The organism is Microbacterium wangchenii (assembly GCF_004564355.1).
Classification (GTDB): Bacteria; Actinomycetota; Actinomycetes; order Actinomycetales; family Microbacteriaceae; genus Microbacterium; species Microbacterium wangchenii.
In genome coordinates this window covers 281,704-505,971 of sequence record NZ_CP038266.1, presented here as the reverse complement: position 1 = coordinate 505,971, position 224,268 = coordinate 281,704, and the positions used below count along the sequence as shown (strand labels likewise).

The 224,268-nt window shown below is 69.9% G+C and carries 225 protein-coding genes, 1 tRNA gene and 4 pseudogenes (2 of these 230 cut by a window edge); 91 read left to right on the top strand and 139 right to left on the bottom strand.

The features are described 5' to 3' along the window. The 8 genes from E4K62_RS02450 to E4K62_RS02415 form a co-directional block, all read right to left on the bottom strand. On the bottom strand, nt 1-624 hold the 5' portion of the coding sequence (locus tag E4K62_RS02450) for an SDR family NAD(P)-dependent oxidoreductase (protein ID WP_135063235.1). The gene continues 147 nt to the left of window position 1, outside the view; the window shows 624 of its 771 coding nt (coding positions 1-624); it begins with the start codon at nt 622-624; the stop codon falls past the left edge of the window. Beyond that, complete coding sequence (locus tag E4K62_RS02445; RefSeq protein ID WP_135063233.1) at nt 621-1,607, bottom strand: 3-hydroxyacyl-CoA dehydrogenase family protein; 987 nt, start codon at nt 1,605-1,607, stop codon at nt 621-623. Before E4K62_RS02445 ends, E4K62_RS02450 begins: the two co-directional genes overlap by 4 nt. A 2-nt stretch (nt 1,608-1,609) precedes the next feature. Further along, nucleotides 1,610-2,572 (bottom strand): sugar phosphate isomerase/epimerase family protein, encoded by a 963-nt coding sequence (locus tag E4K62_RS02440; protein ID WP_135063231.1) that lies wholly within the window; start codon nt 2,570-2,572, stop codon nt 1,610-1,612. A 146-nt stretch (nt 2,573-2,718) separates the two neighbouring features. Further along, nucleotides 2,719-3,447 carry a GntR family transcriptional regulator gene (locus E4K62_RS02435; protein ID WP_135063229.1) on the bottom strand — a complete coding sequence of 243 codons (729 nt, stop codon included), beginning with the start codon at nt 3,445-3,447 and terminating at the stop codon, nt 2,719-2,721. Next, nucleotides 3,444-4,214 (bottom strand): triose-phosphate isomerase family protein, encoded by a 771-nt coding sequence (locus E4K62_RS02430; RefSeq protein WP_135063227.1) that lies wholly within the window; start codon nt 4,212-4,214, stop codon nt 3,444-3,446. The genes E4K62_RS02435 and E4K62_RS02430 overlap by 4 nt, the downstream gene beginning before the upstream one ends. A 19-nt stretch (nt 4,215-4,233) precedes the next feature. Next, nucleotides 4,234-4,689, bottom strand: a complete 456-nt coding sequence (locus tag E4K62_RS02425; protein WP_135063225.1) for a ribose-5-phosphate isomerase — start codon at nt 4,687-4,689, stop codon at nt 4,234-4,236. After that, on the bottom strand, nt 4,689-6,416 hold the full coding sequence (locus E4K62_RS02420; RefSeq protein ID WP_135063223.1) for a dihydroxyacetone kinase family protein: 1,728 nt from the start codon (nt 6,414-6,416) through the stop codon (nt 4,689-4,691). The genes E4K62_RS02425 and E4K62_RS02420 overlap by 1 nt, the downstream gene beginning before the upstream one ends. A 248-nt stretch (nt 6,417-6,664) precedes the next feature. Beyond that, on the bottom strand, nt 6,665-7,294 hold the full coding sequence (locus E4K62_RS02415) for an NUDIX hydrolase family protein (protein ID WP_135063221.1): 630 nt from the start codon (nt 7,292-7,294) through the stop codon (nt 6,665-6,667). 89 nt (nt 7,295-7,383) lie between these two features. Between E4K62_RS02415 and E4K62_RS02410 the strand changes: the two genes are divergently transcribed. Then, the gene (locus E4K62_RS02410; protein ID WP_135063219.1) at nt 7,384-8,043 is read left to right on the top strand and encodes an alpha/beta hydrolase; all 660 of its coding nucleotides are present in this window, start codon (nt 7,384-7,386) and stop codon (nt 8,041-8,043) included. A 203-nt stretch (nt 8,044-8,246) separates the two neighbouring features. Next, nucleotides 8,247-9,848, top strand: a complete 1,602-nt coding sequence (locus tag E4K62_RS02405) for an ABC-F family ATP-binding cassette domain-containing protein (RefSeq protein WP_135063217.1) — start codon at nt 8,247-8,249, stop codon at nt 9,846-9,848. 38 nt (nt 9,849-9,886) lie between these two features. Here the strand turns inward: E4K62_RS02405 and E4K62_RS02400 are convergent, their stop codons facing one another. Then, the gene (locus tag E4K62_RS02400; RefSeq protein ID WP_135063215.1) at nt 9,887-10,165 is read right to left on the bottom strand and encodes a hypothetical protein; all 279 of its coding nucleotides are present in this window, start codon (nt 10,163-10,165) and stop codon (nt 9,887-9,889) included. 120 nt (nt 10,166-10,285) lie between these two features. Between E4K62_RS02400 and E4K62_RS02395 the strand changes: the two genes are divergently transcribed. Together E4K62_RS02395 and E4K62_RS02390 are read left to right on the top strand one after the other, a co-directional pair. Then, the gene (locus E4K62_RS02395; RefSeq protein WP_135063213.1) at nt 10,286-14,971 is read left to right on the top strand and encodes an ATP-dependent helicase; all 4,686 of its coding nucleotides are present in this window, start codon (nt 10,286-10,288) and stop codon (nt 14,969-14,971) included. Next, the gene (locus E4K62_RS02390; RefSeq protein WP_135063211.1) at nt 14,964-15,740 is read left to right on the top strand and encodes a DNA-formamidopyrimidine glycosylase family protein; all 777 of its coding nucleotides are present in this window, start codon (nt 14,964-14,966) and stop codon (nt 15,738-15,740) included. Before E4K62_RS02395 ends, E4K62_RS02390 begins: the two co-directional genes overlap by 8 nt. Before the next feature lie 6 nt (nt 15,741-15,746). Here the strand turns inward: E4K62_RS02390 and E4K62_RS02385 are convergent, their stop codons facing one another. Beyond that, the gene (locus E4K62_RS02385; RefSeq protein WP_135063209.1) at nt 15,747-16,346 is read right to left on the bottom strand and encodes a carboxymuconolactone decarboxylase family protein; all 600 of its coding nucleotides are present in this window, start codon (nt 16,344-16,346) and stop codon (nt 15,747-15,749) included. 43 nt (nt 16,347-16,389) lie between these two features. Further along, entirely contained in the window at nt 16,390-17,352 is a 963-nt protein-coding gene (locus E4K62_RS02380) for a LysR substrate-binding domain-containing protein (protein WP_135063207.1), read from the bottom strand. A 109-nt stretch (nt 17,353-17,461) separates the two neighbouring features. Here E4K62_RS02380 and E4K62_RS02375 point away from each other — a divergent pair, with 109 nt between their 5' ends. Then, complete coding sequence (locus tag E4K62_RS02375) at nt 17,462-18,844, top strand: aminomethyl transferase family protein (protein WP_240742789.1); 1,383 nt, start codon at nt 17,462-17,464, stop codon at nt 18,842-18,844. Between the two features lie 217 nt (nt 18,845-19,061). Beyond that, nucleotides 19,062-19,469 carry an LbetaH domain-containing protein gene (locus E4K62_RS02370; RefSeq protein ID WP_135070741.1) on the top strand — a complete coding sequence of 136 codons (408 nt, stop codon included), beginning with the start codon at nt 19,062-19,064 and terminating at the stop codon, nt 19,467-19,469. Here the strand turns inward: E4K62_RS02370 and E4K62_RS02365 are convergent, their stop codons facing one another. Continuing rightward, nucleotides 19,470-19,868, bottom strand: coding sequence for a DUF1304 domain-containing protein (locus E4K62_RS02365; RefSeq protein ID WP_187270411.1), 399 nt, complete (start codon nt 19,866-19,868; stop codon nt 19,470-19,472). 35 nt (nt 19,869-19,903) lie between these two features. Between E4K62_RS02365 and E4K62_RS02360 the strand changes: the two genes are divergently transcribed. Then, on the top strand, nt 19,904-20,632 hold the full coding sequence (locus tag E4K62_RS02360; protein WP_135063203.1) for a LysR family substrate-binding domain-containing protein: 729 nt from the start codon (nt 19,904-19,906) through the stop codon (nt 20,630-20,632). Nucleotide 20,633: 1 nt separating this feature from the next. Here the strand turns inward: E4K62_RS02360 and E4K62_RS02355 are convergent, their stop codons facing one another. Then, on the bottom strand, nt 20,634-21,623 hold the full coding sequence (locus E4K62_RS02355) for an ECF transporter S component (protein WP_135063201.1): 990 nt from the start codon (nt 21,621-21,623) through the stop codon (nt 20,634-20,636). A 129-nt stretch (nt 21,624-21,752) separates the two neighbouring features. Next, nucleotides 21,753-23,480, bottom strand: a complete 1,728-nt coding sequence (locus E4K62_RS02350; protein ID WP_135063199.1) for a hypothetical protein — start codon at nt 23,478-23,480, stop codon at nt 21,753-21,755. A gap of 238 nt (nt 23,481-23,718) precedes the next feature. Between E4K62_RS02350 and E4K62_RS02345 the strand changes: the two genes are divergently transcribed. Then, nucleotides 23,719-24,792, top strand: coding sequence for a hypothetical protein (locus E4K62_RS02345; RefSeq protein WP_135063197.1), 1,074 nt, complete (start codon nt 23,719-23,721; stop codon nt 24,790-24,792). A 5-nt stretch (nt 24,793-24,797) separates the two neighbouring features. Here the strand turns inward: E4K62_RS02345 and E4K62_RS02340 are convergent, their stop codons facing one another. After that, nucleotides 24,798-25,061, bottom strand: a complete 264-nt coding sequence (locus tag E4K62_RS02340; RefSeq protein ID WP_135063195.1) for a hypothetical protein — start codon at nt 25,059-25,061, stop codon at nt 24,798-24,800. A 52-nt stretch (nt 25,062-25,113) separates the two neighbouring features. Here E4K62_RS02340 and E4K62_RS02335 point away from each other — a divergent pair, with 52 nt between their 5' ends. After that, nucleotides 25,114-25,848 carry a glutamine amidotransferase-related protein gene (locus E4K62_RS02335; RefSeq protein ID WP_240742786.1) on the top strand — a complete coding sequence of 245 codons (735 nt, stop codon included), beginning with the start codon at nt 25,114-25,116 and terminating at the stop codon, nt 25,846-25,848. Nucleotides 25,849-25,957: 109 nt separating this feature from the next. Here the strand turns inward: E4K62_RS02335 and E4K62_RS02330 are convergent, their stop codons facing one another. Continuing rightward, nucleotides 25,958-26,776, bottom strand: a complete 819-nt coding sequence (locus E4K62_RS02330) for a tryptophan-rich sensory protein (protein ID WP_135063193.1) — start codon at nt 26,774-26,776, stop codon at nt 25,958-25,960. Nucleotides 26,777-26,930: 154 nt separating this feature from the next. Between E4K62_RS02330 and E4K62_RS02325 the strand changes: the two genes are divergently transcribed. Beyond that, nucleotides 26,931-27,134, top strand: coding sequence for a hypothetical protein (locus E4K62_RS02325; RefSeq protein WP_135063192.1), 204 nt, complete (start codon nt 26,931-26,933; stop codon nt 27,132-27,134). On the opposite strand, the gene treZ is transcribed toward E4K62_RS02325, so the two are convergent. From treZ to E4K62_RS02280, 9 genes are all read right to left on the bottom strand, one after another. Beyond that, complete coding sequence (treZ, locus tag E4K62_RS02320; protein WP_135063190.1) at nt 27,131-28,906, bottom strand: malto-oligosyltrehalose trehalohydrolase; 1,776 nt, start codon at nt 28,904-28,906, stop codon at nt 27,131-27,133. The two genes, E4K62_RS02325 and treZ, sit on opposite strands and share 4 nt — an antisense overlap. Further along, nucleotides 28,903-31,383 (bottom strand): malto-oligosyltrehalose synthase, encoded by a 2,481-nt coding sequence (gene treY, locus E4K62_RS02315; protein WP_135063188.1) that lies wholly within the window; start codon nt 31,381-31,383, stop codon nt 28,903-28,905. The genes treZ and treY overlap by 4 nt, the downstream gene beginning before the upstream one ends. Further along, on the bottom strand, nt 31,380-33,587 hold the full coding sequence (gene glgX / locus E4K62_RS02310) for a glycogen debranching protein GlgX (RefSeq protein ID WP_135063186.1): 2,208 nt from the start codon (nt 33,585-33,587) through the stop codon (nt 31,380-31,382). The genes treY and glgX overlap by 4 nt, the downstream gene beginning before the upstream one ends. 61 nt (nt 33,588-33,648) lie before the next feature. Further along, nucleotides 33,649-34,152, bottom strand: coding sequence for a glutaminase (locus tag E4K62_RS02305; RefSeq protein ID WP_135063184.1), 504 nt, complete (start codon nt 34,150-34,152; stop codon nt 33,649-33,651). After that, the gene (locus E4K62_RS02300) at nt 34,149-34,691 is read right to left on the bottom strand and encodes a hypothetical protein (RefSeq protein ID WP_135063183.1); all 543 of its coding nucleotides are present in this window, start codon (nt 34,689-34,691) and stop codon (nt 34,149-34,151) included. The genes E4K62_RS02305 and E4K62_RS02300 overlap by 4 nt, the downstream gene beginning before the upstream one ends. Before the next feature lie 4 nt (nt 34,692-34,695). After that, the gene (locus E4K62_RS02295) at nt 34,696-35,580 is read right to left on the bottom strand and encodes a TerC family protein (RefSeq protein ID WP_135063181.1); all 885 of its coding nucleotides are present in this window, start codon (nt 35,578-35,580) and stop codon (nt 34,696-34,698) included. 53 nt (nt 35,581-35,633) lie between these two features. Continuing rightward, complete coding sequence (locus E4K62_RS02290) at nt 35,634-36,482, bottom strand: transposase (protein WP_135063179.1); 849 nt, start codon at nt 36,480-36,482, stop codon at nt 35,634-35,636. Nucleotides 36,483-36,501: 19 nt separating this feature from the next. Continuing rightward, nucleotides 36,502-37,173: a GTP pyrophosphokinase gene (locus E4K62_RS02285; protein WP_135063177.1), complete on the bottom strand. Its 672-nt coding sequence runs from the start codon at nt 37,171-37,173 to the stop codon at nt 36,502-36,504. Nucleotides 37,174-37,221: 48 nt separating this feature from the next. Beyond that, nucleotides 37,222-39,774 (bottom strand): MMPL family transporter, encoded by a 2,553-nt coding sequence (locus tag E4K62_RS02280; protein WP_135063175.1) that lies wholly within the window; start codon nt 39,772-39,774, stop codon nt 37,222-37,224. A gap of 106 nt (nt 39,775-39,880) precedes the next feature. Here E4K62_RS02280 and E4K62_RS02275 point away from each other — a divergent pair, with 106 nt between their 5' ends. Then, nucleotides 39,881-40,453 carry a TetR/AcrR family transcriptional regulator gene (locus E4K62_RS02275; protein ID WP_135063173.1) on the top strand — a complete coding sequence of 191 codons (573 nt, stop codon included), beginning with the start codon at nt 39,881-39,883 and terminating at the stop codon, nt 40,451-40,453. Nucleotides 40,454-40,456: 3 nt separating this feature from the next. On the opposite strand, the gene E4K62_RS02270 is transcribed toward E4K62_RS02275, so the two are convergent. Beyond that, nucleotides 40,457-41,455, bottom strand: a complete 999-nt coding sequence (locus E4K62_RS02270; RefSeq protein ID WP_135063171.1) for a LacI family DNA-binding transcriptional regulator — start codon at nt 41,453-41,455, stop codon at nt 40,457-40,459. Nucleotides 41,456-41,608: 153 nt separating this feature from the next. Between E4K62_RS02270 and E4K62_RS02265 the strand changes: the two genes are divergently transcribed. The 4 genes from E4K62_RS02265 to E4K62_RS02250 are packed head-to-tail and all read left to right on the top strand — an operon-like array spanning nt 41,609 to nt 47,133. Then, nucleotides 41,609-42,904: an ABC transporter substrate-binding protein gene (locus E4K62_RS02265; protein ID WP_135063169.1), complete on the top strand. Its 1,296-nt coding sequence runs from the start codon at nt 41,609-41,611 to the stop codon at nt 42,902-42,904. A 2-nt stretch (nt 42,905-42,906) separates the two neighbouring features. Next, a complete protein-coding gene (locus E4K62_RS02260; RefSeq protein WP_240742785.1) occupies nt 42,907-43,923 on the top strand; it encodes a carbohydrate ABC transporter permease in 1,017 nt (338 codons plus the stop codon). 5 nt (nt 43,924-43,928) lie between these two features. Then, nucleotides 43,929-44,795, top strand: a complete 867-nt coding sequence (locus E4K62_RS02255; protein ID WP_240742920.1) for a carbohydrate ABC transporter permease — start codon at nt 43,929-43,931, stop codon at nt 44,793-44,795. Nucleotide 44,796: 1 nt separating this feature from the next. Continuing rightward, nucleotides 44,797-47,133: a beta-xylosidase/alpha-l-arabinosidase gene (locus tag E4K62_RS02250; RefSeq protein ID WP_135063165.1), complete on the top strand. Its 2,337-nt coding sequence runs from the start codon at nt 44,797-44,799 to the stop codon at nt 47,131-47,133. 59 nt (nt 47,134-47,192) lie between these two features. Here the strand turns inward: E4K62_RS02250 and E4K62_RS02245 are convergent, their stop codons facing one another. The 6 genes from E4K62_RS02245 to E4K62_RS02220 all read right to left on the bottom strand — a co-directional run bounded on the left by E4K62_RS02245 (nt 47,193) and on the right by E4K62_RS02220 (nt 57,317). After that, on the bottom strand, nt 47,193-49,949 hold the full coding sequence (locus E4K62_RS02245) for an alpha/beta hydrolase-fold protein (protein ID WP_135063163.1): 2,757 nt from the start codon (nt 49,947-49,949) through the stop codon (nt 47,193-47,195). 167 nt (nt 49,950-50,116) lie between these two features. Then, complete coding sequence (locus E4K62_RS02240; protein ID WP_135063161.1) at nt 50,117-52,501, bottom strand: glycoside hydrolase family 3 N-terminal domain-containing protein; 2,385 nt, start codon at nt 52,499-52,501, stop codon at nt 50,117-50,119. A gap of 9 nt (nt 52,502-52,510) precedes the next feature. Beyond that, entirely contained in the window at nt 52,511-54,022 is a 1,512-nt protein-coding gene (arfA, locus tag E4K62_RS02235; RefSeq protein WP_135063160.1) for an arabinosylfuranosidase ArfA, read from the bottom strand. 43 nt (nt 54,023-54,065) lie between these two features. Next, complete coding sequence (locus E4K62_RS02230) at nt 54,066-54,950, bottom strand: carbohydrate ABC transporter permease (protein WP_135063159.1); 885 nt, start codon at nt 54,948-54,950, stop codon at nt 54,066-54,068. Then, entirely contained in the window at nt 54,947-55,888 is a 942-nt protein-coding gene (locus E4K62_RS02225) for a carbohydrate ABC transporter permease (RefSeq protein WP_135063157.1), read from the bottom strand. Before E4K62_RS02225 ends, E4K62_RS02230 begins: the two co-directional genes overlap by 4 nt. Before the next feature lie 76 nt (nt 55,889-55,964). Next, a complete protein-coding gene (locus E4K62_RS02220; protein WP_135063155.1) occupies nt 55,965-57,317 on the bottom strand; it encodes an ABC transporter substrate-binding protein in 1,353 nt (450 codons plus the stop codon). Between the two features lie 233 nt (nt 57,318-57,550). Between E4K62_RS02220 and E4K62_RS02215 the strand changes: the two genes are divergently transcribed. After that, entirely contained in the window at nt 57,551-58,582 is a 1,032-nt protein-coding gene (locus E4K62_RS02215; RefSeq protein WP_135063153.1) for a LacI family DNA-binding transcriptional regulator, read from the top strand. 18 nt (nt 58,583-58,600) lie between these two features. Here the strand turns inward: E4K62_RS02215 and xylB are convergent, their stop codons facing one another. Together xylB and xylA are read right to left on the bottom strand one after the other, a co-directional pair. Then, complete coding sequence (gene xylB, locus E4K62_RS02210) at nt 58,601-60,010, bottom strand: xylulokinase (protein ID WP_135063151.1); 1,410 nt, start codon at nt 60,008-60,010, stop codon at nt 58,601-58,603. Between the two features lie 89 nt (nt 60,011-60,099). Continuing rightward, the gene (xylA, locus tag E4K62_RS02205) at nt 60,100-61,290 is read right to left on the bottom strand and encodes a xylose isomerase (RefSeq protein ID WP_135063149.1); all 1,191 of its coding nucleotides are present in this window, start codon (nt 61,288-61,290) and stop codon (nt 60,100-60,102) included. Between the two features lie 163 nt (nt 61,291-61,453). Here xylA and E4K62_RS02200 point away from each other — a divergent pair, with 163 nt between their 5' ends. Continuing rightward, complete coding sequence (locus tag E4K62_RS02200; protein WP_135063147.1) at nt 61,454-62,650, top strand: ROK family transcriptional regulator; 1,197 nt, start codon at nt 61,454-61,456, stop codon at nt 62,648-62,650. A 48-nt stretch (nt 62,651-62,698) separates the two neighbouring features. Continuing rightward, nucleotides 62,699-62,887 (top strand): hypothetical protein, encoded by a 189-nt coding sequence (locus E4K62_RS02195; protein WP_187270410.1) that lies wholly within the window; start codon nt 62,699-62,701, stop codon nt 62,885-62,887. A gap of 64 nt (nt 62,888-62,951) precedes the next feature. On the opposite strand, the gene E4K62_RS18635 is transcribed toward E4K62_RS02195, so the two are convergent. Further along, nucleotides 62,952-63,092, bottom strand: coding sequence for a hypothetical protein (locus tag E4K62_RS18635; protein ID WP_167747709.1), 141 nt, complete (start codon nt 63,090-63,092; stop codon nt 62,952-62,954). A gap of 118 nt (nt 63,093-63,210) precedes the next feature. Here E4K62_RS18635 and E4K62_RS02190 point away from each other — a divergent pair, with 118 nt between their 5' ends. Beyond that, on the top strand, nt 63,211-63,540 hold the full coding sequence (locus E4K62_RS02190; RefSeq protein WP_135063145.1) for a DUF7882 family protein: 330 nt from the start codon (nt 63,211-63,213) through the stop codon (nt 63,538-63,540). Between the two features lie 24 nt (nt 63,541-63,564). Here E4K62_RS02190 and E4K62_RS02185 read toward each other — a convergent pair whose 3' ends face one another. Further along, on the bottom strand, nt 63,565-63,882 hold the full coding sequence (locus tag E4K62_RS02185; RefSeq protein WP_135063144.1) for a DUF7882 family protein: 318 nt from the start codon (nt 63,880-63,882) through the stop codon (nt 63,565-63,567). 117 nt (nt 63,883-63,999) lie between these two features. On the opposite strand from E4K62_RS02185, the gene E4K62_RS02180 reads away from it, so the two are divergent. Then, on the top strand, nt 64,000-64,314 hold the full coding sequence (locus E4K62_RS02180) for a DUF7882 family protein (protein ID WP_135063142.1): 315 nt from the start codon (nt 64,000-64,002) through the stop codon (nt 64,312-64,314). A gap of 3 nt (nt 64,315-64,317) precedes the next feature. Here E4K62_RS02180 and E4K62_RS02175 read toward each other — a convergent pair whose 3' ends face one another. Together E4K62_RS02175 and E4K62_RS02170 are read right to left on the bottom strand one after the other, a co-directional pair. Continuing rightward, the gene (locus E4K62_RS02175; protein WP_135063140.1) at nt 64,318-64,569 is read right to left on the bottom strand and encodes a hypothetical protein; all 252 of its coding nucleotides are present in this window, start codon (nt 64,567-64,569) and stop codon (nt 64,318-64,320) included. Between the two features lie 84 nt (nt 64,570-64,653). After that, nucleotides 64,654-65,202, bottom strand: coding sequence for a MarR family winged helix-turn-helix transcriptional regulator (locus tag E4K62_RS02170; protein WP_240742784.1), 549 nt, complete (start codon nt 65,200-65,202; stop codon nt 64,654-64,656). A gap of 160 nt (nt 65,203-65,362) precedes the next feature. On the opposite strand from E4K62_RS02170, the gene E4K62_RS02165 reads away from it, so the two are divergent. Continuing rightward, entirely contained in the window at nt 65,363-65,863 is a 501-nt protein-coding gene (locus E4K62_RS02165) for a MarR family winged helix-turn-helix transcriptional regulator (RefSeq protein WP_167747708.1), read from the top strand. A gap of 75 nt (nt 65,864-65,938) precedes the next feature. Then, nucleotides 65,939-66,664 carry a DUF72 domain-containing protein gene (locus E4K62_RS02160; protein ID WP_135063134.1) on the top strand — a complete coding sequence of 242 codons (726 nt, stop codon included), beginning with the start codon at nt 65,939-65,941 and terminating at the stop codon, nt 66,662-66,664. Here E4K62_RS02160 and E4K62_RS02155 read toward each other — a convergent pair. From E4K62_RS02155 to E4K62_RS02090, 14 genes are all read right to left on the bottom strand, one after another. Further along, nucleotides 66,644-67,822: an aminotransferase class I/II-fold pyridoxal phosphate-dependent enzyme gene (locus tag E4K62_RS02155; RefSeq protein WP_135063132.1), complete on the bottom strand. Its 1,179-nt coding sequence runs from the start codon at nt 67,820-67,822 to the stop codon at nt 66,644-66,646. The two genes, E4K62_RS02160 and E4K62_RS02155, sit on opposite strands and share 21 nt — an antisense overlap. A 2-nt stretch (nt 67,823-67,824) precedes the next feature. Further along, the gene (locus E4K62_RS02150; protein WP_240742783.1) at nt 67,825-68,493 is read right to left on the bottom strand and encodes a methionine ABC transporter permease; all 669 of its coding nucleotides are present in this window, start codon (nt 68,491-68,493) and stop codon (nt 67,825-67,827) included. After that, a complete protein-coding gene (locus E4K62_RS02145; RefSeq protein WP_135063130.1) occupies nt 68,490-69,521 on the bottom strand; it encodes a methionine ABC transporter ATP-binding protein in 1,032 nt (343 codons plus the stop codon). The genes E4K62_RS02150 and E4K62_RS02145 overlap by 4 nt, the downstream gene beginning before the upstream one ends. Beyond that, nucleotides 69,518-70,354 carry a MetQ/NlpA family ABC transporter substrate-binding protein gene (locus E4K62_RS02140; protein ID WP_167747707.1) on the bottom strand — a complete coding sequence of 279 codons (837 nt, stop codon included), beginning with the start codon at nt 70,352-70,354 and terminating at the stop codon, nt 69,518-69,520. The genes E4K62_RS02145 and E4K62_RS02140 overlap by 4 nt, the downstream gene beginning before the upstream one ends. Nucleotides 70,355-70,499: 145 nt before the next feature. After that, nucleotides 70,500-71,387 (bottom strand): aminoglycoside phosphotransferase family protein, encoded by an 888-nt coding sequence (locus E4K62_RS02135; RefSeq protein WP_135063126.1) that lies wholly within the window; start codon nt 71,385-71,387, stop codon nt 70,500-70,502. After that, entirely contained in the window at nt 71,384-71,638 is a 255-nt protein-coding gene (locus E4K62_RS02130; protein ID WP_135063124.1) for a DUF3072 domain-containing protein, read from the bottom strand. The genes E4K62_RS02135 and E4K62_RS02130 overlap by 4 nt, the downstream gene beginning before the upstream one ends. Before the next feature lie 86 nt (nt 71,639-71,724). Continuing rightward, complete coding sequence (locus E4K62_RS02125) at nt 71,725-72,363, bottom strand: signal peptidase I (protein WP_135063122.1); 639 nt, start codon at nt 72,361-72,363, stop codon at nt 71,725-71,727. Then, nucleotides 72,360-73,289: a hypothetical protein gene (locus E4K62_RS02120; RefSeq protein WP_135063120.1), complete on the bottom strand. Its 930-nt coding sequence runs from the start codon at nt 73,287-73,289 to the stop codon at nt 72,360-72,362. The genes E4K62_RS02125 and E4K62_RS02120 overlap by 4 nt, the downstream gene beginning before the upstream one ends. Continuing rightward, nucleotides 73,286-73,870: a hypothetical protein gene (locus tag E4K62_RS02115; RefSeq protein ID WP_135063118.1), complete on the bottom strand. Its 585-nt coding sequence runs from the start codon at nt 73,868-73,870 to the stop codon at nt 73,286-73,288. Before E4K62_RS02115 ends, E4K62_RS02120 begins: the two co-directional genes overlap by 4 nt. A gap of 54 nt (nt 73,871-73,924) precedes the next feature. Then, nucleotides 73,925-74,497: an alternate-type signal peptide domain-containing protein gene (locus E4K62_RS02110; RefSeq protein ID WP_167747706.1), complete on the bottom strand. Its 573-nt coding sequence runs from the start codon at nt 74,495-74,497 to the stop codon at nt 73,925-73,927. Between the two features lie 263 nt (nt 74,498-74,760). Beyond that, nucleotides 74,761-76,020, bottom strand: a complete 1,260-nt coding sequence (locus tag E4K62_RS02105) for a D-arabinono-1,4-lactone oxidase (RefSeq protein WP_135063114.1) — start codon at nt 76,018-76,020, stop codon at nt 74,761-74,763. Then, complete coding sequence (locus E4K62_RS02100; RefSeq protein WP_135063112.1) at nt 76,017-77,333, bottom strand: endo-1,4-beta-xylanase; 1,317 nt, start codon at nt 77,331-77,333, stop codon at nt 76,017-76,019. Before E4K62_RS02100 ends, E4K62_RS02105 begins: the two co-directional genes overlap by 4 nt. Nucleotides 77,334-77,511: 178 nt before the next feature. Beyond that, entirely contained in the window at nt 77,512-78,522 is a 1,011-nt protein-coding gene (locus tag E4K62_RS02095; RefSeq protein WP_240742782.1) for a Gfo/Idh/MocA family protein, read from the bottom strand. A gap of 31 nt (nt 78,523-78,553) precedes the next feature. Beyond that, nucleotides 78,554-79,135: a flavin reductase family protein gene (locus tag E4K62_RS02090; protein WP_135063108.1), complete on the bottom strand. Its 582-nt coding sequence runs from the start codon at nt 79,133-79,135 to the stop codon at nt 78,554-78,556. A 112-nt stretch (nt 79,136-79,247) separates the two neighbouring features. On the opposite strand from E4K62_RS02090, the gene E4K62_RS02085 reads away from it, so the two are divergent. Then, a complete protein-coding gene (locus E4K62_RS02085) occupies nt 79,248-80,051 on the top strand; it encodes a tyrosine-protein phosphatase (RefSeq protein WP_135063106.1) in 804 nt (267 codons plus the stop codon). 33 nt (nt 80,052-80,084) lie between these two features. Here E4K62_RS02085 and E4K62_RS02080 read toward each other — a convergent pair whose 3' ends face one another. Together E4K62_RS02080 and E4K62_RS02075 are read right to left on the bottom strand one after the other, a co-directional pair. Then, nucleotides 80,085-80,543, bottom strand: coding sequence for a hypothetical protein (locus E4K62_RS02080; protein WP_135063104.1), 459 nt, complete (start codon nt 80,541-80,543; stop codon nt 80,085-80,087). A gap of 81 nt (nt 80,544-80,624) precedes the next feature. Then, complete coding sequence (locus E4K62_RS02075; protein ID WP_135063102.1) at nt 80,625-81,080, bottom strand: hypothetical protein; 456 nt, start codon at nt 81,078-81,080, stop codon at nt 80,625-80,627. A 248-nt stretch (nt 81,081-81,328) separates the two neighbouring features. Between E4K62_RS02075 and E4K62_RS02070 the strand changes: the two genes are divergently transcribed. Next, complete coding sequence (locus tag E4K62_RS02070; RefSeq protein ID WP_167747705.1) at nt 81,329-81,940, top strand: GNAT family N-acetyltransferase; 612 nt, start codon at nt 81,329-81,331, stop codon at nt 81,938-81,940. Between the two features lie 24 nt (nt 81,941-81,964). Here E4K62_RS02070 and E4K62_RS02065 read toward each other — a convergent pair whose 3' ends face one another. The 3 genes from E4K62_RS02065 to E4K62_RS02055 form a co-directional block, all read right to left on the bottom strand. Further along, a complete protein-coding gene (locus tag E4K62_RS02065; RefSeq protein ID WP_135063098.1) occupies nt 81,965-82,618 on the bottom strand; it encodes a response regulator in 654 nt (217 codons plus the stop codon). Further along, entirely contained in the window at nt 82,615-83,787 is a 1,173-nt protein-coding gene (locus tag E4K62_RS02060; RefSeq protein WP_135116533.1) for a sensor histidine kinase, read from the bottom strand. Before E4K62_RS02060 ends, E4K62_RS02065 begins: the two co-directional genes overlap by 4 nt. A 92-nt stretch (nt 83,788-83,879) precedes the next feature. Then, a complete protein-coding gene (locus E4K62_RS02055) occupies nt 83,880-84,911 on the bottom strand; it encodes an FAD-dependent monooxygenase (protein WP_167747704.1) in 1,032 nt (343 codons plus the stop codon). Between the two features lie 196 nt (nt 84,912-85,107). Here E4K62_RS02055 and merB point away from each other — a divergent pair, with 196 nt between their 5' ends. The 3 genes from merB to E4K62_RS02040 all read left to right on the top strand — a co-directional run bounded on the left by merB (nt 85,108) and on the right by E4K62_RS02040 (nt 88,101). Beyond that, nucleotides 85,108-85,791: an organomercurial lyase gene (gene merB / locus E4K62_RS02050; RefSeq protein ID WP_135063092.1), complete on the top strand. Its 684-nt coding sequence runs from the start codon at nt 85,108-85,110 to the stop codon at nt 85,789-85,791. A 69-nt stretch (nt 85,792-85,860) separates the two neighbouring features. Continuing rightward, nucleotides 85,861-87,420 (top strand): multicopper oxidase family protein, encoded by a 1,560-nt coding sequence (locus E4K62_RS02045; protein WP_135063090.1) that lies wholly within the window; start codon nt 85,861-85,863, stop codon nt 87,418-87,420. A 51-nt stretch (nt 87,421-87,471) separates the two neighbouring features. Then, nucleotides 87,472-88,101, top strand: a complete 630-nt coding sequence (locus tag E4K62_RS02040; protein ID WP_135063088.1) for a LysE family translocator — start codon at nt 87,472-87,474, stop codon at nt 88,099-88,101. 33 nt (nt 88,102-88,134) lie between these two features. On the opposite strand, the gene E4K62_RS02035 is transcribed toward E4K62_RS02040, so the two are convergent. Beyond that, nucleotides 88,135-88,887, bottom strand: a complete 753-nt coding sequence (locus tag E4K62_RS02035; RefSeq protein WP_135063086.1) for a sulfite exporter TauE/SafE family protein — start codon at nt 88,885-88,887, stop codon at nt 88,135-88,137. 13 nt (nt 88,888-88,900) lie between these two features. Beyond that, nucleotides 88,901-89,551 carry an HD domain-containing protein gene (locus E4K62_RS02030; RefSeq protein WP_167747703.1) on the bottom strand — a complete coding sequence of 217 codons (651 nt, stop codon included), beginning with the start codon at nt 89,549-89,551 and terminating at the stop codon, nt 88,901-88,903. A 130-nt stretch (nt 89,552-89,681) separates the two neighbouring features. Between E4K62_RS02030 and E4K62_RS02025 the strand changes: the two genes are divergently transcribed. Together E4K62_RS02025 and E4K62_RS02020 are read left to right on the top strand one after the other, a co-directional pair. Next, the gene (locus E4K62_RS02025; RefSeq protein ID WP_135063082.1) at nt 89,682-90,269 is read left to right on the top strand and encodes a TetR family transcriptional regulator; all 588 of its coding nucleotides are present in this window, start codon (nt 89,682-89,684) and stop codon (nt 90,267-90,269) included. 101 nt (nt 90,270-90,370) lie between these two features. After that, a complete protein-coding gene (locus tag E4K62_RS02020) occupies nt 90,371-90,730 on the top strand; it encodes a DoxX family protein (RefSeq protein ID WP_135063080.1) in 360 nt (119 codons plus the stop codon). A 29-nt stretch (nt 90,731-90,759) separates the two neighbouring features. Here the strand turns inward: E4K62_RS02020 and E4K62_RS02015 are convergent, their stop codons facing one another. Beyond that, nucleotides 90,760-91,224 (bottom strand): hypothetical protein, encoded by a 465-nt coding sequence (locus E4K62_RS02015; RefSeq protein WP_135063078.1) that lies wholly within the window; start codon nt 91,222-91,224, stop codon nt 90,760-90,762. Beyond that, nucleotides 91,221-91,568 (bottom strand): winged helix-turn-helix transcriptional regulator, encoded by a 348-nt coding sequence (locus E4K62_RS02010; protein ID WP_187270409.1) that lies wholly within the window; start codon nt 91,566-91,568, stop codon nt 91,221-91,223. Before E4K62_RS02010 ends, E4K62_RS02015 begins: the two co-directional genes overlap by 4 nt. A gap of 79 nt (nt 91,569-91,647) precedes the next feature. On the opposite strand from E4K62_RS02010, the gene E4K62_RS02005 reads away from it, so the two are divergent. After that, on the top strand, nt 91,648-92,541 hold the full coding sequence (locus tag E4K62_RS02005; RefSeq protein WP_135063076.1) for an NAD(P)-dependent oxidoreductase: 894 nt from the start codon (nt 91,648-91,650) through the stop codon (nt 92,539-92,541). A 21-nt stretch (nt 92,542-92,562) separates the two neighbouring features. On the opposite strand, the gene E4K62_RS02000 is transcribed toward E4K62_RS02005, so the two are convergent. From E4K62_RS02000 to E4K62_RS01990, 3 genes are all read right to left on the bottom strand, one after another. Next, entirely contained in the window at nt 92,563-94,068 is a 1,506-nt protein-coding gene (locus tag E4K62_RS02000) for an MFS transporter (RefSeq protein WP_135063074.1), read from the bottom strand. 82 nt (nt 94,069-94,150) lie between these two features. After that, entirely contained in the window at nt 94,151-94,597 is a 447-nt protein-coding gene (locus E4K62_RS01995; RefSeq protein ID WP_135063072.1) for an SRPBCC family protein, read from the bottom strand. After that, a complete protein-coding gene (locus tag E4K62_RS01990; protein WP_240742781.1) occupies nt 94,594-94,962 on the bottom strand; it encodes an ArsR/SmtB family transcription factor in 369 nt (122 codons plus the stop codon). The genes E4K62_RS01995 and E4K62_RS01990 overlap by 4 nt, the downstream gene beginning before the upstream one ends. A gap of 205 nt (nt 94,963-95,167) precedes the next feature. Here E4K62_RS01990 and E4K62_RS01985 point away from each other — a divergent pair, with 205 nt between their 5' ends. Continuing rightward, nucleotides 95,168-95,809, top strand: coding sequence for a dihydrofolate reductase family protein (locus tag E4K62_RS01985; protein ID WP_135063068.1), 642 nt, complete (start codon nt 95,168-95,170; stop codon nt 95,807-95,809). Nucleotides 95,810-95,819: 10 nt separating this feature from the next. On the opposite strand, the gene E4K62_RS01980 is transcribed toward E4K62_RS01985, so the two are convergent. The 6 genes from E4K62_RS01980 to E4K62_RS01955 are packed head-to-tail and all read right to left on the bottom strand — an operon-like array spanning nt 95,820 to nt 102,012. After that, the gene (locus E4K62_RS01980; RefSeq protein WP_135063066.1) at nt 95,820-96,800 is read right to left on the bottom strand and encodes a fumarylacetoacetate hydrolase family protein; all 981 of its coding nucleotides are present in this window, start codon (nt 96,798-96,800) and stop codon (nt 95,820-95,822) included. Continuing rightward, on the bottom strand, nt 96,797-97,834 hold the full coding sequence (locus E4K62_RS01975; RefSeq protein WP_135063064.1) for an amidohydrolase family protein: 1,038 nt from the start codon (nt 97,832-97,834) through the stop codon (nt 96,797-96,799). The genes E4K62_RS01980 and E4K62_RS01975 overlap by 4 nt, the downstream gene beginning before the upstream one ends. Further along, nucleotides 97,831-98,964, bottom strand: a complete 1,134-nt coding sequence (locus E4K62_RS01970; RefSeq protein ID WP_135063062.1) for an FAD-dependent monooxygenase — start codon at nt 98,962-98,964, stop codon at nt 97,831-97,833. The genes E4K62_RS01975 and E4K62_RS01970 overlap by 4 nt, the downstream gene beginning before the upstream one ends. 33 nt (nt 98,965-98,997) lie before the next feature. Continuing rightward, nucleotides 98,998-100,014 carry a cyclase family protein gene (locus tag E4K62_RS01965; RefSeq protein WP_135063060.1) on the bottom strand — a complete coding sequence of 339 codons (1,017 nt, stop codon included), beginning with the start codon at nt 100,012-100,014 and terminating at the stop codon, nt 98,998-99,000. Next, a complete protein-coding gene (locus E4K62_RS01960) occupies nt 100,011-100,982 on the bottom strand; it encodes a fumarylacetoacetate hydrolase family protein (protein ID WP_135063058.1) in 972 nt (323 codons plus the stop codon). The genes E4K62_RS01965 and E4K62_RS01960 overlap by 4 nt, the downstream gene beginning before the upstream one ends. Nucleotides 100,983-101,001: 19 nt before the next feature. Continuing rightward, nucleotides 101,002-102,012: a VOC family protein gene (locus tag E4K62_RS01955; protein ID WP_135063056.1), complete on the bottom strand. Its 1,011-nt coding sequence runs from the start codon at nt 102,010-102,012 to the stop codon at nt 101,002-101,004. Nucleotides 102,013-102,123: 111 nt separating this feature from the next. Between E4K62_RS01955 and E4K62_RS01950 the strand changes: the two genes are divergently transcribed. After that, on the top strand, nt 102,124-103,068 hold the full coding sequence (locus tag E4K62_RS01950; protein ID WP_135063053.1) for a LysR family transcriptional regulator: 945 nt from the start codon (nt 102,124-102,126) through the stop codon (nt 103,066-103,068). Between the two features lie 22 nt (nt 103,069-103,090). Here E4K62_RS01950 and E4K62_RS01945 read toward each other — a convergent pair whose 3' ends face one another. Genes E4K62_RS01945 through E4K62_RS01935 form a run of 3 tightly spaced genes read right to left on the bottom strand, consistent with a single transcriptional unit; the run spans nt 103,091 to nt 104,555 of the window. Then, on the bottom strand, nt 103,091-103,567 hold the full coding sequence (locus E4K62_RS01945) for an SRPBCC domain-containing protein (protein WP_135063051.1): 477 nt from the start codon (nt 103,565-103,567) through the stop codon (nt 103,091-103,093). Next, a complete protein-coding gene (locus E4K62_RS01940) occupies nt 103,564-104,217 on the bottom strand; it encodes a dihydrofolate reductase family protein (protein ID WP_135063049.1) in 654 nt (217 codons plus the stop codon). The genes E4K62_RS01945 and E4K62_RS01940 overlap by 4 nt, the downstream gene beginning before the upstream one ends. Further along, nucleotides 104,214-104,555: an ArsR/SmtB family transcription factor gene (locus E4K62_RS01935; RefSeq protein ID WP_135063047.1), complete on the bottom strand. Its 342-nt coding sequence runs from the start codon at nt 104,553-104,555 to the stop codon at nt 104,214-104,216. The genes E4K62_RS01940 and E4K62_RS01935 overlap by 4 nt, the downstream gene beginning before the upstream one ends. Nucleotides 104,556-104,625: 70 nt before the next feature. Here E4K62_RS01935 and E4K62_RS01930 point away from each other — a divergent pair, with 70 nt between their 5' ends. Further along, complete coding sequence (locus tag E4K62_RS01930; RefSeq protein WP_135063045.1) at nt 104,626-105,102, top strand: acyl-CoA thioesterase; 477 nt, start codon at nt 104,626-104,628, stop codon at nt 105,100-105,102. A gap of 31 nt (nt 105,103-105,133) precedes the next feature. On the opposite strand, the gene E4K62_RS01925 is transcribed toward E4K62_RS01930, so the two are convergent. From E4K62_RS01925 to E4K62_RS01890, 8 genes are read right to left on the bottom strand one after another with little or no spacing between them, the layout of a single operon-like run. Then, nucleotides 105,134-106,738, bottom strand: a complete 1,605-nt coding sequence (locus E4K62_RS01925; protein ID WP_135063043.1) for an ABC transporter ATP-binding protein — start codon at nt 106,736-106,738, stop codon at nt 105,134-105,136. Further along, nucleotides 106,735-107,877 carry a serine hydrolase gene (locus tag E4K62_RS01920; RefSeq protein ID WP_167747702.1) on the bottom strand — a complete coding sequence of 381 codons (1,143 nt, stop codon included), beginning with the start codon at nt 107,875-107,877 and terminating at the stop codon, nt 106,735-106,737. The genes E4K62_RS01925 and E4K62_RS01920 overlap by 4 nt, the downstream gene beginning before the upstream one ends. Then, nucleotides 107,874-108,962 (bottom strand): dipeptide epimerase, encoded by a 1,089-nt coding sequence (locus E4K62_RS01915; protein WP_135063039.1) that lies wholly within the window; start codon nt 108,960-108,962, stop codon nt 107,874-107,876. The genes E4K62_RS01920 and E4K62_RS01915 overlap by 4 nt, the downstream gene beginning before the upstream one ends. Next, nucleotides 108,955-110,151: an anhydro-N-acetylmuramic acid kinase gene (locus tag E4K62_RS01910; protein WP_135063037.1), complete on the bottom strand. Its 1,197-nt coding sequence runs from the start codon at nt 110,149-110,151 to the stop codon at nt 108,955-108,957. Before E4K62_RS01910 ends, E4K62_RS01915 begins: the two co-directional genes overlap by 8 nt. Beyond that, a complete protein-coding gene (gene murQ / locus E4K62_RS01905) occupies nt 110,148-111,056 on the bottom strand; it encodes an N-acetylmuramic acid 6-phosphate etherase (RefSeq protein WP_135063035.1) in 909 nt (302 codons plus the stop codon). The genes E4K62_RS01910 and murQ overlap by 4 nt, the downstream gene beginning before the upstream one ends. 3 nt (nt 111,057-111,059) lie before the next feature. Beyond that, nucleotides 111,060-111,941 (bottom strand): ABC transporter permease, encoded by an 882-nt coding sequence (locus E4K62_RS01900; protein WP_135063033.1) that lies wholly within the window; start codon nt 111,939-111,941, stop codon nt 111,060-111,062. Then, nucleotides 111,938-112,909: an ABC transporter permease gene (locus E4K62_RS01895; protein WP_135063031.1), complete on the bottom strand. Its 972-nt coding sequence runs from the start codon at nt 112,907-112,909 to the stop codon at nt 111,938-111,940. The genes E4K62_RS01900 and E4K62_RS01895 overlap by 4 nt, the downstream gene beginning before the upstream one ends. Before the next feature lie 54 nt (nt 112,910-112,963). Continuing rightward, complete coding sequence (locus tag E4K62_RS01890; RefSeq protein ID WP_135063029.1) at nt 112,964-114,505, bottom strand: ABC transporter substrate-binding protein; 1,542 nt, start codon at nt 114,503-114,505, stop codon at nt 112,964-112,966. Nucleotides 114,506-114,629: 124 nt separating this feature from the next. Here E4K62_RS01890 and E4K62_RS01885 point away from each other — a divergent pair, with 124 nt between their 5' ends. Next, entirely contained in the window at nt 114,630-115,538 is a 909-nt protein-coding gene (locus tag E4K62_RS01885) for a MurR/RpiR family transcriptional regulator (RefSeq protein ID WP_135063027.1), read from the top strand. A gap of 67 nt (nt 115,539-115,605) precedes the next feature. On the opposite strand, the gene E4K62_RS01880 is transcribed toward E4K62_RS01885, so the two are convergent. Further along, nucleotides 115,606-116,556 carry a manganese catalase family protein gene (locus E4K62_RS01880; protein ID WP_135063024.1) on the bottom strand — a complete coding sequence of 317 codons (951 nt, stop codon included), beginning with the start codon at nt 116,554-116,556 and terminating at the stop codon, nt 115,606-115,608. Between the two features lie 313 nt (nt 116,557-116,869). Here E4K62_RS01880 and E4K62_RS01875 point away from each other — a divergent pair, with 313 nt between their 5' ends. Further along, nucleotides 116,870-117,397, top strand: coding sequence for a PadR family transcriptional regulator (locus E4K62_RS01875; RefSeq protein ID WP_135063022.1), 528 nt, complete (start codon nt 116,870-116,872; stop codon nt 117,395-117,397). Here the strand turns inward: E4K62_RS01875 and E4K62_RS01870 are convergent. Beyond that, nucleotides 117,372-118,019, bottom strand: coding sequence for a DedA family protein (locus E4K62_RS01870; RefSeq protein WP_135063020.1), 648 nt, complete (start codon nt 118,017-118,019; stop codon nt 117,372-117,374). The two genes, E4K62_RS01875 and E4K62_RS01870, sit on opposite strands and share 26 nt — an antisense overlap. 133 nt (nt 118,020-118,152) lie before the next feature. On the opposite strand from E4K62_RS01870, the gene E4K62_RS01865 reads away from it, so the two are divergent. Continuing rightward, the gene (locus tag E4K62_RS01865; protein ID WP_135063018.1) at nt 118,153-119,226 is read left to right on the top strand and encodes a serine hydrolase domain-containing protein; all 1,074 of its coding nucleotides are present in this window, start codon (nt 118,153-118,155) and stop codon (nt 119,224-119,226) included. On the opposite strand, the gene E4K62_RS01860 is transcribed toward E4K62_RS01865, so the two are convergent. From E4K62_RS01860 to E4K62_RS01845, 4 genes are all read right to left on the bottom strand, one after another. Further along, entirely contained in the window at nt 119,213-119,953 is a 741-nt protein-coding gene (locus E4K62_RS01860; RefSeq protein ID WP_167747701.1) for an ABC transporter permease, read from the bottom strand. The two genes, E4K62_RS01865 and E4K62_RS01860, sit on opposite strands and share 14 nt — an antisense overlap. Nucleotide 119,954: 1 nt before the next feature. Continuing rightward, nucleotides 119,955-120,704, bottom strand: a complete 750-nt coding sequence (locus E4K62_RS01855; protein ID WP_135063014.1) for an ABC transporter ATP-binding protein — start codon at nt 120,702-120,704, stop codon at nt 119,955-119,957. Nucleotides 120,705-120,797: 93 nt separating this feature from the next. Continuing rightward, nucleotides 120,798-121,505 carry a hypothetical protein gene (locus E4K62_RS01850; RefSeq protein ID WP_135063012.1) on the bottom strand — a complete coding sequence of 236 codons (708 nt, stop codon included), beginning with the start codon at nt 121,503-121,505 and terminating at the stop codon, nt 120,798-120,800. Then, nucleotides 121,489-121,935 carry a hypothetical protein gene (locus E4K62_RS01845; RefSeq protein ID WP_135063010.1) on the bottom strand — a complete coding sequence of 149 codons (447 nt, stop codon included), beginning with the start codon at nt 121,933-121,935 and terminating at the stop codon, nt 121,489-121,491. Before E4K62_RS01845 ends, E4K62_RS01850 begins: the two co-directional genes overlap by 17 nt. A 180-nt stretch (nt 121,936-122,115) precedes the next feature. On the opposite strand from E4K62_RS01845, the gene E4K62_RS01840 reads away from it, so the two are divergent. Beyond that, nucleotides 122,116-123,078, top strand: coding sequence for an aldo/keto reductase (locus tag E4K62_RS01840; RefSeq protein WP_205805872.1), 963 nt, complete (start codon nt 122,116-122,118; stop codon nt 123,076-123,078). Here E4K62_RS01840 and E4K62_RS01835 read toward each other — a convergent pair. Continuing rightward, on the bottom strand, nt 123,067-123,849 hold the full coding sequence (locus tag E4K62_RS01835) for a nucleotidyltransferase domain-containing protein (RefSeq protein ID WP_135063008.1): 783 nt from the start codon (nt 123,847-123,849) through the stop codon (nt 123,067-123,069). The two genes, E4K62_RS01840 and E4K62_RS01835, sit on opposite strands and share 12 nt — an antisense overlap. A 124-nt stretch (nt 123,850-123,973) precedes the next feature. After that, nucleotides 123,974-124,411 carry a DUF6069 family protein gene (locus tag E4K62_RS01830; protein WP_135063006.1) on the bottom strand — a complete coding sequence of 146 codons (438 nt, stop codon included), beginning with the start codon at nt 124,409-124,411 and terminating at the stop codon, nt 123,974-123,976. 105 nt (nt 124,412-124,516) lie between these two features. On the opposite strand from E4K62_RS01830, the gene E4K62_RS01825 reads away from it, so the two are divergent. Next, entirely contained in the window at nt 124,517-125,125 is a 609-nt protein-coding gene (locus E4K62_RS01825; RefSeq protein ID WP_240742780.1) for a TetR/AcrR family transcriptional regulator, read from the top strand. A gap of 13 nt (nt 125,126-125,138) precedes the next feature. Here E4K62_RS01825 and E4K62_RS01820 read toward each other — a convergent pair whose 3' ends face one another. The 5 genes from E4K62_RS01820 to E4K62_RS01800 all read right to left on the bottom strand — a co-directional run bounded on the left by E4K62_RS01820 (nt 125,139) and on the right by E4K62_RS01800 (nt 128,961). Then, on the bottom strand, nt 125,139-126,593 hold the full coding sequence (locus E4K62_RS01820) for a glyceraldehyde-3-phosphate dehydrogenase (RefSeq protein WP_135070717.1): 1,455 nt from the start codon (nt 126,591-126,593) through the stop codon (nt 125,139-125,141). 168 nt (nt 126,594-126,761) lie between these two features. After that, nucleotides 126,762-127,445, bottom strand: coding sequence for an ArsR/SmtB family transcription factor (locus E4K62_RS01815; protein WP_135063004.1), 684 nt, complete (start codon nt 127,443-127,445; stop codon nt 126,762-126,764). After that, entirely contained in the window at nt 127,442-127,801 is a 360-nt protein-coding gene (locus E4K62_RS01810) for an amino acid-binding ACT domain-containing protein (protein WP_135063002.1), read from the bottom strand. The genes E4K62_RS01815 and E4K62_RS01810 overlap by 4 nt, the downstream gene beginning before the upstream one ends. Then, on the bottom strand, nt 127,798-128,250 hold the full coding sequence (locus E4K62_RS01805; RefSeq protein WP_135063000.1) for an OsmC family protein: 453 nt from the start codon (nt 128,248-128,250) through the stop codon (nt 127,798-127,800). Before E4K62_RS01805 ends, E4K62_RS01810 begins: the two co-directional genes overlap by 4 nt. A gap of 63 nt (nt 128,251-128,313) precedes the next feature. Then, nucleotides 128,314-128,961 carry a CGNR zinc finger domain-containing protein gene (locus E4K62_RS01800; protein ID WP_167747700.1) on the bottom strand — a complete coding sequence of 216 codons (648 nt, stop codon included), beginning with the start codon at nt 128,959-128,961 and terminating at the stop codon, nt 128,314-128,316. A 77-nt stretch (nt 128,962-129,038) separates the two neighbouring features. Here E4K62_RS01800 and E4K62_RS18630 point away from each other — a divergent pair, with 77 nt between their 5' ends. The 4 genes from E4K62_RS18630 to E4K62_RS01785 all read left to right on the top strand — a co-directional run bounded on the left by E4K62_RS18630 (nt 129,039) and on the right by E4K62_RS01785 (nt 131,953). Continuing rightward, nucleotides 129,039-129,212, top strand: coding sequence for a hypothetical protein (locus tag E4K62_RS18630; protein WP_167747699.1), 174 nt, complete (start codon nt 129,039-129,041; stop codon nt 129,210-129,212). A gap of 132 nt (nt 129,213-129,344) precedes the next feature. Continuing rightward, nucleotides 129,345-129,797, top strand: a complete 453-nt coding sequence (locus E4K62_RS01795) for a hypothetical protein (RefSeq protein WP_135062996.1) — start codon at nt 129,345-129,347, stop codon at nt 129,795-129,797. 116 nt (nt 129,798-129,913) lie between these two features. Next, the gene (locus E4K62_RS01790; RefSeq protein WP_135062994.1) at nt 129,914-130,618 is read left to right on the top strand and encodes a spermidine synthase; all 705 of its coding nucleotides are present in this window, start codon (nt 129,914-129,916) and stop codon (nt 130,616-130,618) included. 72 nt (nt 130,619-130,690) lie between these two features. Further along, on the top strand, nt 130,691-131,953 hold the full coding sequence (locus tag E4K62_RS01785; protein ID WP_135062992.1) for a phosphotransferase: 1,263 nt from the start codon (nt 130,691-130,693) through the stop codon (nt 131,951-131,953). Nucleotide 131,954: 1 nt separating this feature from the next. Here E4K62_RS01785 and treS read toward each other — a convergent pair whose 3' ends face one another. From treS to E4K62_RS01755, 6 genes are all read right to left on the bottom strand, one after another. Next, entirely contained in the window at nt 131,955-134,252 is a 2,298-nt protein-coding gene (treS, locus tag E4K62_RS01780; protein ID WP_135062990.1) for a maltose alpha-D-glucosyltransferase, read from the bottom strand. A gap of 90 nt (nt 134,253-134,342) precedes the next feature. After that, on the bottom strand, nt 134,343-135,767 hold the full coding sequence (locus tag E4K62_RS01775) for an HNH endonuclease signature motif containing protein (protein ID WP_167747698.1): 1,425 nt from the start codon (nt 135,765-135,767) through the stop codon (nt 134,343-134,345). A gap of 112 nt (nt 135,768-135,879) precedes the next feature. Then, nucleotides 135,880-136,251 (bottom strand): VOC family protein, encoded by a 372-nt coding sequence (locus E4K62_RS01770; protein ID WP_135062986.1) that lies wholly within the window; start codon nt 136,249-136,251, stop codon nt 135,880-135,882. Between the two features lie 77 nt (nt 136,252-136,328). Next, nucleotides 136,329-137,003, bottom strand: coding sequence for a VOC family protein (locus E4K62_RS01765; RefSeq protein WP_135062984.1), 675 nt, complete (start codon nt 137,001-137,003; stop codon nt 136,329-136,331). 95 nt (nt 137,004-137,098) lie between these two features. Beyond that, entirely contained in the window at nt 137,099-138,652 is a 1,554-nt protein-coding gene (locus tag E4K62_RS01760; RefSeq protein WP_135062982.1) for a multicopper oxidase family protein, read from the bottom strand. A gap of 51 nt (nt 138,653-138,703) precedes the next feature. Next, nucleotides 138,704-139,162 (bottom strand): hypothetical protein, encoded by a 459-nt coding sequence (locus E4K62_RS01755; protein WP_135062980.1) that lies wholly within the window; start codon nt 139,160-139,162, stop codon nt 138,704-138,706. Nucleotides 139,163-139,311: 149 nt separating this feature from the next. Between E4K62_RS01755 and E4K62_RS01750 the strand changes: the two genes are divergently transcribed. From E4K62_RS01750 to E4K62_RS01730, 5 genes are all read left to right on the top strand, one after another. After that, nucleotides 139,312-139,776, top strand: coding sequence for a hypothetical protein (locus tag E4K62_RS01750; protein ID WP_135062978.1), 465 nt, complete (start codon nt 139,312-139,314; stop codon nt 139,774-139,776). A gap of 81 nt (nt 139,777-139,857) precedes the next feature. Further along, nucleotides 139,858-140,802 carry a hypothetical protein gene (locus E4K62_RS01745; RefSeq protein ID WP_135062976.1) on the top strand — a complete coding sequence of 315 codons (945 nt, stop codon included), beginning with the start codon at nt 139,858-139,860 and terminating at the stop codon, nt 140,800-140,802. Between the two features lie 36 nt (nt 140,803-140,838). Further along, nucleotides 140,839-141,048, top strand: a complete 210-nt coding sequence (locus E4K62_RS01740; RefSeq protein ID WP_135062974.1) for a hypothetical protein — start codon at nt 140,839-140,841, stop codon at nt 141,046-141,048. Between the two features lie 64 nt (nt 141,049-141,112). After that, the gene (locus tag E4K62_RS01735; RefSeq protein WP_135062972.1) at nt 141,113-141,403 is read left to right on the top strand and encodes a DivIVA domain-containing protein; all 291 of its coding nucleotides are present in this window, start codon (nt 141,113-141,115) and stop codon (nt 141,401-141,403) included. Nucleotides 141,404-141,486: 83 nt separating this feature from the next. Beyond that, entirely contained in the window at nt 141,487-141,942 is a 456-nt protein-coding gene (locus E4K62_RS01730) for a VOC family protein (RefSeq protein ID WP_135062970.1), read from the top strand. A gap of 266 nt (nt 141,943-142,208) precedes the next feature. Here E4K62_RS01730 and E4K62_RS01725 read toward each other — a convergent pair whose 3' ends face one another. From E4K62_RS01725 to E4K62_RS01715, 4 genes are read right to left on the bottom strand one after another with little or no spacing between them, the layout of a single operon-like run. Further along, nucleotides 142,209-142,952, bottom strand: coding sequence for an alpha/beta hydrolase (locus tag E4K62_RS01725; protein WP_205805868.1), 744 nt, complete (start codon nt 142,950-142,952; stop codon nt 142,209-142,211). A gap of 59 nt (nt 142,953-143,011) precedes the next feature. After that, a complete protein-coding gene (locus tag E4K62_RS18765) occupies nt 143,012-143,320 on the bottom strand; it encodes an EthD domain-containing protein (RefSeq protein ID WP_205805866.1) in 309 nt (102 codons plus the stop codon). 39 nt (nt 143,321-143,359) lie between these two features. Continuing rightward, the gene (locus E4K62_RS01720; protein WP_135062966.1) at nt 143,360-144,931 is read right to left on the bottom strand and encodes a dihydrolipoyl dehydrogenase family protein; all 1,572 of its coding nucleotides are present in this window, start codon (nt 144,929-144,931) and stop codon (nt 143,360-143,362) included. A gap of 2 nt (nt 144,932-144,933) precedes the next feature. Beyond that, a complete protein-coding gene (locus tag E4K62_RS01715; RefSeq protein ID WP_135062964.1) occupies nt 144,934-145,518 on the bottom strand; it encodes a hypothetical protein in 585 nt (194 codons plus the stop codon). Between the two features lie 131 nt (nt 145,519-145,649). Between E4K62_RS01715 and E4K62_RS01710 the strand changes: the two genes are divergently transcribed. Next, a complete protein-coding gene (locus E4K62_RS01710) occupies nt 145,650-146,246 on the top strand; it encodes a TetR/AcrR family transcriptional regulator (RefSeq protein ID WP_135062962.1) in 597 nt (198 codons plus the stop codon). A gap of 73 nt (nt 146,247-146,319) precedes the next feature. Here E4K62_RS01710 and E4K62_RS01705 read toward each other — a convergent pair whose 3' ends face one another. Beyond that, entirely contained in the window at nt 146,320-147,801 is a 1,482-nt protein-coding gene (locus E4K62_RS01705) for an MDR family MFS transporter (RefSeq protein ID WP_135062960.1), read from the bottom strand. A 126-nt stretch (nt 147,802-147,927) separates the two neighbouring features. Here E4K62_RS01705 and E4K62_RS01700 point away from each other — a divergent pair, with 126 nt between their 5' ends. After that, nucleotides 147,928-148,608: a TetR/AcrR family transcriptional regulator gene (locus E4K62_RS01700; RefSeq protein ID WP_135062958.1), complete on the top strand. Its 681-nt coding sequence runs from the start codon at nt 147,928-147,930 to the stop codon at nt 148,606-148,608. A gap of 64 nt (nt 148,609-148,672) precedes the next feature. On the opposite strand, the gene E4K62_RS01695 is transcribed toward E4K62_RS01700, so the two are convergent. Continuing rightward, nucleotides 148,673-149,041 (bottom strand): winged helix-turn-helix transcriptional regulator, encoded by a 369-nt coding sequence (locus tag E4K62_RS01695; RefSeq protein ID WP_240742779.1) that lies wholly within the window; start codon nt 149,039-149,041, stop codon nt 148,673-148,675. A 65-nt stretch (nt 149,042-149,106) separates the two neighbouring features. Here E4K62_RS01695 and E4K62_RS01690 point away from each other — a divergent pair, with 65 nt between their 5' ends. After that, the gene (locus tag E4K62_RS01690; protein ID WP_135062956.1) at nt 149,107-151,311 is read left to right on the top strand and encodes an LLM class flavin-dependent oxidoreductase; all 2,205 of its coding nucleotides are present in this window, start codon (nt 149,107-149,109) and stop codon (nt 151,309-151,311) included. Nucleotides 151,312-151,371: 60 nt separating this feature from the next. Here the strand turns inward: E4K62_RS01690 and E4K62_RS01685 are convergent, their stop codons facing one another. Next, nucleotides 151,372-151,815 carry a nitroreductase/quinone reductase family protein gene (locus tag E4K62_RS01685; protein ID WP_135062954.1) on the bottom strand — a complete coding sequence of 148 codons (444 nt, stop codon included), beginning with the start codon at nt 151,813-151,815 and terminating at the stop codon, nt 151,372-151,374. A gap of 66 nt (nt 151,816-151,881) precedes the next feature. After that, on the bottom strand, nt 151,882-152,661 hold the full coding sequence (locus E4K62_RS01680) for an SDR family oxidoreductase (protein ID WP_135062952.1): 780 nt from the start codon (nt 152,659-152,661) through the stop codon (nt 151,882-151,884). A gap of 99 nt (nt 152,662-152,760) precedes the next feature. On the opposite strand from E4K62_RS01680, the gene E4K62_RS01675 reads away from it, so the two are divergent. Continuing rightward, complete coding sequence (locus E4K62_RS01675) at nt 152,761-153,339, top strand: TetR/AcrR family transcriptional regulator (RefSeq protein WP_135062950.1); 579 nt, start codon at nt 152,761-152,763, stop codon at nt 153,337-153,339. Nucleotides 153,340-153,590: 251 nt separating this feature from the next. Here the strand turns inward: E4K62_RS01675 and E4K62_RS01670 are convergent, their stop codons facing one another. After that, nucleotides 153,591-154,214: an asparagine synthetase B family protein gene (locus E4K62_RS01670; protein ID WP_135062948.1), complete on the bottom strand. Its 624-nt coding sequence runs from the start codon at nt 154,212-154,214 to the stop codon at nt 153,591-153,593. Between the two features lie 317 nt (nt 154,215-154,531). Between E4K62_RS01670 and ctaD the strand changes: the two genes are divergently transcribed. The 6 genes from ctaD (at nt 154,532) to E4K62_RS01640 (ending at nt 158,662) form a co-directional block, all read left to right on the top strand. Continuing rightward, nucleotides 154,532-156,286, top strand: a complete 1,755-nt coding sequence (gene ctaD, locus E4K62_RS01665; protein WP_135062946.1) for an aa3-type cytochrome oxidase subunit I — start codon at nt 154,532-154,534, stop codon at nt 156,284-156,286. Between the two features lie 434 nt (nt 156,287-156,720). Then, entirely contained in the window at nt 156,721-156,999 is a 279-nt protein-coding gene (locus E4K62_RS01660; RefSeq protein WP_240742778.1) for a hypothetical protein, read from the top strand. A gap of 68 nt (nt 157,000-157,067) precedes the next feature. Beyond that, nucleotides 157,068-157,400, top strand: coding sequence for a DUF7882 family protein (locus tag E4K62_RS01655; RefSeq protein ID WP_135062942.1), 333 nt, complete (start codon nt 157,068-157,070; stop codon nt 157,398-157,400). Nucleotides 157,401-157,656: 256 nt separating this feature from the next. Then, a complete protein-coding gene (locus E4K62_RS01650) occupies nt 157,657-157,932 on the top strand; it encodes a DUF2188 domain-containing protein (protein WP_135062940.1) in 276 nt (91 codons plus the stop codon). After that, on the top strand, nt 157,929-158,108 hold the full coding sequence (locus E4K62_RS01645; protein WP_135062938.1) for a hypothetical protein: 180 nt from the start codon (nt 157,929-157,931) through the stop codon (nt 158,106-158,108). The genes E4K62_RS01650 and E4K62_RS01645 overlap by 4 nt, the downstream gene beginning before the upstream one ends. A gap of 212 nt (nt 158,109-158,320) precedes the next feature. After that, nucleotides 158,321-158,662, top strand: a complete 342-nt coding sequence (locus E4K62_RS01640) for a DUF7882 family protein (protein ID WP_135062936.1) — start codon at nt 158,321-158,323, stop codon at nt 158,660-158,662. Between the two features lie 36 nt (nt 158,663-158,698). Here E4K62_RS01640 and E4K62_RS01635 read toward each other — a convergent pair whose 3' ends face one another. Then, nucleotides 158,699-158,977: a hypothetical protein gene (locus tag E4K62_RS01635; protein ID WP_135062934.1), complete on the bottom strand. Its 279-nt coding sequence runs from the start codon at nt 158,975-158,977 to the stop codon at nt 158,699-158,701. 306 nt (nt 158,978-159,283) lie between these two features. Between E4K62_RS01635 and E4K62_RS01630 the strand changes: the two genes are divergently transcribed. Beyond that, nucleotides 159,284-159,598 carry a hypothetical protein gene (locus tag E4K62_RS01630; RefSeq protein ID WP_135062932.1) on the top strand — a complete coding sequence of 105 codons (315 nt, stop codon included), beginning with the start codon at nt 159,284-159,286 and terminating at the stop codon, nt 159,596-159,598. On the opposite strand, the gene E4K62_RS01625 is transcribed toward E4K62_RS01630, so the two are convergent. Together E4K62_RS01625 and E4K62_RS01620 are read right to left on the bottom strand one after the other, a co-directional pair. Next, on the bottom strand, nt 159,599-159,919 hold the full coding sequence (locus E4K62_RS01625; RefSeq protein WP_135062930.1) for a DUF7882 family protein: 321 nt from the start codon (nt 159,917-159,919) through the stop codon (nt 159,599-159,601). It lies immediately after the preceding gene. Between the two features lie 584 nt (nt 159,920-160,503). Further along, nucleotides 160,504-160,890: a MerR family transcriptional regulator gene (locus E4K62_RS01620; RefSeq protein WP_240742777.1), complete on the bottom strand. Its 387-nt coding sequence runs from the start codon at nt 160,888-160,890 to the stop codon at nt 160,504-160,506. A gap of 161 nt (nt 160,891-161,051) precedes the next feature. Between E4K62_RS01620 and E4K62_RS01615 the strand changes: the two genes are divergently transcribed. The 5 genes and pseudogenes from E4K62_RS01615 (at nt 161,052) to E4K62_RS01600 (ending at nt 166,598) form a co-directional block, all read left to right on the top strand. Continuing rightward, nucleotides 161,052-162,569, top strand: coding sequence for a SulP family inorganic anion transporter (locus tag E4K62_RS01615; RefSeq protein ID WP_135062928.1), 1,518 nt, complete (start codon nt 161,052-161,054; stop codon nt 162,567-162,569). Between the two features lie 31 nt (nt 162,570-162,600). Then, a pseudogene (locus tag E4K62_RS18810) lies at nt 162,601-162,774 on the top strand (tyrosine-type recombinase/integrase); the annotation flags it as partial. A gap of 328 nt (nt 162,775-163,102) precedes the next feature. Beyond that, the gene (locus E4K62_RS18625) at nt 163,103-163,615 is read left to right on the top strand and encodes a tyrosine-type recombinase/integrase (protein WP_147911251.1); all 513 of its coding nucleotides are present in this window, start codon (nt 163,103-163,105) and stop codon (nt 163,613-163,615) included. 163 nt (nt 163,616-163,778) lie between these two features. Further along, nucleotides 163,779-165,038, top strand: a pseudogene (locus E4K62_RS01605) (IS3 family transposase). 1,131 nt (nt 165,039-166,169) lie between these two features. After that, complete coding sequence (locus E4K62_RS01600; protein WP_135062926.1) at nt 166,170-166,598, top strand: DNA-binding protein; 429 nt, start codon at nt 166,170-166,172, stop codon at nt 166,596-166,598. 47 nt (nt 166,599-166,645) lie between these two features. Here E4K62_RS01600 and E4K62_RS19040 read toward each other — a convergent pair whose 3' ends face one another. The 3 genes from E4K62_RS19040 to E4K62_RS01590 are packed head-to-tail and all read right to left on the bottom strand — an operon-like array spanning nt 166,646 to nt 167,933. Beyond that, complete coding sequence (locus tag E4K62_RS19040; RefSeq protein WP_374108166.1) at nt 166,646-167,335, bottom strand: serine hydrolase; 690 nt, start codon at nt 167,333-167,335, stop codon at nt 166,646-166,648. Nucleotides 167,336-167,387: 52 nt separating this feature from the next. After that, entirely contained in the window at nt 167,388-167,516 is a 129-nt protein-coding gene (locus E4K62_RS18940) for a hypothetical protein (protein WP_261799182.1), read from the bottom strand. A gap of 39 nt (nt 167,517-167,555) precedes the next feature. Beyond that, nucleotides 167,556-167,933 carry a VOC family protein gene (locus tag E4K62_RS01590; RefSeq protein ID WP_135062924.1) on the bottom strand — a complete coding sequence of 126 codons (378 nt, stop codon included), beginning with the start codon at nt 167,931-167,933 and terminating at the stop codon, nt 167,556-167,558. Nucleotides 167,934-168,009: 76 nt separating this feature from the next. On the opposite strand from E4K62_RS01590, the gene E4K62_RS01585 reads away from it, so the two are divergent. Next, complete coding sequence (locus E4K62_RS01585; RefSeq protein ID WP_167747696.1) at nt 168,010-168,765, top strand: TetR/AcrR family transcriptional regulator; 756 nt, start codon at nt 168,010-168,012, stop codon at nt 168,763-168,765. A 25-nt stretch (nt 168,766-168,790) separates the two neighbouring features. On the opposite strand, the gene E4K62_RS01580 is transcribed toward E4K62_RS01585, so the two are convergent. Both E4K62_RS01580 and rpoB read right to left on the bottom strand, forming a co-directional pair. Continuing rightward, nucleotides 168,791-169,447 carry a putative glycolipid-binding domain-containing protein gene (locus E4K62_RS01580; protein ID WP_135062920.1) on the bottom strand — a complete coding sequence of 219 codons (657 nt, stop codon included), beginning with the start codon at nt 169,445-169,447 and terminating at the stop codon, nt 168,791-168,793. Between the two features lie 193 nt (nt 169,448-169,640). After that, nucleotides 169,641-173,138: a DNA-directed RNA polymerase subunit beta gene (gene rpoB / locus E4K62_RS01575; RefSeq protein WP_135062918.1), complete on the bottom strand. Its 3,498-nt coding sequence runs from the start codon at nt 173,136-173,138 to the stop codon at nt 169,641-169,643. A gap of 607 nt (nt 173,139-173,745) precedes the next feature. On the opposite strand from rpoB, the gene E4K62_RS01570 reads away from it, so the two are divergent. The 3 genes from E4K62_RS01570 to E4K62_RS01560 are packed head-to-tail and all read left to right on the top strand — an operon-like array spanning nt 173,746 to nt 176,742. Beyond that, entirely contained in the window at nt 173,746-174,966 is a 1,221-nt protein-coding gene (locus E4K62_RS01570; protein WP_135062916.1) for an adenosylhomocysteinase, read from the top strand. Further along, nucleotides 174,963-175,955 carry an adenosine deaminase gene (gene add, locus E4K62_RS01565; protein ID WP_205805864.1) on the top strand — a complete coding sequence of 331 codons (993 nt, stop codon included), beginning with the start codon at nt 174,963-174,965 and terminating at the stop codon, nt 175,953-175,955. The genes E4K62_RS01570 and add overlap by 4 nt, the downstream gene beginning before the upstream one ends. Further along, entirely contained in the window at nt 175,948-176,742 is a 795-nt protein-coding gene (locus E4K62_RS01560) for a nucleotidyltransferase domain-containing protein (protein WP_240742776.1), read from the top strand. Before add ends, E4K62_RS01560 begins: the two co-directional genes overlap by 8 nt. Here the strand turns inward: E4K62_RS01560 and E4K62_RS01555 are convergent. After that, nucleotides 176,712-177,668, bottom strand: a complete 957-nt coding sequence (locus E4K62_RS01555; protein ID WP_205805862.1) for an aldo/keto reductase — start codon at nt 177,666-177,668, stop codon at nt 176,712-176,714. The two genes, E4K62_RS01560 and E4K62_RS01555, sit on opposite strands and share 31 nt — an antisense overlap. Nucleotides 177,669-177,809: 141 nt before the next feature. Here E4K62_RS01555 and E4K62_RS01550 point away from each other — a divergent pair, with 141 nt between their 5' ends. Next, on the top strand, nt 177,810-178,256 hold the full coding sequence (locus E4K62_RS01550) for a hypothetical protein (RefSeq protein WP_135062912.1): 447 nt from the start codon (nt 177,810-177,812) through the stop codon (nt 178,254-178,256). Between the two features lie 124 nt (nt 178,257-178,380). Then, nucleotides 178,381-178,953, top strand: coding sequence for a hypothetical protein (locus E4K62_RS01545; protein WP_135062910.1), 573 nt, complete (start codon nt 178,381-178,383; stop codon nt 178,951-178,953). Nucleotides 178,954-179,025: 72 nt separating this feature from the next. Here the strand turns inward: E4K62_RS01545 and E4K62_RS01540 are convergent. Continuing rightward, nucleotides 179,026-179,548, bottom strand: a pseudogene (locus tag E4K62_RS01540) (MFS transporter); the annotation flags it as partial. 612 nt (nt 179,549-180,160) lie between these two features. Between E4K62_RS01540 and E4K62_RS01530 the strand changes: the two are divergent. After that, nucleotides 180,161-180,913 carry an ABC transporter ATP-binding protein gene (locus tag E4K62_RS01530; protein WP_135062906.1) on the top strand — a complete coding sequence of 251 codons (753 nt, stop codon included), beginning with the start codon at nt 180,161-180,163 and terminating at the stop codon, nt 180,911-180,913. Between the two features lie 1,353 nt (nt 180,914-182,266). On the opposite strand, the gene E4K62_RS01525 is transcribed toward E4K62_RS01530, so the two are convergent. Beyond that, on the bottom strand, nt 182,267-183,082 hold the full coding sequence (locus E4K62_RS01525; RefSeq protein WP_240742775.1) for an alpha/beta fold hydrolase: 816 nt from the start codon (nt 183,080-183,082) through the stop codon (nt 182,267-182,269). 243 nt (nt 183,083-183,325) lie between these two features. After that, nucleotides 183,326-183,568, bottom strand: a pseudogene (locus E4K62_RS01520) (oxidoreductase C-terminal domain-containing protein); the annotation flags it as partial. A gap of 720 nt (nt 183,569-184,288) precedes the next feature. On the opposite strand from E4K62_RS01520, the gene E4K62_RS01515 reads away from it, so the two are divergent. From E4K62_RS01515 to E4K62_RS01460, 13 genes are all read left to right on the top strand, one after another. Further along, entirely contained in the window at nt 184,289-185,020 is a 732-nt protein-coding gene (locus tag E4K62_RS01515) for a hypothetical protein (RefSeq protein WP_135062902.1), read from the top strand. Nucleotide 185,021: 1 nt separating this feature from the next. Next, nucleotides 185,022-185,645, top strand: coding sequence for a M23 family metallopeptidase (locus E4K62_RS01510; protein WP_135062900.1), 624 nt, complete (start codon nt 185,022-185,024; stop codon nt 185,643-185,645). Nucleotides 185,646-185,674: 29 nt separating this feature from the next. Continuing rightward, nucleotides 185,675-185,962, top strand: a complete 288-nt coding sequence (locus E4K62_RS01505; protein WP_135062898.1) for a hypothetical protein — start codon at nt 185,675-185,677, stop codon at nt 185,960-185,962. Next, nucleotides 185,962-187,437: an LTA synthase family protein gene (locus tag E4K62_RS01500; protein WP_135062896.1), complete on the top strand. Its 1,476-nt coding sequence runs from the start codon at nt 185,962-185,964 to the stop codon at nt 187,435-187,437. The genes E4K62_RS01505 and E4K62_RS01500 overlap by 1 nt, the downstream gene beginning before the upstream one ends. After that, the gene (locus tag E4K62_RS01495; protein WP_135062895.1) at nt 187,434-188,933 is read left to right on the top strand and encodes an SCO6880 family protein; all 1,500 of its coding nucleotides are present in this window, start codon (nt 187,434-187,436) and stop codon (nt 188,931-188,933) included. The genes E4K62_RS01500 and E4K62_RS01495 overlap by 4 nt, the downstream gene beginning before the upstream one ends. Next, complete coding sequence (locus E4K62_RS01490; RefSeq protein WP_135062893.1) at nt 188,933-190,531, top strand: hypothetical protein; 1,599 nt, start codon at nt 188,933-188,935, stop codon at nt 190,529-190,531. The genes E4K62_RS01495 and E4K62_RS01490 overlap by 1 nt, the downstream gene beginning before the upstream one ends. Next, nucleotides 190,528-191,826, top strand: coding sequence for a MinD/ParA family ATP-binding protein (locus tag E4K62_RS01485; RefSeq protein ID WP_135062891.1), 1,299 nt, complete (start codon nt 190,528-190,530; stop codon nt 191,824-191,826). Before E4K62_RS01490 ends, E4K62_RS01485 begins: the two co-directional genes overlap by 4 nt. An 11-nt stretch (nt 191,827-191,837) precedes the next feature. Continuing rightward, nucleotides 191,838-192,317 carry a hypothetical protein gene (locus E4K62_RS01480; protein ID WP_135062889.1) on the top strand — a complete coding sequence of 160 codons (480 nt, stop codon included), beginning with the start codon at nt 191,838-191,840 and terminating at the stop codon, nt 192,315-192,317. Then, entirely contained in the window at nt 192,317-194,104 is a 1,788-nt protein-coding gene (locus tag E4K62_RS01475; protein ID WP_135062887.1) for a type IV secretory system conjugative DNA transfer family protein, read from the top strand. Before E4K62_RS01480 ends, E4K62_RS01475 begins: the two co-directional genes overlap by 1 nt. Then, nucleotides 194,101-194,490, top strand: coding sequence for a hypothetical protein (locus E4K62_RS18620; protein ID WP_167747695.1), 390 nt, complete (start codon nt 194,101-194,103; stop codon nt 194,488-194,490). Before E4K62_RS01475 ends, E4K62_RS18620 begins: the two co-directional genes overlap by 4 nt. Continuing rightward, nucleotides 194,487-195,014, top strand: a complete 528-nt coding sequence (locus E4K62_RS18615; RefSeq protein ID WP_167747694.1) for a hypothetical protein — start codon at nt 194,487-194,489, stop codon at nt 195,012-195,014. Before E4K62_RS18620 ends, E4K62_RS18615 begins: the two co-directional genes overlap by 4 nt. Beyond that, entirely contained in the window at nt 195,011-195,454 is a 444-nt protein-coding gene (locus tag E4K62_RS18610) for a single-stranded DNA-binding protein (protein WP_167747693.1), read from the top strand. Before E4K62_RS18615 ends, E4K62_RS18610 begins: the two co-directional genes overlap by 4 nt. Before the next feature lie 513 nt (nt 195,455-195,967). Then, on the top strand, nt 195,968-197,071 hold the full coding sequence (locus E4K62_RS01460; protein ID WP_135062884.1) for an IS110 family RNA-guided transposase: 1,104 nt from the start codon (nt 195,968-195,970) through the stop codon (nt 197,069-197,071). A gap of 190 nt (nt 197,072-197,261) precedes the next feature. On the opposite strand, the gene E4K62_RS01455 is transcribed toward E4K62_RS01460, so the two are convergent. Next, nucleotides 197,262-197,678: a hypothetical protein gene (locus tag E4K62_RS01455; RefSeq protein ID WP_135062883.1), complete on the bottom strand. Its 417-nt coding sequence runs from the start codon at nt 197,676-197,678 to the stop codon at nt 197,262-197,264. Between the two features lie 297 nt (nt 197,679-197,975). On the opposite strand from E4K62_RS01455, the gene E4K62_RS01450 reads away from it, so the two are divergent. Then, nucleotides 197,976-198,908 (top strand): hypothetical protein, encoded by a 933-nt coding sequence (locus E4K62_RS01450; RefSeq protein WP_135062882.1) that lies wholly within the window; start codon nt 197,976-197,978, stop codon nt 198,906-198,908. Nucleotides 198,909-198,913: 5 nt separating this feature from the next. Here E4K62_RS01450 and E4K62_RS01445 read toward each other — a convergent pair whose 3' ends face one another. From E4K62_RS01445 to E4K62_RS01435, 3 genes are all read right to left on the bottom strand, one after another. Further along, nucleotides 198,914-201,817, bottom strand: a complete 2,904-nt coding sequence (locus E4K62_RS01445; protein ID WP_240742774.1) for an AAA family ATPase — start codon at nt 201,815-201,817, stop codon at nt 198,914-198,916. 93 nt (nt 201,818-201,910) lie between these two features. Then, a complete protein-coding gene (locus E4K62_RS01440; protein WP_135062880.1) occupies nt 201,911-203,023 on the bottom strand; it encodes an IS30 family transposase in 1,113 nt (370 codons plus the stop codon). 61 nt (nt 203,024-203,084) lie between these two features. Further along, nucleotides 203,085-204,302 (bottom strand): ATP-binding protein, encoded by a 1,218-nt coding sequence (locus E4K62_RS01435; RefSeq protein WP_135062879.1) that lies wholly within the window; start codon nt 204,300-204,302, stop codon nt 203,085-203,087. An 802-nt stretch (nt 204,303-205,104) separates the two neighbouring features. Between E4K62_RS01435 and E4K62_RS01430 the strand changes: the two genes are divergently transcribed. After that, the gene (locus E4K62_RS01430; protein WP_167747692.1) at nt 205,105-205,893 is read left to right on the top strand and encodes a hypothetical protein; all 789 of its coding nucleotides are present in this window, start codon (nt 205,105-205,107) and stop codon (nt 205,891-205,893) included. Nucleotides 205,894-205,956: 63 nt separating this feature from the next. On the opposite strand, the gene E4K62_RS01425 is transcribed toward E4K62_RS01430, so the two are convergent. From E4K62_RS01425 to E4K62_RS01400, 6 genes are read right to left on the bottom strand one after another with little or no spacing between them, the layout of a single operon-like run. Further along, a complete protein-coding gene (locus E4K62_RS01425) occupies nt 205,957-206,211 on the bottom strand; it encodes a hypothetical protein (protein WP_135062875.1) in 255 nt (84 codons plus the stop codon). 43 nt (nt 206,212-206,254) lie between these two features. After that, entirely contained in the window at nt 206,255-207,220 is a 966-nt protein-coding gene (locus tag E4K62_RS01420; RefSeq protein ID WP_135062872.1) for a hypothetical protein, read from the bottom strand. Beyond that, nucleotides 207,217-207,540, bottom strand: a complete 324-nt coding sequence (locus E4K62_RS01415) for a glutaredoxin family protein (protein ID WP_282444450.1) — start codon at nt 207,538-207,540, stop codon at nt 207,217-207,219. The genes E4K62_RS01420 and E4K62_RS01415 overlap by 4 nt, the downstream gene beginning before the upstream one ends. Then, nucleotides 207,537-208,001 (bottom strand): hypothetical protein, encoded by a 465-nt coding sequence (locus tag E4K62_RS18760; RefSeq protein ID WP_205805853.1) that lies wholly within the window; start codon nt 207,999-208,001, stop codon nt 207,537-207,539. The genes E4K62_RS01415 and E4K62_RS18760 overlap by 4 nt, the downstream gene beginning before the upstream one ends. 6 nt (nt 208,002-208,007) lie before the next feature. Then, a complete protein-coding gene (locus tag E4K62_RS01405; RefSeq protein ID WP_135062870.1) occupies nt 208,008-208,679 on the bottom strand; it encodes a ParA family protein in 672 nt (223 codons plus the stop codon). Then, complete coding sequence (locus E4K62_RS01400) at nt 208,669-208,899, bottom strand: MerR family transcriptional regulator (RefSeq protein ID WP_135062868.1); 231 nt, start codon at nt 208,897-208,899, stop codon at nt 208,669-208,671. The genes E4K62_RS01405 and E4K62_RS01400 overlap by 11 nt, the downstream gene beginning before the upstream one ends. Nucleotides 208,900-209,016: 117 nt before the next feature. Between E4K62_RS01400 and E4K62_RS01395 the strand changes: the two genes are divergently transcribed. Continuing rightward, nucleotides 209,017-210,207 carry a site-specific integrase gene (locus E4K62_RS01395; RefSeq protein ID WP_135062866.1) on the top strand — a complete coding sequence of 397 codons (1,191 nt, stop codon included), beginning with the start codon at nt 209,017-209,019 and terminating at the stop codon, nt 210,205-210,207. Between the two features lie 129 nt (nt 210,208-210,336). Here E4K62_RS01395 and E4K62_RS01390 read toward each other — a convergent pair. Continuing rightward, nucleotides 210,337-210,427, bottom strand: a tRNA-Ser gene (locus tag E4K62_RS01390). Nucleotides 210,428-210,528: 101 nt separating this feature from the next. Between E4K62_RS01390 and E4K62_RS01385 the strand changes: the two genes are divergently transcribed. Further along, nucleotides 210,529-211,482 carry an L-lactate dehydrogenase gene (locus E4K62_RS01385; RefSeq protein WP_135062864.1) on the top strand — a complete coding sequence of 318 codons (954 nt, stop codon included), beginning with the start codon at nt 210,529-210,531 and terminating at the stop codon, nt 211,480-211,482. A gap of 19 nt (nt 211,483-211,501) precedes the next feature. Here E4K62_RS01385 and E4K62_RS01380 read toward each other — a convergent pair whose 3' ends face one another. The 7 genes from E4K62_RS01380 to E4K62_RS01350 all read right to left on the bottom strand — a co-directional run bounded on the left by E4K62_RS01380 (nt 211,502) and on the right by E4K62_RS01350 (nt 220,168). After that, nucleotides 211,502-211,966: an SRPBCC domain-containing protein gene (locus E4K62_RS01380; RefSeq protein ID WP_135062862.1), complete on the bottom strand. Its 465-nt coding sequence runs from the start codon at nt 211,964-211,966 to the stop codon at nt 211,502-211,504. A 47-nt stretch (nt 211,967-212,013) separates the two neighbouring features. Continuing rightward, nucleotides 212,014-214,491: a glycoside hydrolase family 38 N-terminal domain-containing protein gene (locus E4K62_RS01375; protein ID WP_135062860.1), complete on the bottom strand. Its 2,478-nt coding sequence runs from the start codon at nt 214,489-214,491 to the stop codon at nt 212,014-212,016. A 91-nt stretch (nt 214,492-214,582) separates the two neighbouring features. Continuing rightward, nucleotides 214,583-215,947: an extracellular solute-binding protein gene (locus E4K62_RS01370; RefSeq protein WP_135062858.1), complete on the bottom strand. Its 1,365-nt coding sequence runs from the start codon at nt 215,945-215,947 to the stop codon at nt 214,583-214,585. Between the two features lie 110 nt (nt 215,948-216,057). Then, nucleotides 216,058-217,005 carry a carbohydrate ABC transporter permease gene (locus E4K62_RS01365; RefSeq protein WP_135062856.1) on the bottom strand — a complete coding sequence of 316 codons (948 nt, stop codon included), beginning with the start codon at nt 217,003-217,005 and terminating at the stop codon, nt 216,058-216,060. After that, nucleotides 217,005-217,994 (bottom strand): carbohydrate ABC transporter permease, encoded by a 990-nt coding sequence (locus E4K62_RS01360; RefSeq protein ID WP_135062855.1) that lies wholly within the window; start codon nt 217,992-217,994, stop codon nt 217,005-217,007. The genes E4K62_RS01365 and E4K62_RS01360 overlap by 1 nt, the downstream gene beginning before the upstream one ends. A gap of 180 nt (nt 217,995-218,174) precedes the next feature. Beyond that, entirely contained in the window at nt 218,175-219,422 is a 1,248-nt protein-coding gene (gene otnK, locus E4K62_RS01355; RefSeq protein ID WP_135062853.1) for a 3-oxo-tetronate kinase, read from the bottom strand. Next, on the bottom strand, nt 219,419-220,168 hold the full coding sequence (locus E4K62_RS01350; RefSeq protein ID WP_135062851.1) for a DeoR/GlpR family DNA-binding transcription regulator: 750 nt from the start codon (nt 220,166-220,168) through the stop codon (nt 219,419-219,421). Before E4K62_RS01350 ends, otnK begins: the two co-directional genes overlap by 4 nt. 73 nt (nt 220,169-220,241) lie before the next feature. Here E4K62_RS01350 and E4K62_RS01345 point away from each other — a divergent pair, with 73 nt between their 5' ends. The 4 genes from E4K62_RS01345 to E4K62_RS01330 form a co-directional block, all read left to right on the top strand. After that, the gene (locus E4K62_RS01345) at nt 220,242-221,648 is read left to right on the top strand and encodes an FGGY family carbohydrate kinase (protein ID WP_167747691.1); all 1,407 of its coding nucleotides are present in this window, start codon (nt 220,242-220,244) and stop codon (nt 221,646-221,648) included. Further along, nucleotides 221,645-222,511, top strand: coding sequence for a hypothetical protein (locus E4K62_RS01340; RefSeq protein WP_135062847.1), 867 nt, complete (start codon nt 221,645-221,647; stop codon nt 222,509-222,511). Before E4K62_RS01345 ends, E4K62_RS01340 begins: the two co-directional genes overlap by 4 nt. Then, nucleotides 222,508-223,182 carry an aspartate/glutamate racemase family protein gene (locus E4K62_RS01335; RefSeq protein WP_135062845.1) on the top strand — a complete coding sequence of 225 codons (675 nt, stop codon included), beginning with the start codon at nt 222,508-222,510 and terminating at the stop codon, nt 223,180-223,182. The genes E4K62_RS01340 and E4K62_RS01335 overlap by 4 nt, the downstream gene beginning before the upstream one ends. 68 nt (nt 223,183-223,250) lie before the next feature. Then, nucleotides 223,251-224,268, top strand: partial view of an alpha-amylase family protein gene (locus tag E4K62_RS01330; RefSeq protein ID WP_135062843.1) — the 5' portion only. The gene runs 758 nt beyond the window's last position; 1,018 of the gene's 1,776 nt are visible here — the first part of the coding sequence; its start codon is at nt 223,251-223,253; the stop codon falls past the right edge of the window.

Genomic DNA, 224,268 nt, shown 5'->3' with positions numbered 1-224,268 from the left:
CCGCTCCTCGCTGAGGGTGCCGCCCATGATGTCGGTGTCGATGGGGCCGGGGGAGATGACGTTGGCGGTCACCCCGAACGGGCCGAGCTCCCGCGCGATCGAGCGCATGAGCCCGATGATGCCCGCCTTGGCGGCCGAGTACGGCGTCTTGGAGAAGGTGCCCCCGCCGCGCTGCGCCGAGACGGAGGAGATCCCCACGATGCGCCCCACGCCGGAGGAGACGAGGGACTGGGCGACCCGCTGGGTCACCCAGTGGACGCCGTCGAGGTTGATCGCGCGCACGCGCTCCCACTCCTCGGGCGTGACCTCGAGGTACGGGACGGGCGAGGAGACTCCGGCGAAGTTCACGACCGCGACCAGCTGGGGCAGGCCCGCCTCGAGCGCGTCCACCGCGGCCACCGCCTGAGCGCGGTCGGACACATCGGCGCCCACCCCGAGCGCGCGCACGCCGTAGCGGTCGGAGAGGTCTTCGGCGGTGCGGGCGGCGGCATCGCCGTCGACGTCGAGGATGCCCACGTGCCATCCGTGTTCGGCGAGGTGGTGCGCCGTCGTCCGCCCGATGCCGCGGGGGCTGGCCGCCCCCGTGAGGATCACGGTGCGTTCGGCGGGGAAGGCTGCGGTCATGACTGCCGTGGCTCCTCCCCCGCCGGCGCGATCGGGGCGGGGCCCAATTCCTGCAGCAGCTTCTTCATCGCGACGTACGCCTTGTTGCGGTACGCGACGAGCTCGGGTGTGCGGTCGGCGGGCACGTCGAGGAAGCCCGCGCCCGACTTCGTGCCCAGCTTCCCGGCGGAGACGAGGTCGTCCAGGATCCGCGGCGTGGCGAACCGTTCGGGGAACTCGGTCTGCAGCGAGGCGTAGCAGAACGCGTAGACGTCGAGCCCCGCCATGTCGGCGATCGCGAAGGGCCCGAAGAAGGGCAGCCGGAACCCGAAGGTCGTCCGCACGATCGTGTCGATGTCCTCCGGGGTGGCCACGCCCTCCTCCACCAGCTGCGTCGCCTCGTGGAACAGCGCGTACTGCAGACGGTTCAGCACGAAGCCCGTGGCATCCTTCACGCGGGCCGTCTCCTTGCCGGTGGCGGCGACGATGCCCTCCACGACCGGGATGACCGCGTCGTCGGTGCCGGCGTGCGGGATGAGCTCGACACCGGGGATGAAGGGCGCGGGGTTGGAGAAGTGGACCCCGAGGAATCGCTCGGGCCGGGTGACCGCCTCGGCCAGACGCCCGATGAGGATCGTGGAGGTGTTGCTGCCGATGACGGCATCGGGGGCGGCGGCCTCGGAGATGCGCCGCAGCGTGGCGTGCTTGATCTCGATCTTCTCCGGTACCGCCTCTTCGATGAAGCTCGCCCCCGCCACGGCGTCTTCGATCGTGGTGGCGGTGACCCGCTCGGCGATGACGGCGGGGGCGTCGGCGGGGAACAGCCCGTCGGCGGCGAACTGCTCGGCCTCTCCGATGAGCCGCTCGCGATTGCGCTGCGCCACGTCGAGGTCGACGTCGGCGATGCGCACGTCGGCGCCGGAGAGGGCGAGCATCTGGGCGATTCCGCCGCCCATGTATCCGCTGCCGACGACGGCGTAGACGGGGCGCGGGGTATCGGTCATGGTCATCTCTTTCGTGCGGGGCCGGCGGAGGGGGGAAGCAGGGACTGCAGGTACGTGCGGTTGGTGGCGCACACGCCGAGGCTGTCGCCGCCGTACTGCTCCATGAGGAAGGGGCCGCTGAAGCCCAGCTCCACCGCCCGGGCCACCATCGCCCGGTAGTTGATGAGCCCGAGCTCGAGGCTCGTGGGCACCGACGTCGCCCAGCTGCCGTCGCCGGCCTCGTCGCGCATGTAGTTCTTCACGTGCCAGTAGTTCGCGTACGGCAGCGTCTTCTCGTGCATCTCGCGCCAGTCCTCGATGGGGCGGTGCAGGCGCACGAGGTTGCCGATGTCGGGGTTGAGCCCGACGTTGTCGAGGCCGATCTCCTCGATGAGGCGCACGGCGCTGTCGGCGGTGCCGAGGTAGGTGTCCTCGTACATCTCCAGCGCCATCGGCAGGCCCACGGATGCCGCGTGCTCGCCGAGTTCGCGCAGCCGGCGCACCGCGAGGGCGCGGGTCTCGGCGTCGTCGGGGTCGACGGGACCGGGAGCCGTCCAGAACCACAGCGCCTTCCGCTGCGCGTCGCTGAACGGCTGGTGCAGGCCGGTGGAGAACACCTGCAGCCCCAGCTCGGCCGACGCGTCGATCGTGCGGTGTGCGTACGCGAGGTTCTCCTCGCCGCGACCGGGCTGGATGACGCTCTGCCGCTGCACGTGCACGGAGATCGGGGTCACCCCGTGCGCTGCGGAGATGGCGAGGAGTTCCGCGCGGCGCGAGGCATCCAGGTCGGCGGGGCGGATGTGGCTGTCGGCGAGTTCGATGGCGGTGAAGCCCAGCGCGGCCACCTGCGCGAACAGGTCGTCCCACACCTCCGGCGCGGCGTCGTGCAGGCGCGTGCCGTCGGCGGCGACGGGTGGGAACCCGTGCATGCACACGGCGATCGGCCACGTGTCGCGGTCGTACGGCGGAAGGGACGCTGCGGTCATGACGGCTCCATCGGCGTGTTCCGGATCGGCACCGATCCGGTCGTTTCGTAGATCCTACAGGATCTACCCTCGGGAACAAGGGTGCATTCCGTGCCGTCGGCGTCCCGCGGGCACGGCGGATCACCGCCGAGGGCGGGACGGGGCGCTTACTCGGCGCGGGCGGCGGCCAGGGAGCGCTCGCCGACGAGCTCGACGTGACGGCGCATCGCCTGCTCGGGCGCGTCGCGGTCGTCGCCGGCGAAGGCGTCGACGACCGCCTCGTGCTCGGCGATGGCCTCGCGCACGTCGGTGACGCCGTGCACGGCGGCCTGCCGCATCCGGTGCAGCTGCGCCCCGAGGGTCTCGCTCATCTCGCGGAGGTAGTGATTGCCGCAGTGATCGAACACGACGCGGTGGAACGCCGCATCCGCCGCGAAATACGCCGTGGTCAGCGCGACATCGGAGTCACCCCCAGCCATCGCCGCCATGACGCGGTCTCCCACAGCGCGGTGCGCCTGCTGCGCCGCACGCAGCTCGCGGACCATCTCGGGTGTCGCCGGTGTCGCCAGGCGCGTGGCGGTCGTCTCCAGCATGAGGCGGGCGTCGAAGAGCTCGCGCAGCTGCGAGGGCCGCAGCGGCGGGGCGACGCGATAGCCCTTGAGCGCCTCGCGCGTGACGAGGCCCGTGCGCTCCAGCTGCACCATCGCCTCGCGCACGGGGGTGGGTGAGACGTGCAGCTGGCGGGCGATCGTGTCGATCGACAGCCGCGCGCCGGGGGCCACTTCGCCGCTGAGCAGCAGACCCAGGATCCGCTCGTACACGTGGTCGCGCAGACCGCGCCGTTCCACGCCGCCGGCGAGGGCCTCCAGGCCGCGCGGAGCCGCCTCCAGGGTCATCGTGGCACCTCCGCCTGTGCACGCAGCACGTCCGCCGCCTCATCGAGGATCGCGCCGAACGCCCTCGGGTCGTGGGCGAAGCGGCCGAGGAACAGGCCGTCGACCGAACCGGCGATCTCGGCCAGCATACCGGGGCGTGCGCTGCCGCCGTAGATGACGGCCTGCGCCTGCCCGCCCTCCGCGCCGTACTCACGCAGGGCCCCGCACACGGCGGTGATGTGGTCGGGTCCGGCGGGGTCGGGTGCGCCGATCGCCCACAGCGGCTCGTAGGCGATCGTGACGGGTCCGGTCAGCCCGGCAGCACGTGCGGGACCCACCGCGGAGTCGATCTGCCGGCGGCACGCGTCCACGGCGGCCGCTGCATCCCCCGGCCGGTCCTCTCCCACGCACAGCAGCGGGATGAGCCCGTGACGCAGTGCGGCGGCGAGCTTGGCGGCCACGACCTCGTCGGTCTCCCCGAACAGGCGCCGCCGCTCGGCGTGGCCCACCTCGACGAGCGAGCACCCCACCTCGGCCAGCACCGCGCCGCTGACCTCACCGGTGTAGGGCCCCTCATCCTCCGCGGCGAGATCCTGCGCGCCCACCGCGAGACCCGCGGCCGCGCCGATCTGCGCGCATGCCGGGATCGAGGGGAACTGCGGCAGCACGAACGGCCGGACGCCCGCCGCGACGGCGGGGTGATCCCGGACGATCCCGGCCACCTCCCGCACCCACGCCAGCGTGCGGGCGTGCGAGAAGTACATCTTCAGGCTCGAGCCGATCAGCATCCCGAGCTCCCCCGAGGGGTCAGACGCCTTCGTAGGCGCAGATCTCCGCGACCTTGTCCGCCGACGCGCTGGAGGTGTCGAACGTGTAGCCGAGCCACTCGCGCGCGAGGCGGCGGGCCAGCTCGAGGCCGACGACGCGCTGACCCATGCACAGCACCTGCACGTCGTTGGAGAGGATCGAGCGCTCCACGCTGTAGGAGTCGTGCGCCGTCACCGCCCGGATGCCGGGGACCTTGTTGGCCGCGATCGCCACCCCCAGCCCCGTGCCGCAGATGAGGATCGCGCGGTCGGCGTCACCGGCGGCCACGCGCTCGGCGGCCGCGATCGCGATCGTGGGGTAGTTCGTGGCGCCGTCGGCGGTCACTCCCACATCCACGACGTCGTCCACGCGGTCATCGGCCAGCAGGTCGGCCTTGATGCGCTCCTTGTAGTCGAAGCCGGCCTCATCGCTGCCGACCACCAGTCGAAATCCCATCAGTCCTCCTCCTTCAGGTTTCCCCGCACGGTGCGGGCCACCAGCGCGAACGACACGGCCCCCGGGTCGGGCGTGCCCACGCTCTTCTCGCCGTGCGCGCGGGCCCGCCCGACGCGCGCGGTCATCTCCGCCGTGGCCTGCGCCGCGCTATCGGCGGCCTCGGCCGCGCGCGCCCACGCCACCGGCAGCGGATCGCCCGCTCCCAGGCGTGCCGTGAGCTCTTCGGCGAAGGGCACCATCGCATCGACCATCGTCTTGTCTCCCGGCTGCGCCTTGCCGAAGGTCATGACGGCGTCCTTCATCGCCACCACGCCGTCGCCGATCCCGGCCGCTGTCACCTCGTCCTCGTCGCCCAGGACGGCCCCGAGGGTCGCGAGCATCTCGCCCCAGATCGCCCCGGAGGTCCCCCCGCCGACGTCGGCCCACGCATCGCCCGCGCGCTGCAGCGCGGTGCGGGCGCCCGCGCCGGCGTCCGCCGCGGTGCGCGCGGCATCCGCGGCGGCCCGGCTGCCCCGCTGCATCCCGATGCCGTGGTCGCCGTCCCCGGCGACCCGGTCCATCCGCCCGAGCTCGTCGGCGGCTCCGTCCAGCGCGGCGGCGATCCCCTCCAGCGCACGGGCCAGCGCCCCGGCGGCGCGGCGCGAGGCGTCGCCGGCCGCGCCGATCTCCTGCGCCTCGTCGGCATCGGCGATCTCGTCGGCCGAGACCTCCCGGCGACCCTCGACCGCACCGCGGCGGTAGGCGGGCGTGTCGCAGGGGGCCAGCCACAGCCGCTCGAGCTCGTCGTCGAGCCACACGAGGGTCAGCGAGAGCCCGGCCATGTCGAAGCTCGTGCAGAACTCCCCCACCTCCGGTGACACCACCACGGCGCCGGCGTCTTCGAGCAGGCGGTGGATGCTGCGGTAAACGACGAACATCTCCTCGTACTTGACGCTCCCCAGGCCGTTCAGGATCGGCACGACGCGGGCGGCGGCGGCGGTGACCCCCTCGGGGAGTTCGTCCAGGAGCTTGTCCACGAGCATCTCGGCCACGCCCGCGGCCGTCGGGATGTCGACCTCGTCGATGCCGGGTTCGCCGTGGATGCCGAGCCCGACGGCCATGCGACCGGGCGGCACCTCGAACAGCGGCTCGTCGGCGCCGGGCAGCGTGCAGCCGCTGAAGGCGACGCCGAACGAGCGCGTGCGGGCGTTGGCCAGGCGCGCCACCCGCTCGACGCCGTCCAGGTCGAGCCCCTCCTCGGCCGCTGCGCCGGCCACCTTGAACACGACGAGGTCGCCGGCGATGCCGCGGCGCTTGTCGAGCTCCTCCTTCGGCGCGCTCCACACATCGTCGGTCACGAGCACCGTGCGGCAGTCGACGCCCTCCGCGCGCAGCCGCTCCTGCGCCTGGCCGAAGTGGAGCACGTCGCCGGCGTAGTTGCCGAAGCTCAGCAGCACGCCGCGTCCCTCGTGGGCGGCTGCGGCGACGGAGTGGACCTGGTGCGCGGAGGGGGACGCGAAGAGGTTCCCCATCGCGGCGCCGTGGGCAAGGCCCGGTCCGACCAGGCCGCCGAAGGCCGGGTAGTGTCCGCTGCCCCCACCGATGACGACCGCGACGGTGGGGTCGGGCCCGCGCGTGGCGCGCACGACGCCTCCGCTGACGCGGTGCACCCAGCGGGAGGAGGCGGCGACGAAGCCCTCGATCATCTCCTCGGCGAAGTCGTCCGGGTCGTTGAACAGCCGCGTCATCGCGTCTCCCTAGGGCGAGGTTGCTTTCCTAAATCCTATGGGAAATTGGATCACTCGGCCAGGCCCGCCTCCCCGCCGCGTCCCTGTTTCGCTGCATCGCTGTTTCGCGAGACTGCACGCCACCGACGAGACCGCGACATCATGTCGCTCTCTCGTCAGCTGCGTGCAGTCTCGGGGCGGGGATCAGCGCAGGGCGCCCTCGCTCGGGGGCGGGGATCAGCGCAGGGCGCCCACGCTCGGGGGCGGGATCAGCGCAGGGCGCCGACGCTCGCGAGCGCCAGGCGGATGAGGGTGCCGCGGCCGCCCTCCATCTCGGCGGCGAGGGCGTCGGAGGACGCCTCCTCGGGCGAGAGCCACGTCACCTCCAGCGCGTCCTGACGCGGCTCGCACGTGCCGGTGACGGGAACGACGAACGCGAGCGACACCGCGTGCTGACGGTCGTCGTGGAACGCGGTCATCCCGGGCAGGGGGAAGTACTCCGCGACGGTGAAGGGAGTGACCTGCGGGGGCAGGAGGGGGAAGGCCATGGGGCCGAGATCGTTCTCGAGGTGCCGGAACAGCGCGTCACGCACCGTCTCCCCGTAGCGGACCCGCCCCGACACGATCGTGCGGCTGATCTCGCCGATCGGGGTGGCGCGCAGCAGGATCCCCACCTGCACGACGGCGCCCATGCCGTCGGTGCGCACGGGCACGGCCTCCACGTACAGGATGGGCATGCGGCGGCGGATCTCGGTCAGCTCGACCTCGCTGAGCCACCCCGGATTGCCGGCGGCGGCCGGTCCGGTGGCCTGGTCGAAGGGGGAACCGAGGGGCTCGCGGCGGGCGTCGTCGCCGTTGCCGTCGTCGGACGGGTCGGGGTCGGGAGTGCGCACTGGCATGCTCCCTGTATACCCAACGCGCCCCGAAAACGCCCGGATCCGGGCCGGGGCAAAACGGCGGTGTCCGGACGGACTGAGAAGATGAGGACATGAGCGAGTCTCCGCGCATCGACCCCGACCTGGTCGTGTGGGCCACCCCTCCCCAGGAGCGCGCCGGCCGGCCCGCCCTGATCCTGCTGCACGGGTACGGCGCCGACGAACGCGATCTGCTCGCCCTGACCGAGCACCTCCCCGAGGAGTTCGCGTACGCCGCCGTCCGCGCGCCGCTCGCGCCGCCGTGGCCCTCGCCCGGCTACTCGTGGTACCCCATCGAGGGGCTGAACGGACGCGATCCGTCTGCGGTGACGGGCGCGGCGACCGGCCTGCTGGAGTGGCTGGATGCCGCCGTCGACGCTCCGAGTGTCGGGTTGCTGGGGTTCTCGCAGGGGGCGTCCGTGGCGCTCCAGGCCCTGCGCCTGAAGCCCGAGCGCATCGCCTTCGTGGTGAACCTCTCCGGGTACGTGGCGCCCGGATCCCTCCCGGGGGATGCGACGCTGGCCGAGCAGAAGCCGCCGGTGTTCTGGGGACGCGGGACACACGACGACGTCATCCCCGAGGCGCTGGTGGCGCACACCGTCGAGTGGCTGCCCGCCCACTCCGACCTGAGCGGCCGCGTGTACCCGGGCCTGACCCACAGCGTCTCGCAGGCCGAGCTCGCCGACGTGCACGCCTTCCTCCGCAAGCGCCTGGACGACCCGGCCACGCGGTGAGGCCGTCACGGAGGGTTGCGGGCGGGGGCGGGCTCGGCTACCGTGGCCGGGTCCTGTCCCGAGTGTGAGGATTCCTCCGGTGAAGATCGACGCCGCTTCCGCGCCCCTGTCCGCGCGCTGAACCGTCGAACCGCCGTAGCTCGGTGGACCCGCCCGTCTGAGGGCCGGTGTCCGGTGTCAGCGCATGCACACACCGGAGCATCATGCCCACCCTCTCTCCTGCCCTCCTGTTCGATTCCGTCTCGCTCGTGTGGGACGACGGCACGCTCGCCCTCGACGGCGTCTCCGGCTCGTTCGGCTCCGGCCGCACGGGGCTGGTGGGCCGCAACGGCTCGGGGAAGTCGACGCTGCTGCGCATCGCGGCGGGCGATCTCGCCCCCACCTCGGGCCAGGTCATCCGCTCGGGGGAGGTGGCCTACCTTCCGCAGCGCCTGAGCCTCGACGTCGACCGGCCCGTCGCCGAGCTCCTCGGGGTCGCGGGCGCGCTGTCCGCGCTGCGGGCGATCGAATCCGGCGACGCCGACCCGCGGCACTTCGACGCGCTGGGCGACGACTGGGACGTCGAGGCGCGTGCGACCGCCGCGCTCGCCGAGGCGGGGCTGCCGTCGGGCGCGCTGGAGCGCACCATCGGGTCGCTCTCCGGCGGAGAGGCGATCCTCGCCGCGATCGCCGGCATCCGCCTCGGCGGCGCTCCGATCACGCTGCTGGACGAACCCACCAACAACCTCGACCGCGGTGCCCGCGCGCGCCTGGCCGACATGGTGCGGTCGTGGCGCGGCACTCTCGTCGTGGTCAGCCACGACGTCTCGCTCCTGGAACTCATGGACGACACCGCGGAGCTGTATGCGAACGCGCTGTCGGTCTTCGGTGGGCCGTACTCGCAGTGGCGGGCATGGCTCGATGCCGAGCAGGATGCGGCCCGCCAGGCCGAGCGCGCCGCGGCACAGGTGCTGCGGCGCGAGAAGCGCGACCGGGTCGCGGCCGAGCGCACGCTGGCCAGCCGCGCCCACATGGGCCACAAGGCACAGGTGGAGAAGCGCGTCCCGGGCATCGTCTCGGGCAACCGCAAGCGGGCCGCTGAGGTGTCTGCGGGGCGCCTGCGCACCGAGGTGCGGGAGAAGGAGAACGAAGCCCGCGCCGCCCTGGATGCGGCCGAACGCCGCGTGCGCGACGACCAGGCCGTGCGCATCGACCTCCCCGATCCCGGCGTCGCCGCGGGACGGCGCATCCTCAGCGTCGGCGACGCGGAGCACTCGTGGATCGTGCAGGGACCCGAGCGCGTCGCGCTGATCGGCCCCAACGGCATCGGCAAGACGACCCTCCTGGAGCGTCTCGTGCACTCGGAGCCTGGATCCGGCGAGATCTCGGGAACGGTGCGGGCGGAGTTGCTCGTGGAACACGTGGGGTACCTGCCGCAGCGCGTGGACGGGCTGGACGAGGCGGCGACGGTGCTGGAGAACGTGCGGGCGGCAGCGCCCGCCCTGCCCGTCGTGGAGCTTCGGAACCGCCTCGCGCGCTTCCTCCTGCGCGGGGATGCGGTGCAGCGACAGGTCGCGACCCTCTCCGGCGGGGAACGCTTCCGCGTCGCGCTGGCCCGCATCCTGCTGGCCGATCCCGCACCGCAGCTGCTGGTGCTGGACGAGCCGACCAACAACCTCGACCTCGACACGGTCGACCGGTTGCTGGAGGCGCTCGCGGCGTACCGCGGGGCGGTGCTCATCGTCAGCCACGACGACGCGTTCCTCGCCCGACTTGGCCCCGATCTGACGCTCGAACTCACGGCGGAAGGTGTCGTCGAACGCTGACACTCCTCGTCAGACGGTCGGCGTGCTGGGGTAGCCGGTCAGTCCGCCGAGGCGACAGAGCCGTCCTCGCTCGCCGGGGAGGCAGCAGCGCCTCCTCCGCCGCCGTCTTCGTCCCCACCGGTGCGCGGTGAGGGACCGGTGCGCGGTGAGGGAGAGGAGAAGAGGAAGAAGAAGGTCAGTCCGAACGACACTCCGAGCCCGATGCCCAGGGCGAGGTTGTCCTGCGTGAGGCCGAAGAGGAGTCCCAGACCGGCACCCATCGCGGCACCCCCGAACCACGCCCATCCACGCGATCCTGCCCGTGTGTCCCCCGTCATACTCCGACGCTACGGAGCGCGCCGCCGGGATGCCTCCCCCGTCCGACGGAGATCACCTCCGGACTGCCGGCGGCTCGTCAAGGCCGCGCCGGTGTCGGCGGCACGGGAGAAGATGGACGGGTGAGCGATGTGCTCGAACGGTTCAGCCCTGCGACGCAGGACTGGTTCCGTGGCGCGTTCGCCGCGCCCACGGCCGCCCAGGAGGGCGCGTGGAAGGCGATCTCGGCCGGACGGAATGCGCTCGTGGTGGCCCCGACCGGATCGGGCAAGACGCTCTCGGCGTTCCTGTGGGCGATCGACCGCGTGTTCCGCGAACAGCCGCCCGATCCTCCCGCGGCAGCACCCGGCAAGCGACCTGCCAAGCGCGCGAAGACCCCGCGCGGCACGCGCGTCCTCTACATCTCCCCCCTCAAGGCCCTCGGCGTCGACGTCGAGCGCAACCTGCGCTCCCCGCTGGTGGGCATCGGGCAGTCCGCGCGACGCCTGGGCATCCCGGCGCCCGACGTGACCGTGGGTGTGCGCTCCGGCGACACCCCCGCCGGCGACCGGCGCAAGCTCATCACGGCACCGCCCGACATCCTCATCACGACCCCCGAGTCGCTCTACCTCATGCTCACGAGCCAGGCCGGGCAGACCCTGCGCGATGTGCACACCGTCATCGTGGACGAGGTGCACGCCGTCGCCGCCACCAAGCGCGGCGCGCACCTCGCCGTCAGCCTCGAGCGGCTCGACGCGCTGCGCCGGTCGGCCGCCGCGGAGGAGGGCCGGGAGGCCGAGCACCGGCCCGCGCAGCGGATCGGACTGTCGGCCACGGTCCGCCCGATCGACGAGGTCGCGCGTTTCCTCGGCGGCGCGCAGCCGGTCGACATCGTCGCGCCGCGCTCGACGAAGGAGTTCGACCTGCGCGTCGTCGTGCCCGTCGACGACATGCTCAATCCGCCGCCGCCCCCCGGCGTGGACGCCCCGGAGGCGGGTGAGGAGTGGTTCGCCGAGAACACCGAGGTGACCGGTTCGGTGTGGCCCCACGTCGAAGAGGCGATCGTCGACCGCATCCTGCAGCACCGCTCCACCATCGTCTTCGCCAACTCCCGCCGTCTCGCCGAACGCCTCACCGGGCGGCTGAACGAGATCTACGCCGAGCGGCTCGGGATCGACCTGCCCGAGCCGACCGTCCCGGCGGCCATCATGGCGCAGGCGGGATCGAACGCGGGGGCACCGGCGATCCTCGCCAAGGCGCACCACGGTTCGGTGTCCAAGGAGCAGCGCGCCCAGGTGGAGGAAGAGCTGAAATCGGGCGCGCTCCGCTGCGTCGTGGCCACCAGCAGCCTCGAACTCGGCATCGACATGGGCGCCGTCGACCTCGTCATCCAGGTCGAGGCCCCGCCCAGCGCCGCATCCGGGCTGCAGCGCGTGGGCCGCGCCGGGCACCAGGTGGGCGAGGTCAGCCGCGCGGCGCTGTTCCCCAAGCACCGCAGCGATGTGCTGCACACCGCCGTCGTCACCGAGCGGATGCTGGGCGGGAAGATCGAGGCCATCTCCGTCCCGCAGAACCCGCTCGACATCCTCGCGCAGCAGACGGTGGCCGCGTCCGCCTTGGGCGCGATCGACGTGGAGGACTGGTTCGACACCGTCAAGCGCAGCGCCCCCTTCCGCTCCCTGCCGCGTTCGGCGTTCGAGGCGACGCTCGACCTCCTCGCGGGGCGCTACCCCTCCGACGAGTTCGCCGAACTCCGCCCTCGCGTGGTGTGGGATCGCGACGCCGGCACGCTGACCGGACGCCCCGGCGCGCAGCGCATCGCGGTCACCAGCGGCGGCACCATCCCCGACCGGGGCCTGTTCGGGGTGTTCGTCGCGGGCGAGTCCCAGAACGCGCGCGTCGGCGAACTGGACGAGGAGATGGTCTACGAGTCCCGCGTCAACGACGTGTTCACCCTGGGTACCACGAGCTGGCGCATCGTGGAGATCACCCACGACCGGGTCAACGTCGTGCCGGCATTCGGCCAGCCCGGCAAGGTGCCGTTCTGGCACGGCGACGGCATCGGCCGCCCGGCGGAGCTGGGCGAGGCGCTGGGGAAGTTCTCTCGTGACGTCGCCGCCGCGACACCGGAGAAGGCCCAGGAGCGGCTGCGCGGCTCGGGCCTGGACGACAACGCCATCACCAATCTGCTGTCCTACCTCGCCGAGCAGCGCGAGGCCACCGGGAGCCTGCCGACCGACCGCACCCTCACCGTCGAGCGCAGCCGTGACGAGGTCGGCGACTGGCGCGTCATCCTGCATTCCCCCTACGGCATGCAGGTGCACTCACCGTGGGCGCTGGCGGTCAATGCCCGCATCCGCGAGCGGCTGGGCGTGGAGGGAGCCGCCGTCGCGAGCGACGACGGCATCATCGCGCGAGTGCCGGATGCGGCGGCCGAAGCCCCGGGCGCCGAGCTGTTCGTCTTCGACCCGGCCGAGCTCGAGCAGATCGTCACCGACGAGGTCGGCGGCTCGGCCCTGTTCGCCTCGCGCTTCCGCGAGTGCGCGGCGCGCGCCCTGCTCCTGCCGCGCCTGAACCCCAACCGGCGCGCGCCCCTGTGGCAGCAGCGTCAGCGGTCGGCGCAGCTGCTGGAGGTCGCGCGGCGCCACCCGACGTTCCCGATCATCCTGGAGACCCTCCGCGAGGTGCTGCAGGACGTGTACGACCTGCCCGCGCTGCTGCAGATCGCCCGCGGCATCGGGGAGCGCCGCATCCGCCTCGTGGAGACGACGACGTCGCAGCCCTCACCGTATGCGCGGGATCTGCTGTTCGGGTACGTCGGCGCGTTCATGTACGAGGGCGATTCGCCGCTGGCCGAGCGCCGCGCGGCGGCGCTCTCGGTCGATCCGGCGCTCCTGGGCGAACTGCTCGGCAAGGTCGAGATGCGGGAGCTGCTGGATCCCGACGTTATCGCGCAGTTCGAGCGCGAGGCCCAGCGGCTCGACCCCGAACGCCGCGCGCGCGGGGTGGAGGGGGTCGCCGACCTCCTCCGGGTGCTGGGCCCGCTCGACGCCGCCGAGGTGGCGGCGCGCCTGGACACCGACGGCGATGCCCTGGCCGAGGCCGCCGCCCATCTGGACCGGCTCGTCACCGACCGGCGGGCGATCCCCGTGACGATCGCCGGCGTCCCCCGCGTGGCCGGGATCGAGGATGCCGGACGTCTGCGCGACGCCCTGGGCGCCGCACTGCCGGTGGGCATCCCGCATGCGTTCCTCGAGCCGCTCGCCGATCCGCTCGGCGACCTCGTGGCCCGCTACGCGCGCACCCACGCGCCCTTCCGCGCGTCCGCGGTGGCCGAGCGGCTGGGCGTGGGCGTCGCCGTGGCGCGTCTCACGCTGCAGCGCCTGGAGTCGCAGGGGCGCATCGCGAGCGGGTACTTCCTCCCCGACCCCACTCCGGGCACGGCGACAGGGGATGACACCGAATGGTGCGACGCGGAGGTGCTCAGGCGCCTGCGGATGCGGTCGCTGGCCGCCATCCGCGGCAGCGTCGAACCGGTTCCCCCCGAGGCGTACGCGCGGTTCCTCCCGGTGTGGCAGCACGTCGCGCGCCCGCTGGAAGGCGTGGACGGCGTCGCGGCGGTCGTGGAGCAGCTCGCCGGCGTGCCGATCCCGGCCAGCGCGTGGGAGTCGCTCATCCTCCCGGCGCGCGTGAGCGGCTACTCCCCCGCGATGCTCGACGAACTCACCGCGACCGGCGAGGTCGTGTGGTCGGGCGAGGGCACCCTCCCCGGTCGTGACGGCTGGATCGCACTGCACCCCGCGGATGCGGCACCCCTCACTCTGCGCGACCCCGACGACGAGATCGCGCCCGACAGCCTTGAGGCGCGCGTGCTGGCTGCCCTCGCCTCCGGCGGCGCGTACTTCGCCGCGCAGCTGCGCACGCTGGCCGAGGCGGAGAACGAGCAGTCGGTCATCGAGGCGCTGTGGTCGCTGACGTGGGTCGGACGCGTGACCAACGACACCTTCGCGCCCGTGCGGACGCTCCTCAGCGGCGGCGGGCAGTCGCACCGCGTCGCCCGGCGCACGCCGCGCTCGCGGCTGTACCGCGGCGCCGCGGTCCCGCGCACCTCGGCCCCGCCGCGTCCGCCGGCCATCGGCGGGCGGTGGTCGCTCCTCCCGGCAGCCGAACCGGACGCCGCACTGCGGGCCACCGCGACGGCGAGCCTGCTGCTGGACCGCTACGGCGTCGTCACGCGCGGCGCCGTGCAGTCCGAGGGCGTCCCGGGCGGTTTCGCGCAGGTGTACCGCATCCTCTCCGGCTTCGAAGAGGCCGGGCACTGCCGCCGGGGCTATGTCATCGAGAAGCTCGGCGCGGCGCAGTTCGCCGCCTCCACGACCGTCGACCGGCTGCGGGAGTTCGCCGGCCTCCCCGACCCGCCGCCCCTGCGCACCGTGACCCTCGCCGCCACCGACCCGGCCAACCCGTACGGCGCGGCCCTGTCGTGGCCGGGGATCGAAGGCGTCTCGCATCGCCCTGGGCGCAAGGCCGGAGGGCTCGTGGTGCTCGTGGACGGCGTGCTGACGCTGTACCTCGAGCGCGGCGGGCGCAGCGCGCTGGCCTTCACCGACGACGACGAGCGCCTCGCCGCCGCTGCGCGGGACCTGGTCGCCACCGCCCGGGCCCGACGACTCGACACCCTCACGATCGAGCAGGTCAACGGCGCCTTCGTGTACGGCACCGCCGTCGGCCGTGCGCTGCGGGATGCCGGTTTCGTGGAGTCGCCCCGGGGCCTCACGCTCCGCCGGCTCACGGCGGGTGACACCCTCCGCGAGGCTGCCCGTGCCTGAGGGCGACACCGTCCACCGCACCGCGCGACGCCTCGCCGATGCGCTGGTCGGGCACGAGGTCACGCGGTTCGACATCCGCGTGCCGCGCAGTGCGACGGCCGACCTGCGCGGCGAGGAGGTCGTCGCCGTCCTACCGCGCGGCAAGCACCTGCTCGAGCGCATCGGCGCGTGGACGCTGCACTCCCACCTGAAGATGGAGGGCCGGTGGGACGTGTACCGGCCGGGGCAGCGCTGGGCAGCATCCACGCATGCCGCCCGTGCGGTGGTCGGCACCGCGCACGCAGAGACGGTCGGGTTCCACCTGGCGCTCGTGGAAGTGCTGCCCACGGCGGACGAGGACCGCATCGTCGGCCACCTCGGCCCCGACCCGCTGGGGCCGGACTGGGATGCGGCGGAGGCGGCGCGCCGTCTGGGCGCGGACTCTCGGGCCGCGCACGTGGCGCTGCTGGATCAGCGCAACGTCGCCGGATTCGGCAACGAATACGCCAACGAGATGCTCTTCGTCCGCGGCATCCCGCCCACGCGCCCGGCCGCCGAGATCGATGCGGCCGCGCTGCTGGACGTCGGCGTGCGCATGATCCGCGCCAACCTCTCCCGCAGCGCTCGCACCTTCACCGGCGACTCCCGGCCCGGACGCCGGACCTGGGTGTACCGGCGCGAGGGCAAACCGTGCCGTCGATGCGGCGCGATCATCCTCGCCGGTTCCCTGGGCGCCACCGCCACGAGCGAACGCAACGTCTTCTGGTGCCCGGTGTGCCAATCCCCCTGATCCGGGTCAGGGAAAGATCGCGCCATCACTGAGCGGGTTGGGCGGCTCGAAGGTCGCCAGAGCCACGGCCAGCATGGCGTAGTAGCCGGTCAGCCACACCACCTCGGCGAGCGTCCGTTCGCCCAGCGACGCCACCGCCGCGGCGTACTCGGCATCGTCCAGCGACCGGTGCCGAAGCAGCGACCCGACGACGTCGAGCGCTGCCGCGGTGAGCGGGGGGAGCTCCTCCGGCGCCCGCCCGTCCCGGAGCGCGGCGAGCTGGTCCTCCGTGAGCCCCGCCCGGCCCGCCGGCGCCGAGTGGGCGAACCACTCGAACTCGCAGCGGTGGTGCGCGGCGACCAGCAGGATGGCGGCTTCCCGCGTGAGTGGGTCCAGCCCGGCGGAGAACCGCAGGGCGGCACCGAGCTGCTGCACGGCGTCGCCCACCTCCGGGGCCAGCGCCATCACCGCGAAGGGGCCGAGCAGCGATCCATCCGGCGCCGTCACCGGGACGGACTGCGACGCCCTCGGTCCCCCCACGATCCGCGCGTAGAGTCCGCTCTGCTCGGGGTCGAGCTCCTCCGGGCTGCGCAGCGGCAGCCGGCGTCCCTCCTGGCCTGCGGGCATGCGTGCCTCCTCGGGCACGAGTATGGCAGGCGGCGCACGCAGGCTACGCGCGCCCTGCCCGGCCCTCCGGTGCGGAGGCCGCGATCGACTCACGCCCTTCGCGGGCACCCGAGGTCGACACCAGCATGTCGAACAGCGCCGCGTAGCGCGCCGTGCGGGGCGCGCCGGCCGGACGCGCGAGGCCCACGAGAGACGGCGGCACGCGATCGAGCAGCGTCAGTCGACGCACGTCATGCCCGTCGTAGGTGCGGTCGGCGGAGGCCCGCTGGAACATCACGGCGTAGCCGAGGCCGCGCCCGACCAGGCACCTCACCAGTTCATAGTTCCCGGAGACATGACCGACGCGCGGCTCGAGGCCGAGGAGATGGAAGATGCGCTCCGTGTTGGTCCGGGTCGGGTTCACGTCGAGTGCGATGAGCGGCTCGTCGGCCAGCTCGGCCAGGCGCACGCCCTTCCGGCCGGCGAGACGATGATCCGCGGCCACGAGGACGTGCGGCCGGTAGTTGCGGACGGGGTCGAAGGCCAGCTGGGGCGACACGTCGACGCGGTACAGCAGCGCGACATCGATGCGACCGCGCAGGAGCAGTTCGTCGAGGGACGCGGCATCCGCCTCGACGAAGTCCAGCTGCACGTCCGGATGCTCCCGGCCGAAGTGCTCCAGGATCGCCGGCAGGAAGTACGGGGTCAGCGTCGAGAAGCAGCCCACCGACAGGCGGCCGCTCAACGACCCGGCGGCCCGCGAGGCCTCGGCTCCCAGAAGTTCGGCGCCGGAGAGGACGCGGCGGGCGTGGGCCAGCATCCGCGACCCCTCACCGGTGAGGGTCATGCCGCGTCCCTTGCGCCGCACGAACAGCTGCACCCCGAGGTGGCGCTCCAGCTCGTCGATGGCCAGCGCGAGGCCAGCCGCGCTCACGCGGGATCGCTCGGCGGCGGCGGCGAGGGAGCCCTCGCCGGCGACAGCCTCGAAGTACTCCAGCTGACGCAGGGTGAAGGGGATGGACGGCACTGACCAGCATTCCTGTGGTGGGACGTGAAATAAACATGTTTTACCTGCGGCCTGGTCCGTGTCAACAATGGCGGGACGGTCGTACGGCCACGTTCAAGGAGGAACCGAAGTGCCCAACAATCTCGAAGAAGCCATCGCCGCCGCCGGCAGCCCGGTCAAACTGCTGTGGGAGTCCCAGACGCCGCCGGCCGTGGTGCCCCGCGTCGTCCAGGAATTCCGCAACTGGCGGGACGAGCAGCTCGCCTGGCGCCGCACCGCGGTGCTGTTCGACCAGTCGCACCACATGGCGGATCTGAACATCAAGGGTCCCGACGCGCTGAAGCTCATCCGCGACCTCGCCGTCAACAGCGTCGAGAACTTCCCCGTCGACATGGCCAAGCAGTTCGTCGCCGTCAACCACGACGGCTACGTGATCGGCGACAACATCCTCTTCCACCTCGACGACGACGAGTACCAGGCGGTGGGCATCCCGCCGTCGATCAACTGGCTGCACTACCACGCCGTGACCGGAGGGTACGACGTGGAGATCTGGCGCGATGACAACTCCCTCGTCCGCCAGGGCGACCCTGTCGTCTACCGCTACCAGGTGCAGGGCCCCGGCGCCCTGGACGTCATCGAACGGGCGACGGGGGCGCAGCCGCCCAAGCTGCGCTTCTTCGGCATGACCCGGTTCACGATCGGCGGGAAGGAGGTCCGCGCGCTTCGCCACGGGATGGCGGGCGAGCCCGGGTTCGAGATGTGGGGACCGTGGGAGGACCACGAGGCGGTCCACTCCGCCCTCCTGGAGGCCGGCAAGGAGTTCGACCTCGTGGAAGTCGGCGGGCGCGCGTACCACACCAACGCTCTGGAGTCCGGGTGGCTCCCCCGGCCACTGCCGGCCATCTACACCGACGAGCGCCTCGCCGACTACCGCCGCTGGCTGACGGCGAACGCGTACGAGACCATCTCCCCGCTGGGCGGGAGCTTCTACTCCCCCGACATCCAGGACTACTACGTCACGCCGGAAGAACTGGACTACGGCCGCATCGTCGCGTTCGACCACGACTTCATCGGCCGCGAAGCACTGGAGCGGCGAGCCGCGGAAGGGTCCGACTCCGCGCGGCGGAAGGTGACGCTCGTATGGAACGGCGACGACGTCGAGAAGGCCGTCGGCTCGATGTTCCACGAGGGCCCGGGCGCGAAATACTTCAACCTCCCGATGGCGCTGTACGACACCTTCCACTTCGATCGCGTCGAAGCCGACGGCCGGGTCGTGGGACTGTCGACCTGGACCGGATACTCCGCCAACGAGCGCGCCATCCTCTCCCTCGCCGTCGTGGAACCCGAGTTCGCCGAGCCGGGGACCGAGGTCGAGGTCGTGTGGGGTGAGGACACACCGTCCTCCAAGCTGCAGGTCGAAGACCACGTGCAGGTCAAGATCCGCGCGACCGTGCAGCCCGCTCCGCTCACGGAGAAGGCCCGGACGACGTACCGCGCGAGCGTGCCCGCCTGAGCCGTACGCAGCGCCTCCGCCCGCGCGTGCCGGTCGATCCGGCACGCGCGGGCGTCGTTGTCAAGTCTCTGACGAGATCGATGCCTACGGGAGATCCTCGTGTTCGGACCCGTACCGTCGCGGACGCCCCGCGCGACGGATCATGCGCGGGAATGAATTCCGGCGGCCGACCGTTGGGTATTCATGACGGTGCCGAATGGCGCTGCCGGAGGAGATCGTGGGTAAGAACTACATCGACATCGAGAACGACCGGGGCGAGACGCTGCGTTACCGCAAGCACGTGAACGGTCGCGGCCTCATCGCGCACGGGGCCAAGGTGCACCCGAGCGCGCTCGTGGAAGCGGGGGCGTATGTCGAACCGGGAGCATTGATCGCCGAGGGCGCCCAGATCGGGCGTGGCGCGTGGGTCGAATCCGACGCCGTCATCGGTCCCCAGGCTCGCATCGCGCCGCACGCGCACATCGGATCGGGCGCCGCGGTGGGTGCCGGCGCGAAGATCGGGGTACGGGCGCACATCGGCACGCAGGCTCGCGTCGCGGTGGGTTCGCTCATCGGTGACGACGAGAGCATCGCCGACGGCGAGACCGTGGCCACGGACCGGCGGGGCCTGCGCCTGGCCGCCTGATCAGGCGAACAGGAACAGCACGAACGCCGCCAGCGGCAGCACGCCCTGCGTGGCGGCTGCTGCCAGATAGCGCCGGCCCGTCGTGATCAGCACGAACGCCGCGCCGGCCATGCAGCCGAGGCTGAAGAGGGCGAGCGTGCGCCCGGCGACGTCGGCGACGGTCCCTGGACCGCCGGCCCAGAACAGTGCCAGCCCGAGCGCCGCCCCCACGGCGAGGAACAGGTTGTAGAAACCCTGGTTGTAGGCCATCGGACGCACCGTGTCCGCCGCGTGCTGGTCGGCGATCCCGAACCGGCGCCAGACCCGTGGAGCCCTCCACCGGATGCTCTCGAGCACGAAGATGTACACGTGGACCAGGGCTGCCAACGCGCCCAGCGCCGTCGCGAGGATCGCCACCATGGGCTCGAACCTAGCGCGCCGGATACGCTGGCAGCATGGCGAGAAGCGGCGGGTCGAACTCTTCCCGCCCCGCGCGGAAGAGCGGCCGTCCCGCGCCGCGCGGCCGGTCTGCGCCCCGCGGCGCCGGCGCATCCCCGCCCCGCCCTGCCCGTGAGCGCGCCCCTCGCCCGGAGGCGCGCACCTTCCGCCTCGGCGTCGTGCCCGGAGCGACACCGGGAAAGTGGATCGCCGCGTGGCGCGAACGGGTGCCGGCGGTCACCCTGGAGCTCGTCCCGCTGACCGTCGCCGAGCAGCACACCGCACTGACCGAGGGGACGGTGGATGCGGCACTCGTGCGCCTGCCGCTGGAGGATGACCGACTGCACGTCATCCCCCTCTACACCGAGGTTCCCGTCGCCGTCGTGGCGGCGGAGTCGCACCTGACCGCCGCCGAGGAGCTGGCGGTCGCAGACCTCGCCGGAGAGGTCGTCATCGTGCCGCGGGACGACGTCCTCCGCCCGGTCGTCCCCGGCGGGGTCGCACCGGCCTTCGACCCGCCCGGGACCACAGCCGACGCCGTCGCGACGGTCGCAGCCGGCGTCGGGATCGTCATCGTGCCCATGTCGCTGGCCCGGCTGCACGCCCGACGGGATGTGGCCCACCGGCCGCTCACCGACGGACCGCCCTCGACGATGGCCCTCGCCTGGCTGCGCGAAGGCGACACCCCCGACGTGCAGGCCTTCGTCGGCATCGTGCGCGGTCGCACGCCGAAATCGTCCCGCTGACTCAGGCGGTCATCCGGGTCCGGTGGGCGGGCGATCCCACGCCGCCCGGCACGAGAAGCGGGGGCTGGGGCTCGCGCAGGCGGAACGGGCCGAGCAGGCGCGCGCAGGCGAGGGCGAGGAACCCGGCGATGACCTTGTCACCGACGGAGACGGGCAGGATGGCGGAGAAGGCCGCCGCCCACAGGCCCTCGGCGTCGCGCATCGCGGCGATGACGGCGTCGCTCAGATGACCGCCGTTGCCGTCGTAGAGGACGTTCACCGGCACGGCCACGAGCGTGCACGCGAAGGCGACCGCGACGTTGAGCACGACGAAGCGCGGGATCGTGCGGGCCAAACGGCGGATGCCGTAGCCCCACACCACCGCGCCGGTGACGTTCACGACGGCGAACAGCACGTTCTCCGGGCCCAGGATGATGCCGCCCAGCACGTTGGTCGTCACGCCGACGAGGGCGCCGTACCAGGGCCCGAGCGCGAACGCCGCCGTCGCGGTGCCGATCATGTCGAGGAATATGGGCAGGTCCCAGCGGCGGACCACCGCTGCTCCGAAGAGGTTCAGCCCGGTGCATCCGACCAGCACCGCCACCAGAAGCGCGACCCGCAGGGCACCCTCTCCCGGGCCGTGGACGGCAGGTGCGACCGGCGTGGGTGCGGGAGCCGGGGCGGCGGAGACGTCCGCGGTGAGGCTCCCCCGTGCGTCCAGGCTCCGCTGGCGCCACTGCGCCGCCGACTGCTCGTCCTCGCCGAGGGCGAGCGCGACCTCGCGCACCAGGTCGGCGTTCACGCGCCGCCGGCCCGGGCGGAAGACGTCGAAGACGGTGGAGCGGGCGATGCGGGCGGCGCCCGCACTCATGCCCTCGGATTCGCGGCGGGCGGCGATGCGGGCGGCGATCTCGGCGTACGAGATGTCGCCGGCCTCCCTCCGCAGTCGCTGCAGATCGGCGGCGAGGACATCGAACGACACTTCCGGCTCGGTCGCCCCCTCATTCGGCATCGCCGCCACGTTCGCCCCGCTTCCGCCTGCCCCCCGGCTCCGGCAGACCCGATGCTACCGGGGGTGACGGCGGCCGACCCGACCGCGCCGGTCGCACGCGGGTGACCGCGAGAGGGCGAGCGGGGCCGCTCAGCCCCGGAACCAGGTGGGGGCGCCGAATCCCTGCCAGACCCACAGGCGATCCCGGGTGGCGTCATCCCCCTCGAACATCGGGGCCTCCGCGGCGGGCGTGGCGGCGCCCGCCGGGCAGTACATGATGTTGGCGCCCGTCGTCGCCGGGTCGTAGATGAACCCCGCGAAGCACCCCTCCCGCATGCCCTCGAATTCGACCAGCTCGCCGGTCGATGCCCCCGGCAGAGTGATGGCGAAGCAGCTGGAGCCGTCGGCGGCGCACCATGTGCCGTCGATGTCCTCCCAGACCGGGTTGGCTGCGGGCAGATCGACTGCCGCGATCGCCACGTAGTACGGGTCGTCGTCGCCGGCGTAGTCGATGAGCGTGAGCCCCAGCGAGACGACGTCGATCCACTTCAGCGCCGAGAGCGCTTTGCGCAGGGTCTTCGTCCCCTCCGCCGTCCACAGCCGCTCGATCTCCTCGGGCCAGGCCTCCTGCCCCGCCGCGCGGGTGGCCATCTCGTCGATGCCCTTCTGGAAGTCTTCGTCGCCGACCGCCTGCAGACACGCCACGACCCAGCCTGCCCACGCGGTCGTGTCGGACTGCGCCGTCAGGTCCCCCGGGTCGCAGTCCCGCATCGCCAGGATCGTCCCCACGACGGCTCCCATGGAGTCCTCGACCATGCCGATCAGGGCCTTATAGACCACCGACAGCACCGCCTGCTCCGGTGCCGCCTGGGCGAACTGCACGACCGGCTGCCCCCCGAGCGCACGGACCTCCTCCTCGCCCACCGTGAACGACACCTCCGTCGTACCGATCAGCACATCGGCGGGATCGAGGTAGCCGCCCCCGGCGGCCGCGGCGGCGAACAGCTCGCCGAGCGCATCGGCGTCGAGGGCGACCAGATCGTCGCCCACCGTCCACTCCAGATCCGCCGGCACGACATCCTGGGCGAAGCTCACCGCGAAGCCGTAGCCGCGGTTCATCGCGGCCTTCACCAGCACGCGCTCGGGATCGGCGGCGGCGCCCACGCACCTCAGCACGGCGAAGTGGCTCTCGGAGTAACCGGTGAGGATCGAGATGTCGGTGTGCGCGACCCATGCCGGCAACGGGCCGGGCCCGCAGTCGGGCGCCTCGGTCTGGATTCCCAGCAGCAGCCCGCCCTGACGGTAGATCCAGTCGCCGGGTCCCTCCTGGCTCCACCACGTGAGTCCGTCGGCGACCGAATCGCCCACTCCCTCGGCGACCTCCACGATGCCTTCGCCCGCCTCGGCAAATCCTTCGGCCAGATCGGCGAGCACCTCCTGCGGACCCGTGACGACGAGCGTCCACAGCGACAGGTGATCCACCGTCGCCGTGGCCACCGCGCCCTCCATCGTCGTCGGCACGGGCATCCAGTCCTCCGCCGTCTCGTCGAAGTAGGCGAAGGCGCCGGATGCGTCTGCGGGCAGCTCCTGCGGCAGGGTCATCGACAGCGCGACGCCGGATGCGGGGATCTCGCCGTCGGCGGTGATCTCCGCCGGGCGCGCCATGAGGTACTCCCCCGGCGCGAGCTCGAGCGCGGCAGCGACGGCCGGCGCGACGACGGCGTCGTCGTCGGCGCCCGGCGGAGCGGCCACCGTCACCGTGACTCCCTCCGCCTTCGCCGTGATCGAGGCGGCCGGGTCGCTGGGCGCGCACGCGGTGAGACCGGCGACGGCGACGAGCACAATGGTGAGAAGGGCAAGACGCGGCGCGCGAAGCATGGTGGACCTGTCTGTGGACGGATGTGGCGCACCGGGGGTGCTTACAGCCAAAGGCATCGCGACGGTCGACGACGACCACTGGGGCGACTCCGGACAGGCCCGGACACGAGAACGGGTGTCCGGGGGTGTCCGGACATCCGCGGTCGGGGCGGGTCTATGCCGGCGCAGCGCCTAGCGTGGCGCGGGCGGTCATCCGCCGCTCCCCGCGGGAAACACTCGTGCCCACCTCTGGAGAATCATGCGCCGTTCGCTCGTCCTGGTCGCGGCGGCTGCCGCCCTGACCCTCACCGTCAGCGGCTGCGGCGCGGCGGAGCCTCCGCCGGCAGCCGTAGGATCGCTCAGCCTGCAGGACGAGATCGAGCGTCAGGCCGGAATCCGGGTTGAGGAGACGGGGATCTCGAAGGCTCAGGCGATCGAAGAGCTCATCGTCGAGGGCATCCTCGGCGCCTTCCCGCCGGAGGAACTGCTCCAGGCCGGCTACGACGTCGAGGAGGTGTCCCGGATGCTGGGTATCGCGCTGGCGCCGGAGCCGTATCTCGCGGGCGGCACGCGCGAGCGGTGGGAGGATGCCGGCATCGACATCCCCACCGTGCTGTCGGCGCTCGCCGCCGCCACCCGCGGCATGCCGGATTCCGACGCGTTCGCCTGGGTCGTCCGCACGCAGTTCGCCACGCCGGCGGAGGCTTCCGCGGCAGGGCTGTCACCTGCGGCCGGGGCGGGCTGGGGCGAGCCGGCGGTGTGGGCGCGGGAAATGCCCCCGCCCACCGGCCTGGACGTTCGGAGCATCCGGTTCGCCGTCGGCGTGGACGGCAGCCTTCGTGAGGCGACCCTTGTGGTGGACGGCACGTCGGACGAGGCGGTGTCGGCGTGGATGGCGGCGCTGCCGGACGTTCCCGTGACCACGCACACGTCGTCCTCGACCGCCTCCGGCGACACCGAGGTCTGGCTCACGTCGGGCGCGAAGGTGAGTGACGCCTTCGATGGCCTGCCCCCCGCCTGGACTGCGGCCCTGCCCCTGGGCGGTCTGGCATACGGGTGGGCCGGCGTCGAGCATGAGGTGCGCTTCGACGGCGTCCCACCCGCCCTCCCTTCGTTCCACCTCGTTCTGCAGGAATCGAATCGCATCGATGTGTACCGCCAGTGGATCGCGGCGAGCGGCCAATGGACGTTCACCCTCGAGGACGGGCAGGTCTTCCGCGCGGAGAACGCCGACTTCGTCGTGCAGGGGATGCGCGCCACCGACGGCACCGACGAGCTCACGATCACGGCGAAGAGGTGGGACATCCCCGGGCTGGATGGCCTGCGCCCCTGACCGGTTCAGTGCAGGCGGCGGGTCTCATCCAGCAGCACGCCGGGGACCTTGCGAAGGGCGCGGACGAGGATGCGCGCGTCCGGTGCCGCCGCGCCAGGCCGCGCGGTCAGCCAGACGCGCACGGCAGGGGGGAAGGCGGCGGTTCTCCCCGGCGCGACCTCCCCGAGCGCCTCGGCGCGCGCATCCCACCCCCGCCGGTCGGCCTCGGCGACGATCGCGGCGACGGCGGCCGCATCCTCGGCGAGCAGGGAGTGGGGCGCACGGTCCATCGCCCGATTCTCCTCGCACGCCGCCCCCACCGCACCGCCATAGAATCGCGGAGTGCCCCTGCCTCTCCTCTACGTCTGCGTGCGCCCGCAGGAGGAGGCCGCAGCCGCCGAGTACGCGTCGTTCCGCGAAGGGATGCAGCGCGACGAGTCGGGCCTCGCACGCCATGACCTCGTGCGCGCGCCGCTGCCCGACGACGTCTTCGACCGGTACGCGGGCTTCGTCGTCGGCGGCAGCCCGTTCAACCTGACCGATCCCGACGGCGAGAAGACCGACGCCCAGCGGCAGGTCGAATCGGGCCTCGAGGAGATCGCGGCCCAGGCGGCCGCATCCGCCACCACGGCGCTGTTCACGTGCTACGGCATCGGCGTCGTGACACGGATGCTGGGGGGCGAAGTGTCGCGCGCGTTCCCCGAAGACACCGGTCCCGCCGAGATCCGGCTCACCGCCGACGCGGCCGGCGACGCCGTCTTCGGCGGCCTGGCGAGCCCGTTCACGGCGCTCACCGCCCACAAGGAGGGCGCCGCGGCGGTGCCGCCGGGGGCCGTGCTGCTGGCGGAGAACGACGCGTGCCTCGTGCAGGCGTACCGCGTGGGCGACCGGCTGTACGCGACGCAGTTCCACCCCGAGCCGACCACCCGCGCGTTCACGGCGCGCATGGCGATCTACCGCAACGACGGGTACTTCCCGGCGGAGGACTTCGACCGGCTGTCGGCGCGCGTGCTCGCGGCATCCGTCTCCGAGCCCGCGCGTCTCCTGCAGCGCTTCGCCGCCACCGCCTCCGCCTGACGCCGCTCACCGAGGTCGGAGAATCGCACCCAGGTCGGAGCATGCGGGCCGCATCCTCCGACGTCGGCGCGAATCTCCGACGTCGCGAACGGCGGACGGGCGACGGGAGTCAGTCACCCTGGGGGCGCAGCAGGCGCAATCCGGCGACGGCGAGCGGGATGAGCGCGACCGCGGCCGCGACCACGATCGCGGTCACGCCGATGGCGGTGTTCTGCGGCTCCTCGGTCAGGCGCCCGACCGCGAGCCACGCCGCTCCCCAGCCGATCGCGAGGCCCGGCGTCACGCGCCATCCGCTGGCCCACGCCATCGCCAGCCCGATCACGCCCACGACGATCAGGACGGGGATGCCGAAGGCGGCGGGGTTCTCGCCCCACTCCTGCGGCACCGTCTCGGTCAGCCACGCCGTCGTGTTGGCGACGGTGGCGAGGCTCACCCAGCCCAGGTGCAGGCCCGTCACGCCGTCGATGAGCACGGAGTCCACCGCCCCGTCGCGGGGCGTGCGCGTCACGACGGCGACGCGGAAGGTGATGGCCAGCGCGATCAGCAGCAGCACGATCACCACGACCGTCAGCGGCAGCGCCCAGAACTGCGCGGCCACGAGCCACATGCCGTTGATGACCGCCGTCAGAGCGATGAGCCAGCCGAGCGCGCGCTGACGGGGGTTCGCCCGCTGGCCCGGCAGCGCCTGCCACACCGCGTAGGCGATGAGCCCGGCGTAGATCACCGACCAGATCGAGAACGCCGGGCCCGCGGGCGCCAGGTAGGTCGAATCGGAGTCGAGCGATCCGCTCTGCGTGTTCTCGACCGAGGTGCCGCCGAGGAAGCCCGTGCCCAGCAGGGCGGAGATCAGCATGAACGACACCGCCGAGAGCACGACGATCTGACGGACGAGGTCGAGCGGGCGCGCCGGGGTCGTGGTCGTGGTCATGCCCTCGACGGTACGTTTTCCCCTCTTCCGGCCGCGCCGGGTTGACAGCGGCACTTGCGCCGACCTCGGGCGGGCGCAAGAGGGGTGTCTCCCTGGCCGGCACGGGTTAGGGTCGCTGCATCCGATCCCCGCACAGCACGACCGAGGAGCAGTCATGTCGAACGGTTCGCCCGCATCCGACTCCCCCCTGGAGCACGAGCCGGTGGATGAGGACCGGCCCGCCGACCCGGATGAGAGCCTCCTCGGGCCCGTGCCCGAGGACGAACGCCCCGTCGACCCCGCCGATCTCGTCGAGGAGCCGCCCCTCGACGACGAGCGCCGCGTGCGCCTGGACGACGCGGGGGGCGAGGCGGTCTAGAGCGCCGGGCCCGTCACCACGGCCGACTCCGGCGGGATCGTGACGATGCGCGCATCCTCGGTGCCGCTGATCGTCGCTCCGTCGGTGGCCAGCAGCACCACCGCATCCGCTGCCACCGCGCAGTCGGCGGGAGCATCGGTGAGGTTCGCGAACACCGTCAGGTCGCCGCACGCGAGGTGATACGTGCGCCCGTGAGGTCGGTCGTCGACCCGGGCGTCGCGAGCGGACCAGCTCGGGTCGGTCAGCTCGGGGCGCTCCCGCCGCAGCTGCGCCAGGTCGCGGTACAGCTGCAGCAGTCGCCGGTGGTCGCCGTGGGATGCTTCGTCCCAGTCGAGCTTGGACCGCGTGAAGGTGTCGGGATCCTGCGGGTCGGGAACGACCGATTCGTCCCATCCCATCTCCGCGAACTCGGCGATGCGTCCCTTGGCCGTCGCCTCGCCGAGCTCGGGCTCGGGATGGGAGGTGAAGAACTGCCAGGGCGTGGACGCCCCCCACTCCTCCCCCATGAACAGCATCGGCGTGCCCGGCGTCGTGAGGGTCAGCACGGCCGTCACCGCCAGGCGCGAGTACGGCAGGTTCTGCGACAGACGGTCGCCGGTGGCGCGGTTGCCGATCTGGTCGTGGTCCTGCGCGAAGGTCACGAGGCGCCACGCCGGGACCTCGCCGGGGATGCGGCGGCCATGGTCGCGCCCGCGGAACGAGGAGTACGTGCCGTCGTGGAAGAACCCGCTCGTGCTCACCTTGACGAACGCCTGCGCGTCGGCGAAGTCGGCGTAGTAGCCCACGGTCTCCCCCGACACGGCGACGTGCACGGCGTGGTGCCAGTCATCGCTCCACTGCGCGGTCAGGCCGTAGCCCCCGGCCTCCCGCGGGAGGATGAGGGTGGGGTCGTTCATGTCCGACTCGGCGATCGTCGTGAGCGGCCGCCCGACATGCGCCGACAGCGCGTCGACGGCTTCGGCGAGCTCGCGCAGGATGTGTGTGGGGCGCTCGTCGTGGAGGGCGTGCACGGCGTCCAGCCGCAGCCCGTCGACGTGGTGGTCGCGCAGCCACATGAGGGCGTTGTCGATGATGAAGGACCGCACGGCCTCCTCGTCGAGGTTGACCGAGTCGCCCCACGTGTTGCGGCTGCCGGTGCGCAGGTACGGGCCGAACTCGGGGAGGTAGTTGCCGCTGGGGCCGAGGTGGTTGTAGACGACGTCCTGGATGACGGCGAGCCCGGCTGCGTGCGCGGCGTCGACGAAGCGCTGGTACGCCTCCGGCCCGCCGTAGGCCTCGTGGACGGTGTACCAGAGCACGCCGTCGTATCCCCAGTTCCACACCCCGTTGACGCCGTTGACCGGCAGGAGCTCGACGTGGGTGACGCCGAGCTCGACGAGATGATCGAGGCGGCCGATCGCGGCATCCAGCGTGCCCTCGGGCGTGAAGGTCCCGATGTGCAGTTCGTAGATGAGGCCGCCGGCCAGCTGGCGTCCCGTCCAGGATGCGTCGTTCCACGCGTACCGCGACGGGTCGAACCACGCCGATGCCGCGTGGACGCCGTCGGGCTGGCGGCGCGAGCGGGGGTCTGGTCGGAGCTCGCCGCTGTCGTCGAGGACGAAGCCGTAGCGCTCGCCGTCGGCGAGGTCGACCTCGGCGAACCACCATCCCGCGCCCGGATGCGGACCGCCCGTGCCGCGTCGCAGCGGCACCTCCTCGACGAGGGTCGTGCCGTCGTCGCCGAGTCGCTGCAGTCGCACTCGTTCGGCGCGCGGCGCCCATACCTCGATCATCGCGTTCCTCCTTCGCGCGGGGTGTGCACTGCCGCGTCCTCGGGGACGAGGAGTGCGACGGGATACGTCGACAGCAGGTCGGCCAGCGGGATCACGCCGCCCTCGTACCGTCGCCCGGTGAGGACGTCGACGGCGGGGGTCTCACGCCGCAGCAGCGCCGTGTCGCCCCATCCGCCCCGCCGTGCCAGCCCGAGGGGCAGGCGTGTGGCCACCGCCTGGGCACCGCCGCGGTCGAAGGCGACGGCATGCGCGGATGCCTCGCCCACGACCGTCAGCGGCGTGTAACGCGTGAACAGATCCGGCCGGTCGCGCCGCAGCCGCAGGGTCCGCGAGGTCAGGAGCAGCTTGGCGGCCCCGGTGGCGTCGACGTCGGGGAGCTCCCCGCGGTCGAATCCGGCGTCCAGGTCGGCCAGCATCGCGGCGCGCGCGGGGAAGTCGACCGCGCGGCGGTTGTCGGGGTCCACGAGCGAGAGCTCCCACAGTTCCGACCCCTGGTACACATCCGGCACGCCCGGTCCGGCGAGCTGCAGGAGCTTCTGCGAGAGGCCGTTGACCCACCCGGGCGCGAGGATCTCGCGGACGAACCCGTCGACGAGCTCGGCGGCGTGCCCGGTCGCCGCATCCACGACGGCGTGCATGGCCGACTCGAACGGCTCCACCGGGTCCCACCATCCGGTCGACTCCGCCGCCTCCCGCGCCGCCTTCTCGGCGTACGCGTGCAGGCGGGCGGCGAAGTCGTCGGGCAGGGGGAGCCCGGGCCACGCGCCGACGATCGCCTGCCACAGCAGCGTGTCGAAGGGCCCGTGCCCGGTGGTGGCGACGTGGCGGAACTCCTCCAGCACGCGCGACCAGCGCTCGGGCATCTCCGACAGGACCGTGAGCCGCGCGCGCACGTCTTCGCCGCGCTTGGTGTCGTGTGTGGACAGCGTCGTCATGGCGTGCGGCCACGCCGACTGGCGGGCGGCCTGCGCGGCGTGGAAGCCGGCCACCGGGAGGGCGAACTGCGACGGGTCGCCGCCGACCTCCGTGAGGGAGCCGAGCCGGTTGTACCGGTAGAACGCGGTGTCCTCGACGCCCTTGGCCATGACGGGGCCGGTGGTCTGCTGGAAGCGGCGCGCGACCTCCAGCGACGGGTCGGCGAGGACGGGGACGAGTTCGGCGATCTCGCCGGCGAGGTCGGAGCGGCGACCGGAGGCCTCGGCGGCGGCGGCATCGAGGTGCTCTCGGCCGGCGGGCAGGTAGGACCGGTACACCGGGAAGCACGCCAGCAGCTCGGCGAGGGCGTCCTGCAGTCGCTGCCGGTCGCCCTGCCCGACGGGGGTCGGGAGTCCGCGGATGAGCCGGCGGATCTCGGCGACCTGGATCGTTTCGGCGATCATGCGCTTGGTGTCGTGGATGAGGTCGTGCCACGCGGATGCGGCGGGCAGGCCGGTCTGCGTGCGCAGCCGCGCGTCGAGGGCGTTCAGGCCCTCCTCGCCGACGGGGTCGGTGAGGACACGGCCGTACTCGGCCAGCGCGTCGTACCCCGTGGTGCCGTCCGTGGCCCACCAGGCCGGCAGCGCCTCGCCGTGCTCGAGGATCTTCTCCACCAGCACGTACGCGTCGCCGGTGGCGCCGGCCAGCTGCTCGAGGTAGCCGCCGGGGTCGAGCAGCCCGTCGGGGTGGTCGACCCGCAGACCGTCGGCCAGGCCCTCGCGCAGCCACCGCAGGATCTCGGCGTGGGTGGCCTCGAAGACCTCCGGCCGCTCCACGCGCACGCCGGCCAGCGTCGTCACGGCGAAGAACCGCCGGTAGTTCAGTTCGGCGGCCTCGTCGCGCCAGAACCGCAGCTCGTAGTGCTGTCGCTCGAGCACGGCCCGCACGACCTCGGGGTCGCTCCAGGGCGTCGCCGTCGCCGCCGTCGTGCCGTCCTGCGAGACGGCGACCGGGCCGCCGTCGTCGATCGATCCCGGCGTGAGCGGGAAGACGTGGTCGAAGTAGCGCAGCACGCCGGAGGGGGCATCGGCCGCCGGGGTGGGATCGACCACGAGCTCGCCGGCCGCGAGCACCTCGTCGAGCGACGCGCCCAGCACCGGGACGCACACGCGCCCGCCGCCGTACTCCCAGTCGATGTCGAAGGCGTCGGCGTGCGCCGAGTCGCGCCCCAGGCGCAGCACGTCCCACCACCACGGGTTCTCCCGCGGAGCGGAGATGCCCATGTGGTTGGGCACGATGTCCACGAGGATCCCCAGGCCCGCCGCGCGCGCGGCGTCGGAGAAGCGCGCGAGCCCCTCCGCACCCCCGCGCTCGGGGTCGACGAGCGTGGGATCGACGACGTCGTAGCCGTGGTCCGAGCCAGGCGTCGCGCGCAGCAGCGGCGAGAGGTACGCCCAGGAGACCCCGAGTTCCCGCAGGTAGCCGGTCACCGCGGCCGCCGCATCCAGGTCGAACGCGGCACGCACCTGCAGGCGGTAGGTGGTCAGGGGTCGCGCGGTCATCCCACCTCCGGCTTGGGCGAGGGGGAGGGGACGATGTCGATCGCGCTCGTGTGGAACGTCAGCGACGCAGCGACGGAGTGATCCACCTCCGGCTCGGGCAGGTCGTGCTCGCACAGCACGAGCAGCGACTTCCCCTCCAGTGGCACCACCGCGCCCGGCTCGACAGGCGCCGTGTTGGCCTGCTCCCCCGCCGTGTCCACGAGCACGTCCCACTCCGGGCTGAATTTCACGTCGGGGATGCGGAAGTCCACACGCTCGTCGCCGGCGTTGAAGAGCACGATGAAGTGGCGGTCGGAGATCTGCTCGCCCCGACGGTCGCGCTCGCGGATCCCCTGGCCGTTGAGGAAGACCCCGATCGCGCGGCCGAAGCCGGACTCCCAGTCCTCGGGCTGCATGACCGAGCCGTCCGGCCGCAGCCACACGACATCGGGCATCGGCGCGCCCTCCTCCATCTTCACGGGGCGGCCGTTGAAGAAGCGGCTGCGGCGGAAGGTGGGGTGCTCCTTGCGCAGCCGCGACAGCGCCGCGGTGAACTCCACGAGGGGCTGATCCGCGTTGGCCCAGTCGACCCACGTGATCTCGTTGTCCTGCGCGTACCCGTTGTTGTTCCCGCCCTGGGTGCGGCCCATCTCGTCGCCGTGCAGCAGCATCGGCACGCCCTGGCTGAGCAGGAGCGTGGCGATGAAGTTCCGCTGCTGGCGGGCGCGGGCAGCCAGGACGGCCGGGTCGTCGGTCGGGCCTTCCACGCCCATGTTGTCGGAGCGGTTGTGCGATTCGCCGTCGTTGTTGTCTTCGCCGTTGGCCTCGTTGTGCTTGTCGTTGTACGACACGAGGTCGCGCAGCGTGAAGCCGTCATGGGCGGTGACGAAGTTGATGGATGCCACGGGCCGGCGTCCGGAGTGCTCGTAGAGGTCGGCGGATCCGGTCAGACGCGAGGCGAACTCGCCCAGGGCCTGCGGCTCGCCGCGCCAGAAGTCGCGCACGGTGTCGCGGTACTTGCCGTTCCACTCCGTCCACTGCGGGGGGAAGTTCCCGACCTGGTACCCACCGGGCCCGACGTCCCACGGCTCGGCGATGAGCTTGACCTGCGAGACCACCGGGTCCTGCTGCACGAGCTCGAAGAAGGTGGCCAGCCGGTCGACGTCGTAGAACTCGCGGGCGAGCGTGGAGGCCAGGTCGAAGCGGAAGCCGTCGACGTGCATCTCCAGCACCCAGTACCGCAGCGAGTCCATGATCAGCTGCAGCGCGTGCGGATTGCCTACGTTGAGGCTGTTCCCCGTACCGGTGTAATCGGTGTAGTACCGCTTGTCGTCCTGCTCGAGGCGGTAGTACGCCTCGTTGTCGATGCCGCGCATCGACAGGGTGGGCCCCAGGTGGTTGCCTTCGGCGGTGTGGTTGTAGACCACGTCGAGGATGACCTCGATCCCCGCCGCGTGCAGCGACTTGACCATCGCCTTGAACTCCTGCACCTGCTGGCCGTGCTGGTCCGTGGAGGTGTAGGTGTTCTGCGGAGCGAAGAAGGCGATGGTGTTGTAGCCCCAGTAGTTCGACAGCCCCTTCTCCTGAAGGGTCGAGTCGTTCACGAACTGGTGGACCGGCATGAGCTCGATCGCCGTGACGCCGAGCTTCTGCAGGTGGTCGATGACGGCGGGATGGGCGACGCCGCTGTAGGTGCCCCGCAGTTCCTCCGGCACGTTCGGGTTCAGCTGCGTGAGGCCCTTCACGTGGGCCTCGTAGATGAACGAGTCCGCGTACGGGGTCTTGGGCTGCCGGTCGCCGCTCCAGTCGAAGAAGGGGCTCACGACGACGCCCTTCATCATCGCCGCGGCGGAGTCGTCGTCGTTGCGGGAGTCGGGGTCGCCGAAGTTGTAGCCGAACAGCGACTGCCCCCACTGCACCTGACCGTCGACGGCCTTGGCGTAGGGGTCCAGGAGCAGCTTGTTCGGGTTGAACCGCTGACCGTTCGCCGGGTCGTAGGGGCCGTGCACGCGGTAGCCGTACCGCTGCCCCGGCTGCACGGTGGGGAGATACGCGTGCCACACGTACGCGTCCACGTCCACGAGGTCGACGCGGGTCTCCGAGCCGTCCTCTCCGAAGAGGCAGAGCTCGACGCGTTCGGCCCCTTCACTGAAGAGCGCGAAGTTCGTTCCGTTGCCGTCGAACGTCGCACCGAGGGGATAACTGGATCCTGGCCATACCTGCACGGGGAAACACTACGTGAGCGAGAAATCGGCGCTCGGGAGTTGACCGGCGGCCCTCGCCGCACTATGCGCGCTCGGGCGGGGAGAGCAGGAGCCCGATCCGCTCGTCGAGGTATCGCGACAGCGGCATGTACCCGCCCGCCGCGCTCCACCGCACGACGGGCACCCCCTCCTGCACCGCCAGCGGAACGGTGCCCGCAGCCAGCTCCGCCGGCTCCAGCCGCGTCCAGCCCACGTGCACCGTCTCACCGTCGGCGAATCCGCCCCGGCTGGCGGCGTGCGCGAGACCGGCTCGGGCACGCTGCGACTCGGCCGTGTAGCCGCGGACGGCCTCCGTGCGCGCGCGGACCACGTCACCGGTGGCGAGCACCGCGTCCTCGGTCAGCAGGAGCACCCCCAGGTGCCACGCCGCTCCGGCGGGCACGATCCGCGGGGAACGCGGGATGCCCAGGATGCGGCGGGGCCGCCGCAGCTCGCCGAGACGCTCCCGCGGCGCCCCGTCGAGACGGTTGCGCGCCCGGGCGAGGAGGTCCTCGATTCCGTCTCCGGCGCCCGGCTGCGCGCTCATGCCGCCGCGATGCCGCCGAGGAGGCACCACGCGCCGACGATCACGAAGACCGGGGCGCCCAGGATGGCGCACCAGAAGCTCGGCGCGGCGCGTCGGCGCAGGAGGTAGGCCAGCACCGCGGCGGCCACCAGGAGCACGGCTGCGACGGCGAGGACGCCCTGCCCGAAGAGGACGGCGAGCGGGAAGAAGTGCACCCCGACGACGAGGAGGATGAGGACCGGGATGAGCTCCGGGCGCGCCCGCCGCCGGAGCACGAGCACCCCGACCACGGCGACCACGACCTCGAGCCAGAAGGCCACGACGTACCCGATGAAAGCCGGTGTCCCCGGCTCGATGGCCGTGCCGGTGTCCCACGTCCTGATCGCGGCCGGGATGCCGAAACCCACGAGCGCGAGCCCCGCGGCGCACAGGACCAGCAGTGCGATCCGCCAGCCTCGCGACGGCGGCCGCTCCTGGCCCCATCCGGCCCACACGAACGCCGCCAGCCCGAAGATGACGCCGATCGTGGCGAGGTCGCGCGGGAACTCGGTCGCCGGCATGGGGCTAACCTAGCCCCGCCCGTTCCTCCCGCGCACCCTCTCCTTCGATCGGGCCGCGTGAGAGCCCGACCGCACGGGCGCCGCGCGAGGTGGCCGCCGACACTGCGACCGACTCATCGACGTCGGGGTAGCGGGGCCGCAGCGTCACCGGAGTGCGCCGGCTCTGCGAGCGCTTGGCGCGACGGGCGGAGGCGATGAGGTTCAGCGCCTCCACGAAGACCGCGAACGCCATCGGGCCATAGATGAGCGCCTTGTCGATGTGCAGTCCGAAGCCCTCCGCGATGAGGAACACGCCGATCAGCAGGAGGAAGGACAGTGCCAGCATCTTGACCGTGGGGTGCTTGTTCACGAACGTGAAGATGAACCGCGACGCGAACAGCATGATGCCGAACGAGAGCACGACGGCGGTGATGATGACGATCATGTTGGTCGTCATCCCGACCGCGGTGATGACCGAGTCGAGGGAGAAGACGAGGTCGAGGGCGAGGATCTGCAGGAGCACCGACCCGAAGGTCGCGGTGCCGCCGCCGGAGTCCGCGTGCTCCTCCGCCCCCTCGAGCTTCTGGTGGATCTCGTGGACGGCCTTGTAGACGAGGAACAGGCCGCCCAGGATCAGGATGAAGTCCTTGATCGAGAAGCCCAGGTCGCCGATCTGCAGGATGTCGGCGGTCAGCGTGATGATCCACCCGGCGAGGAAGACCAGGCCCACTCGCAGGACCATCGCGAGGGTCAGGCCGAGATTGCGGGCCCGCGCCTGCTGCGCGACAGGGAGCTTGGAGGCGAGGATCGAGATGAAGATCACGTTGTCGACGCCCAGGACGAGTTCCAGCACGAACAGCGTGAGGAACACGGCGATGAGGTCGGGCGTGATGACGAGGGAGAAGTCCACGCTCCGATGTTAGGGCTCGCTCACACCCTCTCCTGACCGCACGCCGTGTGCCGTCATCCGGCGTCCTCGACCGCCGCTCGCGCCCGCTGCGCCGCCCGGGCCGCCGTCTTCGCCCGATCGCGAGCCTGTGTGTGCTCGTCCTGCAGATCCGTGACCTTCTCGTCCGCGGCATCCGCGTCGCGCTCGATGCGCGCGAGCTCTGCGCGCAGGTCGTCCACCCGCTCGTGGAGCAGATCGGCGCGCTCGCGCGCCTTGGCGAGCTTCCCTTCGATGCGCGCCGCTTCCCGGTCGGCCTCGGATGCGGCGCGGTCGGCGTCGCGCGCCGCTGCCTCTGCGGCTTTCCGTGCACGCCGTGCGGCGAGATCGTCCCGGCCGGGGGCGGGGCGGTCGGGCACTCCGGGAACGGATCCCGCCACCGCGTCGACCAGATCGGCCGCATCGATGCCGTCGGCGTGCACCGTCCGGACGAGCCGGCCGGTGAGGATCGCCGCGCCGGCTGCCGCATCCACGATCGCGGCGTTGATGGTCAGCTCGACCTCCTCCAGGACCGCTCGGCTCAGCGGCGTGCCGGCATCGCGGGCGAGGGCCCCCGCGCGGCGTGCGAGTCCGGCGACGAGGGCGCGCCGCTGCTTGCCCAGCTTCGCCAGCTCGGGCGCGTCCAGCTCGTCCTGCGCCTCGTGCAGGGCTTGCGACAGCTCGAGCGCGTCGGCCAGCTGCCCGTCGCGCACCAGCAGGTTCACCGCCCACGCGGCGACGGAGGGCTTGCGCAGCGCCTTGATCCGCTTCGCCAGCGCGCCGGTGGCCGACGCCGCTCGCTCGTTCCTGGCGGCCGTGAACTCCGCCGGGGGCAGACCGTACAGGGCGTCGGCGGCCGCGTCGAGTTCTGCCACCGCATCCGCCATGCGCCCATTCTGGCCCGCGTCACACGGCGGTGGAGGCAGACCCGCGGACCTGGCGATGCAGCCCCTGCATGCGCGCGTCGAGCTCGGCGGCCGTGTCGGCGGCCGACTTGAGGTTCTCCAGCAGCTCCTCCGGCACGTGCCGGTCGTACTTGTAGTAGATCTTGTGCTCCAGGCTCGCCCAGAAGTCCATCGCGATCGTGCGGAACTGCACCTCGACCGGCACGCCCACCCGCCCGGTGGAGAGGAACACCGGCACCTCGAGCACCGCGTGCAGGCTCTTGTAGCCGTTGGGCTTGGGCTCGGCGATGTAGTCCTTGACCTTCAGCACGGTGATGTCGTCCTGCTGGGTGAGCAGGTCGAACAGCCGATAGGCGTCCTCGACGAAGCTGCACGTGATGCGGATGCCGGCGATGTCCATGAGGGAGGTCCGCAGCGAAGCGAGGTCGGGCTCGAGTCCCTTGCGCCGCACCTTCGCGACGATGCTGTCCGGTGATTTCACGCGGCTGGTGACGTGCTCGATCGGGTTGTAGTCGTGCACCTCCTGGAACTCCTCGCGCAGGATCGAGATCTTCGTCTCGACCTCGGCCAGGCCGAAGCGGTACTCCATGAGAAACCGTTGGAACTCGTCGCGCATCGCCCGGAGGGCCGAACCCGACACGGTGATCTGCTGCTCTTCGAGCGATTCCGGCATGCCCGCGAATCTACGGACGCCGGCTACGAGCCTTCTGTGAGATGACGGTCACACCGCCGCGTGGTGCGGATGCCGGCGCTCCAGTGCCGCACCCTCCACGTCGACGTTGGGCAGGATGCGATCGAGCCACCGTGGCAGCCACCATGCCGACCGGCCGAGCAGGTGCATCACGGCCGGCACCAGCAGCATCCGCACGACGATGGCGTCCAGCAGCACACCGAAGGCCAGCCCGAAGCCCATCGACTTGATGATGACGGACTCGGAAGTGATGAAGCCGCCGAACACCGAGATCATGATGAGCGCCGCGGCGATCACGACGGTGCGCCCGGCGCGGAAGCCCTGCGCGACGGCCAGCCGCGCCGGTGCGCCGTGCACGTACGCCTCCCGCATCCCCGTCGCCAGGAACAGCTGGTAGTCCATCGCGAGCCCGAACAGGATCCCGACGAGGATGACCGGCAGGAAGCTCAGGATGGGGCCCGGATCGTGGATGCCGAACAGCGCACCGAGCCAGCCCCACTGGAACACCGCCGTCACGGCGCCGTACGTCGCGAACAGCGACAGCACGAACCCGCCCGTGGCGAGCAGCGGCACCAGCAGCGACCGGAAGACCATCACCATGATGAGGAAGGACAGGCCCACGACCACGACGAGGTACAGCGGCAGCACGTCGGCCAGCCCCTCGGAGATGTCGATGTTGATGGCGGCCTGCCCCGCCACGCCCAGGACGATGTCGCCGTCGATGGGCGGCAGCTCGCGCAGATAGCGCACGAGCCGCTCGGTGGAGACGCTGTTGGGGCCCTCTGCGGGAACCACTTGGAAGACCGCGAGCGAGGAGTCCTCGGCGATCGCGACCGGGGCGACGGCGTCGACGTCCTCCTGCGCGGCCAGTTCGCGGGCCACCGTGAGCTGCGCGTTCTGCACGGCGTCCTCGTCCAGGCCCGCCGGCAGGGATGCGGTGACCAGGAGCGGCCCGTTGAGTCCTTCGCCGAACGCCTCCTCGGTCGCCGTGTAGGCCCGGTAGGCCGGGGAGTCCTCGGCCTCCGAGCCGCCGTCGGGCAGGCCCAGGCGCATGGACAGCGCCGGGATCGCCACGACCAGCAGCGCCACGACCGCGACGACCGCGGTCACGACCGCCCGCAGCGTCGACATGGGCGTCACGGCCCGTCCGCGCGCGCGGGACTCCTGCGGCGCGTCGGCATGCGCGGCCGCGCGCGCCCGTGCGCGCCGGCCGAGCACGCGGGTCCCGGCCAGCCCCAGGAGGGCGGGGGTGAGCGTCACCGCGATCAGCACGGCGATCGCGACGCTCGCCGCCCCGGCCGTGCCCATGAGTCCCAGGAACGGGATGCCGGTGATGTTGAGGGCGAGCAGCGCGACGATGACCGTCGTCCCGGCGAACACGACGGCATTGCCGGCGGTGCCGTTGGCCAGCCCGATCGACTCCCCCACGTCGGCCCCCTGGAGCAGCTGGCGGCGATGGCGGTAGAGGATGAACAGCGAATAGTCGATGCCGACGGCCAGGCCCAGCATGACGCCGAGGATGGGGGTCACCGACGCCATCTGCACGACGCCGGAGAACGACAGGGTCGCCAGGGCGCCGATCGCCACGCCGGTCAGGGCCGTGACGATGGGGAACGACGCCGCCAGGAGCGAGCCCAGCACGACGACCAGGACGATGCCGGCGATGGCGACGCCCACCGCCTCGCCGACACCGAGGATCTCCGGGACGCCCTGGGAGATGTCGGTCGAGAACGACACCTCCACCCCGTCGATCGGCTCGGCCGTGAAGTGGTCCATGACGGCCTGCTTCGAGCTCTCCGGCAGCTCCAGTCGCGGCTCGGTGAACGACACGCTGACCAGGGCGGTCGCGCCATCCTCGGACACGACCCGGATGCCGTCGGCGTAGGACAGCAGTTCGGCGCCCCGCTCGAGCTGTGCCTCCTGCTCGGCGAGCGTCGCCTCGCCCTCCTCGAGCTGCGCTTGCTGCGCATCCAGCTCGGCGAGACCGGCGTCCAGCTGCGCCTGCTGCGCATCCAGCTGAGCGAGCTGGGCGTCCAGCTGCGCCGTCGGGAGCCCCTGCGCCTGCGCCTGCGCACGCCCCGCCTCCAGCTGCGCCCGCCCGGCGTCCAGCTGCGCCTGCGCGTCGGTCAGTTGCGCACGCCCGGCCTCCAGCTGCTGGCGGCCGGCGTCGGTCTGCGCACGGGCGTCGTCCAGCTGCGCACGCCCGGACTCCACCTCGGCGCGCTGGTCGGCGAGCTCCTGCTCTGCGTCGAAGGGATCGATGACGTCCGAGACATCGGGCAGGTCTCCCGCCGTCGCCACGAGGGCGGCGATCTCCTCCCGCTGGGCATCGGTGAGCGCCTCGCCGTCGTCGGCGGCGAACACCACCGTGCCGGAGGCGCCGCTGAACTCGGGGAGGGTGTCCTCGAGCTCCGCGATCACCTCCCCTGAGGCCGTTCCGGGGATGTCGAAGCTCGAGCTGAGCCCCTTGAAGCCCAGCGCGAAGCCGCCACCGGCCAGCGCGAGCAGGGCGATCCAGGCGATCACGACCGCCCACGCGCGGCGCGCGGCGAAGGTTCCCAGACGGTGGAGAAGTTCGGCCATGCGGATCCTCTGTTTCGTGAGGGCAGGCCCGCCGAGGGGCACCCTCGACGCCGACGAGCAGCAGCTAAGATAACACGGACCGTCTCGTCTTCAGATCGGAGCCGCCATGCCCCTGCCCCGCAGCGGACCCGTGCGCAGCGAGGCCGCACGGCAGGCGATCCTGCAGGCCACCGCCGATCTGCTCACCGAGCGGGGGTACGACTCACTCACGATCGAGGGCATCGCCGCGCGCGCCGAGGTGGGCAAGCAGACGATCTACCGCTGGTGGCCCTCGAAGGGAGCCGTCATCGCGGAGTGCCTGCTGGAGGGCAAGATCCTGCCCGGGCGCCTCCTCGTCCCCGACACCGGCGACATCCGGCGCGACCTCTCGCAGTGGCTCACGACGGTGTTCGCTCTGCTCGGCGAAGAGCAGGGCGAGACGCTACTGCGCTCGCTCGTGGCCGCCGCCGCCGAGAACGCCGACACCGGCCGCCGGCTGCGCGACAGCCTCACCGGCTCGGGATCGGTTGCCGGACGCCTGCGCTCGGCGATCGGCACGGCCCCCAATCTCACTCCCGACACCCCGGTGGACGAGCTCGCCGAGGCGCTCTCGGGCGCGGTCATCCTCCGCGCCCTCAGTCGCGAGCCGCTGCGCGAGGCGGACCTGGTGCGACTTCTGGACGCCGTGCTGGGACGGTGACCCTCACGCCGGCGGCGCCGTCGTGGACCGGACCACCAGGCGCGTGGCCAGGCCCACCTGAGTGGCATCCGGCACGTCTCCCCGCATGAGCGTCACCAGGAGCGTCGCAGCCGTCGCCCCCAGCAGCTGCATCGGCTGATGCACCGTCGTGAGCGGCAGCGCCGCCTGCGAGGACTCCGGGATGTCGTCGAATCCGACCACCGACAGATCGCCGGGGATGCTCAGGCCCAGACGCGTGGCGACTTCGATGACGCCGAGGGCCGACAGGTCGTTGGCGGCGAACACCGCCGTGGGCCTGTTCGGCGAATCCAGCAGGAGCCGGGCCTGCTCACGGACGGTCTCGGGGTGGTACATGCCGACCCGCACCAGCGCGGGGTCGTACGCGATGCCGGCCTCGGACAGGGCGCGACGGTACCCGGCGTCGCGCGCGATCGACGAGCGCAGATCCGGCCGGCCCGCGATGAAGCCGATGCGGCGGTGCCCGAGTTCCACGAGGTAGCGGGTGGCCTCCCACGCCCCCGTGAAGCTGTCCGATTCCACGGTGGGCACGTCGGCACGACCGGTGTGCGGGTCGATCGCGACGATCGGCACGTCGACGGAGACGCCCAGGATCGTGGGCGTGACCATGATGGCGCCGTCGATCAGCGTGCCGCTCAGCCGGCTGAGCGAGCGCCGCTCCCACCCTTCGCCGTTCTGCTGGCGCGATCCGCTGTACGCGAGCAGGTCGTAGTGGGTGTCGCGCAGCGCGCGGCCCACGCCTTTGAGGATCTCGGCGCTGAACGGCTCGAAATCGGCCACGAGCACCCCGATGACGCCCGTGCTGCGGGCGCGCATGCTGCTGGCCACGAGGCTGGAGGCGTACCCGAGCTCGGCCACCGCAGCGAGCACGCGCTCGACGGTCTCGGGTGAGACGCCGTAGCGCCCGTTGACCGCTTTGGACACGGTGGCGACGGAGACACCCGCCGCACGGGCGACGTCGTTGATGGTGGGACGCCGCGACATGGCGCCGATCCTAGCGTGATGGAAAATGTTTTCGAAAACGTTTGACGCGATCCCGCGCCCTGCGCACACTGGCTGAGCACCCGGCGATGCACACGCGCGGGATGCGGCACCTCGATGGGCGAGAGTGCACTCAATGAAGAGACAGGTGATCACATGAGAACCAAGCGATTCGCAGCGGGGGCGGTGGCGCTCGCGGCAGGTGCGCTCGTTCTGAGCGCGTGTTCGGGGGGCGGCGGAGGCGGCTCGGACTCGGGCGACGGCTCGGTCGAGATGACGCTGTGGCAGAACTCCACCACGGGACCCGGCCAGCAGTTCTGGAAGGACGCCATCGCGGCGTTCGAGGAGGAGAACCCGAACGTCACGATCAAGATGCAGTCCGTCCAGAACGAGGACATGGACGGCAAGCTGCAGACCGCGCTGAACGCCGGCGACCCGCCGGACATCTTCCTGCAGCGCGGTGGCGGCAAGATGGCCGCCATGGTGGACGCGGGCCAGCTGATGGACCTGACCGACCTCATCGACGACGGCCTCAAGGAGGAGATCTCCGAGGTGGCGTTCGCCGCCGAGACGTACGAGGACAAGATCTGGGCGATGCCCCTCTCCGTGCTGCCCGGCGGGTTCTTCTACAGCCAGGACGCGTTCGACGCCGCCGGCATCACCGAGAACCCCACCACGGTCGACGAGCTGAAGGCCGCGGCGGAGGAGCTGAAGACCACCGGCATCGCCCCCATCGCCCTGGGCGCCAAGGCGGCATGGCCGGCCGCGCACTGGTACTACTTCTTCGCGCTGCGCGAGTGCAGCTCGGACGTCATCGAGGAGACCAGCGAGACCAAGGACTTCAGCGACGAATGCTGGCTGAAGGCCGCCGAGGACCTCGAGGACTTCGCATCCATCGACCCGTTCAACGACGGCTTCCTCACCACGGAACCGCAGCAGGGCGCCAACAGCTCGGCCGGTCTCATCGCCAACCGTCAGGCCGCGATGGAGCTCATGGGGGCCTGGAACCCGGGTGTGATCGCGTCGCTGACCCCGGACGAGAAGCCGCTGCCCGACCTGGCGTGGTTCCCCTTCCCCGAGGTGGACGGCGGTCAGGGGGAGCCCGGGTCGCTCATGGGCGGCCTCGACGGCTACTCGTGCGCTGCGCAGGCTCCTGAGGAGTGCGCCGACTTCCTGAACTTCGTCGCCAGCGCCGAGCAGCAGACGAAGTACTACGAGGCCTTCCAGTCGCCGCCGGTGAACTCCGTCGCGCAGGAGGCGGTCACCGAGCCCTACCTGGTCGGCATCCTCGAGGCCTACAACCAGGCGCCGTTCGTGTCGCAGTGGCTGGACACCGTGCTCGGCCAGAACGTCGGCAACGCGCTGAACGTGGCCGTCGTGGACATGCTGGCGGGCAACAGCTCGCCCGAGCAGTTCATCGAGACCGTCAACACGGCGGGTGCGCAGGGCTGAGTATGTCCATCCGCGAGATGTCCTCCACGGGCGATTCCGATCTCGCGCAGCACGACGGGGGCGGCGTCACGCCGCCCCCGTCCGTGCCGCGGGATCGCCGCCGCCCGCGTGGGCTGGGCTGGGCCGGGCGCCTCGAGGTGCTGGTCATGGTCGGCCCCGCCGTCCTCTTCTTCGTCGGCTTCGTGATCCTCCCCGTGATCATGGCCGCCTACTACGGGTTCTTCCGCTGGTCCGGCTTCGGCCCGGCGACCGACTTCGTCGGCCTGCAGAACTACGTCGTCATCTTCACCGACCCCAACTTCCAGGCAGCGCTGCTGCACAACGGCTTCATCGTCGTGATGTCGCTCGTGCTGCAGGGCCCGCTCGCGATCCTGCTGGCGCTCCTGCTGAACCGCCGGATGCGCGGGCAGTCCGTCATCCGCGTGCTGATCTTCGTCCCCTACGTCATCGCCGAGGTCGTCGTGGGAACCGGCTTCAGCCTGCTGCTGGCCACCAACGGCGCGGCCAACGGCGCGCTGGAGAACCTGGGGCTCGGGTTCCTCCGCGCAGACTGGCTCTCCGACCCCTCGATCGCGATCTGGACGCTCATGGCGATCCTGACGTGGAAGTACATCGGCTTCGCCGTGATCCTGTTCCTCGCGGGGTTGCAGGGCATCCCCGAGGAGCTCTACGAAGCGGCCGCCATCGACGGCGCGTCGTACTGGCAGATCCAGCGCCGCATCACGCTGCCGCTGCTGGCCCCGACCCTGCGCATCTGGGCGTTCCTGTCGATCATCGGAGCGCTGCAGCTGTTCGACCTCGTCTACATCATCTGGGGGCAGTACGTCTCCTCCGTGGCGGGCACCAACACGATGGCGATCTACATGGTGGCCACGGGCCGCAACTCCGGAAACTTCGGGTACGGCAACGCCGTGGCCGTCGTGATCTTCGTCATCTCGATGATCGTGGCGCTCGTCTACCAGCGCTTCATCCTGCGCCGCGACACCGCCGGCGCGATCACAGAGAGGGGTGCTCGATGAGCACCATGGCCATCACCACACGTCGCGCGACGCCCCTCTCGCGCACGCGACAGCGCCTGCCGTGGGGACCCCCGGTCGTCTACTTCATCGCCCTGGTGATCATCGCGCTCATGCTCGGACCGGTCATCTACATCATCATCGGCGGCTTCCGCACGAACTCGCAGATCACCCTCGAGCCGGCGGGCTTCCCCGCGCCGTGGAACTTCGAGAACTACCTCGGCGTCATCACCAGCGGGCAGTTCTGGACGCAGGTGGGCAACTCCACGATCGTGGCCCTCGCCACCACGGTCGGCGCGGTCGCGCTGGGTCTCATGGCCAGCTACGTCATCGCGCGCTACAGCTTCCGCGGGCGTGGCGCCCTGTACGCCCTGTTCGCCTCGGGGCTGATGTTCCCCATCACCGTGGCCATCACGCCGCTGTACATCGTGGTGCGCAGCCTCGGCCTGATGAACACGCTGCCGGGCATCATCCTGCCCCAGATCGCGTTCGCACTGCCCACGACGGTGATCATCCTGGTGCCGTTCCTGCGTGCCATCCCGGACGAGATCCAGGAGGCCGCCTACATCGACGGATGCGGACGCCTGGCCTTCTTCTGGCGCATGGTCCTGCCGCTGGCGGTGCCCGGTGTCATCACGGTGGGCATCCTCGCCTTCATCGGCAGCTGGAACGCCTACCTGCTGCCGCTGTTCATCCTCAACAACGAAGAGGCCTTCACCCTGCCGTTGGGCGTGCAGGCGTTCTCGTCGCAGTACTCCGTGGACACCGCACGCGTGCTCGCGTTCACGTCACTGTCGATGCTGCCCGCCCTGGTGTTCTTCAGCCTGTTCGAGCGGCGCATCGTGGGTGGCCTCACGGGCGCGGTGAAGGGCTGACATGTCTCAGGAACGCTCGGAGCCTTCGGCGCGCGTGCGCGCGCTGCTGGCGGACATGACCCTCGAGGAGAAGGCGGCGCAACTGGTCGGCTACTGGGTCGATCAGGGCGGGGAGGTCGTCGCCCCGCTCGCGGACGAGATGGTCACCTCCACCAAGTACGCCGACGCCACCGTGCACGGGCTCGGACACCTCACGCGCGTGTACGGCACGCGGCCGGTCGAACCGGTCGAGCGCGCACGGTGGCTGTGGGAGGAGCAGCGGCGGCTGCGCTCGGAGACGCGCCTGGGCATCCCGGCCATCGTCCACGAGGAGTGCCTCACGGGCCTGGCCGCGTGGAAGGCGGCGACCTTCCCCACGCCGCTCGCGTGGGGCGCCTCCTTCGACCCCGACCTCGTGCAGGAGATGGCGGAGAGCATCGGCGACTCCATGCGTGAGCTCGGCATCCACCAGGGCCTCGCTCCGGTGCTCGATGTCATCCGCGACCCGCGGTGGGGGCGCGTGGACGAGTGCATCGCCGAGGATCCGTACGTGGTGGGCACGATCGGCACCGCGTACGTGCGCGGCCTGCAGCATGCCGGCATCCACGCCACCCTCAAGCACTTCGTCGGCTACTCCGCCTCGCAGGCGGCGCGCAACCACGCCCCCGTCCACGCCGGACCCCGGGAGATCGCCGACGTGCTGGTGCCGCCCTTCGAGATGGCGCTGCGCGACGGCGGGGCGCGGTCGGTCATGAACTCCTACGCCGAGATCGACGGCGACCCCGTCGGGGCGAGCCCGGCGTATCTGACCGACCTGCTCCGTGGCGAGCTCGGATTCGAGAGGGTCGTCGTCTCGGACTACTTCTCCGTCGCGTTCCTGCACTCCACGCACGCCGTCGCCGCCGACCTCGGCGAGGCCGCCGAGCTCGCCCTGGCCGCCGGCATCGACGTGGAACTGCCCACCGGCGACGCGTACGCCGAGCCCTTGCTCGCGCGCGTGCGGGAGGGCATCGCCGACGAGGCGCTGCTGGATGCCGCGGTCCTGCGCGTGCTGACGCAGAAGGAGCAGCTGGGCCTGCTGGACGAGTCCTTCGCCGAGCCCCCCGCCTCGATCGACCTCGACTCGCCGCGGCACCGCGACATCGCGCGGCGCCTGGCGAGCGAATCGGTCATCCTGCTGGCCAACGACGCCGTCCTGCCGCTGCCTGCCGCGACCGTGCGCCGCGTCGCGGTGATCGGACCCAATGCCGACTCGTCCGAGGCGCTCATGGGCTGCTACTCGTTCGCCAACCACGTCCTCGCGCACCACCCCGATGTCGCGCTGGGCATCGCCATCCCGACGGTGCTGGACGCCGTCCGCGCGGAGTTCCCCGACGCGGCGGTGGACGCCGTGCGCGGATGCGACGTCGAGGGTGAGGACGGTTCCGGCATCCCCGGCGCCGTGGCCGCCGCGGCGGAGGCCGATGTGGCGGTCCTCGTCGTCGGCGACCGCGCGGGCCTGTTCGGTCGCGGCACGGTCGGCGAAGGCAACGACGTCGAGGATCTCGAGCTGCCGGGACGCCAGCGAGACCTCGTCGAAGCGGTCGCCGCGACGGGCACCCCGGTCGTGCTCGTGGTCGTCTCCGGACGCCCCTACGCGCTGGAGTGGGCCCTGACCGGGCCGCACCCGGTCGGCGCCGCGCTGCAGACCTTCTTCCCCGGCGAGGAGGGGGCGGATGCGGTGGCCGCGGTGCTGTCCGGCCGGGTGAACCCGTCCGGCCGGCTCCCCGTGTCGCTGCCGCGTTCGGCCGGCGCACAGCCGTACACGTATCTGCACCCCTTCCTGGGGGGACCCAGCAGCATCACCAGCGCCGATCCCACGCCCGTCCTGCCGTTCGGTCACGGGCTCAGCTACACCACGTTCGAGCACGCCGGGCTGGAGGTGACGCCTACGGTGGCAGCCGGCGACGTCTTCACCGCCGCCGTGACGGTGCGCAACACCGGCGCGGTCGCGGGCGCGGATGTCGTCCAGCTGTACGGCCACGACGTGTACGGCAGCATCACGCGGCCCCTCGCCCAGCTGCTGGCGTACCAGCGCGTGTGGCTCGAGCCGGGAGAGGCCCGGGAGGTCACCTTCACGGTGCCCACCGCACGCCTGGCCTTCACCGACCGCTCCGGGCGTCGCATCGTCGAGCCCGGCCGGGTCGACGTGTGGGTCGGGCCGTCGTGCGCGCAGCGCGAGGCGGAGTCCGTCGTACAGGTCACCGGCGACGTGCACCCGGTCTCGCCGGGAGACGCCCGCGTGGCGACGGCGACGGTGGGACCGGCTCTCCGCACCCCGGCGGCGGAGGACGCCGCACTGACCGCCTCGCGCGTCTGAGGCCACGACGCCGGTGCCCTCCCCCGCCGATGTGGCGGAGGAGGGCACCGGCGCTCGGATCAGTTGAGCACGAACGAGATCGTCGCGGTGTTGCCCACCACGTCGTGCACGATCAGCGTGTTCGCCCCCTGCACGGCCCCGAAGGTGCCAGGGCGCAGGAAGTTGACATCCGACCATGCGTTGTCGGTCAGGTCCTTCTCCACACCGTTGATCACGACCTTGTCGATGCGTCCGGCGTCGTACAGCTTGTAGCTGACGACGTCGTACCCTTCGGCGGTGCCGACGGTGAAGTCGGCCCCCTCCTTCACGGTCGCCGTGGGCGCATCCGCGTCGACGGTGAACGCGAACGTCCCGGTGCGGGAGATGTTCCCCGCCCGATCGTGCGCGTTGTACCGCAGCGTGTACTCCCCCGACGCCAGCGCGACGGTGGCGGTGTGGGTGCCGCTCTCGGCTCCGTTCATCGCCGTCTGGGTGCTCCGCACCAGCGTGCCGCCCTGATACACGTTCGCCACGATGCGCTCGAGTCCACCCAGATCGGAGGCGTCGACCTGGACCTCCAGCGCTCCGAACGGTCCCGCGGTCGTCGGTGACACCAGTGCCACCTCGGGGCGGGTCGTATCGGCCGGGGCGCTCTGGAACAGCCGCGGCGCGAAATCGATCAGGTTCTTCTGCCAGACGTCCCACCCGTGCGGGCCGGGCGTCACGCCGTTGAACTCGTACTCGATCCCGAGCTCGTCCAGCACGGGGAGCGAGTTCATCACCGAGGTGTAGGTGAAGTCGGTGATGTCTCCGGTGTACAGGCGGAACAGCTCGGTGCCTGCGTTGATGGCCTCGGCATCGACGCCCGCAGTGCCCCCGAAGCCGGCCGCGAACGTGCCGATGTACGCGAACGCCCCCGGATGTGCCTTGAGCACCGACACCGTCCGCGCTCCCCCGGCCGACAGGCCCGCGAGGGCGCGCTTGGCGGGGTTGCCGCTGACGTTGTACCGCTCCTCGGTGACGGGCACGACGTTCTCGAGGAGCTCCCTCGGATAGTCGCTGACGTTGCCGTTGGGCATGACCACGACCATCGGTTCGATCGCGCCGTCGAGGAAGAGGTTGTCGAGGATCTGACGCGCGCGCCCCACCTCGACCCAGTCCGTCCAGCTCTGGCCGCCGCCGTGGTTCAGCACGAACAGGGGATACGGCTCCGGCCGCTCGGCGTCGTACCCCGGTGGCGTCCACACGTACGCGCTGCGCTCCTGGCCGGCCACCGAGCTCTGGTACGACATCACCTCGAGGTCTCCACCTGACCCGGCCGGCACATCCGTGAGGAGGCGTGCCCCCTCACCGGGCACGAGGAACGTGCTCCACGCCGGCTCGCTCGTCACGAACGTGGGGTTGGAGGCGTCCTTGACCGGCTGACGGTCGACGATGAAGCGGTAGTGGTAGAACTTCGACTCCAGCGGTCCCACCGTCGCCCGCCACCGGTCGCCGACCTTGGTCATCTCCACGCGCAGCCAGCTGCCGCCGGGCGCCCAGTTGGCCCACACCGAGACGTACTCGGCGTCGGCGAATTCGGTCGTCGTCTCGAACGTGACGAAGCCGCCCTCGGAGACCCACGGGGTCGGGGTCGTGCCGGGGGCCGGAGGTTCGAACCGCTCGGTGAGGGCGGTGTGCCCTTCGCTCATCGCGGGGTCGCTCGCCTGGCCGGTGAACAGCCGAGGCGCGAAGTCGATCAGGTTCTCCTGCCACGCGTTCCAGTTGTGGCCGGCGTCGGGATTGACGCCGTCGAACTGGTACTCGAGGCCCACTTCGTCGAACTTCTGGAACGAGTCGTAGACGTCGTTGTGCGCCACGTCGGTGGGGTTGCCCACATACACGCGGAACAGGTCGGTGCGGTTGTTCATCTTGCGCACCGGGATGTCGTCCAGGTCACCGAACCGGCCCGCGCCGAACGTGCCGATCTGGGAGAACTCACCCGGGTGCTCGCTGAACACCTCGAAGGTCTGCCCGCCGCCCATCGACAGGCCGGCCAGGGCCCGCTTCTTCTTGGACGGGGAGACGCGGTAGGCGTCTTCGACGGCCGGGACGATGTTCTCCAGCAGTTCCGTCGGGAAGTCGGGCACGTTGCCGTTGCCCATCACGACGAGCATGTCCTCCAGGCGCCCCGACAGCCACAGGTTGTCCAGGATCTGCTCGGCGCGGCCGACCTCGACCCAGTCGCGGTAGCTCTGCCCGCCGCCGTGCTGGAGGTACAGCACCGGCAGCTTCTTGCCCTTGGGCTTGTAGGTGGGGGGCACCCACACGAGCGCCTCGCGCTCCTCGCCCGCCACCGAGCTGTCGTAGGTGAGGGTCTCGATCGTGCCGGCCTCCTCGGGCGCGTCGGCCAGGAGCGCAGCGGACTCGCCGGGGATGAAGAAGGTGCTCCACTCCGGCTCGGATGCCACGGTCGTGGGGTTGCTCGCGTCCTTGAGCACCTTGCTGTCGTCGCCGGTGACCTGGTAGTAGTACAGCCCCGGCGCGAACGGTCCGTACGTCGCGGTCCAGTTGGCGCCGCTGCGCTGCAGGCCGATCTGCGCCCAGTTCGCGGAGGGACCGAAGTTGCCCTCCACGACCACCTGCGACACGGGCCCGACCGCTTCCTCGACCGCGGCGTTGGGCACGGCGATCCGCAGGTAGCCGTCGTCCTGCACGGTGATCCACGGCTCGGCGGCTGCCGCCGGCACCGCGCCGGCGAGCGCGGTGAGCGCGACGATCGCCGCTGTCAGCAGCGCGACCGCGCGCCTGGCGCGCGGGAACCGGCTCGGTGGCCGGGTCTCGGATGTGATCTCCATCGATTCCTCATCTCGTGTGACGTGTCCGACCGTGCGCAGGCGCGACGAAGGAGGCCCGCACGGGCCGGCTGGGGGGAACGGAATCGACGACGCCGACTTCTCCGGGAGGGGATTTACAACGTCGTAAATGCCGTACGCCGACACTCTGGCAGGGCGTCACGCCCCGGTCAAGAGGAGTTTCCAACGTTGTGAACGGCGACCTCCGTCAGCGGCGCGACGTGCACCGGCGTGTCCAGGACCGGTGCCGGCACCTCCCTGGTGCGGCCGGTCAGCGTCACGACCACCGGCGCGGTCGCGGTCGCCAGCGACAGTCCGGCGGAGAGTTCGATGATCCCGGCCTCGACGACACGGCGCCGGTCGCGCCCGACGAAGGCGAAGCGATCGGCCGAGAGGGTGAACGTCACCTCGGCGGCGGCGCCGGCGGCGAGCTCGACGCGCGCATAGCCCACGAGCTGCACGACGGGACGGGTGACCGAGGCGACGGGATCGGACGCGTACAGCTGCACGACGACGGCTCCGTCCCGCGCGCCCACGTTGCGCACCTGGGTGCGCGCGCGCACCGACCCCGCGACGTCGATCGAGTCGGCGTCGAGGGCGAGCGGGTCCAGCTCGAATTCCGTGTAGGACAGACCGTGGCCGAACGAGAACGCGGGCGCGATCGACAGATTGCTGATGCGATCGCCGTCCTGGCCGAGCGGCGGGGCGAGGTAGGTGTGCGGGATCGCCGCGCCGCTGCGCGGGATCTGGACGGGGAGGTGGCCGGACGGATTCACCGCGCCGGTGAGCACGCGCGCGAGTGCCCCGCCTCCCTCCACGCCCGGGAGGAAGGCCTGCACGAGAGCGGCCGCCCGCCCGACGTAGCGGCCCAGGGCATAGGGCCGTCCCGACACCACGACGAGGACCACGGGCGTGCCGGTTCCCAGGACCGCCTCCACGAGCCGTCCCTGATGGCCCGGCAGCTCCAGGTCGGGCGCATCGGACCCTTCGCCCGACGTCCCCTTCCCGAACATCCCGGCCCGATCCCCCACGACGACCACCGCCACATCGCTCTCGCGCGCGGCGGCGACCGCACGATCCAGCGCGCCCGGGGCAGGCGGATCCACCAGCGGGACGCCCTCCTCGACGACCAGTTCGGTCCCCGGCAGCGCGTCGGCGAGCGCCGCGGCGACCGGCTCGGCGGCGATGCCGAGGCCGAGGCCGGGATGGCGCGGGAGCACGTGGATCGGGTAGGAGTAGGCGCCCATCAGCACGCGCGGGTCGTTCGCGCCGGGACCGACCACTGCGACGCGGCGGAGGCCGCCGGGCAGGGGCAGCGCGGCGGCGGGGTTGTCCAGGAGGATGATCGACTCCTCCGCCAGCCGCCGGGCCAGGTCGCGGTTGCGCGGGCTGTCCAGATCGTGATCGGCCGGGTCCGGCGGCGTCCACCCCTCGTCGAGGAGGCCGAGGTCGAGCTTCTGACGCAGCACGCGCCGGACGGCCGTGTCGACCTCCGCCCGCGTGCGCTCGGGATCGGGATCGTCCTCGTCGAGGAGGCGGAAGGCGGAGGTATCCGGAAGCTCGACATCCATGCCGGCGTGCAGCGCTTGCCTGCCCGCATCCGCCATCGTCCCGGCCACGCCGTGCTTGGACTTCAGGAACGCGATCGCCCAGTAGTCCGACACCACCGTGCCCTCGAACCCCCACTCGCCGCGCAGCACGTCGGTGAGCAGCCAGCGGTCGGCGGCGGCCGGCACACGATCGGTCTCGGTGTAGGAGTTCATGACGCTGCCGGCACCGCCCGAGCGCACCGCCATCTCGAACGGCGGCAGCACGAGGTCGCGCAGCTCCCGCTCGCCCATCGAGACGGGCGCATGGTTGCGACCGCCGCGCGAGGAGGCGTGCCCGGCGAAGTGCTTGAGCGTCGCGATGACACCGGCCTCCTGCATCCCGCGCACATACTCCGTCGCGAGCGTGGCCACCACGTACGGATCCTCGCCGAGGGTCTCCTCCACGCGACCCCACCGGTAGTCGGTGACGACGTCGAGCACCGGCGAGAGCCCCTGGTGCACGCCGACCGCCCGCATGTCCTCGCCGATCGCCCGCGCCATCTTCCGCACGAGGCTGCGATCGAACGTCGCCGCCCACGCCATCGGGATCGGGTAGACCGTCGCCCCCAGCGTCGTGAAGCCCGTCAGGCACTCCTCATGGACGATCGCGGGGATGCCCAGGCGCGTCCGCTCGCGCAGGAAGGCCTGCGCCGCGCGCACCTTCGCCATACCCGCGCGTGCCGGCACCGGCGTCGTGCCGAACACGCGCGTGAGGTGGCCGATGCCGGCGGCGGCGGCCGTCTCGAACGGCAGTCGCCCTCGGCCGAGGACATCCTGCATCGGCGCGATGATCTCGGAGGCGTCACGGGTGTCCTCCCAGTGGCTGCCCAGCTGCGCCAGCTTCTCCGCAGGGGTCATCGATGCCAGCAGGGCGTCGACGCGCTCGGCGGGATCCAGGGTCGGATCCCGCCACGGCTGCGGCGGGGCGGTGCTGTCGTCGTCGGGGGCGAGATCTGCGCGGGTCATGCGCGCCGCTCAGCCGAGGGTCACCGCGGTCCACGAGACCGCGGGGAGGGTCAGCGAGACGGTGTGCGCGTCGCCGAGGTCGGCGGCGATGTCACGCAGGCCCACACGGTCGGGCTCGGTGAGCGTGTTGGCGGCGTGCATGTCGTCGTCGTGCAGGGTCACCGCCGAGCGCACCGCCACCGCCCCCAGCATCGTGACGTCGACCTCGAGCGCGACCTCCTCGGTGAGATTCCGGTTGACGACGAACAGGGTCGTCTCGCCCGTGTCAGGGTCGTGCGTGGCGACGGCGTCGACCATCGGCACCGCGCCGTACAGCTCGGTGTCGTACTCGGGCGACTCCAGGCGCACCTCGAGGGCGTTCCCGCGCGCCAGGCGCGACGTGACGGCGAAGGGGAAGAACGTGCTCTGGCGCCACGCCGGTCCGCCCGGCTCCGTCATGATCGGGGCGATCACGTTGACCAGCTGGGCGAGGCTCGCCGACTTCACGCGGTCCGCGTGGCGCAGCAGCGAGATGAGCAGGTTCCCGACCACGACCGCATCGGCGACGGAGTACGTGTCCTCGAGCAGCCGCGGGGCCACCGGCCACTGCTCGACGTCGGTGATCTTGTCGACGTCGTTGTAGCGGGACTGGTACCACACGTTCCACTCGTCGAAGGAGATGTCGATCGTCTTGTCGCTGTGGCGGATCGCCTTGACGTGATCGGCCGTGGCGACGACGGTGTCGATGAAGCGGTCCATGTCGGTGGCCGAGGCGAGGAAGCTGCCGTAGTCGCCGTTGCGGGGTTCGTAGTAGGCGTGGCACGAGATGAAGTCGACGTCGTCGTACGTGCGCTCCAGCACCACCCGCTCCCACTCGCCGAACGTGGGCATCTGCGCCCCCGAGCTCCCGCACACCACCAGCTGGAGGTCCGGGTCGACCTGTCGCATGGCGCTGGCGGTCTTGGCGGCGAGGGCGGCGTACTCCTCCGCGGTGCTGTGGCCCAGCTGCCAGGGGCCGTCCATCTCGTTGCCCAGGCACCACATGCGGATGCCGTGGGGTTCGGGGTGTCCGTTGGCGACGCGGCGATCCGACCAGAAGGTGCCCGAGCGCAGGTTCGCGTACTCCAGCACGTCGAGCGCCTCGAGAACCCCCCGCGTGCCGAGGTTCACGGCGTACATCACTTCGCCGCCGGCCTTGGCCGACCACGTCGCGAACTCGTCCAGGCCGATCTCGTTGGTCTCGGTGGAGTGCCACGCCAGGTCGAGGCGGCGCGGGCGGTCCTCGCGCGGCCCGACGCCGTCCTCCCAGCGGTACCCCGACACGAAGTTCCCCCCCGGGTACCGCACGGTGGAGACCCCGAGCTCGCGCACGAGGTCGATCACGTCCTGGCGGAAGCCGTCCGCATCCGCCGACGGGTGCGACGGCTCGTAGATCCCGTCGTACACGCAGCGGCCCAGATGCTCGACGAACGACCCGAACAGGCGGCGGTCGACGGCTCCGACCACGAAGTGGGGGTCGATGGTGACACGTGCAGAAGTCATGCTCCTCTTTCCGGGTGGTGCGGGGCGGCCGTGGTCGGCCAGGTCATTTCAAGCTGCCGATCGACAATCCGCCCTGCCAGTAGCGCTGCAGGGTGAGGAATGCGATCACGAGGGGGATCACCGAGACGAGGGAGCCGAGGATGATGATGCTCCACAGCGACGTGCCGCCGGAGTTGTTCGCCGAGGCGATGCCCTGCCACAGCCCGATCCCCACCGTGACGGGGAACAGGCGGTTGTCCGAGAGCATCGCCAGGGGAAGGAAATAGTTGTTCCACGAGGCCACGATCGACAGCAGCAGGACCGTGACGATCGCCGGGCGCAGCATCGGCAGGGCGACCTGCGCGAAGATGCGGAACTCCCTCGCGCCGTCCACGCGGGCGGCGTCCAGCAGCTCGTCCGGGACGGCGTCCCGCGCGTACACGTGCATGAGGTACACCCCGAACGGGTTGAGCAGGGTCGGCAGGATGACGGCCCAGATGGTGTTGGTGATGCCCAGCTCGGCGAACATGATGAACGTCGGGATGACCAGCGCGGTCGTGGGCACCATGACCGATCCGAGCAGGATGGCGAAGCTGATGCGACGCCCGGCGAAACGGTACTTCGCGAAACCGTACCCGGCGGCCACGGCCAGGACTGTCGCCCCCACGCCGCCGGCGAACGCGTACAGCGCGGAGTTGCCGAGCCAGCGCAGGTAGATGCCGTCCTGGAAGGTGAACAGCTGGGCGAAGTTGCCGGCGTAGTCCACGACGTCGTCGAACCACAGGGCGCTGCCGCCGCCGAACAACCCGGCCGCCGTCTTGGAGCTGTTGACGAGAACCCACCAGAACGGGATGAGGAAGTACACCACCAGGAATCCGAGCAGGATCTGCATCGGCAGGTAGCGGCGCCGGGCGGCTGCGCGGCGCGATCGCTCGAGAGTCGTGGTCATGACAGGAAGCTCCCCCGCTTGCGCGTGATGAACAGGAAGATGTACACGCACACGAAGACCACGGCGCCCAGGGCGAAGGAGATCGCGCTGCCGTAGTTGTAGTTGGCGAGGGCGAAGGCCTGCTGGTAGGCGTACATGTTCGGGGTGAAGTCGGCGGGGATCGCACCGGCGGCCAGGTAACGCAGGATCTGCGGTTCGTTGAAGAACTGCAGCGTCCCGATGAGGGCGAACACCAGGATCAGCACGAGCGCCGGCGCGATGAGCGGGATCTTGATGCGCAGCACGATCTGCCACTGGCTGGCCCCGTCGATGCGCGCCGCCTCGTACAGGGTCGGGTCGATGCCCTGCAGCGCCGCGTACAGGATGATCATGTAGTAGCCGGCCCACTGCCACGTCACGATGTTGAGCAGACCGAAGAAGATCAGCTCGCGGGAGAGGAAATCGGGGCCGGCCTGGCCGAACATGCCGAACAGCTCCGCCAGCGGCCCGAAGCTCTTGCTGTAGAGGAACCCCCACATGAGCGCGCCGATGACGGCGGGGATCGCGTACGGCAGGAAGATCATCAGGCGCGAGAAGCGGGCGAACGCCCCCGTCACGACGTCGAGGATGAGCGCGACGGCGAGGGACACCGCCATCTGCAGCGGGATGAGAACGATGGAGAAGCGGATGACGAACCAGATGCCGTCGAGGAAGTTCGGATCGGTGAACGCCTTGACGTAGTTGCCGAATCCGACGAAGCGCGTCCCGCCGATGAGCTGGTTCTGGAACAGGCTCAGGTACAGCGCGAACAGCAGGGGCGCGACCAGGAATGCCACGAACACGACGGCGAAAGGGCCGACGAAGCCCCATCCGACGAGGCTCTGCCGCATGCGGCGGCGTGGTCGGCGGGCGGGTGCCGCCGCGACGGCGGGGGCGCTCTGCGCCAGATCAACGGTCATGGAAACCTCCGGTGGGAAGGGATGCGCCGCGCACGGGGCCGGCCCGGCGAGGCGGACCGGCCCTCGTGCGGCGGCATCACTCGACGGTGAAGCCCTGCTCCTCCGCGTAGCCGACGACATCTTCCTGCAGCCGGTCGGCGGCTTCCGAGCCCGTGATGGAGCCCTCGTTGATGGACGCGAGCTGCTCGGTGAAGGCATCGAAGTAGTACTGCCCGAACGGCGTGTAGGTCATGCCGCCGTAGGCGTTCGCCGCCGGCACGTACACCTCCTTGTTCGCCTGCTGCCCGCCGAAGAACGGCACCTCGTAGTCGACGAACTCCGGGGAGTTCAGCGCCGTGAGATTCAGCGGGAAGATCACCTGGTTCTGCCATCCGTCCAGCAGCGACGCGTCGTCGGCGTAGACCCCGAAGGCGACCTTGGCCGCCAGCTCGGGGTCGGCCGCCTGGCTCGTCACCGAGAAGGCGGACCCGCCCCAGTTGACCGAGACCGGCTCCGCGCCCTCCCACTGCGGCAGCGGCGCGACCTTCCAGACGCCCGCGTCATCCCCCTCGCCGACGCCTGCGCCGGTGAGGTAACCGGGAGCCCATGCCGCCGAGATGTAGGTGGCGTAGTCGCCCCCGATCACGCCGGAGATGTACTCCGGCGTGAACTGGTCCTGCGTGCCGACGAGGCCCTTCTCGACCAGCCCGGCCCAGTAGTCGAGCACCTTCTTCGACGCGTCGTCGTTGAGGTCGATGCCGATCGTCTCGGGCGAGGCGGAGTCGTACGTGAACGGCTGCGCGCCCGCCTGGTACTGCAGCGCCATGAACACCGCCGGGACGTTCGCCCCCAGGTCGCCGAAGAGCGGACCCCCGGCGTCCTTCACCGTCTGGGCCGCGACTTCGTACTCCTCCCACGTCGTGGGAGGAGTGATGCCGTACTGCTCGAAGACGTCGGCGCGGTAGATCATGCCCATCGGTCCGCCGTCCACCGGCGCGCCGTAGACGCCGTCGCCGACGGAGACGTCCTTCCACGCGCCCTCGCTGTAGTCGTCTTCGACGTCGTCGTAGCCGTACTCCCTGATGTCGACGATCGCTTCCTGGATCTGGAAGGTCGGGATGCGGTCGGCCTCGATCATGATGACGTCGGGGGCGCCGGTGCCCGCCGTGATCGCGGTCTGGAACTTGTCGTACTCGTCCCCGCCCTGGCCGACGTTGGTCCAGCACACCTGGACCTCGTCGTTCTGCTCGTTGAAGTTGTCGACGACGAGCTCCATGTTGGGGTACCACGCCCACATCGTGACGACGGGCAGGTCTTCCTTGGGGATGGTGTTGGTGCAGTTGGTGGCGTCGTTCCCACCGGTGCCACCACCGCCTCCGCCGGAGCAGGAGACGAGAGCGGCGGCGAGAGTGAGAGTCGCCGCGGCAGCGAATACGGGCTTGATCTTCACCGGGGTGTCCTTTCGGATGCTGAGACCTCTTCGTCATGCAGGACCACGCTCGGGCGCAGGGCGGGGTGAGCGCTTCTACAACGTTGTAGAGCAACGTTGTAGAAACGATAGGGCGCGCTCCGCGCGGGTGTCAAGGAATCCGCCCCCCAGCCGGGCGGGGCCGGTCCCCTGGCAGGATTCAGGCGAGGCATCGGGCCCTAGAGTGGGTTCACGTGCCACCGGAAGGGGGATCCATGGGGCCGACGATGCATGACGTCGCGCGCGTGGCGGGCGTATCCATCAAGACGGTGTCCAACGTCATCAACGACTACCCCCACGTGCGGCCGGGCACCCGCAGCCGCGTCGAGGCGGCGATCGCCGAGCTCGCCTACCGCCCCAACGCCTCGGCGCGCGGCCTGCGCTCGGGGCGCACCGGCATCATCGGCCTGGCCGTGCCGGCCCTGCGGGAGAACTACTTCGCCGAGCTGGCCGACTTCATCATCCGCGCGGCGGAGACGCGCGGGGTGGGCGTCGTGGTGGAGCAGACGAACGGAGACCGCGAGGCCGAGCTGCTCGCCGTCTCCGGCGGACGCCGCCGCTTCACCGACGGGCTGCTGCTGAGCCCCGTGCAGCTCGGCCAGGCCGATGCCGCGCTCCTGGACGTGCAGTACCCCCTCGTCCTGCTCGGCGACCGCATCTTCGGCGGCCCCACCGACCATGTCGCCATCCACAACACCTCCGCCGCCCGCGCCGGGGTCGAGCACCTCCTGGGCATCGGGCGCCGCCGCATCGCCGTGCTCGGAGGCACCCACGGCGATCCGGCCGAGCCGAGCTCGGCGAGCCTGCGGCTGCGGGGGTATCAGGAGGCACTGTCGGCGGCCGGTATCGCCGCCGATGCGACCCTCGTGCGTCCCTGCGCGCACTGGTCTCGTGCGGCGGGCGCCGAGGCGGTGCACGCGATGATCGCCGAGGGCGTGGACTTCGACGCGGTGTTCGCCCTCAACGACACCCTCGGGCTCGGTGCGCTGCGCGCACTAGCGGGCGAGGGGATCTCGGTGCCGGACGACGTCGCCGTCCTGGGGTTCGACGACATCGACGAGGCGCGATTCTCCGTCCCCTCGCTCTCCAGCGTGGACGCCGGGAAGGAGCGCATCGCCGAAGTCGCCGTCGACCTGCTCCTCGAACGCATCGCCGAGAAGGGCCCGCGCCAGCCGGCGCGCACGATCCAGCCCGCCTTCACCGTCGTGGCGCGCGAATCCACCGGCTTCCCCATCGCCGAGGTGTGACCCTCGCACCTGCGGGCGTCAGCGCCAGGGGGAGGCGGCTTCCTCTGCTCGCCGCGCGGCGACGGCGTCGTAGGCGGCGCGCACCTCCGGGCGCGGATCGGATGCCGCGGCCCGCTCGAGTGCGAGGGGCCACGTCGGCCGGGTGCCGGTGAGACTCCAGGCCGCCTGACGGGCGGCCCCCAGGGCGACGTACTCGCCGGGTGCGGGAACGGCGACGGGCACATCGAACACCTGCGCCGCGATCGCGGCCACCGCGGGACTGCGGGCCGCGCCGCCCACCAGCAGCACGCGCTCCGCGGTCACCCCGAGCGAGCGGATGGCGTCCAGGCCGGTCGCGAGGCCCGCGAGCATCCCCTCGATGGCGGCGCGCGCGAGGTTCTCCCGCGTGGTGTTGCCGAGCGACAGCCCCGACAGCGACGCGCGCGCGTGGGGCAGGTTCGGGGTGCGCTCACCCTCGAACCACGGCACGAGCACGGCACCGCCGGCGCCGGGTTCGGCAGCCAGGGCCAGTGCGGCCAGTTCGTCGTGCGAGACGGCCAGCAGCCGGGCCGTCGCGTCCAGCACGCGGGCGGCATTGAGCGTGGCCACGAGCGGCAGGTATCCCCCGGCGGCGTCCGCGAAACCGGCGACGGTTCCGGTGGGGTCGGCGACGGGGTGATCGGTGACGGCGAACACCGTGCCGGAGGTGCCGATGGAGACCCCGACGTCGCCGGGGGCGGCATCCATCCCCAGCGCCGCACCGGCGTTGTCGCCGGCCCCGGGTCCCACCAGCACGCCCCCAGGGGTCGTCCCGGCGTTCTCCCCGGCCGCGAGCACGACCGGCAGGATCGCGTCGTGGCCGAGCGCGATCGTGAGCAGCTCGCGGTCGTAGCCGTCGGCTCCCCAGTACGCCGTCCCCGACGCGTCCGAACGGTCGGTCGTGAGCGCATCCAGCTGCGGGTCGTCGGGGCCGTACCCGCGCAGGCGCCACGTCAGCCAGTCGTGCGGCAGCGCCACCGCCGCGACCCGCGCGGCGTTGTCGGGCTCGGCGTCGCGCAGCCACCGCAGCTTGCTGGCGGTGAACGATGCCACCGGCACGACCCCCGTGCGCGCGGCGTAGGCCTCCGCACCGACCTCGGTGACCAGGTCGGCGGCGGCGGCGGCGGAGCGGGTGTCGTTCCACAGCAGCGCCGGGCGGATGACCCGGCCGCGCTCGTCCAGGGCCACCATGCCGTGCTGCTGCCCGGCGATCGAGACGGCGGCGACGTCGTCGAATCCCCCCGCATCCGCGATGGCGGCCTGGAGGGCCTGCCACCAGTGCTCGGGGTCGACCTCGGTGCCCTCCGGATGCGTCGCGCGGCCCTCCCGCACGATGAGCCCGGAGTCGGCGTCGAGGATGACGACCTTGCAGGACTGCGTCGACGAATCGACCCCGGCTACCAGCGCCATCGGATGCTCGCTTTCTCTCCCACGATGAGTGTCCGGGGCACCGGCGCGCGGGCGCCGATCGGGATGCCCCGGACACTCACGGTATCGCGTCAGCCGCGAGCACCCATCAGGTGCTCGGTGGCGAGCTGCTGCAGCCGCACGAAGCCGAAGCCCTTACCGCCGAAGTACACCGAGGGGTCGAAGTCCTCGTAGGCGGAGCGGTCGGCGAGGAAGTCGTCGTAGGACTCGCCCTCGTTCAGAGTCGGCACCGACAGCTCGTCCACGCGCGCGGCGGCCAGCGCCTCCTGCACCTCGGGGTCTGCGCGGAAGGCCGCGGCGCGCTCCTTGAGCAGCAGGTAGGTGCGCATGTTGGCCGCTGCCGACTCCCACACGCCGGTCTCGTCCTCGGTGCGGGAGGGCTTGTAGTCGAAGTGCCGGGGACCGTCGTAGGCGGGCACGCCGCCGGGGCCGCCGTTTTCGAGCAGGTCCACCAGCGCGAACGCGTTGTGCAGGTCGCCGTGGCCGAAGACGAGGTCCTGGTCGTATTTGATGCCGCGCTGACCGTTGAGGTCGATGTGGAACAGCTTGCCGTGGTACAGCGCCTGCGCGATGCCGGCGGCGAAGTTCAGGCCCGCCATCTGCTCGTGCCCGACCTCGGGGTTCAGGCCCACCAGTTCCGGGCGCTCGAGGGAGTCGATGAACGCGATCGCGTGCCCGAGCGTGGGCAGCAGGATGTCGCCGCGCGGCTCGTTGGGCTTGGGCTCGATGGCGAAGCGGATGTCGTAGCCCTTGTCGGTGACGTAATCACCGAGCAGGTTGACGGCCTCGCGGTAGCGCTCGAGCGCTGCCCGCACATCCTTCGCGGAGTCGTACTCGGCGCCTTCTCGGCCGCCCCACATCACGAACGTCTGCGCGCCGAGCTCGGCACCGAGGTCGAGCTGGCGGAACACCTTGCGCAGCGCGTAGCGGCGGACCGCGCGGTCGTTGGAGGTGAAGCCGCCGTCTTTGAAGACGGGGGCGCTGAACAGGTTCGTCGTCACCATCGGCACCACGATGCCGGTGTCGGCCATCGCGCCCTTCAGCCGGTCGATCTGCGTCTGACGTTCGGCCTCGGTGGAGCCGAAGGCGAAGAGGTCGTCGTCGTGGAAGGTGAGTCCGTACGCGCCCAGTTCTGCCAGCTTCTCGACCGCATGGACCACGTCCAGCGCGGGGCGGGTGGGGCCGCCGAAGGGATCGTTGCCGTTGTAGCCGATGGTCCAGAGTCCGAAGGAGAACTTGTCCGCGGGGGTGGGGGTAGGCATGAGTGCCACGCTTTCGTCGTCGAAAAATGTTGCCGCACACAACCTATCCGCCCTGCGAGCGGCGGTCAACCATCACGGCCACGTGGATGCGAGGATCCGCGAATTCGTCTTCGAGGGCAACAAACGTGCGGAGCGACGCCCGCTCAGTCGATAGCCTGGGACGATGACCACGCCGCGCACCGGGATAGAGGGGGTCCGCGCCGGCAACCTGGGACGCATCCTGCGGCGCGTGCACGTCTCCGGCGCCGCCTCGCGTGCGACGCTCACCGCCGAGCTCGGGCTTAATCGCTCGACGATCGCCGACCTCGTCGGCGAGCTCGTGGAGCTGGGCTTCGTGCGCGAGAGCGCACCCGGCCCCGAGCGCCGCGTCGGGCGCCCTTCGCCCGTGGTCGCGACCTCTCCCGAGGTCATCGCGATCGCGGTGAACCCCGAGGTGGATGCGCTCGAGATCGCCGCGGTGCGGCTGGACCGCGGCATCCCCCACCGCGTGCGGCTGGAGATGGACCACCTGCTGGCCCCGGAGGAGACCGCGCGGCTGGTGCGCGAGCAGCTCGACCGCTGGCGCGACACGGAATCGCCGGGTGCCATCGTGGCCGGGATCGGCGTGGCCGTACCCGGGCTCGTCCGTGGCGCCGACGGCGTCGTGCGCACGGCACCGCACCTGGGCTGGACCGACGTCCCGTTGCGCACCCTGATAGCCGAGGCGACCGGCCTGCCCGTCGTGGTCGCCAACGACGCGAGCCTGGGCATCCTGGCCGAGCACCGCTTCGGGGCCGCGCGCGACATCGACGATGTCGTGTACCTCAACGGCGGTGCGAGCGGGATCGGCGGCGGGCTCATCGTGCAGGGGATGGCCGTCGGGGGCGCGGGCGGGTACGCCGGCGAATTCGGGCAGAACCGCCCAGGGATCGTCGCCGACAGCGACCGGCGCGCGCCCGGCGGGGTGCTCGAGGACGAGGTCAGCCGCGCCCGCCTTCTGGACGTCCTCGGAATGACTGCGGCCGACGATCCGGCGCTCGCGGCCGCCCTGGCCGCGTCGTCAGCACCCGCGGTGGCGGCGGAGACCGCACGTCAGCGCCGCATCCTGGCCACGGCCCTCGCCAACGCCGTGAACGTCCTCAACCCCTCCGTCATCGTCCTCGGCGGGTTCCTCGCCACCCTCGCCGAGCTGGACCTCCCCGCCTTCACGGACGCGGTCGCGGATCAGGCGATGCCCGCCAACGCCGAAGGTCTCGACGTGCGGGTGGCCTCCCTGGCCGCCGACCGTCTCCTCATCGGCGCCGCCGAGGCAGCGTTCGAGCCGCTGCTGGAGGATCCCGCCGGCGCCGTGCGGGTGCCTGCGGATACACCCGCCCGCTGAGCCGGGCAACCCGTCGCGCCGGCGGCGCGCGTGCCGGAGAGTAGGCGCATGAGCGATCCGACCCTGCCTCCCGACGCGCCCGTCTCCCCCGGTCTGCCCGGCCCTGCCCCGGGCGCACCTCCGGCCGAACCTCTCGCCCCCCACCCCGACGAGCCGCTCGCCCCGTATCCGGACGAGCCGCTCGCGCCGTCCCCGGCGGAGCCGACTCCCCTGCCCGACGGACCGAACCGCTTCTGACGCACACGCCCGCGCCGCCTCGATCGATGATCGGGGCGGCGCGGTCCCGCCTGGGGGGTGAAGCTCAACGGCGCCGCGCGCGCGGCACCAACTCACCTTCGATGACGTCGATGGGGGTCAGACCCGCGAACGCGTCGTCGACGCGAGGAGCACCCTCCGTGGCGTCCTCATCGTCCGGCTTGGCCGGTTCCCGACGTGGGCTCACGGTGATCTCCTTCCGACGCCCCCAGCCTCGCAACCGCGGTGTGCTCGCGCATCCCCTTGACAGCCGCCCCGGTCGGGGCGTATCCCGCGCGCTGCCTCGGGCGGCTAGGGTGGTCGGCATGGGCACCATCTACTACGGCGGCTCCGGCACACCGGTCCACATCGAGGACCGTGCACTCGCGCACCTGAAGGTGGTGATCGCGACGAAGCTGCGTCGCGGCGAGAGCTTCACCGTGTCGTGGCGACACCCCGACGACCAGCCGCGCGGACGGAGCACCCTGTGGCTGCACCCGTCCATCCCCCTGCGCTTCGTCTTCGACGACCCTGAGCCGGCGACCCTCAGCCGGCAGTGGGTGGAGGAACTGGCCAACTCGGCCAACTCCTCCGGAGGCATCATGCTCGTCGCCGAGCACTTCGAGGTGCCCGCGGAGCACAGCGAGACGTCCTGACGCCCGGGGCGCCGAGGACCGGCGTCAGCCCTCTTCGACGAAGGAGTCCTCGGCCGGCTCGGGAACGATCGAGAGGCCGTTGGGTCCGCTCGCGACCAGCATGAGCTCCTCGACCCACGCACGGTTGATGCGGGGGCTCCGGCTGCCGAAGAAGTGGAACTGGATCGGGACGGCGGGGTGCATCCAGAAGCTGCGGCGCCCGCTGCCGTCGCCGACCTCGACATCGAACATGAACGACTCCGAGCGGCGCAGCTTGTTCATCACGACGATGCGAAGGTGTGCGAGGGTGCGATCGTCGATGTCGACGGAGTTCGGCATCGTGTCGTAGATGAATCTGCCCATGCGCCGAGCCTAGCCGCCCGGGGCCGGGACGACAGACGCACACCCGCCGTCGTTATGCAGACGGAGCCCGGAGTGCAAGCCCGGCCTCGCGCGTGCGTGGAGTCGTATCGTGGTGGGGTGGGAACGATCTTCTACGGCGACACCGCCACCCCGATCGAGATCGAGGATCGCGCACTGGCTCACCTCAAGGTGGTCATCGCGACGAAGCTGCGACGCGGGGAGAGCTTCACGCTGTCCTGGACGCACGGCGACGGGCAGGAACCGGGACGCAGCACCGTGTGGCTGCACCCGTCCATCCCGTTGCGCTTCGTCTTCGACGACCCGGAGCCGGCGATGCTCAGCCGCGCCTGGATGGAGGAACTGGCCAACTCCGCCAATTCCTCCGGCGGTCTGATGCTCGTGGCGGAGCCCCCCGAGTCGCCCTCAGCGTAGACGTCAGAGCTGGTCGAGGATCTCCCGGACCCCTGCCTCCACGGCGGTGGGAACCACGAGCGGACGACCCGCGGTGAACGCGTCCCACTCGCGCAGCAGGATGGTCTCGATGCGCGCGGCGGCGACGGCGGGGTAGTCGGTGCGCAGGCGCTGAACGACCTCCGTGAAGGACGTCACGGCTACGCCCTCGATCTGCAGAACAGACCCTTCGGGCGGGATCGCCGACTGCCCAGCGTCTACCGCCTTGTCGTCCATGCGCTCATCGTTTCACGCCGATTCGGCAAACGCGAATGCTCCGCGAACTGGTATCCAACCTGCCTAGCGATCGCCCTGCGCGGGTCAGATCGCGGTCGGCAGCGGCCCGGCCGGTTCCTCGTCCGCGCCGTGCGGATCGACCTGGTCGACCGCTTCCTGGAGCCGCGCGAGGCACGCCACGACGATCGCGCTCTCCTCGGGGGTCATGTCGATGACGGCGGACATCATGCGCTCGTGCATCTTCCCGAGCGTCGCCCGGACCTCGGCGTCGGATTCGGCGGTGGCCACCACGAGGATGCTGCGCCGATCAGAGGGGTGCGGCACGCGGGTGACGTGACCGGACTTCTCCAGGCGGTCGATGATCGCGGTCGTGGACGCCGTGGATACGCCGAGGTAGCGTGTCAGCTCGCTCGGGGAGACCGACCGGCCCTCTCCGGAGGCCTTGAGGAGGTAGCGGAGGACGAGCAGCTCGTTCTCGCCCATCGACATCGACTCACGCGTGCGCCGGCGCATCGCGATCTCCGCCGCGCGGTACACGCGGAAGGCCTGCAGCACCTCGACCGCTCGCGATCGGCGTTCCTCCTCGGACGCGCCGTACCAATAGCGCGACGACTCGGCCCGCGTTTCACCCACGTCCGGCATCCTATGCCAGCACCGGTGCGTGTCGTCCACCCCTCGCGGGGAGTCTGCAGACCGTCTCCGCCCACGCGGGGGTACCATCGAAGGGTTGTCAGGCTACTTGCTCCGACCGGAAGTATCTCGCTATTCAAGCTGAATGGCGGGGAGGGATGTTGTGAGGCACACCGCGTCGGCGGGAAACGTCGTGAAGGCGCTGGACGATCTGGTCAGCGTCGAGAAGTCCGTCGACCGTGCCATCCTCCAGGCCCTCGGCATCGGACCCAACGACGCCGCCGTGCTGCGGCACCTGCTCGACCTGGAATCCAGCGGGACCACCACGACGACGCCCCGCAGCCTGTCCGACCTCCTCGGGATCTCCTCCGCCGCGACGACCGCCCTCATCGACCGTCTCGTGAACGCGGGGTGGGTGGAGCGCCAGCCGCATCCGCAGGACCGGCGGAGCGTCCTCATCCGCGCGACGGTGCCTCCGGGCTCCCCCGCGCGGCGGCTCCTGGCGGTACGGAGCGTGGCCGTGTCGTCCGCGGCCGCCGGGCTGGGCGCTCAGGAGCGGCGGATCGTGGTGGAGTTCCTCGACGAATTGCACCGTGCCGAGCAGCGCTACCTCGCCGAGGCCACCGCCCTGACCGCTGCCACGCAGTCGCTGCCGCGCCGATAGCGCCGCCCCGCCGCCGGGTCAACCCGCTGCGACCCGCCGATGCGATCGGCGAGGGTCGATGCGGGAAGGAGCGGCATGGGCGAACCGCGGGCTTGGATCGGCACCTCCGGGTGGAGCTACCCGCACTGGCGCGGCGTGCTGTACGAGCCGGGCACACGCGACCAGCTCGCGCGGTACGTCCGGGAGTTCGACACGGTGGAGCTGAACACGAGCTTCTACCGGTGGCCGCGGCCGGAGCGGTTCGTGGCGTGGCGCGAACGACTGCCGCCCGGGTTCGAGCTCGCCGTGAAGGCGCCGCGCGGGGTCACGCACGCCCGCAGCCTCCAGCTCACCCCCGAGTGGCAGGAGCGGATCGCGGCGGGCCTGGCGGCGCTGGGCGGCACGCGCGGCCCGTTCCTGGCGCAGCTGCCGCCGGGCGCCGAGCGCGACGACGCCCGGCTCACGTCCTTCCTCGAGGGGCTCCCGCCGGACTCGCGTCCCGTCATGGAGCTGCGGCATCCGTCGTGGGTGGATGAGGCGGTCTTCCAGATCCTCGAGCAGTACGGTGCCGCCTACTGCGTCATGAGCGGTGCGGGGCTGCCGTGCGTGCTGCGCGCCACCACCTCCTTCGTGTACGTGCGCCTGCACGGGCCCGACGACACGCTGTACAACGGCTCGTACGGCCGCGAGGCGATCGCGTGGTGGGCCGACCGCATCCGCGAGTGGCTCGCGCAGGGGCGCGACGTGTACGCCTACTTCAACAACGATCTCGGCGGCAACGCGGTGCGCGACGCGTGGGCGCTACGCGACGCCCTGGCCTGACGCGAACGCGTTCAGCCGCTCGACGAGCTCACCCAGCGTCGCCTCCTCGCGCACGAGGCCCAGCCGGATGAATCCCCGCCCGCGGTCGCCGAAGCCGTCGCCGGGCGCGACGGCCACGCGCTGCTCCTCCCGCAGCCGGCGGGCGAACTCGACGGCGTCACCGCCGCCGGGGACCCGCACCCACACGAAGAACGAGCCGTCCGGCGTCGCCACGTCCCATCCGATGCGCCGCAGTCCTGCGACCACGACGTCGCGCCGGCGCTGATACATCGCCACGAGTTCCGCGGCGGCGGTCTGATCGCCCGACAGGGCCGTCGCGGCGGCCTCCTGCGCCGCTCCGAACAGCGTGCTGAAGGCGTGCGCCTGATAGCGGCCCATGGCCGCGATGAGGGAGGCGTTCCCGGCGGCGAACCCCACGCGCCATCCGGCCATGCTGTACGTCTTGGACAGCGTCTGGACCTCCACCGTGACGTCGCGGCCGCGGTCCACGGCGAGCGCCGACAGCGGACGGCGTCCGTCGAAGCCCAAGGCGGAATAGGCGAAGTCGTGGATGAACGCCGCCCCCGTGCGCCGCGCGAACGCGGCAGCGGCCTCGAACGTCGCGGGCGTGGCGAGGGCGCCGGTGGGGTTGTTCGGGTAGTTCAGCAGCAGCACCGAGGCGGATGCGACGCCCGCGAGTGCGTCGAAGTCGGGCTGGTAGTGCGGCTGCGGAAGGGGCAGCGGCACGGTGCGAGCGCCGGCCAGTCCCGTCGCCGAGGTGTAGAGCGGGTACCCCGGGTCGGGCAGAACGACGTTCGTGCCGGGATCGGCGAGGGCCATGACGGCGGCCAGGAGCGCCTCATGCGACCCGTGCGAGACCACGACCTCGGCCTCCGGGTCGATGTGGACGCCGTGATCGTCGCGGTACCGCTGCGCGATCGCGCGGCGCAGCGCCGGGCGCCCCGCGTACGCGGGGTACCGGTGGTTGACGGGGTCGGCGACCTCCCGCTGCATCGCCGCGACGATGTGCTCGGGCGTGGGGAGGTCCGGATTGCCCTTGGAGACGTCGATCATCTCGGGACCGGGGAGCGCGGCCAACCGCGCGATCTCGCGGTCCATCCCACCCCAGAAGTTCGGCGGCAGGGCCTGGACGCGGGCGGCGGCGCGGAACTCGGTCATCGTCAGCGCCGCCGGAATCGCCGGGCGATCGAGGACCCGATCATCTGGATGCCCTGCACCAGCACGATCAGCGTGATGACGGTGACGACCATCGCGAACCCGTCGTAGCGCTGGTAGCCGTACGACAGCGCCAGGTCGCCGATGCCGCCGGCGCCCACCGTGCCGGCCATCGCGGTGGCGTCGATGAGTCCCACCGTCGCGATCGTGACGGCGAGGATCAGGGACCCGCGGGCCTCGGGCAGCAGGAAGCGCCAGAAGATCTGGAACGGCGAGGCGCCCATCGCCCGCGCGGCCTCGATGACCCCGCGGGGAACCTCCAGCAGCGAGTTCTCCACGAGCCGGCCGATGTAGGGCGCGATCATGACCGTCAGCGGCACGATCGCCGCCCACACGCCGATGCTCGTTCCCACGAGGAAGCGGGTGAAGGGGAGGATCGCCACGAGCAGGATGATGAACGGCAGCGAGCGGACGATGTTCACCACGATCCCCAGGACGAGGTTCACGGCCCGGTTCGGCAGCACGCCGCCGGGTCGGGTGAGGGCGAGTGCCGTGCCGATCGCGATCCCGAGGATCGACCCGAGCACGAGCGCGACGCCGAGCATCTGCAGCGTCTCGGCGAGCGCGGTGAGGTAGATGTCGGGGGTGATGAGGGTCCAGCGGTCGCCGTTCACGCGATCACGTCCTTCAGGTCGACGACGCGCTCGGACAGGTAGGCCCGCGCCGCCGCGACGCGCGCCGGGTCGCCGGTGACCTTGAGGATCATCTGCCCGACGGTGTGCTCCTGGATCTCCGTCATGTCGGCGTGGAGCATGTTGACCGAGACGTCCAGGTCGCGGATGAGGTCGGACACGAGCGGCTGCGTCACCTCCTCGTCCAGCAGCAGCAGGCGCCACAGGCCCTCGCTGCCGAGGTGGTCCACGACCCGGCGCGGCAGCCCCTGCGGCACGACGGTGGAGACGAAGTCGCGCGTGATGCCGGCGCGCGGATGCAGGAACGTCTCGAGCACGCTGCCGCGTTCCACCACGCGGCCCTCGGCCATGACCGCCACTTCGTGGGCGAGGTCTTTGATGACGTCCATCTCGTGGGTCACGACGAGGATCGTGGTGCCGTATTCGCGGTTGATGTCGCGCAGGAGGTCGATGATCTGCACCGTCGTGGTGGGGTCCAGGGCGCTGGTGGCCTCATCCGAGAGCAGGATGCGCGGGTTGCGCACGAGTGCGCGGGCGATCCCGACGCGCTGCTTCTGCCCGCCGGAGAGCTCACCGGCGAAGCTGTCGGCCTTGTCGCCGAGCCCGACGAAATCCAGCACCTCCTCGGCGCGGGCCCGCGCCCGCGCCTTGCCCACGCCGTCCAGTCGCAGCGGCAGCGCGACGTTGTCGCGCACCCGGACGGTCTCCAGGAGGTTGAACTGCTGGAAGATCATGCCGGTGTGCTTCTGCGCGTCGCGCAGGCCCTGCCCGCGGAGCGCACCGATGTCGACGCCGTCGACGACGACGCGGCCGGTGGTGGGCTGCTCGAGGCCGTTGACCATGCGGATGAGGGTGGACTTGCCGGCCCCGCTGTAGCCGATGACCCCGAACACGGTGCCCTCGGCCACTTCGAGGGAGACGCCGCGGAGGGCCGCCGTGTCGGCGGCCCTCCCGGGGAAGGTCTTGGAGACGTCGTCGAAGACGATCGTCCCCGATCCGGCGCCGCTCATTCGAACCAGGCGGGCAGGTTGAAGCCCGCGTACTGGGGCGAGGAGGTGATGTACTCGATGAACTCCGGCGACTCGTACGCGGCCTTGATCGCCTCGGCCCAGGCGGAGTCGACGTCGGCGGCGCGCACCGTCACGACGTTGGAGAACTCCACCGGCTGGTCCTCCACCGCCAAGGCGTCGTCGTAGTCGAGCCCGCCGGCGATGATGAAGTTCCCCTGGATCGTGGCGTAGTCCACGTCCTGCAGCGCCGGCACCTGCTGGGCGTTCTCGATGTCGGTGATGTCCAGGTCGTACGGGTTTTCGGTGATGATCGACAGGTCGGCAGTGTTGGGGTCTTCGACGTCGTCGAAGTCGATCCATCCGGCCTCGCGCAGGATGAGCAGCCCGCGGTAGAGATTCGACGGCGAGTTGGGCACCGTCACGGTCGAACCCTCGGCGACGTCGTCGAGGGAGTCCTTCTTGCCGCCGAACAGGCCCATCCGAGGGGTCGGGATCTGCACGAGGGCGGCGTTGTCCAGGCCCTCCTGGGCGTTGACGAACTCCATGTAGACGGGGTGCTGCATGATGTTGGCGTCGATCTCACCCGTGTCCACGGCGACGTTGGTGACGATGCCGTCGGTGAACTCCACCGTCTCAACGGTGTAGCCCTCCTCCTCGAGGAGAGGCACGATGCCGTCCTGGAACATCTCCAGGTACGGGCCGGGGTTGAAGCCGACGGTGATCGTGGTCTTCTCGGCGGTCTCGCCGCCGTCGCCGGATGGGGCGGACGCGCATCCGGTCAGCAGCAGCGCGAGCGCCGCGGTTCCGGCGAGAAGGGTGCGGGGATTGCGCATGGACGTCCTCTTTCGCTGAGCAGGGCGGCGTGACCCGGGTGCGTCACGGCCGCCCCGCCACGCTAGGCCGCGCACCCCCTCCCTCCCCATTCCGCCCGTCACACACGGCAACATTCCGCCGACGCGGGGCCGTGGCGGCGGCGGGTCAGGCTTCGGCGAACAGGTTCGAGAGGACGCGACGGGCGAAGTCGGCCTGGCCGGGCGCGGTGTTGGTCAGCATGATGAGGCCCTTCCACAGGGCCCAGCCGCGCCCGCGGGCCCACGTGGCGTCGTCGAGGGCGAGGTCGCGCCGGAACACCGCTGCGGCGGAGCCGGAGACGAAGGTCCACACCGGCACGGTGTCGCACGCGGGATCGCCCACGGCCGCGCATCCGAAGTCGACCACGGCCGCCAGTCGCCCATCGCGCACCAGCAGGTTCGCCGCGGCCACGTCGCCGTGCAGCCAGCGCGCGGGTCCGGCCTCGCCGTCCGCCGCCACGGCGTCGCGCCAGATCCCTTCGGCGAGGGCCCGTTCGCGACCCGACACGCGGTCGAGCATGTCGCGGACTTCCTGATCCCAGTGCCCGACCGGACCGCCGCGGTGGGCGCTGTGCGTCCCCGGCCCCGGCCCGCCCGCGGGATCGGCCGCGCGCAGGGCCACCAGGAAGGCGGCGAGGTCGGCGGCGAACCGCTCGAGGTCGTCGATGGAAGCCTGCGCCGCCGGCGTCCCCGGCATCCACCCGTACACCGACCACGGTGCCGCGAAGAGGGGGCTCGGGCGCCCCCGCCCGTGGACGTGCGGGATCGGCAGGGGCACGGCGGCGGCCAGCTGCGGCAGCCACGTCTGCTCCTTCTCCACCTGCGGCACGTAGCCGGGGGTGCTGGGCAGCCGGACGCTCAGCTCATCGCCGAGGCGGAACATGCGGTGGTCGTTGCCCCCCGCCGCGACGGGGCGGACGGGCAGGCCGACCCAGTGCGGGAACTGCTCGGCGAGCAGCTCGCGCACCAGACCGGCGTCGATGCGCTGGGCATCGACGGCGCCCGCGGGGCTCACTCCGTGCCGCGACCGGTCTTGTTCTGCAGGCGGTCGATCTGCTCGGAGGCCTCCGCCTTGCTGATGTCGGCGGGGATCTCCTCCCCCGCCTCGCGGGCGAGCGTGTCGAGGTAGCTGCGCTGCGGCGCGGTCATGGGTTCGTCGCCGGTCACCCAGGTCGACGGGTCCTTCTCGGCGGAGTTGTCGGGATTCCCGGTCGCGCCGAGCATCTCGCGGTCGTCGTTCGTTGCGGAGTCGTTCGAATCGGACATGCGTTCGATGTTAGGCGGAGGGCCCGACGGCGCCACGGGGGCTTGACGGATGCGGCGGTGCCGGGTCCAGGCGCCGATCCGCCGGGTCACATCGCGGTCGCCGGGTCTTCCTCGGTGCGCTCCGCCCGGGCCAGGCGGCGCCGCCCGCGCACCCACGTGAAGAACACGCCGGCGGCGTACACGAACAGTCCGCCGGCCACCACGGCCAGGACGATCACGCGGTTGGGGCCGTTCAGGACGTTGTTGACCCAGCCCAGCAGCGGCAGGCTGTACCAGAGCGTCCCGCGGATCTGCACGGCGTGCACCGGCTCCGGATCGTTGCCGGGATTGTTGTCGCCCTTGGTGAGAAAGGTCAGTTCGCCGTTCTCGTACGTCTTGGACACGACGCGGTGGCTCACGACCGCGGCCTCCCCCGAGCGGATCTGATAGGTGACGACGTCGCCGACGCGGATGTCTTCGGGGTCGGTGGGCCGGATGACCACGAGGGTGCCCGGCGGAAGCCGCGGCTCCATCGACTGCGTGAGCACCGTCATGGCGCTGCCGCCGACGAGGGCCGGCACGCCGATGACGGCCGCGGCCACCGCGAGCATCAGCATGAGGACGGCCGCGCTGAGCGACACCCCGAGGTAGTGCAGCAGGCTGTGCTTGCGTGCTTCCTCGCGTGCGGCCGCGCGCTGGGAGCGCCGGGTCGGGCGGAAGTCGGGATCGGGAGTGGTGTGGGTCATGAGCAGCGCAGGGAGGGGAAGAGGATGCCGAGGTTCCACGGCGTCGTGCGGATGACCGAGACCGGCTGGCTCGGTGCGGCGGTGGTGCCCGAGGTGGCATCCCGCGCCTCGATGGCGAGGGCGAACGTGCCGTTGCGGGGCAGGTCGTAGCCGCCGAGGGTAACGGATGCCGTCGCCGCGTCGGCGGTCACGGTGTCGACCGTGTCACCGGAGGCGGTGTCGAAGAGGCGGTAGGTGACGGGCGAGCCGGCGACGCGGTTGGCCGGGGCGGTCCAGGCGAGGGTGACCTCTCCCCAGCGCGACGCGGTGCACGAGGGCGCGGCGGCCGAGTCGATGCGGTAGGCGGTCTGCGTGAACGGCGCGGACTCGGCGGTGGCCGTCCAGTGCGACCCGACGGCACCGGTCACGCGGAACGCGACCGTCACGCTCTGCCCCTGCAGGGCGGCGTTGGCGGCGGACGCATCCGTTCCGAAGATCCGCGTGGCCACGCATACCGTGACGGTGGCGCCCGGGGCGATCGTGCGCGCGCCGGCGGGGAGCGCGGGGGCGGGATCGGCGAGGGTCGTCGTGATGACGCCCGTGCTCGGGACCGTCGTGCCGCACGTCCCCGTCCACAGCTGCAGCGTGGTCTTCTGAGCGAGGGCCGCACTGCCGGTGGACTGGCTGGCGAGGGTGTAGGTGAGGGGTGCGCGGCCGGTGTTGGCGATCGCGAGCGTTCCGCGGGCCGTCTGGGAGGCCGTGCCGGCGTACCGATACGTGGTGGTGAGGCCGCCGGCCTGCGTGAGGGTCGTGGCGACCGTGGCGGAGGACGCCTGCGCGGTCACGGTGGCGCTCGCCAGCCAGGCGGCCGCGGCCGCTCCGCCGCTGGCCAGCGCGACGAACGTCGCGACCGCGACGATCGGGACGAGAAGCCGGCGGCGGGTCATCGGGACACCTGGGATCCGGAGACGGTGAGGGACAGGGCGCCGGCCGCAGCGCCGGCCGCCGCGGCGGGTGCGGCGACGGGCAGGCCCACCCCGATGCACAGGGTCGCCGCGGCACCCGGCGCCAGGGTCTGGGCGAGGTCGGCGGGGGATCCGAGGGGGGTGGTCACCGTGGGCGCCACTTTACCGGCCGTGCAGTCCGCCGCCGTGCCGCGGCCGGCGGAGACGACGAGCGCCGAGGTGAATGGCGTCGTCGCGGCCGAGGAGCCCTGCACCGACAGGGACAGAGGCGTCGTGCCGTCGTTGCGGACGGTGGTGGCGGCGTACACGGTCTTGCCGGGGTACAGGTCGGTGGCGTTCAGGGCGAGGGGGGTGAGCGACAGCGCGGCAGATCCGGCGGTCACGGTGACCGCGTCGGCAGCGGGGGCGCTGCTGGCCCACGCGGCGAACGTTCCGCCGCCGGCGACGATCCCCAGGACGATCGCCCCCGCCGTGCCGAGCGCGGCGAGTAGCATCCGCACCGGCGCCGAAGCGCGGTGCTGCTGCTGCGCGCGTCGCGCGGGGCGTGGGCGGGGGCGAATCATCCTGGTCCTCATCCGTGTGGTGGGCTCGCGCCCGGGGCGTAGCCGCGGGGTGGGTCAGTTGGTGTTCTGCGTCAGTGTGACGGTGAGGTCGCTGAGGTTCACCGCGCCGCCCATGGCGTCGTTGTTGCCGCCTGCGGTGTCGCCAGCGGGGAAGGCGATCGAGACCGTGACGGTCACGTCCTCGTCCACGACGCCGCTGCCGGGAGCGACGGTGAAGGTCGGGCCGGTGCCGCTGATGCCCTCGCCGGAGGCGGTGAGCGTGGCGCCTTCCTGCAGGTACCCGGCGAGCGCCTGGTCGGATGCGTCGGTGGCGTCTGCCGCGGCGATCGAGCCGCCGGTGAGTCCGAGCGTGGCCTGGATGCTGTCGCCTTCGGCGCTGACGGACATGGTCTTGCTGTAGGTGAGGACGTCGCCCGGTGCGATGGCATACGAGGCGAGGTCGATGGTGCTGCCGTTCGCGGTCCAGACGCCGGCGACGCCGGAGTCTTCGACGACCATGTTGCCCGACGCGATGGTCGCACCCGCGGTGGTGGCGGAGGCGTTCCAGCTGGCGAAGGTGCCGGCGCCGCCGAGGAGGAGGGTGACGCCCGCGGCGGTGGCGATCGAGGCCTTGACGAACTTCTTCATGGGATGTCCTTTGCTTCGCGGCGGTCGGCCGCAGATGAGGGGTGGATGCCGCGGGCCTGTTCCCGATCCGATCCGGACCGGCTGCCCTTGCGACATCTACAGTCTTGAACCCCTGCCGCAACGTTCGGCCCGGGTAATGGCCAGCCTCGTCGCAGGGTTGCCGCAGGGTCTCGGACACCCTCGTCCTCGCTCGAGCAGGCGAACCTCAAGACCGCCTCAGGAAACCCGCACCGTGGTCAGAGCATCCGCGCCGTCCCGCCCCGCTACACCCCGAGGCGGTCGAGGAAGGCGTTCGCGAAGACGCCGCAGGGATCGAGGGCGCGGCGCAGCGAGCGGAAGTCGTCCCACTGCGGATAGAGGCCGGGCAGCCGGGGCGCCGCGGCATCCGCGTCGAACACCTTGCCCCAGTGCGGCCGCGCGGCGAACGGCTCGAGGGCGCGTGCGATGTCGGGGAGGACCGCCTCGACCTCGGCCTGCCGCGGCTGCCACGTGAAGTGGATGCCCACGACGCCGCCGCCCTGGGCCGGTGAGAGCCACAGGTCGTCGCCGGCGACCGTGCGCACCTCGCACACCAGCAGGAGCGGCGCGATCTCGCCGGCCAGCGCCCGCACAGCGCGCAGGGCGTCGCCCGCATGCTGTCGCGGGACGAGGTACTCCGTCTGCAGCTCATCGCCGCTGGACGGGGTGTACTCGAGCTTGAAGTGCGGAAGCCGCGCGAGCCAGGGGCCCGGCACGCCGAGCTGATCGGTGCAGTGCTCGGGGTCGACGCCGGGCAGCGGATGCCGCTTGACCGTCGCACGGCGGGCACCCGACAGCGTGTCCGGTGCGGGTCCGGTCTCGGTGGTGCGCTTGACCCACACCTGGTCGATGACGTCGGGGTCGAGCCAGGTCGTGAACAGCGAGACGCTGTATCCGGCGGCGGTGATCGCGCTGAACCCGGTGAGCGCGGCATCCAGGGGGAGCTCCTCGTACACCGTCTGGGCGATGTCGAAGCGCGGCACGATGTCGAGCTCGAGCGTCGTGACGACCCCGAGTGCACCGAGAGACACCACCACGCCGGGGAAATCGGGATCGCCGCGGCGAAAGGTGCGGAGGGCGCCGCCGGCGGTGACGAGCTCGACCGCGGCGACGGCCGACGCAAGCGACCCCACGGTGTCACCCGATCCGTGCGTGCCGGTGGCCACGGCCCCCGCGAGGGAGATGTGCGGGAGGGAGGCGAGGTTGGCCAGCGCCCACCCGTCGCGCTCGAGCCGCGCGGCGAGGTCGCCGTACCGCAGGCCGGCTGCGGCCCGGACGACGCCGCGATCGGGATCGATCGACACCTCCGGCGGGAGCGCGGCGACCGAGACGGCGACGCCGTCGGTGTCGGCCACGGCGTTGAAGCTGTGGCGTGTGCCGAAGGGCTTGATACGAGCGGCGCGCGACACCACCGCGGCGAGCTCTTCGACCGATGTCGGCGACACCGTCTCGGCCGCGGAGTAGACGAGGTTTCCCGCCCAGTTCCGCCGCCGGCCCGCGGTCATCTCTGCTCCACCAGCACCGCATCGGCCACGAACGGGCCGGCCGGGAGCTCGACGTCGGCTCCGGCAGCATCCTCGGCTCCGGCAGCATCCTCGGCTCCGGCAGCATCCACGGTCACCCGGTAGGTCCCGGCGAACCCGCGCACCGCCACGACTCCGTCGGCGTCGGCCGCGACCGATTCCGGCGGAGTCCACCACTGGCCGCGGATGAGGTCGTGCAGCGCGTCGTACGCCGGTTTCCGGGACCCGTCCGCCCGCACGAGACCCGCCGGGGCACCCAGCCACGCGCCGGCATCCGTCAGCCCCCAGTAGGTGACCGACTCGACGGCGGGATGGGCGAAGGCCGTGCGGTAGTGGCGGACGATCTCGTCGGCCTGGCGCGCCTCGCCCGCCGGGGTGGACGGCCACTGGTCGACGACGTAGTCGTTGAGGTCGACGATGTGCGGCGGCATGAGGTCGCCCGACACGAGCGTCGTCTCGGTCAGCTGCAGCGGCAGGCCGAAGCGAGCGAACCGGTCGAGCACGTCGCCGATCTCCTCCTCGCCGCGGAAACCCTGGTGCATGTGGGTCTGCAGCCCGATCGCGTCGATGGGCACCCCGGCGTCCAGGCTCTCGTCGATGATCCGCTCGTAGGCCGGAGACAGGTCGAAATCGTTGAGGACCAGGCGCGCGTCGGGCCCGGCCGCCCGCGCCTCCTCGAAGGCCATCCGCACCATCCCGAGCCGGCCGTGCCGCTGCGCGAGGCGCGTGAGGGCGTTGTCCTCCGCGGTGAACGCCGGCAGGATGACGGCTTCGTTGATGGCGTCCCACAGATCCACGGTGCCGGCGAATCCGGCCACGACGGTGCGGATCCGTTCGCGGACGGCCTCCTCCACGGCGCGGTCGTCGAGGTCGAGCAGCCACGTCGGGGCGAGCGTGTGCCACACCAGGGGGTGCCCCTTGACCCTCACGCCGCGGTCGCGGAACCACTGCGCGGTGCGCCGGAGCCGCGCGGCGTCGGTGACGCCCCGCACGGGTTCGAAGAGGCGCCAGTAGAACGGCAGGGTGACGGCGTTGAAGAGGGAGAGGTAGGCGTCGGCGAGCACATCGACCCCGGCACCGGTGTCCTCGGGCTCCGCGTCGCCGCGGTCGGTGGCCGCGGCGATCTCCTGCGGCGGGGGGCCGGCGATCGGGTCGATGAAGTCGAAGCCGATGTTGCCGAAGCCGAAGGCCTGCCGGGTCTGGGCGACGGTCACCGCCGCTCCCGCGAGCGGGGTGCCGTCGCGGCCGAGGAGGCGGATCCGTGCGTCCGTCCGTCGATGAGCGAACTCGGGCATCAGCGGCCTCCTCCCCCGCGGCGGGAGGTCCCCACCGGGCGTCGAGGTCCCAGCGTAACCGCGCGCCCGCCGGCCGGGACGCGCACGTCCCACGTCCGCGCCTGTTCCGTGCATCCGCGCCGCTTTGAAGCGTGGCGGATGCACCGAAATGGCGCGAACGCGGGGGCGCCCGGGCGGATCAGGGCGCGGAGGGGACGATGCGCGAGCGCCAGGCCGTGAGCGCGGCGGCCACGGCGCGGGTGTGCGCCCACGGCATCTCCGGCACCTCGCGGCGACCCTCGGCGAGGGCGCGGCTGAGGGCATCCGCCTCCGCCGCCATCGGCTGCACGGCCTGAACGGTCACGACCGTGGGCTCGGCCTCGGCGGGGCGCACGACGATGGTCGTCGGGCTCTCCGCCCGCCCGCCCCACGCGTCGGGCAGCTCGATGGAGCCTCCGGTGCAGTGGATGACCGCGGAGGAGGGCAGCTCGCGAACGATCGACGTGGCGAGCGCACCCTCCACCGCGCCGAAGCGGATGAGCGCCCGCGCCTCCCCGTCGACGCCGGCCACGAGTTCACCGACGGCGTCTGCCACCACGACGGCGTCCGGGGCCAGGGCACGCGAGGCGAACGCCGCCTCGACGGCCAGCGACACCGGATAGCAGCCGACGTCGAGGATCGCGCCACCGGCGAGCGCCGGATCGAACAGCCGGCCGCCGCGCGAACCGGCCTCGAATCCGAATGCCGCCTCGACCCGGACGGGGCGACCGACCGCCCCGTCCGCGAGCACCTGGCGGAGCGCGTCGGCCCACGGGCCGAACCGGTTCTTGTACGCCTCCACGAACGGCCGGTCCGCCGCTTCCGCCGCGGCGAGGATGCGGTCGACCTCGGCGGCGGTGGGGCTCGCCGGCTTCTCGCACAGCACCGCCTTGCCCGCCTCCAGTGCCCGGACGGCGAGGTCGGCGTGGGTCGTGTGGACCGTGCCGACGTAGACGGCGTCGATCTCGGGGCGCCCGAGCACCTCGTCGTACGTCCCGGAGAAGGCGGCTCCGGCCTCGGCGGCGAAACGCTCGGCACGTCCGCGGTCCGAACTCCCCACCGCCGCGAGCATCCCGGAGCGGGAGGCGTGCAGGCCCGCCAGGAAGTCGCGGCTGATGGCTCCGGGCCCGAGGATCGCCCACCGGGTGCGCTGCGCTGTCGTGCTGGTCACCGTGCCGATGGTAGCCGGATCACGGGTCCCGTCAGATCGTGGACCACGGCCCCAGGCGGTGCCACGTGCGGTCGTGGTAGACGAGCGGATGCGGGTCACCCGCCTGGTCCGCATCCGCCGGCACGCTCGCTTCGATGGCGTGCACGACGTAGAGGATGGAGTTGCCCGCCTCGAGGCGGTGCGCCACGCGTCCCCGGATCCACGCGAAGGCGGATGGGTACAGCGGCTCACCGGTGGGCAGTCGCTGCCACGCGGATGCGTCGGCGAAGCGGTCGGCGCCCTTGTCGGCGCCCAGCTTGGCCAGCCACAGCTGCTCGTCGGTCAGCAGGTGCACGACGAGCGTCTCGGCGTCTTCGAGCACGGGCGTGCTGGAGGAGAGCACGGAGGCGGAGAAGACCAGCAGCGGCGGCTCGGTGCTCACCGAAGCCAGCGAGCTGACGGTCATCGCGACGGGTCGCCCGCCGGGATCCGCCGTCACGACGGCCACCCCGGCGGGGTGGGTGCGGAACGCCGCTTTGAACGTGTCGGCCGCGAGCGAGGGCTCTGTCCCCTGGGGGACGAGGCTCAGTGAGTGTCGCGCGGAAGCGGGCTGCGAGACGCCGGCCTGGGGCATGCAGGATCTCCTTGACGGCGACCGCCCATCGGCCGCCCCCACCATTCTCCTCGCCGTTTCCTGAGCCCGGCCCGACAGGGACCCCCACAGGTGCGGTCGTTAGGCTGACGCGATGACCAGCGAGCTTGCGGGGACCTTCAATTTCCGGGACACCGGCGGGATGCCGCTGGCCGGCGGGGGCGCGACCCCCTTCGGCGTGCTCTACCGCTCGGACGCGCTGAGCGACCTGACCCCGGCGGGGCTGGAGGTGCTGGCGGCCACGGACATCGGCGTCGTCGTCGACCTGCGCACGGCGTTGGAACGGGAGCTCGCGCCCGATCGTCTGCCCGCCTCGCGGCCGTTCCGGGTCGTTGAGCTGCCGGTCACCGAGGGGGCACTGGTCGGACTCGCCCAGCAGGGGGCCGAGGCCGTGGCGGCGGGCACCGACCCGGCAGTGCTGGCGGCGACCGCGGAGGCCGCGCTCGCGCTCATCCCGCCGCTCGGAGACGTGTACGTCGAGATGCTCGAGCACGGCGCCGCGACGTTCGCGGAACTCGCGCGCGTGGTGAGCGCGGCCACCGTCGACCCGCCCACGGCGGTGCTCGTGCACTGCACGGCCGGCAAAGACCGCACCGGCATCGCAACGGCGCTGATCCTGGACGCCGTCGGCGTCGAGCGCGCGGCCGTCGTCGCCGATTACCACGCGTCGCAGGAGCATCTGGACGGGCCGTGGGCACAGCGGATGTTCGCGATGGTCCAGACGCTCGGCGTCCCCGTGACCGATCAGATCCGTGAGCTGGTCGCCGGCACGCCGGTCGAGGCGATCGAGAAGGCTCTGGCGTGGGTGGATGCGCGCGGCGGATCGGCCGCCTACCTGCAGCAGGGCGGACTCACCGACGCCGAGCTGGCGGCCCTGCGCGCCCGGCTCAGCGGCTGACGAGGGGGAATGCGCAGCCGCTGAGCCGAGCTGTCAGGAGCGCCCGCGGCTGCGGGTGATCGCGCTGATGCCCCACGCGATGAGCCCGGTGATCGCGCCCACGACGGCGCCGGTGATCAGGCCGCTGGGAACGGCCGCCACGCGGGCGACGACGGATCCGGCCGGCCCGCCGGCACTGGGGACATCCCCGGCGAACGCGTTCACCCACAGCAGCTGGTGGATGATCACCGAGAGCGCGCCGTAGATGGCTCCCACCAGCAGGAGCGTCAGGAACGGGTTCGGTACCCGGCGGACGACGGCGACGACGATCCAGACGATCATCGGCCCGATCGCGAGGATCCACGTGAGCACGCCACCGGGATCGATGAGGCGGAGGTCGTGGAGGATCACCCGGGGGAGGGCGAGGGCGGCGAGGCCGAAGAGCGCGAGCACCGGCATCCCGAAGGGGCTGCGTCGCGTGGCCGGGGGCGAGGTCTGCGGGTTCTGGGTCATGGCGTCACGGTAGGAGGAACCGATGGTGCCCCTCGCCCTGCCGCGGGCGACAACGACCATCGCATTCGGACGACAGCCCCGTCATCGCCGCGACGGCGGGGAAGCCGGGTGGGCACCGCCGCGCCGCCGGACCCGCTGGATGCCGGCGGCGGCGAGTCCGGCGAGGGCGCCGAGCCCTCCCCACAGGCCGGCTTCGACGACCACGCCGAAGACCAACGGGGCGACACCGGCCCCGCGCCACAGGCCGAGCAGGAGCGACGTGAGCAGGAGCAGCACGGCGAAGACGACGCCGGAGAGTGCCAGGGTCGCCACCGGACGGGGGACGTCGCCGAAGCCGGCACCGAGGATCCACGCCGCCAGGACGATCACGGCGGTGAGGATGCCGGCGACCGGGTCGCCCAGCGCCGATTCCAGGCCGAGGATCCGCAGCAGCGGCCACAGGAGGGCGAGGGCGCCGAATCCGAGCACGGCGAGCCAGCTGAGAGGGCGGGGGGCACGGCGGGGCGGTTGAGCACCGGTGTGGGATGAATCGAGCATGGCGCCACGGTAGGAGGCCGCGCTCCCCCGGTCACCAGCCCGGAGGCGCGTTCCGGAGTCGCTTTCGCTCGACATCCCGGATGTCTCCCGGGTCCGGCGGGCGCGATAGCAGCCTCCGGCGACAGCGGAGGTCGCCGCCGGACGACTCCGCCCTCGCCCGGCGTCGTCGCATCCGTCGCCGCCGGCAGGCCGTGCCCCCGCACGCGGCTGTCCACAATCGAGAACTCACAGACACCCGGAGGTGGCTCATGACCGCGTTGCACCGTTATCTCGTGGTTCGCGAGCTCGTTCCACGCGACGCCGACCGCGCCGCCGAGCTGCTCGGTGTCGGCATGTCCGACAACCCCATCCATCGCGTCGTCTACGGGAACAGCGAGCGCGCGCGAGAGCGCCGTCATGCCGCGATCATGCGGACGATGCTCTCGCGGAGCCGGCTCCGGATGGAGGGAGCATTCCGCGGAGACGATCTGGTCGCCGTCGCGGGATGGGCGCCGCCCGGATCATGCCGGCCGGCGGGCGGCGAGCGCGCGCGGCTGACGCTCACCGCGATGCGGATGGGGCCGCGGGCCGCCTCCCGCCTGGTGGCCTGGCAGTCGGCCTGGGCCGGACATGACCTGGAGGAGGCGCACGTGCACCTCGGGCCGGTCGCCGTCGACGCCGGCATGCGCCGGCAGGGCCTGGGAACGCTCCTGCTGCTCCGGCACACCGCCGCCCTCGACGCCGTCGGTGCGGTGGGCTACCTCGAGACCGACCGCCCGGAAGCGGTGCCGTTCTACACCGGATTCGGCTACGTCGTGGTGGCGGAGGAGAACGTCCTGGGCGTCCCGTGCTGGTTCCTGCGGCGGCCGGCGTCGCACTGACAGCTCCGCCGCAGCCGCCGTGCTCTAGTCGAGGACGAGGCCCGAGCGATGGGCGATCACGACGAGCTCCGGCCGGTCGCGCGCGCCCATCTTGGCGAGGATGCGGCTGACGTAGGTGCGTGCGGTGGCCGGGCTCAGGTGCAGCACGGCGGCGATCTCCTCGTTCGTGTCGCCGTGCCCGATGCGCGTGAGCACGTCGATCTCGCGCGCGCTGAGGAACGCCAGCCGTGGATCGGGGCTGGGGGCGGCCTGCCCCGCGGCGACGAGCTTCATCACGCGCTGCGTCACCGAGGGCGACAGCAGCCACTCCCCCCGTCCCGCCCGCTCGACGGCGTCACGCAGGTCGTCGGCGGGCGCGTTCTTCAGCAGGTACCCGCTGGCCCCGGCCCTGATGGCCTCGACGATGTCGGCGTCGTCGTCGAAGGTCGTGAGCACGACCACGCGGGTCCTGGCCAGGCGCTCGTCGCCCCGGATCGCCCGGGTGGCGGCGATGCCGTCCATGCGCGGCATCCGCAGGTCCATCAGGACCACGTCGGGGCGGTATCTCACGGACGCCTCGATGCCCGACCGCCCGTCGCCCGCCTCGGCCACGACCTCGATGCCGGTATCCCGCGTCAGCAGCGCTCGCAACCCCGCGCGCACCAGGTCTTGGTCATCGACCAGCACGACCGAGGTCACGATGTCACCTCCAGCGGGATGCGCGCACGGACGGCGAAGCCGGAATCCTCCGGGCCCGCGGTGAACGTCCCGCCCAGCAGGGCGACCCGCTCGCGCATCCCGATGATGCCGTTGCCCGGCGCGCCTGCAACGCCGGGCTCCCCGCGGCCGTCGTCGACGACGGCGACCGACACCGAGGGTCCCTCTTCTTCTTCATGGATGTCCACGGCCACTCCTCTCGCATCGGCATGGCGCACGACGTTGGTGATGGACTCCTGCACGACGCGGTAGATCGCCGTCTCCACGACCGGCGCGAGCTTCGTCGGCACCGACACGGCCACCGACACCTCCAGGCCCGCCTGCCGGGCCGGGGCGATCGCCGTCTCCAGATCGGAAAGGGCGCGGGGCGAGCGCGCGGCGGGTTCGTCGCTGCGCAGGCCGGCGACGGTCCTGCGCAGGTCGGCGAACGTGTCGGCCGTGGTGTCGGAGATCGTCCGCAGGGCGCGCGCGACGGCTCTCTCGTCAGCGGGGAGCGCCTCCTGCGCGACCTGCGTGTGCAGACCGATGACGGTGAGCGAATGCCCGACCGTGTCGTGCAGATCCCGCGCGAGCGCGAGGCGTTCGGCCATCACGCGCTGGTCGGCGGCGCGCGCGTAGCGCTCCGCGGTGAGCCGTGCGATCTCCTCCGCCTGCCGCCGCAGCAGGCGCCGAGAGCGCACGCTGTAGCCGAACGCGATCGCCCCGGCCAGCAGGATGGCCTCCCGCGGCAGCTCGTAGAGCACCACGAAAGCGGGATCCTGCCCCTCCGCCAGCCGGTAGCCCACGGAGACGACGAGGATGGCCGCCGACCCGGCGGCCGACACCCACGTCCAGCCGAGACTCGCGGCGGAGAAGACCGCCGCGGCGATGGGGACCGCCACCCCGATGGGGGTGTTCCCGGCCGCGTGATAGGCCAGCACCCCCACCACCGAGACCACGACCACCAGCACGGGATGCTGCCGCCGCAGGAGCAGGACGGCACCCAGACCGATCGCCCACAGGTACGCCCAGCCCGTGGACGCACCTCCCCCGGCGTTCGAGGCGATGATGAGGGAGATCGTGAGGGTCACCGCCGCTGCCAGGAGCACGTCGAGCACCCACGGCGCCGGCTGGGCGGCCGCGTCCTGCACGTCGACGGCGGTGCGCGACATGCTGCGATCGTAGGGCGATCGGGGGCGCTCGTGTGTCGTCCCCGGGCGACATCCGCCGCGAGGCCCGCGGCGGAGGACGGGGTGGATCAGCGTCATGCCAGCAGCAGGCGGGCCGCGCGAGTGCGCGCGGGCAGCAGCCGCTGCGTCGTGGCGACGCGGTTGACCAGCCGCGCTGCCGTCACGATCCGCTGCACGCGGCGGCGGCGCATCCGGTCGTAGCGCCGCAACCCCGCCTCCACGCCGTCCGCGGCGATGCTCCGGGACAGCGCCCACACGTCCAGAAGCGATTCGCACGCGCCGCGGCCGAGGTTCGGTGCCATCGCGTGGGCGGCGTCGCCGACGAGGGCGAGGTTTCCCCGCACGAACCGTCCCGGCACGTGCACATCGAACAGGTCGCGGCGGTCGACCGCGTCGTCGGCCATGGCGGACAGGACACGCGCGATCGACCCGTGCCACGATGCGAAGACCGTCCGAAGCAGCGCCGTCGGGCTCGATGCCCCCGGGTCGACGAGGTCGGGGTGCAGGCACGCGAACCAGTTCACCATCGCGTCGCTGGACGGCGTGATGCCGAACATCGCGCCTCGTCCCCACGTCTCGGTCACCGTGTCGACGTGCCCCGGCACGACTCCGCGGAACGCGACGGTACCCAGCGGCCGGGCCGCCGCATCCGCCCAGCGCCCGGATCTCAGCCGGCTGTGGATGCCGTCGGCGGCGACCACGAGATCGGCGCCGGGGAAGTGCTCACCGGCTTCCACGGGCCTGGACCACCGCACCGTCCCCGCCGGCAGCGCGTCGTGCAGCGTCTCCAGCAGCCGCGCGCGCGAGACGAGGTGCGCGCTCCGGGTGGCGGGGATGCGTCCCATCTTCGCCCCGTCGGGCGCGAGGATCGCTCCACCCCGCACCTGGACGGCGTGACTGCGTACCGGATCACCGACGCCCAGCCCGTCCAGCACCGCCATGGCGGCGGGCCACATCCCCAGGGCCGTCCCGCCGCGCGGAAGCGCGGGGGCCCGATCGAGCACCTCGACCTCCCACCCGTCGGCGACGAGCGCATTCGCGGCGGCGAGGCCGGCGATGCCGGCGCCCGCCACGACGGCGCGGAGAGGGCGCAGCGGTGACGACACGGACGTTCCCCTCATGACCTCCGTCGCCGGGTGCGGCGGAATGCGCACACGATAGCGTCGCGCCGCTCCCGCCCGAAGTCGTCGACGGTCGACACCTCACCGGCCCGATGTCGACGGCCGCCGATGGCACGTGTCGCTCCACGGCGTGGCGCCGGCCGCGCCCCCGCGGCTAGGGTTCCGGGCACGAGGAGGAGCCGTGTCCCTGAGCCCCGAGCACGAAGCGCTGCGTCGCACCGTGTACGACTCGTTCGCCGCCCGTGGTCGCCCACCGGACGACGACGAGCTCCGCACGTCGACCGGCCGCTCCGCACAGTGGCGGGAAGAAGGGCTCCGCGTGCTCGAGAACGCCCACCACATCGTCCGGGAACGAGGCCGCATCGTCCTGGCGCACCCGTTCGCGTCGCGCGACTTCGGCTTCTCGGTGAAGGGTGCGCACACGCTGTGGTGGGGTGGCTGCGCGTGGGACGCGTTCGCGATCCCCCAGCTCGTCGACCGCGAGCCGCGCGCGCTGGTGGCCACGGTGTGCCCGGCCTGCGCCACGGCACACGCGTGGGTCGTCGACCGGCAGGCACCTCCGCCGGGGGATCAGGTGGTCGCCTTCCCCGTCCCCGCCGCAAGGGCGTGGGACGACGTCATCCGCACCTGCAGCCTGCAGCGCGCCTTCTGCGGGGCGGCGTGCGTGGAAAGCTGGAGCGCGAGGTCGGGCGTACCGGTCGAGACCGTCGTGGACATCCCCACGCTGTGGCGGCTGGCACGGCATTGGTACGACGGGCGGCTGGACTCGCCGTACCAGCGACGCGACATCACCGCCTCGGCACGCTACCTCCGGGAGGTCGGCATGCCCTCGAGCTACGTCGCATCCCTGCGGGAGCGGATGTAGACGCCGGGCGACGCCACATGTCGATCCTCCCCGGACGCGCCGCCGTGCGGGCGTTCCTACGGTGGCCGCATGAGAACCCGCCCTGCCCGCTCCGCTTCCCGTCGCCGCCGCAGCCTCCTCGGCCCGGCGCTGCTGGCGGGTGCGACCGTGCTCACCGCTGTGGCGACGGTCACCGCGTGCTCGGTCCTCCCCTCCTTCCCCTCCAGCGGCCCCGCGTTCGTGCCGGACGGGCCGCCGTCGTTCGAGACGGCACTGCCCATCCCCCCACTGGCCGAATCCGAGGTCGTCGACGGCGTGCGCGTGTTCTCCCTGACGGCCCAGGAGGGGTCGCAGCAGCTCCTGCGCGATGACCGCACCACTCCGACGTGGGGGTTCAACGACGATTTCCTCGGACCCACCCTGCGGGCGCAGCAGGGCGAGGAGGTGGCCGTGGAGGTGCAGAACGACCTTCCCGAGGCCACCACGGTGCACTGGCACGGCATGCACCTGCCACCGGCGATGGACGGCGGCCCGCACCAGATGGTGGAGCCGGGCACTCAGTGGCGTCCGACGTGGCGCATCGATCAGGAGGCGGCGACGCTCTGGTACCACCCGCATCCCCACGGCAGTACGGAGGACCACGTGGTGCGCGGGCTGGCGGGCATGTTCCTCATCGACAGCGCGGAGGAGCAGGACTTCGGCCTGCCCTCCGAGTACGGCGTCGACGACATCCCCGTCATCGTCCAGGACAAGAAGTTCCTCGACGACGGGCAGTTCCAGCTCGACGCGCAGGGGAACGAAGTGGGTCTGCTCGGCGACGTCGTCCTCACCAACGGAGCCTGGGGCGCCGTCCTGGACGCCACCACCGAGCGGGTGCGGCTACGGCTGCTGAACGGATCGAGCGCCCGCACGTACGACTTCGGATTCGAAGACCGCCGCCCCTTCGCCCTCGTCGCCACGGACGGCGGGCTGCTGGAGGCCCCCTCCGAGACCGACCACGTCCGCCTCTCCCCCGGCGAGCGCGCGGAGATCGTCGTGTCGGTGGAGGCGGGCACCGAGGCGATGCTCCAGTCGTTCCCGCCGGATCTGGGCGATGTCGTCCTGCCCTCCGCGTACGGCGGCGAGGACACGTTCGATGTCCTCCGCGTGCGCGCGGCGCCGACCCTCGCCGCATCGCCGCCGCTGGCCGACCGGTTCGCCGACATCCCCCGACTGGACGCCGCCGACGCGGACACCGAGCGCAGCTTCGAGGTGCAGAACCGCGAGATCAACGGCCGGCGCATGGACATGAACCGCATCGACGAGGTGATGCAGGTCGACTCGACCGAGGTGTGGGAGGTCACCAACCGCGACCTGTTCCCGCACAACTGGCACGTGCACGACGTGCAGTTCCAGGTGCTCGACATCGACGGCGCGCCGCCCCCGCCCGAGCTGCTCGGCTGGAAGGACACGATCTACCTGGAGCCGCGCCGGCAGTACCGCATCATCATGCGGTTCGAGGACTACGCCGACGACGAGCAACCGTACATGATCCACTGCCACCTCCTCCTCCACGAGGACGAGGGGCTCATGTCGCAGTTCATCGTGACCCGCGGAGAGCCCAGCCGCGACGGCGGCAGGGTCGGCTCCGGCGGTCATGCCACGCACTGAGGAGGACCGGACGGTGGACAGCGAGCGGCCCGGCCTGGTAGGCCGGTGCACATGAACGCCCCGACTCTCCTCGCGTTCGTGGTCGCGGCGACGGTGGCCATCGCCATCCCGGGACCCACGGTCCTGCTGGCCCTGGCCAACGGCTCGCGTTACGGCACGCGCCGTGCGATGTTCGGGATGCTGGGGGCCGTGGCCTCGGACGTCGTCCTCGTCGTCGCGGTCGGGGTGGGGCTCGGAGCGCTCCTGCTCGCGAGCGAGACCGCGTTCTCGATCGTGAAGTGGATCGGCGTCGCATACCTCGTCTTCCTCGGCTTCCGCATGCTGATCGCTCGAGGCAGCCTCCTCCAGGGCGACCCGGCTGCCGATCCGCGCGGTTCGCGGCACGCGCTCTTCCTCAAGAGCTTCCTCGTCGCGGTGACCAATCCCAAGGGCTACCTGTTCGTCGGCGCGCTGCTGCCGCAGTTCATCATTCCCACCGCGCCCCCGCTCGGGCAGTACGTGCTCATCGGGATCGTGTTCTGCGCGCTCGATTTCGCCATCATGCTCGGCTACGCGCTTCTCGGCGCGCAGGCGATCCGTCTGCTCAAGCGGCGCGGGGCGGTGTGGATCGAACGCGTCTGCGGAGCGATCCTGCTGGGCTTGGCGGCCTGGCTCGCCGCCTCCCGACGTGCGCCGGCGTGACGGGGCAACCGCTCCGAGGGACGTCTCCGGGCCTCAGGACAGCAGGTCCCCAGCGCCGCGCCCGAGCACCAGCAGGCCACCCACGGCACTCACGAGGAGCAGGATGCGGCGGGCCACGGCGGCGCGGATGATGCGCGCCAGCGTCCCGGCCAGGGCGGCGCCGCACAGGGCGGCGGCGGCGACGGCTGCCAGCAGCATCCCGTTCACCGATCCGTCCAGAGCGCCGCGGGGAACGAGCACCTTCGTGGCGAACGACGTGGCGCCCAGCACGAGGAAGACGGGCTGAACGGTCGCGGCGAAGCGCTGCGGCTCCCACCCAGTGGCGACGGCGTAGAGCGCCAGCGGCGGACCGCTGATCCCGGCGGTCACGCTCATGAAGCCGCTGGCAAGGCCCGCGCCGACCGTTCCGCCGCCGCGGGTTCGCGCCCCCGGCAGCCGGGGACGGCTGACCAGCAGGATCGACGCGATCACCAGCACGCCGATGACGATCTCTAGCCACGCGCCCGGGACGACGCGTGCCATCAGGGCCCCGGCACCGACGCCCACGATCCCGAAGCACGTGAGCACCGCCGCCCGGCGCAGGTCGATGCTCTGCCGCAGGTGCACCGTGAGCACCGCCGCCAACAGGGCCGAGCACGCGTTGACGACGGCGATTCCGCCCCCCGGTCCTGCCACGACGACAGCGAAGGGGGCCACGGTCAGGGCGAATCCCATGCCGGAGATCCGCTGCAGGCCGGCGCCGAGGACCGCGAGGACGCACAGGAGCGCGGCGCCGGGGATGTCCATGGGTGCGGGCCGGTCAGAAGGCAGGGTTCAGGCCGGGGCGAGTGGGATCGGCCAGGAAGGCCGCTCTCATCGCCCCGGCCCACGAGCCGGAGGGTGCCTTCTCCGGTCGGTCCAAGGCCTGGCGCACGACGGCGTCGGCCAGCACGCGCTCGATCTCCAGGCGCGGATACTCGTGTTCGACGTCGCGCCTGATCGCCGGAGAGACGGTGCCTCCGCCGAAGTCGGCCCGCACGCCCAGCCGCGTGAGAAGGGGGATCGGTCCCCTCCGTTCGGCGATGCCGGGCGTGGTGTGCAGGGCGATGGCCTGCCACACCTCGTCGATGCGCGCGGCGTCCCAGCCGGCCTCCGTGAGGAACCGGGCTGCGGCATCCGCTCCCTCGACCTCGAACCGCTCCGGACCCGGTTCGTCGGGGGCGGTTCCGTAGTCGTGGAAGATGCAGGCCAGGAACAGGGCCTCGGGGTCCGGGCGCGCGCCGATCTCGGGGGCCTGTGCCAGCGCGAGGAGGTAGACCCGGACGCTGTGGTGGAAGATGGCCTCCTCCTCCTCGGCGCGGACGGAATTCCACGCCGCCTGCATCAGCGGAGTCCAACCGAAGGCGGTGACCCTCGGCGTCGCGGTCGCGGTCGCGGCGCCCACGCCGTGCGGGCGGTCGGGTCGTGTCATGGCGGGCATGCTAACCGCGCACTCATGCGCTGCGATAGCGTCCGGTGTCGACCCGGCCGAGGTTGGCAGTGGATGAACGTCCGGCGGCCATACGGCTCCTCCGTGCCGTACCGGATGGTACGGTCAGCCGATGAGCGCTGCACGGGATCGCTGGTTGGACGAGGGCCTGCGCGTCCTCGCAGAGGAGGGCGCCGCGGGGCTGCGCATCGATCGGGTCGCGGCGCGCATCGGGTTGTCGAAGGGCTCGTTCCACCACCACTTCGATGGCGCCGAGGCCTACAAGCGTGCCGTGCTCGAGTGCTTCGAGCACCTGTGCATCGACGCACTGGACGATGCCATCGCCGGACAGGGCGACTCGGACGCCGACGCCGGGCCGCGCGAGATCCTCGCGCGGCTCACCGCGCTCATCCAACCGCACGATGCGGGCCTGTATCGCCCGCAGCTGGAAGTCGCGGTGCGCGCCTGGGCGACCACCGATGCGGAGGCGCGCACCGTTCAGGCGCGCGTCGACGAGGCACGCGTCCGCGCACTGCAGAGCGTGTGGCGTCCGCTGGTGCACAGCGATGCGCAGGCGCACGCCGCCGCGCTGCTGCCGTACCTGGTCGCAGTCGGCGGGGCCATGGCGATGCCGCCGGTCGGCGCGGAAGAGCTTCAGGGCGTGTTCGAGTTGCTGCTGCCGCTCGTTCCCGACGCACCGGGCCCTGCTCCCCAGGGGTGACGGCGGATGCGGCGGGGACGGCGCATCGACCGAGACCGCGTCTGCCCTGTCGCCGCTCCGTACCATACGGTATGGTAGGGCAACTCGACGGAAGGACTGTCATGTGGTCTCTGCCTGATCCGGTGTGGCCGGTCATCGTGCTGGCCGCGATCCAACTGGTCGATGGCCTCCTGTGCCTCCGACCGGCCGGCTTCATCGCCCGCTGCTTCGAAGGCGTGAAGTGGCCGCGCCGGTACTGGTGGCTGATGCCGCCGATCAAGTTCGCCGCCGCCGCGGGCCTCATCGCCGGGATCTGGATCCCCTACCTCGGGGCTGTCACCTCCGGCGCACTGGTGCTCTACTTCCTCGTCGCAGCGACCATGCACATCCGCGCACGCTATCTCGGGCGGGACTTCTACCTGAACGCGCTGGGGATGCTCGCCATCTGCGTGGCGACGTTCGTCTTCTGCTTCGCGATCTGACCACGCAGCGCCGTTCGGCCGCCCGAGCGTCAGGCCCGAGGCGCGCGGACGGCCCTGCGGGCGATCCCTCGGAGGAAGCGCCGCGTGATGACCCGATGCGCGCCTGAGCGGATCACCAGGAGCCGGTAGCCCCATCCCAGGAGTCCAGGGAACTCGGCCCTCGTGTACGCGGAGAGCATCGCGCCGAGAGGTGCCCGTTCGACCGTGAACAGCAGCTCGTACCGCGAGAAGTGGTGGCGACCGACGAGGGTGAGGCGTCGCCGAGGCAGCACGTCGGCGACGGCGAAGCCGGGGATGGCGGCCCCGGCTTCGGGGAGGGCCCCCGCAGGGGCGGCGGGATCCGCGCCGATGAGGCGGAGGAACGGCGAGGGGAACGCCAGCCCGGCGGGGATGCTCTCGATGAGCGTGTCCCACACGCGTTCGGCCGACGCGGCCACGCGTACGGAGTTCACGTCGACGCGGGGCAGCGACAGGTCGCCGGCGGGCGCGCTCATGCGCCGCCGGCTCCCGCGGCCTGCGGCTGTGGCGACGCCGCGAAACGGTGCCCCCACTCGCCCACGGGCTCGAGCATCGCGTCGAGTTCTCGGCCGGCACCGGTGAGCCGGTACTCCACCCGGCGCGGGAAGCCATCGTACTCGGTGCGCGAGACGAGCCCATCCCGCTCCAACTCACGGAGCTGTTCGGCGAGCACCTTCTCCGAGACGGCGCCCACCGAGCGGCGCAGCTCGGCGAACCGGTGGTCGCCCTCGGCGAGGCGCCACAGGATCGTCGGCTTCCACTTCGAGCCGACGAGGGCGAGGACGACGTTCACTCCGCACTGATCGTCTGGGGCGCTCATCCCGACCTCTTTCCCCTGCGCATTCCTTACTTATATGTGCGTACTGGACGCGGCCGCAGCGGCGACAGACGATCGGGGGATGAACACCAACGGAATACCGCCAGTCATCGCGGTGCTCGGCCTGGGACCGATGGGTGCGGCCATCGCACGCGCCTCGGCCGCGGCAGGGCATCAGGTCGTCGCGTGGAACCGGACGCGTCGCACCGCGCCGGAGCTGGGCCTGCCCGGCGACGTCGCGGTCGCGGACACACCCGTGGAGGCGGTCGCGGCGGCCGGCATCGTCATCGTGTGCGTCCGCGACCATGCGGCCAGCGGTGCGCTCCTGGCCGAGATCGCACCGGCGGCGGGCGACCGCGTCGTGCTGAACGTCTCCAGCGGAACACCCGAAGACACCGTGGCGTCGGCACGGGATGCGGCCGGCCGGGGCATCCGCTACGTCACCGGAGCCGTCATGGTGCCCACGCCACTGGTCGGCACGGCGGACTGTGCCGTGCTCTACGCCGGTGCATCCGAAGACCGGGGTGCCCTCGCGCCGGTGATGGCCGCCCTGGGCGGCACCAGCGACGTCCTCGGCGACGACCACGCCGTTCCCGCGGCGCTGGATCTGGCGATGCTCGACCTCTATTTCGTCGGCATCTACACGCACCTGCACGCCACCGCCCTCGCCGGCACATTCGGCATCGATCCCGGCCGGTTCCTCCCCTATGCGCGATCGGCCGTGGCGACCGTCGGCGAGTCGCTCGCCGACCTCACCGACGCCGTCGTGCGGCGACGCTACGACAGCGGCCAGGCGCGCCTGGACATGTGTCTCGCCTTCCTCGACCGCATCGTCCAGACCAGCCGCGACGCGGGGATCGACCCGGCCGCGGCCGCGCTGGTGAGGGATGCGTCCGCGCGTGCGATGGCCCGCTGGCCGGGCGGAACCGACTGGGATGTCGTGGCGGAGGATCTGCTCGGTGCCCCGCGTACGTGACCGTGGGATCCGCCCGCCCGCTCACGCATGGTGCGCGGCGTCAGCATCCTCCGCCGCGCCCTCGGGTGCGGTGCCGCGTCGCAGCAGCGGACCGGCGGCACCGGCGAGCGCCGTGAAGATGACCGCGCCCGCCAACCCCACCGCGGAGACGGCGACCGTGTACGCCTCTCGGGCAGCGCTGGCCACGACTGCATCCTCGCCGCGCACCGCGCTCTCCAGCGACGCCAAGGCGAGCGAGGAGGCCTCTGGCTGCAGAGCCGCAAGCGTCACGGCGTACACGCCGGCGGCAAGGCTGCCGAGCAGCGCGACGCCCATCGCCACCCCGAGTTCCCCGCTGGCTTCGTTCACCGCTGCGGCTGCCCCCGCCCTGGCCGGCTCGACCGAGCCCAGCATGACCGCACTGAGCACGGCCATCGGGAAGGATGCACCGAAGCTCGCCACGCACAGGCCGACGACGAGGACGCCTGAGCCGGGCATCACGGGGAGCACGGCCACCACGAGGAATCCCGCCGACGCCAGCGACAAGCCGATGACGGCGACCGCGATGAGCGGGAGGCGACGAGAAAGCGCCGGCGCGATCTGGAAGCCAGCCAGCATCGCCACGCTCTGCGGGATGAGCAGTGCACCGACCGCCAGCGGCGACAGGCCGAGAACGGACTGCAGATACACGGCGGCGACCAGAGACAGACCGGCCATGGCGACGCCGGTCACGAGGACGATCACCAACGACCCGCTGAACACCCGGGTGCGGAACATCGACAGGTCCAGCAGCGGCGTGGCCAGATTCCGCTGCCGCCGGACGAACACGGCGCCGGCAACCAGTCCCACCATCGCGGCCACGAGGGGTGTCCATGTGACCGATCCATCCCGCGCCACCTCTTTGACCGCCCAGACCACCGGCAGCACGGTCGCCAACGACAGCGCCACACTCGCACCGTCGATCGGTCCCGGGTGCGGGACGCGGTACTCCGGGAGCAGAAGCGGCCCGAGGATGAGAAGGACCACCATCACCGGGACGGCGAGGAGGAAGACCGATCCCCACCACAGCCACTCCAGCAGCATCCCGCCGATGAGCGGGCCGACCACCACGCCGCCCATGAAGCACGCGAACCACACTCCGATGGCGGTGGCCAGCTGCTGCGGGTCATGGAACATGTTCCGCAGCAGCGCCATGGTGGATGGCGCAAGCGTCGCCGCGGCGACGCCGAGGCCTGCGCGGGCGGCGATCAGCTCACCGGGCGTCGAGGCGAAGGCGGCCCACAGCGAGGCGACGGCGAACGCGGCCGAGCCGATGAGGAGCAGTCTTCGCCGCCCGATGCGGTCGCCCACATTCCCCATCGTGAGCAGGAAGCCCGCCAGCAGGAACGAGTAGACGTCGAGAATCCACAGCTGCTCGATGGCGTTCGCGCCGAGCGATTCGGTGATCGATGGCAGCGCCAGATAGAGGACGCCGACGTCGATGGAGATCAGGAGGGTGGGGAGGCCGAGGACGGCGAGCCCGATCCACTCGCGTGTGGTTGCTTTCATGACACTCCTTGTCGTGCAGGCGCACGGAGGTGCTGATCGCCCCGCACCCGTGAGTGCGGGGCGATCAGTGCCGGCGCACGTTTCAGTGGACTGTGATCAGTTCGCGCTCGAGGGCGTTGAAGTACTCGCGGTATCCCGCGAGGGTCATCTCGAACTCCGCCTCGGTGAAGCCGCCGGTACCGGCCTGCCGCAGGGTCATCTCCGTCATGCCATCGGTTTCGACAAAGTCGACCGTGATCGGATCGCCGGCCGGCTGACCGGGCTCGTCACTCATCGTGAAGGCGAGCCGCCGCGGCCGCGTCACTTCGACGTATTCACCGCCCCACGTGAGGATCATCCCCTCGGGGAGGTGCATCGTGGCGCTCCACCGGCCACCGACCCGTGGATCCAGGCTCAGCTCCTCCACCGGTACGTGGGCGTCGGCCCCGCCGAACCACTGCGCGAACCGGGTCGGTGTGATCCAGGCGTCGAAGACGTCTTCGGTGGGTGCCGCGAACCGGCGGGTGATGATGAGCGTGTCGTTCGTCATGATCTCCTTCTTTCCTTGTCGTGTGGGTCGGGAGGGGGCGGGATGCGCGCGCCCGTGGCGAGGTGCTCCTCCAGCGCGTCGAAGCTGCGCTGGAAGAAGGCCTCGTAGTCACGGAGCCACTGCGACACCGCCTGCAACGGACGCACGTCCAGCAGAACCGGGCGGTACTGCCCGTTGCGTTCGCGCCTGACCAGCCCCGCTTCTTCCAGCACGCGAAGATGCTTCGACACCGCCGCGAGGGTGAGTGCGATCGGCTCTGCGAGCGCAGTGACCGTCGCCGGCCCCTCGAGCAGGTGCCCGAGAAGCCGCCGGCGGGTGGGGTCGGCCAGTGCGCCGAACGTCCGGCTCAGTTCGTCCGAGGCCACGCCTCCTCCCTTCATTCAACCCATCGGTGTACAACCGATCGGTTGAACGTAATCATCGGCCGACCCTCGGGCAAGAGAAGACGGACGATTGTCGACGCAGGGCGACGCAGGAGTCGACGCGGGTCGATGACACGCGGCGGATCGGACGGCATCGTGGACGGAGGCCGTCTTCGGGCCGCCACGTCAGAAGAGGAGAACCATCACCATGAGACTCGTCATCCATGAGTTCCTGAGTTTCGACGGCGTCATGCAGGGTCCGGGCGGTGCCGAGGAGGACCGCAGCGACGGCTTCGACCGCGGCGGCTGGATCGCACCCTTCGCCGCTCAGCCCCGCTGGGGGCAGGTCGTCAGCGACTGGTTCGCGCGCGCGGATGCTCTGCTGCTGGGCCGCTCGACCTACGACATGATGCACCCGTACTGGAGCCAGGTCGACGACCCCGACAACCCGGTCGGCATCGCTTTGAACTCACTGCCCAAGTACGTCGTCAGCTCGACCCTGACCGGCCCGGCGTGGCACAACACCACCGTCCTCCCGGGGGACGTGGTGGCCGAGGTGGAGCGCCTCAAGGCCGCCGGAGACGGCGAGCTCCAGGTGCACGGCAGCTGGCAGCTCGCCCGCACCCTGCATCGGGCCGGCCTTGTGGATGAGTACCGGCTCATCCGGTTCCCCGTGGCCGTGGGCGCAGGAAAGCGGTTGTTCGACGCGGACGACCCCGCGACCGGGTTCCGGGTCGTGGCGGCGTCCATCCTCGACGAGGGCACCACCTATCACGCCCTCCAGCCCGCACCGTTCCGCACGGGAGGGCTCGACGTCGTCGACGGCAGAGAGGTCGTGCTGGAGGAGTGAGCGCCGGTCGTCAGGCCCGGTGACGGCGCCTGGGGCGCGGACGGGCGACCGCGATCGGCCCGCCGTCCACGGCGGGCCCGACGGCAGCGGTGAGTTCCCCGACACCCTCGATGCTCATGGCGACCACGTCGCCCTCTGCCAGGGGCGGCGGTGAAAGCCGGCCGTTCCGGCCCCACAGCTCGCCGAGGCATCCGCCGTTTCCGACCGTGCCCGAGCCCAGCACGTCACCGGGGACGACACGGGAGTTGCGGGATGCGTAGGCGACCAGTTCGGGGAAGGGCCAGCCCATGTTCGACATGAGGTCGTCGCCGATGAGCTCGCCGTTGACGCGCACCTCCGCGCGAACCGCGAGGTAGCCGTCGTCATCCAGGAGCGGGGCGAGCTCGTCGGCGGTCACGATCCACGGACCGAGGCTCGTGCCGAAGTCCTTGCCCTTGCACGGCCCCAGGCGCACCTTCATCTCGCGGGCCTGCAGGTCGCGCGCCGACCAGTCGTTCATGATCGTGTACCCGAAGATGTGGCCCGCCGCCGCCTCGGGGTCGAGGTTCGCACCGTCGGAGCCGGGCACGCCGCCGATGACGGCGGCGAGCTCCAGTTCGAAGTCGAGCCGTTCGGTGGCCGGCGGGCGCACCGGCTCGCCGGGGCCGAGGATGGTGTGCGGATTGGTGAAGTAGAACGTGGGGGCGTCGTACCACTCGTCGGCGACGTTGCTCTTGCCCTCGACACCGGCGCTCACGCCCTCCACGTGCTCCTCGAAGGTCACGAAGTCGCGCACCGACGGGGGCGCCACGGGTGCCAGCAGGCGCACCTCCGACATCGGTCGGCGTCCGCGCGCGTCGCGCAGGGTCCGGGCGTGCAGCTCGTGCGCGGCATCCAGGCCCGCGGCGAGGACGCTCGCGACGCTCCCCCCGTCGGCGAACGGGACGACGTGATCGGCCTCCACGAAGCCTTCCGCGATCGCGGCGCCGTCGCGCCACCGGGCGATTCTCATGCGTGCCTCCTGGCATCCAGCAGTGCGGCGGCATTACCGGCGAGGATGCGACGCGTGGTCTCCTCGGGCAGTCCCGCCGCGCGGATCGTGGCGACCGGATCGTCCAGCCCCATGTCGAACGGGTAGTCGCTGCCCAGCACGACGCGATCCTCTCCGGCGACCTCGATGAGCGCGCGCAGCGTGCGGTCGTCGTGCACGACGGTGTCGAACCACAGCTTGCGCAGGTAGGTCGAGGGCGGATGCGCGCAGCCGCGGGCGTCCGGGCGCACGCGCCACGCGTGGTCGGAGCGGCCGATGACCGTGGGCAGATAGCCGCCGCCGTGGGCGGCGACGAGCTGGAGCCCGGGGTGGCGGTCCAGCACGCCCGCGAAAATGAGGTGCGACAGGGCCACGGCGTTCTCGGTGGGCTGGCCCACCGTGTTGGCGAGGTAGAAGCGGTCGAGTCGTTCGTCGAGGCTGCACCCGAACGGGTGCAGGAAGACGACGATCCCGAGTTCGGCAGCCCGCGCCCAGAACGGCTCGAGCCTCTCGTCGGACAGCTCGACGTCGCCGGCGAAGGAGGAGATCTCCACGCCCGCGAGGCCCCGGCCGAGCACGGCATCGTCGAGGTACTCGACGATGCGCTCGGGGTGCTGCAGCGGCACGAGGCCCAGGCCGACGAGGCGATCCGGTGCCGCGGCGACGTGCTCGGCGAGGAGCCGGTTGGCCTCGCCGGCCACCCACACGGCCAGCCCTTCGGGCGCCCACGGATAGAAGTGGTTCGGCGACGCGCTCACCCACTGCCGATCCACGCCCTGCGCGTCCATGTCGGCCAGGCGCACGGTCACGTCGGTCAGCTTCGGGATGCGGGCGCCGACCATCGGCCCCGACACGGCCTGGCTGGCCGCGCCGTGTCGGCGCAGCTCCAGGGCGGCGGCCTCGGCGACCAGCTCGGGGACGCGACGCTCGACCTCGGCGTGCAGCGAGGGGAGGAGGAGGTGGGCGTGCACGTCGGTGACGCCGGTGCCAGGGGCACCGCTCACGGGGCCGGTCATGCCGGCTGCGCCATCTTCTGGGCGATGCCGAAGATCAGCCCGCCGGCGTCGGCATCGCGGTCGCCGTCGATCTGCCACTGCCCGAGCTGGACGGATGCGTCGACCACCGCCTGCGCCCGCGGCAGCCGCCGCGCGTGGAACTCGTCCCACAGGTCCTGGTCCAGCTCGTCGCGGGAGGTGAGCAGCTGCGTGAGCACGAACGCGTCCTCCAAGCCCTGCGCGGCGCCCTGGGCGATCGTGGGCGGGCAGCTGTGCGCGGCGTCGCCGATGATCACGGCACGCCCGCGGTTCCAGGGAGCGGGGACGATGTGGTGCGTGAACCACGTGTAGTGGGCCCGCGCCCCGCGCTCGAGGTCGGCGCGGATGTGGTTCCACGGCCCGCCGTAGGCGCGCGACTCGGCCAGCATGATGCGGGTCGCCTCCTCGTCGCTCACGCGCGACCGGTCCTGCGCCTCCTCGACGAGGAACGCGTACATCGAATCCTCCCCGGTGGGGGTGTACCCGGCGATGTAGACCGGCCCGCCGTAGTACAGCTCGCTGCGCTGCACCTCGGCGGGGCGGGAGACGAAGGTCCGCCAGATGCCCATCCCCGTCGGCTGCGGCTTCACGTCGATCCCGATCAGCTCGCGCACCGTGGAGTTCAGCCCGTCGGCGCCGATCACGAGGTCGTACCGCCTCGCGTCCGCTCCCTCCACGGACAGCTCCACGGATGCGTCGGACTGCTCGAGCGCCGTCACCCTCACCCCGAAGTGCACCGTCACTCCCGCCCGCTCGGCGTGAGCGAGGAGGATACGGGCCAGCTCCGCCCGCGGCATCCCCATGCCGGCGGGGTAATCCGGGCCGCCGGTCTTCACGTCGGGCAGCTCGGCCACGACGGGAGCGTCGGGGCCGGGCGCGCGGAGGGTCAGGCCCTCGAAGGCGAACCCGGCGGCGCGGATGTCGTCCCACGCGCCGAGCGCGTCGAACACGCGCAGGGCGTTCCCCTGGAGCGAAATGCCCGAGCCCAGCGCGGTCAGCTCGGGCTTGGCTTCGAAGACGTCCACGTGGACACCGGCCTTGGACAGCTGGATGGCGGCGGCCAGTCCGGCGATGCCGCTGCCGACGATGGCGACTTTGCTCACTGCGGTCATGGTCAGAACCTCTCTGTTCTGGATCGTGGCGGGTTAGAGGAGGGCGACGGGGTTGATCGGGGATCCGACGGCACCGGTGATGGGCAGCGGCGGTGCCGACAGCAGGAACTCCCAGCGCCCGAGTTCGGCACACGTCGCGGCGAGTTCGTCGAGGTTCCACATCTCGCCGATCGTCAGGCCCATGTTGGGGATCACGATCTGGTGCAGCGGCTGGAAGGCGGCGGCGTCGAACTCGTTGGGGCGCACTTCGAATCCCCACGTGTCGGTGGCGATCGCGGCGATCTCGGTGCGGTGCAGCCATCCCGCCGTCGTCAGCGACAGGCCGGGGGCCGGTCCGCCGGCGTACTCGCCCCATCCCTCGCGGAGCGCGCGCGTGTAGCGACCGGTGCGCACCAGGACGATGTCGCCCCGGCCGACGGCGCTCGTGGCGCCCTGTGCGGCGATGCACGCGTCGAGATCGGATGCGGTGATGGCATAGCCGTCGGGCAGCTCTCCGGTCTCCGGAGCCAGGTGACGGCCGAGATCCAGCAGCACGCCGCGGGAGACGATGACGTCGCGGGCATGCTCGACGCCGGTGACCAGGTCGCCGTCGCTGGTGACGACATCACCGGCGCGGCGCCCGTTCCACGCGTTGCCGTGGTCGAAGATGTGCCCGAGCCCGTCCCACTGGGTGGAGCACTGCAGGGGCATCGTGACGTAGTCGTCGGCGCCGCCGATGCCGTGCGGGAAGCCCTGGGTGCCCCGTTCGGCATCGGTGCCCGTGTCGGTCATCGTGTGCACGGGGTTGATGCGCCGGCGCCACCCCTTCTGCGGGCCGTCGGTGTCGAACTTCTGCGACAGCGAGATCACGCGCCCCAGGGTGACCAGCCGCGCGGCGTCGGCGCGCTTGCCCTCGTCGATGAAGTTCAGGGTGCCCAGCACGTCGTCCTGCCCCCAGCGACCCCAGTTGCGGTACGCCTCGGCCCGTGCCGCGATCTCGGCCTCGGGGTTCCCCCGGTCCAGGTCCGCCGGATTCTCCGACGGCGCAGCGACGCTCTCCTGAGCGGTCATCGTGCACCTCCTTCTGCGACGCAGCGCACCACCTGGGTGCCCAGACCCTCGATCGAGCCGGTCATGACGTCTCCGTCCTGCAGGAATCGCTTCCAGTGCTGGCCGTTGCCGGCCGGGCTGCCGGTCAGGAGGAGGTCGCCGGGGTTCAGCGGCGCGGTCTGGGAGGCGGCGGCCACGAGCGAAGGGACGTCGAAGACGAGCTCAGCCGTCGTCGCATCCTGCATCACGTCGCCGTTGAGCCCGAGCCGCACGCGGAGGTCCGCCGGATCCACGAAGGGCGCCGGGACGAGGAACGGACCGGTCGGCAGGAACCCGGGAGCGTTCTTCGCGCGGTACCAGTCCGCGCCGATGTCGCCGACGTCGGTGGGGAAGACGAGGTCGCGGGTCGTGATGTCGTTGACGATCGTGTACCCGGCGACGTGCTCCATCGCGTGCTCCCGATCGACCCGGAACGCGGGGCGCCCGATGACGACGGCCAGTTCCAGCTCCCAGTCGTGCGTCTGGCTGTATGCGGGCAGCTCGAGCGGCTCGCGTGCGCCCACGACGCACTGCGGCAGGCCGATGAAGACGAACGGCCGCCCGCTCGCCGCGCGCGCATCCATGATCCGCTCCGCGTGCGCGCGCGCCTCCTCCGGGTCGCGCGTCGCGTCGCCCTTCGTCAGCCCCGCGACGATCAGCTGCACGACGTGCGTGCGGTAGTTCGCTCCGGCCTGCAGCACCTGCCTGGGCTCGACCGGCGCCGTCAGGTTCGCCTCGCCGAGCGGACGCCACGCGTCGCCCCCCTCCCCGGCCAGCGCTCCCAGCCGGTCCCAATCGGGGTCGGCGAGGAAGGCGTTGAGGTCGCCCAGCTCGGCCGGCGCCAGCGGGCGGATGCGGTCGCCTGCCACCAGAGCCGGGCGCGCCTGCCCGCCCTCCTCGATGCGGGCCAGGGCGAAGGGGGCCGTCAGGCCGGTGGACGTCGTCGTCATCGGGGTCTCCATGCCGGGCTCAGCCGTGCTGCGTGTACGGGTTGATGAGGGCGGCGCGGATCTCCTCCGGCACGCCTTCCTCGGTCGCCGAGGGCCCGTCTGCGGGCGGGAAGGATTCGGTCATCGACATGGGCATGGCGCCGTTGCGATAGAAGTTGCTCGAACCCTGCGAGGGCTTCCACGTGTTGGGAGTCCAGTCCGGGACGTAGTTGCGGTACCCGCCGGTGTTCAGCTCGATGCGCATCGTGGACGGCTCGCGGTAGTACAGGAAGGTCTGCTCGCCGATGCCGTGGATGGACGGACCGTACTCGATCGGGATGTCGTGCTCCATGAGCGTGTCGGCGGCGATGAGGAGTTCTTCGTACGTGTCCACCCAGAAGGCGTAGTGGTTCACGCGTCCGGCGCGCGAGGAGCCGTCCAGGACGACACCCAGGTCGTGGGACTTCTCGTTCGTGGTGAGCACCGAGAAGACCGACAGCGGGGCTTCGTCCAGCACGGTCCGCGCCATGATGCGGAAGCCGAGCACCTCGTTGTACCAGGCCGCGAATCCGTCGACGTCGCTCGTGGCGATCGTGACGTGGTCGAGCTGGCGAGGCGCCCCCGCCACCTTGGAGCGCTTCTCCGGGCGGTCGGGGTAGATCGAGGCGACGTGGCCCGGCGCCTGGTGGCGCTCGACGTCCCAGTGCAGCGTCATGGGGTGACCCCATGGACCGACGAAGCGCAGGGCGCGGCCGATCTTGTAGCCGTCGAACCACTCGATCTCCACGCCGGCAGCCTCCAGACGGCGGGCCGCCTCGTCCAGGGCTTCGGGGCTGGAGGTGCGCCAGGCCATCGTCTCCAGTGCCGGCTCGTCGCCGGGGACCACGACCACCGAGTAGGAGTAGTAGTCCCCCCAGCACCGCAGGTAGACACGTCCGTCTTCACGGGCGACTTCCGTCAGCCCCACGTGCGTCGTGTAGAACTCGACGGACGCGTCCACGTCGGGGGTGGTGATCGCGACATAGGAGAGGTGCGCGAGAAGTTTGATCATCGTCGATCCTTTCGGAAGAGCTGCGGGCACGGATCCGCCCTGGGTCCATCCTGGGAGCAGCAAACGCATAAAGGAAGTCGATCCTACCGATGTGGGATATCATCCGTTCTTATGGTGGACCGCTCCCGCTTGAACCGTCTGGATCTCAACCTCCTGGTCGCCCTGGACGCGCTCCTGACCGAGCGCAGCGTCACGCGCGCCGCCGAGCGCCTGCATCTGACGCAGCCCGCGCTGAGCGCGTCACTGTCGCGCCTGCGCACGCACTTCAACGATCCGATCCTGGCCCGTCGCGGGAACACGCATGAACTCACGCCGTTCGCCCTGCGGCTGTCCGAGCACGTGACGACGGCGCTGGAGGCGACGCGGCGCGTGTTCGACAGTCAGGCGACATGGGCCCCGGCGGAGTCGACGCGCGAGTTCTCCATCTACGGCTCGGACTACGGCTTCGCCACGATCGGCACCGTCGTCTCCCGCCTCGCCGCCGAACGCAGCCCGGGCGTGCGCTTCCGCTTCATTCTGCACACGCCGGCGGTCGTGGAGGATGCCGCCAACCGCCTGCGCTCGGCCGACGCGATGATCATCCCGCACGGCTTCCTGAGCGATCTGCCCTATCGCGACGCGTGGCGCGACGACTGGTTCGCCCTCGTCGCCGACGACAATCCCGCCGTGGGCGAGGAGCTGACGATGGAGAACCTCGGCATGCTCCCGGTGGTGATGACCTACGCCTCCCGCAGCGCGTTCACGTTCGTGAGCCGCCAGATCCAGCAGCTCGGTGTCGAGCCGCGCGTCGCCGTCGTGGTGGAGAGCTTCCTGAGCCTCCCCCACTTCGTGCAGGGAACTGACCGCGTGGGGCTCATCCAGGGGGCACTCGCGCCGTTCGCCGCGCAGCTGGGCGGGACGCGCGTCCTCCGCCTGCCGTTTCCGCCCACCCCGATCGTGAATGCGCTGTGGTGGCATCCGGTGCACTCGCGTGACCCCGAGCACGCCTGGATGCGCGACCTGTTCGCCGAGGCCGGACGCATCGTCGAGCGGGACGTCAGCGCCCACACCCCCTGACCCCGCGAGGGTCGCCCACCCGTCAGCCGCGGCGCGACTCCAGGTAGCTGCCGAGGCGATCCAGGACCCCCTCCGAGCCCCGCTCCCGCATCGACCCGTCGTCGAACCCGTCCAGGTGGACGCCGTGCTCGCCGTGCGTGAACCGCGTGCCGCCCTCGATCTCCTCGAACTCGTACGACACGACCGAGGTCGAGATGTGCGTACCGTCGAGCCACATGTCGTAGGTGACGACGATCCGCTCGGGCGCGACGATGTCGGTGTACGTCGCCTCGAAGCGCGACACCGGCCCGCCGTGGAAGGCACCCACCGCGACGTCGCGTCCGCCGACGCGGAAGTCGAAACGCCACTCCCCCGTCTCCCACTCGGGGCTCTCGCCGAACCATTCCCGCTTGCGCTCCTCCTCCGCGAACGCGGCCCACACCTCACCCACCGGGACGGGGTAGTCCCGCACGAGCGTGAAGCCCGCGTGCGCGACACTGCGGCCGGCTGGCGCGCTCATCGCCGCTCCCGCGTGAAGGTGACGTGGATGGTGCCGCTGGGGGCGACGACGGTCTCGATCCGGCAGTCCCGCTCGAGGCCGCGCAGATCGTCCCACAGGTTGACGCCCTGGCCGAGGATGATCGGCGCGATCGCGACGTGCAGGTCGTCGACGAGCCCTGCGGCGAGGAAGGAGCGGACCGTCGTGGCGCCGCCACCGACCCGGACGTCGCCGCCGCCTGCCACCTCCGTCGCCATGGCGAGCGCCTCCTCCGGCGACGCGGTCACGAAGTGGAAGGTCGTGCCGCCGGCCATCTCGAGCGACGGACGCCGCTCGTGCGTGAGGACGAACACGGGCACCCGAAACGGCGGCTCGTCGCCCCACCATCCGCGCCACTCCGGGTCATCCGGGTGCGCGTGGAGCCCGAACATGCCGGCGCCGAGGATCTCGGCGCCGATGCCCTGGAAGTAGCGGGCGGCGAATTCGTCGTCGAGGTCGGTGGTGCCGGCGCCGGAGGTGTCGTGCAGCACACGCTCGCGGAACGTGCGCGTGGCGACGTACGCCTCCGTCAGCCGGCCCCAGTCCTGCCCGAACGGATCGTCGGGGGTCTGGTCGACGGTCGTGGCGCGACCGTCCAGGGAGATGTTGAGATCGACGCGGACACGGGTCATGAGGGGGCTCCTTCGGAATGACGGGCGAGGTGGATGCCGAGCCGGTCGGCGCGCCGCTCGGCGTCGGTGCGCTGTTCGTCGAGCCACAGGTGCAGCACGTCCAGCGCACCGGGCCGGAGGCTCACCGTGCGCACCCGGCCGGTCTTCTCCGACGTGATGATGCCCGCGTCGGTGAGGATGCCCAGGTGCTGCACGAACGAGGGCAGCGACATGTCGAACGACTCCGCCAGCACCGAGACGGCCGCCGGCGCCTTCGCGAGCCGCTCGACGATCCCACGGCGGGTGGGATCGGCGAGCGCGCGAAGCACCCGGTCGACATCCTCTCGATACTTAGGCATTGACCTAAGTTAATGCCCTCTGGGTCCCGGAGTCAAGGGTCGCCGACGCCATCCGGCGTACCGTGGGGGCATGGCGAAGAAGAAGAAGGAAGACGGGTGGTACTGGTCCGAAGAGGGCGTGAACTTCCACACCCGCAAATGGGTGCGCCCCGAGGATCTGAACGCGAACGGCACCCTCTTCGGCGGCAGCCTGCTGCGGTGGATCGACGAGGAGGCGGCGATTTACGCCATCCTGCAGATGGGCAACCACCGGGTCGTCACCAAGCTCATCTCGGAGATCAACTTCGAGGCATCCGCCCTGCAGGGCGACCTCATCGAGATGGGGCTGACCGCGACGCGGTTCGGGAAGACGTCACTGACCATGCGGGCCGTCGTCCGCAACATGATCACGCGCGAGCGCATCCTCACGATCGAGAAGATCGTTTTCGTCAACCTCGATGCCGAGGGACGACCCGCTCCGCACGGCTACACCGACATCACGTACGACCGCGACCGCATGCCCCGCGAGCACCCCGGCACCGGCACCATCAAGCTCCCCTCGCACTGAGCTCGCGCCGTCGCACGGCCGCGCCGCCGTCTTACGCCAGCGCCCCTCCCGGGATCGCGGCGAGCAGCTCGCGCGTGTAGTCCTGCTCCGGTGCCCGGAAGATCTGCTCCGGCGTACCCGACTCCACGATCCGCCCGCGCTGCATGACGTGGACCTCGTGGGAGATCATGTTCACCACGGCGAGGTCGTGGCTGATGAAGAGGTAGCTGAGGCCCAGTCGGTTCTGCAGCGCGACGAGCAGTTCGAGGATCTGGGCCTGCACGAGCACGTCGAGGGCGGATACGGCCTCGTCCAGGACGATGAGCTCCGGTTCCAGGGCCAGGGCGCGTGCGATCGCGACGCGCTGGCGCTGTCCGCCGGACAGTTCGTGCGGCAGCCGCTCGACGACGGAGCCGGCCAGCGCCACCTGCTCGAGCAGTTCGCGGACACGGATGCTGCGGCTCTTGCGGTCGCCGATGCCGTGCACGCGCAGCGGCTCGGCGATGGACTGGGCGATCGTGTAGCGCGGGTCGAGCGAGGCGAACGGGTTCTGGAACACCGGCTGCACCTGACGGCGCACGGCGAACATCTGCCGCGCACGCAGCGCGGACAGGTCCTTCCCTCCGATGCGGATGACACCCTCACTGGGGGTCTCCAGCCCGAGCAGCATCTTCGCCGTCGTCGACTTTCCCGATCCCGACTCTCCCACCACCGAGACCGTGCGCCCTCGCGGGATGGTGAAGCTGACATCGCGAGCGGCCCAGAACTCCTCGCCGCGCGCAGTGCCCCGCATCCGGTAACTGCGGCCGACTCCCTCCAGGCTCACGAGGGTCTCCGGCGCCGCGCCGGGCGCCGGAGGTGCGATCAGCGGCACGGTGACCAGGCTCGGCGCCGCCGCCACCAGCCGCTGCGTGTACTCCTCCCGCGGCGACTCGAGGATCGCCCGGGCGGGCCCGGACTCGACCAGCTCCCCGCGGTACATCACGAGCACCCGGTCGGCGCGTTCGGCGGCGAGGGCGAGATCGTGGGTGATGAGGATGACGGCGGTGCCGGCGCCCCCGGTCAGCTCCGCCAGCGTGTCGAGGATGCGCCGCTGCACGGTCACGTCCAGTGCGCTGGTCGGTTCGTCGGCGATGAGCAGCCTCGGCTCGCACGCGAGCCCCATCGCGATGAGGGCCCGCTGCCGCATACCGCCGGAGAACTCGTGCGGGTACTGCTCGTAGCGGCGCCCCGCATCGGGGATGCCGACGGACTCCAGCAGCTCCACGACGCGGGCGCGGCCGCCGGGCCGGCCGTGCACCTGGAGCGCCTCGAGGATCTGAGCGCCCACCGTGTGCACGGGGTCGAGGTTGGACATCGGGTCCTGCGGCACCATGCCGATGCCGGCTCCGCGCAGCGAGATCATGTCGCGCTCCGGCAGCCCCGCGAGGTCGCGCCCTTCGAACAGGATCTCCCCCGCCGTGATGCGCCCGTTGCCGGCGAGGAGGCGATTGATGCTCGCGGCGACGGTGGACTTGCCGGAGCCGGACTCGCCGACGATCGCGACGGTCTCCCCCGCGGCGACGTCGAAGCTCACCCCCTTGACGGCGTCGAAGGGGCCGCTGGGGGTGGTGAAGGAGACCCGCAGGTCGCGGACGGAGAGGAGAGGGGCGGTCACGGAGTGGCTCCCGTCGTGGAGGGATGGAGGAGGGCGTCGGCACGGGACATCGCCTCGCGCCAGAGGAGGTCGACCGGTACGAGGCGGTCGCGCCCAGGTGCCGGGCGGCCGTGCAGCCGGTTGGTCAGCAGGACGGTGAGCACCTCGGGCTGATCGTCGGTCGCCGGCGAGGCGGCCACGAGTGCTCCGGTGAACCCGTTGTGGCCGAGGAAGAGCCGATCCGTCCCCCGCCACCGCATGCGGTGGTGCAGGAGACCTTGCCCCTGCCCTGCGTCGACGGCGGCTCGGAAGGCCGCAGCGCTCGCGGCGCCGAGTCCCCACGCCTGGGGCGCGGCGATCGCGGCGGCGATCCGCAGCATCCCGTCGGCGTCGCCGAACCACCCTGCGTGGCCCGCCGCGCCACCGAAGGCGTGGAAGGCATTGCCGTCGGCGATCTCCCCGCGCAGGATGCCGCTCCGCCACGCGAATCCCGCGGGATCCACGTCGACGGGATACGGCACACCGCTGCGCACCATCTCGCGTTCGATGGCGTCGCCGTCGGGGCCTGCCACCACGGACATGCCCGCAGCCGGGGCACCGGGTGACACGGTTGCGGCGGAGAGCGGGTCGAGCAGGACCTGCCGGACGGCCTCCGCGAAGGCCGAGCCGGTGACGTGCGCGATGACGGCGCCGAGAGCCTGCATGCCGAGATCGGAATAGTGCCGTCCCGCCCCGCGGGGATAGCGCGGCGCCAAGGACAGCGCCGCGGCCACGGGGTCCTCCTCCGCCTCCGGCAGGAGGTACAGCGGCCACCACTCCCTCAGTCCGGCGCGGTGCCGGAGGAGGTCGTCGATCGTCGCTTCGGCGGCGACCCCCGCGCGCGCACCCAGGATCGAACCGACCGGCGTGTCCTCGGCGAGCGCCCCGAGGTGGATGAGCCGCCGGACGGCCAGTGTCGTGAGCGTCTTGCTCACCGAGGCGAGGTCGAAGGCGTGCCCGACGGTCATCCGCGTGCCCGTTCCGAGGTCGGCGATCCCGCTCGCCACGATGTCCGTGCGACCGTCCTCGACGACGGCGAACACGGCCCCGGTCGGAGCGTGCCCCTCCGTCCGCGGAGCGGTCACGCACGCGACGGCCGGCACCAGCAGGGTGTCGCTCACGACAGGTCCTCCCGGAGGGCGAGGATGCCGAAGCCGGCGGCGTCGCCCAGCTCCACGCGGTCGCGCTCGTACCGCGCACCGCCGTGCACCGGGGCGCTGCGCTGCCACAGCCCGGCGTCGAGGTCATGGACACGGCCGGGCAGGGTGGCGGCCAGGTGCGCCGCCGCCGTCACGCCGACGACGGATTCGAGCATGGACCCGACGAGCACGCGCATGCCCGCCGCCTGGGCGGGGGCGATCAGCTCGCGCGCCGGGGAGATGCCGCCGCACTTCGCCAGCTTCACGTTCACCAGGTCGGCCGCCCCCATGCGCGCGATCTCGTGCAGGTCGCGGAGCCCCCACAGCGCTTCGTCGGCGAGGATCGGTGTCGCGGTCGCGTGCGTCACGCGGGCCAGTGCGGCGATGTCGGCGGCGGCCGTGGGTTGCTCGACCAGCTCGACGCCGAGATCGTCGTCCTCCCAGCCCCGGATGAGGCGGATCGCCTCGTCCGCGCTCCACCCCTGGTTGGCGTCCACCCGGATCCGGATGTGAGCCGGGGCACTGCGCCGCAGCGCGCGCAGTGTGGCGTCGTCGCGGTCGGCGTCGCGCCCGAGCTTGACCTTCACGACGTCGAAACCGTCGGCCACATGCTCCGCGGCTGCGCGCAGCACCGCGTCCTCCTCCGCCGCCGACACGGTGATGTCGGTGTGCACCGTGCTCGTCGACTCCGCGTCGAGCAGCCGGTGTACCGGGAGCCCCGCGGTCTGGGCCGCGATGTCCCACAGCGCGGCGTCGACCGCGGCTTTCGCGGCGGTGTTGTGCACGACGGCTGCGGCCAGAGCAGGGCCCCACACCGACGGGTCGTCGGCGGGAAGTCCGCGGAGCGACTCCGACAGGGGGCCGGCGGTCACCGCGTCCACGCTCGCCGCGCTCTCCCCTGTGACGCGCCAGCTCACGGCCGCCTCTCCCCACCCGGTGCGACCGTCGGCGTCGCCGACGCACACGATCACCGCATCCAGCGCCGTGACCGAGCGCACCGCGGTCACGAAGGGCCGCCGCAGCGGGAGGCGGATCGCGTGCGTGCGGATGCGCGTGATCTCAGCCATGCTCCCGCGTCCTCGCCTGCGGCGCCGTCATCCGCAGGAAGGCCGGACGCGGGCACGGCTCGGGGAGCCGCAGCGGCTCCGCACCAGGGGTGAGAGTCCCGAGGATGCGTCCCCCGCCGGCCCCCGTGGCGCTCGGCGTCGTGCCGGGCAGCCCGTGCCACGACAGCCAGCCGATGAGCGCCATCAGCACGGCTTCCTTCTCATCCGCCCCGAGTCCCAGCTCATCCGTGCGTCCGACGCGAGCGCCCGCAAGCGCGCGTGCGATCCCGTCCATCACGACGCGGTTGTGTACGCCGCCTCCCGACACGAGCAGTTCGGCGGGATCCAGCGACGCGAGGGCGTCGGCGACGGTCCGGATGGTCAGCGCCGTGAGGGTCGCGACGAGGTCGGCGTCGGCGAGGTCGCGTCCGAGCCGCTCGAGCGCCGCGTGGACGTAGTCGAGGTGGAAGAGCTCCTTGCCCGTGCTCTTGGGTGCGGGGAGGCGATAGTACGGCTCGTCCAGGAGCGCCGCGAGGAGCGCCTCGTCGACGCGTCCGGACGCCGCGATGACGCCGGATTCGTCGTATCCGGCGGCGTGCAGGCCCCGCTCGCGGACGACCGCGTCGATGAGGGCGTTGGCGGGACCGATGTCCCACGCCCGCGGGAGATCGGCGCCGACGACCGTCACGTTGGAGATCCCGCCGAGATTCAGCGCAGCGACGGGCCGGCCGCCCGTCGCGCGCCCGGCGAGGATGAGCTCGTCGATCGTGGACGCCAGGGGTGCGCCCTGCCCTCCGGCGGCGATGTCGCGGATGCGCACGTCGGACAGCACCGGCGTTCCGGTGGCCTCTGCGATCCACCCCGCCTGCCCCACCTGCAGGGTGCCCATGACGCGGGCCCCCTCGACCCAGTGGTAGACCGTCTGGCCGTGCGACACGATCAGGTCGACCGGCCCCGCGTCGGCGATCGCCGCGACGGCGGCCTCGGCGAAGGCCTGCCCGATGAGCGTGTCCAGCTGCGCCACCTCCTCGAAAGTGGTGCTCCGCGGCGGCAGCGCCTGTACGAGCCGGTCACGCAGTCCTGCGGCGTACGGCGCCGATCCGTGCGTCACCACGGATGCCTCAAGTCCGTCCTCGTTCGGGTGGAACTCGACGACGGCACTGTCGATGCCGTCGTGCGACGTACCCGAGATCAGTCCGAGGATCCTCATGGCCGTTCCTCCTGCTCTTCGTCCAGCGCGACGCGCAAGCGGCCGTCGGCCGCTTCCAGCGCGGCGCGCGCCTGTTCGGTGGGCAGCGACCGGCGCAGGGCGACGACCGCGACGGGAACCGAGTACCCCGCCTGTTCCAGTGCCTCGCGTGCCCGCGCGTCGTCCACTCCGGCGATCTGGGCCACGATGCGCGTCGCCCGCAGTCGGAGCTTGTCGTTCGACGCCTTCACGTCGACCATGAGATTGCCGTAGGTCTTGCCCAGGCGCACCATGGCGATCGTCGAGAACATGTTGAGCACGAGCTTCTGGGCGGTACCGGCCTTCAGCCGCGTGGACCCGCTGACGAACTCCGGGCCGACGATCACCTCGATGCCGTGATCGGCGGCACGGCTCAGTTCCGTGCCGGCATTGCACGACAGCCCGATGCCGAGGGCACCTCGCTCGCGCGCCCGCGCGACGGCTGCGATGACGAAGGGGGTCCGCCCGCTCGCCGCGATGCCGATGACCGAGTCGTCCGGCCCCACACCGGCGGCATCGATCGCGGCGGCACCGGCGGCGGCGTCGTCCTCGGCGCCTTCGACCGCCTCCACCACCGCCCGCGGCCCGCCGGCCATGATTCCGATGACGCGGTCGCGGGTGGAGAAGGTGGGCGGGATCTCCGACGCGTCCAGCACGCCGATGCGCCCGGGGGTGCCGGCCCCGACGTAGAAGAGCCGTCCGCCCCGTTCCATGCGCTCGGCCACACCCTCGATCGCGGGGATGATCTGCCCCAGCGCCGCGCGGACGGCCAGCGGCACCGCCTGATCGGCTTCGTTCATGAGGGTGGCCAACTCGGCCACCTCGAGCGTGTCGATCCGGGCGTAGCGTGCGTCGGCCGCTTCGGTGGTCAGCGCTTCCAAATTCACCGGTCAGCGTCCTTTGCGATTGGGGTCGAGGGCGTCGCGCAGTCCGTCGCCGAGGAGGTTGAGCCCGATGATGAGCAGGATGAGCACGAGGCCGGGGCCGGCCATCGTCCATGGCGCCGCGACGATGAGGGTCTGCGCGTCGAACACCATCGATCCGAGCGACGCGGCCGGCGGCGGCGTGCCGAAGCCCAGGAAGCTCAGCGAGGCCTCGGTGAGCACGGCCCACGACAGCGAGAGGGTGATCTGCACGATGAGGATGCCGGTGATGTTGGGCAGGATGTGCCGCGCCATGATGCCGACGCTGCCCATGCCGGTGGCCTTGGCGGCGCTGACGTAGTCGATCTCGCGCAGCGACAGCACGGGGCCCCGCGTCACGCGCACGAAGATGGGCGTGTACACGACCGCGATGGCCACGGCCACGGTGAACCAGTTGCGCGTGAACACCGATGCCAGCGTCAGGGCCAGCAGCAGCGGGGGGAAGGCGAAGAGCACGTTCGTGATGCCGCCGATGACGCTGTCGCCGACGCCGCGCAGGTATCCGGAGACGATGCCCCCGACGGTGCCCACGAGAGCGGCGAAGCCCACCGCCACGACAGCGACGAGCGCCGAGTTCACGACCCCGGAGGCGACGCGGGTGAACACGTCACGCCCGAACTGATCCGTTCCGAACAGATGCGCGCCGGAGGGCGGCTGCAGACGGGAGGTGGTGTCCTGGGCGCTGGGATCACCCAGCAGGCCCGACGCGGAGGCGATCGACAGCAGGACGAACACGCCGACGATGATGAGCCCCGTCAGGCCGCTCGGGCTGCGCAGCAGCGGTGCGAAGGCGCGCCCGGCGGAGCGGGGCGGGACGGCGGGGGCGGCGACGGCGACGGTATCGCTCATGCGGCACGCACCCGCGGGTCGATGCGGCGGTACAGCAGGTCGGTGAGGAGGTTCACGATGACGAAGAGCATCGCGATCACGAGCACGGTGCTCTGCACGACGGCGAACTCCTTCTGGTTGATGCCGAGGAGGACCTGACGGCCGATTCCGGGAAGCGAGAAGATCTGCTCGACCACGACGGCGCCGCCCAGGAGGTACCCGAACTGCAGACCGGTCATGGTCACGATGGGGATCAGGGCGTTGCGCAGCACGTGCCGCCACTGCAGGCGGCGCGGCGGTACGCCCTTGGCGCGGGCGGTGCGGACGAAATCGAGCCCGCGCACCTCAAGTACGGCCGTCCGCGTGGTGCGCATGATCGGCGCGGCGATGCCGAAGCCGAGGACGAGCGCCGGCATCAGCATCTGCAGAAGGTTGCGCACGGGGTCTTCCCACAGCCGGGCGAAGCCCAGCCCGTTCGGATTGAACCCGAACGCCTGGGCCGAGACGGCCAGCAGAGTGGTGGCCAGGAGGAAGGCCGGGACACCGAGGCCGGCCAGTCCGACGCCCTGCCCCACCCAGTCCCGCAGCGAGTTCGGACGGGAGGCCGACAGCATGCCGAGTGGGATGCCGATGGCCAGGGCGATGACGATCGCCAGGAGCGCGAGCTCGAGCGTGACCGGCAGAGCGAGCGCGGTCATCTCCAGGACCGACTGCTGGGCCCGCGCGGAGAACCCGAGGTTTCCCGTCGCGACCGCGCCCAGCCATGTGAAGAACTGGACGATGAGCGGCTGGTCGAGTCCGTAGTAGGCCTCCAGCGCGGAGCGCTGTTCCGGGGACAGCGCGGCGGCCTCCGTGCCGTACGCGGCCGTGATCTGGTCACCGGGGAGGGCCCGGAGCATGAGGAACACCGCCACGGCGACGCCGAAGAGGGTCAGGAGCGCGCTGCCGACGCGGCGCGTGACAGGCGAGACGAGAATGCGGTGCAGCATGGGACTCCCACGCGGACCGGACAGGGCGCAGCGGCCCGTCCGGCCCGCGAGTGCTCAGTCGATGGTGACGTCGCGCAGGTTCTGCAGCGAGCCGTTGGACAGGGGCACGAAGCCGGAGACGCCCTCGGCGGTCGCGGTGTAGTTGTAGGAGGTGAACAGCCACACCCACGCAGCGTTGTCCTCCAGCTCCGCGGCGACGTCGTCGTAGATCGCCTTGCGCGCGGCCTCGTCCGACTCGGCCTTGCCCTCGGCGAACAGCGCGTCGAGGGTCTCCGAGCTGTAGCCGGCGACCGGGTTCAGGCTGCCGGTGCTGGTGAAGTACCGGCCGTAGGAGGCGTCGGGATCGGGCTGGCCGCCGTTGAGCGCGACGGCGAGCTCGAAGTCGGCGGCGACCCAGCGGTCGACGTACGCGCCCGACTCGAGCGACTCGATCTCCAGCGTGATGCCGGCGTTCTTCAGCTGGGCCTGGATGTTCTCCGCCTCGGCAACCGCGGTGGAGTATCCGTCCTGGTTGACGATGGCGCGGAGCGTCAGACCGTCTTCGTACCCGGCCTCCGCCAAGTGCTCCTTCGCAGCGTCGATGTCGGCCTCGGGGCACGGGCGGGCATCGGGGTCGGAGCGGAAGGCGGGCGAGGTGATGGGTCCGGTGACCTCGCCGGCGCCCAGGGCTGCGGTGTCGAGCACTTCCTGACGGTCGATCGCGCACGCGATCGCGAGGCGGACGTTGACGTCGTCCAGCGGCGCGACCCGGCTGTTGATCTGCAGCACGTGGTAGCTCAGCTGCGGCGTCTCGGTCACCTCGACGGATCCGCCGATGGTGTCGGCCACCAGCTGGTCGTCGAAGACGGCCATCTGGACGCTGCCAGCCTGCAGTGCGGAGACGATCGCCGACTGGTCGGGGATGACGCGGAACTCCACCGTGTCGACCTCCGGCTCCCCGCCCCAGTACTCCGGGTTGGCGGCGAGGATCAGCGACTGGTTGGGCGTGCGGTCTTCGAAGACGAAGGCGCCCGTCCCGTTGGGCTCGGTCTCCAGCGCCGCCAGGTCGACGTCGGAGGGCAGGATCGCGGTGGTGATGACGGCGAGCTTGGAGAACAGCGCGGCGTCGGGAGCGCTCAGCGTCAGCTGCACGGTCAGCGGGTCAACGGCCTCGATCGTCTCGACCGAGGCGAGGTTGGTCGCCGAGACGGCCGCGGTGGCCTCATCCTTGATCGCCTGGTAGGACGCCACGACGTCCTCGGCGTCCAGGTCGCTGCCGTCGGCGAAGGCGACGCCCTCGCGGAGCTGGAACGTCACAGTCAGGCCGTCTTCGCTCGTCTCCCACGACTCGGCGAGACCCTCCGTGACGGCGAGGTCGTCGTCGAACTCGGTGAGGGTGCCGTACAGGTTCTGCAGCACGTGCGTCGCCTGGAACTGCGTGCTCGTCCACGGCAGGAGGGTGTCGACGTCGGCCGTGACGCCGATGACCAGATTCTGCGGCGCGTCGGATCCTTCACCCGAGGCTTCGGGGGCCGAGCAGGCGGTCAGAGCGATCGCCGCGACGGCGAGGGTGCCCACAGCACCGACGGCGGCGCGGGGAACGGAAGCTCTCTTCATGAGGTTCTCCAGATCGGGTACCGGCGGCCTCGTTGCCGACCGCCTCGGATTGGTCAATTATTTACGACCGATGTTTCTTGGAAGTAACTTACTGCCGAGAACCCGATTCGGCTACCGTGTCGGTATGACCGGACAGCGCCCCGACGGCGCGCCCACCCACACCGCACGTCCGCTGCTGTCCACGGTCCGGGCGCTGATCCCCTCGATGCCCCCCTCCGAGAAGCGATTGGCCGAGAGCCTGCTGGCCGATCCGGAGGCCTTCTCCACGCTCAGCATCAACGAGGTCGCCGACGCGGCGGGAACGTCGACCACCACGGTCGTGCGCTTCTACCGGCGCCTCGGCTTCACCGGATTCAAGGACCTCAAGCACGACCTCGCGCAGGAGACCCTGCGCGCCAGCCTGCTCGTCCAGTCGGTCCCCGCGACCGCGAGCGACATCGCCCCCGACGACACCCTTGAGCAGATCGTCGCCAAGGTCGCGCGGGATGAGACGCTCTCCATCAGCGACACCGCTGACGTACTCGACACCGGCGCGCTCGCGCAGGCCGTGACAGCCCTCGCCCAGGCCGACCGCATCGATGTCTTCGGTGTGGGCGCCAGCGCTGTCGTGGGCATCGACCTGCAACGCAAGCTCAGCCGCATCGGACGGACCGCGATCACGTGGCCCGACGCCCATACGGCCTGGACGGCAGCCGCCGTCCTGGGGCCGCGAAGCGTGGCGGTGGCGATCTCCCACTCCGGGGAGACCATGGACACGGTGGAGTTCCTCCGTCTGGCCCGCGCGGCCGGATCGGCGACGGTGGCGATCACCAACGTTCCCGACTCCTCGATCACGCGTGAGGCCGACGTCGCCCTCTACACCGCGGCACGCGAGACGCCCTTCCGCTCCGGCGCGCTGGGCAGCCGCATCGCGCAGCTCATGGTCGTGGACTGCCTGTTCATCGGCGTCGTGCAGGCCGACTACACCGCCTCCGTCGCAGCGATCCGCTCGACGTACGACGCCGTCCGCTCACGGTCGCTGCACCCCCGCTGAGTCGCCCGCGCACCACACACCGGGGGCTCCGTGCGCCGGGCGGAGCCCGCCCGGCGCACGGAACGGGTCAGCGCATCTCGCCGAAGGTCCGGTCGATGTCGGCCATCTCCATCGCCGCAGTGGCGGCGATGAGCTCCTGCAGGTCGGCATCGGCGCCGGGAGCGAACTCCTCGAAGCGCTCGGCGCCGATCGTCATGGGCGCACCCGCGGGCGCCTGCTCGCTGGCGTCGAGCTGCGTCCCGTCGCCCGACGGCGACAGGCCCTGGTAGATCTTGCCCGCCTCGGACTGGTTGGTGAGATCGAAGGAGTACTGCTTGCTCTGCAGCCCCATCTCGAGGAGCCGGGCCACCTCGGGGAACTTCTCCGCGTTGGTCTTCGGGATCGGCAGCGCCGTCCGCCAGTTCACGCCCAGGGTCTCCAGCGCCTTCGCGTAGGCGTTCTCGTGCGCCTGGTCACGCACGATCAGGTACGAGATCGTGCTGCGCGCGGTCTTGTTGTCGGTCATCTCGTACAGGCGGCACTTCTGCAGCCGCCCGGTGGATTCCAGCATGAGGTTGTAGAGCAGGTCCAGGACCAGGTTTCCCGAGTTGTAGACGTAGCTGCCCAGCCACGGGTTCCCCGCCGCATCCACCGGCATCGCGCCCTGCGCGCCGACGAGGTAGTGGTGGATGTTGCTCTCGGACAGCGCGATGTTCAACGGGATGGCGCCCTTGGCGCCGGGTGCGTCGACGGGATCGGTGGGCTTGCCCTGGTAGCGCGGCGATCCGTCGAGCAGGCGCGAGATGGTCGTCCCGATGAGTTCGACGTGGCTGATCTCCTCCGTGCCGATGCCCTGGATGAGGTCCTTGTAGGGCTTCGCGGACGGACCACGGAAATTCATGCTCTGGAACAGGTACTGCATCATCGTGCGCATCTCGCCGAACTGGCCGCCGAGCCCTTCCTGGAGCGCGTTGGCGGCGGCGGGATCCGGCTCGTCCTGCTCGATCTCGTTGATCAGCTGCTGAACGTGAAAGTACATGAAACCTCCAGGGTGTGGATTCGTGCTTCCAGCCTCCTCCTTCGCCCCGCTGTCAGCCGCCCCTCGCCTCGCGGCCGCTCCCCCTGTACTCTTCTCCACCGTCAGCTCAGAAATGCCTGCCCGCCGCCGCGGCCTCTGCGCCACATCCGCGCAACCGCGCCACTTCTTACCGGCGCGATCGCACCGAACAGGCGCGAACGGGGGAAGCTCGCCGGCGGACGACAGCGCTCCGATGGCACCCGGCCACGCACTCTCCGGCGCGGCCCGGAGCAGGTTCGACTCACCGCGATCCTGCGGCTGTTAGCCTCCAGACGTGTCGTTGCGCTTCGCTATCCTGGGCCTGCTGTCGAGCCGGCCGATGAGCGGGTACGAGGTGAAGAAGGTGATCGACGCGAGCGTCGGGCATTTCTGGACCGCCGACCAGTCGCAGATCTACCGCACCCTGGCGGCTCTCGTGACGGACGGCCTCGCGACGCGGCGGACCGTGCCGCAGGATGACCGGCCGAACCTGCACCTGCACAGCATCACCGAAGCCGGGAGCGAGGCCCTCGACGCGTGGCTGACCTCCCCGCTTCCCCCCGAGCCCACCCGCGAACCCTTCCTCGCGCGGCTCTTCTTCGCGGATCGACTGCCGCCGGCGGCCGTGCGGGAACTGCTCGAGGGTCGCCGGGCGGAGATGCTCGCGCAGCTGGCCGAGCTCGAGTCGGTCGAGGCGCCCCGCGAACCCGCCACCGTCGCGGAGCTCCTGCGGGCCGCCACCCTGGACAACGGCCTGCAGCACGTCAGGACGGAACTGGACTGGATCGAGACGGTGCTCAGCCGACTCGAGCAGCAGGCCTGAAGCTCTCCGCGCACGCCGCGTCAGCGGCTCGCCGGCGTCGAGCGGCCAGCGCACGGTCGATGACGATCCCGATCACGATGGCGACGCCCACACCCAGGGCGGCGCTGAGCAGCGGTTGGCCCTCCAGCCACGCGCCCGCAAGAACGCCGATCGCGGCGCTGTAGATCGCCCAGGTGCTGCCGGCCAGGATGCTGAGGGGCAGGAAGCGCCGCCACGGGTAGCCCAGCGCTCCCGCCGACACGTTGACGGCGACGCGCCCCACCGGGATGTAGCGGGCACCGAGGATCAGCGGAGCACCTCGATGCGCGAGCCCCTGCTGCGCGTGAGCGAAGATCGCAGCCACCCGCGGACGCCGCATCCATGCGAACCGCGTGGTCCCCACGCCACGGCCCAGCGCGTAGGCGAGGTTGTCGCCGATCACCGCGCCGAGCGCCGCGGCCGCGCACAGGAGCGCGATGGTCGGATAGGACTGGCTCGCCGCCGCCACGGCCGCGGCCGCCACGAGCACCGTTTCGCTGGGGATCGGCGGAAAGACGCCGTCGATGACCGCGGTGGCGAACATGACGAGGAAGACCCACGGCGAAGCGGCGGCCTGAACCACGAAATCGTTGATGACGTCCACGCTTCGACGCTACGAACCCGAACCCGGCGGCCACATCACTCGGAAGTATGGGCCGCGCGCGACCTGAGGGGGATATGTCAGCGCATTCCGTATGGCTATTGGATGTCGCCTATATAGGCGCTAACATGCAGGCATGTCGTCCATCCGCTCGAGTGGGGACCTGAGCCGCCGCCTCGACCGCCTCGCGGGGCGTTACGCACGCAGGCCGGCAGTCGGCGGGCTGAGCCTGGCGGTCGCGCATCCGCCCACCGGCTTCGCATGGTCGTGGACCGCGGACCGGCCGTATTTCGTCGCCAGCATCACGAAGCTGTTCACCGCGGCGCTGATCATGCAGCTGCGGGCCGAGGGCCGGTTGACGCTTGAGACCCGGGCCATCGACATCCTCGGACCGGCGACGATGCGCGGCTTGGCGGTCATCGACGGAGCGGATCGATCGGCGAAGGTGACGGTGGGCCAGCTTCTCGCGCACACCTCGGGCATCCCCGACTACTTCGAGCTTCGCGGTGCGGACGGCACCTCCGTGGCCGAGCGGATGCTGATCCGCGACGAGTTCTGGGAGTTCGATGCCCTCCTCCAACGTGCCCGTGAACTGCCGGCTCCGTTCGCGCCCGGATCCCCTGGTCGCGCCCACTACAGCGACACCAACTATCAACTCCTCGGGCGCCTGATCGAGCTGCGCACGGGCAGCTCGTTCGAGCATCTCGTGCGCACGCGCATCATCGACCCCCTCGGGCTCTCGGCGACGTGGCTCTTCACGCGGGACACCCTGGATCGCTACGACGCCGTGGCATCCGTCCGCCACGGCCGGAGGCACCTGTGGATCCCGCGCACCATGGCGTCGTTCGCCCCCGACGGCGGCATCGTCTCGACGGCGGAGGACCAGGTGGAGTTCCTGCGGGCGTTCCTCTCCGGCGGGCTGTTCCCCGCCCGCTACCTCGCGGAGATGACGGCGCAGTGGAATTCCGCGCTCGGCGGCGCGGTGCCCCTGCAGCACGGGGTGGGCGTCATGCGGTTCTCGCTGCCGCGGTGGCAGTCGTTCCCACTGCACGTGCCCGACATGATCGGGCACGCCGGGGCATTCGGGAGTGTGCTCTTCGCCGACCCGGAGAGCGGCCTGCTGATCGCCGGAACCGTCAACCAGATGCGGCCGCGGCGGCTCCCCTACCCGCTGCTCGCGCGGATCGCCGCGAGCGTCACCGCCACCTGAAGATCCGCAGCGCCACGACCCCGGCGACCACGGCCCAGGCGCCCATGACGAGGAAGGGCGACCATGTCGTGCTCCCCGAGTACCAGGCGTCGGTGAGGGCCTGCGTCATCGCCCCCACCGGGGTGAACGATGACACGGTCCGGACCGGCTCCGGCATGAGCGGGCCCGGAGTCCACACACCCGCGGTGAACAGGCAGGCCACGAACACCAGGAACCCCATGCCGTACGCGATCTGAGCACTCGCGGCGACGGCGGCGATGACCGAGCCCACCGCCATCATGGCCACGGCGCCCAGGAGGATCACGGCCACGACGAGCGGTGCGCTGCGCGGCGCGACGGCGCCGAAGGCCAGGCGGGCGAGGACCGACGCGACGAGGATCGACGCCAGCAGGGTCGCGCCGCTGACCAGCCATTGCGCGAGCAGCACCCGGTGCGCGCCGACGGGCGTCGTGCCCAGTCGCCGCAGCACCCCGCTCTCGCGGTACGCGCCGATGGCGGACGGGTAATTCGTGATCGCGACACTCGTCACCGCGATTGCGATCGCGATCGGCAGGAAGAAGTCGATGGCCCGCTGCCCGGAGGCGGCGACCGGTTCGAGGGTCCCCCCGATGATGTATCCCTGCAGGAGCAGCAGGAGGGACGGCAGCAGAAGTGCCATGAACACGCTCGTGGGGTTGCGCAGGAAGAGCACGAACTCCACCTTCGTCAGTGCACGCGTCGCCCGCATGTCAGCTCTCCTCCTTCCGGCCCGACCGGCCGGAGCCGAGCAGGCGCACATACGCGTCTTCGAGCGTGGCCGGCTGTTCCGCGCCGCCCTCCTTTGGCTGACGCAGCTGCGCGGGCGTGCCCACGAAGACGGTCCGCCCCCGGTCGATCACGGCCACCCGGTCGCAGAGGCGCTCGACCTCGTCGAGATAGTGCGTCACGAGGAGGATGGTCACGCCGCTGGCGCGGATGCGGTCGACCAGGTCCCACACGAGCCGCCGGCCGATGGGATCGAGCCCGGTCGTGAGCTCGTCGAAGACGACGATCTTCGGCGAGCCCACCAGTGCGAGGGCGATCGAGAGTCGCTGCTGCTGGCCGCCGGAGAGCTTTCCGTACGGGCGCCGACGCTCTGCGGCCAGCCCGACGAGGTCCAGGATCTCCGCGGTGCCGACCGGAGAGTCGTAGAACGCGGCGAACAGGTCGACAGCTTCTCCGACGCGGAGGGCCGTTGGCAGAGCGGACGATTGCAGCTGGTACCCGACCCGCTCCTTCACCAACCGTGGCGAGCGACGAGGGTCGACCCCCAGCACCCGGATCGCGCCCGAATCCGGGGCGAGCGCACCGGCCACGCACTCCACGGTGGTGGTCTTCCCCGCGCCGTTGGGTCCGAGGATGCCGAAGACCTCACCCTCCGCCACGATGAAGCCGACGTCCTCGACGGCTCTGACGTCTCCGAACGATTTGCGGAGCGCATCGACGACAACCGCTGGCATGTGATCCTCCCAAAATCGCGCAGGCGTAACCCCTGGGGCGACACACTGGCAGGCGCGGTCGGGATCTGTCAACCCCGGGGTGTCACTGCGGGCTCAGGCGGGGAGGACGCTCGCCGGCACGCATCGGATGCTGCGGGGCACCAGACGGAGCAGGAGGAGCAGCGTCACGTAGGCCACCAGCACGCCGGCGCCGACCAGGAATCCCGACTGCTCCCAGCTGCTGCGGTCGAGGATCGTGACGATGCCGGTGGCCAGCACGAGGAGGGAGCCGACGACGGACGTGGTGGCCACCACGGCGGGTGCTGCATCCACGCGACGATCCCGGGGGGCGAGCCGGTCCCATAGGAGGGCCGCGAGCTCAGCCAGCGCGAGTGCCGCCAGCGCGCCGACGGCGATCGGCCCGGCCAGCGTCGGAGCCTCCCGGACGCCGAGCACCGACACATAGGCACCGAGCGCCCATGCGAGTGCGCACAGTGGGAGGAGCTTGCCCGCCGCCGACCACAGTGCCGGCTCGTCACGCCCGGGATGCTGCCGCCGCCGGGGGATGAACGCCCAGGCCTCGGCGCGGTGGTGTCGCTCGACGTAGGCGCAGATGCCGAGCCCGACCACGGCCCCGAGCACCGGCGTCACGACGTTCGAACTGATCGCCCACAGCACGAGCGTCATCGCGATCATCGAGTGCGGCGACGACGCCATGCGCAGTGCCGTGGCCTTCGCGTACGCCACCCGCGCACCCCGCACCTCGACGGGATGCAGCAGCCGCGGCCCTACCTCGGCCCGCGCATCAGGACGATCGGCCATGGTGTCTCGCAATCGATGCTCGCCGCTTGCCGCTGTCGCGGGCGATCTCGTAGACCTTCTGCCGGGAAACCCCCAGCTCCCCCGCGACCGAGACAGCACTAAAATCCTCGAGCAGCGCGTCGACGGCGACGGATCGGACGGCGGAGGCGCGCGCGACGAGGTGCGACGAATAGGCGGCGACCTCCGCGGAGATCAGCGCGACGGCCACGAGGCCGCCATAGGGAGCGGCCCAGTCGTCGCGGTCGCTCGTCGCGGCCGCCGCCAGGTCCGACCCGCCGTCGCGCAACGCCGCCGCCACCGCCTCGGGCGTGACCCCGTGATCGACCAACCGGTCGCGCACCTGGGCGATCGTCGTCGCATCGCTCCGGTGTGCCAGCACGGCGTCCCACTCCAACGCCTGGACGTCGGCCGAGTCGATGGAGTTCTGCATGCGCGCGTCCTTCTCTCAGCCGTTGTCGCCCCTGAGTTTACGACGCGAGGTCGCGCGAGAGAAGCCATCCCGCGCCCGGCTCCCAGAATGCCGTCCACAGCTGTCACCCCAGGGATGACAACTGTGGCACGATGGGGCGGCAAAAGCCGCACGAACCCCAATCACGCAAGGGAGTCATCGATGACAGATCCGCAGACCACGGCATCGGCATCGGCATCGGCATCCATCGTCCTCGGAACGATGGATTTCGGGACCGTGGTCCCCCGAGACCGCGCCTTCGACGTCGTGGATCGATTCGTCGAACGCGGCGGCGGATGGCTGGACACCGCCAACTGCTATTCCTTCTGGGTCGACCCATCCGGCGTCGGCGGCGCGAGCGAGCGCGTGCTGGGCGAGTGGCTCGCCTCGCGATCCGGCGCCCGCGATGCGGTGCGGATAGCGACGAAAGTGCGCCAGGATCCGCTGATCCCCCACCGATGGCCCGAAAGCGCGGAGGGCCTGTCAGGGTCGGCGATCAGGGCGGGCGTGGCCGCGAGCCTCGACCGGCTGGGCGTCGACTCCGTCGACCTGCTGTGGGCGCACGCCGAGGATCGCAGCGTCGAGCTGGAGGAGACCGTGCGCGCGTTCGGGGAACTGGTCGCAGAGGGCGCGGTGCGCCGAGTCGGAGCGGCCAACCACGCGAGCTGGCGCGTCGAGCGAGCCAGGACCATCGCGCGCTCCGCCGGCCTCGAGCCGTGGACGGCCCTCCAGCTGCGCCATTCACTCGTCCAGCCGCGGCCCCTCACGGTTCTGCCCGAGGCGGGGCACCGCCTGCTGACGCCGGACGACCTGGATCTCGCGCACGAGGAGGGCATCGCCGTGTGGGCGTACACGCCGCTGCTGCACGGCGGCTACGTGAGGGAGGACAAGCCGTTCTCCGAGCCGTACGACCACCCGGGGACGACGCGCGCGCTTGTCGCTCTCGGCGACGTCGCGCGGGAGCGCGGGGCGACGAAGAACCAGGTCGTCCTGGCATGGCTGCTGGCGCAGGACATCTCGCCCATCATCGGCGCCAGTCGCGTCGAATACGTCGACGAGGCGATGGATGCGGTGTCGCTCGAGCTCACCGCCGAGGAGGTGGAGCGACTGTCCTCAGCGCGGTGAGGGATCGCTCACGTCTGCTCGAGCGGCAGCGACCGCATCCTCGCAGTGGCGCGCGACGGCGTCGACGAACGCCACCGCGTCCTCCCCCACGTGGCGGACGCACCCGTCGAGAACCTCGTGCAGCCCCGTCCTCTCGAGCAGCGTCTTCTCGTTCGTCACCCACACGCCGCGGGCGGCGGTGGCCGCGTGCGCGGCGCACGTGGCTGCCTCGACGCTCATGCCGACGGCCTGAGCGACCCGGCCGCGGGCCGCGTGGCCCGAGCGGGCGTAGGAGAACAGGGCATCCGCACGATCCCACCACTGCGCCGGCGCGGACCGGCGGAGCGGAGCAGGGTAGGAGGGCCGGGGCAGCTCGCCTCGCAGCGCGCGGTTCACCGCGAGTTCGGCCGCGAGAAGGTAGGTGGGGATGCCGGCCAGGTGGAACATGAGCGGCTCGATCCGGAATCGCCCGTCCTCGGCTTCGGCGACTTCGCGCTCCACGACATCGAGGTCGCGGTAGTGCACGTCCACACGCCGTCCTGCGATGGTGAGCCACGCACCGCCGTTGAACACCCCTCCGCCCCACTCGCCGAGCTCGGAGACGTGGCCCTCCCAGCCGATATCGCGAAGCTCCTGCGGTGAGAATGCACCGCGATAGTAGACGGCGAGGTCCCAGTCGCTGTCGGCGCGTGCCGTGCCCTGCGCCCGCGATCCGCCCACGGCGACGGCCTCCGCGCCCCCCAGCGAGAACAGACGCTCGGCGACCTCCTCGAGGAAAGCCGTGTCGTCCACCGGACCCCCTCCCCGCCGCTTCGCCGTCCGAGCGTGCGGCCCCAGGGACCTTAGATCCCGACGCGAACGGCGGTCAAGCGCTCGCCTGCAGGATCCGACCGAACGCCCGCCGGCGGCGATGATCTCAGCGCGGAGGCGCCGGCAGCGCGAGCCGGTACGCCGGGACGGCGACGGCGACGACCACGAGGTGCATGCACATGAGCGCGAGCACGGCGGGCGTCGTGGTGCCGGGGATGAAGCCCGTCGCGAGGAGCAGCACGTCGGGGACGAACGACAGCACGGTCAGGACGGGGACGAGGATGAGTAGCGCGCGCCGCGGGTCGCGGGCACGACGACTCACGATGACCCACCCGAGCCATCCAGCGGCGATTCCGAGCGCGGTGAAGAGCGTGTAGGCCGGGAAGGTCAGCGGCCCGAAGCTCGCGGGCGCCCCGGCCGCGACCGCCAGTGTGGCGATCAGCGCATTCCCCGCGACGGCGACCGCGACGGCGATCACCAGGATGACCGCTGCCCGACCAGCCGACGGACGGGTGCGAGCAGGGGCGGATGTTGTGGCAGTCACGTTCTTCTCCGATCTGAGGCGGGTCCGGATGACGCACAATACGAGTCCTGCTGGTCTCGTATCACGCATACGGCACCAAGGAGTCTCGAAAGCTACAATGCCCTCATGACCCTTGGCGCGAGCGAGCAGCAGCGCATGGGGAGACCCCGCGATCCGGACGTGGAGCGCAGCATCCTGAACGCCACGCAGGAGTTGCTCATCGACAAGGGCTACGCGGGCATGACCGTCGCAGACGTCGCTCGCGCTGCCGGCAGCAGCAAGGCCGCGATCTACCGCCGGTGGCCGGGCAAGATCGATCTGGTGGTCGCCGCGGTGCGCGCACTGGCGTCACGCGGCGCGACGCCGGACACCGGGTCGCTCAGAGACGACCTGGTCGAGGTGGCGATGCACTACGCGCGCGCCGACGACCGCTCCGCCCGCGTGCTGGCGAGCCTGCTCAGCGAACTGGGCGGCAACACGGAACTCCGCGAAGCCGCCCGCTCGGCGATCGGCTCACCCCCGGTCGCGGCGATCGTCGCCGTCATCGAACGATGGATCGAGCGGGGGACGGTGCCCCCCTCCGTGCCGGTCTCCCTGATCGCGGGTATCGTGCCGGCCGTGGCATTCGGTCGCGTGTCACTGGAGCGGCGAGCGCTCGATCCGGAGACGGTCGAGCACCTGGTGGACGATGTGCTCCTGCCCGCCCTCACACGCGGCAGCCGACCCCGACCCTGACGGCGGGCCGGCCTCAGACTCCGGTGAGCTCCCGACGCACCTCGGTGCGCGGCGGCACGACGACCGGGTGGGTGCCGGCCATCTCCTCCAGGACGCGGATCACCTGGCACGAGTAGCCGTACTCGTTGTCGTACCAGACGTAGAGCACGACGTTCACCCCGTCGGCGATCGTGGCGAGCCCGTCGACGATGCCGGCGCGGTGCGAGCCCACGAAGTCGGTGGACACCACCTCGGGGGACTCCACGTAGTCGATCTGCTGCCGCAGGTCGGAGTGCATCGACGTGCGCCGCAGGTAGTCGTTGATCTCCTCCTTGGTGGCCGGGCTCGCCAGCGTCAGGTTGAGGATCGCCAGCGACACATCCGGCGTGGGGACGCGGATGCTGGAGCCCGTCAGCCGGCCGGCGAGCTTCGGCAGCGCCTTGGCCACTGCCGTCGCCGCGCCCGTCTCCGTGATGACCATGTTCAGCACGGCAGAACGACCACGGCGGTCGCCCTTGTGGAAGTTGTCGATGAGGTTCTGGTCGTTCGTGAACGAATGCACGGTCTCGACGTGTCCGCGCTCGACTCCGAACGCGTCGTCGATCGCTTTCAGCACCGGGGTGATGGCGTTGGTCGTGCAGGATGCGGCGGAGAGGATCCGGTCGGCCGCCGTGATCGTGTCGTGGTTGATGCCATGGACGATGTTCTTCAGCGCCCCCTTGCCCGGCGCCGTGAGCAGCACACGCGAGACTCCTGGGCTCTGCAGGTGGCGCGAGAGACCTTCCTCATCACGCCAGCGTCCGGTGTTGTCCACGACGATCGCATCCTGGATGCCGTACACCGTGTAGTCCACACTCGCCGGGTCGTCGGAGTAGATGACCTGGATGCGGGTGCCGTTGGCGATGAGGACATCCGCGTCCGCGTCGACCGTGACGGATCCTTCGAACGGACCGTGCACCGAGTCTCGCTGCAGCAGGCTCGCACGCTTGATGAGGTCGTTGTCCGACCCTCGGCGCACCACGATCGCCCGAAGCCGCAGGGCACGCCCGTTGCCCGCGTGCCCGATCAGGATGCGGGCGAGCAGCCGGCCGATGCGGCCGAAACCGTACAGCACGACGTCGGCACCCTCGGCCCGCCGCGTGGGGAGGCCGGCGAGCAGCTCGCCGAGCACGTCCTCGGCCGCCGCATCCTCGGCGCGCAGGGCCTGCGCGAGCCGCGCCACATCGACGGACGCGGGCCGCGGCGCGACGGCGAGCAGGGCGTCGAGAACGCGCGCCGTCTCTTCGAGCCGCAGCTTCTCGTGGCCGAGGTGCGTGGCGCGCTCGTGCACGGCGATGACGCCGGTCGCCGACAGATTGATCAGCCTCTGCCCGTGGATCGAGGTGACCACGCCGTGGTCACGGTACAGCCGCCCGATGCGCGGGATCAGCTGTTCGGCAAGCTCCTCCTGAGCCGCCCAGGCCTCGCGGTGCGAGGTGAAGCTCTCGATCGTCACGTGTGTCTCTCCTGGCCGCGTCACACGGGTGACGCCATCGTCATGACACGACGGGGGAATCGTCGCGCGCTCGTGTCTACGATTCTAGGGATGCGCCGGGTCATGCCGACGCGCGCACGCGCGGTCGGCGACCGCAGACCTCGGCCGCAGCGGGCGCGGTGGTCAGCCGAGGATCCGGATTCCGAACAGGGCGAACCCCTCCTCCCCGCGCGGCGTGATGCGCAGCGAGCGGTCGTCGCGCCGACGTGTGAGCCATCCCTCCGTCAGGAGCGCGGTCAGGATGGCCGCGCCCAGACGCCCGGCGAGGTGGGAGCGGCGCGCCGTCCAGTCGGTGCAGCCGCGCACGAGGGGACGCGGTGACTCGGCGAGCGTCAGCGCCAGGCCGAGGCCCCGTGCGATGCGGTCGACGGGAGCGCTGGCGGAGCCCACGTCCGGGTCCACCCAGCCGTGCGCAACCAGGTGATCGGTCATCGCGATGCCGAGGTCGCCCGCGAGGTGGTCGTAGCACGACCGCGCCCGCCGCATCGCGAGCCGGCGGTCGTTTCCCGACCACGACGCGACGGCCGGCTCAGCCGACATCCGCAGCAGCGCCTCGACGGCTTCGGCGACGCTCGGATCGGCGAGCATCGCGCACCTCGCGCGCCCTCGCTGCTCCACCCGGACGAGCCCCGCCTCCTGCAGGCGGGCGAGATGCCCGCTCACCGTGGATGGCGCGACGCCGATGCGTGCGGCGAGCGCGCCGGCCGGGAGCGGAACGCCGCCCAGCAGCTCCAGCAGGATGCGTAGCCGGCGCGGCTCGGCGAGGGCTTGGCCGAGGGATTCGACGGATGCGCGAGGCTGGGTCATCGCAGGACCTCCCGGGCATGCTCGATGTCGTCGACGACGAACACCTTGCGGTTGTCGTGGTCACTGTACTGGGCACCGATGACGACACCGGCAAGAGCCAGTGCCGACATGATGCGGCCGAGTTCGCCCGGGACGTCTGCGCGCAGCGGTGTCACCAGCGCTGGGGTCACCCGCGCTCCCCGCACGCCGGCGACCTCGAGCGCCGCGACCGCTGCCGCGCCGTCGGCCACGAGGTAGTGCGCCTCCCCGGCCCACACCCCGCCGCCTTCGAGGCCGATGCCCGCCGCACCCAGCACGCGGCCGATGTGACCGACCTCGGCCGCGACGTCGGTCACAGGTATCGCGAGGTCGTTCACGACACCACCTCCACGTCGGGCACCACGACGACTTCCGCCGAGAGGGAGTTGGCCACGAAGCAGGCGTCGTGGGCGTCGTGGACCAACCGGCGCACGACCGCAGCATCCACGCCCCGCACCTCGATGCGCGGGGCGAGATGTACGCGGGTGACCCGCATGGGTGTGGTCCCGGCCGGCATCACCGCCGTCGCGTCGTCGCGGTAGGCGAGCACGGCGACGCCGGCTCGGGCGGCGACGGCGAGGAACGACAAGAGCTGGCACGAGCTCGCCGCGGCGAGCAGGAGCTGCTCCGGGTTGGGCAGCGACGCGTCACCGCGGAATGCGGCATCCGCGCTGAGTGTGACGATGTCGCCCCCGATCTGGACGTCGTGCGCGCGGCCGTAGCCGGCATATCCGGATCCGGTGTCGCCGGTCCACATGAGGGTCGTGGCGTAGTGGTGGTCGGTCATGACGCGAGCGTAGGAGCGGGAAGCTTCGGTCGGGGCCGAAGCTTCCCGGCGACCGAACTCGATTCAGGACGAGGCGGTGCCCTCCGAGCGTGCGCGCCGGGCCGCGACGTAGCGGCTCACCTTCTGAGTCGTGCCGCAGTCCTGCATGCTGCACCACCTGCGGCTGCGGTTCTTGCTCTCGTCCATGAAGAGGTAGTCGCAGCCCGCGCACTGTTTCAGCCGCGTGATGGCCGTCGGGTTCGTGAGCAGTTGCGTGGCCGAATGCACGATCTGCCTCAGCGGGCGGTGGAGCGAGGCGTCGGCGTCCCAGCTCCACTCGTACTCCGGCTCCTGCCCGTGCCGCGCAGGCATCAGGGTCGCCGCGGCGAGCGCCTCGGCTTCCTCGGCCGCCAGACGCGCCAGCGCGTCGTCATCCGGACGCAGTCCCGCAGCGATCGGGCGGAGAACGGCGTCGAGAGCGCCTCGTACCTGGAGCGACCGCTGCCACGCGTCACCGGCCGACGTCGGGACTGCGTGCGCAGCCGCGTGCAATGCGTCGGCCGATCCGGCATCGAGCACCCCGGCCGATCGGGCCCAGGAGACGAGGTGCCCGTAGCTCACGACGAGGTCGTCGGGCTCTGCGCCCGGACCCCCGTCGCGCGTGTTGACGAAGTCGAGGGCGAGCGTCCCGCCGACGAAACGTGTGCGCGAGACCTCCGCTGCTGTTTCCACCGAAACCCACTTTACCCGCGAATGTCGGAGGCGAGTCGTAGTGTTTCCACTAAACAAGGCTTTGGAGGTAACAGATCATGGATATGAGCTTCGCGGCGGCCCTGCTGGCGATCCAGGCCGGCGGCGACCCCAGCCGATACGACTCCTTCCCCATGCGCAGTGCGCTGCCCGACGCCCCCGTGACCGCTCCCCGATCGGAGACGCACCGCCGCCGATCGTGGCGTCCGCGGTGGGCGCGCCGCACGCGGTAGGAGCCGGCCCGCGGGCCCGTTGCAGTACTACGTCGGTCCGGGGCACGTCCATCCCTTCCGTCCCGGGTCCCCCCGCGTCATGGTGGAGTCGAGCGCGTCACGTCCGCCTCCGAGGACTGAGAGAGGTTTCCCATGGCCAAGAACAGCAAAGCGACGAGTGCCGTCGGCGAGGCGATGGATGCTGCAGCCGCAGCCGCCAAGGACGCCAAGCGTCTGAGCAAGACCCTGCCGAAGAAGGTCGCGAAGAAGCTGCGGGCGCTGGCGGACGAAGCGAAGAAGGCGTCGCAGGCATCCAAGAAGAAGATCGCGCGCCACCCCCGAAAGGTCCAGAAGAAGGCGGTCGCCGCGACCGCCCGCGTGCAGAAGGCCGCGGCCGAGGCTGAGGCCGGGAGCGCCGCGGAGTCCCCTGTCGCCGAATCCGCGGCCCCCGCCGCCCTCCTGGACGAAGCCCTGCGCGCCATCCTGCCGACGACCGACCTGGCGTCACTGACGGTCGTGGAGCTGCGCGAGCGCGCGAGAGCCGCAGGTCACCGCGGCTTCTCTCGATTCACGAAGGCCCAGTTGATCGATCTGCTGTCACCCTGAGTCACCTCCGCTCGCGGGCAGGGGGGCCGTGACGATCGCCTCGATCCGCGAGGATGGAGCGACGACGCGACATCCGTCCGACGTCAATCCCCGAAGTGAGAGAACGAGAGCACGCCATGATCGCTCGATTCGAGGAGCTCGACTGGCAGGAGACGCGGATGGGCGAGCTCACCCTCCGCCGTCGCGCAGACCCGGCCACGGGTGAGCTCATCTACGAGGTGAAGTTGAAGGACGAATACCTCATGTCGAGCCTGTTCACTCGGGCCGAGGAGCAGCTGGCGACCCTGGGCCTCGCCGCCGCAGAAGGCAGCGACCTCCACGTGCTCGTGGGCGGTCTGGGGCTCGGCTACACGGCCGCGACCGCGCTGCACGACAGCCGCGTGCGGAAGCTGGATGTGATCGACGCACTCCCCGCGGTGATCGGGTGGCATGAGCGGGAGCTGCTCCCGATGTCGGCGCAGCTGGTGCGAGACCCCCGGGTGACCCTCGTCCACGACGACTTCTTCGCCGTGGTGCGCCGCCCACCCGCACCCGAGGACACGCGCTATGACGTCGTCCTGCTGGATGTCGATCACTCTCCGCAGCACACTCTCGATCCAAGTCACGCCGACCTCTACACCTCGGCAGGAATCGAATCCCTCGCTCGGCACCTCACCGACCGGGGCGTCTTCGCCCTGTGGTCGGACGACCCGCCCGACGCGGGCTTCCTGACCACGCTCTCCTCTGTGCTGAACGACTGCGCGGCCCACGTCGTGGAGTTCGACAACCGTCTCACCGGCGGAATCTCCTCGAACACGGTCTACATCGGGACCCGCCGATAGCCCGACGTACTACGCGCCTCCCGCGCCCGTCCACCCCTTCCTCGCGGTTCCCACCCCGGGTCAAGGTGGAGTGTGCAGTTCACGGATGACCTCAGCGCCTGGGTGGCGCAGCAGCGCTGGTACGCGGGCAAGAGCCACGAGCCCCGGTTCCGGATCCTCGACGCCCAACCGGCCCCCGGGGGTGCCACGCGGTACCTGCTCATGGACGACGCGGGATCGTTGCCCGCGCTCTACCACGTACCGCTCGTCCGGGTCGCGGCGCCCACCGCGTCGGATACCGTCATCACCCAGGACGCCGACGGCTACCTCATCGATGCCACGCGGCATCCCTCCTTCGCCATCGGATTGCTGGCCGAGATGGCGGTCGACATCAGCCGGGTGACGGGCGCCCGGGTGCTCACGGGCGAGCAGTCCAACACCTCGATCGTGTTCGACGAGGACGGGCAGCCGACGATCATCCTGAAGCTCTTCCGCACCCTTCATCACGGCGAGAATCCCGACGTCACGGTCCAGCGCGTTCTCAGTGGCGCGGGATCGCCGCACGTGCCTCGGTTCCTCGGCAGCCTCGATGCGGAGTGGCCCGATGTCGGGCGGCAGTCGGGCGTCGCGAGCGGCACGCTGTGCTTCGCGCAGGACTTCCTCCGCGGCGTGCGCGACGGATGGGAGATCGCGCTGGAAGCGGCGCGGCATGGGCGCGACTTCACCGAGGCGGCCCGCGACCTCGGGACCGCCGTGGCCGGGGTGCACGGAGCACTCGGCGCCGCGCTGGAGACGGCCGATGCCCGGCCCGACGACGTCATCGCCACCGCGGCCGCCTGGCGACGGAGGCTGGAGATCGCCGCGGCCGAGGTGCCCGCCGTCGCCGATCGATTCGCCGCGATCGACGCGGTCTACCGGGCCGCGCTCGATCGCCCGTGGCCGCGCATGCAGCGGATCCACGGAGACCTGCATCTGGGGCAGGTGCTCGCGGTGCCCGACGGCGGCTGGCGCATCGTCGACTTCGAAGGGGAGCCGCTCCGGCCGATGGAGGAGCGCGCGATCCCCGACCTGCCGCCACGCGACGTCGCCGGGATGCTGCGGTCCTTCGACTACGCCGGCGCGGTCGGCGGCGGGCCGGACGCGGGCGAGTGGGCGGCCGCGTGCCGGGCGGCGTTCCTGGATGCGTACGCAGGTGCGGCCGGCGCGGTCGCGCTGGACTCCGTGCTGCTGCGGGCGCTCGTGCTCGACAAGGCGGTCTACGAGTCGACCTACGAGGCGCGCAACCGGCCCGACTGGCTGCCGGTGCCGCTCGCAGGCATCGACGCCGCCCTCGCGCCCGAGGCCCTGCCCGGTTGAATCACTCGGCCGGCGGCTCCACCGGTTCCAGCACGAGGAAGAGCGCCCCGTAGGCGGGCAGCGAGACGGCGAAGCTCTGCAGGTCGTCGACGCGTCCGACGGTCTCGCCGGAGGCGGCGTCCACCACCTCGCTCTGGGGCACGAGCTGCTCCGACCGCACGGTGCCCTCCGTCGGCTCGGACGAGAAGTTCAGCACGGTCACCTGCATCCGGGCGTCCGCGTCCGGGTCGCCGTCGTCGAGGCGGTGCACGAGGACGAGCATCCCGGCGTGCGCAACCTCGGGGATGTCGACCTGCGATGCGGTCGCGATGCCGTACTCCCGGCGCAGGTCGATGATGCCGGCAAGACGCGAGGCGAACGACTCCGGATCGTCGAGCTGCGCGGGCAGCGGGCCGTAGAGGGCGCGCCCGCGCGGCATGCCTGCCGCAGAGCGCGTGGCCTTCGGGTCCACGTCGAGCAGATCGTGGGCCCCGCGTTCGATCCAGCGCGTGTCGCCGGACGCGATCAGATCGGCGACCTCGTCGGAGGGGACGGTGAGCATGCCCACGAGATCCCATCCGGAGAGGGCGAAGACGCCGGGCTGCCATGCGTTGTACGCGCACAGCAGCAGGTGGGCGTCGCGGATGATGGGAACGTCGGCATCGGCGATGTCGTCCAGTCGACCGATCCCCCGCGTGGCCGCGATGAGCGAGGTCGTCGTGCACGCGATGCCGTTCTGGGTGAACACGCGGTTGTAGTCGGCCGTCCCGGTCAGCCCCTCGGTGAGCTCGGCGCGAACGAGTTCGGCGAGCTGACTGCCCGTGATCTCGCCTCCGCGGAAGCGGTAGAGATCGTCGCCATGCCGTGTCGCCCAGTGCACGAGCTCGTAGGTGAGCTCGTCGTGGTTCTGCATCCCGTGCACGAGCTGCACGGGATGCACGCCGAACTCCAGCGACGTCGTCAGCGCGAGCCGGAGGAACTCCGTCTGCCCCGTCGCGAGAGCGTGGTGGTAGCCAGGGCGCCCGATGAAGTCGTAGGAGAGGTCTGCCCCCACGGCCCCGGTGTCGCGGATGTCTTCGATCGTGAGGTTGAGCTCCTGGAACGTGAAGCCACCCACCTTCCGCACCATCCCGGCGATGATGTGGTTCGCCGCGTGGGAGAGCGGATGCCCTTCGGACCAGGCAGGCAGGCCCTCCGCGCTCTTCTCAACTCCGAGGAAGCCGTTCGCGTCGAGGCGCAGAGCGCTCGTGCCGAGCTCTCCGAGGGAGTGCAGGGCGTCGCCGATGACCAGGCGCATGCCCGCGAAGGTCGGGTCCAGCCAGTTGATCGAGGGCTGCCCCTGCTTGAAATAGTGCAGATAGACCCAGCGGCGCGTGATGCCGTCGGGGCCGATCACGGGTGCCGTGGCACTCCAGTTCGTCTCCTTCACCCCGGGGGTGTAGAAGATGACGCGCTGGAGGGCGCCGATGATGTAGCCGCGCCCCTCGAGCTCCTGCTCGGTCGTGGGGTCGAGGTTGACGCTGTCGACCCCTTCGGGCACGTCGGGGAGCAGCCCCCAGTCCTCCGGGAGGATCTCGACCATGTGGTAGATCCCGGGGTAGTCCTTGAAGCCCATCTCGGCGAGCCGGAAGTCGGCGCCCTTCCCGGTGTGGCCGGGCACGATGTCGTCGATGACGCTGCCGCCGTGGGTGTCCGCGACGTCGCAGAGCGCGCGGAACTCCTCCTCGGTGCCGAACGCGGGGTCGATCTCGGTGCTGATGCGGTCGAAGTGCCCGTCGACGCTGGGGGTCTCCCGCCATCCGGCGATGCCACCGGCTCGCTTCACCGGGCCGGTGTGGACCGCGGTGATGCCCACGCGGTCGAATGCCTCCCACAGCTCCTCGTCACCGAGCGCCGCCAGGAACGACTGCCCCGGGCGCGTGATGAGCGAGATGGGGTATGCCGTGAACCACACATCGCTGGTCGCGATGGCCCGTCGCGCATCGGGTCGGGCATAGGCGTTGCGCCACATCGCCGGCTGGCCCGCGAGTTGGCGGGCAAGGACGTCGGCATCCTTGAGCATCGACTGCCGCACGAGCCATTCGACGTACGAGGGGTTCGTGCCGTTCGCCGTACGCGGGTCGGTGCGGATGCGGCGCACGCTCCCCCCGCGGAACTGGTCTCGCGGGCGCAGCCGCCGCGGACGAGCGGGATAGCGCGCTTCGTCGTAACTGATCTCGATCTTCTCGGGATCGGCCTCCTCGTGGTCCAAGGTCGCCATTCCCGGCAGATCAATGGGGCCGGTGTACAGGTCCTCCGGCCGAAACTCGTCGCGCGCCATCCCGCAAGGGTACGGACTCGGATCTCCCCGCCCGGGGGACTGGCATCTGACTCCGGGAGAGGCTATGAATCCACGAGGTACCGGTCGCGTTCAGCCGCCGGGGCTGCGCGCACGCACCGCGTGACGCAAGCGCACGGGCGATTTCGTGGTCGGCCGCCATTGCGTCGAGATATCCCACCAGGACGGCCCCCGCACTTCGGGAACGCCGTTGCGCATCCGTACCCGCCATCCGCTCGAGTCGAGCGTGCGGTGGTGGTACCAGCACAGCAGCACGCCGTTGTCGGTGTGGGTCGGCCCACCGGCCGCGTGCTCCACGACATGGTGGATCTCGCACCACGCGGCCGCGACGTGACAGCCGGGGATGACGCATCCGCCGTCGCGCAGGGAGATCGCCTTGCGCTGATGTGCGGCGAAGACACGGTCGAGGATGTCGATCGCCAGGATGCGCCCGGCGTCGGTCGTGACCCGCTCGACGGCCCCGGCGCACGCCACCTGCCGAGCCACCCCGAGCGAGACGGGCTCGTCGCATCCGTCGATGTGGGCGTGCCCTCGGCCCGAGCGGGCGTCGCGTGCGTCGACGGAGACCACGAGCGTGGGCGCGGCCCCGCCGATGGTCGGCAGGGCGCCCGAGCGTGCGGCGACCGCGAGGATCGCCGCGAGGGCATCGTGCTGCTTCATGGCGCGCGAGCGCAGGTCGGCGGAGTCTTCGTGCGGAGCGACCGGTTCGTCGTCGGCGAAGCGCGGCCCCGTCGGAGTCTCCGGGCCATCGCCCTTGGGATTCAGGACGCTGTCGAACAGCCGCTGCAGCTGCGCGGCCACTTCGGGTAGCAGATTGCCGCGGACCGGCACGATGCCGTCGCGGCACACGCCCACAGTGAGGGCGCGCTTGCGCATCGCACGGAATTCGCGCGGCTCGGCACCGTCCTGATCGAGGTACATCGCCCACACCTGCGCCTGCAGCCGCAGTTCGTCGGCGTCCGGGGCCGGTCCGCCGCCTGCACCCAGGCCGCGTGCGGATGCTGCCAGCTCGAGATCGGCCGCCGCGCGGGCCGCGGGTGCGCACGATGCGGCATCCAGTGCGCCGGCGACCGCGGCGAGCGCATCCAGCCCGAGACCGGCGGCTGCCGCCTCCCGCATCGCGGGGTACTCCGCGGGGAGGACCTCTCCCGTCGACGGCGACACGGGCCGGCGGATCGCGCGCGCCGCGCGCAGCACGTCGGCGACGGTGCGACCGGACTCCCGCGTCGTCCGCTGCACGAGCTCCGTCATCGACCGGCACCCGTTCCGCGTCGTCGGTCGCTCGGCGAAGGGTGCGACATCCGCCCGCTCCTGCACCTCCGCGACCGTCGCCACCAGCAGCGCCTCGGCCTGGTGCACGACGCCCGCCGCGGCGGCCACGAGCGACATCACCGAGGCCTCATCCAGCCGGCGGAGCTCATCGGTTCCGAACGCCGCACCCAGGGCCTCGCCGAGCTGCTGCTCGACGTGGCGGAGGGTGTCGGCGAGGATCTCCATGACCCCTATTCTGACGAGGGCCACCGACATTGCAGCGACGGATAACCCCTGGTCAATCCGCGCTAATGCGTGGTGGGGTGCGAGGATTCGAGGCCGCGCACTCGCCGGCGTTTCAGGGTCGGGCCGGCAGCTGCTGCAGCGTCCACGAGTTGCCGTCCGGATCGGCGAAACGCACGAACCGACCCCAGTCCTGCTCGTCCACGCCGTCGGCGTCGACGCCGAGCTCACGGAGCCGGAGGAGCTCGGCATCCGCGTCAGGCACGACGACCTGGATGACATCCAGGCTGCCGGGGGCGACGGCCGATCCGAGCCCGGTGCCGAAGGCGATGGAGCACGCGGAGCCCGGCGGAGTCAGCTGCACGAAGCGCAACTCCTCATTCACCTGCTGATCGAAGTCGGCGACGAATCCGATGTGCGTGTAGAACGCCTTCGCACGGTCGACATCGGTGACGGGAATGAAAATGAGTTCGATCTTCCAGTTCATGGTGTCCTCCTTCAGATCTGGCGGACGCTACGCCTCACCGAGGACACCGGATGTCCGCGAAGGAAGACCCTCGAAACCTATGTCGGAGCGGTGACGCTCCAGCCGGCTTCGGACGTGACGGCCCCGGGCGACACACCGCTGATCGTCACGTGGACCCCGCCGCTGCGGGCACCCATGTCCGCGGTCGGGAACCACGGACGGCCGGTGGTGACGAAGATGAGCAGGCCGTCCTGGTCACCCGCGGTGGTGAAGTGGCGGGACTCGCCGGCGAAGGTCTCGACGCCGAACGTCCGGCGGGCGCTCGCGAACGCCTGCCCGACATCAGGCGCACCGAGGCCCACCTCGCTCACGCACAGCAGCTGGGCACCCGAGAAGGGCTCCTCCGACGGATTATCGAGATGCGCGCGGGTGATCAGCTCGAGGATGACGCGATCAGGGCCGAGGAAGTACAGCGACTCCGAGTTCCACGGCTCGCCGAGGCGAAGCTCGCTCTCACCGCCACCCCACGACATCAGTTCGACGCGGGGCTGAAGCCACGCCTTGGCATCGGCGAACCGATTGCTCGGGATCGTGAAGGCGAGATGATTCGACTCCTCGATCGGCAATCGCTCGTCCAGGGTCACGGTGCTCCGTCCGACGGTGACCGTGGCGCGCGGCCCGGCCACCGCGACCGGCAGGTCGAGCACGTCGCGGTAGAACGCGGCCGCCTGCGTGACATCCGCCGTCCCCATCCGCACGTCGTCGATGCGCATCCCGCCTCCACTCATTCCCCCGCGTGTGCACTGCGCAACGTGCGAGGCGAGTCGGTCATTCCTCGCCGGTGTCTGCGCGCCGGCCGCCGGCGCCATCAGTGGGCTGCGCCATGGTCCGCGCCCTCCGTGCGGATCGTCGACGGCGCGGTCGACGCGTCCTCCACCACGGTGAACTGGCCCATCATCCCCGCGTCCTCATGCGTGAGGAAGTGGCAGTGGTACATGTAGGGGGTGTCGGGATCGGTGTAGTCCTCGAACCGCATGATGAGTCGGTACTGCACTCCCGGGCGGGTGTAGATGGTGTCCTTCCAGCCGGCGAGTTCGGGCGGCGGTGGCTCCCCGTCGACGGTGAGCACGTGGAACTGCACGTCGTGCACGTGGAACGAGTGCGCGAACTGCATGCGGTTGCGCACGGCCCAGACCTCCACCGTGTCGACCTCGACGACCTCGTTCACCGTGTGCATCTGCATGGACTGACCGTTGATCTGCAGGCCGTCCATCTCGAACTGACGCTCCTGCCCTGCATCGGATTCATCGAGTCGCGGGATGTCCGCGAAGCGATCGGCCAACGGCTGGCTGGGCTCCAGTACAGATGCAGCGCGCAGCTGCAGGACGTCCAGGGTGTCTGCGCCTCCATTCAGTTCCGCGACCGCGTCCGGCATGCCGAGATCGGGCGTGCTCGAGCGCAGCACCGGCTGCTCTCCGGCCTCGACCTGCACGACGATCTCGGCCCGCTCGCCGGGCGACAGCTGCACCTCCCCCGTGCGGTGTGGTGCTTCGAGGAGCCCGCCGTCGGTACCGACGAGATCGAAGGATCGGCCATCGTCGAATGCGAACCGATAGGTGCGCGCCGACGACGCGTTGAGCACCCGGAGCTTCACACGCTCTGTCGTCACATCGAGATACGGCGCCGCCGTGCCGTTCACGAGCACGGTGTCACCCAGAGAGCCGACGAAACCTCGCGTCGACAGCGTGAACTGCCCCGCGTCGGTGAACTGCTTGTCCTGGACGATGACCGGGATGTCGTCGACGCCGTAGCTATGGGGCGGCCCGAACCGGCCGGGGTCGGGGGGCTCGAGGAGGAACATCCCGGCGAGCCCCATCTCCACGTGCTCCTCGGTCTCGCCGTGGACGTGCGGGTGGTACCACAGCGTCGTCGGCTCCTGATCGATGGTCCACGAGGGCGACCAGGTCTGACTCGGATCGATAACCTGATGCGGACCGCCGTCCATCTCCGCCGGGAGGTGCATCCCATGCCAGTGCACGGTCGTGGGCACCGCGAGTTCGTTGTCGACGCGGACTCTCACCGGCTCGCCGATCGTCGCCGCGAGCGTGGGGCCCAGATAGCTCCCGTTGAATCCCCACGTCGTCGTCCGCACCCCGGGTGTGAACTCGGTGGTCCCCTCGTCTGCGAGCAGGGCGAACTCCCGCACGCCGTCGGAAGCCACGGTGCCGCGGTCGAGCGGTGGAATGGCGAGCGGGTTGGTGAACTCGACCTGACCGGCGGTGTCCACCACCGGTGCCCGAGCGGTCGCGTCGCACGCGCTCAGCGCTCCTGCCGTGAGGACGAGTGCGGACAGCACCCCGAGGCAGCGCCCCGTCCCGCGGCGCTGGTTCTTGCTCGGCGTGGTTCTGGCGTGAATGCGCATTGCTGCTCCCCGGAGAGTCGATGAAGTGCGGCGGCGGGCGGGAGGCCCGCCCTAGGTGACGCCGGCGCGACGGTTCACCACCGCACGAACGGCCCAGGCGATGAGTCCCCCGACGGCACCGGCGACGACGCCGGTGATCAAGCCGCCGAGAATGGCCACGAGGCGGATCGGCATGCCGCCGCCCCCGACCGATGCGGGGTCATCCTCGAAGAGCTGGTTCCAGAGGAGTTGATAGGCGATGACGAGCAACACGCCTGAGGTCGCTCCGATCGCCAGAACCGTCAGGAACGGTCTGGCAACGGGTCGAATGACCACGACGGCGATCCACAGCGCGACCGGCGCCCAGGACAACAGCAACGAAGTCCACTGACCGGCCTCGAGGATGCCGAGGTCTTCCAGGACGGGTCCCGGTACGCGGAGCGCGGCGAGCGCGATGATCGCCACGATGGGCAGGCCCGAGCGGCGGGGGCGCGGCTGCGGTTCGGAGCGAAGGCTTGCAGCATGTGACATGTCGTCACGGTATGGAGCGGGGCAGGGTCCGGGCGTCGTCCCCCAGGCGACATCCGCGTCACCATCTGACGACTGCGCGGGTGGACAACGGCCTAGGTTCCGGTCGCTCGCGCTTGAGGCGCCCGAGCTGCTGGCCATAGGTTGAAGGCATGCGACGGTGGCCGGGACTTGCCTTCGGCCTGATCCTGCTGAGTGCGCTCACCGGGTGCACATCCGAGTTCGATGACGGTGGACCGCACCTTCCTGACCCCACCGGCGCTGCGGAGTCCGCGGACCCGGATGCTGCGGAGGCGGCGGAGCCGGATGCTGCGGAGGCGGCGGAGGCCGCGGCTGCGCCGGAGAGAGCTCAGGCCTGGCTGGACGCGGCTCTTCTGCCGCCCGGAGCCGTCAGCTCGTCGCGGCCCCCTGCCGACTTCAACAGCTACTACGTATGGCCGGATGGCGTCAACGTGGGACAGGTGCCGGCTCATGAAGCCCAGGAAGGGATCGTCTATTCGGTCGCCCAGACGCGCGAGGGCGTTGCCGTGCGGGCCCAGATAGCCGCGATGCACGAGTCGGCCACCTGCCCCTCGCTTCCTCCCGGCACATCGCTCGGCGGAGTCGGTCAGGGCTAGGGCGATGGCCGAACGAATGTCCCCCCGGGTCATCGTCGAGATCGTCGAGTACCCAACAGGCCAGACCAACGAGGACAGACCATGACGGAGACCGGCGTCGATACCGCGAGCGCTCGACACGCGCCGTCGCGTGGTGTTCGCGACGAAGTCGCTGTGCTCCTGGCCGTCGCCGCCGTCGTCGTGGGTCTGCTGCCGTGGCTCGCCACGGGCCTCCGGCTGCCGCTGCAGAACCTCTGGCTCCTGCCCACCGCGGCCGAGGACATGCCGCTCGTGCTGCTGCCGTTCAGTCAGTACTCGCTCATGCTCATCTTCGCTGTTCTGGTCGTCGGTGCCGCCGCGGCGGGGGTCGTGGCGCGGGCACTGCGGGATCGGCTCAGCCGGAGGGGACGGATACTGCTGCTCGGCGTCGTTCCGGCGCTGCAGCTGATCGCGGTCGTGCAGACGGCCGTTGCCGTTCGCAGCGGACTGGCCGACACGGGTCAGGCCGCGCTGTATCTGACCGCCCTGGTCGGGGTCAGTGTGCTGTCCGTTCTGGTGGGGATGCTCTCCCAGACCCTCATCGCCGTGGCACCTCGGGCGGGCGCGCTCCTCGGCCTCACGATCGCGGCGGTCGCCGCGTCCTCGTGGATCGGCGGCTTCCTCCAGCCGTTCACGCTCTTCGGGCCGGACTGGCTGCTTCCCGTGGTGGGGCTGATCGCCTGGGTGACCCCGGTGCTCACCGGAGCAGCCGTCGCGTGGACGGGTGTGTCCTCGCCTGGGCGCGTCGTCGCCGCTCTCACGAGCCTCATCGTCGTCTGGGTCGCGCCGGCCGCCATCACGGGGATCAGCAGCGCCGCCGGCAGTCGCGTACTCGCCTCCAACCCGGCCGCGATGATCGAGTACGCGCTTCAGGTCTTCGCAAGCGCCCTCCTGATCCCGGAACTCGCGCTGCGCCCCATCGTGGCCACGATCCTCATCGCCGCGATCGGGCTCGCGGCGCGCTGGGCGATCCGCCGCCGCCACGCCGGCCCGACCGGGGCGCTCTGAACTACAGCAGCGTGAGCCGCTCCGAAGCGTCAGCCATTGCGGACGAGCCACCTCCTGCACGAACCCTCCGCTCTGCGGATTCTGAACCCCGCAGGACTCGCGATTCCCGCCCTCGCGGTGACGGCGATCGTCGTCGCGAACGTGTGGTTCTGCGCCATCCCGCTCTTCGGGATCAACGACTCAGGTACCTACATCTGGCGGTTCCCGTTCGGCTCCGTCGACTACCAGGTCGAACCGGTTGGATGAGCGACGACGCTGGTGGGCGACCGCGCTCTCCGCAACGAGGTGCCCGCGGCGCTAGTGTCGGGGCATGCACAGCGCTGAGCTCCGCGACGTCCGATTCCCCCCGGGGAAGCGAAAGGGCTTGTTCCGCGTGGAGGGGTTCTCCGCAGAGGACGTCGACGATTTCCTGCAGGAGTGCGAAGTCGCCCTCCACGCCTACGAGAGCGGCGGGACGCCCCGCTTGCGCAGTGAGGACGTCGTGACCCGGCAGTTCCCCACCTCCACGCGTCACGGCGGCTCTTACGACATGGATGCCGTCAGCGAGTTCCTGGACCGCGTCACGGCCGCACTGCAGGAGCACGAACAGCGAGTGCCCTGACCTCGGCGCTTCGCACGGCAGCCCCCGACACCTACGAGCTGAGCGTGTTGATCGCCGCCGGTGCTCCGACGTAGCGTCGTCGCATGGCTGAGTACACGACGGTCGACCCGTGGATCATCTCCGCCGACACGCTCGCAGAGATCGCGTTCCTCAGCGACGTCTTCGGCGCCGTTGCGAGAGCCGAGCCATTGCTGGACGCCAGCGGACGCGTGGCGCATGCCGAACTCGCGATCGGCGACTCGGTCGTCATGCTGTTCGATGCCCAGGAGACAAGACCGGCGTACCTGCGCGTCTATGTGGACGACCTGGATGCGGTGATCACCCGCGCGGAATCCGGTGAGGCTCGGGTGGTCACTCGCCCGACCGAGCTCGCATGGGGCGATGTCGTCTCCCGGTTCCGCGACCCGCAGGGCCACCTCTGGTGGGCGTTCCAGAAGTTGGACATCGACTTCGCCGACATGGAGCGGCGGGCGGAGGATCCGCGCTTCCAGGAGGGGATGGCATACGTGCAGTCGTCCGCGGCCGGAGAGATTACGTGATTCCGCGTCGACCCGGTAGGAGATCAACACCACGCGTGTGGCGTACAGGGTGCCGATGACGGTTACGCCTCGAGGGTGGCGATCGGCGTGCCCCGGCAGCCCCAGGCCGCACACATCCCGCCTGATGGCGCGGTCCCGCGGAGCGGACGTCGCCAGTCGCCCGCGCGTTCGACTCCGAACGAACATGCGTCGGGATGCTCGTCGTCCGACACGCACGGGGCGTGCGGCCAGGGTGGCCCGCACGCCCCGTGCGTGAGGAGGGGTGATCAGCTGGGCGCTTGGGCGGCCGCCTCGATCAGCTCCGCCGTCTCCGCCGCGTGGGAGACGTAACCGGCATGCGACGCGTCGATCGAGGTGGTGTGCGCACCCATCCGCTCAGCGAAGAAGCGCTGCGCGACCGGCGAGAGCGCGTTGTCCTGGTTGGAGATCTGGTACCAGCTGGGGATCGTCTTCCACGCCGGCTCCCCGGTCCGCTCCTCCAGCACCGCCACGTTGGTCGGGCGCTGGGTCGCGGCCATGATGTCGGTCTGCCGAGCAGGCACGTCTGCCGCGAAGATCTGCCGGAACCGGGCCGGGACGATGGTGGCGTCGGCACCGCCGGGGTAGGGCCGCACGATGAGGGAGTCGGGCGTCAGCTCGGCACCCGGGTACGTCACCGGGTCGTTGAACTGGGCGATGGTCTCGCCCTCGTCGGGCGTGAAGGCCGCTGCGAACACCAGTGCGCGGACGTTGCCGGCGCCGGTGGCGGCGTTCGTGATGACCGCGCCGCCATAGGAATGGCCGACGAGGACCACGTCGCCGTCGATGGAGTCGAGGATGCTGCGGACGTACGCCGAGTCGGACGCCAGGCCGCGCAACGGGTTGGCGACGGCGAGCACCGGGTAGCCGTCCTCCTGGAGCTTGCTGATCACACCGCCCCAGCCGCTCGAGTCCGCCCAGGCGCCGTGCACGAGGACGACGGTGGGCTTCGCGGCCGGCTGCTCGCCGGCGGTCGAGATGTCAGTGTTCATGTGAGTTTCCTTTCGTGTGTTGTCGTGATGGATGGTTCGTTGCGTACACCGGAGGGGGTTCAGGACTCCTCGACGTCGGAGAAGAGTCCTGTCATTCCTCCGGTCGCGAGTTCGCCGGCGCGCCGGAAGAAGGCCCCCGCTTCGGGCGTTCCCAAGGGCGCGTTGGCTGCCGCGTAGTCGGGGAAGTAGAGGTCGATCATGCGATAGGCCGGAGTGGCGGTGCCGTCTTCCTTGGGCCAGACCTTCGAGGTCTCCATCTTCAGGAGACCGGGGAATCTCCGGGCTCGGTCGACCAATTCGGCGTAACCGGACTCGAACGCGTCCGGGTCAACCGGGTTGTCGAAGATAAGGGTGATTTTCGTGGGCATGCGGAGCTCCTTGCGTCGAGTGGTGATGTGGATGGGGGTTCAGGCGGCGGCCGCGTCGGTCGCGGAGTCGGCCGTGACGAGAGCGACGGATGCTGTGACGTGATCTCGGCCGTCTGTCTCGAGCAGGCGGAGCCAGATCTCGCTGATAGTCGGGTAGGCGGGCACCGCGTGCCACAGGCGGTCGAGCGGGACCTCCCCGGCGATGGCGATCGTCGCGGCGTGGAGGAGTTCGGCGACGTCCGGACCGACGGCGGTGAAACCGATCACGGTGTTGCGGGTGGCGTCGATGACGATGCGGGCCTGGCCGCGATAGTGATCGGCGTGCAGCGCGGCACCGGCGACTTTCCCCAGGTCGTAGTCGACGACCCGTGTGTCTCGTCCGGCTGCCGCGGCTTCCTGTGCCGTGAGCCCGACGGTGGCGACCTCGGGCTCGGTGAAGATCACTTGCGTGAGCGCCCGTTCGTCGGCGGTCACGGCGTGGCGTCCCCACGGATCCAGGCCGGGTTCCGCGCCGTTCGCTCGCGCGACGATGGCATCGCCCAGCGCGCGGGCCTGGTACTTGCCGTGGTGCGTCAGCGGTGCGCGACGGTTGACGTCGCCGGCGGCGAAGAGCCAGGCTGCACCAGGGTCGGCACCGGTCTCGTCGCCGATCGGCTGACCGTTCTGGTCGAGAACGGCGAGGGTGTGGTCGACCGTCAGCCACCTGCCCGCTTCCAGGCCGATCCGGTCCAGACCGATGTCCGTCGTATTCGCCACCCGTCCGGTCGCGACGAGAACCTCGTCCGCCGCGACGGTGCTGCCGTCCGACAGGGCGATCTCGAGGATGCCGGAATCCTTCCGTCGAGCCTCGACGGCGTCGGCCTCCAGGTGGAGTGCGACACCGGCGGAGCGGAGCGCCTCCGTCACGTGCTCGCTCGCGAACAGCTCGGCTCGCGGAAGCAGGCGCGTATGAGAGATCAGTGACACGTGGGAGCCGAGTGCGTGAAATGCCGTCGCCATCTCGGCGCCGACCACTCCGCCCCCGATGATCGCCAGGCGGTCCGGGACCTTCTGTGTGGCCGCGGCTTCGCGGTTCGTCCACGGCGTGACGTCCGCCAGTCCCGCGATCGGCGGCATGTGTGCGCTGCTGCCGGTGGCGACGACGACGGCATGGCGTGCCCGCAGGTGCGTCGTCGTGCCGTCGGCGGTGTCGGTGACGGTCACCGTGTGAGGGCCACTGATCCGTCCCTGTCCGCGGACCAGCGTGATGCCGGCACTGCGCAGCCAATCGACCTGACCTGAGTCGTGCCAGTGCTCGGCGAACCGGTCCCGACGGGCGAACACCGCGGCCGGGTCGAGGATGCCGCTCGCAGCTCGCCCCGCGGCGGGAAGGGCACGGGCAGCTCGGAGCGCGGCAGCATCACGGAGAAGTGCCTTGGTGGGCATGCAGGCCCAGTACGAGCACTCACCACCGACGAGTTCACGTTCGACGATGGTCGCGGTCAGGCCGCCTTGCACGACTCGGTCGGCGACGTTCTCGCCGACAGGTCCCGCGCCGATGACGATCACGTCGACGACGGAATCGCCGTCTACGTCGGATGCGATGAGGGACGGGCGGGTGACTTCAGTCATGATCACTTCCCCGCCTTTCGGATGACGCGGTGCAACTGGATCGCCGAAATCAGGAAGAAGACGCCACCGAGGGCCGCATAGCCGCCGGCAATGGTCAGCGCGGCATTCGGCCCCGCGCCCACCAGAAGGAAGCCCGCACCCGCGAAGACGGAGAGTCCGCCACTGAGGACCTGTGCCAGCTGGCCTCCGATGCGCCAGCGCAGAATCGCGACGATCAACTGGACGATTCCCGCGGTGATCGCCCAGATCCCCCACACCCGCAGGATGTCCGGGATACCGGAGCCGACGACAGCGGCGAGGCCGATCGCAGCCGCGAGGCTCAGCGCGATGTTGATGTAAAGCGGGGCCTTCGGCCGACTGGACCCGGAAGAGCGGAAGTCGATGATCGCTGCCGCGACATCGAACAACGGATAGATGACGAGCAGAGCGATAGAGCCTGCGTTGATCGACGTCGCGGTCGCGATGAGCAGGATCGCCCAGGTGACAGCGAATCCGAATCTCGCGAAGTAGAGGTTTCGCAGCGCCCTCGTACTGCTGGCGGCGCGTACGGCGACCCCCGGATCCCCGGTATGGACTGAGGCGGACATGTGCTCCCATTTCTTGTAGATAGAACGGTCGGTACACCGAGCATGAACCGACTCGACCCATCTGTCAAGACAGATCGTTCTGTCTCTCTGATAACGTGGGAGGCACAGCAACATTTCGGAACGAGGCACACATGTCCGACGCACGAACTCGACTGCTCGACACGGCCAGCCGGCTCTTCTACGCCGACGGGCTGCGCGCCGTCGGAATCGATCGCGTCATCGCCGAAGCACAGGTCACCCGCGCCACGCTCTATCGGCACTTCCCGAGCAAGGACGACCTGCTCGTCGCCTACCTCACGCAGATCGACGAGGGGATCCGCGCGCGGACCGACGCCGCCCGAAACTCCGGCGGCGACACGGACGACATCATCCGAACGATCGCGCAGGCCATCGCCGACGACATCCGGGGCGCCGGCTTCCGCGGATGCGCATTCCTCAACGCCGCCGCGGAGTACCCCGACCCCAACCACCCGGTTCACCATGCCGTGCTCGAGCACCGGGAGTGGTTTCTCACGACGATGACCGAGCTCTTCGCTCAGACTGGAAAGATCGACGCCGAACCCGCAGCCCGACATTTCGTGATGCTCCGAGATGGCGCGATGGCCGCCGGCTCCCTCACCGACCCGGAGCCCATCTGCGCGACCTTCCTACGTGGTGTCGAGGGACTCCTCGCCTATCGCAGCGGCCTGGAACCCGGCGACATCACAGGGTTGAGCAACACACCCTGAGCGGGCGCGTTCAGCGGCCGATTCACGCAAGTGGCCGGAACAGGTCCGGCGCCACAGCCGGCGGCGGCTCGGCCTAGTGCGCGGCAGGGTGAGCGAGCGGCTCCTCGACGTCGGCGGGCTTGCGCACGAAGAGGGTGAGCACGACCGCGACGCTCGCGATCACCGCTCCCACCACGAACGCAGTGTGCACACCCGCGGTCATCGCTTCGCCGGGGGCGTCGCCGGCAGCGAGGGCGCTCGCGGTCCCCACGGACATGAGCGTGACGAACAGGGCGGTACCGGCCGCGCCGGCCACCTGCTGGAGGGTGCTCGTGATCGCGCTGCCGTGCGAGTACAGGAAGCGGGGCAGCGACCCGAGTGCGGAGGTCAGCAGTGGCGTGAAGACGAAACCGAGCCCCAGGTTGAGGGTCATGTGCATGAGCACGATCCACCAGATCTCGGTGTTCATGTCGAACGTCGTCATGCCCCACAGCGCCGCTGCGGCGACGACCATCCCGGGAAAGACCAGCGGACGCGGCCCGAAGCGATCGAACAGCGCCCCCACGATCGGGGCGATGACGCCCATGAGGATGCCGCCGGGCAGCATCATGAGGCCGACCGTCAGGGTGTCGAGAGCCAGCGCCTGCTGCAGGAACAGCGGCAGGAGGATGAGCGAGCCGAACAGCGCCGCCATCACGACGACGACAAGCACGACGGCGAGGGTGAAGGAGCGCGAGGTGAAGGTGCGGAGGTCGAGGAAGGCGGCATCCGTCTTCTGCAACGACAGCTGGCGCAGCACGAACACGACGAGCGAGACGACACCGACGACGAGCGGGATCCAGACCGGCACGGGTGCGTGACCCGACGCCGACTCGCCGATGAGGCTGAGGCCGTAGATGAGCCCGCCGAAGCCGAGGGCCGCGAGCACGGCCGAGAGCGGATCGAATGAAGGCCGCGAGGTCTCGGTGACGTTGCGCACCCACACGGCGCCGAGCGCGATCGCGAGCAGGGCGATGGGAAGCACGAGCCAGAACATCCAGCGCCAGTCCAGGGCGGAGAGGATGACACCGGCCACCGTCGGACCGACCGCCGGCGCGACAGCGATGACGATGGAGATGACGCCCATCATGCGCCCGCGGTGGGTGGGCGCCACGACGTTGAGCACGGTGGTGAACAGCAGCGGCATCATGATGGCGGTGCCGGACGCCTGCACCACGCGGCCGGCGAGCAGCATCCCGAAGCCTGTCGAGAGCGCGGCGATGAGCGTTCCGGCAGCGAACAGCGACATCGCGGTGAAGAACAGGCCTCGTAGCGGGAACCGCGCCAGCAGATAGCCCGTGCACGGGATCACGATGGCCATGGTGAGAAGGAATCCGGTGGTCAGCCATTGCGCGGTGGCGGCGGTGATGTCGAGGTCGGCCATGAGCCGGGGCAGGGCGACGCCCATGATCGTCTCGTTGAGGATGACGACGAAGGCCGAGGCCACGAGGAGGGCGATCACGGGGCCGGTCCGGGGCGCAGCCGCTGCGGCGGGCACGGATATCGAAGCGGTGTCGGGGTTTTTCTCGAGCGTCACGAAGGGCTTTCTATCTGCAGGGCTGCACACTGTTGCGGGAGGGGCGCCGGATGAGCTGCACGAACGCCCCGATCAGTATATGGCAGTGACTGCCACTATCGGTTCGTCGGGTGCGAGAATGGGCGGATGCTCGAACCCGACGATCGGCACCGCAACATCACCGGTCCCGCCGACGACCCTGACGCCCACCGCGGCCTGCGCGAACAGCGACGTCGTGAGACCCGTCGCGATATCGCCGACGCGGCGATCGAGCTCTTCGAGCGCCAGGGTGTCGCCGCCACGACGGTGGAGGAGATCGCCGAAGCCGCCGGCATCGCCCCGCGTACCTTCTACCGCCACGCGGTGACGAAAGAGAACGCCCTGTTCGTCGACGACGACTCCATGGAGCGGCTGATCGCCCGCGTGCGCGCCGTCGACGGAGCGGGGCCCGCGGTGAGACGCACGATCGAGCAGGCCTACCTGGCGTCCATCGATGCCTTCGACGCCGAGCAGCCCGACACCCACACGCGCATCCTGCGGGCGCGTCGCCTCGTTCTCGCCGAGCCGGGCCTGCTCTCCCGCGCCCTCGCCCGTGACGACGAATACGTGCAGGCCCTCACCACCATCGTGTTGCGCGCCGACGACGACCCGGACGCCGATGAGATCCAGGCCCGCGCTGTCGTCACCGCGATCAACACGAACGTCCGCCTGGCCTACGACGAGTGGGCGCGCCGGGCCGAACGCGGCCAGAAGGCATCCGTCCGACACCTCTACCAGCAGGTGCGGTCGGTGCTGACCGACCACTTCACAGCCGACGACCTCGACTGAACGCAGAGCGTGCACTTCGCGGTCGCGGGTGGATATCTCGACCGACGTAACTCCGGATAGGCGCTCAGTCCTCGGGGTCGTCCCAGCGTCGCACGAACCCCGAGATCGGCTCGATGGCCGACATCAGGTCGTTGCCACGCTCGGTCAGGTGATACCGCACGCTGACGGGGATGGTCGGGATGACCTCTCGCTCGACCAGCTGCGCCGCACCGAGCTGCTGCAGGCGCACGGTGAGCATACGGGCGGACAGACCGGGGACCGCGGCGACGATCTCACTGAACCGTTCCGCGCCGCGGGCGAGTGCGAGGAGGATGCCTGCCGACCAGCGCTGACCGACGACCTCGAGCATCGCACCGGTCCGCTCGCAGTCGCGCTCGTCGGCGTGCGCCCAGGCGGTCGTCGGCTGGGCAGGGGAAGCGGATGGCAGAGTCACTTACTCATGGTAAGTCAGTTACGGGGTGTTTGCACCGGTCTGACCAAGAAGAACAGCATGGCCGCATGCCTGATTACGGTCACCCGGTGAAGTTCGGAAGCTTCATCACTCCCCGAAGCGACAGCCCCCAGCTCCCCGTCGACCTCGCGGTTCTGAGCGAGGAGGTGGGGCTCGATGTCGTCACCTTCCAGGATCATCCGTACCAGCCCACGTTCCTCGACACCGCCACGCTTCTGACCTGGGTCGCGGCGCGCACGTCCCGCATCCATGTCGCGGCGAACGTGCACAGCCTGCCGTTTCGCCCCGCCGCCGTGCTCGCGCGCGCGAGCGCGAGCCTGGACCTGCTCAGTGGAGGCCGCGTCGCCCTCGGGCTAGGGACCGGAGGGTTCGGCGGTGCCATCGCGGCGATGGGAGGCCCCGATCGCACCGTCGGTCAGGCGGTGAGCGCCTTGGACGAGGCCATCGACGTCATCCGCGGGATCTGGGCCGGGAACGACCCGACACCGCTGTATATGAACGGCGAGTACTACCAGATCAGTGGCGCCAAGCGCGGGCCGAACCCGGCCCACGACCTGCCGATCTGGGTGGGCGCCTTCAAGCCGCGCATGCTTCGACTCGTCGGACGCAAGGCCGACGGCTGGCTCCCCAGCCTTCCCTGGCTGGAGATGGGCGTGACCCGGGCGAACGAGATCGTCGACGAGGCGGCCCGCGGCGCCGGGCGCGACCCGCGCAAAATCGTGCGGCTGTTGAACGTCTTCCCGCAGACCACCGCCGACGAGCTTGCCCGGCTTGCGATCGAGGACGGCGTGAGCGTCTTCATCGTCGCGAGTGATGACCCCGCGGAGATCCGCCGCTTCGCGCAGGTGGTCGCGCCCGAGGTGCGCGAGCGTCTCGAAGAGCACCGCGCGCGGGAGGCGGCGACAGGAGGCGGCGGCCCGTCTGTGCCGAGCTTCGAGGGTGACGACGTACCGGAATCGCTCGCCGCGTCCGCCCTCACCCCGGCTGGAACGGGGTACACCCGATACACGTCCGGGTACTTCCGCGGCGCTCGCCCGGGTCTCGTACTGCGGCCGAAGACGCCTGCGCAAGTGCAGGATGCTGTGCGTTTCGCTGCTCGTCACACCGACGTGTCGCTGGGCATCCTCAGCGGCGGCCACGGACTGTCGGGCCGCTCGCTCAACAACGACGGCATCGTGATCGCCGTCGACGCACTGAACAGCATCGAGATGCTGAGAGGCCGGCACTTCCGGACCGGGCCGGGCGCCGACTGGGCTGGAGTGGCCAGTGCGCTCGCTCCGCACGGGCTCGCGCTCACGGCGGGCGACTCCGGTGGCGTGGGGATCGGGGGCCTGGCCACCGCCGGCGGCATCGGATGGTTCGTGCGCGAGCACGGACTGACGATCGACCACCTGCGCTCCGTCGACGTCGTCACTGCCGACGGCGAGCTCGTGCGCGCCAGCGCGGAGGAGAATCCGGACCTGTTCTGGGCGATGCGCGGGGCGGGCGCGAACTTCGGCGTCGGAGTGTCGTTCGAGTTCGAGGCGCACCCCGTCGGCCCGTCGGTCGGCTTCGCGATGCTCACGTACGCCGTCGACGACATGGCCGGGTTCCTCCGTGATTGGGGGACGACGCTGGAATCGGCGCATCCCAGCGTCACCGGAACGCTCATGATCGCCGCCCGCGGGCGGGGGGTGGGCCAGATCGCCGTGCAGGCTATGCTCGTGGTCGACTCGGACGACGCCGGCACTGTCGTAGAGCGACTGCAGCCCTTCGCCCCGCTGGCACCGCTCGCGAGCCAGTCCGTGCAGTTGGTGCCGTACTCCGCTCTCCTGGAGACGCCCCTCGGTGAGCAGCAGCAGGGCCGCGGCGAACCGCATGCGCACTCCGCGCTGTTCCGCCGTCTGAGCGATGACGTCGCCGCCGCGCTCGCCGACCTGCTCGAAGCGGATTCGCCATTCCTCCTCTCGGTGCGCTCCGCCGGCGGCGCAGCCGGGAACACCGCGTCGGATGCCACCGCCTACGCCTGGCGCAGCGCGAACTTCCTCATCGCGGCCCTCGGCGGACGCACTCCCGACTTCGAGGCACGCTGGAGGCGAGTACGCGACCGCGCGGAGGGCATGTACTTGAGCTTCGAGACCGACACCGGTCCCGAGGTTGTCGCCCGCGCTTTCCCTCCCGCGCACCTAGCGCGGCTGCGTGACCTCAAGCGTCGCTGGGACCCGACGGGCCTGTTCCGCGACAACTTCTACATCGTGCCCGCGGAGGGTTGAGTTCGCGTGCCGCCAGGCTCACGCACTGAAGCGAGATGCCAACCGCTCTGGCTGGAGCTATCAATCGTTTGTTCTCATGGGGGAAGGGAGGTCGGTGAAGATGATCTCCATGAGAGGGCTTCCGGCCATCCAGTCTTCGACGCGCTGGGGTTGCCGGACGATGGCCGGGTTATGCGGCTGATTGAAGTCGTCGACGATGTACTCGAAGATCGGTCGCTTCTGAGCGGGCTCGGTGATGGGGATGGCGGTGGCTCGCAGGTCGGCATGGATGCCGTGCTTGAGGTGGAACGTGAACTGCGGATTCGCCACGAGGTTGGCGTACCAGTCGCGACGCGCGGGTGTGCTGCTGAGGTACCAGCGGCCGTAGATGTGATGGAACCAGATCTCGATCCGTCGGGGCTTACCGGAACGGGCTCCGATCGTGGTGATGTCGACGGTGCGCTGCCAGGCGGTCGAGTCATGGTTGATATCGAGTGCGCGCATGATCGCGCTCAGGTTGGTCATCTTCTCTCCGATTCATGCTGTCCACGTCCCGCCCGACATGTCGGTGCGGGCGGGACGCTGGGTGGATCAGACGGTCAGGTCCCACTCCGCGGCCTGCACCTCGCGCGTCTCGTGCTCCATCGAAGGCGGGTAGACATTCCGATAGGTGGCGATTTCCCCTGTGATGACCTTGACGATGACGTCGACCATCCCCTGGGGATCTTCCTGCCCGGCGAGGGTGAACGGGGGTTCCCAACCCGGCAGGAGGGCGGTCTCCGGGTCGTACCAGTACGTGGAGGCCTCCAGCGCGGTGTCATTGAAGCCGGTGAGGTAGAGCCCGGGCTGGACAGTGGCGACGGCGATCCCCTTCGGCTTGAGTTCCTCGCGCAACGTCGCCGCGATCGCTTCGATCGCGTACTTCGTTGCGCTGTAGGCCCCGCCGAACGGCGGAGTCTGCAAGCCCGCGTCGGAGGAGTTGAACACGATCTTGCCGTTGCCCCGCTCGATCATCTGGCGGATGAAGCCCTTGGTGAGTTCCATGACGGAGAACACGTTCGTCTCGAAGTTCGCCCGCAGCAGCGACATCGGCACATCCGTCAGCGTGCCGCTGTGAGCAACCCCGGCGTTGTTGAAGAGTACGTCGACGTCGTAGCGCAGCGCATGCGCACGGTCGATGTCGTCCAGCAGGTCGAGCTTGATGACCTCGATGTTCTCAAGACCCTCAGCGGCGATCTCCTGCCGCAGCTGCCAAGCCTGCGGCCAGATCTGGACGCCGGCGATGACGCGGTAGCCCTGGCGCGACAGATCGAACGCGGTGAGGCGCCCGAACCCGCTGCCTGCCCCGGTGATGAGGACTGTCTTCGTCATGGTGAACCCTCTCGTAAACCAACCAACTAGTTCGTTCTTTCACGATACGCGCGCGCACGGGTGCCGTCAAACCAACGGGTTAGTAGATAAAATGTGCACATGTCGACCCCGAAGGGCGAAGCGACCAAGCGACGCATCCTCGATGCAGCGTCGGCGGAGTTCGCCGAGCGCGGCATCGCCGGAGCCCGGGTTGATCGCATCGCCGCCGAAGCGCAGTCCAACAAGAGCCAGATGTACAGTTACTTCGGCAGCAAGGACGCGCTCTTCGATGCCGCCTACGCCGAGCACATCGGCTGGATGGTGAACTCGGTACCGCTCCGCGGCGACGATCTGCCCGGCTACGCCGTAGCGCTGTATGACGCCTATCTGGCCCGCCCCGATATCGTGCGTCTGACCACCTGGGCGAGGCTCGAGCGCCGGCCGGCAGGCGACCTGTACGACGACGGCACGGACCACAACCGCCTGAAGATCGATGCCATTCGCGAAGGGCAACGGGCCGGCTCGATCGACCCGACACTGGACCCACACGACGTGCTTTCTCTCGTCACGGCCATGTCGATGTCATGGTCTCCGGCCAGTCCGCTTATCGCCGCCAGCGCATCGGAGCCCGAGGAACTGCACGCACGTCGCCGAGAAGCTCTCGCCTCGACCGTGGCCAGAGCTTTCTCCCCCGGGTAGCGCACGGCCCGACCCGCGAGCCCCCTGCGCGTTGCCGTCCGGGCTAGGCCCCAGCGGGCCAGACCCCCCAGTTTCCAGCTCAAGCAACGGTTTTGCTCGGATCTTGCTCACGGGGCGCTTCCGGGAAGGACGAAAGCCCCGCGATCCCAGTGTTCTCAAGGGATTGCGGGGCTTCCACGGTGGCGGTGACGGTGGGATTTGAACTCTTATCGGATCCCGTTTCAAAGGTAGGCGCAGGCCCGACTTCCCTGTCATTGTGCGGCCGACGACCTTTCAGGACTCGACCGCACGAGGCCTGGACTTTCCTCGGCTTTGCCCACGGCCTTGCTCGCAGCGGGCACGAACGGCAGCCGCGCCGCGACGCCATGGCCGTGGGCAGCCACCTCCCAGGCCCTGGGGGTTTTCGCCGACAATGGCCCTTCTGTCAGGGAGAAAGCGAGCAGACGCGTCCAGTTCTCGTGGTGAACTCCGCCACGTACCCCGCTGGCCTCCACCACGAGTGGGTCGACGAGAGTCGCCGGGCGACTCCGTAGCACGCGCTCACCCCAGACGCGGTACCCCATCAGGATCACTTCCGTGTCGCTCAGAGAGTGGAACCGTCCGTCAGCTGATAGCTCTCGGCGCAACTCATCGTGGTTGTAGACGCAACCGTTGAAGACGATCGCCGTCCCCGTCATCTCGTCGACCATCGGCTGAGCGCCGCGCTCGGAAAGGTCGACGGCGCTCAGCCGGCGGTGGCCCAGCACCGCCCAGCCGCCATCCCACACTCCATCCCCATCGGGCCCACGCGCGGCCAGCGCCGCGACGGCTCTCAGTGTCCGATCTCTTGGGACAGACCCTTGCCTGAAGTCGATCTCCCCTGCGATGCCGCACATCAGCGACGCACCTTGCCATGTTGGGGTCGGTCGAACAACAGGGGCACAGCAACGTCGCTCATGCCTTGGGTCTACGTATCGAGGCGACTCTCCACACGGGCCTTGCTTTTCGGGGCGGGAACTCAAGCTGCGCGAGCGTGGAACCATGCCGGAGGCCGGCCAGCTCGCGCCGCGGCGCTTTTACTGCGCGCCCCGAGGGAACGCAACCCAGTATTGCGACGCGACACCATCTCTTACCGTCCACGCGAGTTCGTGGGTCGCCAGATCGTTTCCGCCACCTGCTTGGCAGAGGGCGGGGGGCTGAGGAGGGAGCAAGGATGACCGAAGCTGACGTCCGTGCAGGATCGGCCCGGGCCGCGATTCCTCCCCGGCAGGCGGCGTTGCTGACCGCGACGCAGGTCGAGCACAAGGGCAACATCGTCGCGAGGTGGATCACGTCCACCGATCACAAGACGATCGGCTACATGTACATCATCGCCGCCCTGCTCTTTTTCATGCTCGGCGGTGTGATGGCGCTCATCATCCGGGCGGAGCTGTTTGAGCCGGGGATGCAGATCGTCCCCACCAGAGAGCAGTACAACCAGCTGTTCACGATGCACGGCACGATCATGCTGCTGATGTTCGCGACGCCGCCGTTCGCCGGCTTCGCAAACGCCATCATGCCGCTGCAGATCGGGGCGCCGGATGTGGCGTTCCCCCGCTTGAACGCGTTGTCCTTCTGGCTGTTCCTGTTCGGCTCCATCATCGCTGTCGCCGGCTATCTGACTCCCCAAGGAGCCGCAGGGTTCGGATGGACGGCCTACCAGCCGCTCGCGAACACCACGTTCACTCCCAGCGTCGGAGGCAACTTCTGGTTCCTGGGCCTGGGCATGAGCGGTTTCGGCACAATCCTCGGCGCCGTGAACTTCATCACCACGATCCTCACGCTCCGCGCCCCCGGTATGACGATGTGGCGGATGCCCATCTTCACGTGGAACACCCTCATCACCAGCATCCTCATCCTGCTGGCGTTCCCCGTCCTCGCCGCCGCCTTGTTCGCCGCCGCCAGCGACCGAGTGCTCGGATCGCACATCTTCGACCCGGCCGCGGGCGGTGTGCTGTTGTGGCAGCACCTGTTCTGGTTCTTCGGCCATCCCGAGGTCTACGTCATCGCGCTGCCCTTCTTCGGCATCGTCTCGGAAATCTTCCCCGTCTTCAGCCGCAAGCCGATCTTCGGCTACAAGACCCTCGTCTACGCGACCATCGCCATCGCGGCCTATTCCGTGGCCGTGTGGGCGCACCACATGTATGCCACCGGCGCGGTCCTGCTGCCGTTCTTCGCGCTCCTGACCGTGCTCATCGCGGTACCGACAGGGGTGAAGATCTTCAACTGGATCGGCACAATGTGGCGCGGATCCGTCACCTTCGAAACGCCCATCGTCTTCGCGCTCGGATTCCTCCTCACATTCGTCTTCGGCGGGCTGACGGGCGTCATCCTCGCCTCGCCGCCGTTGGACTTCCACATCCACGACACCTACTTCGTCGTCGCGCACTTCCACTACGTCGTGTTCGGTACCGTCGTGTTCGCGATGTTCGCCGGGTTCTACTTCTGGTGGCCGAAGTGGACCGGTCGGATGCTCAACGAGCGCCTGGGCTACGTGCATTTCTGGATGCTGTTCATCGGCTTCCACATGACCTTCCTGATCCAGCACTGGTTTGGCGTGGAGGGGATGCCCCGTCGCTACGCCGATTACGCTCCGGAGGACAACTTCACCTGGGAGAACCAGGTCTCGACGGTGGGCGCGATTCTGCTGGGAGCGTCGATGCTGCCGTTCCTGCTGAACGTGTGGATCACGGCGCGCAAGGCACCGAAGATCACCGTCAATGACCCGTGGGGGTACGGCGGATCCCTCGAGTGGGCAACGTCGTGCCCGCCACCGCGGCACAACTTCACCTCTATCCCGCGTATTCGCAGCGAGCGCCCTGCGTTCGACCTCAATCATCCGGAGGCGGGCCTGCCGGTCGGAGTGGGCCCCGCGAAGGACGCCCCTGACGCGCCCGTCGTGGATGACGCCGATGATCAGGAGAAATAGAGCGGCCGCCTGCGAGCGGAATCGGGTCGACCGCCGCGCACCAGCGGCGGTGGGTGAACAGGGGTGAAGACGCGCATCTCCCCCGAGCGGCTCAGAGCATCCCTGTGGTTCCGGCCGATGTCGGCGAGCCTGGCGGCGGTGGTGCTGACGCATCTTCTCCTCGTTCGCGTGGGTCCGGTGCGGCCCGCGTCGCCTGATCGCGGCCGTGGGTCGCCAGCCGGTAGGCGTCGGTCCGGCCAAGGACGTACCGGAGGCGCCCGTCGTCGATACGCCGACGATCACGAGAAGTGATGGTTACTAGGCTCAGGCCGAAAGCGGGGCCCTGGGCTGGTTGAAGTTGGCCGCCGGCACCAAGCCATGGCAGGCAGGCATCCTCGATCCGGGCTATGCAACCCCTACCGTCCCTTCGGCCCAGTTGTCGTACGGTGTCTGTTGTGACTGACGTTCAGACAGTGGTGCGGACCGAGCTCGTCATCAATGGAGAGAGCTACCTGCTCGCGCAGGGGCAGGACCTCGACGTGCTGCGCCGCCACATCGAAGAGGCCTCGCGCGACGGAGGCCGCTTCGTCGACTTCATCGTGGTGGGGAACCGGGCGGTTGCGGTTCTCGTGTCGCCCCGTACAGAAGTGGTGATGTCGGTTGCGACCGTGCAATTCGACGCGCGCGACACGGGAGACGATGAAGTCCCCTACGGCGGCTTCTACGATTTCTGAGCCCGCCATGTCGACCGCAACAACAACATCAACCGTCGCGCGCTGCGCGCACGAGATTTGAGAGCAACATGGGTAAGTTCTCTTACAACACGCAGGTCAGCGCCACTTTCGAGGATCGGCTACTCGCGCACCTTCAGATCGTGATCGGAACCAAGCTCCGCCGATCTGAGCCGTTTTTCTTCACCTGGAAGGAAGATGTCAGCGTGGGCAGTGGCCGCACGTCTCTGTGGATCCACCCTGAAGCCTCGCTGATCTTTAAGTTCAGCGGGAACCGGCAACCGCAGATCAACCGGGCGTGGCTGGAAGTGCTCACCACGGCGGCGAATTCTCCCAGCGGGCTCTACATCATCAGCGAACCTCAGCCGACCGAAAAGGAAGCCGACCGCGTCCTCTACGGCTGATCTGCAAGCAGAGGACCGGAAGCTCCCTCATCCTGACGGCCTCGCCGGCACCCCGGAGGTGCCCCTCTTGCGATGCCCACCGTGTGTGCCGAGGAAGGGCTAGCTGTCAAGCCCCAAACCTTTACGACGCAATGGCGGCACGGTGGCCCTCCGAGAATGAAGCAAGGAGACGGCCGATGTTTTCCCGCGTCAGCTCTACCGTGGCAAGGGCCCGATCCGCTCGTCATGGCACGCCCTGCCGCTCGGTGACCACGCCATGAGCGCGCTCGACGTTCACACCGGCTACGAGGGTGGCCGTTGGCGGGTCTCAGTGGAAGGAAGCCCGGCGCATACCCGCTACTTCGCCACCAAGCGTGAGGCCGTTCGCGCGGGCGAAGTCCTGGCGATGGTCCTCGGCACTCACCAACTGGTCGAGAGCAACCGGGCACCGCACCCGGAGAGTTCCCGTCGCGGAGGTGTGACGCAGCCGGATGCCGCCGGCGCCGTGCACACCTTCAATCGTGGCACCCGGGTCAAGAGAACGAAGCCGTGAACATCTACGTCGTTGCCGCGACTCGTCCCGAGGGGGGCGTCGCGTACCACCTCGAGCACGACTACGACACAGACATCTTCACCGACCTTCCCGGCGACGGCCCGTTCCCTACCCTGGACCTGGCGGAAGCCGCGTCGGGTCGACTGGCTGATGCGCTCGCGTGCGTGAACGATTAGCGCGCGAGACCCCGGGGCGTTCGGGTGACGCGTGGAACCCCCACCGAGCGGATCCCACCACATTGCGCCGTGCCCGACGTCGTGCGCAGTTGACATCCACGGTGAGAGCGAGGACGGTGGGGAATCAACCGACGCGGCTGCAGGCGTGCGCCCCTCGATTCCCACCCCTGGAAGTATCCGTCGCCTGCTCACGTGTCTGACCGGAGGGTCAGATGGGTCAGTTCATCTACGACAACACCGCCAAGATCGAGCTTGAAGACCGCCTCTTGGCGCACCTGCAAGTCGTGATCGGCACCAAGCTCCGCCGTCGCGAATGCTTCTTCTTCACCTGGAAGGAAGACACCAGTGTCGGCGGCGGCCGCCGGTCCGTGTGGCTCAATCCACATACGCCGATGCAGTTCAAGTACCACGGGAGCCGGACCCCGCAGATCAACCCCGCCTGGCTGGATGCCCTCGCCTACACCGCCAACCAGCAGACCGGCCTGTACATCATCCGCGAACCCGAAGGCGTGTCGGCGGCGGCCTTGGGTTCACAGAGCGCCGACCTAGCCTGACCCTCCGCGATCAGAGCGGGCAGCGCCGCCCGCGCCTTACATGTATTCGTAGTCGCTGAGCGAGGCGAAAGGTGCGTGAAGGTCACCAGTGTCGCGGCTGTCCTCCGCGTCTGTCCCGATGACTTCTGAGGTGAACACAACCGCAAGGCCGGGGGACACAAGAACCGACACTTCGCGGTTACCGAGCACCACCAAGTCGACGAGATCGCCGTTCGCGCGCAGCGCGGCAACCGTAGCGGCTTTCACTGCCTCGATGTCGTGCCCTTGCGCGAGGACAAACCTGTTGTCACCGATGATCACCGTGTCGCGTCTCATATGCTGCCTCACCTCGGGTGACGTCGTTCACCAAGGGAGGACCCGCAGCAAACCGATCTGCGCAATCTACGCTTCGCCCGCAGCAAAAGCGAGTTCCTCTACACGCGGATCTATAGAGGTCAATGCGCTCGGTCGCGCTGCTGTTGATAGCAGCGCTGTGCTACTTCTTGCAGGCCAAGTCCGTCGACCACGTCGAAACCCACCCGGATACCCTGTGCACGGTGCAGGGTCAAGGCCCTCAGCAGAGTGCGGCCGGGAGATAACTATGAGCGGCATTCACGGGCGTCCCCGACGACAGGGAGGAGGATGCCCTTGTTCGACATCTTTCTCGGTGGCGCGAGACTCCTCACCAGTGATTCGATCGCGGACGCGTTACTCGAATATGCCCGAGTGCTCACGGACTGTGGGCGCACCCAGACGGTGACCTTCCCAGTGATGCTCGACGGGCAAGCTGGCACCGCATGGGCGCGGATCGGCGCGCACGCTGACTTGGTAGCGGTCCGGACAGAGCCGCAGATTCCCCTCACGCTGGACGGCGAAGAGGTCGTCGCCTCGGAACTATTCCGTCTCGCCGCGAACGTCGCCCCGGTGCCACCAGCGCCCGGCTGGCGACCGACGTGATTACGCTTGGTCGTGGGAGGAGTCGCTGGGCTCGGGGATGAGCATGAGTCCGCCGGAGGAGTTCGCGGATTCGGCGAGAGACTTCAACCATCGGCCACTCAGAGCCTCAGGTTCCGGGTTGTCGAACTCGAACCTGACCGGTATCGACGGATGCATCCACAAAGTGGTGCGGCCGACGGGCTGGTCATCAGAGTGACGCCACGACAGGGTAAAGCTTTCGCCACGCCGAAGCTTGGTGGTGATCACGACTTTTACGTGAGCGAGAGTCCGGTCCTCGATCGTGAACGAGTCGGACGTGCCGCCGTAACGCAATTTGCCCATAGTCGCCCCCTCTCCGCGAGGAGGTTGTCCTCGCACCCACGGTGTGCTCGTATCCCCCGAAGGTGTCGGGATATCCCGAGCATACGCGGCACGGGTGCTGGTGGATGAGACGTTGATTCCCCACCGCAAAACGGGGCGCCATAACGGAGATCGGGTTGCTGCGAACGGCGCCGCGCACTTCTACACCCGCCCGTAAGGGCCCGCAAACGCGCTTCTACTGGAAGAAGTCAACCTAGGGCCGACATATCCGCCGGTAGACAGCTCCGTGCCGCATCGGAGCCGCATCAACGCGGTTGCCTACGCCTGGCCGTCAGACGCGGCACGTCTTGCGACGCCGTCGCCCCCAAGCTGACGTTCTATGACATCCATCAGCGCGCGAGCAACGTCCCCTCGCGCGGTTGCTCCATGACACAATAATCCGCGGGTGATCTGGGGTTTTCGCCGAAAATTGCCGTTCTGTCTGCAGGCGCGTGGATCGCTGCCCGCGAGGGGGAGCGGGACATTTCCCGGCGCGCTATAGCACTCTCAGAACAGCGACCCCAACGCGGCGAAAGCGAGCACCCCGGCTGAGATGCCGCGGTGACTCAATAGGGCGAGGCTTGCCGCGCGTGCAGCTGATCTACGAACTCTTCCGCCGCGGCAAGCTGCTTCCTCAGCCGGTCACGTCGCTCAAGGGCTTCCTCTTTGATGGTGTCCAACCGCTCCTGCAACAGGGCGTCGGCGGGATCCGCTTCAAGACCATCGATGACCACAAGCAGTTCACCCATCTGCTCAAGGCTGTACCCCAACGGCTTCATCCGTCGGATCAACAGCAATCGGGACTCGTCGGCAGCGGTGTAGAGCCGAAACCCGCCATCGGTCCGGTCGGACGGGGTCAGCAGCCCGATCTCGTCGTAGTGCCGGAGAGTGCGAAGCGATAGCCCGGTCCGCTCGGCCAGTTCGCCGATGTGCATGGTGTCGTCGGGCGGCATAGATCCTCCGGTTTCGTTCAAACCTCACGTTACGTTAGAGTCTCTTCGTGCTGGCCGCACGTGCCGGCGCGGCCCTCCATCTTCCCTCCCTCTCTGACCATGTCCTTGGCGCAATGGTGCGCCCTTCCCGCGAGCCTGCCCCGCGAACTCGAAGGAGCGCCATGACCGCTGTCGTGCCGACCCAAGACCCTGCCAACCGCTACCGCATCGAGCCGACTGTCTTGCAGGCGCTGCGCAGCCCTCGCATCCTTACCCGCGAGGTCCTCGCCGGCCTCGTGGTGGCGATAGCCCTGATCCCCGAGGCAATCGCGTTCTCGATCATCGCCGGCGTCGACCCCCGAGTCGGCCTGTTCTCCTCGTTCGTGATGGCCGTCGCCATCGCATTCCTCGGCGGCCGCCCCGCAATGATCACCGCCGCCACCGGCGCAATTGCGCTGGTCATCGCCCCCGTAGCCCGCGAGTACGGGATGGACTACTTCATCGCCACCGTCCTCCTGGGCGGCCTCATCCAGGTCGTCCTCGCTGTGCTTGGGGTGGCAAAGCTGATGAGATTCATCCCGCGCAGCGTGATGGTCGGTTTCGTCAACGCGTTGGCGATCCTGATCTTCATCTCGCAGTTCCCGCAGCTCATCGACGTTCCCTGGATGGTCTACCCGTTGGTGGTCGTCGGGCTTCTCATCATGTATCTGATGCCGCGGGTGACTCGCGTCGTCCCAGCGCCGCTAGTCGCTATCATCCTGCTCACCGCGGCCGCCGTCGTGTTCGGGCTGAACGTGCCGACCGTTGGTGACCAGGGAGACCTACCCCAGAGCCTTCCGGAGCTGTTCATGCCCAACGTTCCGCTGACCTGGGAGACGCTCGGCATCATCTTCCCGTTCGCCGCAGCAATGGCCATCGTGGGACTGCTCGAGTCGCTGATGACGGCGAAGCTGGTCGACGACATCACCGACACCCACTCCCGCAAGACCCGCGAAGCCCTCGGACAAGGCGCCGCGAACATCCTTTCCGGTGCGTTCGGCGGCATGGGCGGCTGCGCCATGATCGGCCAGACCATGATCAACGTCAAAGCCTCCGGCGCCCGCACCCGCATCTCCACCTTCCTCGCCGGCATTTTCCTCCTGGTCCTCGTCCTCGTCCTCGGCGACGTCGTCGCCATCATCCCCATGGCCGCGCTCGTTGCCGTGATGATCGTCGTTTCCGTCGCCACGTTTGACTGGCACAGCATCCGCCCCTCCACCCTCAAGCGGATGCCCAAGAGCGAAACTCTCGTCATGGTGATCACCGTCGCAATCACGGTGTGGACGCACAACCTCGCCATCGGAGTCGGCGTCGGAGTTATCGCCGCGATGATCCTCTTCGCCCGTCGAGTCGCTCACTTCGTGACTGTCACCCGCCACGTTGACGAACAGCGGCAGGCCGCCCGCTACACCGTCGATGGGGAGCTGTTCTTCGCATCCAGCAACGACCTGACCACCCAATTCGAATACACCCAGGACCCGAACCACGTCACCATCGACATGTCCCGCTCACACATCTGGGACGCCTCCACCGTCGCCGCCCTTGACGCAATCCAGACCAAGTACGAGAACCTCGGCAAGACCGTCACCTTCGAGGGCATGAACGACGCCACCACCCAATTCCACGGGCGCCTCAGCGGCGGACTCAGCGACGGGCACTGAGTAGCGCCACTGCTTCCGCACCTGCCGTGCCATGGATGCACGGATCACCGTGGCGGAGCTCGCCGAAGTGTGGCTCCAGGATCAAGCTGCAGTGCTGAAGCCGTCTTCTATGCATGCGTTGGAGTCCGCCTGGCGAGTCCGCGTGTCCCCTCGATGGGGAGCCGTACCGCTCGACTCGATCCGGTACAGCGACGTCCGCGCCTGGGTCACGGAACTCTCCATGGAGCGCAGCGCCACGACGACAATCCGCTCGTACGGCGTGCTGGCGGCCGTCCTCGATGTCGCCGTTCGCGATCGCCGAATCGGCGAGAATCCGGCACGCGGTATCAAGCTACCCAAGAAGTCGCCGAAAAGGCGCGTCTACCTCACGCACTGGCAAGTCGACGCTCTCGCCCAGCAATCCCTCCACCCTGCGCTCATCTACTTCACGGCGTACACCGGGCTCCGTTGGGGAGAAGCGACAGGGCTCCGCGTCGAAGACATCGACATCCAGCGTCGGCGAGCGTTCGTACAGGACAACGCTGTGATGGTGAATGGGGAGATCCACTTCGGCACCCCAAAGCAGCACCGCAAACGGTCAGTGCCCTACCCCGACTTCATCGAGCGTCTCGTCCATCTGCAAATGCACGGCAAGCGGCCCGAGCAGTTGCTCTTTGGCGAGGGCGACACGCACCTCCCGTTGCCCAACTCGCGGGACGGGTGGTTCGCGGGGTGCTGTTCGCAGATGCGTCAGGGCAGACTCACTGTTTCCGCGAATAACGCCTCACGATCTCCGACACACAGCCGCCAGCCTCGCGATCAGCGCGGGCGCGAACGTGAAGGCCGTACAGCGCATGCTTGGGCACGCCTCTGCCGCGATGACTCTGGATACCTACGCGGACCTCTTCGATGACGACCTGGACTACGTGGCCGAAGCTCTCAGTCGCGCGCGATCCGTCGCGGGCGTGCGGGTCCAGGAAGGTGGACGGCCTGTCGATATCCCAACCCGCGAGCCCCCGACACTCACGCCGCCCGGGCTCGACCCCGGCGGGCGAGGGCTCCGCTAGATTGCAGCTCAAGCAATGGTCTTGCTCAAATCTTGCTCACGAAGCGCTTTCGGCAAAGGCAGAAGCCCAGCGACCCCAGTGTTTCCAACGGCTCGCGGGGCTTCGACAATGAAGCGCCCTGAGTTTGTTGGAGGCTCCTGACCTTGGAAACGAGGATGGAGTTATGCCGAAGGAACTGGCGTCGGGCAAGCCGACGACGCGTCGCTACTCGAGCGAGGAGAAGGCCGCTGCGGTGCGGATGGTGAGGACGCTGCGCGCGGAACTCGGGGTCACGCAGGGGACGGTGCAGCGGGTCGCGACGCAACTGGGTTACGGGGTCGAGTCGGCCCGGATGTGGGTGAAACAGGCCGACATCGACGACGGCGTCGCCCCAGGCCTGAGCAGCAGCGAAGCGCAGCGGGTGCGGGAGCTGGAGCAGGAGAACCGGGAGCTTCGCCGCGCGAACGAGGTGCTCAAGCGGGCCGCGACTTTCTTTGGGGCGGAGCTCGACCGCCACTACCGGAAGTAGTCGCGTTCATCGACGCGAACAAGGATGCGTCGTGGACGGTCGCCGGCTTGGAGTCGAGCTCATCTGCAGGCTGCTGCAGGTGGCCCCGAGCAGCTACTACGCCGCCAAGTCCCGCATCCCGTCCGCGCGGGCCGTGCGGGCCGAGGAGCTGATCCCGCAGCTGGTCGGGCTGTGGGAGGCGAACTACCGCGTCTACGGGGTCCGCAAACTGTGGAAGGCGGCCCGCCGGGCGGGGATCGTGATCGGCCGGGACCAGACCGCCCGGCTGATGCGGGTCGCGGGGATCGAGGGCGCCAGACGCTCGAAGCGGGTGAAGACCACGAGCCCGGACCCGGCGTCCGCGCGGCACCCGGACCTGGTCAAGCGGGAGTTCACCGCGACCGCGCCGAACCGGCTCTGGGTGACGGATCTGACGTTCGTGCCCACCTGGGCCGGCATCGCTTACGTGTGCTTCATCGTCGATGCGTTCTCCCGCATGATCGTGGGGTGGCGGGTCGCATCGCATATGCGAACCGAGATGGTGCTCGATGCGATCGAGATGGCCCGCTGGTCCCGCGGCCGGCACCACGCTGATCTGCGCTGCCATTCCAACGCGGGCAGTCAATTCACCTCGATTCGCTACGGCGAACGGCTCGCGGAGATCGGCGCGACACCGTCGATCGGAACCGTCGGCGATTCGTATGACAATGCCCTGGCCGAGACGGTGAACGGCTACTACAAGAACTCGTCCGCGGACCTGCCCGCCAAGGACCGTGGAAGACCGTCGAGGACCTCGAGCTCGCGACGCTCGGATGGGTGCACTGGCACAACACGCAGCGGCTCCACGGCTACCTCGGCGACGTCCCGCCGGTGGAGTTCGAAAGCGCGTTCTATGCTGTCCAAGCCGACCGCGAACTGCTGGTCGGAATCAAATAGCGCGAGTCTCCATCAGACCCAGGGCGCTTCAACAATGGCGGTGACGGTGGGATTTGAACTCGCCGTGTCCTCTTTGTTGGGGCCTCCGTGGCGACAACCACTCGAGAGGATACCCAACCTCCGCCGACGCATCTGAACGTACTCGCCGGCATCGGTCCGCCAGAAGTGGGTCACGATGCGATTCTGAGGGCGCCGATGCGACGGAGGCAAGTGCACCGACCTTGGCCTGAGCACGACCCCAGCAAGGACACATTGCACGACGGGGCCGGGACAAAGCTGACCACTGAAGCGGGACTGCGAACTGAACAGGGGTGCGATCCCCACCGTAGGAGCGGCGCGACCCACATCATTCGGGGTGTGGATCAGCGTGGTTCCGCGGAAATCGGCTGTCCGCCGACCGCTCAGGGAAAATCCGGGAGCAGGACTTGGGCCAAGGATTCTTGCTCAACCTTACCCAAACCCAGACTAGCGCCATTGAAAACGTCCGCTGATCTGGGAAATGGCGGTGACGGTGGGATTTGCACTCTTGTCGGATTCCGTTTCAGAGATTGGCAAGGGCGCGATTTGCCTGTCATCGCGCGGCGGACGACCTTTCAGAACTCGACGGCGCGACACCCAAACTCTCCTCAACTTTGCCCACAGCCCTGCCCACGGAAGTTGGAACCGCTGCCCACGCTGCCGCGCCTCAGAACTCTCGTCGTCGGGGCCTGGCAATTCTCACCATCAGCATGGCCACGGATCAGTCGTCGTCGACAAGTCAAGCGCTCCTCCGGCGCACCGCCCCGCGGCGTGTGGGCACAGTCCGCCCAGCGATCTCTACTCGATTTACTCAGGAGATCGATGCCCTCATCAATGGCAACCAGTACGCCCATGTCACCCGTTGCATCGCACAGGGAGTCACGCACCGTCACGCGTCGGTGATGTCATCCCGGGCGCCCGGGTCCTCCAAGTGGGCTACAGACGAACACCCGGGTTTTGAGAACATAACCGGTACGAACCCTGGCCCGGGGCCGGACCGCGGACTCGTTCCTCACCATGGACCGTTTCTGCGAAAGCCCAGGAAGGGTGCGCCGCTCAACATGTTTTCAACTTTTCGTTGAAAACATGCTGTTTAATAGGCATACTGTCGGCATGCCCAATGTCTTCACCCAGCTCGATTCCGGTGCGCAACGCGCCGACCGCGCTTACCACGCTCTGACGCACCTCACCGAGCGGCATGCCGCCGATGGTGCTCGTCGAGGGCGGCAGATTCATCCCGACATGCCAGCCCCCCATGAGGTGGTCCGGCTGGTAGCGGGACTGGCCGGCGGTTCCATCTGCCCGGAGCCGGAGGAGCCGGCCATTGACCACGACGACCTCGTCGCTGCGCTGACCCTCATACCGGGTATGCGAGCTGACCTCGACTCCACCGAGCTGCTCCTGCTTACGATCGCTAGGGGAATGGGCATGACCTGGCAGGACATAGCCTTCAGTCTCGGCCTGAACACGGCGCAGGCTGCTCGGCAACGCTACGAACGCCTGGACGCTCGATCCGCGAGCGAGCAGCCTGCCGACAGCTAGTCTCCGGGTTTCCCAGGAGCCTGCCGCTCCGCACCGACGTAGACGCATCAAAGCCCAGCCCGACTTGGTGAGTGGATCTTCCGGCATGATCCGGCGCATGACCCGCATCCGCCATCACAGAAGGGCGGGTACGCCCTGGTCGTCGAAGCCGAGGAAGGCGATAGGCCCGGCCGGGGAGTCGAAGGTCTGACGGTCGCACGGCGCCAGGGCAGTGTCGGGATGCCCGGGTGCCCGGACGAGCAAGCCGCTGCCTGCGGTGGTGCTCTCATGGTCGGGGCGTGGGAGGCATATTGGCCGGCATAGTGCGACGGGTCGACCGGCGCCGCTTGGGTCACGCCGTTCGGGATTGGGCCGGGCGCGTTCAGAAGTGGGTTGGCGGCGTTGATCCCGTGGTCGGAGTTTGTGAGCACGACGACGGCAGTCCGGCTGATCGGGTCGGCGGCGAGGATGTCGGACTGCGTCGAGACCAGGGTGCCGCCGGCCGGGTCGAGACCGCGGGTGCACATCGGATTGTCGATGCGGCGCGGCAGTACTACCAGGTCGCCGTCCCGCACTGTGTGGCCGCGCGGTGCCGAGATCATGCTCGGCGGCCGTGCCGGTGACGACCTCCCGGCGTCCAGGCCGGAGGAGTGTGACAGCAGATGGCCCACGAGAACTCCTTCCCGGACGCCGGGCAGGAACCTGGCGACCGGATCGTCCAGCCGAAGTCGCCCGGCTTGCACGCAGCGCACCAGCAGGTCCGCTGTGAGCAGCTGGTGATCGACCCGATGCGGAACCGCTTCGCGGCGGTCACTGGCTCGCCGGATGCCACATCCGCCACGCCGCCAGCCCCCACCGACGGTCAGGCGTCAGGTCGGCCACCAGCACAGCCTTAGTGCACACCTCGGCCAGGCACACCAGCGGGCGGGAATCGTCCACACGCTGCGCCTCGACTGATCGGCGATTAACCGGTCTTGGTCAGACCCACTGCACCAGCTGGATGAGCACGCCGTTCGGGTCGATCATCTGGAAGTACCGCTCGCCCCACGGCTCCGTTTCGATCGGGGTCGCCACAGGGACGCCGGACGTGCTTACACGCTGCCATTCCGCGTCGATGTCATCCACGACGAACACGAGCAGGAGACCCTGACCGGCGTCTCCGGCGTGACTGGCCGGCTTGAACGTGGAAAGACCCGTCCGCAGGAAGATGACGTTGAAGCCCACCCCGTCCCGCTTGAGCGACACGAAGCCGTCCTGTTGCATCTCCCTTTCGAATGCGAGCTGCTGCTCGAGGAACGTCGCCGACGCCTCCACGTCGGCGACGTTGAGCGAGATGGCCGAATTGGTGATGTTCATAGTCTCCTCCCGGTAACTACGTACACTGTACGGTATAAACTAGCGGATCGCAACCCCGTGGCTCAGGATGGCAAGAGTGAACGCCGACGACGAGGGAACCCCGCCGAGCACACTGCTGCGCCTGCTTTGGCGCTCGCGAACGCGCTATGCGCTTCGCCCCGGGCCGAGGCCGCGCGTAACGGCCGATGACATCGTGACCACCGCGGTTCAACTCGCCGACGAGAGCGGGCTGCAGGGCGTCTCGATGCGGAACGTTGCGCAAGTCTTGGGCGTGAAGGTGATGACCCTCTACTCGCACGTGCCCGGCAAGGACGCGGTCTCGGCGCTCATGGTTGACTCGGTTCACGGTGACTTCCGGTTCGACCCTCAGCCGGGCGCCCCGGTGGAGCGGACACTTCGGCGACTCCTGGAGGAGAACTACCGCATGCTCCTGCAGCATCCTTGGCTTCTGGAAATGCATACCGAGCAACCGCCCATGGGACCGGGCACGCTGAGCAAATACGAAATCGAACTCACTGCGCTCGCGCCGTTGGGCCTGACGGATCAGACGATGGACGCGGTGCTGACCTTCCTGCTGGACTTCGCCCGCGGGGCGGCGGGAGACCATGTGCGGCGGCTCCGCTCCCGTGTGGACAACGTCGAATGGTGGGAGTCGGTTCAGCCGTATCTCGCCGAGTACGTCCAGCCCGACGAATTTCCCCTCGCCACGCGGGTGGGGAGCGCAGCGGGTGCCGAGCTCGGCGGCGCCTACAACGCGGAGGCGGCATACCGCTTCGGCTCCGACCTCGTCGTGGATGCGGTCGCCCGACTTGCGCGCCCCCTGAAGCGCTAGCAACACGAGCAGCGCCCGCGTCGCATCATCCAGCCGGCCGCGGATCGCGCTCTTCATGAGAGGTGCTCGCGGTCTGCGGCACGTGACGCGCCATACCGGGGTAATTCACGACGATGCCATGATGATCGACGTCGAGATCCACGGCGACCCCACGGGTGAGGCTCCGGTAATGGACCAACGCTCCGGATGACGCGTACGACTGATCGCTGCGGATGACCCGGAGGGAAGGGACCTCAACCCATGCCATGACGAGGCCGGTAGCGGGAACGTCTCCGGAGAGCAAACCCAGACGCCGGATGGGCATCGTGTTCGTCACCGGCGACAGGGCCAGGTCGCAATCGATCGCTCCACCGATGTCCCGAGGGTCTGACAGGCCCGGCGGAACGAGCTCACAGTGGCCGTCAACACTCGTTCGCGCGCTCCACGTGCCGTCCGTCTCACGGGTGAGCACGAGCGCGCGAGACCACCCGTCGGCATGGGCCGACACGCGAAGCGCCCGAGTGACCCAGCCGGGACCGACATCCAGATCCCAGCTTGTCGCGTACGTCGACGTCGTGGAGGTCCCGTGCGCCGACATGCTTTCGGCACCCATGCGAACCACGGCGTGGTCGATTCGTCCGGGATCGTCGACTCCCCGCCAGGTGTATGCGCTCCGCGACGCGATCTCAGGGGTCGCGGACATCAGGCGTGCCCGCCATCCACTCCGGTCGGGTTGCCCGCTCCGCGGGTCCGCTTCACCGCCAAGTCGTTTCGCGGAGAAATTCTTCGGGTGTGTAACTGCTCGATTCGCTGAGCGCGATCGCGTTCCACCGCTCGCCAGTATGCGAGCGGACTCGGCGAGTTGTGCAGGTCTACCTCCGTCATCTGGCCCTCGCTCAGATCTCGTCGATGGACGAGGACTCGAAGCGGCTGGAGATGTTGATGCCGAGCTCTTCCGCCGCGCGGAAGGCGTCGTCATCCGTGTCGCGGAGGTTGACCGCGGTGCCGTCGGCCGAGAGGACCTCGACGTTCAGGCAGAGCGACTGCATCTCCTTCATGAGGACCTTGAACGACTCGGGGATGCCGGGCTCCTGGATGTTCTCGCCCTTGACGATCGCCTCGTACACCTTGACGCGGCCGGCGATGTCGTCGGACTTGGTTGTGAGGAGTTCTCGTAGGGTGTGTGCCGCGCCGTAGGCCTCGAGTGCCCACACCTCCATCTCACCGAAGCGCTGACCGCCGAACTGCGCCTTACCACCGAGCGGCTGCTGGGTGATCATCGAGTACGGGCCGGTCGAGCGGGCGTGGATCTTGTCGTCGACGAGGTGGTGCAGCTTCAGGATGTACATGTAGCCGACCGAGACAGGTGCCGGGAAGGGGTCTCCCGAGCGTCCGTCGAACAGCAGCGTCTTGCCCGAGGAGCCGATGAGGCGCTCTCCGTCGCGCGTGGGGAGAGTCGAGTCCAGCAGACCCGCGATCTCGTCCTCGCTCGCACCGTCGAACACCGGGGTGGCGACCTTCGTGCCGGGAGCTGCCTCGAAGGCCTGCTCGGGCAGGCGCACAGCCCACTCCGGGGTGCCCTCGACCTTCCAGCCCTGCTGCGCGATCCAGCCGAGGTGAAGCTCCAGCACCTGGCCGAAGTTCATGCGGCCGGGGATGCCCAGCGGGTTGAGCACGACGTCGACGGGGGTGCCGTCGGCGAGGAAGGGCATGTCCTCCACGGGCAGGATCTTCGCGATGACGCCCTTGTTGCCGTGGCGTCCGGCGAGCTTGTCACCCTCGGTGATCTTGCGCTTCTGGGCGATGTAGACCACGACGCGGCGGTTGACGCCGGAGCCGAGCTCGTCGTCGCCGTCCTCGGCGTTGAACTCCTTGACCGCGATGATCGTGCCCTGCTCACCGTGGGGCACCTTCAGCGACGTGTCGCGGACCTCGCGGCTCTTCTCGTTGAAGATCGCGCGGAGCAGGCGCTCCTCGGCGGAAAGCTCGGTCTCGCCCTTGGGCGTGACCTTGCCGACGAGGATGTCACCGGGGCGGACCTCGGCGCCGATGCGGACGATGCCGCGCTCGTCGAGGTCCTTCAGCAGGTCGGGGCTGACGTTGGGGAGGTCACGGGTGATCTCCTCCTTGCCGAGCTTGGTGTCGCGGGCGTCGACCTCGTACTCCTCGATGTGGATCGAGGAGAGGGTGTCGTTCTTGACCAGCTCCTGGCTGAGGATGATCGCGTCTTCGAAGTTGTGACCCTCCCACGTCATGAACGCCACCAGCAGGTTCTTGCCCAGCGCGAGCTCGCCGTTCTGCGTCGCGGGGCCGTCGGCGATGACCTCGCCGGCCTCCACACGGTCACCGGCAGAGACCACCACACGCTGGTTGTAGGAGGTGCCCTGGTTGGAGCGGTCGAACTTGCGCAGGAAGTAGTCCTGCGTGCCGCCCTCGTCCAGCTGCACGGTCACGACGTCGGCCGAGACCTCCATCACGACACCGGGCTTCTCGGCGGTGATGACATCGCCCGCGTCCACCGCGGCGTAGCCCTCCATACCGGTGCCCACCAGCGGCGAGTCGCTGCGCACCAGCGGAACGGCCTGACGCTGCATGTTCGCACCCATCAGGGCGCGGTTGGCGTCGTCGTGCTCGAGGAACGGGATCAGCGAGGTCGCCACCGACACCATCTGGCGCGGCGAGACATCCATGTACCCGATCTCGTCGGCGGGGATGAGGTCGACCTCGCCGCCGATCTTGCGGGCGAGGACGCGGTCCTCCTGGAAGTGACCGTCGGCCTTGAGCGGCGCGTTGGCCTGGGCGACGATGAAGTCGGCCTCTTCGCTCGCGGTCAGGTAGTCGATCTGGTCGGTGACCCGGCCGTCGACGACCTTGCGGTACGGGGTCTCGATGAAACCGAACGCGTTGATGCGCGCGAAGGACGCGAGCGAGCCGATCAGGCCGATGTTCGGGCCTTCCGGCGTCTCGATCGGGCACATACGGCCGTAGTGCGAGGGGTGCACGTCACGGACCTCGACGCCGGCACGCTCACGCGACAGACCACCCGGGCCCAGCGCATTGAGCCGGCGCTTCTGCGTGAGCGCAGCCAGCGGGTTGTTCTGGTCCATGAACTGCGACAGCTGCGACGTGCCGAAGAACTCCTTGATCGCCGCCACCACGGGACGCACGTTGATCAGGGTCTGCGGGGTGATCGCCTCGATGTCCTGCGTGGTCATGCGCTCACGCACCACACGCTCCATGCGCGACAGGCCCGTGCGGACCTGGTTCTGGATCAGCTCGCCGACCGCGCGGATGCGACGGTTGCCGAAGTCGTCGATGTCGTCGACATCCAGGCGGATCTCCGCCGCATTTCCACCTCCCACGGCGGGCAGGGTAGCCCTGCCCGCGTGCAGGGCGACAAGGTATCGTATGGTGGCGACGATGTCCTGAAGCGTGAGGACCGACTGACGCAGCGGGAGCTCGAGGCCGAGCTTCTGGTTGATCTTGTAGCGACCGACCTTGGCCAGGTCGTAGCGCTTGGAGTCGAAGTAGAAGTTGTCCAGCAGCGCGCGGGCGGCCTCGGCGGCGACCTGCTCGCCCGGACGCAGCTTGCGGTAGATGTCGCGGAGCGCGTCCTCCTTGGTGAGGATCGTGTCCTTGCTCAGGGTGTCCTCGATCGAGTCGAAGCCTGCGAACTCGGCGAGGATGTCCTCGCTCGTGAGGCCCAGGGCCTTGAGGAACACGGTGACCGACTGCTTGCGCTTGCGGTCGATGCGCACGCCGACCTGGTCGCGCTTGTCGATCTCGAACTCCAGCCACGCACCGCGGCTGGGGATGATGCGGGCCGACACGATGTCCTTGTCGGAGGTCTTGTCGGGGGTCCTGTCGAAGTACACGCCCGGCGAACGCACCAGCTGCGACACGACGACACGCTCGGTGCCGTTGATGATGAACGTGCCCTTGCCGGTCTGCAGCGGGAAGTCGCCCATGAAGACCGTCTGGGTCTTGATCTCACCGGTCTGGTGGTTCATGAACTCGGCCTCGACGTACAGCGGGGCGGCGTAGGTCTTGCCGCGCTCCTTGCACTCCTCGATCGAGTACTTCTCCGGCTCCAGGTACGGGTTCGTGAACGACAGCTGCATCGTCTCGCTGAGGTCCTCGACGGGCGAGATCTCCTCGAAGATCTCCTCGAGGCCGCTGATCTCCGGCACATCCGTGCGACCGGCGGCCTTGGCCTCGGCGACGCGTGCCTTCCACGCCTCGTTGCCGACGAGCCAGTCGAAGGACTCGGTCTGCAACGCGAGAAGGTCGGGGACCGTCAGCGTGTCGGAGATTTTCGCGAACGAAAGCCGGGATGCTCCGCGGCCGTTCTTAGGGGTGGTGGTGGGGTTGGATGCGTTGCGCGCAGCCGCCAAGGGACAACCTCCGGGTGAGTCGATTACCGGCACAACGCGTCACTGAGCCGCTCGCGAAAGTGGCTCCGTTCGGTGCCGGAACGCAGGAATCTACCCGGCTTCCGCCGTCCCCGTCCAGCGATTTCGATTGACAACCGGGCCACTCATGAGATACACGGCGCAGCCAAAAATCCGATATGTATACTGGTAAGGGCAGGGGGGCCGAAACCGTCCGGCTCCGCCCAGACGAGGCGCTGGTTTCGGCTGGTTCCTGCTCCCAACTTACCCGGCGTCCGAGTTACGAACTCCGCTGGGGAACGGTCGCTTCTCCTGGCCGTCGCTTATTGTCAGAGCATTTGACACCGACGCTTGTCTGCGCGTAACTTCCGTTACCCGGTAGCCGCCCTGCGGTTACCTCCCGGCGCAGGCGCATCCGGCGCGTCTGCCCTCACAGCCGCACATGCCAGGAGAACGCCCCACGCGCGATGACGTCGCGCGCCACGCAGGAACACATCGAACGCCGTCAGCTATGTCCGCCACGAAGGGCCGAAGCGGGTCAGCTCCGAGACAGCGGCGCGAGTTTGCCCTGCCCGGAAGCACTACCCGTCTTTGTTAGGAAGGCATTCGCATGACCCCGCAACCTCGACTCGCTCCCTCGGGCAACCCGGACATCGATTGGGCCGAACGCAACATGCCGCTGCTGAGACAGAGTGTCGCCACCCGCGCTCACAACTTCCGCGGCGTGCACGTCGGCATCTGCCTGCACACCGAGCCGAAGACCGCCGTCTTGGTCCGCTGGCTGTTGCACTACGGCGCGCGGGTCACAATCACCGGCAACCTCGGCACCACCGTCTCCTCCGTCGCGCAGACCCTCAGCGAACTCGGCGCGACAGTGATCGGACACCGCAGCGATGACCACGAGAAGCACCAACGGAATGTCGACCAGGTTCTCGCCGCGGAGCCCGACCTCGTCATGGACAACGGTGGCGAGCTCATCACCCGCCTTGCTTGCGGTGCACCCCGGTCCGACACGTTCGTCGGCGCTACTGAGGAAACCACCACCGGCGGGCTCCGGATCAGAGAGCTCGACGTACAGCCTGACTTCCCAGTCATCGTCATCAATGACAGCTCGCTGAAGCTGACTGTCGAGAACGAGTACGGCGTCGGCCAGAGCGTGGTGCAGGGGTTCATGAACGCCACCAACTCGATGGTGCCCGGTGCCCGAGCAACCGTCGTGGGATACGGCCCGTGCGGAAAGGGAACTGCGGACACCCTGCGTGCCCTGGGCGCGATCGTGAGCGTGGTCGAACGCAACCCTTTTCGTGCGCTCGAAGCCATCATGCGTGGACACATGGTGGGCACCCTCGACGATCTCCTTCCGCAGGCAGAACTGTTGTTCCTTGCGACGGGCGCGCGGGACGTCATCGCTGAGGACCAGTTCGCCCGGTTGCGGGACGGAGCCATCATCATCGGTGTCGGCCATGAGGGCGCCGAACTCGACATCGAGACGCTTCGTCGGGCGACTCGAGGCGAAAGCGCCCTGGGATCCAGCGCGGCGGACCAGGCTCCTCGGGTGGTCTACACCTTTCCCGACGGCCGGGAGGTGGTCGTTCTCCACGGCATGAACATGATCAATCTGACGGCGGCCGGTGGCAATCCGATCCAGGCCATGGATCTGGGCCTGGCCTTGCAAGCGTGCAGCTTGGCCGCCATCGTCGGCGGAGCGGCGACATGGGTGGGTGCCGGCCCGGTACCGAGCGACATCGACGATGAGCTGGCGACGACTCTGGTGGACATGCTGAGTCGCAAGAACGTCGATGCTCCCCGAGCCGCAGAGAGCGTCCGGTGACCGGCCCCCTGCGCATCGACCTTCACCGCCACCTGGAGGGCTCGCTGCGCGCCAGCCACCTACTGCAGGTCTTGGCGCGGTCAGGTCGATCCCCTCAGCGCCCTGCTGAGTTCCGCGCGGCGATCACCACGGACGCCACCATCGACAGTCTCGTGGCCTACCTGGGTCGGATAGACACCGCAGCCGCTGTGCTCACTACCGCTGAGGATTGGATGCAGGCAGGTCTCAACGCCGTGGAAGACGCCTGTGACGACGGGCTGGACTACCTCGAACTTCGCTATTGCCCCTGGTTCGTGACGAGCCACACAGGGCTCAGCCCGCGGGTCGTCGTGGATGCTGTGAGCGAAGGAGTCGCGCGCGCCTCGCGCAGCGTGGGCTTGCCGGTGGGCCTCATCGCGATCATCCTCCGTGACCTGGGTCCTGACGCGGCCCGACGACAACTCGACACCGTGCTCGATACGAGGGACGTGTGGTGCGGGGTCGACTTGGCCGGCGATGAAGCCGGCGTCCCGTGCCGAGAATTCGCGCCCGTGTTCCGCCGAGCCCGCGACGCAGGTCTGCACATCACGGTTCACGCCGGAGAGGCCGCCGGCCCGGCCAGCGTCGCCGACGCGGTCGAGCATCTCGGCGCCGAGCGCATCGGCCACGGTGTGCGATCCGTGGAGGACCCGCGCCTCCTCGAGCAGTTGGCCGAGCGGGGCACGACGATGGAAGTGGCCCTGACGAGCAACACGCATACGGGCGCGTCTGCAGGATTCACGACTCATCAGATCCACGCGCTCCTGGCGGGCGGGGTGGCGGTGACTCTCAACACCGACAACCCCACCACGAGCGGAACGCGACTGAGCGAGGAGCACCGCAGGGCGGTGAACGATGCCGGCCTGGACCCCGCCACCCTCGAGCGCATCGCCAGGCAAGCGGCGGTCGCCGCATTCACATCCAGCGGGCGCCAGTTCGCTGTACGACCGGAAGGGGACGACGGTGAGTGACGCAGCTTTTCTCGAGGGCGTGGCGGACCGTCTCATCACCCTGGAGGGCGCCGAGGCGGTGGCGCTGGGCGGATCGCGCGCCCAGGGCACCTCGCGCGCAGACAGCGACTGGGATCTGGCGGTGTACTACCGTGGCGACTTCCGGCCGCAGGCGTTGCGAGACATCGGCTGGCCCGGACACGTCTCGGAGCTGGGTGAGTGGGGCGGCGGCGTCTTCAATGGCGGGGCGTGGCTCACGATCGACGGCCGGCATGTCGACATCCATTACCGGGACCTCGAGGTCGTCGACCGCGAGCTGGAAGAGGCCCGTGCCGGACGGTTCCGGATCGAGCAGCTCATGTTTCACCTGGCGGGCATCCCCACGTACCTCCTGGTTGCGGAGCTGGCGGTGAACCGAACCCTCCGCGGGGACTTGCCCAAGCCGGAGTATCCACCGCGCCTCCGCAGCTCTGCACCGCCGCAGTGGTGGAGTCGAGCCGAGGCCCTCTTCGACTACGCACGATCCGGGCATGCCTCACACGGTCGTGCCGCGCAGGCTGTCGCCATGGCCGTCGAGGCAGCGACCTGCGCGGCGCACGCCGTGTCGGCCGCGCGCGCAACGTGGGTCACCAACGAGAAGCGCTTGCTGGAGAGCGCGAGCCTACGGGACTTCCTCGATGACCGCCTTCTAACCCTTGATGGTGATGCCGAAGCCTTCGTGGATGATGTCGCCCGCCGATGCGCACACGCGCTCGCTCTCGCCGAGGATGACGCCACTCAGCGAGCTGAGGACAATCGCTCCATCTGACTTGCATCCAGTTCGAGGGCCATCGCGTCCATCGCTTCGTCGACGTATTCCACGCGACTGGCCCCGACGATGGGCGAGATGCCCTGTGCCATCAGCCAGGCGAGGACGACTTGATTCTTCGTCGCTTGGACCTCGGCCGCCACGGCGCCCAGGGCGGCCAGGGTCCGCGTCGTCCCCGGGTGGTCATACGGTTCTGAGAAGGGCTTGTCCTCCCGGACGTAACCGCCATGCAGCAACGGCGTGTACGCCCACACCCAGAGATTCGAGTCACGGGCGAGGTCGAGGTCATCCGGAGTCAGCAGGCGATGCCCGGCCTCGGGAATCGGCGCGAACGGCCTCGGCTGTACGAGGGAATGGCGAAGCTGGATGGCGCTCCACGGCTCGACGTCGGCGGAAACCGCGAGCGCCCGCGCCCGTTCGACTCGCCAACTGGGATGGTTGGCAGCGCCCACCGAGCGAGCTTTCCCCTCCGCCACGAGCTCTCCGAACGCGTGCACCGTCTCCTCGAGGGCCACACTGCGGTCCTCAGCATGGGCCCAGAGCAGATCCACGTCGTCGACGCCGAGTCTGGAAAGGCTGGCTTCGATGCCGGCCCTGATCGCCGACCTCGATAGCCCTTCTGCGCTCTCGGGCCAGCGGTGCGCCACCAAGGGATTCTGCCGCACCTTCGTGGCGATGCGGACGGCGTCCCGCGCTCCTGGCCGTGAGCGCAGCCACTCGCCGATCACGCGTTCGCTCGCGCCGCCGACACCCGCCTCGTCGATCCAGAAGGAGTAGCAGTTCGCCGTGTCGAGCCACTCGCCGCCCCTCTGCACATAGCGGTCCAGAAGAGCGAATGCCCGGTCCTGGTCGATGACCGTGCCGTAGTCCATCGTCCCGAGGACGATGCCGCCAAGAGAAGAAGCGCCGGTCGTATGGCTTTCCATGAGGTCCTCCAGAGAAGATGATGTACACCTGCGGACCCAGGATGGCATATTTGTCGCCCCTGGGACGACAGATGTGTCATCTCCGAGCACGCGCGCCGTCCAGGTCGTAAGGTCAGGGGTGACAGAATCGAAGGAGTCTGCATGGACACGTCGGTGGGCCAGTCGACGACGGGCGCAAAGGAATGGACCGCCGTCCTTGCGCATCGACAGGATGCGGCGACGGCGGCCCAGGTGAGGGATCGTTTCATCGAGCACGGCGTGACCCCCGACACGGTCGCTGCAGCCCTTGGCGACGGAGGGGCGGGCTTGGCGTCCGCAGCGACAAGCGGTCGTCCGGATTGGGCCGTCCCGTACGGCGGTCTCCTCGGGGTCGCCCTTGTCGCCGCAGAGGTCGCTGCATACTCGTCTCACCTCGTGGCGCGTGCATCGGCCGTCCGCTCGGTCGCCGTCTCCGCCCTGCTCGAGGATTTCAGCGCGGTGTCGGTCGCAGGTGACCTCGGGGTCTCCCGCCAGAAGGTCTACGAGATCGCCCGCGACAGTGCAAAACGCAGGGACGGCATCAGGACAGGCGTCGATCGTGACTTCTGAACGGTTGGAACGCGCCGACATCCCCTCGCGCGCGATGCACCCCGTCGACGTGAGACACGCTCGCGCGTCATACGCGGGAGCGACAGCGCTCCGCGTCGCATCCTCGCCGTCGATGCTCGTAGCGATGACCCTCGCGCTGTTGTCGATCAGTGACAACGTCGTCTCACCCGTGCTCGGACCCCTGATAGGGCTCACCATCTGCGCTTACGTCGAGCGTGGGTGGCGCACCGATGCGTGGGCCCATATCCCCCGCCGGCACCAGGATTCGGGAAGAGATGAGCCCGGGCTGTGGTCGGCGTCTGGAAAGTTCGTGCAGCTGGCGGCTCTCGCGGGAGGATCGGCCTCATACGTAGGCGCACTCGGCGTTCGCGACGTAGCCACCCAGGCAGGGCCGGCCGTCGTCGGTGCATTGACCGCTCTCGCTCTGGCTGAACTCGGGGCGCTGACATGGGATCGCCTTGCACCCCGCGATCGCCGCGTAGACGGTGCCCCTCCCCTGATCGGCGCGGCTTTCACTGCGGGCGTCATCCTGATAGTGAGCATCGGTGCTGTCTCGATCCTGGCGCGTAGCCCCTGGGACCAGACGGCCTTTCTGGCCGCAGCCGGGGGCCTCGTTGCGTACGGACTCGTCATCCTCTTGATGCGGCTCATCCCCAAGGGCGTGCGATGCCTGCCGGAGAAGTTGATCTCTCCTTGACCTCCCCCGTGCTGACTACCACGCCTGCTCGGTTGCGACCTGGCGCATGCGGGGAGTCCGAAGGGCAGTTCGCAGAACGGGTCCGGCCGCGGCGCCAATATTAAGCGCCGCGGTCGCGTACGAACCACCCATGGTGGGCGCACCGGCGGCGTAGAGCACCCGCGCAATCAGGGTGCTCCCCACCCCGAAGGACAAAACCCCCTGGACGAGTACGAGCACGACGAGCAGCGCGGGATACGAGGCGAGCAAGGCCAGCGCGATCCCTCCGGCCAGCAGGAGCGGGCCACCGATCCCAAGCACAAGCTCTGGCCTGCTATCGGACAGCCGCCCCGCAAGCGAGACACCGATAAACGATCCGACACCGAACATCACGAGCACCACGGAGATCCAAGCGTCCCCCAATCTCGCCGCACCGGTCACCACCTGCGCCGAGAAGGTGAAGGCCGCGAAAGTGCCACCATTGACCAGCGCACGGAGAGCCATCGCGAGAAGGAGACGGTGTGAGCGCAGCTGGCGCAGTTCGGCGCGGAGCCTCGGCGCCCCGGCCGCGACATCCGCCCGGTGAAACGCCTCGCAGGATCCCGGCTGCGGCAGGGCATGGAGTACTCCGAGGTGAGTGGTCAAGATGGTTCATCTCGTCACCACCACCGGCGAGCCGGGGTTTGCAGAGCGTGCCCGCGCAGCTCGAGGGCGGATGTGCTCAGTGGTTTCCGGGGCTGGCGGTGTGACCGCTAGCCCCTGACCTGTCCGACTCAGGACTCGACATGCCTTGAAATGCTACCTGCGGTCGGAGCGCCACTGGAAAGAGGGCGCCGAGCAAGAGGCTGTGCCGCGGTATCGGGGAATCGTCCAGGGCGCGGATCGCGAGCGTCACTGCGCTCACGGAGGGATGATCGTTGATCACCCGCGAGACCGTCGCCCGGGACGCCCCCGCCACGCGCGACGATATCATCCATGGTGGGCGTTTTCCGCGCGGGGCGCTCTGGGCAGGAACCTGATCTCGGGCCATCGTCGGTGATCCTCCCGGCACGACGGACAGGCAACGCTGCCGATCCTAACGACCCCGGCGCGATCCGTCACCCCGGCGGTGACAATGCGTGGCCGCCTATGATCCGCGACGTGACAATTCAGGGTTGACGATCGTTCATCAAGCGTGACATGCTGTTGTCCCCCCAGGGGTGACAACACTCTGGTTCAGGAGGCGAGTATGTCGGTCATTCGCGTTGACGCCGTCCAGAAGTTTTTCGGGGACGTGCGCGCCGTAGAGGACGTGAGTTTCTCCGTCGGCGAGGGGGAGATATTCGGGATCCTGGGCCCCAACGGGGCCGGTAAGACGACGACCGTCGAGTGTGTGGCTGGAGCTCTGGTGCCCGACTCCGGGTCGGTGACGGTGCTCGGCGCCGACCCCGTACGGACGCCTCGATTCGTGAGAGAGAATGTCGGCTATCAGCTCCAGTCCTCCACGCTGCCCCCCGCGCTCCGGGTAGGGGAAGCGGTGGACCTGTTCGCGGCGTTCTACGAGTCGTCGGTGGATACCGCCGAGGTGCTCGACGTGGTCGGACTGACTGCGGAACGACGCCGGCCCTACGGGAAGCTCTCCGGTGGTCAGAAGCAGCGCCTCTCGATCGCCCTCGCCCTCATCGGCGCACCGAGGATCGCGGTTTTCGATGAACTCACGACTGGCCTGGACCCGGTAGGCCGGCGCGACATCTGGCAGCTCGTGGAGCGTGTTCGGGACAGCGGCGTCACGGTTCTCCTCGTCACGCACTTCCTCGATGAGGTGGAGCGGTTGTGCGATCGACTCGCGTTGATCGACAGAGGGCGAACCGTCTTCGTCGGCACACCCGATCAATTGCGCGAGGCGGTTCCCACACCCGCCGGGGAGGGATCCACCTTGGAAGACGCTTACGTGCGCTTCCTCGGCTCCGGACGGCACACCGAACAGGGTCAGGAGGACTGATATGCACGCGACACGTGCACTCACCAAGGTCGAGTTCCTCCTCTTCCTCCGTAACCCGACGAGCGTATTCATGGCTCTTCTGCTCCCCTCGCTGCTCCTGCTCCTGCAGGCGTATGTGATCCCGGGAACCATGGATCCGATCGGCCCGTCGTCCCCCTCCGCACCTGCGTGGCGCGCGATCGACTTCTTCGTTCCGATAGCGGCTGCCGTGGCCGTGACCAGTGTCGCGATCACGAACTACCCCTCCGCCATCGGGGCGTATCGCGAAAGTGGGGTACTGCGTCGCCTCGGCACCACGCCAGTCGGCGCCCACCGGGTGCTGCTCGCACAGTGGCTAGGATCGGCTGCTGGTGGCGCATATCGGCGGAGCCGTCGCATATGCGGCTCTTGCCGGACTCTCGATGACAGTCCCACCGCTTCTCGCCGGTATCCTCATTGCCACCGGCTGGCTCCTCCATGTTGGTTGGGACGCGGCGCTGCACCGGGTGAACCGAGTTGTTTGGCGGTGGTACGCAGAGGGATGCGCCGTCGTCGATCTGGTCGTGGGTACGACTGTGTTGCTCGCCCTTCCATGGCGGGGCTAAGAAGCGGGATCCTCCTGCACCGCGCGGTGGGAACTTCCCCCGCGCGGTGCAGCATTCGGCCTATCGGACAAATGAGTAAAGGTGCCGCACTCAGCGCCGCTCCGGTACTGCTCGCGCTCACGGCTGCGAGATGCGAGCGTTGGACGGCGAATCTCCCAAGCGCAGTCACCTAGTTCCGCTCTCAAACCCGGCGTGTTGAGCTGCCGTACGGTCGATCGAGTTCGCGCCCCGTCGCGCCCTCTCAAACACCAGCCTGGTCAGGTAGTACCTGTTGATGGCGGGGACAGCGGCGTCCACTGCGATCATTGGTCGGGCACCCAGATCGCGTTGTACAAGGTCAACAGCGATGACGCGATGACGAAAGAACACGCACCCGCCAGAGCGCGTCCTGGCCGCGGCAGGAGCCCAGGGGCGCCGGGCAGGCCGAGCTGGGTGAGGCCGTTCTCGAGCTGACGCCGTCGATTCCATGTTGATTCCCCCGTCGAAGACCACAGCCGATAATAGTGATTCCATCGGCGGTCGTCACCCCCCTATTTACACAGTGCGTAACTAGAACGCACCGCGCCCACCGGGTCACAGCGCGCCGCGCCCAGAGAATCTCGCCCGGCGGCGCGCTCCGCAGTTTCTAGCCACTCGCACCCGGGCTGCCTCTCTGCAATCGCTGAAACGCTGCTACGCGACTGTCATCGTCGGGTGGGGACTCGAGCGTCAGATCTTCGCACTTGTCTAGGCGCCACGCTTGGCGAATCGCACGACGATTCACCCTCGCTCAGCCGTCTGCAAGCCAAGCGCTAAGGTGGCGCCTGAAGATGGCCGGTTGTTCGATCCATGGGTAGTGACCGCAGTCCGGGATAAGAGCCAGCTCAGCGCCCAGAACCGCCGCGTAGTCCCTGACCGGCTGCACACCGGTCAGGAGGTCTCGATCGCCTCCGATGACAAGGCTTCGGGGGCAGCGCATTGCGCGGATTCGCTCAACCGCATCGTCGGGTATACCGGCGAACCAGGCCTTGACCGCCGCATGACTCACTGTTCCTATTTCTGCGTGTGTCCTCTCCCTGCGTGTCCAGTGGGCGTAACTGGCGGGAGCTTGCCGCCGGAACGATTCCCGGAACTCATACTCGGTCTTGGGTTCATCAGCTGACATAGTGGCCAGAGCATTGAGCGCTGCCCGCTCGGCGTGCTTGGCAGCAATGGACGGGGCATCTGACGGCGTGCCGGTTAACCAGGACGCCGGTGGTGTGACGAGCACCATCGAACGCACTCGGTCCGGGTGCTGCGCTGCGGTCGCCAGAGCGAGCCGAGTACCGGCAGAGTGGGCAACCAAGTCAACCGCGCCAAAGTCGATCGCATCGACAAGCTCAACGACGTCTGCCGCGTCGTTCCACCATCCACGCGAAAGTCCGCCACTACGTGGTGTTCCTCGGGGATGTAGCACCGCCAGCGGCCGCACGCTTCCTAGACCGGCGAAGCTGCCTAGGTACTCAGGGTCGCGACAGGGCCCGCCAGGCAGAACAATTGCCGGCGATCCTGGGGCGTCCCCCAGGATCGAGACGGCGAAGGGCAGTCGGTGTTCATCGAGGCGCATGCCACCAGCTTTCCTCGCGTCGGCTGTCTCCACTGCCGTAGGAAACAGGTCGACTCTGCCCGCAAAGAATTTTGGGGCGTCGAGCCAACTTACTCGAACGTTGCAGCGGGTCAAGATGTCACCTACTCGTGCAGCAGTCCCGCCTCAGATCGGAGTTCTCGGCGTACGCCCGCGAGTCTTCCCTTGGCGATTCAGGCGAGAAGCTCAGGTGCGGCCAGAGAATTGCAGGACAGGCTTGTCGCATCACGGTGACTGGTAGCGGCCCGGTGCGAGTTCCTCGACGTGGGTGATGCTGACGGCTCCCTGAGCGAGCAGGCGGCGTGCCTTCAGGTGGATCTTGGGGTCATTGACCGTTTCAACGGCCACTAAGTTGCCCTCCCGCTCCCTGGCTACTGCCAGACCCGACTCCCGAGTCGGTGCCAACAGGATCTCACTGTCCGATGGCCGTGCAATACCTGCGATCTGCAGATTCCGGTCGTATTGGTGGCTCCAAAACCATGTGGGCGCGGATCAGACTTCACCTATTGCTTGCCCTAGTTGAAGGTACATTTCGCTGACGGCTGGGTTGTTCACTCGGTAGAGGACGCGTTGCCCCTGGCGGACCTCATCGAGCGGCGGGTCCGCGATCAACAGTCCCGCTGAGTGCAATGACGACAGCGCTTTAGCGACAGTGACCGGTCGGAGTTCGAGCGCGCGTGCGATCTCTGCTCGGCCTGCTGGCCCGCTGGAGCGGAGGTAGCCGATGATGCCGGCCCGGAGCATCGATCCGAGCGCCTCGACCGGGTCCTCGAGCTCTGCGCTAGACGCCGGACGCGCTTTTCTGGGCATCAACACATCATGCCCAACTTCCTCGTCGTTCGCGGGAGGCTAACTCGCTCTTCCCTCTCGTAGTGAGTATTTGTACTATTCACTCATGGTCTTCGAGAGAGCCCGCGACAGTCACCGCGTCGGCGATGTCATCCCGCACTCCCGCGTCCCCCGAATGGGCTACAGACGGACCCCGGGCCGTAGGTGTATAACGCGGCCAGCAGGCGAAAATAGGCTCCTCATTAGGGTTTTCTCATTGAGGGCTGGTTCGAGTTATCTGTCCACAGGCGCGTCTGCGCGAGGGGAGGCAGGGGGTTTACGATGCCGTCACGTTGAAGCCGCGCTTCTCCGACCCGCCAGCGTTGGCGAAGCCCGGCACGCGAAAGGGCGGTACGTGTGATGGCCAAGCAGCGCGCGCAAAGTCGGGGCCTTCTCTGGGCGGTGATCGGCGGAGCGGTTCTTGCCGCCGCGATCGTTGTGGGTGTGCTCGTTGCCGTCACGTCGCAGGGCGGCACCGCGCAGCCGGCCTCTTCCTCGCCTCCCACGCCGACGGCCGGTCCGACATCATCGACGTCGACCGGCGAGGTGGTGGATGCAGCTGCGGTGGAGGCGGGGTGGGTGCCCGAGCCGATCACGACGGACCCGGAGTCTTATCTGAGGGCGGCTATTGAGGCTGCGGGCACTGTTGACACCACCCGCGCTACGCGCGACGAATGGGTGACCTACCTGGACACCTGGTTCACCCCGGACCCTCGCTTCCAGGACCCCGACGAACAGGCGGCACAAACAGCTCGCTACCAACTCACCATGCGAGACGCCGTGATCTTCCCGGACCAGGTCTGGGACTCGCTGGCACGTCAGAACGGCCGCGTGATCGCAAGCACTATGGGCGAGATCTCTTTCACGCCGGTTCCGGACTACGACGGGGACGACATGTTTATCGGTACCAGCGATGTCGTCCTCACGTTCACGCAGACCGGGGAGGACGGTGCGGAGTCGAGCTACGAGGAGCAGGTGCGCGTCAGCGCCCAGGTGCTGTGCGGCGAGGCGTCCGTTCCGGCACCGGGATCGGCCCAAGCCGCCGGCGACTGCAAACTGATCCGCTACTTCGACGCGGCACTGAGCGACTGACATGCCCGGCCCCGCCGCCCCGACCGCTGCGTTCACCGTCGCTCGCAGCCGCACCGGGCGGCGGGTACTCATCGCGCTCACCGTCCTCGTCCTCGGTGCGGGCGGGATGCTCCTGACTCCGGTGGTCTTGTTGGCCGCCGCCATCGGAGCCGGCGCACCGGCGCCCGCACCTGACCGGCCCGCCGCTGGATCCCCCGCTGCGTCCGGCGAATGGGGGATGCCGCTCTCCGGCGAGTTCACCAGGGGCCGGGGCTTCGGCCACAACCCCGTCATCGGTTGCGCCTACTGCTCGGTCAACCACCAGGGGTACGACATGGCGCAAGGATGCGGCAGCACCATCTACGCCGCCGGGCCGGGCACCGTGATCACCGCCGGGAGCTACCAGGGATACGGCAACACCGTGCGTATCGACCACGGCGACCGCCTCGTCACCCTCTACGGGCACATGCAGTCGAGCTCCCTCCGGGTGCAGGTGGGAGACACGGTCACTGCCGGTACGGCGCTTGGGGCCGAGGGCAATACCGGAAAGTCCTTCGGCTGCCACCTGCACTACGAAGTCATCGACCACGGCGCCTCGATCGACCCCGCCCCCTTCATGAGCTCTCTCGGACTGGCTCTGCCCTAACCCCTCCCCCTGGATAGAAGGAGAATCACATGCCCCTCGCCCACCTGGTGAACGTCCCGGACATCAATCCGGACTTTTCCGCCCCCTTCTTCGGCGGCTTTCAAGTGATCGTGTCCTATGTCCTCGCCGCCGGAATGCTCGTCGTCCTCACCATGCTCATCGTCGCCGGCGGCTCGCTCGCCTTCCGCGGCGCCGGCAACGAGCGCGTCCGCTCCTGGGCCGGAGAACACATCCTCTGGATCTTCCTCGCCGCCGCCATCCTCGGCGCCGTCAGCGGCATCTTCCAGTGGTTCATCAACTTCGACTTCGGCTTCTGATGCGCACGCTGCGCACCCTCACGGTCGCCGCAGCCCTCGGCCTGGTCGCCCTCCTCAGCGCGGCGCCCCCTGCGACCGCCGCGACCTCGGGCTCCGCCTTCGCAGCGGGATCCCCTGCCTCCGTCAACGGACTGTCGTGGTCGGCCCCGAGCCACCCGGTGGAGTGCACCGCGGAAGGCAACCAGGTGTCCTGCACCCCTACCGATCCACGAGAGGTCCGCGCCGCCAGCTGCTTCCTCGGGCTCCCCATGGGCGGCACCGTCGCCACCGTGTGCACCACCTACGAGGGCCACCACGACGCCCTCCGCGCCGCCGGCGGCGACCCGGTCATTGTGCAGTACGGGTGCTCTGTCGGCGACGTGGTCTGCATCTCGTTCGAGAATGCCGGACGCGGCGCCGCTATCGCGTCCACCACGGCCATGCGCACCGTGCTCACCGCGATGAAGTTCGACACCAGCACCGCCCTGTGGTCCGCGGCGACCGGGGAATGGTCGTTCTGGGCCTGGGCGATCCTGATCGTGCTGCTCGGCGCGATGATCTGGGCGATCACCGCCGCCATCGTCGCCCGTGACCGCGACGCCCTGTTCGGCGCGATCATCCGCTCGTTCCTTGCCATCCCCGCCGTCCCGCTCGGGCTCTGGGTGACCGGACTGCTCCTGAACGCGGTGGACGACCTGTCCTGGTACATCCTCAACCGCGACGGACCTGGGGGACTTTTCTCCGCACTGCAGGGGGTGATGTGGGCCGGCGGTCAAGCCAACTACTTCTTCGCGTTCGTCATCCACGGGCTCCTCATGGTCGCGATCTTCCTGCTCCTGATCGTGTTCGCGTTCCGCAACCTCGCCCTCGCCGCGCTCATCGCCGTCGCCCCCATCGCCTGGATGATCTTTCCCGTCCGCACCCTCGGCCCCCAGTGGGTGATCCGATACGTCTCCGCCGTCGTCGCGCTCCTGCTCACCACACCGCTGACCATCGGGTTCTTCGCTCTCATCGTCAACGGCCTCGCCGGGATAACCACCATCTGGGACCCGCAGTCCTGGCCGCTGATCCTCGGCCTCCTGCTCGTGGCCTTCGCCCCCTTCGCCGTGTTCGGGTTGTTCTCCTTCGTCGGCGGCGCCGCCGTCGACTCCATCGGGTCCCGCATGGGCAGCACCGCCGCCCGCTCCACCACGAACGCCGGCCGCACCCTCGCCCGCATCCCCTCTCGCCTGGGCAGCTCCCCCGCCGGAACCCGCCCCACCCCCACCACCCGCACCGCTACCACCACCACCGCAACGACCACCCGCACCGCGACCACCGGCACGGCCCCACGACCCGCTGCGGCAGCGAATTCACGTCGCACCGAAGGTGCCGCCGGCCGCCCGACGGCGCAACCCTCCCCAACGGCGTCGCCGAGCTCGCGGCCTCGTACCGCATCACCGCCCGAAACTGCGGCCCCCTCGCCTGCCCAGACTCCGACCCGGAGGTCCTCATGACCAGCACCAGCGCCACCGACCCGGCCCGCCCCGTCCGCCTGCCCCGCCGGTCACGTCAGGGCATCGTCCTCGGCATGGACGCCTGGCAGATCGCGTGCGTCACCATTGCCGCTGCCGCCATGCTGATCGGCATCAACCGGTTCGGCCCCGCCGGGCTGCTGTTCGTCGCCCCCGTCTATCTGCCCTTCGGGATCGTCGCGCTGGTGCAGCTGCAGGGAATGTCCGCACCCCGCCTGCTCGCGCTGTGGCTGTCCAAGCAAGTCCGCCATGCGGCCGGCGCAACGACGCAGCAGTATCGGCCCGAACACCCGGTGAAGGAGGGCACCCTGAACCTCCCCGGAACGCGCGCGTCCGTGCAGATCTGGGACGTCGAAGGGATGGCCTCCGCGTACAGCCCGCACGAACGCACCGTGTCCATCACCGCCGAGCTCGAGGTGCAGGGCTTCCTGATGAAAGACATCCCCGAACGCCGCGACCTCGCGCAGCAGTGGGCGAACGTGCTCGCCGCGTTCACCCAACGCCCAGGCGTGAAACGCGTCACCCTGCAGGAACGCACCACCCCCACCACCATCCGCGCCGCCCGCGCACACCTGGACGACATCACCGCCCGACTCCAGGACACCCCTGCTACCGATGTGGCCGAGAACTACCGGCGAGTGATGGACACCTCCGAACGGTTCGCGGTCGCGCACCGCAACTTCCTCACCCTCACCCTCGGCCTCCCCGCCCTCTCCGCCCAGCTGAAAGCCCTCGGAGGTGGCGCCGAAGCGGTCCAGCGGCTCGCCGCGATCGAGGCCCAGAACATCACCGACGCGCTGCGAACCGCACGGATCACGGTGCGCCGCTGGCTCACCCCCCGGGACCTCGCCGCCCTATCACGCACCGCGTTCGACCCCGAGTTCCTCTCCACCGTGCAGAACCGCGACCCCGAACACGAAGGCGTCGCACTGTCGGCGATCGGGCCGATGTACCTGGAAGAGCCCCGCGGCAAGAACGGCATCGTGATCACCGACTCCGGCGTCCACACCACCATGTGGATCCACGAATGGCCCCGCTCCGACGCCCCTATCGGGTTCATCTCCCCACTCGTGTTCGCCCGCCACCCCGTCACCGGCGAAGCCGTCACCCACATCTTCTCCATCGTCCTCACCCCCGTCCCGGTCGAGAAAGCGCTGCGGCGCATCCGGGAGGAGAAGAAGGTGTGGCGGGGAAACCAGAAGATGCGCGCCCGCCGCAACGCCGACGGCTCCGCCGCCGACGAAGCTGACTGGCTCGCCCTGGAACGCCAAGAAGAAGAGCTGGTCGCCGGTCACGGCGAATTCCGGTACGGCGCCTACCTCACCATCACCGGCCCCGACGAGGAACAGCTCGAGCAGTCCGTCGCCGGCGCCCGCAACGCCCTCTCCCAGGTCGGCATGGAAGCGCAGATCCTGTACTGCCAGCAAGCCGAAGCCCTCCTCGTCAACGCCCTGCCGCTAGGGATGGGGATGAAGTGATGACCCGCAAAGTCGTGCACATCGCCCCCGCGAACCAGACCCGCGCCGACCGTCGCGCCCGCGAGCTCGAGATCCGCACCGCACTCCGCGACGGCGCGACTCAACAGAGCACGCGGGACAAGCGGGGACTGCCCGAGCCGGCGGTGCCGGGACCGTTCGGCCCCGGGCTGGGAAACGGCGGTTACTGGAACCTTGCACCGATGCGGGTGCCGGCGCATCAGGCGACGTCGCAGCACCTCGCTGGGATCTACCCGTTCGTGGCCGACACCGGGCTCGGACACCGTGGCCCGATCGTCGGGGTCGATCTGAACGCGGACGCGCTGTGGCACTTCTCCCCGTGGGAGACCTACGCCGACGCCACCGAGCGGGGTGCGTTCTCCACCAACATCCTCGTGCTCGGCGCCTACCGCTCCGGCAAGTCCGCCACCATCAAGACCCTCGTCGTCCGCTCCCTCGCGTTCGGCCACCAAGCCGTCGTCCCCTCCGACAGCAAGGGCGAATGGGTCGTGGTCGCCAACGCCGTCGGGGGCACCGTCATCCGGCTCGGCCACGACACCCACACCCGCCTCAACCCTCTCGCCCGCGGACCCCGCCGCACCGGCACCAGCGACGAACAACACGAGCAGATGGTCCGCCAGCGCCGCATCGCCACCCTGATCTCCCTGATCGAGATGGCCCTCGGCGGCAAAGCCCTCACCGCACCCGAGCACGCCTGCATCCACCTCGCCCTCGAACGCGCCATCACCGCCACTCACGACCACCCCACCCTCCGCGCCGTGTACGCCGAGGTGATCCGGATCGCCGGCGGCGACACCGACGACCCTGACCTGATTCCCGCCTCCTCCGGACCCCGCTACGTGCTGCGCCGCTTCGTGGACGGCGACCTCTCAGGGCTCTTCGAAGACGAATCCACCGTCGTGTTCGACGAGAACTCCCCCCTCGTCGTCGTCGACACCTCCGAGCTCTTCGCCCGCGGCGAGCTCGTCGCCCAGCTCACCCAGGTGTGCGCGACCGCGTGGATACAAGCCGTAATCTCCGACCGGGACGCGCACCGCACCCGCTACGTCATCCGCGAAGAAGGCTGGCGGGACATGACGTCGCTGGCCGCGCTGCAGATGTACCAGCAGTGGCTGAAACTGTCCCGCCACTACGGAATCAGCAACATCGTCATCCTGCACAAGATGGGCGACCTCGACGCCGTCGGCGCCGCCGGCTCCCAGGAACGCCACCTCGCCTACTCGATGGTCGGCGACATCGAGAACAAGTTCATCTTCCGCGTCAACCACCAAGAACAAGCCGCGCTCCGCGACCGCCTCAACCTGCCCGCCACGCACGTCGACATGGCCCGGCAACTCCGCAAGGGCGAGTTCATCGCGTACGTCGGCCAGTTCTCCTACCTCGTCGACTGCTTCTCCACGTCCACCGACTACGAATACGACCTGTTCAAGACCGACGACGCCGTCCTTCCCCACACCGACATCGACCTGGACCCGGCCGTCGTGGAGCCGGTGCGGATCGACGAGTGGTGGCCGAACCCGACGGACGAACCGGAGTCGAGCCTGACCGGCTGGCTCACCGCAGAAAGGGAGATCGGATGACCCTGCTCAGCCCCCACCCCCAGGTGCACGCCACCGTGTATGGCAGCACCGCCACCCTGATCACCCCGCACGGCGACGAGGAGCTCATCGACGCCGCCGCCGGGCAAGACGTCCGCGGCTGGGTCCTCACCCGCACCGCCACCATCGCCTCCGAACTGCACCAAAGCGTCGAACTGCAAACGACCGGCGACCGCGGCGAACACCGCCTCCTCGTCAACCCCGACGGAACCATCACCCGCCCCGAGCACCCCGCCACCCGCCGCGAATCCCGAACCACCGAACCCGGGAATCACGACATCCCGGAACTCCCGCAGTCACAGCCTGCGGGAGGCATGGGCGACGAGACCAGCCAGGCACCGGATGCCACGGCCGCGGAGCCGGATCGGCGCCCGTCGTTCATCAGCGGCCCTGAACGAGCACCGCAGGCACAGATGGGATGGCGCGGGGCGCTCGCCCGGGCCGGCTTCACCGTGAAGCCGTCGGCGCGTGACGTGGCACGGGATGCGGCGGTGCGGGCGGTGTCGCAGCACTGGGCGGGGTGCCGCACGATCGCCGTGGTCAACGGCAAAGGCGGTGTCGGCAAGACCATGACCACCGCCATGCTCGCCGCCGCGTTCGCCCGCTACGGCGGGGGGTCCGTGCTGGCCTGGGACAACAACGACACCCGCGGCACCCTCGGCTGGCGCACGGAAACCGGCCCGCACGACGCCACGGTCCAAGACCTGCTCCCCGAAACCAGCCGGCTCCTTGAGCCCGCGGCCGGGATCGCGGAGATCGCCGGGTTCGTGCACCACCAGACCGCCGACCGGTACGACGTCCTCCGCTCCAACCCCGAACTCCTCGCGGTGCGGCAGCGCATCCAAGCCGACGAGTTCGATCGACTGATGGCGGTCGCCGCCCGCTACTACCGGCTCGTCATCTTCGACTCCGGCAACGACGAATCCGCCGACCGGTGGCTACGGATGATCGACTCCTCCTACCAACTCGTCATCCCCACCCTCGCCTCCCCCGAATCGGCCGAGTCCGCCGCCCTCCTCCTCGAGGCCCTCGCCGCCCGCGACGAACGCTCCGCCGCGCTCGCGACACACGCCGTGGTCATCGTCACCCAGCACGACCGGCACACCGCCGCAGACGCGAACAGCATCATCGACGGTTTCACCGGCCGAGTCCGCGCCGTGCACCACATCCCCTTCGACCCCGCCCTCAAGAGCGGGCCGCTGCGATTTGACACGCTGCGGCCAGCGACCCGCGACGCGTGGATCGCCGCCGCCGCCGCCACCACCACCCACCTGTGACCGGGGCCGCCATGAACTCCTCATTCACCGACACCCTCACGACCCTCGACCAGTGGGAGCCCTTGGTTGTGGCGGGCCTCGCCGGACTCACGCTTGCCCTTGCCATCGGCTGGATCGTCGGCGTGCTGCGGCGACGGCGCGACACTGTGCTGCGCGACCTCGAGCTCGGCATCCCCGTCAAGCGGCGGCGGTTGCCGCTCTGGGCTCACGCCGTCGTTAGTGCCGTCGTCGGCGGAGTCCTGGGCGCGGCGGTGCTGTGGCCGTGGCTTCTTCTCGCCGCCACGCGGCAGGGGCTTCCCGCCTCCGCGATCGTTCCCGGGCTGGTGGGGGACAGCATCCTCATCGCCCTCACCGTTTCACCTCTGGCCGCCGGCGCCGTGGCCGTACGTCGACGCTGGACCGCGCGGGCCGACGCCGCGCGAGAGGCAGGCCTCGCCTTCCGGATTCGGTCCTCGGCGCACCGGTATCAACCGCAGGAGGAGGACTGGTGATGCCCACACGCCTCAGCTCCACCCTCCTGCCCGCCGCCCTGACGGGCGTCATCCTGTTGGCGATGGCGTTCGCCGTCGTCGCCGACACCCTTATCGGCGCGGCGTGCGGGGCGCCTCCGGTCCCGAACAGCCCGATCAGCGGACTGTGGTTCGCCGTCACCGGTGACCCCGCCGCCTACACCGTTACTCCCGGCTGTACCGTTCCGGCCCTTGGCATCCGACTTATCGACGCCATCCTCGTCCTCCTGGTCATCGGCGCGGCACTGTTCGCCTGGGTTGCGTACAACCGGTATCTGCAGTCGGACGCGCACTTCATCGCTGACCTCCGCGGCCGGCCCGGGTTCGCCAGCGGCAGCGAGATCGCCGGGCACCTGTCCAAGCGCGCAGTCCTCACCCGCGCTCGCCACCTTCGCCCCGACCTCACCCGCCCGACCCCGACCGACGTCGGGTGGCGGATCGGGCGCTCCCGCGGCCGGGACGTGTACGTGTCCATCGAAGACTCCGTCGCGCTCGAAGGCCCGCCCCGCTCCGGCAAGGGCTACCGGGTCCTCATCTCTGCGATCCTCGACTGGTCAGGCCCCCTGGTCACCACCTCAACCACGAACGACAACCTCACCGCCACCCTGCGCATGCGCGCGCAACGCGGCGACGTGCACGTGTTCGACCCACAAGGCCTCACCGGCATCGCCCACCCGCTGCGCATCTCCCCCATCACCGGGTGCGCCGACCCGCTGGTCGCAATGCAACGCGGCGACGCCATCATCACCGGCACGGCACTGGGCGCCTCCTCCAGCAACGGGGAATGGGCGCAGGCATCCTCCGTCATCCTCGGCCGGCTCCTGCACGCCGCAGCCATCGGCGGGCGCAGCATCAGCGACCTGTACGACTGGGGGTCCAGCCCCGCCCTCGCCCGCTCCGCCGTCGACATCCTCCGAACCGACGGCGCACCCGGCTGGGGCGACAGCCTGGAAGCCATCATCGCCGGCGACGAGAAACTCGTCTCCTCCATCTGGTTCGGCGTGCAAGGCGCCGTCGCCCCCCTCGCCGTCCCCCAGATCCGCGCCGCGCTCAGCCCCACCCGCGCCGACCGTCCCTTCGACCCCGTGGGCTTCCTCACCGGCGAGAACACCCTGTACCTGATCGGGTCCGCGTCCGGTGCGTCAGCGATGGGCGGGTTCCTCGGCGCTCTCCTCGACGACGTCGTCGACGTCGCCCGCACGAAAGCGCTCGCTTCTCCCGGCTCCCGCCTCCGCCTGCCGCTCGGGCTGATCCTGGACGAGATCGCGAACATGTTCCGGTGGGCGAACCTGCCCCGCACGATGGCGGACGGCGGCGGCCGCGGCATCTGCACCTTCGTCGTCCTCCAAGCCCTCTCCCAAGCGGAAACGTCCTGGTCCCGCGCCGAGGCCGACACCATCTGGGCCGCCGCAACCGCCAAAGTCCTCCTCGGCGGCGCGTCCCACGTCGCCCACCTGCGTGACATCGAGGCGCTTCTCGGCAACCGCGAAACACGCCGCACCCAACAGTCCTGGTCCACTCGGCAGGCCGGCCGCAACACCAGCGAACACATCGAACGCCAGCCCCTGATGACCGTCGACGAAATCCGCCGCATGCCACCCACCACCGGACTCCTCGCCTACCGCAACCGACGGGGCGTGCTGCTCGATCTGGGCGGGTGGGACGCCCGCTCCGACGCCGCCGCGATCCGCGCGGGGAAGAAGGACGCCGAACGCGAGCAGGTCGCCACCTTCGCCGCACGCGCCACACCCACGGAGGAGGCGTCGTGAGCAACGCCCGCCGCGGCACCGTCCGCAACACCTACCGCACCGGATACCTGCGCTCCGCCGCCTGGTTCCGCCGCCGCGACCGCTGGTTCCGCACCGAAGGTCGCCACGGACCCGTCACCTGCGCCGGCTGCGGCCGCCCCGGTACCCGCCGCACCCTCGAGCTGCACCACCTGTCCTACCGCGGCGTGTACGTTCGCGACGGCAGGTGGCTCGCCACCGAACACCACGACGACCTGACGGCGCTGCACCCGTTCTGCCACGAACTCGTCCACCGCCTCATCGACCGCGACCGCGTCCTCGCCCACAACCGCGCCCACCGCGACGCCTCCCTCCTCGCGATCCGCCGCGTACGCGCCGCCCTCACCCGACAGCAGGCCGCACCGTGAGCACACCCGAGTACGACCCTGAGGTCGAACAGCTCCTCCTCCAATCGCTCGGTCTCGATCCGACCCGCCGCGACGGTGATTCGGGGTTGATCGGTGGCGGCACCATCAACTGGCGCACGCTCCGCGACGAAGACGCCCCTGCGGCGTGGGAGGCGCTGCGTGGGTGGGTGGAATGGTTCACCACCCGCTACAACATCCCCGTCTCCACCGTCCCACCCTGCTGGTGGCAACACGACACGCTCGTCGAAGAACTCTCCGCCCTGCACACCGCACACGTCGCCGCGTTCGACCCCTCCGACACCGGCTTCGGCCCGCTCAGCTGGCACGAACGCCTCGCCATCGCCATCCCCCGCCTCACCCGCGCCTACGGCGGCGGCTGCTCCACCGAACACCGCCCCACCAAACCCCGAACCTGGGACGGCGTCACCGACGAGACCGCATGGACCGCGTGGACCACAACGGCCCACGCTCACCAGAGCACCCACCCGGGCGCTCCCCAACAGAAAGAGAGAACCACACCATGACCACCAGAATCCCGGTCACGCTCGAGGGCAACCTCACCGCCGACCCCGAACACGGCCGAGGCGAAAGCGGCAACGAATACGCCCGCTTCACCGTCGCCGTCAACGACCGAAGACTCAACCAATCCACGGGGCTGTGGGAAGACGCCGGCACCGTCTTCCACCGCGTCGTCGTCTTCGACAAACAAGCCGCCCACGTCGCGGAATCCCTCCACAAGGGAGACTCCGTGATCGTCGCCGGCGACCTCCGCTTCGGCACCTACGTCGACAAGGAAGGACAAACCCGAGAGTCACGCGACGTCGTCGCGGACAACGTGGGCGCGTCGCTCAAGTTCGCCGACGTCGCCATCGAGCGCAGCCCAAAAGCTGACGGCCCCGCAGCACACGCCCCGGGGCCGTCCGCCACACCGGCCTCGTACGCCGGCGCAGGAATCACACGCTAACCAACCATCACGTCAGAAGCGGGTGGGAGTGATGGTACTCCCACCCGCTTCCGGTGTCCCGAAGTTCCCCACTCCCGCAGTTCGGCAGTTCACAATCCCGTGATGAGGCTCGTGTCACACCTCCCTGCTGCCTGATATCCAGCCTCGAAGTGAGCGGCGGTCGTGCAGTGACGGCTCGTGGAATACCGGACCGAGCGCAGCGAGGGAGGATATGCCGCTGTGAGTCTTGAGATGGCTGGTCTGGGACTGGCTGGCAGGGTTGATGTTGGTCGTCTTCGTCCGGTCGTGGCTCGATATGCCGCTGGCCCCGTGTGGGCCTTTCTTTCGATCTGCCCGTCCCGGGCGAGGGCGGCCGACGCCACCCGGCCCACCTCGATGGCCTGATTAGAAGCCTGCCCGACCTCCTTGGGTCGTGGCCCGTCACAGTGATGCCGCGAAGTGATTTCCTCCCGGGCCGGCGCCGGCCGCCGCGCGGCCGTGCCCGTGTTCCATCGAAGGAAGGACCGATCCGCAATGACTATCGTCGCGCACTCCCATCCGTTCGTCATCGGCGTGGACACCCACGCCAAGACACACACGTATGCCGTCATCGAGACGGGGTCTGGGCAGCTGTTGGGCTGCCAACAGTTCCCGACCAGCCCGCCGGGCATCGCCCGCGCGATCGGCTGGGCCGGCCGCCTGACCGGGGGTGAGGCCGATACGTTGTGGTCGATCGAGGGTGTCGCCACCTACGGCGCGCGACTGGCCCGCGCGGCCACCGAGAGCGGATACGAGGTGGTCGAAGCACCCCGCATCAGCGCCAGAACCCGCCGCGGCCTTGGCAAGTCCGACCCGTTGGACGCTCACGCGATCGCAGCCGCCGTGCTGCCGCTGGAAGAGAACCAGTTGCGTCGTCCCCGCGCCGACGACGGGACGCGTCAAGCGCTCCGCGTGCTGGTCGCCGCACGCGACCAGATGTCGACGGAGAAGACGGTGAACGTGAACGCGCTCACCGCGCTTCTGCGCACCAACGAACTCGGCATCGACGCCCGCAAGCCCCTCAGCGCGGCCCAGATCGGACAGGCATCACGCTGGCAGAAGCGCCACGAGCCCATCGCCATCGCCACCGCGCGAGGCGAGGCCGTCCGGCTGGCCCGACGAATCGTTGACCTGCAGGACGCGTTGACCGAGAACCACGCCCGCATGACCGAACTCATCACCGCGAGCCCCGCGGCGCCCCTGCTGCAGGAGACCGGCGTCGGCGCTTACACCGCAGCCGTCGTCATCACGGCATGGTCCCACCCCGGCAGAGTCCGAAACGACGCCGCGTTCGCCTCGCTCGCCGGCGTGAACCCGCTGCCCGCGTCCAGCGGCAACACGACCCGCCACCGCTTGAACCGGGGTGGGGATCGGCGCTTGAACAAAGCGCTCCACTTCATCGCGATCACACGAATGAGTCGCGACCCCGGCACGAAGGCCTACCTCGACAAGCGCCTGGCCGAAGGACGCACCCGCCGCGAGATCCGACGCTGCATCAAGCGCTACCTCGCCCGACACCTCTACCGAACCCTCAACGCGCTCTACGACGCCGCTCCTGCGCCCGCCTCGAACTCCACCCTCGCTCCGACAATCGGCTGACCAAGCGGGGAGGGGACGACGTAGTGCCCGAGTGAGCGGTTGCTAAGCGGAGCTCGGAGCGCAGCGGAGAGCGGAGTCTGCAAAGAGCGAACGACGGGAACGGAGTCATTCCTCCCCGCTACACTCTCGCCGTCGGAGGGGGCACTTACGCCTTCGTCACTGGGACGCAAGACGCTTCGGAGGAGACGAGTCAGGTCACCACGACCGGCTGAACTTCGACCGGCCCCGGGCAGACGCCATCGGAGCTGCTGGTGAATGGAATCTCGAACCATTCGTCGCGGATGGTCGCACCGGCGGCGTCGACGATCGCAACCCGGATGCCAGCCCCAAGATCAAGCCCGATAGTGTCTTGCGGCGCATACGGCGGTTCCTGCGGAACCTCCCATTTCCCGGGGTCCACGGATGCGACGAGAGCGGGCTCGCAATCGTCGCCCAGACACGCCGCCACCGATCCGCCGCCGACCAGGTCCGGATCTATCTCGATGACAACCGGATCTGAGAGGACGAACCCGATGGCCGGGCAGGCGACGCCCGGGGGAACGCATGCGCTGAGAGCCAGCGCACTTGTGAGAATCCCGGCGGCGACAGCAACCTTGGGCGTTCGCATGCCAGTGAATCTAACAGCGACTCGGCAGCGCCCATCGCGCCCACTCCGGTTCCCACATCCGAGGGACCTTGACAAACATAGAAGCATCGAAAGGCCGGCACGGAGCGGCCACAGCGAGCTACCCTGGCGCACCAGGCACGACGCTCTCTCCAACAAGATCCCTGCTGCATAGTCCGTACCGAACAAGGCGTTATTGCAGAGCGGGATATCGAGCCTGATATGCGGGCCGCGACCCGGAACGGAAGGTGCGCAAGCTCATACAGGACAGCCGACGGTTGTGCCCATATCGTCGAGACCGTGGCAGAAGAGAGCAGGGACTACGGATTCACTAGGGCGCCGATCGACCCGCATGAACTGGAGCTGTTGCTGATGGTTCGCCATCGGCTCAAGCAACTCGGCGGCCTGATGCGCTGGTGGCAACGGCTTGAGAATTCCGAACCGCTTTCGGATTCCGAACTCGCGCTAGACGACGATTTCACGGCATGGCGACATCTCAGCACGACGGTCCGCTTCGCCGTGACTCATGCGGCCGACAACCTGCGGGTGTTGGAAGGCATGATGCGCGAGGACGCTGAAGGTCCGCTGCCGCTCGTCGCCACGTATCCGCTTGCTCGTGCGGCGCTGGAAGGTGCCGCCAGCGCGCTGTGGTTGCTCGCTCCGAACGATCCGCGCGAGCGCGTGATTCGGCACCTGAGGAACGCTGCGCGCGAGCTGCACGACGAAGCGTCCTTCCGCAAGTTCTCGTTGAAGCTCGCATTCGATCAACGGGTTGAACTGGAAATCAGCGGCTCAGTAATCGGGCATGAGGAACGGACATATAAGAAGTGGCGGCGACGCCAAGCGGACCAGATCGCTGACTGTGCTCGACGCGTTGGCATCGCAGACCCTACGCAGGATCGGTCGTTCATCGGTTACGGCGAAATCGTTGCCCAGGCGACCTCCGCCACCGATACTCCTGGCGCCTACGGCGAGATTCTCTGGCGCCAGATGAGTGGACTAGCACACCCGTCGCTGCTGCGAGCTACATCCACGCTGCATATGGGTCCGAGGGACCACGAGGGCGATGGGACGGTGCGGGTCGAGATGAGCAGCAAGGTGAACACCGTCGCTTCAGGGGTTCTGTTGGCTCTGCTGCTGCTCAAGCGGGCGCTTGGTGCATATCAGCTTCGGTCGGATCAGAAAGGGAACCGGAAGGCGTACGGTCCCCCCGGTCATCCCAGACCCGGTTGATTGGGTTACAAGACGGGCCTGCGAGACGTCTGTTCCGGCGCTCCACCGTTTGTGCCCACACCCACCTTCGACGCGTCGCTACGCGTGCTTCCGAGGGAGCGACGAGGTGGTCGGTTTTCGAGCGCACTGCGGATTCGGTCTAGGACTCGCGAATGGACCCGCGCATCGTCACCCGAAGCGTGCCCGCGAGCATGCTGTGTGGCCGCCTCAGCCTGGAGTCGAAGGAGGAGACGCTCAACCCGAACTTCTCGCTCCTGTTCGCCCTGCGTCAGAGGCTCTTCGGCGGAGGGGTCTTGAGCAGCTCGTTTCAGATCGTCGCGCGCCGCGCGGACAGAATCGGCCACGGCCACTTCTGGCAACCCGCGCCGCATCGCCTCAGCAAGACGGGCGCGGGCCGCGGTCTGGGTAGATGCGATCACCACTGCCTCGTTGTGCAGTCGCCCGCGAGTCATGCCGACGTAGAGCCCCGCCGCGTCGACGTCGGGGCCGACGATGGCCGCGTCCGTGGTCTCGCCTTGGATGCCGTGAACCGTGGAAGCGTACGCGAGTTGTAGGTGATCTCCGGCGTAGTCGTGTGTGATGGTTCGCGAATCCCGCGGGTCCGACAGCGACACAAGCTGAACGCTCTTGCGGGTGGCGTCTGCGACCTTCCAGAGGGCGCGGTTCTCGACCCCGGCCGCGCGGTCGTTGCGCCGAGTCTGCACGATGTCACCGACGAGGATGCGTTGGCCCTCCGCCCCCAGGACACACCGGGCGGGATTTAGCTCCCCGTTCGCGATGCGTCGCTGCTGAATGCTTTCGTTGAGAGCGTCGGCCTCTTCGTTCGTTCCCGTTACGAGAGCGACACGTTGGCCGTGCGCGGTACGAGCGAGGTATCCGTCGAGCATGACCGCTCTAGCCGCATCCTTGTCATCGGCGCGACGCAGGTGTCCGCCGTCGGCGAGGTCTCGTGCAACGGCGAAGGCGTCCTCCTTGGTTGAGGCGTTGCGAAGGCGGAGGGTGAGCTGTCCATACTCCGGATCGCGGAATCGGTGCACGCTGTCGAGCTCGACGACGCTCGTGGCGCGTCGAGTGAGCGCGGCCATCGCGCCGGCGTGACCGACGGGCGCGGCCTGAAGGTGGTCGCCGACCATGGCGATACCGGCTCCCGTCTCGGCTGCGAGCGCGAGAAGCGCGTTCGCGCACTCGAGGTCGGCCATCCCCGCCTCATCCAATACAACCCGGTCGCCGGGGCGCATCGGGTGAAGCCGTGGACCATTGTAGATGGAGCCGGTCTCGGGATCCGCGTCGCCCGCGGCGAGACGGGTCCATACCTGCCGCCCAGCCTCGTCGGTTCGCCACCGCCACCCATGATCAAAGAGCAGCGCATGCAGGCTCGATGCCGCGGCACCCGTCTCGCGGGACGCCACGCTTGCCGCCTTCTTCGTCGGCGCAACAACGAGCATCCGTCGCTTCTGCGCCGCGAGAGCGAACTGCGCCACCCGCAGCATGGACGTCTTCCCCGACCCGGCCGGCCCAGTGACACTCACGAGCCGGTCGGTACCCGCGATCACGGTCGCAGCATCCAGCTGCCGGTTCCCAAGCTGCGGTCCAGGACCGAGTGCGCGCTTCGCGACCAACGCCATCACCGACGTCGACGGGCGCTCACCGGCGGCCCCCAGGGCTTCCAGTCGCTCCGCCACCTCTCTCTTGAGATGGGCCGTGGATTGCGCCATCAGCGCTTTCACGTGTGCCGGACGATCCCCTGCTTCGGGAAGCAGATCTTCCGTGTGCAGGTGCGCCGCCGCCTCCACCTCGTCGATCAGCGATTGCAAGGCATCACGATCACCCACGACCCCCGATGCTGCCACCGCGCGCAGCGCGCCGGCGCGAAGGTCGAAGACGCTGATCCGTCCGCCGTTGGCGGGCGATCGTGCATCCGCCTCCGCTACTGCTCGTAGCGCGAGTAGCTCGACATTCGCTTCCTCGACCCGCGTCGCGGGCACGAGCACGGGGCCGTGGGGTGACAGGGCGCGCGGATCGATCTCCGCGATCTCTTCACGCGTCAGGCGCTCCCAGTCGTCCTCTTCCAAGTGGCGCGGCTTGTTGGGTCTGCCGAGCGCCCACGCCCGTCGGTCGATGGACCGGCGGACGTCGAGGGAGGGCTCGGCCCGGGCGTGTTCGGCACGCCATTCAGCGAGAAGCATCGCCCGGTTCGCTTCGATCTGATTCGAGCGACGAGACATCGGCTTTACCAGGTGCTTGAGCTCGAGGATTTCGCCGTCCGCGCCGAGGGTGTACCCGTGCCGGGCCAGAGCGGCCACCCACGTAGGATCGGTGCGGGCGGCTATCTCGCCCTCCGCGTTTACGACGGTATGGAACCGCATCGCAACACGCGAGTCGACGTTTGACCATCTCCCGTCTCGACCCCGCACCTTCACGCTCAGCCAGAGATGGCGGTGGACGTGAGGGTCCAGCGCTCGGGAGCGCCGATGCTGCAGCTCGACGACCTCGATCCGCGCCAAGCGTTCTCGGATGCGGCCGCCAGCGCCTCGTCGAGCGTTGAGCTCGGCGTGCCAGGCGCGGATGACACGATCGCGGAGACGATCCTGCAGTCGCTCATATTCGGCGGCGAGCTCAGGATGCAGGAGCGCGGCGATGCTGAAGGACTTCGGAGCATTGATCGTGCCGTCGAGCACCAGGTCCGCGTCCGGGGTGGCGAGCACCCGCCCGCGCTGTTCGCCGGTCGCAGGGTCGCGCCCATCGACCCACGCTGACAGAGCATCTGAGGTGAGTTCGTCTTCGACGAGTCCATCCTCATCGAGGGCGAAACGTGTCACCGTCCGGCCATCCGTTTCGGCGTAGTCAGACGCCGCGGACGCCCCACCGCTCAGGTGCGAGTCGCAGGTTCCCTCGAAGGCGTATGCCATCGCCTGTCGAACCCCGTGAGAGCCCACCCCACGCTTCCATCGCTCGAGTCCGCCGCGCATGGCGGGCACCCTACGCAACCCACCGAACTCCGGCTACAGGCCCCGCTCACTGAAAGTGCCTGCGTGCATCGCTGTTTCGTTATGCCGTTCGCGCGCCGGGTTGTGGTTCCTATCGGCGACCGTCGCTCCCTGCCGGCGCTTCGTCATGGGTCGTCGACCACGCACGTGTAGGGGGGCTCCACCGCGCATCTTCTCGATGCCGGTATCGACGCGAACCTTCTCCCAGTCGCGCATCTCCGGTCCTTGATCCCAGGTCAGTGCGCCGCGCAGCTGCACCGGGAGCTGCTGGATCTTCCGGGTCAGCGCGGGAGCGACCTGGTCGGGCTTGTAGCCGTCGGGGAGGTGAACGAGCATCGTGAAGTTCGAATGCCGTTCCACAAGCGTGCCAATCGCAGACAAGTTCCCCGCGCCAATGATCAGATCGCCTTCCCAACTTCCCGGGACGGCACGATCACTCGCCGTCGGCGGACGCTCCGAGATGTTGACCATGTTCGGGATCCGGTTCTTGCGCTGCCCGACCTTCCGACTGGGATGACGCAACCCTCTCCCGGTCCGCAGATACCGGGTCAGTTCCTGCTTCAACGCGCCTCGGGACTGCACGTAGAGCGACTGGTAGATCGTCTCCGCGCTCACCTGCATCTCCGGATCATCGGGGAACTCTCGCCTCAGCCGGCCGGCGATCTGCTCCGGCGATCGACGCTTAGCCAGGTCCTGCTCCACTCTGACACGCAGTCGCAGGTTGGTCGCCAGCTTCGCCGGCTTAGGCCTCACCGCCCGCCCCATCGCCGTCATCTGCGCCATCGACGCCCGATACCGGCCACGCACGGCGTTCCGGGACAGTTCCCGAGACACCGTCGACGGCGCGCGTCCAATCCGCCTCGCGATCGACCGCACCGACTCGCCCCGCGCGACGCCGACCGCGATCTCTTCCCGCTCGACGAACGACAGATACCGGCCCTGCAGGCCCCGTCCGCGTCGCGGCCGGACGCCGCCGGCAGCGACGAGCATCCGTTTCGCCGTCGTGCGGTTCACCCCGATCCGGTCGCCGACTTCACTCGCGAACAGCCCGGCCTGGAAACCGTCCCACGCCTGCTGCACTGCCTCCAGCCGGAACCTCAACGCCAACTCCGCCACAACACTCTCCATTCAGTAAGTGTTGCGACCACCGCAAGAACCCAAGGATCCGGCAGCGGGCGGGAGTCGTCGCTCAGTTCCTGCGCTTGCGCGGCTTGAGCGGCGGGACTTCCAGGGTGGGAATGGCGCGAATGAGGAATTTGTCGAAGTGCGGGACCGTGAACGCGGCATAGCCATGCTCGGGGGTATACAGCAGTCCCATGTTGATGAGCTCCGCGCGCGTAGGGCCGAGGTTTTGAGAGGTGCGCCCCATCACATCTGCCACGTCCGAGGCCTTCTGTGGTGCGGAACCGAGCCCTGCCATGGCTCGCAGGTAGGCGCGCTGCGTCTCGGTCGCCCTGTCGAGCCGAACACGGAAGAAGGACTCGTCGAGCTTGGCCTCGTATCCAGGAACGGCTGTCACGATGTCATCGCGGGTGATGATGGGTCCGTCCGCGACAGTCCAGACCGCGTAGCCGAGTTCTTGAAGGAAGTACGGGTAGCCGCCCGTCACCTGCAAGGCCTCCACGAGTGCGTCATCGTCATACGTGACGTTTTCATCCGCTGCGGGCTTAGTCAGCGCCGCCTTCGCGTCCGGGTCATCGAGGTTGCCGATGGAGGGGAACTTGAATAGGCGCTCCGCATACGACTTCGCGTCGCCGGCAAGTTCCGCAATCTGCGGGAGCCCTGCGCCGACCAGCGTCACCGGGAGCTTTCGCTGCACCATCTTATGAAGCGCCTCAATCGTGGCTTCGAGCTGCTGCTTGCTGAGGAACTGGACCTCGTCGAGGAGCAGAACTACTCCGCGTTCCCTCTCTTGAGCGGCCTGACCCAGCGCGACGAACACGTCCGTGACATCAAGCGCAAGATTTGAGTGGTCGGCGAAGCCCTCTGCGGCGTCGACATCCAGTCCTGCTGAGAGAGTTCCCGCGGCATCAACGCTCAGAGTGAACGACCGCAGTACTGACGCCGCATGCTTGAAACGGTCCGTCCACCGCGCCTTTGGGGAGAGCTCGAATAGAGCGGTGCGCAGCTTCGTCGCGATAGCACTGCGGAAGTGGCTCTCGTCGTTCTTACTCACTTCAAGCTCGACGACGACCCAGTCCCTCTCGAGCGCCTTGGTCCGGAACTGCCCCAGCAACACTGTCTTGCCGACACCGCGGAGGCCGGTGATAATCATTGACTGCTCCGTGCGGCCGCGCTCGATGCGCGCCAGAAGAAGGTCAAAGGATTCCAGCTGATCGTCGCGACCGACCACAGCCTGTGGCTCGGCGCCAGCGTTCGGCGTATAGGGGTTGGTCAGTGCTTGCACCGTCCCAGGTTACTAGCTTTAGGGCGTTTTATTAGATTTCACTAAAACGTCCATAAGTCGATAACGCTCGGACGTCGGTGCGGACTCGGAACGCCCCGCTGGAAGCTGGCAGCCATTCGCTCGGCCAAGACCTTCCACGCGATTGCCCGCGGACGGATGCCTCACCGCGCACGGGCGCGGGGCGGATCGCGACCGTGTGTAGCCCCCCGAGCGAAACGGTGCCGGTTGCCGTCGTCGTGGTCCTCGAGGTTGATGAAGCCCGCCGCGATCCTGCGTAGCGGTCGCCGCGCCTGTCCGAGTCTTTGTGTTGAAAATCTGGCTGTGCAGTCCTGGGCGGATCAGGTATGGGGTCGCGCAACTGTCATCGGCATTCCTTCGAGCGGAGGACGCCCGCTCCGCTGCCAGCGGAGCGACTGCCACCTAGACTGACGGCGGGGTGATCCGTGGCGGACAATTCGAAGTTGGACTGGCGTGTAGGTGACGTTCTCGCCTTTGAGCAGATGCGACAGCTATCCGACCTCGTCGTCGCTCGCATGGTTCTTTCCGACCGGTCTCGGGCGCTGGCGGAGCGTCGACGGACTCTGGCGACCAACGGTTATGACCGTGCCGCAGTGGACGCGCGAAGCCGGGAGTTGGCGCAGTTGCTACGGGAGGTGCTCGAATGACCTTCCCGCTGCCACCGGACTCGGCTGAGGCTCGGATCGCTACTGCACTCACGGGCGTGTTCGAAAGTGTCTCGCCCTCCCTGGGGCCGGATGCGGTGCTCTTGATAGGCGGCCCTGGGTCGGTACCCGCACGGGCAGTGGCGCAGATCGTTGCTGACTCGTCAGAACCGATGGCGATCCTCCAGACCGAGGACCTTGCAGCGCTTCTCGGTGGTGCCGGCCGGAACGAAGCGGCCGAGACCTTCCGGACGGGGCTGCTTCACGCGCAGCGCGAGAAGCTGCCGCTTATCGTTGACGATCCACAGGTTGCCGGTTCGCCCAATGGGCCTCTGGAAGCGTTCAAGGCGGCCGGTTTCTCGACGAGGGTCGTTCTGGCGGTGGAACGCGACAGCACCAGCGCTCTGACGGCCTCGACACGACAGCTACGTAGCGGCGCCCTCGGTGCACACAGCACTCTCACTCAGAGCGTCGCCGAGCAGTGGGATCCGATCATGGAGACGCTGCGGGGCATCCCCACCACGACTCTGGACCGGGTGACGGTGCTCGACGGAGATGGGGCGCCGATGTACGACGGGCCCCCCTCCGGTAAGGCATGGGCGGCGGCGCGGGACGCCCGCCATGCACCGTTGTCCGGCATGCAAGGAATCGCCTGGCTCAGCGAGCTGCGGCGCATTGGGGAGTACGTGAGGTCTGCCCGCCAGTCGATCAGTCGAGACGATGTCGCCCTGGTCGAGCAGCTGTACGCCGTGGCCCAGAAGCGAGTGCTCCCCGAACTGCCGATCCGACCCGACTCCACGGCCGCGACCGTGCAGCGCGATCGAATTCGGGTAGAACGGGCGCAGCTCAAGCGACTGATCCTCGACCTCGACCGCGATCGAGACGCGCCCGGCACGGCCCGCCCCAACGGTCCTGACGTTACCCTCTAGCGGGAGCGGCGCCGAACTACGCGGTAAATGCCGGCGCAGCCCCCGTGCATTGCTTGCGGCGGGTTAGGTGCTCACTGCGGCGAGGCCGTTGGAGAGGCGTTCGCGGTTGGCGGTGGGGTCGGTGATGGTGCTGCTGACGAGCCACGTGAAGGTGGTCTCAGCGGCGGACGAGACCTCACCCTTGAGGGGTTCGAGGCACCAGCGAACATCATCGCGCAAGCTGTAGCCGGGCTGCGTGTCTTCCTTGCCGTCGTAGTACGAGAGCGCGGCGACGGCGACGCGGTAGGTGACGGCTTCGGTGATTACACGGTCAATCATGAGGGTTCCTTCGTGTTGGTTTGAGCGTAGGGCCGCTCGCCGGTCAAAGGCCGCGGGGTTGTGGAGAGCCGGACGGAGGATGCAGTGACTGGTGCGTCTGCGGCGCCTCTCTTGTGCGGGGCTGTGTGCGGAGTCGGTCGTTGATGACGCGGGCGATGGCGTCCATCCGGGCCTCCTCCGCCGCCTGTTTCGCGCGTAGGGCTTGTCGTTCCTTTTCGAGGCGCTCCTGGAGTTCCTTGTCCGCGTGGTGGCGATGCACAGCCCGGGCCCGTTCTGATTCCTGGTGCCATGCGTGGATGAGTTGCTCCGGGGTCGGCCCTCCGAATCGGAGGTGCGCAAGCTCCTCCGCCGTTCTGCGCCGGGAGAAGAACGCGTCAGCTGCGGCACGGTTTTGCAGCTTCTCCGTACCCGAGGCCTTGTGGAGGCGGGTGGGTGGGAGGCCGTTGGCTCGGCGGTGCCGTTCGCGCTGTTTCCACCGGCGGTTCGCGGCGAGGATCTTCTCCCGGTTCGCTTCGTAGTACCCGCGCCGTTGCTGCCGCACTGCCTCCCGGTTCTTTTCGAGGTACGCACGAGAAGCCGCACGCATCCGCTCCGGGTCGCGCAGGTACCGCTCTCGCTTCTGCGCGTTGAGCTTCTCGCGGTTCTTTGCCCAGTAGGCGCGCGCTTGCTCCCTACGCCTATGACGGTAGCCCTCGGGGTCAGCAGCCATCTGGCGTTCTACGTATCGAAGCTGGTGCTGGCGTGCGCGCTGCCGTTCATATTCAGGATCGGCTTGCACACGGCGGCGCCACGCCGCGTAGCGCTTCCTTCGATTGCGCTCACGCGGCTTCACGACCTTCTGGTAGTACTCGCGACGCTTCTCGCGGAGCTCCTCCCTGTGTTCCGCCTTATACGCACGGCTCTGCTCGACGATCTTCTCCCGGTTCGCAGCCCGCCAGCGACGCGCCGCCTCCTTCTCCCCTTCCTGCGCCTCTACTCGGTCCTCTGCCGAGCTATCCGCCGGGGTCATCCCAGCCCCCTCGACCCGTCGGCTTCTCGACCCGGTGGCGCAGGCGATGTCCGTCCCGGGCTGCCGGTGCGCTGCGCGAGTCTCTCGATCAGGTCCGGCCGGAATCCGCTCCAGTGGTTCTCGGGCTCGTCATCGACCACGACCACGGGGGCCTGGGAGTACCCGAGGTCCGAAGTCACGAACTCTCGGGCTGCGTCGCTTCCGGAGTCCGAGAGATCGATCACCGTTGTTTTCACACCGACGCGGTCCAGGGCGACGCAGGTCGCCCAGCACTGTTTGCACTGCGGGCCAGTCGAGTAGACCGTGACAGAGATCGTCATGATCGCTGCCCCTTCGCCAGTTGGGGACTCTCGCACTCCGAGAGGCCGGCACCCCCGTGATCGGGGACTGTCGGGGTCTTATCCGAGCTGCCCGATCTCGGCAGCGGCGTGGTGCTGCTGTGTCGTTCGCCTAGGCGGGCGACATTCCTGAGGATGGAGTCGGCTAGTTCCTCTTCGGTGGAGCCGTCGAGGAGATCCTGGTTGTCGAGGAGCAGGTCGATGGCGATGCGCACGAGGGTGTTCTCTGTGATGCGCTCGGTCCGCACACGTCGTTGCCTCATCCTGTGCCGGGCCAGAGCAGCCAGACTCGTGAGCTGATCGGCACGAAGGAGGGTCTCCTTGCGCGTCAGGCGCCGGTACCTTGGGCCATCGATGGCGTCCGCGCTCGTCGGGGTCGTCGGTTGCGTGGCGATCCGTGACCGCACGTCGGTGAACTGGGAGGCGAGGTCGATGCGAGCCATGACACGTCACCCCGCCATCCGTGTCGAAGCAAGCCGACCCACCAACTCGTAGGCGACGGCGGTGACATCCGAGATCGCCTTCGCGGTCCGACGCGTATCCGGAATCGCAGTGATCACTTCGCCGCTCAGGGATGCGTGCGCGTGCAGCAGATACTGACGGAAGTAGGCCGCGAATCGGGGCGACTCGAGACGTTCGTCAATAAGGCGCTCGAGATCCGGCACTTGGTGTGGCACTCGCGGATCGATCCGATTCATCAGCACCGCGTACGGCACCCCACGCGGCCGAATCAGCCGATCGATGGTGCGCACCGTCGGACCGACAGCGAGCGGCTCCGGCGGTAGGGGAACGATCACGAAGTCCGCCAAGCCGAGGACCGTCTCAAGAGTGCGGGTGTCCTCCAGACTGCCGGGGGTGTCGGCGATGACGATGTCGTATCGAGCACCGAGCCCACGGAGACGAACGACGTCCTCGTACGCGGGAATCGCGGCGTAGCTGAACGGCAGGGCCACGCCAGCGTTCTCAGCCCACCAGGCAGCTGACGGTTGCGGATCGACGTCGACCAGCAAGATCCGGAGTCGTCGTGACAGTGAGGCCGCGAGTTGCATCGCGACCGTGGTCTTGCCCACGCCGCCCTTCTGGTTGGCGATTGCGACTACGCCCGGGGTGTTAGCGACCATGACGTCGCGCCTCCACCGTCGACGACTCGACCCACTTCTCAATGCCTTCGCGGGGATACAGGATTGTGCGGCCGAGCCGACAGAAGGTCGGCTCCTGGTGGCGGTGGCGCCGCACCGCCAGCGAGTTGAGCGTCAGTCCCGGCAAGATCGCCGCGACCTGCTCCGGGGTCAGGTACTCGCCAGGCTGAAGCTGCGGTCCGTACCCGTTTGTCATCACCATCACGTGCTCCTTTCGTCTCGGGATGTGTTGACACAAGTGTGTAATTGACGTACTCACTTAGTCAAGAGTGGATACTTCAAATACCCGCTCGCAGACGCCGACATAGGAGGCAGCGTGATGGGCAGCGTTCAGCGGTACAAAACCACCCAGGGCACGCGCTACCTCGTGCGCTACAAGAAGCCCGACGGAACCCACGCGAACAAGCGCGGCTTCCGGACGAAGGCAGACGCTCAGCAGTTCCTCGCCGAGGTCAGCGTCTCCATTTCGAAGAGCGCCTACATCGACCCGGTCGACTCCCGCGTCACCGTCGGCGAGCTCGCCGCGACCTGGCTCCTCGACCAGGCCGCGGTGCTGAAACCTTCGTCGATGCACGTCCTGGAATCGGCATGGCGGACGCATGTCGGCCCGCGCTGGGGCGAGGTGCGAATAGACGCCGTGCGTTACAGCGACGTGCGTGCCTGGGTGACCGAGATCGCGCGCCGACGTAAAGCGACCACCACCATCCGCGCGTACGGGCTACTCGCCGCGGTCCTCGATGTCGCGGTTCGCGATCGCAGGCTCGTGGAGAATCCTGCCCGCGGGATCAAGCTGCCACGGAAAACGTCCAAGCGGAGGGTCTACCTCACCCACCGCCAAGTTGATCTGCTCGCGAGCGAAGCACTCCATCCGGTGCTGGTGTATTTCCTCGCCTACACCGGACTCCGATGGGGCGAAGCCACGGGCCTCCGAGTCGCCGACGTCAATCTCGCCCGCCGCCGAGTCAACGTTCAAGAGAATGCAGTCATGGTCAACGGTGCCGTCGTCACCGGCACCCCGAAGACGCACGCAGCACGGTCGGTCCCCTACCCGGAATTCCTCGACGACCTCATCCGCGCACAGCTCTCCTTCAAGCACCCCGACGATCTGCTATTCGGGGATGGCGCCGACCCGCAACGCCTGCCGAACTCCCGCGACGGCTGGTTCGCAGCAGCAGTCCGACGCGCCATGCGAATCGACCCGACCTTCCCCCGGATCACGCCACACGACCTCCGTCACACGGCAGCAAGCCTGGCCATCAGCGCTGGCGCCAACGTGAAAGCCGTCCAGCGGATGCTTGGCCACGCATCAGCGGCCATGACGCTCGATACCTACGCGGACCTCTTCGACGACGATCTCGACTTCGTCGCACAAGCTCTTACCAGCGCCCGCCAAGCCGCCACCCTGATCGTTCACGAACAGTCGCAACCCGCTTCACCACACGACGCTGCTGCGGCGCAGCGCGGACTCCCCGGGCAATCAGGTGCGGAGCCCACGTCTCGAGGAATCTGAGCTTACGCATCACGCGCCGATTCACCGCCCGGAGCACGGTTTTACCCATTTTTTACCCACATGCCCGGTCCGGGCAGAGCGAAAGCCCCGCGATCCCAGTGTTTCCAAGGGTTCGCGGGGCTTCTCAGCTGGCGGTGACGGTGGGATTTGAACCCACGGTAGGGGGTTACCCTACACAACTTTTCGAGAGTTGCACCTTCGGCCGCTCGGACACGTCACCGCCGACCAGCTTACGACACCACGCGCAACCCCGCGAATCGGCGCATCATGGCAGGCCCGGGACCGTAGCCGGGCCGGGAGGGCGGCTGTAAGACTGAGCCCATGAGCGTGATCGAGAACTCGAAGCTGACGGTGGTGGGCGCGGGAAGCGTGGGGGCCAGCGTCGCGTACGCCGCCCTCATCCGCGGATCGGCGCGGCACGTGGCGCTGTACGACATCGCGGCGCAGAAGGTCGATGCCGAAGTGCTCGACCTCGCCCACGGCACCCAGTTCACCGGATCGAGCGACATCATCGGTGGCAGCGACATCTCCGTCGCCGCGGGATCGCACGTCGTCGTCATCACCGCCGGCGCGAAGCAGAAGCCCGGCCAGACGCGCATCGAACTGGCGGGAGTGAATGCCGGCATCCTGCGGTCGATGATGCCCCAGCTGCTCGAAGTCGCTCCCGATGCGATCTACGTCATCGTGACCAACCCGTGCGACGTCCTGACGGTGCTTGCGCGAGAAGCGACGAACCTGCCGCCGGAGCGCATCTTCTCCTCGGGCACGGTGCTCGACACCTCGCGCCTGCGGTGGAAGCTCGCCCAGCGCGCCGGCGTGGCGACCTCGAACGTGCACGCCTACATCGTGGGCGAGCACGGCGACACCGAGTTCGCGCTGTGGTCGCGCGCGACGATCGGCACGGTGCCGATCCTCGAATGGGAGTCGCCGGGCCACCCCCGGATGAGCGCCGAGGAGCTCGACCGCATCGCGGTGGACGTGCGCGACGCCGCCTACAAGGTCATCGAGGGCAAGGGCGCGACGAACTACGCCATCGGGCTCGCCAGCGCCCGGATCGTCGAGGCCGTCCTGCGCGACGAGCACACCGTCCTCCCGGTGAGCACGGTGCTCGACGACTTCCACGGGCTCGACGGGGTGGCCCTGTCGGTGCCGTCGATCGTGAGCGCATCGGGGGCGGTGCCGATTCGGGAAACGGCCTTCTCCGAGGACGAGATGGCGCTGCTCCAGAAGTCGGGTGACGCGTTGCGGACCGTCGCGGAGAGCCTGCGGGAGTAAGGCCGGCCGCACCGACGCGTCAGCCTACGGTGCCGTGCTCCACGGCGCGGGCCAGCTGCGCGAGCGAGGAGATCATCGCTCCCACGTGCACGTCCTGGTCGATGCCGGCGGGTACGTTGGTCGCCTCCACCGTGACGAGCGTCCCGGCCGCTTCCGGCTCCAAGGTCCACGTCATCCGCATGGTGCCGGCGAAGGCCGGGTCGCCGGAGGGGAAATCGACTTCTTCGACGACCGTGCGGGGCGGATCGACGAGCACGCGACGCGCGACGCTGACGTCGGTGTCGGCCGTGGCCTTGCCGCCTCCCTCGGGCGCATTCTCGTAGCGGAGAACCATGCGGTACCCCTGTTCCGGGTCGAACTCCTCCAGCGCGCCGGTCATCCCCTCGGGCGGAATCCACGACACGAAGAGGTCGGGATCGGTGAAGGCACGGAAGACCCGTTCCGGGTCGGCGGTGATGTGTCGGGTCGCACGCTCGGCTCGCATGGCGCCACCATACGCCTCCCGGGGCGAGGGATCGTCTGAGCCGGTCGTCAGGTGGACGGGAGCAGGACGTCCGCGACGCCGGCAGCAGGAACGTCGACGGGCGCGTCCACGCCCCGGCCACGCACGACGGCCGCCACCGCCTCATCGGTGAGGTTGCGCAGCCGCACGCGCACGTGCCCCTCGCCCGTCGGCCGCAGCTCTGCGAGCAGGCGCTCGGCAGGCTCCACGGTCACGGGCGGAACGACCCGTGGCGGCGGGGGCGCGAGGGCGTGGCGCGCGTGCAGCGGTTCCAGGAGGTCGCGACCGTACCTCCGGACATCGCCCGCGCTCACCGCGTCCACGGGCCGGAACCGGTAGCGGAAGACCCGCGTGATCTCCTGCCGGGCCTGGAAGTTGGTGAAGTGCAGGTTGTTCATGAGCCAGCTGTTCACGTGGCCGCCGACGGCGTCGAGGCGGCGCGCCCATCGCCCCGTGTGGAAGTCGCCCACCTGCACGAGGGGGGCGTCCCGCGTCCCCCACAGGACGCCGCCGCCCTCCCCCGCGACGCCGACGGCGTGCTGGATGGAGTACCAGTCCTTGCTCGTGTCGGGCAGCTGCTCCCGGTCAGCAGTGAAGACCGCCCCGGCCGTCTCGAGGAGGAACTCCGGGTTCGCCGCTCGGAAGGGGAACGCCACGAACACGCTCTCGGGTCCGAAGCGCTCGGGTTTGCTCAGCCAGACGTCCAGCTCGAGGTCGGGGCTGTCGTCGGCGATGGCGAGCGTCGTGACGACGCTCGGGATGCCCCGCGCCGAGCCCTCCCACGTGATCTGCGTCACGCCCGGCCCGCGTCGCACGCGCGGCGGCGCGTCGCCCGTGGCGACGGCGCGGCTGAACTCGGGCCCGGGGTGGTCGGGGTGGAAGTGCTTGGGCGATTCGGTGAGCATCGGATGCCGCGATCCGGCGGCGACCCGTTCATCCACGAGCGCGCCCAGCGGCGTGGCGGCCGCGGCGGCGACGAGCTCGCGGCCCGTGGCCATGTCCACGAGTGAGACGATGCCGCCGCGGGCCGGGTCCACGCTGACGCGGTATCGTCCTGCCTCCACGGGCCCGGTCACGACCTCGTCCTCCCCCATCCCCGGGATGGGCATCACCGCCACCGCGAACGGACCCACCTCCGCGAGGGCGCGGACGCGGCGTGCTCCCGCCACCTCGACGTCGATCAGCTCTCGGCGCGGCGCCTCCGTCGGGTTGACCACGACGAGCATCCCCTCCCCCGTCGCATCCGCGGCGATCGCGGGCGAGTCCGCGCCCGGCCTCGCGTAGGCGTAACGGAACCACCCCTCGATCGCGAGGTCGCGGGCATGGTCGAAGGCGTCATAGGCGAAGCCCGACTTGGCGTTGTGATGCGAGTGGCTGAACGTCGAATGCGGCTTGGAGTAGGTCTCCCAGCTGCCCCACGTGTGCTCCCCGTACAGCAGCAGCTGCTCCTCGATGTGCCGCATCGCCTCGGCCGCTTCGGCGGAGGAGCGCAGGCGCACGGGGCCCCGTCGATACCCGAGCACGTCGAACCGAGGCACATCTCCGGGCTCGGCGAGCGCCGCGAGAGCCAACGTGCTCTGGGCGGCGCGCGCGAACGTTCGCGCCTCCCGGTACACCGCCACCTCTCGTGCGGTGGACCCGTGGCCGTGCGACCACCAGTCGGCCCACTCGCCGCGCACGGTCGGGATGTCCTGGCCGCCGGCTTGCGCGTGGAGGTCGTCCAGTGCCTCGTCGATCGTCGCGGTGCGCATGGGCAGGTCGGGGTGGTGGGCGTTCCATGCTCGCACGACGTCGAGGAAGAGGGCGGTGGGCCACCGGTTGTCGTTGCCCGCGTGCACGACGGCCGTGGTCCACGGGTAATCCGCCCGAGCTTCCAGCTCGTCCACGAAGGCGCGGATGCGACGTTGCGCGAGTGCGGTGTCGCCGTCCACGATCCCCCACTCCTCGCCGAAGCCGTAGTGCGTCGACAGCCACACGAACACCCGGCGGCCCGACGGGCCCTCCCACCAGAAGCCGCTCGGCTGGGTGAAGGGCGCGCGACCGTGGTCGGGATTGAGCGCCATCACGAGCCGCTCGATGCCGGCGTCGCGCATCTGATCGACGGTTCCCCACGCGATGCCGTTGACGTCTCCGTGCTGCTCGGTGCGCACCGGGATGCCGGCCTGCCGGATCTCCCCGAGCAGCTCGTACGCGGCGTCGAACTCGAAAGCGCTCGGCAGCTGCGTCATGTTGAGGTACCCGCCGGTGACCGAGACCGCACCGGCCTGGGCCAGCGCCGACAGCTGCGCGCGCTGCTCCGGCGTGCCGCGCCGCAGGAACGCCAGCACGGGCCGCGCAACCTCGAAGGTCCACCGGAAGGCATCCGGGCCGTCGCCGGCATGCTCCTCGGCGAGGTCGATGACCCGGCCGACGATCTCCGCATGCATCCGATCGATCAGCCGTGGGCTGTTCGTGTACCCCACGTCGTGGTGGGTGTGACCGACGAGCAGGATCTGCCGGATGGCCATGCGTTCCTCGTTCCGGAGTGCGCGCGTTCGGATCAGGAAGGGGCGGGTCGACCGAGGTCGGCCCGCCCCTTCTCCAGCGACCGGTGGGGCGTCAGCCCGCGGTCACGTTGTCGTATGCCCGCATCGCGGCTTCCTGCGCGTCGCCGAGGGCTTCTTCGATCGTCTTGTCACCGAGGAGCGCGGCGGTGATGGCGTTGTTCAACTCGTTCTGGATCTCCTGCCCGGCGGGGGAAGATCCGAACGACTCGCCGTACTCGACGACGTCGTAGTACGTGGAGATCACCTGGTCGAAGCCGGCGTTGCCGCTCTCCGCGACCCACTCCTCGCGGATCGCCTCGTCGGCGGCGGGCGATCCGGTGAACAGTCCGGTGTTGATGCCACCGTCCGCCGCACGCGTCGCGCCGCGCGCCTCACCGGCCGCCATCCATGCGTCGTCCGAGGTCAGATTGATCATCCACGCGCACGCTGCCGCGGGGTTCTCCGCACCGGCGGGGATCACGAACGCCGTGCCGGAGGCGACCGAGAAGGGCTCGCCCTCGGAGTCGCGGAACGGAACCGCCTCGACGTCGATCTGGTCGACGTAGGTGGACAGGACGTTCGGGTACCACTGGGCGTTCACCTGCGCGCCGACCTGGTTGGCCACGAACTGGTTGTTCTCACCGAACGTGTCGAACGAGTCGGTGAAGCTCTTGACCGATGCGTACCCGCCCTGCGCGTCGGCGATCTGCTGGAGCAGCTCGATGCCGGCGACGTTGCTGGGGTCATCCAGCGTCGGGGCGCCCTCCTCGTCGATGAGCTGCCCGCCCATGCCGAGGATCCACAGACCCGACTGACCCGTCGTCTGGGGGTCGAGGCCGAGTCGGGTCGGCACGCCGCCGGACGCCTGGTACATCTTCTCGATCGCCCCGATCAGCGCGTCGGGGTTCGACGTGTCGATCTCCTCGACGCTCACGCCGGCCTCGTTGAGCACCGTCTTGTTCACCATGATCGCCGGCGGCTGGTAGAACTGCGGTACAGCCCAGACCGCGTCCTCGTACGTCACGTCGTCCACGACGAAGGGGTACCACTGCTCGTCAGGCGAGACGTCGTGGGCCTCGAAGCACTCGTCCAGTGGCATCACGAGGTCCTGCGCGGCGTACGTCGTGACGTAGCGGCGGTCCATCTGCACGACGTCGGGGACATCCCCGCTGGCGAGCCGGGTGGTGAACTTCTGCGCGTCGAAGGCGGTGGCGTCGAGGTCCACCTCGACCTCGCTCAGCTCCTCCGCGGCATGGTCCATGCGGGAGGTGCCGACGTCGTCGGCGTTCTCGAAGCCCCACGCCGACAGCGTGCCGGTGGGCTCGGCGGTGAAGTCGACGTCGGCGGCCGCATCCCCGCCGCCTCCGCCGCCGCAGCCGGTGAGGACGACAGCGGATGCCGCGACCACCGCGGCGATTCCTGTAATGCGCTTGCGCATCTCTTTCCCTTTCGGTCGGGGCCACCACCTCGTCGCGCCGTTGGGCGACGGTGGTGGTACCGCGTGTTCACTGGTTGATGAGCTGGAGGTCGGGGTGTGCCCGCGCGGCGTCACCCCTTGCGCCCCTGGGTCGCGACGCCCTCGATGAAGTAGCGCTGGCCGAACGCGAAGAGGATCAGCATCGGGAGGGTCACCACGAGCGAGGCGAGCATGACGTACTGGTAGTCGCCTTGGCCGCCGGCGGTGGGGCTGTACTTGGTCATCGCGTACGCGATCCCGAGGGGCGCGGTGAACTCGTCCACCGTGCCGGCGTTGAGGTAGATCAGCGACGCCTGGAGGTTGTTCCAGCTGGCCTGGAACTCGAACAGGAAGACGATGATGAACGACGGGACCGACAGCGGCATCGCGATCCGCCAGAACAGGCCCCAGTAGCTCGCGCCATCCAGCCGCGCCGCCTCGAACAGCTCCTTGGGCAGGCCGAGGAAGAACTGCCGTTGCAAGAAGATGTAGAAGGCGGAGCCGAAGAGGTTCATGCCCCATAGCGGCACCCACGTCCCCAGCAGCCCGGTCTCCTTCCAGATGAGGTAGATCGGGATCATGGTCACGGCACCGGGCAGCATCATCGTCGCCAGCACGAGGCCGAACAGGAGGCCGCGGCCGGGGAAGCGGAAGTAGGCGAACCCGAACGCGACGATCGAACTCGACACCGCGACCGCCGTCGCCGCCAGCAGCGCGATCGCGATGCTGTTGAACATCCAGCTCAGCAGCGGCAGCTGATTCCAGACCTCCACGTAGTTCTCGGGCATGAAGGTCTTGGGGATCAGCCTGTTGTCGAAGACCTCACCGCGCGGCTTGAAGCTCGCCGCCAGCAGCCACGCGAACGGGTACATGAACAGCAGGGAGAAGCCGAGCAGGAGGATCCACAGGACGACCCTGCCGATGAGCGACTTCGGGCCTCTGCGGCCTCTCCGGCCTCGGGCGGCCGACGTCGCTGGAGGGACGATGGATGCCGCCGGCATGGTGGCCGGGGCACCGGGCGTTTCCTGGGTGAGCGACATCAGCGGTCTCCTTCGTAGTAGACGAAGCGATTGCCGAACTTCACCTGGATGACCGTGATCACCATGATGATGACGAACAGCAGCCACGCCATCGCGGCGGCGAAGCCGAAGTTGAACTGACGGAACGCCTGTTGGAACAGATAGATCGCGTAGAAGAGGGACGCCTCCGGTGAGGAGTTGCTCTGATCTCGCCAGAACAGGATGTAGGCCTGGTCGAACACCTGGAACGCCGCGATCGAGAGGACGATGACGTTGAAGAACATCGCACCGGAGATCATCGGCAGCGTGATGGAGAAGAACTTGCGGATGGGCCCCGCTCCGTCGATCGACGCCACCTCGTACAGCTCCACGGGCACGTTCTTCAGTGCGGCCAGGAAGATGACCATCGTGCCGCTGACGGTCCACAGGGTCATGATCACGATGCTCGGCTTGACCCACGCCGGATCCACGAGCCACTGCGGACCTTCGATGCCGATCGCGCGCAGCCCCTGGTTGATCGCGCCGGTGTTGCCGTTGAGGAGGAGGAAGAAGATGGCGCCGGTGGCGACGGCGGGGGTCATCTTCGGCAGGTAGTACACCGTGCGGAAGAAACCGGCGCCCTTGTTGGTGCGGTTCAGCAGCAGCGCCAGAACCAGAGCGAAGACGATCTCCAGCGGCACCGCCATCACGGCGAAGAACAGCGTGTTGGCCAGCGCGACCCCCACCCGCGGATCCTCGAAGAGGCGGGCATAGTTGTCGAATCCGATCGGCCGGGCGGTGTTGGTGGCCAGGTTGTACGCGCTGAAGGAGATGTAGAGGCTGTAGACCATGGCGCCGGCGGTGAAGACCAGGAAGCCGATGATCCACGGCGAGATGAAGAGGTAGCCCGCGAGCGCCTCCCGCTTGTTGTAGTGCTCCTTCACCCGGCGGGGCTTGCGTCCGCGCCGCGGCGTGCGGCTGCCGTCGTCTCGAGTCGTGATCGCTTCCGTGGAGCCGGTGGCGGCGCTCATCGCCGAGCCGCCGGGCGTAGGACGTACCTGCGCATCATGTACCTCCGGTGCTTGCGTCCGTATGTGGCATCGTTACCACCTACGACATTTGCTGGACTTTACGTCCACGGGTGCTTCTACCGCAACGGGGTTCCCAGAGCACTGGCGCGTGTGCCACCTCCCGCCGGTCTCCGGGTGGGATCAGTCCCAGGCGCGGTCGAAGAAGTCGGTGCCGCCGAAATTGCCCGACTTGAAGCACAGGTCCAGCACCCGGCCGGATGGGTCCGTCGCGGTCGTCCACGCGACCCCCGGCGCAGCGATACGACGCACGCGCAGGACGGTCGCACCCAGGGCGGCGGCGACGGCGCCGGAGGTCTCGCCGCCGGCCACGAGGACCCGCCGCACGCCGCACTCTTCCACGGCGGCGACGGCGACGCGCGCGAGGGCGTCCTCCACGAGCGCCGCGGTCCGGTCTCGACCCCACCGTGCCTGCAGCCGTGCGACCTCTTCGGGTTCGGCCGTCGCGGTCACGAGCGGCGTACCGGCGGCGCGGCCGACGAATCGCATCACCTCGGCGACCACGGCGGTCGGCTCCGCCACGAGTGCAGAGACGTCGATCGGATGCGACGGCCCGCGGTACGCCGACACCTGCGCCCGTGTGCGCTCGGAGCCGCTTCCGGACAGGATCAGCCGCGCACCGTCCGGCGGCGGCTCCACGGAGGGGGCCGCGGCCCCGCCGAGGGAGCGCGCGAGGGCGGCGGCGAACCCCGCCGCACCCGTGAGGATGAGATCCGGCGCACCGGCGGCGGCCGCTGCCGCAGCATCCAGATCGCCGTCCTCGACCGCGTCGAGCAGGACGTGGCGGACGCCTTGCGCCCGCAGTTCGGCGATGCGTCCGGCGACGGCGGCGGGCCCGGCGTGCAGGATCTCGAGAGGGATCCCGGCGACCGGGCGGGGCGTCTGACGCGCGAGGACGCGGATGAGGTCGGCGTCGCGCATCGGCGTGAGCGGATGGTGCGCCAGGGACGATTCCGACAGCAGCCGATCGCCGACGAACAGATGACCGCGATGCATCGTGCGCGCCGCGGCGGGGGTCGCGGGCGTGCCCACCGCGGCCGCGTCCTCCCCGGCGAGGTCCAGGAGCGCGTCCGCGACGGGGCCGATGTTGCCCTCGTCGGTGGAATCGAAGGTCGAGCAGTACTTCAGATAGAGCCGGCGGGCACCCCATGAACGCAGCACCCGGGCCGATGCGACGCTGTCGCGCACCGCTTCGGCGGCCGGCGCGGTGCGCGACTTCAGCGCCACGATCACCACCCGGGCCTCGGGCGCGGCACCGGAATCGGGCACGCCCAGACGCACCTCCGCGTCGACGCCCAGGGCATGCACGCCGGCGGCGACATCGCACGCGCCGGTGAGGTCGTCCGCGACGACCCCCAGCTGCAGGCTCATCCGGCCAGCTTCACGTCGATGCCCGCTGCTTCCAGACCGGCCAGGAAACCGGCGTCGGCGCGCCGGTCGGTGATCAGGACGTCGATGAGATGCAGTCGCGCGATCCGCACCGGAGAAGCGCGGTCGAGCTTGTCCGCGTCGGCGAGGAGGATGACGCGGCTGGACTGCGCGGCGAGCACGCGCTTGATGGCGGCGTCCAGCACGTTCGTGCCCCACAGGCCTTCGGCGTCGAGTGCCGTGGCCGACAGGAGGGCGACGTCGCAGCGGATGCTGCGCAGCGTCTCCTCGGCGAGGGGTCCCGCGAACGATCGCGTGTCGGGCTGGTAGTGCCCGCCGGCGACGACGAGGCCCGGCGATCCGATGCGCGTCAGCGCCTCGATCACCGGGAGTGAATGCGTGACGATGGTCCGATCGCGCAGCAGCGGGGCGACGGCCTGCGTCGTGGTCCCGGCGTCGATGGCGACCGTGGCGGCGCCGGCGACCTCGCGCGCGGCGAGTTCGGCGATGGCGCGCTTCTCGGCGGTGCCGACCGCGCCGCGCCGCTCGAAAGGCAGACCGGCAGGCAGCTTGGCGCCTCCCGCCACCCGGCTCACGACCCCCTGCTCCTCCAGAATCCGGAAGTCGCGTCGCACGGTCATCTCCGAGACCCCGAGCCGCTCGGCCGCGTCGGCCGAGGAGAGATAGCCGTCGGCGGCGACTTCGCGCTGCAGCTGCGCGCGGCGCGCGGGCGCCTCGGTGTACCGCATCCCCGCTCCTCTCGTCGATGTCGATTATCGGACATGCTTGCCAAATCTGTCCGATTCGTCACACACTGGCGCGGTGACACTCGCGGTCGGATTGGACGTGGGCAGCTCGACCGTGAAGGCATCGCTGGTCGAGCTGACCGATGCGGTCGCCGTGCGCCGCGTCGCCCGCGCAGCGACACCGGCGACCGTGGAGGGGCTCCTCGACACCCTCGCCGCCGTCACGCGGCAGTGCGTCAATTCCGCGCGCACCCCCGTCTCCGCCGTCGGGATCGCCTCGATGGCGGAGAGCGGTGCCCCGCTGGATGCGCACGGCCACGCCCTCACGCCGCTGCTGCGCTGGGATCGTCCGGTGCAGCCACGGCATTCGGAGAGCGTGTGGGCGGAGCATCCCGACCTGGCCGCGACCACCGGCGTGCCGGCCACCGGCAAGCCCGCCGTCGTCGCCCTCACGGCGCTCCGCCAGGACAGCCCCGCGGTGTTCGCGGCCACGCGATACTGGGGCGGCGTCGCCGACCTGGTCGCCCACGCGCTCACCGGCGTCCGCGCGACCGACCACACCCTCGCCACCCGCACGATGATGGCGGGCGCGATCGGCGAGGCGTGGGATGCCGCGGTCCTGGCCTGGCTCGGCATCGAGGAGCAGACGCTGCCCGAGATCCGCCCTCCCGGCGACGCGGTCGCGACGACGTCGCCGCACGCGCGCCGGTTCGGTCTGGGACCGGGGATCCCCGTGTACGTCGCCGGTCACGACCACGTCGTGGGGGCGTGGGGCGCGGGCGTGCGCCGGCCCGACGAAGTCGCCGACTCCCTCGGCACCGCCGAGGCGATCGTGCGGGTGACGGCGGTCGCGTCGCCCGCACGCGTCGTGGCCGCGGGCTTCGCGATGGGGCGCACCGTCGACGGCGGCGGCACCACGATCCTCGGAGGCAGCCCCGCGTGCGGAGCGATGCTGCAGTGGTGGGAGACGGAGCACCCCGGCGACGATACGCTCGCAACACTCGGTCACCTGAGCCCCGACGAGTGGCGGACCACGCAGACCACCGTCCTCCCCTACCCGGCCGGGAGGCAGTGCCCGCGCCCCGACCCCGGCGCGCGCGTGCGGGTGCTCGAGCCCGGCACCGGCCCCACCGATCGCGCCAGGGCGCTGCTGCAGTCCCTCGTCGCCCACGCCCGGTGGATGCGCGAGACCGCGGACGAGCTCGCCGGAGACACCTCGACCGACGTCACCGTGCTCGGCTCGCTCGCCGACCGCGTACCGGCGTGGGCGCCGCTCGTCGCAGCGACGGGTGTAACCACTCACCGCAGCGCGCTCCACGAACCCGTCGCCGCCGCTGCGGCGCTGCTGTCCGCCGTGCGCGCGGGCGCGGCATCCGATTCCCTCGCCCTTCCCCGCCGCCCCGTCGCCGCCGCCCGCGCGCCCGGGCTGACCGACGCCTACCGACGGTTCCTCGCCGCCGTCGCCTCCGAAGGAGAATCATGACCGTCACGCTCGACGCGATCGCCCAGCCCTCGGGGGCCTTCGCGATGGTGGCCATGGACCAGCGCGAGAGCCTGCGCCACATGTTCGACACCGCGGGGCGCGGCCGGCCCGGCGACGACGTGCTGATCGACTTCAAGGTCGCCGTCGCCGAAACCCTCGGGCCGTACGCCTCGGGGTTCCTCGCCGACGCGCAGTACGGCTTCGACGCGGTCCGCGCCGCCCTTCCCCCGGCGACGGGTCTGATCCTCGCCGTCGATGCCCTCGATCAGGCCGACGGCGGACCGGTGGAGGACACGGCGCTGGACGAGGGAGCGGTGGCGACCATCCCCGGCGGCGTCTCGGCACTCAAGCTCCTCGTCATCTGGCGCCGCGACGATCGCCGTGAGGCCCGTGTCGCGCTCGCGGAGCGCTTCGTCGAGGTGGCGCGCGAGCACGGGGTGCTCTCGGTGCTCGAGCCGGTCGTGCGCGCCGCGCCGGGCGAGGAGGGGTTCGACCCGGATGCGGCGATCCGGGAGGCCGCGCGCGAGCTGTCCGCGGTGCATCCGGACCTGTACAAGGCCCAGGTCCCGCTCGCCGGAGCAGGCGACGAGGTTTCGCAGCGCACGGCGAGCGCGGCACTCCACGCCTGCATGAGGGGACCATGGGTGGTCCTGTCGCAGGGGGTGGAACGCGATCGCTTCGCCGACGCGGTGCGGGCCGCGTGCCTCGAGGGCGCCAGCGGATTCCTCGCCGGCCGAGCGCTGTGGAGCGACGTGGTCGGCAGCGACGACGTGCGGACCGAGCTCCGCACGCGGTCGCTCGACCGCCTGCGGAGACTGGCGGACGTCGTCGACGAGGCGGCCCGGCCGTGGAGCGACGCATGACCGCGCGAGTGGGGGTCCTGCACACCGTTCCGGCTCTCGTCCCGGTGTTCCACGGGCTGCTCACGGCCCGCCGCGGCGACCTCGACATCGTCCATGTCGCAGATCCGTCGCTCCTCGCGCGCGCCGTCGCGGCCGGCGGCGTCACCGACGACGTGACCCGCGATCTGCGGGGGCACCTCGCCGGCCTGCGCGACGCCGGCGCATCCTCGGTGCTCGTGACGTGCTCCTCCATCGGGGAGGCCGCCGCGGCCGCCGCTGCGACGGTGGGGCTTCCCGTCGTGCGCGTGGATGCGGCGATGGCCGCGGAGGCGGTGACCCGCGCGGCCGCCGGCGGTCGCGCCATCCTCGTGCTCGCGACGCTGTCGGCGACCCTCGGACCCACGCGGCGGCTCGTCGAGGCGGCTGCGGCGGGCCGCGGATCCTTCGACATCGCCGCCGAGGTCGTCGCCGGCGCCGCCGACGCGCGCAGCGCAGGCGACCAGGAGCGGCACGACCGCCTCATCGCGGATGCCGTCACCGCCGGCGATGCCGATGTCATCGTGCTCGCCCAGGCCTCGATGGCCACCGGCGCGGGAGAGGACCCGCGCGTGCTCACGTCTCCGGAGTCGGGGGCCGCGGCCTTCGCGGCTTCGGTGCCCGACGCGTCGCCGCCGGACGGGCACGCTCACTGAGGTGAATCGGCGTCCGCAGACGCGTCTTCATCTCCCATCTGGGAACGTTGTCACATAGGATGTCGGGCATGACCTCCGGCCCTGCGCTGGTAGAAGGCGCCCACCGCGCGACCGTCACTGCCGACACCTTCACCCTCTCCTGGCGCACCGGGGCGCGTGGGCTCACGCACGCTCCGCACCTCGCGCTGCGCGACGCGGACGGGGCCCGGTGGATGCGGCTGTGCGTGCTCTCCAGCATCCACACCGCGCAGGCCCGCGACGAGGCCACACGCGTCCACGAGCCGGAGGTATCCGTCGAGGACGACGCCGTCGTGCTGCGGATCCGCACCGAGTCCCCCGCGTGGACCGAGCGCGTCCTCGTGCTCCGCTGCACGGCGGCGCAGCTGGAGATCACACTCGAATGCACGGGCACCGGTTCCCTGACCGACGTCACGATGCTCGGCGGCGACGGCGCCCTGCCCAGCGGCGCCTCCGGGACCTTCCGCTCCGGCATCCACGCGCAGTCGATGTACGTCCCCGCCCCGACCGAGCCGGTCGCCTTCGTGCGTCCGGCGTGGGCGGGAGCATCCCTCGGCGTGGTCGGCGACGCCACCCCGGGGCGCCTGCACGGCATCTTCTCACCCCCGCCGCTGGCGCTGGCGTTCGGGCGCGCGGCGACCGCCGACCCGTTCTCGCCGGCCGCCGGCGGGTGGCTGGCGGCGTGGCTGCGGGCGCCCGTCTCCGAGCTCGGCTTCACGGCGATGCGCTTCGATCCGCTCGACGGGGCGGGGCTGCTGCGCCTGGCCTACGAAGGCCACACGCACGTCGACGGCTCCTGGCGCTCGCCCACCGTGGTCCTCCGCCCCGTCGAGTCGCCGCTGACCGCCCTGCGCGCATACCGCAACGACGCCGTCCGCACCCGCACGGCACCCGATGCGGCGCCCGAGCTGCACCGCTGGTGGCTCGAGCCGCTGTTCTGCGGCTGGGGCGCCCAGTACGCACGCGCGGGCAGGGCGGCATCGAGCTTGTGCCGACAGGACGTCTACGACGAGTTCCTCGACCTCCTGGCCGCGGCGCGGCTCGACCCCGGCACCGTCGTCATCGACG

Coding starts and splice junctions, on each gene's coding strand:
- E4K62_RS01440 (WP_135062880.1), bottom strand. CDS start 203,023: ATGGAGAGTGTTGTGGCGGAGTTGGCGTTGAGGTTCCGGCTGGAGGCA.
- E4K62_RS01935 (WP_135063047.1), bottom strand. CDS start 104,555: ATGCCTAAGTATCGAGAGGATGTCGACCGGGTGCTTCGCGCGCTCGCC.
- E4K62_RS02200 (WP_135063147.1), top strand. CDS start 61,454: ATGACCACGCCGCGCACCGGGATAGAGGGGGTCCGCGCCGGCAACCTG.
- E4K62_RS02020 (WP_135063080.1), top strand. CDS start 90,371: ATGTGGTCTCTGCCTGATCCGGTGTGGCCGGTCATCGTGCTGGCCGCG.
- E4K62_RS01825 (WP_240742780.1), top strand. CDS start 124,517: ATGACCCTTGGCGCGAGCGAGCAGCAGCGCATGGGGAGACCCCGCGAT.
- E4K62_RS01770 (WP_135062986.1), bottom strand. CDS start 136,251: ATGAACTGGAAGATCGAACTCATTTTCATTCCCGTCACCGATGTCGAC.
- E4K62_RS02155 (WP_135063132.1), bottom strand. CDS start 67,822: ATGACCGAGTTCCGCGCCGCCGCCCGCGTCCAGGCCCTGCCGCCGAAC.
- E4K62_RS01670 (WP_135062948.1), bottom strand. CDS start 154,214: ATGTGCGGCATCGCAGGGGAGATCGACTTCAGGCAAGGGTCTGTCCCA.
- E4K62_RS18760 (WP_205805853.1), bottom strand. CDS start 208,001: ATGGCTCGCATCGACCTCGCCTCCCAGTTCACCGACGTGCGGTCACGG.
- E4K62_RS02305 (WP_135063184.1), bottom strand. CDS start 34,152: ATGAGCGCGCAGCCGGGCGCCGGAGACGGAATCGAGGACCTCCTCGCC.
- E4K62_RS02265 (WP_135063169.1), top strand. CDS start 41,609: ATGAGAACCAAGCGATTCGCAGCGGGGGCGGTGGCGCTCGCGGCAGGT.
- E4K62_RS01545 (WP_135062910.1), top strand. CDS start 178,381: ATGACCCTCGCGCTGTTGTCGATCAGTGACAACGTCGTCTCACCCGTG.
- E4K62_RS01395 (WP_135062866.1), top strand. CDS start 209,017: ATGGGCAGCGTTCAGCGGTACAAAACCACCCAGGGCACGCGCTACCTC.
- E4K62_RS01630 (WP_135062932.1), top strand. CDS start 159,284: ATGCCCTTGTTCGACATCTTTCTCGGTGGCGCGAGACTCCTCACCAGT.
- E4K62_RS01965 (WP_135063060.1), bottom strand. CDS start 100,014: ATGACCGCTCAGGAGAGCGTCGCTGCGCCGTCGGAGAATCCGGCGGAC.
- E4K62_RS02105 (WP_135063114.1), bottom strand. CDS start 76,020: ATGACCGCGGGCCGGCGGCGGAACTGGGCGGGAAACCTCGTCTACTCC.
- E4K62_RS01525 (WP_240742775.1), bottom strand. CDS start 183,082: ATGCGCCTCGATGAACACCGACTGCCCTTCGCCGTCTCGATCCTGGGG.
- otnK (WP_135062853.1), bottom strand. CDS start 219,422: ATGAGCCTGCAGCTGGGGGTCGTCGCGGACGACCTCACCGGCGCGTGC.
- E4K62_RS18610 (WP_167747693.1), top strand. CDS start 195,011: ATGACCACCAGAATCCCGGTCACGCTCGAGGGCAACCTCACCGCCGAC.
- E4K62_RS01505 (WP_135062898.1), top strand. CDS start 185,675: ATGCCCCTCGCCCACCTGGTGAACGTCCCGGACATCAATCCGGACTTT.
- E4K62_RS01400 (WP_135062868.1), bottom strand. CDS start 208,899: ATGGTGATGACAAACGGGTACGGACCGCAGCTTCAGCCTGGCGAGTAC.
- E4K62_RS01620 (WP_240742777.1), bottom strand. CDS start 160,890: ATGCCGCCCGACGACACCATGCACATCGGCGAACTGGCCGAGCGGACC.
- E4K62_RS02100 (WP_135063112.1), bottom strand. CDS start 77,333: ATGCCCGAGTTCGCTCATCGACGGACGGACGCACGGATCCGCCTCCTC.
- E4K62_RS02275 (WP_135063173.1), top strand. CDS start 39,881: ATGCCCCTGCCCCGCAGCGGACCCGTGCGCAGCGAGGCCGCACGGCAG.
- E4K62_RS01510 (WP_135062900.1), top strand. CDS start 185,022: ATGCCCGGCCCCGCCGCCCCGACCGCTGCGTTCACCGTCGCTCGCAGC.
- E4K62_RS01580 (WP_135062920.1), bottom strand. CDS start 169,447: ATGTCCGCGACCCCTGAGATCGCGTCGCGGAGCGCATACACCTGGCGG.
- E4K62_RS02120 (WP_135063120.1), bottom strand. CDS start 73,289: ATGACCCGCCGCCGGCTTCTCGTCCCGATCGTCGCGGTCGCGACGTTC.
- E4K62_RS02085 (WP_135063106.1), top strand. CDS start 79,248: ATGACCAGCGAGCTTGCGGGGACCTTCAATTTCCGGGACACCGGCGGG.
- E4K62_RS01900 (WP_135063033.1), bottom strand. CDS start 111,941: ATGAGCGATACCGTCGCCGTCGCCGCCCCCGCCGTCCCGCCCCGCTCC.
- E4K62_RS02110 (WP_167747706.1), bottom strand. CDS start 74,497: ATGAAGAAGTTCGTCAAGGCCTCGATCGCCACCGCCGCGGGCGTCACC.
- E4K62_RS02385 (WP_135063209.1), bottom strand. CDS start 16,346: ATGCCCGCAGGCCAGGAGGGACGCCGGCTGCCGCTGCGCAGCCCGGAG.
- E4K62_RS02075 (WP_135063102.1), bottom strand. CDS start 81,080: ATGCTCGATTCATCCCACACCGGTGCTCAACCGCCCCGCCGTGCCCCC.
- E4K62_RS01490 (WP_135062893.1), top strand. CDS start 188,933: ATGACCCGCAAAGTCGTGCACATCGCCCCCGCGAACCAGACCCGCGCC.
- E4K62_RS01970 (WP_135063062.1), bottom strand. CDS start 98,964: ATGACCGCAGTGAGCAAAGTCGCCATCGTCGGCAGCGGCATCGCCGGA.
- E4K62_RS01725 (WP_205805868.1), bottom strand. CDS start 142,952: ATGAACACTGACATCTCGACCGCCGGCGAGCAGCCGGCCGCGAAGCCC.
- E4K62_RS01460 (WP_135062884.1), top strand. CDS start 195,968: ATGACTATCGTCGCGCACTCCCATCCGTTCGTCATCGGCGTGGACACC.
- E4K62_RS01515 (WP_135062902.1), top strand. CDS start 184,289: ATGGCCAAGCAGCGCGCGCAAAGTCGGGGCCTTCTCTGGGCGGTGATC.
- E4K62_RS01550 (WP_135062912.1), top strand. CDS start 177,810: ATGGACACGTCGGTGGGCCAGTCGACGACGGGCGCAAAGGAATGGACC.
- E4K62_RS01895 (WP_135063031.1), bottom strand. CDS start 112,909: ATGCTGCACCGCATTCTCGTCTCGCCTGTCACGCGCCGCGTCGGCAGC.
- E4K62_RS01425 (WP_135062875.1), bottom strand. CDS start 206,211: ATGATTGACCGTGTAATCACCGAAGCCGTCACCTACCGCGTCGCCGTC.
- E4K62_RS01765 (WP_135062984.1), bottom strand. CDS start 137,003: ATGCGCATCGACGACGTGCGGATGGGGACGGCGGATGTCACGCAGGCG.
- E4K62_RS02240 (WP_135063161.1), bottom strand. CDS start 52,501: ATGACCCGCGCAGATCTCGCCCCCGACGACGACAGCACCGCCCCGCCG.
- E4K62_RS01500 (WP_135062896.1), top strand. CDS start 185,962: ATGCGCACGCTGCGCACCCTCACGGTCGCCGCAGCCCTCGGCCTGGTC.
- E4K62_RS01590 (WP_135062924.1), bottom strand. CDS start 167,933: ATGAACATCACCAATTCGGCCATCTCGCTCAACGTCGCCGACGTGGAG.
- E4K62_RS02280 (WP_135063175.1), bottom strand. CDS start 39,774: ATGGCCGAACTTCTCCACCGTCTGGGAACCTTCGCCGCGCGCCGCGCG.
- E4K62_RS02360 (WP_135063203.1), top strand. CDS start 19,904: ATGGCGAGAAGCGGCGGGTCGAACTCTTCCCGCCCCGCGCGGAAGAGC.
- E4K62_RS01600 (WP_135062926.1), top strand. CDS start 166,170: ATGCCCAATGTCTTCACCCAGCTCGATTCCGGTGCGCAACGCGCCGAC.
- E4K62_RS02290 (WP_135063179.1), bottom strand. CDS start 36,482: ATGGCGGATGCGGTGGCAGAACTCGACGCGGCCGCCGACGCCCTGTAC.
- E4K62_RS02400 (WP_135063215.1), bottom strand. CDS start 10,165: ATGACGGGGGACACACGGGCAGGATCGCGTGGATGGGCGTGGTTCGGG.
- E4K62_RS01850 (WP_135063012.1), bottom strand. CDS start 121,505: ATGGCCGATCGTCCTGATGCGCGGGCCGAGGTAGGGCCGCGGCTGCTG.
- E4K62_RS01455 (WP_135062883.1), bottom strand. CDS start 197,678: ATGCGAACGCCCAAGGTTGCTGTCGCCGCCGGGATTCTCACAAGTGCG.
- E4K62_RS02195 (WP_187270410.1), top strand. CDS start 62,699: ATGAGCGATCCGACCCTGCCTCCCGACGCGCCCGTCTCCCCCGGTCTG.
- E4K62_RS01420 (WP_135062872.1), bottom strand. CDS start 207,220: ATGACCCCGGCGGATAGCTCGGCAGAGGACCGAGTAGAGGCGCAGGAA.
- E4K62_RS01335 (WP_135062845.1), top strand. CDS start 222,508: ATGACCGCGCGAGTGGGGGTCCTGCACACCGTTCCGGCTCTCGTCCCG.
- E4K62_RS02405 (WP_135063217.1), top strand. CDS start 8,247: ATGCCCACCCTCTCTCCTGCCCTCCTGTTCGATTCCGTCTCGCTCGTG.
- E4K62_RS02040 (WP_135063088.1), top strand. CDS start 87,472: ATGAACGCCCCGACTCTCCTCGCGTTCGTGGTCGCGGCGACGGTGGCC.
- E4K62_RS02045 (WP_135063090.1), top strand. CDS start 85,861: ATGAGAACCCGCCCTGCCCGCTCCGCTTCCCGTCGCCGCCGCAGCCTC.
- E4K62_RS01790 (WP_135062994.1), top strand. CDS start 129,914: ATGATCGCTCGATTCGAGGAGCTCGACTGGCAGGAGACGCGGATGGGC.
- E4K62_RS02175 (WP_135063140.1), bottom strand. CDS start 64,569: ATGGACGACAAGGCGGTAGACGCTGGGCAGTCGGCGATCCCGCCCGAA.
- E4K62_RS01685 (WP_135062954.1), bottom strand. CDS start 151,815: ATGACCAACCTGAGCGCGATCATGCGCGCACTCGATATCAACCATGAC.
- E4K62_RS02410 (WP_135063219.1), top strand. CDS start 7,384: ATGAGCGAGTCTCCGCGCATCGACCCCGACCTGGTCGTGTGGGCCACC.
- E4K62_RS02030 (WP_167747703.1), bottom strand. CDS start 89,551: ATGACACGACCCGACCGCCCGCACGGCGTGGGCGCCGCGACCGCGACC.
- E4K62_RS02080 (WP_135063104.1), bottom strand. CDS start 80,543: ATGACCCAGAACCCGCAGACCTCGCCCCCGGCCACGCGACGCAGCCCC.
- E4K62_RS02070 (WP_167747705.1), top strand. CDS start 81,329: ATGACCGCGTTGCACCGTTATCTCGTGGTTCGCGAGCTCGTTCCACGC.
- E4K62_RS01885 (WP_135063027.1), top strand. CDS start 114,630: ATGACCGGACAGCGCCCCGACGGCGCGCCCACCCACACCGCACGTCCG.
- E4K62_RS01530 (WP_135062906.1), top strand. CDS start 180,161: ATGTCGGTCATTCGCGTTGACGCCGTCCAGAAGTTTTTCGGGGACGTG.
- E4K62_RS02145 (WP_135063130.1), bottom strand. CDS start 69,521: ATGAGCGGCGCCGGATCGGGGACGATCGTCTTCGACGACGTCTCCAAG.
- E4K62_RS01700 (WP_135062958.1), top strand. CDS start 147,928: ATGCTCGAACCCGACGATCGGCACCGCAACATCACCGGTCCCGCCGAC.
- E4K62_RS01760 (WP_135062982.1), bottom strand. CDS start 138,652: ATGCGCATTCACGCCAGAACCACGCCGAGCAAGAACCAGCGCCGCGGG.
- treS (WP_135062990.1), bottom strand. CDS start 134,252: ATGGCGCGCGACGAGTTTCGGCCGGAGGACCTGTACACCGGCCCCATT.
- E4K62_RS02345 (WP_135063197.1), top strand. CDS start 23,719: ATGCGCCGTTCGCTCGTCCTGGTCGCGGCGGCTGCCGCCCTGACCCTC.
- E4K62_RS02115 (WP_135063118.1), bottom strand. CDS start 73,870: ATGATTCGCCCCCGCCCACGCCCCGCGCGACGCGCGCAGCAGCAGCAC.
- E4K62_RS18625 (WP_147911251.1), top strand. CDS start 163,103: ATGGGGAGATCCACTTCGGCACCCCAAAGCAGCACCGCAAACGGTCAG.
- E4K62_RS02350 (WP_135063199.1), bottom strand. CDS start 23,480: ATGCTTCGCGCGCCGCGTCTTGCCCTTCTCACCATTGTGCTCGTCGCC.
- E4K62_RS02365 (WP_187270411.1), bottom strand. CDS start 19,868: ATGGTGGCGATCCTCGCGACGGCGCTGGGCGCGTTGGCAGCCCTGGTC.
- E4K62_RS02215 (WP_135063153.1), top strand. CDS start 57,551: ATGGGGCCGACGATGCATGACGTCGCGCGCGTGGCGGGCGTATCCATC.
- arfA (WP_135063160.1), bottom strand. CDS start 54,022: ATGACTTCTGCACGTGTCACCATCGACCCCCACTTCGTGGTCGGAGCC.
- E4K62_RS02130 (WP_135063124.1), bottom strand. CDS start 71,638: ATGTCCGATTCGAACGACTCCGCAACGAACGACGACCGCGAGATGCTC.
- E4K62_RS01680 (WP_135062952.1), bottom strand. CDS start 152,661: ATGACGAAGACAGTCCTCATCACCGGGGCAGGCAGCGGGTTCGGGCGC.
- E4K62_RS01570 (WP_135062916.1), top strand. CDS start 173,746: ATGACCCCGCAACCTCGACTCGCTCCCTCGGGCAACCCGGACATCGAT.
- E4K62_RS02300 (WP_135063183.1), bottom strand. CDS start 34,691: ATGCCGGCGACCGAGTTCCCGCGCGACCTCGCCACGATCGGCGTCATC.
- E4K62_RS02435 (WP_135063229.1), bottom strand. CDS start 3,447: ATGACCCTGGAGGCGGCTCCGCGCGGCCTGGAGGCCCTCGCCGGCGGC.
- E4K62_RS01485 (WP_135062891.1), top strand. CDS start 190,528: ATGACCCTGCTCAGCCCCCACCCCCAGGTGCACGCCACCGTGTATGGC.
- E4K62_RS01805 (WP_135063000.1), bottom strand. CDS start 128,250: ATGACCGACCACCACTACGCCACGACCCTCATGTGGACCGGCGACACC.
- E4K62_RS01910 (WP_135063037.1), bottom strand. CDS start 110,151: ATGAGGATCCTCGGACTGATCTCGGGTACGTCGCACGACGGCATCGAC.
- E4K62_RS01890 (WP_135063029.1), bottom strand. CDS start 114,505: ATGAAGAGAGCTTCCGTTCCCCGCGCCGCCGTCGGTGCTGTGGGCACC.
- E4K62_RS01995 (WP_135063072.1), bottom strand. CDS start 94,597: ATGACGAACGACACGCTCATCATCACCCGCCGGTTCGCGGCACCCACC.
- E4K62_RS02260 (WP_240742785.1), top strand. CDS start 42,907: ATGTCCATCCGCGAGATGTCCTCCACGGGCGATTCCGATCTCGCGCAG.
- E4K62_RS01720 (WP_135062966.1), bottom strand. CDS start 144,931: ATGACTGAAGTCACCCGCCCGTCCCTCATCGCATCCGACGTAGACGGC.
- E4K62_RS02270 (WP_135063171.1), bottom strand. CDS start 41,455: ATGTCGCGGCGTCCCACCATCAACGACGTCGCCCGTGCGGCGGGTGTC.
- E4K62_RS18630 (WP_167747699.1), top strand. CDS start 129,039: ATGGATATGAGCTTCGCGGCGGCCCTGCTGGCGATCCAGGCCGGCGGC.
- E4K62_RS02140 (WP_167747707.1), bottom strand. CDS start 70,354: ATGCGCAATCCCCGCACCCTTCTCGCCGGAACCGCGGCGCTCGCGCTG.
- E4K62_RS01915 (WP_135063039.1), bottom strand. CDS start 108,962: ATGGCTGAGATCACGCGCATCCGCACGCACGCGATCCGCCTCCCGCTG.
- E4K62_RS02035 (WP_135063086.1), bottom strand. CDS start 88,887: ATGGACATCCCCGGCGCCGCGCTCCTGTGCGTCCTCGCGGTCCTCGGC.
- E4K62_RS02430 (WP_135063227.1), bottom strand. CDS start 4,214: ATGCTGATCGGCTCGAGCCTGAAGATGTACTTCTCGCACGCCCGCACG.
- E4K62_RS01735 (WP_135062972.1), top strand. CDS start 141,113: ATGCACAGCGCTGAGCTCCGCGACGTCCGATTCCCCCCGGGGAAGCGA.
- E4K62_RS02330 (WP_135063193.1), bottom strand. CDS start 26,776: ATGACCACGACCACGACCCCGGCGCGCCCGCTCGACCTCGTCCGTCAG.
- E4K62_RS01930 (WP_135063045.1), top strand. CDS start 104,626: ATGGCGAAGAAGAAGAAGGAAGACGGGTGGTACTGGTCCGAAGAGGGC.
- E4K62_RS01755 (WP_135062980.1), bottom strand. CDS start 139,162: ATGTCACATGCTGCAAGCCTTCGCTCCGAACCGCAGCCGCGCCCCCGC.
- E4K62_RS01960 (WP_135063058.1), bottom strand. CDS start 100,982: ATGACGACGACGTCCACCGGCCTGACGGCCCCCTTCGCCCTGGCCCGC.
- E4K62_RS02190 (WP_135063145.1), top strand. CDS start 63,211: ATGGGCACCATCTACTACGGCGGCTCCGGCACACCGGTCCACATCGAG.
- E4K62_RS01555 (WP_205805862.1), bottom strand. CDS start 177,668: ATGGAAAGCCATACGACCGGCGCTTCTTCTCTTGGCGGCATCGTCCTC.
- E4K62_RS01640 (WP_135062936.1), top strand. CDS start 158,321: ATGGGTCAGTTCATCTACGACAACACCGCCAAGATCGAGCTTGAAGAC.
- E4K62_RS01375 (WP_135062860.1), bottom strand. CDS start 214,491: ATGGCCATCCGGCAGATCCTGCTCGTCGGTCACACCCACCACGACGTG.
- E4K62_RS01625 (WP_135062930.1), bottom strand. CDS start 159,919: ATGGGCAAATTGCGTTACGGCGGCACGTCCGACTCGTTCACGATCGAG.
- E4K62_RS02255 (WP_240742920.1), top strand. CDS start 43,929: ATGGCCATCACCACACGTCGCGCGACGCCCCTCTCGCGCACGCGACAG.
- E4K62_RS01980 (WP_135063066.1), bottom strand. CDS start 96,800: ATGAGAATCGCCCGGTGGCGCGACGGCGCCGCGATCGCGGAAGGCTTC.
- E4K62_RS02245 (WP_135063163.1), bottom strand. CDS start 49,949: ATGGAGATCACATCCGAGACCCGGCCACCGAGCCGGTTCCCGCGCGCC.
- E4K62_RS01405 (WP_135062870.1), bottom strand. CDS start 208,679: ATGGTCGCTAACACCCCGGGCGTAGTCGCAATCGCCAACCAGAAGGGC.
- E4K62_RS01480 (WP_135062889.1), top strand. CDS start 191,838: ATGAACTCCTCATTCACCGACACCCTCACGACCCTCGACCAGTGGGAG.
- E4K62_RS01955 (WP_135063056.1), bottom strand. CDS start 102,012: ATGATCAAACTTCTCGCGCACCTCTCCTATGTCGCGATCACCACCCCC.
- E4K62_RS01360 (WP_135062855.1), bottom strand. CDS start 217,994: ATGAGCGCCGCCACCGGCTCCACGGAAGCGATCACGACTCGAGACGAC.
- E4K62_RS01715 (WP_135062964.1), bottom strand. CDS start 145,518: ATGTCCGCCTCAGTCCATACCGGGGATCCGGGGGTCGCCGTACGCGCC.
- E4K62_RS01985 (WP_135063068.1), top strand. CDS start 95,168: ATGAGACTCGTCATCCATGAGTTCCTGAGTTTCGACGGCGTCATGCAG.
- E4K62_RS02355 (WP_135063201.1), bottom strand. CDS start 21,623: ATGCCGAATGAGGGGGCGACCGAGCCGGAAGTGTCGTTCGATGTCCTC.
- E4K62_RS01880 (WP_135063024.1), bottom strand. CDS start 116,556: ATGTACTTTCACGTTCAGCAGCTGATCAACGAGATCGAGCAGGACGAG.
- E4K62_RS01350 (WP_135062851.1), bottom strand. CDS start 220,168: ATGCGGTACACCGAGGCGCCCGCGCGCCGCGCGCAGCTGCAGCGCGAA.
- E4K62_RS01950 (WP_135063053.1), top strand. CDS start 102,124: ATGGTGGACCGCTCCCGCTTGAACCGTCTGGATCTCAACCTCCTGGTC.
- E4K62_RS01675 (WP_135062950.1), top strand. CDS start 152,761: ATGTCGACCCCGAAGGGCGAAGCGACCAAGCGACGCATCCTCGATGCA.
- E4K62_RS02440 (WP_135063231.1), bottom strand. CDS start 2,572: ATGACCGCAGCGTCCCTTCCGCCGTACGACCGCGACACGTGGCCGATC.
- E4K62_RS01940 (WP_135063049.1), bottom strand. CDS start 104,217: ATGACCCGTGTCCGCGTCGATCTCAACATCTCCCTGGACGGTCGCGCC.
- E4K62_RS01635 (WP_135062934.1), bottom strand. CDS start 158,977: ATGAGACGCGACACGGTGATCATCGGTGACAACAGGTTTGTCCTCGCG.
- E4K62_RS02125 (WP_135063122.1), bottom strand. CDS start 72,363: ATGACCCACACCACTCCCGATCCCGACTTCCGCCCGACCCGGCGCTCC.
- E4K62_RS02415 (WP_135063221.1), bottom strand. CDS start 7,294: ATGCCAGTGCGCACTCCCGACCCCGACCCGTCCGACGACGGCAACGGC.
- E4K62_RS02185 (WP_135063144.1), bottom strand. CDS start 63,882: ATGGGCAGATTCATCTACGACACGATGCCGAACTCCGTCGACATCGAC.
- E4K62_RS02420 (WP_135063223.1), bottom strand. CDS start 6,416: ATGACGCGGCTGTTCAACGACCCGGACGACTTCGCCGAGGAGATGATC.
- E4K62_RS01745 (WP_135062976.1), top strand. CDS start 139,858: ATGACGGAGACCGGCGTCGATACCGCGAGCGCTCGACACGCGCCGTCG.
- E4K62_RS01815 (WP_135063004.1), bottom strand. CDS start 127,445: ATGACCCAGCCTCGCGCATCCGTCGAATCCCTCGGCCAAGCCCTCGCC.
- E4K62_RS01865 (WP_135063018.1), top strand. CDS start 118,153: ATGTCGTCCATCCGCTCGAGTGGGGACCTGAGCCGCCGCCTCGACCGC.
- E4K62_RS02225 (WP_135063157.1), bottom strand. CDS start 55,888: ATGACCGTTGATCTGGCGCAGAGCGCCCCCGCCGTCGCGGCGGCACCC.
- E4K62_RS01845 (WP_135063010.1), bottom strand. CDS start 121,935: ATGCAGAACTCCATCGACTCGGCCGACGTCCAGGCGTTGGAGTGGGAC.
- E4K62_RS02060 (WP_135116533.1), bottom strand. CDS start 83,787: ATGTCGCGCACCGCCGTCGACGTGCAGGACGCGGCCGCCCAGCCGGCG.
- E4K62_RS02445 (WP_135063233.1), bottom strand. CDS start 1,607: ATGACCGATACCCCGCGCCCCGTCTACGCCGTCGTCGGCAGCGGATAC.
- E4K62_RS02000 (WP_135063074.1), bottom strand. CDS start 94,068: ATGAAAGCAACCACACGCGAGTGGATCGGGCTCGCCGTCCTCGGCCTC.
- E4K62_RS01340 (WP_135062847.1), top strand. CDS start 221,645: ATGACCGTCACGCTCGACGCGATCGCCCAGCCCTCGGGGGCCTTCGCG.
- E4K62_RS01860 (WP_167747701.1), bottom strand. CDS start 119,953: ATGCGGGCGACGCGTGCACTGACGAAGGTGGAGTTCGTGCTCTTCCTG.
- E4K62_RS02005 (WP_135063076.1), top strand. CDS start 91,648: ATGAACACCAACGGAATACCGCCAGTCATCGCGGTGCTCGGCCTGGGA.
- E4K62_RS01710 (WP_135062962.1), top strand. CDS start 145,650: ATGTCCGACGCACGAACTCGACTGCTCGACACGGCCAGCCGGCTCTTC.
- E4K62_RS18765 (WP_205805866.1), bottom strand. CDS start 143,320: ATGCCCACGAAAATCACCCTTATCTTCGACAACCCGGTTGACCCGGAC.
- E4K62_RS01445 (WP_240742774.1), bottom strand. CDS start 201,817: ATGGCATACGCCTTCGAGGGAACCTGCGACTCGCACCTGAGCGGTGGG.
- E4K62_RS01855 (WP_135063014.1), bottom strand. CDS start 120,704: ATGCCAGCGGTTGTCGTCGATGCGCTCCGCAAATCGTTCGGAGACGTC.
- E4K62_RS02285 (WP_135063177.1), bottom strand. CDS start 37,173: ATGCCGGAATCGCTCGAAGAGCAGCAGATCACCGTGTCGGGTTCGGCC.
- E4K62_RS01655 (WP_135062942.1), top strand. CDS start 157,068: ATGGGTAAGTTCTCTTACAACACGCAGGTCAGCGCCACTTTCGAGGAT.
- E4K62_RS01475 (WP_135062887.1), top strand. CDS start 192,317: ATGCCCACACGCCTCAGCTCCACCCTCCTGCCCGCCGCCCTGACGGGC.
- E4K62_RS01975 (WP_135063064.1), bottom strand. CDS start 97,834: ATGACCGGCCCCGTGAGCGGTGCCCCTGGCACCGGCGTCACCGACGTG.
- E4K62_RS02025 (WP_135063082.1), top strand. CDS start 89,682: ATGAGCGCTGCACGGGATCGCTGGTTGGACGAGGGCCTGCGCGTCCTC.
- E4K62_RS02325 (WP_135063192.1), top strand. CDS start 26,931: ATGTCGAACGGTTCGCCCGCATCCGACTCCCCCCTGGAGCACGAGCCG.
- E4K62_RS02160 (WP_135063134.1), top strand. CDS start 65,939: ATGGGCGAACCGCGGGCTTGGATCGGCACCTCCGGGTGGAGCTACCCG.
- E4K62_RS01730 (WP_135062970.1), top strand. CDS start 141,487: ATGGCTGAGTACACGACGGTCGACCCGTGGATCATCTCCGCCGACACG.
- E4K62_RS01840 (WP_205805872.1), top strand. CDS start 122,116: ATGACAGATCCGCAGACCACGGCATCGGCATCGGCATCGGCATCCATC.
- xylA (WP_135063149.1), bottom strand. CDS start 61,290: ATGCCTACCCCCACCCCCGCGGACAAGTTCTCCTTCGGACTCTGGACC.
- E4K62_RS02340 (WP_135063195.1), bottom strand. CDS start 25,061: ATGGACCGTGCGCCCCACTCCCTGCTCGCCGAGGATGCGGCCGCCGTC.
- E4K62_RS02250 (WP_135063165.1), top strand. CDS start 44,797: ATGTCTCAGGAACGCTCGGAGCCTTCGGCGCGCGTGCGCGCGCTGCTG.
- E4K62_RS01690 (WP_135062956.1), top strand. CDS start 149,107: ATGCCTGATTACGGTCACCCGGTGAAGTTCGGAAGCTTCATCACTCCC.
- E4K62_RS02090 (WP_135063108.1), bottom strand. CDS start 79,135: ATGCCCCAGGCCGGCGTCTCGCAGCCCGCTTCCGCGCGACACTCACTG.
- E4K62_RS01380 (WP_135062862.1), bottom strand. CDS start 211,966: ATGCGAGCCGAGCGTGCGACCCGACACATCACCGCCGACCCGGAACGG.
- treY (WP_135063188.1), bottom strand. CDS start 31,383: ATGACCGCGCGACCCCTGACCACCTACCGCCTGCAGGTGCGTGCCGCG.
- E4K62_RS01650 (WP_135062940.1), top strand. CDS start 157,657: ATGAGCGCGCTCGACGTTCACACCGGCTACGAGGGTGGCCGTTGGCGG.
- xylB (WP_135063151.1), bottom strand. CDS start 60,010: ATGGCGCTGGTAGCCGGGGTCGATTCGTCGACGCAGTCCTGCAAGGTC.
- E4K62_RS01795 (WP_135062996.1), top strand. CDS start 129,345: ATGGCCAAGAACAGCAAAGCGACGAGTGCCGTCGGCGAGGCGATGGAT.
- E4K62_RS02015 (WP_135063078.1), bottom strand. CDS start 91,224: ATGAGCGCGCCCGCCGGCGACCTGTCGCTGCCCCGCGTCGACGTGAAC.
- E4K62_RS01385 (WP_135062864.1), top strand. CDS start 210,529: ATGAGCGTGATCGAGAACTCGAAGCTGACGGTGGTGGGCGCGGGAAGC.
- E4K62_RS02010 (WP_187270409.1), bottom strand. CDS start 91,568: ATGAGCGCCCCAGACGATCAGTGCGGAGTGAACGTCGTCCTCGCCCTC.
- E4K62_RS01615 (WP_135062928.1), top strand. CDS start 161,052: ATGACCGCTGTCGTGCCGACCCAAGACCCTGCCAACCGCTACCGCATC.
- ctaD (WP_135062946.1), top strand. CDS start 154,532: ATGACCGAAGCTGACGTCCGTGCAGGATCGGCCCGGGCCGCGATTCCT.
- E4K62_RS01750 (WP_135062978.1), top strand. CDS start 139,312: ATGCGACGGTGGCCGGGACTTGCCTTCGGCCTGATCCTGCTGAGTGCG.
- E4K62_RS01945 (WP_135063051.1), bottom strand. CDS start 103,567: ATGAGCGCGCCAGCCGGCCGCAGTGTCGCGCACGCGGGCTTCACGCTC.
- E4K62_RS01775 (WP_167747698.1), bottom strand. CDS start 135,767: ATGGAGATCCTCGCCGACACCCTCCGCCACGTCGAGCAGCAGCTCGGC.
- E4K62_RS01365 (WP_135062856.1), bottom strand. CDS start 217,005: ATGTCGCTCACCCAGGAAACGCCCGGTGCCCCGGCCACCATGCCGGCG.
- E4K62_RS01415 (WP_282444450.1), bottom strand. CDS start 207,540: ATGACGATCTCTGTCACGGTCTACTCGACTGGCCCGCAGTGCAAACAG.
- E4K62_RS01370 (WP_135062858.1), bottom strand. CDS start 215,947: ATGCGCAAGCGCATTACAGGAATCGCCGCGGTGGTCGCGGCATCCGCT.
- E4K62_RS02425 (WP_135063225.1), bottom strand. CDS start 4,689: ATGGGATTTCGACTGGTGGTCGGCAGCGATGAGGCCGGCTTCGACTAC.
- treZ (WP_135063190.1), bottom strand. CDS start 28,906: ATGATCGAGGTATGGGCGCCGCGCGCCGAACGAGTGCGACTGCAGCGA.
- E4K62_RS02230 (WP_135063159.1), bottom strand. CDS start 54,950: ATGACCACGACTCTCGAGCGATCGCGCCGCGCAGCCGCCCGGCGCCGC.
- E4K62_RS01495 (WP_135062895.1), top strand. CDS start 187,434: ATGACCAGCACCAGCGCCACCGACCCGGCCCGCCCCGTCCGCCTGCCC.